Origin of the sequence: Magnetospirillum sp. XM-1 (assembly GCF_001511835.1) — a bacterium.
Classification (GTDB): Bacteria; Pseudomonadota; Alphaproteobacteria; order Rhodospirillales; family Magnetospirillaceae; genus Phaeospirillum.
Genome location: NZ_LN997848.1, coordinates 4,244,498 through 4,475,183, shown reverse-complemented (window position 1 = coordinate 4,475,183; position 230,686 = coordinate 4,244,498). Strand labels below are relative to the sequence as shown.

Sequence of the window (230,686 nt, the reverse complement as noted above, 5' to 3'; positions counted from 1 at the left end):
CGGCACCGATCCCAACACCATGGGCTACGGCCCGGTCCCCGCCACCCAGAAGCTGCTGGCCAAGCTGGGCTGGAAGCACGAGGACCTGGACCTGATCGAGGCCAACGAGGCCTTCGCCGCCCAGGCCATCGCCGTCAACAAGGGCATGGGCTGGGACACCTCGAAGGTCAACGTCAACGGCGGCGCCATCGCCATCGGCCACCCCATCGGCGCCTCGGGCGCCCGCATCCTGGTGGACCTGCTGTACGAAATGGCCCGCCGCGACGCCAAGAAGGGCTTGGCCACGCTGTGCATCGGCGGCGGCATGGGCATCTCGCTCTGCGTCGAGCGCTGATCCCTTAGGTTTTTAGAAAAAGGGGAGCCGCGCCCGCCCGGCGGCTCCCCGGCTTTTCACAGGACGGAAATACAAGATCGGACGCGCCGGGCCAATCCGGCTTCAAAGATCCGAGCGGAGACACAGTAATAGAGGAGAAGTCCATGGGTCGTTTAGCAATTGTGACCGGCGGTACCCGCGGCATCGGCCGCGAGATTTCGGTGACCCTGAAGAAGGCCGGCTACAAGGTGGTGGCCAATTACGGCGGAAATGACGAGGCGGCCGCCAAGTTCACCGCCGAGACCGGCATTCCCGCCATGAAGTGGGACGTCGGCAGCTACCCCGCCTGCGAGGCCGCCATCGCCAAGATCGTCGCCGAGCACGGCCCGGTGGAGATTATCGTCAACAACGCCGGCATCACCCGTGACGCCACCCTGCATCGCATGAGCTATCAGATGTGGGAAGACGTGATCCACACCAACCTGACCTCGTGCTTCAACATGGCGCGCCTCACCATCGATTCCATGCGCGAGCGGGGCTTCGGCCGCATCGTCAACATCGGCTCCATCAACGGCCAGGCCGGCCAGTACGGCCAGGTGAACTACGCCGCCGCCAAGTCCGGCATCCACGGCTTCACCAAGGCCCTGGCCCAGGAAGGCGCCGCCAAGAACATCACCGTCAACGCCATCGCGCCGGGCTATGTGGACACCGACATGGTCCGCGCCGTGCCGCCGGCGGTGCTGGAGAAGATCATCGCCAAGATCCCGGTGGGCCGTCTGGGCCGCGCCGAGGACATCGCGCGCTGCGTCATGTTCCTGATCGCCGACGAGGCCGATTTCATCACCGGCTCGACCCTGTCGGTCAACGGCGGCCAGCACATGTACTGATCCGTTTTCGCCTTCGGGCGAATGGACGAGGCCCCTGTCCCCTGGGACGGGGGCCTTTTTTATTCATACAAAGGAAGTAAATGGCATATGCGAACAGGGTGCGCGGAGGTCCTTTATAGGCTTCGGTGGTAGGGTGAATCCTGTATCTCGGCGGATCGTCAATGTCGGTCCTGGAATATGCAAGATTCGGTTAAGGTTCGTCACCCTCTGAATGTTGTGTATCCCCACTAATATTCCCATACTCAAGATATGGGATTTTCGCATGACATGAGATGGGGTCATGAATAGTTCAGGCGGCGGCCGAAGAATTTCAACGGAAACAGAAGGGGGCGGGGCATCCTGCGGCAGTGACGGCCGCGGTTGCTACGGGGCCGCCGCCGTGGTGTCCGGCGTCCTGGAACGCCTGTTGCGCGAAACCGCCCGTGACGGATTGGTGCGTGTCGAGGACGCGATCAAGATCCTGAAGCTGGTGGGGCGCGGCACCTATGAACTGGACGTGGCCTTCGATTCCCTGGAAAAGGCCTGCCGCCTGAGATTCCAGCCGGGGCGGGGCAAGGCGTCCAGCCGCGACAATCCGTTTCGCCGCCTGATGGTGCGCCCGTTCGAGACCTTGCTGTCGGGGGAGCCGCCGGCTTATCCCCGGCCCTTCCTCGGCAATTACTTCGAGGTGCTGGAGGCGGCGTGCGGCGACAAGTACGCCGAATACGACCGCCACAGCCGCGCCATTCTGCAAAGCCTGCTGGTGGTCCATGGACACAATCTGGTGTGGGACACCTTCTATGCCGAAAGCCGCGCGGCCCAGGTGCTGGCCCATGCGTTGCGCCGGCTGCTGCGCTTTCTCGACACGCCTCCCGGCCAGTGGGTCTGGGTCCAGGCCATGAGCAAGCCCAGTCCGACCGGTGCTCGGCCCAGCGCCGAGCAGACCGACCGCATCCGCGAGACGCTGCAGCATACCCTGCGCGGCTTCGATCTCGGCCAGCCGGCCACGGCGGCCCGGCAGGGAGGGGGCGCGTGATGGCCATGCCCATGCCGGCCGCGGAGCATTCCCGCAAGATTCTGGTGGCGGTGGTGGACGCCCATGCCGGCCATCGCCAGCAGGTGGCCGCCGCCCTGACGTCGTTCTATCAGGTGGCGGCGTTCGAGCAGTTCGACCAGGCCATGGAGAGCCTGTCGGGATCGCCGCCCTGCGTGGTGCTGCTGGACGAAAAGGCGCTGCCTCGCCTGGGGGGTGATCCCATCGCGACCGCCCGCAGGCTGTTGAAAGGGGTGCCCATCATCCGCACGCTGGCCCGCCCCATCCAGCAGCTGGGCAGCGCCGCCTATGACACCGACGCCTGTCTGGAAAAGCCCTATCGCCGTTCGACCCTGATCAAGACCATCTCGGGGCTGGTCAATAAATCGGTGGAGGCGGGCTGGGAGAATTTGGCGCCGCACTACAAGGAATCGCTGCGCCGCACGGTGGACAGCTTCAACAACATCTCGGACCTGATCGACAAGGGCGAACCCCTGGTCTACCAGGAGATCAACGAGGCTTGCGGCCCGCTGGTCGACGCGGTCAGCAACCACGATTTCAAGGTGATCCTCAACGGGGTCAAGGGCCACGACAACTACTCCTACGTCCACTCGCTGCGGGTGGCGACGCTGTTGTCGCTGTTCGGCCATACCATCGGGCTCAAGGGCGACGACCTCAGCCTGCTGGCCAGCGGCGGATTGCTGCACGACATCGGCAAGATGACCATCCCGCACGAGGTGCTGAACAAGCCCGGCCGCCTCGACGACGGCGAATTGCAGGTGATGCGCAGCCATGTGCCGAAATCGGTGGATTACCTGAAGCTGTGCGAAAGCCTGCCCAAGGGCGTGCTGACCATCGCCGCCCAGCACCACGAGAAGCTGGACGGCAACGGCTATCCCGGCCAGCTCAAGGGCTCGCAGTTGAACGAGTTGGCCCGCATGGCCTCCATCGTCGACATCTTCGGGGCACTGACCGACCGCCGGGTCTACAAGGAGCCCATGTCGCCGGAAGATGCGCTGACCTTGATGACCGAGCGCATGGGCGGCGAGATCGACCTGTCCCTCCTGGCCCTGTTCCGCGCCATGCTGCTGGACGCCGCCACGCCGACGGCGTGACTTTGTTTCATGCCCTCAATCGCCGGGCGGCCGGCACGCAACGGCGTGCATGTCTAGCAAAGCTGGAGGGCGGCCTTGGCTCCCGCGGCACAAGCCGCGCGGCCCCTTGGGCCTAGCCGAGCTACCATGAGCTCGGCCTTCAGAAGCTGACCGACGCCTGGACGAAGGCGCTGCGACCCGGAGCCCACTGCAGTTTGGTGGTGGGACTTTGCGGCAGCGGGTTGACGTGCAGGTGATAGTGCTTGTCCAGCAGGTTGGCGATGCCGGCGGTGATGGCCGCCCGGCTGCCCAGCGCCGCTCCGGCGAACAGGTCGAGCAGGGCCCAGCCGGCCGTCGCGCCAGCCGTGTCCTGGCCCGAGCCGGACGAGGTGTAGGCGTCGATGCGGTTCTGGCTGGCGGCGAAGCTGAGCCGCGCCCCCACCGATCCCACGGTATCCGGGGCCAGCTCGCGCCGATGCTCGACCACCATCTCGCCGTCCAGCGGGGCAATCTGGTAGAGCGGGCGGGAATCGGTGAGATTCTCGCCCCGGGTCCATGACAGCCTGGCCCGCGCCGACCAGGATTCGGACATCTGCCACCAGCCCTCCAGGGCGGCGCCGGCCAGATAGGCCTCGACGTTGCGGTAGACGATGGCGCCGTCGCTTTTCAGGATGCCGGGCTGGCCATGGGCGCGGTCGGCGGTGATGAAGTCCACCACCCGGTCGCCGTAGCCGGTGGCCGCCACCCGCCACGATCCCGCCGGATTGCCCGGCGCGAAATTGCCCTTGAAGCCGCCGAAATCCTGTCGCACCCCGAATTCCAGGCGGTGATGGGCCTCGGGATCGAGCTGGGGGTTGCCCACCTGGGTGAGGGCGGCGGGGCCGGAACTGGCGTAGAAGCGCTCGCCGGCGTCGGGGCTGCGCACGGCGCGCCGCAAATCCATGTGCAGCCGCCCGGTCTTATCCTCGGTGTCGTGGGCCAGCAGGACGCGACCGCTGAGGTTGAGGTTGGACGGGCTGGACTTGTTGTTGTTGCCGTAATAGCTGTTCCACAATTGCTGCGGCGTGACCTGGAAGGACGTGGCGCCGCTGCCTGACACCGGCGGCATCTGGCTGCGGTCGTTGGCGTCGGAATGGATGGCGTCGAGGCGAAGGGCGGCGGCCAGCGAATCCTGGGGCGACAGCCGGGTGGCGGTGGCCCAGGTCAGGCCGGCCTGCAGGGTCTGGACGTCGGGCATGCGGTGGACCGCCTGACCCTGGGCCGGATACAGGGCGTCGATGTCGATATTGTACTTCAACAGGCCGAAATCGGCGGTCACCGTGTTGCGGAAGGCCCCGGTGGTGAACTCGCCGCGGGCCAGGCCGCGGGTGGTGGCCCACAGGCCGTTGTACTTGAGGCCCAGGCTGCCCCGGTCGCGCAGCGAGGTGTTGTCGGCGTCGTAGCTGAGTGCGTCGAAGACGATGCCGGTCTCGATGCGGTCCAGCTTGGACTCCACCGGCTTGTGCTCGAACACCGTGGTGGCGAGATAGCGGTCCAGGCGGGTGGCGTCGATGCCGTAATTGGGAATGCGGTGATTGGAGAAGGCGTCGCGCATGACGAAGCCGGACAGGCGGCTTTGCGGGGCGGGGCGCCAGCTGGCGGCCAGTTGGCTGTTGACGCGGTCATAGCCGTAATTGACCCGCTGGCCGGCTCCGTCCTCGTAGGGCTTGACGTGGTCGTGGCGCAGGCCGCCCCAGACCGAGCCGTCGCCGATCTCGGTATTGGCCAGGCCGGCTTCGGTCGAGACGTTGCCGTTGCCCTGGAAACCGCCGGTCAGCACGGCATTGTTCGATGCCGCCGCCGCCACGGCCCGGCGCTGGGCGAAAAATTCGACGGGCCAGGCGGTCTTGGCCGGCATCAGCGGCTCGGCCACCGGCAGGTCGGTCAGCAGCATGAGGGGCGGGACGTCCTGTCCGGCATGGCGCGGCATGTAGCGGGTGTCGACGAAGGACTGATCGGGCAGCAGCTTGGGCGGCTCGCCCGCCTCCGACTGCTCGCCAATCGCCATCAGCGCCGCCAGGACCGGCAGCTTGCGCAACAGGCTTCGATTATGATTACGCCCCCTTCTCATGACGGTAGAGGTAATCGGATCGGCATGGGAAAGGCAAGCCAATCCAGCCACAAGCATTGCACTCCCGCCGTCTTCGGTGTACCGCTTGCATATGGCTGAGCGGGGGGAGACAACTGAGCCATGCATTGGAGATGGGTGGCGCAAGTAACGCTCGTTTTGTTCGTGGCGCTTGGATCGATGGTGTTCGCGGGGGGACGGGCCGTCGCCGGTCTGAATCTTTCCGCCGAAACCAGGGTGGAGCCGATATCCGGCCACTGGTCGGCGCTGCGGGACCCCTCCGCCGAGCTCGATATCGACGATGTGACCAAATCCGAGGCGGCCGTGGGGTTCAAGCCGCTGCCGGGCGACCTTGCCGCCGGCTATGACGGCGCCGTATGGTGGCTGAGGACGGAGATTCGGCGCGGCGCCGACGCGCCCTCCCATTGGCTGCTGGAGGTCGAGCCCCCCTATCTGGATCAGGTCGGCCTGTTCATCGAGGACGAGCGGGGGGTATTGCGCGCCTTCGCCGCCGGCGACCGCGTCCGTTTCGATGCCCGTCCCTTGCCTTATCGCACCTTCGTCTTCCCCATCCGTCTGGACGACGACTTGCCCCATCGGGTCTACCTGCGGATCAAGTCCACGAGTTCCGTGAACGTCACGGCGCGCCTTCTGTCACCCGAGGGATTCGCCCTCAGCGCCGCCCATCGGGACCTGGCCCACGGTCTGGCCCATGGCGCGACGATCATCATCATCCTGTTCGCGCTGGTGCAGTTCGCGGTGGGGCGGGACCGGCTTCATCTCGGATTTCTTGCCTATGCAATTCCGTTGGAACTGATGTATCTGGCGATCGGCGGCTTCGCGTCCCAGATGATCGTTCCCGCCTTTCCCCTGGTGGCCGACCAGATGCTGGGGATCTCGGCCTGTCTGGCCATCGGCGGCGGCATGGTCTTCGCGTCGCAGGTCCTGGATTTCGAGCATCACTTTCCCAGGATGGAGCGGATCTACACCTGGACCGGCCGGGGCTGCCAGTGGGCGGCGGTGTCGGTGCCGCTCGGCTTGTATTGGCTGGCGGCGCCGGTGGTCCAGTCGCTGGTCCTGGTGTCGTTCTTCATCACGGCCTTTCTCGCCATGAGGCGGTCGCTGGCCGGCGATGGCGTCGCCCGGTGGTACATGGTGGCCTTCCTGTTTCCCATCATGGTCAACATGTTCGTGGTGGCCCGCGTCCTCGGCCTTGTCACCACGCCCATCGAGATGGATCTGGTCGCCCATTTCGCGGCCAGCACCCACATGCTGCTCATCGGCTGCGGGCTGGTGTGGTACAGCGCCGGAATCGAGGCCGACCGCCGCCGTGCCGGCCAGCAGCAGTTGGAGGCCGCCTATCAGATCGAACGGGCGCTGGAGGAGCGGGTCAGCCTGCGTACCAGGGAGCTGGCTGAATCCAACGCCACCCTGGCGCGCGAAATCGCCGAGCGCCGGGCCGCCGAGGACCGTGTCACCGACCGCGAACGGCAGGTACGCGCCATTCTCGAAGCCGCGCCGTTTCCCATGGTGGTCTCGAGCTTTCCCGACGGAGAGATCATCTCCCTGAACGGCCCGGCCGCCGAGCTTCTCAATGTTCCGGCCGACCAGGCGGTCGGCATGATGAGCGTGGAATTCTATGCCGAGCCGTCGGAACGGGGGCCGATGATCGCCCAGCTCCACCAGAGCGGCGCCGTCCTCGGGCATGAACTGCGCCTGCGGCGGATGCCGCGCATGCAGCGCTGGGTCCTGCTGTCGGTGGTGCGTTTCAGCTATGGCGGCCGGGATTGCGTGCTGGCCTGCCTGAACGACATCACCACCCGCAAGCAGCTCGAGGATGCCCTGCGGCTGACCGGGCGTCGGGCGGAGGCCGCGCTGGAGGCGGAGCGCCAGGCCCTGCGCGAGCAGCGCAACTTCCTGGCGATGGTCTCGCACGAGTTCAGGGTTCCGCTGGCCATCATCGAGGCGGCGTCGCAATTGCTGAACATCTATCTGGGTGCCAACGGGGAGGCGGAGGAGGAGGTGGCGAAGATCCGCCGGGCCGTGCGGCGCATGTCGGAACTCATCGACGTCTGCCTGGCGGACGACCGGATCGATTCGTCTTCCTTGCAGGTGCATGCCGACCGGCTCGACGTGGCCCGCATGCTGGCCGACATCTGCGACGACAAGCGGCCCTTCGCCGGTGAGCGCGATCTTGTCCTGCATGCGCCGGGCCGGGCCGACGTGATGGCCGATTGGACTCTATTGCGGATCGCGTTTTCCAATCTGATCGACAATGCGCTAAAGTTCTCGCCAGGCGGCTCCCCGGTGACCATCGAGGTCACCGTAGAAGACGACGCGGTCCGGGTCCGGATCGCCGACCAGGGACCGGGAATCGCCGTGGAGGAGCAGTCGCGGATCTTCGAGAAATTCTACCGCTCCACCAAGTCCGACCGCATACGCGGCGCCGGTCTGGGGCTTTACATCGTCAAGCGGATCATGGACCTGCACGGGGCAGCCATTTCCGTGGACAGCGAAAGGGGCCGGGGAACCGTATTCGATATTTGGTTGTCCGCCGGCAATGAGATACGTCTAAGCGGAGTAATACCTAAGCGCTAATTCAGTAACGTGTAAAGTATGGTGATATTGCTTAGGGAGTTTGTGTCCGCAGGGGAAAATCTATGATCAAGGTAATGGTCGTCGAGGACGATCCTGATCTGTGCGGGTCGATCTGCCGCTATCTGTCCCTGGTGGGCATGAATGTCCAGCGTGCGGGGTCGGGGGCGGAAATGGACGCCCTTCTGCCGGATTTCGTGCCGGACCTGCTGGTGCTCGACGTCAACCTTCCGGGCGAGGACGGCTTTTCCATCGCCGCCCGGCTGCGCTCGGCCAGCAAGGTGGGCATCATCATGCTGACCGCTCGCGGGCAGCTGGACGACCGGGTCCTGGGCCTGACCGCCGGTGCCGACGCCTATCTGGTCAAGCCGGTGCAGTTCCGGGAGCTGGAGGCGGTGATCCACAGCCTGACGCGGCGCCTGAACGAGCCCGCCGCCGAGGAAAAGCGCGAAAGCCGCGAGGATGGGAACCAGACCTGGGGCTTCGACGCCGCCAGCTGGTCGCTGATCACCCCGTCGGGCCAGCGGGTGCCGCTGACCAACGCCGAGTACCGGGTGCTGCAGACCCTGACCCAGGAGCCGGGCGCCTCGGTGGCGCGCGACGACATCGCCGCCGCGCTGGGCAAGAGCATCGGCGGCTATGACGACCGCAGCATCGACGCGGTGATGGCCCGGCTGCGCCGCAAGGTCAACGCCGCCACCGGCGAGAACCTGCCGGTGCGCGCCGTCCGTTCCGTGGGCTACGTCTTCGCCGCGCCGGTCGAGGCCCGCGCCCGCCAGGCCTCTTAGGGACAAGCATGGCCCGCACCATCGGTTCCCACGGCCCCCGCACCATGGAGGCCATCCGCAAGGCGGGTCTGAAGCTGATCTACGAGCATGGTTTCGAGGCCATGAGCCTGCGCCAGCTGGCGGCCGAGGTCGGCATCCAGGTGGGCTCGCTGTACAATCACATCAGCACCAAGGAAGACCTGCTCTACGACCTGATCCGCGCCCATATGGACGAGCTGTTCCTGCAGTTCGACGCCGCCATGGCGGCGGTGGAGGGGCAGGGGGCGGAAGAGCGTCTGCGGGCGTTCGTGGCCTTCCACGTCACCTATCACATCGTGCGCAAGCGCGAGGTGTTCATCGGCGCCTCGGAGCTGCGTTCGCTCGAGCCCAATCACTACGAAGAGATCGTCACCCTGCGGCGGCGCTACGAGCGCCGGCTGATCGACATCCTGGACCAGGGCGAGGCGGCCGGCCTGTTCCGCTGCGGCGACGCCCATGTGGCCGCCTATGGCATCCTCAGCATGCTGACCGGCGTATGCACCTGGTTCCGGCCCCATGGCCGCCTGAGCAAGGAACAGGTCATCGCCATCTATTCCGATCAGGTGCTGGGCGGATTGATGGGCGCCCGTGGGCAGTGAGGTCCTGATCCGCGGCGCCGGCGAGATCGCCTCGGCCATCGCCGTGTATCTGGCGCGGGAAGGATGCCGGGTGGCGCTGCAATCGTCTCGGCCGCCCATCGCCATCCGTCGGCGGATGGCCTTCTCGGACGCCTACTTTCTGGGCGCGGTGGAGTTCGAGGGCATTCAGGCCCGCCGCATCGAAAACCCGCAGGACATCGCCGACGCCTGGACCTGTGGCCAGATTCCCCTGCTCGCCATGGAGTTCGGCCAGGCCGTGGCCGGCCGTCCCTGGTCGGTGCTGGTGGACGCCCGCATGAACAAGCAGCAGGTTCCCGAGCCTCAGCGGGGCCTGGCGCCGCTGGTGGTGGGCATGGGGCCGGGCTGCACCGTCGGGGTCAACGTGGACGTGGCGGTGGAGACCTCGTGGGATCAGTTGGGCAGGGTGGTGCGCCACGGCTCCACCTTGAAGCTGGCGGGCGAGCCCAGGGCCGTGCTGGGGCAGGCCCGCTCGCGTTTCCGCTACGCTCCCGTCGCCGGCATCCTGCGGGCCGAGGCCGCCATCGGCCAGCGGGTCAGGGCGGGCGACGTGGTGGCCCGTATCGGCGCCACGGCGGTCGAGGCGCCCTTTGACGGCATCGTCCGTGGACTGACCCATGACGGAGTGCCGGTGGAAACGGGCAACAAGATCGCCGAGATCGACCCCCGCCCCGGAGAGGTGAAGCTGGCGGGAATCGACGAAAGGCCGCGGCGCATCGCCGAGGCGGTGGCGAGCATCGTCGTTCAGTCCCGGGCCTGACGGCGCCGGCTGCCGGCAGCGGTCAGGCCTCGTCCCTGTCGGGCAGGGTGAAGCGGAAACGCGAGCCCTGGCCCGGTTCGGATTCCACCCAGATGCGCCCGCCGTGGTGCTCGACGATCTTGCGGCACAGCGCCAGCCCGATGCCGGTGCCCTCGTACTCGGTGCGGGCGTGCAGGCGCTGGAAGATGTCGAAGATCCGGTCGAAATACTCCGGCGCGATGCCGATGCCGTTGTCGGCGACGGTGCAGACCCAGCCGGACGCGTCGCGCTCCGCCCACACCGCCACCGCCGGGGGGCGATCGGGATGGCGGTACTTCACGGCGTTGGCGATCAGGTTCTGGAACAGGCGGACCAGTTCGCCACCCGATCCGGTGACCGCCGGCAGGCCCTGGGGAACCGCCAGCGTGGCGCCGCTCTCCTTGATGGGAAGTTCAAGGTTCTTCGCCGCGATGGCGATGACATCGGCCAGATCGATGCGGGTCAGGGGATCGCGGACGCGGCCGACGCGGGAGAATTCCAGCAGGTCGAGCACCATGCGGTCCATGCGCGCCGCCCCGTCGCGGGCGAAATCCAGGAACTGGCGTCCATCCTCGTCCAGGGCGGCTTCGTAGCGCCGCTGGATCAGGCCGAGATAGCTGGTGATCATGCGCAGCGGCTCGCGCAGGTCATGGGACGCCACATAGGCGAATTGCTCGAGTTCCCGGTTGGATTTGTCCAGATCGCGCACCAGGGCGGACTGACGCTCGCGGTTCTCGACCCAATCGGTGATGTCGCGGCCCACCGCCTGGACTTCGATGATATGGCCGGACATGTCGCGGATGGCGGCGCCTTCCCAGGATACCCAGCGCAGGCCGCCCGCCGTCTTCATGCGGCTCTCCACCGTGGCGCGGAAATCGGGGGGCTGGAGGACGTCGTTGATGGCCTGGGCGGTGGCGTCGTGGTCGCTTTCGTGGACGAAACTCCGCCAGGACTGGCCGATGACGGTAACCGGGGCCTGGCCATGGGCGCGGGCGAAGGCCTCGTTGGCGAACACCAGCCGCTCGTCGAGGGCGAACCGGACCACCAGATCGTTCTGGGTTTCGATCAGCCCGCGATAGCGCTCCTCGCTGGCCTTCAGCGCGACCAGATGCCGCCCGGCCAGGGCGGTCAGGCCGAAAATGGCGACGGCCAGCAGGCCGATCACCCCCGCGATGGTCAGCGCTTCGCTTCGCCAGGGGGCGAGGACTCCGTCGAGCGGGCGGCCGACGATCACCACCAGGGCGGGCAGCGCCGGTTCCTGCAGGGTGCGGACGGCGGAAAGCTTCTCCTTGCCGTCGGTGACCGTGACGTGGAGGAAGGTGTTCTCCTTCCCGCCGGCCTCGCGGTGCATGGCGAAGGCGCCGCCCTTGGCGATGTTCTTGCCCACGTAGAGCTCGGGCTCGGGGTCGCGGTCGATGATGTCGCCATCAGGGGTGACCAGCAGGGCGCCGGCCCCCACCTCGCCGCGATGCACCGATCTCAGCAGGCCCTGAAAATACGCCAGCTCCAGCGATACCGTGACGATTCCGTCGAATTGCCCGTCCGCCCCGCTCAGCGGCATGGACACCATGATCACCAGATTGCCGTCCATGCCGATGGGCAGGGGCTTGGACACATAGATGTCCTGCCCCGGGGGAATGTCGCGCGCCCCTGTGAAGAACGGGCGAGGCGAGGTGTCCCGGCCCTCGATCTGGGGCAGGGTGGAGATCGTGACGATGCCGGCGGCGTTGACGATGAAGGCCTGGCGGATCTCGGGGACCACCTTGGCGCGGGTCGCCATGAAGCGTCGAAGCGTGTTGGGGTCGTTGCGGGGGGCTTCGGCGATGGCGCGCAGCATCAGGCGGACCACGCGCAGGCTGCCGCGCACCTGCTCTTCCGTGACGCGGGCGGTATCGGCGAGGTTGGCGCGGGCCACCTCGATGGTCCGCCGGTAACTGGCCTGCACCTGAAAACCCATCAGGCCGACCAGAACCAGGACCAGTCCGATGGAAACGCTCCACATTCCCAGCGGCTGCATGCCGGCGAGAAGCGATTGTCGCGGAGCTGTCCTCATTCCTTCCCCCGGGGCATGTCGGTAAGGCAGTGTACCCCAGGTGGAGCGGCTGGCCTATGCAAACCAACCCGGGGCGATACGCTCTTTCCCGTTTCCAGGGTCTGGGAAAATGCGTAGCATCGAAAGATGCGCGAAGGATTGAACTTTATTCCCGGGCGCTCGCGGCCATATGTGGACGGCATATGATGGAGACCCAAGTCCCGCTTGCCGATTACCAGAACAGCCATGTCGGCCGAGAGCGGGCGGCAAGCGCTGGAGATTTGGCCGGTTTTGCCGCCGAACCGGGACTCGCCCGGCATTTCGCCGTCCTTTGCTTCGCGGCCATTCTGTTCTGGCTGGGCGTCTGCTGGGTGGTGGCCGGGGAGTACACCGCCTGGCGAGCCCTGCAATCCCTCGAACATGCGCAGGGTGACCTGCGCCAGAGCAGCGAGGACATGACCCAGGGGCTGCAGCGGACCCTGTCGGTCTTTCATGGAATTCCGGCGGCATTGGGCCGCGACCGCGCCGTCCTCGACGCCCTGAAGCGGTTCGGCGACCGGCCCGACCTGGCGTCCATGCCGATGGCCCGGCGGCAGGACATCCTGACCGCCGACCCGCGTCTCGCGGAGCTCAACCGCTCCCTGGCCGGGGCGGCCGAGGATATCGGAGCCATCAGCGTCATCTGGCTGATCAACCCGGCGGGCGACGCCATCGCCGCCAGCAATGGCGGGCGCGCCGACAGTTTCGTCGGCATCAACTATCGCGACCGGACCTATTTCACCGAGGCTGTCGCCGGGCGCCTCGGCCATCAGTTCGCCCTGGGCCGCGTCACCAATATTCCAGGCCTGTTCTTTTCCGCCCCGGTTCGCGACGGCGGCCGGGTGCTGGGGGTCATGGCCATCAAGATCGACATTCCCTACCTGTCGTCCTGGGTCAACCAGGCCAACGCCTTTCTCAGCGACAATTACGGCGTGGTGATCCTGGCCCAGGACAAGGCGCTGGAAATGCGGACCCTGCCGGGGGCGGCGGTGGTGGGGCTTTCACCGGCCGAGCGCATGGGCCGCTACAAGCGTTCGGAATTCGCGGAACTCCCCCTTGCTCCCTGGGGCTCGGCCGATCATCCGGCGTTGCACCGGTGGGGGCGTGAGGGCGTGCCGTATCTGCGGAACTCGACCATCCTGGCCGACGACGACCTGGCGCTGACCATCCTGGCCCCGGTGCCGCTGGTGGCCACCGTCGCCGCCGACCGTCTGGCGCTGTTCGGGCTGTCGGGATCGTTGGGGGCGCTGGTCATCATCCTGGCCGGGGCGGCCACCTATCATTGGCTCAACCGCGAGCGGAGCCGGCGCAACCGCATCACCCGCGAGCGGATCGAGTACATGGCGACCCACGACGCTCTTACCGGCCTGTTCAGCCGCAGCGTGCTGGATCAGTTCATCGCCCACGGCATCGCCGGAGCCAAGCGGTCGGGGCGGGGGCTGGCGGTGCTGTTCATCGATCTCGACCAGTTCAAGGAGATCAACGACACCCAAGGCCACGAAGTGGGCGACATGATCCTGAAGGAGGCGGCGCGGCGCCTGCGCGGCGCGGTCCGGGGGGCCGATGTGGTCATCCGCCAGGGGGGCGACGAATTCATCGTCCTGCTGTTCGACCTGCCGCAGCCCGACGACGCCGGCAACGTGGCGGACAAGATTCTCGCCGCCCTGAACCGGCCCTACACCATCACCGATCCGCCGCAGCACCTGTCGGCCAGCATCGGCATCGCCTCGTTCCCCGATCATGGGGAAACGCCGTCCATGCTGCTGCGGCACGCGGACATGGCCATGTACGGGGCCAAGGCGGCCGGACGCGGCGGCTATCGGTATTACGGGGCGTGACGGCGAAGCCCGTGCCGTCACCGCGTCCTCAATCCTGGCGCCGGCTTCCCGTGTGGATCGCCAGGGCACGGGCCAGTTCGTAGACCCGCTTGCGCACATTGGGGTCGCCGATGCGGTAATAGGTGCGGACCAGGTCGAGGGTCTCGCGCTTGTTCATGGGATCGATCCGCTGTTCCGGCGGTTCCTCCGTGGCGTGGGCCATGTGCCGGGGGCTGGCGGCCATCACCTCGTAGGGCATCTCGTCGTAGAAATACTCCACCGGCACTTCCAGGGCGCGGGCCAGGTCGAACAGGCGCGAGGCCCCGATGCGGTTGGCGCCGCGCTCGTATTTCTGAATCTGCTGGAAGGTCAGGCCCAGCGCATCGCCCAGGTCTTCCTGGCTGAGGCCGAGCAGGGTGCGGCGCAAGCGCAGGCGGCTGCCCACATGCACATCGATGGGGTTGGGATGTCCCCCCGGCGTCCGTCCCCGGGTTGATTGACGTGTGACTTGCATTGCATGCATCCGCTGAGGTTGTAATTCCTCTATTTGGGACCGTGCATACAAGTCGCGCAAGTGGCAAAATTATCTAAAAATGCCAAAGAGCAGATTATGAAATAATATTATTCCCGCAATTGTATGCAATGCGCGCAACCTTGGGGATAAAATAAGCCCCCGGGAAGGATCCCTCCCGGGGGCTCGTCTTGCCGGATCGGCGCGTCAGGCTGAACGAATCAGCCGACGATCTCGCAGCCGGAGAAGAAGAAGGCGATCTCGATGGCGGCGTTCTCGGCCGAATCCGAACCATGCACCGAATTGGCTTCCACCGATTCGGCGAAGTCGGCGCGGATGGTGCCCGGCGCGGCGTTGGCCGGGTTGGTGGCGCCCATGATCTCGCGGTTGCGGGCGACGGCGCCTTCACCTTCCAGGACCTGCACGACCACCGGGCCGGAGATCATGAAATCGACCAGTTCGCCGAAGAACGAGCGCTCGGCGTGGACCGAGTAGAACTGACCGGCCTGGGCCTTGGTCAGCTGCACGCGCTTCTGAGCGACGATGCGCAGGCCGGCTTCCTCGAAGCGGGCATTGATCTTGCCGGTGAGGTTGCGGCGGGTGGCGTCGGGCTTGATGATCGACAGGGTACGTTCGGTAGCCATTGGTGAATTCCTTTCGGCGGTTGCTCGCGCCGCGCCGGGGTCGGGTTTGGGCGGCCGCGCACGTCCCCGGGCGGCCGGGCGCATCCGGGGACGGCGGGTTATAACTCCAAAGAATGAGGAGAGCAACGGTCTCAAGAAAGCGCGCCTTTGCCGCACGCGCGCGGGCGTGCTATTTCACGCACCCATGCTGCACATCAACGACCTTACCTTCCGCTACGGCGGCCGGACCATCTTCGAGACCGCCACGGTTCATATCCCGGCCGGGGCGCGGGTCGGCCTGGTGGGCCGCAACGGCACGGGCAAGACCACCCTGTTCAAGCTGATCGCCGGCGACCTTCATCCCGATTCGGGTGAAATCTCCTTACGCCCGCGCGCCCGCCTCGGCCGTCTGGCCCAGGAAGCGCCCGAGGGCGACATCAGCCTGATCGACTGCGTGCTGGCCGCCGATACCGAGCGTACCGCCTTGTTCGAGGAGGCGGAAACCTGCCATGACGGCCACCGTATCGCCGAGATCCACGAGCGGCTGGTGGCCATCGACGCCCATTCCGCCCCGGCGCGGGCCGCCGCCATCCTGTCGGGCCTGGGCTTCGACGCGGAGGCGCAGCAAAGGCCGGTGTCTGATTTCTCGGGCGGCTGGCGCATGCGCGTGGCGCTGGCGGCCTCGCTGTTCACGGTTCCCGACCTGCTTTTGCTGGACGAGCCCACCAACCACCTGGATCTGGAGGCGACCTTGTGGCTGCAAAGCCATCTGGCCGCCTATCCCGGCACCCTGGTGGTGATCAGCCACGACCGCGAGCTGCTGAACGAGGTGGCCAACCGCATCGTCCATCTGGAAGGTGCGAAGCTGAACGTCTATGGCGGCAATTACGACCGCTTCGAGGCGACGCGGCGCGCCCGCATGGAGCTGCAGGCCAAGGCCTACACCAAGCAGATGGAGCAGCGGCGCAAGATCCAGTCGTTCATCGACCGCTTCAAGGCCAAGGCCACCAAGGCGGCCCAGGCGCAAAGCCGCGTCAAGATGCTCGAGCGCATGGAGATGGTGGTCCCGGTGGTCGAGGACCGCGCCATGTCCTTCGACTTCCCCGACCCCGAGCCGCTGTCGCCCCCCATCGTCGCCATCGACAAGGGAATCGCCGGGTATGGCGACAAGGTGGTGCTGCGCGGCCTCGACATCCGCATCGACATGGACGACCGCATCGCGCTGCTGGGCGCCAACGGTAACGGCAAGTCGACGCTCGCCAAGATCCTGTCGGGCCGCCTCGACCTGCTCGACGGCAAGCTCTCCAAGCCGCAGAAGCTGAAGATCGGCTATTTCGCCCAGCACCAGACCGAAGAATTGCGCCTGGACGAGACTCCTTTCGAGCACATGGCCGTGGTGATGAAGGACGCCCCCGAGGCAAAGGTGCGCGCCCAGCTGGGCCGCTTCGGCTTCGAGCAGGATCGCGCCGACGTCAAGGTCGCGTCCCTGTCGGGCGGCGAGAAGTCGCGGCTGCTGTTCGCCCTGATGAGCCGCGAGGCCCCCCATCTGATGATCCTGGACGAGCCCACCAACCACCTGGACATCGACGCCCGCGAGGCGCTGGTGGCGGCGCTCAACGCCTATGACGGGGCGGTGATCCTGATCAGCCACGACCCCCATCTGATCGAACTGGCCGCCGACAGCCTGTGGCTGGTGGGCGACGGCAAGGTGCGGCCCTTCGACGGCGATCTGGCCGCCTATCGCAAGCTGCTGCTGGAGCAGGCGCGCGAGGACCGGAGGGGGGCCCGGCCCGACAAGGGGGGCGAGGGCAACCAGCGCAAGGCCGACCGCAAGGCCGCCGCCGACCTGCGCGCCCAGCTGGCGCCGCTGCGCAAGGTGGCGCAGGCGGCGGAGAAGACGCTGGAAAAGCTGCATGCCGAGCAGAAGGCCCTGGCCGACAAGCTGGCCGACCCCAAGCTCTACCAGGGGCCGCCGGCCAAGGTCACCGAGCTGCGCCGCCTGGAAGCCGACCTCGCCCGCAAGGTGGAGGACGCCGAGATGGCGTGGCTGACCGCCCAGGAGGAATTGGAGGCGGCCCAGGCATAGTCATCATCTGGCTTCCGGCTCCTGGGCTTTCGGTATAAGCTGCCCGACGTTACATTTCGTCAAGGAACCCGCCTGGGTGAATCCCGACTCCGCCGCAGCCGTCACCCCCCCCCCCAGCCGGCGCACGCCGGGAGAGCTGCGCCGCCGTTTGCGCCTGCTGATGGCCGTCATGGTGGCGGTGCTGGTGGGCGGCGCGGCATCCCTGCTGGTGGAATTGCGCGTCGCCGCCTTCGAGAAGGCGGCGTCGGCCACCTCCGGCGCCGCGCGCCTTCTCGACGACAGCCTGACGCGAACCCTCAGCAGCACCGACGCCACCCTGGCGCGCCTGGCGCCATCGGCCGAAGCCTTCCTGGCCGGAAGACTGTCCAGGGCCGAGATCGTGCGCGAACTGGCCAGCCTGGAGGCCGGGCTGGTCCAGCGGGGCACCATGCTGGTGGTGGATTCCAGGGGCGACGTGGCCGCCGCGTCGCGGCCGCCCCGGGCCGGCGGAGCGGTCAATTATGCCGGCCGGGACTATTTCATCGCCCATCGCGACGGCGCCGAGCGGGTGATCGGGCCGATGGTACTGGGATCCTACAGCCTGGCGCCGGTCTTCACGGTCAGCCGGCGTCTCGGCGCCCCGGACGGCGGCTTCGGCGGTCTGGTGATCGTGGGCGTCTACGCCAATTTCTTCACCGATTTCCACAACACCCTGGGCCTGGGGCCGTCCGCCTATATCGGGGCCAATACCGGCGGCCGGGTGATGCTGCGCCAGCCCAACCCCGAGAATTACGTGGGGCGGCCGACCCCCAACAACCCCGTCGTCGCGGCGGCCGCCGAGCAGAAGGTGGGGACCATCCGCATCAGTTCGCCGGCGGATCAGGTGGAACGGGTGGTCTCGTACCGCAAGCTCACCGAATTCGACGTTCTGGTCAGCGCCGGCATGGCGGTGGACGACATCCTCGCCCCCTGGCGGCAGACCGCGCTGATCATCGCCACGTCCATGGTGGTGGTGTTGCTGGGCCTGGGCGGCATGGCGGCGACCACCTTCCGCGCCCTCGGCCGCGAGGAGCGGGTCATCGCCTCGCTGGAAGAGACGGTGCACGCCCGCACCGCCGAGGCGGAGCAGCGCGCCGACGAGGCGCGCCTCGCCAACGAGAGCAAGACCCGGTTCCTGGCCGCCGCGTCCCATGACCTGCGCCAGCCGCTGCAGGCCGCCGGCATGTTCGCCGAGGTGCTGGCCGGGCAGGTGGAGGACGATCCGCGCAAGCTGAAGGTGGTCGACCGCCTGCGCCAGAGCATCGAGGCGACCAATTCCCTGCTGGCCACCCTGCTGGACGTCTCGGCGCTGGAGGCCGGCAAGATCAAGCCCAATGTCAGCTCCTTCCGTCTGATGCCCCTGCTGGCCGGGCTGGTGGACCAGATCGAGCCCGAGGCGAGCCGCAAGGGCCTGGCCATCGGGGCGGTGCCCACCTCGCTGCAGGTGGAAAGCGATCCGGTGCTGCTGGAGCGGCTGCTGCGCAACCTGCTGGTCAACGCCGTCCGCTATACCGAAAGCGGACGGGTGCTGATCGGCTGCCGCCGCCGGGGCGGGCGGGCGGTGATCCAGGTTCTCGATACCGGCATCGGCATTCCCGCCGACAAGATGCAGGCGGTGTTCGACGATTTCGTCCGCCTCGACAACCCCGCCGAGCGGGGCGGCAGCCGGGGGCTCGGCCTCGGCCTAGGGGTGGTGCGGCGCATGGCCGTCCTTCTCGGCCATACCCTGGAACTGCGCTCGACCCTCGGAAAGGGCTCGTGCTTCGGGGTGGTGGTTCCCAGGGTCTAGACTCCGTTCGGCATCCGGCGGACGAGCGATGGCCCATCCGCCGGAACCGTCGGGCTTACCGCAGGTCGAAGCGGTCGGCGTTCATCACCTTGGTCCAGGCCGAAGCGAAGTCGCGGACGAACTTGGCTCCGGCATCGTCCGAGGCATAGACCTCGGCCAGGGCCCGCAACTGCGAGTTCGAGCCGAAGATCAGGTCCACGCGGGTGCCGGTCCAGGTCACCGTTCCGTCGGCGCGGCTGCGTCCCTCGTAGACGCCGTCCGCCCCCGCCGCCGGCCGCCACTCCGTCGCCATGTCCAGCAAATTGACGAAGAAGTCGTTGCCGAGCACGCCGGGGCGGGTGGTGAACACGCCGTGGGACGACTGGCCAGCATTGGCGCCCAGCACCCGCAAGCCGCCCACCAGCACGGTCATCTCCGGGGCGGTGAGGGTCAGCAATTGCGCCTTGTCCACCAGGAACTCCTCGGCCGAGACGGCGTAGGTGCCCTTGCGGTAGTTGCGGAAGCCGTCCGCCACCGGCTCCAGCACCGCGAAGGAGGCTGCGTCCGTCTGCTCGGCCGTGGCGTCGGTGCGGCCCGGCGCGAAGGGAATGTCCAGATCATGGCCGCCCGCCTTGGCGGCCTGTTCCACGGCGGCGTCGCCGCCCAGCACGATCAGGTCGGCCAGCGACACCTTCTTCTTGCCGTGGGCGGCGTTGAAGGCGGTCTGAATCCCTTCCAGAACCTGCAGCACCTTGGACAGGCGGGCGGGATCGTTGACCTCCCAGTCCTTCTGGGGCGCGAGGCGGACGCGGGCGCCGTTGGCGCCGCCCCGTCCGTCCGAGGCGCGGAAGGTGGACGCCGAGGCCCAGGCGGTGGACACCAGGTCCGAAACAGACAGGCCGGAGGCGAGGATCTCCGCCTTCAGGGCGCGGATGTCGGTGGCGTCGATCAGGGGATGGTTCACCGCCGGGACCGGATCCTGCCAGATCAGCACTTCCGCCGGTACTTCCCGACCGAGATGGCGGGCGCGCGGCCCCAGGTCGCGGTGGGTCAGCTTGAACCAGGCTCGGGCGAAGGCGTCGGCGAAGGCCTCGGGATTTTCCAGGAAGCGCCGGGAGATCTTCTCGTAGGCCGGATCGAAGCGCAGCGCCAGGTCGGTGGTCAGCATGGCGGGCGCGTTGCGCTTGGCCGGGTCGTGGGCGTCGGGCACCGTGCCGGCCCCCATGCCGTGCTTGGGCGTCCATTGATGGGCGCCGGCCGGGCTCTTGGTCAGTTCCCATTCATAGCCGAACAGGTTCCAGAAGAAGTTGTTGCTCCACTTGGTGGGCGTGGTGGTCCAGGTGACCTCCAGTCCGCTGGTGATGGTGTCGGCGCCCTTGCCGCTGCCGAAGCCGCCCTTCCAGCCGAAGCCCTGCTCCTCGATGGGGGCGGCTTCGGGTTCGGGGCCGACCAGGGCGGCGTCGCCCGCGCCGTGGGTCTTGCCGAAGGTGTGGCCGCCGGCGATCAGCGCCACCGTCTCCTCGTCGTTCATGGCCATGCGGCCGAAGGTCTCGCGGATGTCGCGGGCGGCGGCCAGGGGATCGGGGTTGCCGCCCGGCCCTTCCGGATTCACGTAGATCAGCCCCATCTGCACGGCGGCCAGGGGCTTGTCCAGACTCCGCTCGCCGCTGTGGCGCTTGTCGCCCAGCCAGGCTTCCTCGGCGCCCCAATAGATGTCCTCCTCGGGCTCCCAGACGTCCTCGCGGCCACCGGCGAAGCCGAAGGTCTTGAAGCCCATGGATTCCAGGGCGCAATTGCCGGCCAGGATCATCAGGTCGGCCCAGGAGATGGCCCGGCCGTACTTGCGCTTGATGGGCCACAGCAGCCGCCGGGCCTTGTCCAGGTTGGCGTTGTCCGGCCAGCTGTTCAGTGGCGCGAAACGCTGGGTGCCGGATGTGGCGCCGCCGCGCCCGTCGGCGGTGCGGTAGGTGCCGGCGCTATGCCAGGCCATGCGGATGAAGAAGGGGCCGTAATGGCCGAAATCCGCCGGCCACCAATCCTGGGAATCGGTCATCAGGGCGGTGAGGTCCGCCTTCACCGCCGCCAGGTCCAGCGACTTGAACGCCTCGGCGTAGCTGAAGCCCTCGTCCATGGGATTGGATGCGGGCGGATGCTGATGAAGAATCCGCAGGTTCAACTGGTTCGGCCACCAGTCCCGGTTGGAGCGGCCCGCGAAAGTGGCGTTGGGGCGCGCTCCATGGGCCACAGGGCATTGTCCCTTGGGTCCCGCATCGTGTTCGGCCATGACATCCTCCCAAATGTGTTTCGCGGCGGAACGGCATCACACCGCAGACCTCCATCGTAACGATTGAAGAGTGATCGTTGAAATGAGTTATATTGGTTATGAAAATCGATAGATTCGATTTATATGGCTATTACGAAGGGAAGGGCTGCCCCCTGCCGCTCCGCGGCGTTCAATCGAGGTATTATGATACCGCAATGATAAGTCATTGATTTTAAAAGATTTAAATGCTGTTGACTCATGCGCTCGCTGTGGCATACTCCGCGCCCTCGACGCCCCGGCTTTTCGGGGCATCGCCAACTGGTTTTGCCGTGGGTGCCATGAAGACCTTTAACGCCAAACCGTCCGAAGTTGAGAAGAAGTGGGTCGTGATCGACGCGGACGGCGTCGTGCTCGGCCGCCTGGCCAGCATCGTTTCGATGCGCCTGCGCGGGAAGCATCTGCCGACCTACACCCCGCACGTGGACATGGGCGATAACGTGATTATCGTCAATGCCGAGAAGGTCAAGCTGACCGGCAACAAGCTCGCCGACAAGCGCTTCTACTGGCATACCGGCCATCCCGGCGGCATCAAGGACCGTACCATGGGTCAGCTGCTGTCCGGCCGCTTCCCCGAGCGGGTCATCGAGAAGGCCGTGGAGCGCATGATCACCCGTGGTCCGCTCGGCCGTCAGCAGATGAAGAACCTGCGCGTCTATGCCGGCCCCGCCCACCCGCACGAGGCCCAGGCCCCCGAGGTGGTGGACGTCGCGTCCATGAACCCGAAGAACAAGAGGTAGTCCCATGGCCGATCTCTCCAGCTTGGCCGACCTGAAGGCCGCCTCGCCGGTCCAGGCCCAGCCTGTGCACGAGCGCAAGGTTGACGCCCAGGGCCGCGCCTATGCCACCGGCAAGCGCAAGAACGCCGTCGCCCGCGTGTGGGTGAAGCCCGGTTCCGGCAAGATCATCGTCAACGGTCGCGAACTGCCGGTGTACTTCGCCCGTCCGGTGCTGCGCATGATCATCAACCAGCCGTTCGAGGCCGCCCGCGTCGAGAACCAGTTCGACGTGCACTGCACCGTCAACGGCGGTGGCCTGTCCGGTCAGGCCGGCGCGCTCCGCCACGGCATCAGCCGCGCGCTGACCTTCTTCGATCCGGGCCTGCGCCCGGCGCTGAAGGCCGGCGGCTTCCTCACCCGCGATCCCCGCGTGGTCGAGCGTAAGAAGTACGGCAAGCACAAGGCCCGTCGTTCGACCCAGTTCTCCAAGCGTTAATCTGGGTTTGGCGAAAGCCAGCAAAGATCAAGGGTCCGGAGGTTTCCTCCGGGCCCTTTTTCCTGTCCGGCACTCTGCACGTTCGAGAGATTGTGGCGCAATAATTCCGAATGTTATGGTCCTGTCCGTTTGGGACGCGGAGCGGAACGGGATGACCGGCCGGCAGGAAAGACGCCAAGGGATGGGGTGGCTGTTTGCCGCCCTGGCGATGCTGTTGCTGATGGTTCCCGGCGCGGGCCTCGCCGATGCCGCGCCGCCGGTAGTGGCGCTGAGCGGCGCCGCTCCGTCCTATTCCCTCGACGGCCGGATGACGGCCTTTGCCCAGGATGACGGTTCCGCCACGCTGGCCGACATGGCCGGAAAGGCGTTCTCGCCCGAAATCCCTCCCATCACCACCGGGGTTCTGTGGCTGCGCTTTCAGGCGCTGCGCGAGGTGGGCCAGCCGGCCGAGTGGATTCTGGCCTTCGGCGAGCCGGACATGGACGACGTGCGGGTCTATGTCTCGGACAGCGGCGGCGGCGGTGTGAGCGAGACGCGGCTGGGCCGCCGCATTCCCAATGGCGAGCTTGACCTGTCGACCGGATTGCACGCCGCCCGCCTGACCCTGCCCGAGGGCCGGCCGGTGACCATCCATCTGCGGCTGGCCTCCAACCACAAGATCCGGGTGGAGCAGGCGGCCCTGTGGCGGCCGGCGGCCCTGATCCAGGAGGAGGCCCGGCGTTCGGCGGTCTACGGCCTGCACATGGGGGCGCTGCTGGTCGTGGTGGTGGTGTCGGCCCTGTTCGGGGCCTGGCTGCGGGACGGGCTGATCCTGGCCTATGCCGCCTATGTGGCCACCATCTTCTGCCGGGGAATGGTCCATACCGGCCTCGTCCCCCTGATCTTCTCCTCGGCCGGGCGGGACGCCAACTATCTGCTGAGCGGCATCGGCCTGCTCGGCGGCGGCGCCACCTTGCTGATCCTGTGGGACCGCATCCTCGACCTCGGCCGGGTGTTTCCCCTGATGCACCGCCTGTTCATGGGGGGCGCCGGTCTGATCCTTGCCGGGCTGGCCCTGGTGCTGCACCCGTCCTTCCATCTGGTGGTGCTGCCGACCCAGGCGCTGGCCACGGCGGGCGGCATGGCCGGCATGATCCTGGGCGTGCGCCAGGCCATGCGGCGGCGGGACGACGTAGTGATCCGCATCTACATGCTGGCCTTCCTGCCGGTGGTGGTGGCCTGGGCCGTCGAGGTGAGCGCGCGGATGACGCCCCTGGTTCCCGCCGACCTGGGGCGCAGCATGGATATCGGCGCCAGCATCCTGCACGTCGCCCTGCTGTGTGCCGCCCTGGCCTATCGGCTTCGCCTGATCCAGCAGGCCCGCCTGCAGGCCGAGGCGGCATTGGTGGGCGAGCAGGTCAGCCGCCAGCGCCTGCGCACGTTCTTCGACATGGTCGCCCACGAGTTCAAGACCCCGCTGGCCATCATCGACAGCGCGGTCCAGGTGGTGGAACTGGACCTGGGCCGGGTACGTCCCGAGGTGTCGGAGCGCTTCCTCACCATCCGCCGGGCGGTGCGCCGGCTGGTCAAGCTGATCGAGACCTGCCTGGCGGGGGAGCGCGACACGGCGCTGGCCATGCGGTTGCGGCCCATGGCGCCCGCCGACCTGCTGGAGCGGGTGGTGGAACGCAACCGCGAGCCCGGCCGGGCCGACATCACCGTCAGCGTCTCCGATCTGCCCGAATACTGCGTCGCCGACGCCGAATTGCTGGGAATCGCCCTCGACGCCCTGATCGACAACGCCAGGCGCTACGGGCCGGCCGACCAGAAGCTGGAGATCCTGGCCCGGGGGGCCGAGGGGCGGCTGGAACTGCGGGTGGCCGACCGGGGGCCGGGCGTTCCCGAATCCGAGGCCGAACGGGTGTTCGAGAAGTACTATCGCGGCTCGGCCGCCAAGGGCATTCCCGGCACCGGCATCGGCCTGCATCTGGTCAAGGCCATCGCCGAGATGCATGGTGGCAGCGCGTTCTGCCGCCCCCGCCAGGGCGGAGGCGCCGAATTCGCCGTGGTGGTTCCGCTCAGAGCTTGATGCCGTAGCGGATGGCGCCCCAATGGCGCGTGCCCACATGGATCGGGCAGTCGATTTCCTTCAGCACCACGAAATTGCCGCCGCCCATGTCGCGGGCATAGGTCTGGGCCAGGTATTCCTTGGTGTTGCGGGCCGCCAGGATGCCGGTGCGGTCGTCGAACATGCGGCGGTTACGGCAATTGGCGGTGTTCCACACCGTGTCGCCCGGGCGCTGCGGCTGGGAATAGATCTTGTTGTGGGTGGCGATGTAGCCGTTGCGGTCGGCGGCGCAGCAGAACACCCCGCGCGGGTTCGACGCCAGCACCGGCTCGATGATGCCGGGCATCACCTGATCGGTAAGGGCGGAGTGCCGGGCCAGCATCTGCTGGGGATCGGTGTCGGGGATGGGGGTGTATTCGCTTTCGAACAGGTCGGCCAGGCTGATGCGGCCGGAATCGATCGCCTGCTGGAAGGCCTGGGCGACGTCGGCGGCGGCCTTGCGGGCCGCGTCGATGAAGGGGGTGTCCTTGACCTGGGCGGCCTCGATGGCTTCGGTCAGTTTCCTTTTCTGCTCCGAGGTCACCTTCAGGTATTGGCACTGGATGCCGAGCTTGCTGCCCAGGATGGCCTTGGTGGGAATGTCGCCGATGCCGGGGAAGGTGATGGTGCCCACTTCGCCTTCCAGCTTGGGCGCGTTGCCCACCACCAGCAGGGCGCCCATCACCGAGATGTCGCCGGTATGGCCCGAGAGGGTCTGGCCGGCGAAATTGGCGGTGAATTCCAGCGAGGCGGGGATGCGCTCGACGGCGCGGCGGTTGCCGCCGTAGGAGGTGCGCAGGATGACGTTGAGGCGGCGCTGCAAGGCGCCGATGTCGTGGTTGACCAGCATGGACAGCTCGCTGACCTTGCGGGCGGTCAGGCCGGACTGTTCCGACGCCCTCAGCACGTCGGCGGCGGCTTCGGCCACGTCGCGGGTATGGTCGGCGGCCTGCACGGCGCTGGACATGATCTCGCCGGTGGCGGCGCGCTGTTCGTCGGCCGAGGCGGCGATCTGGCCGGCCACCTCTTCCATGTCGCGGATGGTGTCGGCCACCGCCTGGACGGTGGCGACCGCCTGCTGGGTCGTGGTCTCGATGTCGCGGGCCTGGGCGTTGACGCGGCCGATGGCGTCCTCGGTCTGCTCGGCCAGGCCCTTGACCTCGGAGGCCACCACGGCGAAGCCCTTGCCGGCGTCACCGGCCCGGGCCGCCTCGATGGTGGCGTTGAGCGCCAGCATGCGGGTCTGGCCGGCGATGGTCTGAATCAGGCTGACCACGTCGCCGATGCGCGCCGTGGCTTCGGTCAGGGTGCTGACGCTGGCGCTGGCGTCGTCCACCCTTTGGCGGGCGGCCTCGCCATGTTCGGAGCTGCGCTGGATGCGGGCGGTGATCTCGCGCGACGAGGCTTCCAGTTCCTCGGTGGCGCCGGCCACGGTCTGGACGTTGCCGCTGGTGATCTCGATGGCGCGGGCCACCGTTTCCGACTTGCCGCGAACCTCCTCGGCGGTGGAGAGCAGATTGACGGCGCCTTCCTTCAGGCGCTCCGCCTGGGTGGAGATTTCCGAGACGGTGTTCTCCACCTCGCCTTCCAGCAGCTCGGTGAGATTGAGCATCTCGCTGCGCAGCTTTTCCTGCGCCTTGCGGGCGTTTTCGCCGCGTTCCTGGACGCTGTAGGCCAGCTTGGCCTCCATGGCGCGGAGCAGGGCGCTGGAACGCTGGAACTCGCGGACCTCCTCGGCCTTGATCTCGTGGGTGAAGTCACCCCGGGCGATGGCGTCGAAATGGTATTCCAGGGTGGCGATGGGCCGGCGGAGATAGCGGATCAGGAACACCGCCATGAAGGTCGCCAGGATTGTCCCCACGATCAGAGCCGACACGCCCAGGCGCATATGGTGGGTGAAGTCGCCGCGCGCCCCCTCGTAAAGCTCGGCCGCCTGGCGCAGTTGCAGGGTCAGGAGATCCTTCTGCACCTCGTGCGCCTGCTCGAACAACGGAAACAGGGTGGTGGCGTTGTGGCGGTTGAGTGCCGCCACGTCGCCCTTTTCCGCCAGATCGATGGCCGTCTTGAGCCCCTGCTGGACAAAGTCGGCGTCCCGGGTCTCGAAGTCCCTGGCCAGGTCGGCCTCTTCGCCGGCCAGCGGATTGGCGCGGTAGGCCTTCCACACGGCGTTGATGTGCTCGGCATTGGCGCGGATGCGCAGCACCCGTCGGGCCACGGCTTCGGGCTGTCCGGCATTCAGGTCGATCTGCATCTGCTGGGCCAGCAGCATGTTTTCGCGCATGCGGTCGACGATCTCGACGAACTGGCCGGCCGGCACGGTGCGCTGTTCGTAGACGCTCTTCAGCGCCTCGTTGGAATCACCCATGCCGTCCAGGGTGAACCAGGCGACCATTCCCATCACCAGCACCATCACCGTGACGATCACCGCAAGGCGGCCGGAGATGGAATTCAACGTGCGGCCCAGGCGGGCGCCGAGCGTGGTGCTGACCACCTGGCCTTCCTGGATCCTGACGTTGCGGGCCTTGCCGGTGCGGACCTGTTCGTAAAGGTGCTCGGCGGCCTCGACCTGGGCGCGCGACGGCGCGGTGCGGATGGAGATGTAGCCGGTGATCTCGCCGTCTTCCATCTCGGGGGTGGCGTTGGCGCGGACCCAGTAATGGTCGCCGTTTTTGGCGCGGTTCTTGACGATGCCTTCCCACGGCTTGCCGGACTTGATGGTCGCCCACAGATCGGCGAAGGCCACGGCCGGCATATGGGGGTGGCGCACCAGATTGTGGGGGGCGCCGATCAGCTCCTCTTCCGAAAAGCCGCTGATCTCCACGAAGGCCTGGTTGACGAAGGTGATGCGGCCGCCCAGATCGGTCTTGGACACCAGGATGGTGCCTTCGGGGAGTTCGATCTCGGTATTGGTGATCGGCTCGTTTACACGCATTTACACACCCGTCCCCGCCAGCATATACCGAGGGGATATATGCTCCGATAGGGGGGTGACTGTCTACCTGCCCGTTCGGCCTGGGGGCGGCAGCAGCCCACGTATGCGCAAGAAGCATGATATTCCGGGGGGCGTCGTCATCTCCACGTCATCTTCACAGGTTAGTATTGCCGATCCTCTCAAGGAGATGACACGGTGCCCAGTATCTACCTGCCCATCGCCGAGCAATCGGTCGGCGTCTTCAGCCTGCTGGCGGTAGGCGGAGGCATCGGTGTGCTGTCCGGGGTCTTCGGGGTGGGGGGAGGCTTTCTGCTGACCCCGCTGCTGATCATGCTGGGCATTCCGCCGGCGGTGGCGGTGGCGTCGGGGGCCAATCAGGTCCTGGGGTCGTCGGTGTCGGGGGTGTTCGCCCATTGGCGGCGGCGCAACGTGGACGTCAAGATGGCGCTGTTCCTGCTGGCCGGCGGTTTCGTCGGCTCGGCCATCGGCGTCTGGCTGTTCGCCCTGCTGAAGCGGTTGGGGCAGATCGATCTGGTGATCAGCCTGTCCTATGTGGGCTTCCTGGGCTCGGTGGGTTTCCTGATGCTGGTCGAGACCCTGCTGGCCATGCGGGCGGGAGCGGCGGGACGTCCCGTCGGCAAGCGTCACGTCCATCATGCGTGGCACGGTCTGCCGTTTCGGACCCGCTTTCCCCGGTCCGGACTTTACATCAGCGCCCTGCTGCCGCTGGGCGTCGGCGCTTTCGGCGGCCTGCTGGCCGCCCTGATGGGGGTGGGGGGCGGCTTCATCCTGGTGCCCATGATGATCTACATCCTGGGCATGCCCACCGCCGTGGTGGTGGGCACCTCGCTGTTCCAGATGATCTTCGTCACCGCCAACGTCACCTTGCTGCAGGCGATGACCACCCATTCGGTGGACCTGCCGCTGGCCCTGATCCTGCTGGTGGGCGGCGCGGTGGGCGCGCAGTTCGGCTCGCGCCTGGGGGCGAAGCTGGGCGGCGAGAAGCTGCGCCTGCTGCTGGCCCTGATCGTTCTGGCGGTGTGCGCCGAGATGACCGGGACCCTGGTCCTGCCGCCCGAGGATCCGTTCTCTCTGGATTAGAGCGGCGTACGCCAACTCTGGCGTATGCCGCGATCAGCCGCCGTTGAGGCGGCGGCCAAGCGGCCGGAGGGCCGCGCCCGGCGAGGGACAAACACAAAGCTAATCCAGGAACTGTTCCGCCCCAACCACGCCCAGCTTGGTGACGCCCTGGTGCTGGGCGCTCGCCATCACGCCCGCCACATGGAAATAAGCGACGGCCTTGTCGGGACGGACATGGACCTCCGGCGGATTGGCGGCGGTGGCGGCCTGGCGCAGCCGGGTTTCCAGGTCGGCGCGGTCGGCCACCAATTCGCCGTTCCAGCCGATCCGGCCCTGGGCGTCGATGTCGATGCGCACCACCTCGGGCAGGGTCGTGGCCGGCGGCGGCGGCCCCTGGGGCATGTCGAGCCGCACCGAATGGGTCTGCAGCGGAATGGTGATGATCAGCATGATCAGGAGCACCAGCATCACGTCGATCAAGGGCGTGGTGTTGATGTCGATCATTACGTCGGGGTCGTCGGGCTCGTCTTGGAACATGGGGCGGGCCTTCAGCGCGGCGGCGGTTCGGTGATGAAGCTGACCTTGGTGATCCCGGCCCTTTGCGCGGCGGCCAGCACGCGGCCCACATGCTCGTAGGCGGCATCCTTGTCACCCCTGATGTGGATTTCCGGCTGCGGCGTCCTTGCGGCGGCGGTGTCCAGGCGGGCGGCGAGATCGGGGCGGCCGGCAAGGCTCTCCTCGTTCCACCACACCTTGCCATGATGGTCCACGGCGATGGTGACGTTGCCCGGCTGGGTGATGGTGGGCTGGTTGGCTTCCTTGGGCAGTTGCAGCGGCACGGTGTGGGTCACCACCGGAATAGTGATGAGGAAGATGATCAGCAGCACCAGCATCACGTCCACCAGGGGCGTGGTGTTGATGGACGACATCACGCCGTCCTCGTCGCCGTCGTCTCCGGCCGGGCCGAAGGAAATGGCCATCAGCGCACCACCCGAAGGCTGGCGTTGCCGTTGGCTCCGGCCAGCAGCACGGCGTGCAGGTCGGCGGCGAAGGCGCGGACCTTCTCGGCCACCAGTTTGTTGCGGCGGACCAGCAGGTTGTAGCCCAGCACGGCGGGCACCGCCACGGCCAGGCCGAAGGCGGTCATGATCAGCGCCTCGCCCACCGGGCCGGCCACCTTGTCGATGGCCGCCTGGCCGGCGATGCCGATGGCGGTCAGCGCGTGGTAGATGCCCCAGACGGTGCCGAACAGCCCAACGAAGGGGGCGGTGGAGCCCACGGTGGCCAGAATGGCCAGCCCGCCCTGGAGGTCGGAGACGATCTCGCCCACCGAACGCTGGATGGACATGGTCACCCAGGTGTGCAGGTCGATCTTTTCGGTCAGCGAGCCTTCGTGGTGCTGGGCGGCCTCGATGCCGGAGGCGGCTACGAAGCGGAAGGGGCTGTCCTCGGCCAGCGCCTTGGCGCCGTCGGCCACGGAAGCCGCCTTCCAGAACCCTGCGGCGGCGGCCTTGGCGTGGCGCATCATGCGCGACTGCTCCACCAGCTTGACCACCAGGATGTACCACGACGCCATGGACATCAGGGCCAGGATGATCAGGGTGCCCTTGGAGACGAAGTCGCCCTGGGCCCACAGGGCGTCAAGGCCATAAGGATTGTCCACCACCTGCTTGGCGACGGCGTGCCCGTCTTCCACATGGCCGGCGAGGACCGGGTCGGCCAGCAGCAGGAGGGCCACGGCGGCAAGGGCGATACGGAGCATGGTCTTGTTTCCGGTCATTGCAGTTTCCAGACATAGCGGATGCGGGCCCACGAGCGTTCGGGGCGGCCGTCGGTTGTCCCGGGCTTGAAGCGGCACAGCGCCAGGGCCTGGCGCGCGGCTTCGTCCAGGCGCTCGAAGCCGCTGGTGGCTTCGACGACGCTTTCCATCACCGAACCGTCGGTGTCGATCAGGAATTTCAGCACCACCGCCCCGGTTTCCTCGGCCCGGCGGGCGGCGGGCGGGTATTGCGGCGGCTTGCACGGCCGGCCCTGGTCCAGGGCGGGCTGCACCTTGACGGGCGGCGGCTCGGCGGCCACCGGGGCGATGACCACCGGCGGCGGCGGTGCCACGGGGGCCTCCTGGGTGACGGCGGTGATGGCGGCGGGCGGTGGCGCCTGAACCCGCGTCTTGGGCGGCGGCACATAGGCGGGCGGCGGCGGCTTCACCGCCTTGGGCGGCGGCGGCGGTTCGACCTTGGGCGGTTCCGGCGGCTTGATCAGTTCGGCGACGACCTTGGCCTCCAGCGGCGCCTTCAGGATCTCGACGGCGCAATGCCCCAACCCGTTGGCCAGGGCGTAGATGGCGGCGGCGTGCAGCGCCACCACCCCGGCCAGACCGGCCAGACGCTTGGATGAGGATTGGCGCCGCGCCGCGTACATGGGCTACTCCACCGCGACCAGCCGCCAGCCCTCGGCGGCGGTCATCCAGGACAGGAAGGCCTGTGCGCCGTTGCCTAACAGGATCGGACGGTCCGAGGCATCCGTCGTTCGGGCCAGGCCTTTGGGCTGCGACCATGTGCGGCCGGAATCGTCCGAGACCTGGGCCTGGACCGTGGTGGTCTCGCCGTCGAATTCCTTCCAGGCCATCCACAGCCGCCCTTTCAGCGCCAGCACCTGCGGGTGCGAGACGGTGGTGGCGGGATTGCCCAGGGGGCGCGGCTCGGAGAAGGCCGCGTCCGGTCCGGCGGCCCGGGCGTAGAACACCCCCTTGCGCGCAGTGCCGGCGGTATACCAGGCGGCATGGACCGAGCCGTCCGCCGCTGCGGCCAAAGCCGGGCCGTGATGGGGGCAGGCATCGACGCGCCAATTGTCCTCGGCCACCTTGCGGATGGAACCGGGCTTGTCGCGGTCGGCGAACACCATCAGGGCATGGTCGCGGATATTGGGCTCGAAGACGTGACGCCACATGACCAGCGGTCGCCCGGTCTTGTCGAAATCAAAGGCGATGCGGCAGCATTCGCAGGAATTGGACTGGGCGATTCCTTCGAAGGCGAAGGTCTCGGCGCCGTCGTCGGACCACGCCACGGCCAGGGCGGCGCCGCGATAGGCCTGGCCGGCTTTCTTGGCCGCCGTGCCCTCCCGCTTGTCGATCCAGGCCATGTACAGGCGGTCGCGGGCGTCGGTGCGCAGCACGGTGAAGCGTTGGCTGGACGGATCGGAGGCCACGTGGCGGGGCGGCATGAAGCTGGCGCCGCCATCGGTCGAGCGGGCAAGGAACAAGGTGCCGTTATAGGCCGAGTCCTTGCGCACCGACCAGGCGACGAAGACGCGGCCCTTGGAATCGGCGGCGACGGCCGGGCGGGAATCGCCCGACACGTCCACGGCCTCGGGCCCGCCGTTGACGGCGACCGCCGGCTGGAAACTGGCGCCGAGATCGGTGGAGCGGGCGAGCATCACCCGCCCGCCCGCCGCCCAGGCCAGCGCCAGGCTGCCGTCGGCCAGGAAGGCCGGGCTGGCCACCTGGGCGCAGGCGAGCGCGGTGTTCTCCGGTGCGCAGCCCGACCGTTTCGCGTCCTGGCCGCCGCCGTGCTGGTGCTGGTGCTCCGCCGCCCAGGATGGGGCGGCGAAAAGGAGGAGGCTGGCCAGAACCAGCGGCCGGAGCAGGGACATGATCAGAACCTCACAGTCGCGCCGCCGTAGAGGGTACGGGGCAGGCCCGGCGAGAACTCCTCGCGGCTGCTGACGAACTGAGCCTGCGTCGCCCAGCGCTCGTCCATGATGTTCATCATGCGGCCGAACACCTCGAAATTCTCGGTCACCGTATAGGCGGCGTGCAGGTTGAACAGATGATGGCCGCGATAGGTATTGGTGTTGGCATCATCCATCTTGTAGGCCCCCAGATGGGTCCATTCGCCCGAGAGCCGCAGGCCTTCGGCGAAGTTGGGCGTCCAGGTCAGCTGCGCGTTGGAGACCACGCGGGGCGCCGAGGGAATTTCCATGCCGCTATAGGCCTCGGTCGTCGACAGAACCCAGCGGCGGTACTTATGCACGGCATACGAGGTGTTGCCCTCGATCTTCCATTCGGGCAGGACCTGCCAGGCGGCGCCCAGCTCGATGCCCTTGTGGCTGGTCTTGCCGTTGCTGGTCTGGCTGGGCGTGCCGTCCGCCGCCTTGGACGACAGGATGTCGTTCTGCTTCAGCATGGTGAAGGCGGCGATCTCGTAGGTGAACTTGCCCTTGTCAGGTCCCTTCACGCCGATCTCGTAGGTGTTCACCGTCACCGGCTTGAGGTGGACGCTGTCCTGGTTGAGGCCGGAGCGGAACAGGTCGCCTTCGCCCGGGGTGCGGAACGAGTGCTTGTAGCGTCCGAAGAGGTTGGCCATGGGGTCGATGGAATAGGTGGCGCCGAAGCTGGGGCTCAGGTGGCTGAAATAGCGCGTCGTGTCGTTCGGACGATAGAAGGTCTTGGTTGCGCCGCCGGTGATCGTCGTCGAGAAAGCGCCCGAATTCATGTGGTTGTGGTAGTCGAAGCTGACGGTGTCGAGGCGCAGGCCGGCTTCCAGGCGAAGGTGTTCGAGCGGCGAGGTCTCGGCATGGACATAGGGCGAGATCTGCACGTAATCGATGTCGTAGTTATAGATCTTGGGGCCGTGGGTGTAGGACTTGAAATAACTGCCCACCTTGGTGACGTTGATGCGTTCCTCGTCGCGGAAACCCTTGGTGTAGTCGAAGTCGGAGCCGAAGATCAGCCGGGTGCGCCAGGGTTCGAAATCCTGGCGGTACTTGACCTGCATGCCCAGGGAGGAATGGCCCGACAGCTGGATGCTGGGATCGCTGGACAGCGAATAGGACGGGTTCATGTCCATGATGTTGGAGCGGACGAAGGGCGTCACGCTGAGCAGCGAGGAACCGAAATCCTTGTCGAACGACACCGATCCGCGCATGGACTTCACCCGGCGCCAGGCGATGGAGTGGTAGTTTTCGGTGGGATTGTTCAGGTAGTCGGACTTGATCAATCGCGCGCCGGCGCCGGTTTCCATGTCGACGTTGGAGCCGGTCAGCACCGAGCGGACGTTGACGCCGTCGCCCAGCACCTGATCGACGCGGAAGGTGGCGCTCTGGCGGTCATAGAGGGTGTGGCGGCGCCAGCCGTCGGTGTGGGTGCCGTTGACGTCGCCGCGGATGCCTGTGTCGCCGTAGGTGTTGCTGGCGGTGGCCAGCACACGCGCCCAGCCGTAGGAGCCGCCCTCGGCGGTGATCTTGACCTCGGGGCCGGCGGAGGGCGGGTTGGACAAGGTGTTGAACACTGCGCCGATGGCGTCCGAGCCCTGCAGCGCCGAGCCGGGGCCGCGGGTGATTTCGATGCCGCCCGACTGGGGCAGGTTCACCTCGAACAGGGCGTTGTGATTGAAGAAGCCCGGGGCGCGGGTGGGGATGCCGTCTTCCAGGTAGAGATAGACCTGGCCGGTGCCGATGGGCTGGCGGATGCCGGTGGTGTGGCCTTCGCCGTTGGTGATCATGATGGCCGCACCGGGAACCTTGGTCATCAGCTCCATGGGGTGGCCGGGCTTCACGTCATCGATGACGTCCTTGCCGATCACGGTGACCGCCGCCGGGGTTTCGGATTTCAGCCGGCCTTCGCGCGTGCCGGTGATGGTCATTTCCGGCATGTCGGTGGCGTCGTCGGCGGAATAGGCCGGGCCGGACGCCATGGCAAGAATGGAGCAAAGGGCGGTGCCTGCGCACAGCATGGCGCGGCGGGAGATCAGGGCAGGCATGGTCGATCCTCGAAAACCGTGAAAATGCCCCAGGTGGGGCAGGATGGCTCAGACGGTGCGAGGCGTGGACGGAGGGGCGCGGGAGCGGGCGAAGGCCGGACGCGCGGCCTGGGGCACCTGATCATCGGCCACATGGGCGGCGGTGATTTCGGTGGAGGCGGGAATGGGGGGCTGCGCGGCGAAGCCCGCCGTCGCCGGATCGCCGGCCATGGGCAGGCAGAAGACGCAGTGCTTGGTCTGTGCCGAAGGAACCGGAACATCATCCGGCGCGGCGTCGACCTTGCCGTCATGGCAGAGCGAGGATTGCAGGTCGGCCTGGAAGGCCGCTTCGCCGGCCAGGGCGGCGATGCCGCCCACGTTGAACAGCGGCACGGCCAGTTGCAGGGCGAACGCCAACAGCAGCAGGCGAACGATACCGGCCCCCCGGGCCCGTATCCCTCGTAACCAACCGCTTCGGCTCAAGACGCCGCCGCTCATCAGCCCGGCCGCTCCAAATCAATGTCAAGACGACGCCATCGGTGTAGGCGTGGTCTTTTGCAAAGTCAACGAAGATTCCCTCGGCTGCGGCCGATTTGCAGGAGGTAAGTAATTAAACCGCCATAATATTCGATATTTATAATTGACCATCGTCAATGTGGCGGTCCGGAATGCCTGCGAGCCGGCCCCGTGGGAAAAGGTCGGGCTTCGTTACATGGACTCACAAGTTCTTTCGCTTCGTCTCTGGCCTGCGACATCAATGGGTTCCATCATGAAATGGATAAATTCCAACGGTCGGCATTCGGGGCAGGACATGAGCGGTTCACTCATCGAGATCATCGGCGGCGCCATCGCGGCCGCTCGGCGGTTGGGCCTGGATTGTGCCGAGGAGCGCGACGCGGCGCGGGCGGTGCTGCTGGCGCGCGATTCGAGCCTGACCCCGGGTGTCGCCCGAATTCTGGTGGATGAGCTCTATGCCCAGGCGGCGGGCGACTGCGCCGCCTGATCCGGCGGAGGGGACCGTGACCGGACAATCCTATCGTTGCATCGCCATGTTGTCCGAGGCCCGTCGCCTTTATGGCGAGGGCAAGTACTCGGAATGCCTGCGCCTTATCGACAGCGTCCGCTCCTGCTCGGTCCAATGCGGCGAGCAGTCGGTGTGCGCCATGGCGCTGCGTCTGGCGGGGCCCATGATCGACGACCTGGTTCCGGTGGAATAGCCCGGAGCTTTTTAAAGGTCCGCCAGTTCCACCGCCGGCGACGGCCCCATGGCGGGGAACAGCTTGCCCACCATGCGGGCGAAGCGCTCCGGCGCGTCGGTTGAAATCAACTGCAGGCCGCCGCCGCCGCCCTTCGGGGCTTCGCGCCCTTTCAGAAGCCGGACCAGCATGGACGAGGTCGCCTCGGCGCAATCCACCAGGGTGACGCCTGGCCCGGCGAGGCGCGCCAGGACCGGAGCCAGCAGCGGGAAATGGGTGCAGCCCAGGACCAGGCAGTCGCCCCCCTCGCTGCCGTCGAACAGCGAGCCCAGGTAGTGGCGTGCTACGCTCTCGACGATGGGGCCGTCGGTCAGCCCCTCCTCGGCCAGGGCGACGAACAGCGGGCAGGGGATGCAACGGACCCGGGCGTCCTGGCGGCGCTGGGCGATGGCGCGCTCGTAGGCTTCGGAGCGGCAGGTCCCTTCCGTGGCGGCGACCACGATGCGTCCCCGGGCCGAGGCCCGCGCCGCGCCGTCGGCGCCCGCTTCGACCACGCCGAGGACCGGCAGGCCGGGAAAGCGCTCTGAAATGGCGCCCAGCGCCACCGCCGAGGCGGTGTTGCAGGCCACCACCAGCGCCTTGATGCCCTTCTCAACCAGAAATTCAGAAGCCTGGACCGCATAGCGTGTCACGGTTCGCGGCGATTTGGTGCCATAGGGCTGGCGGGCCACGTCGCCCAGATAGAGCAGCTTTTCGTCGGGCATGGTGCGTCGAATGGCTGCGGCAATGGTCAGCCCCCCCACCCCGGAGTCGAAAATTCCCACCGGATATGTCGCTGGTATAGCATCGAATGAGGTGAACACTGTATGTCCGTGTTGTGAAGTCATTGGAATCTTTTGCTCAAAGGTCCACATGATTGGACAGGGGATGAAGATTCTCCGATATTCCTGGGAATTCAGGCCTCCACGCACTTGGACGGCTTCAGTAAATATCTTATAAACGGAACCTGCTTCTAGTCGCTTCGGCCGCTTGGTTCAACCGTCGCCCGGTGGGAAGGATAACGGGTCTTGGAATTAATGGGGCAATCCAGCATCGCAGGCGGCACCGGCGTCTGCCTTCCACCGGCTCGCCCCGTGCGCTGGTCGCTGGCCCGCAAGGTGTCGCTGGCCCTGGTTTCCATCCTGTTTTCCACCTTGCTGGTAACCGCCTTCTTCGCCTACTACAAGTTCGAAAGCGTCTATTCCGCCCAGGTGCAGTCCCGCTATTCCTTCGTGGTGTTCACCATCAAGAAAAGGGTGGAGGACAGCCTCAACCTGGGGTTTGCATTGCGCCAGCTCCGCCAGGTGCAGGAGATCATCGAGCGCGAGAAATCCCGCGACGCCCAGATTCTGGCGGTAGAAGTCTACGACTACCGGGGCGAAGTGCTGTTCGACACCGATCGCGGCGCCATCGGCACCCGGGTGTCGGAACCCCTGGCCGAGGCTATTCGCAGCGGCATGCAGCAATCGTTCAGCGTGGTGGACGAGGACAACCTGATCGTCGGCCTTCCCCTGGTCAACAATCTGGGCAAGGTCGAAGGCGGCGTCGTGCTGCGCTATCCCATCGCCTATGTTGAAAAGGGTGTTTCCGGCCTGTTGAGCCAGCTGCTGAAAAGCATCGCCATCGCGTTGCTGGCGGCCTCGGCCGTGGCGGTCATCGGGCTTTACGCCCTGTTCGGCGGGGTGGGGCGTAAGCTGGGCAGCATGGAAAAGGCCATGGGCGACGTGCTGTCCGTGGGCGGCCTCGCCGTTCCCGACGCGGGCGGCGATTCCTTCGAGGAGCGTTTCGCCGAGTTCGTGGGCAAGACCCGCGAGACCATCGACCATGTCAAGGACGCCACCGACGAAGTCGGCCGTCTCGACCGGCTGATGTGAGGGGGCGGCCATGATCCTCGACCGGACCCGCCCGCTGTTTCTCCGCCTGCTGCTGCTGGTGATCCTGGTGCTGGTGCCGCCGGTGGGCTGGATCGCCCACGAGGCCACCGACGAGTTCAGCCGCGGCCTGGTTCCCGAGATGGACAAGAAGGCCGAGGCCATCGGCCGCGACCTCGAAGCCTCGGTGGAGCGGGCGGTGGGCTACGGCATTCCGCTCGATCAGCTGCAGGGGGTGGACCAGTTCTTCGCCCCCGTCCTGGCCGCCAACCCGGAACTGCGCTATCTGGCGATCACCGATCGCGGTGGCAAGGTGCTGTTCGCCGAGGGCGCCGAGCGTTCGGCCCTGGACTCCGTCTATGGCGGCGCGGATTTCACCACCGAGATCGACCATCCGCGCAAACTCGTCCTGGGCGCCTTCATCGACATGGTCCAGCCCCTGACCATCAAGGGCAGCCGCATCGGGCATGTCCATGTGGGCATGGACCAGGATTATGTGCAGGGGCGGCTGCAGGAAATCCTCATCGACCTGGGCGTCGTCACCCTGGTGGCGCTGCTGGTGGCGGTGGAGATCCTGCTGTTCGTGGTGACCTTCAACATCACGGGGCCCATGCGGGTGGTGGGCGTGGTGATGGACCGGGTGCGGCGCGGCGACTTCAGCTGCTCGGCCGGCATCACCTCCGACGACGAGGTGGGGCGCTTCGTCCATGGCTTCAACAGCGCCATCCGGCTGGCCGACCAGCTGTTCCGCCGGCTCGAGGCCTATATCGACGAGGTCAAGGCCGCCCATTTCGACCAGGGTGTGGTCGAGAAGGTGAGGGACATCGAATCCCGGGTGCGGTTCCTGTTCCGCTTCGCCCGTAACGGCCAGCCCGAGGTCATCAACGAGCATCAGGCCACCGACATCCGCCTGCCGCTGTTCCTGTTCGTGTTCGCCGAGGAAATCTCGCGCTCGTTCATGCCGCTTTACATCCGCGACCTCTACGCCCCCATTCCGGGCCTCTCCCCGGAAATGGTCATGGGGCTGCCCATCGCGGTGTTCATGCTGGTGATCGCGCTGGCCTCGCCGTCGGCCTCCCTGATGGCCAACCGCCTGGGGGCGCGCCGGGTGTTCCTGATCGGCCTGGTGCCGGCCACCATCGGCTTCGTCATGTCCGGGCTGGCCATGTCGGTCTACGACCTGATCCTCTGGCGTCTGGCCACGGCGCTGGGCTACGCCTTCATCACCATGGCCTGCCAGGGCTACATCGCCCAGGTGTCCAAGCAGCAGAACCGCACCCAGGGCCTGGGGGTCTATGTGGGCGCGGTGCTGACCGCCAGCGTGTGCGGCACCGGCATCGGCGGCGTGCTGGCCGAGCGGATGGGCTACCGCGTCACCTTCCTGGTGGCGGCGGCGCTGACCGTGGTCACCGCCATCCTGATCTGGCGCCTGCTGGACAGCGCCCAGCCCGTGGCCGAGGGGCCCAGCCCCCGCAAGCGGGACTTCCTGCGCCTGCTGCGCAACTGGCGCTTCTCGGCGCTGGTGGCCTTCGCGGCCATTCCGTCCAAGATCGCGCTGACCGGTTTCCTGTTCTTCCTGGTGCCGCTCACCTTGTCCAAGTACGCCTCCCTCGACCTGGGCGACATGGCGCGGATGATGATGGCCTATCCGGTGTCTGTGGTGGTGCTGTCGCCGCTGGTGGCGCGCTTCGCCGACCGGGTGGGCTGGCGGGCCGGCCTGGTGGCGGTGGGCGGCCTGATCGGCGGGGCCGGCCTGTTGCTGCCGTCCTTCTGGGGCGAGCCGGTGATGGCCATGCAGATGGCGATTTTGCTGCTGGGCGTGTCGCACGGCCTGTCGGCCTCGCCGCAGCTGGCGATGATCCCCGACCTGTGCTGGACCGAGTGCCGGGCCATCGGCCAGACCAACGTGCTGGCCTTCCTGCGCCTGGCCGAGCGTATCGGCAGTTTCGCCGGGCCTTTGCTGGCGGCGGCCCTGATCCCCGTCTGCGGGTACGAGGGCGCGGTGGTGGCGTTGGGCTGGGTGGTTCTGGCCATGGCGACGGTGTTCGCCCTGCTGTCGTTCGCCTATCACGCCGGTCCCCACATCGAGGCGGAGTGGGAAGAATGAGACGGCTTCTCGCCCTGTTCCTGGCGTTGGGCGCCCTGCTTCTGTCGGGCGGCGCCTGGGCGGCCGAGCCGGCGGCCAAGCCGTTCCGTATCTACATGGCGTTGTGGCGGGGCTGGGAGGATGCCGCCCAGGGGTTCAAGGACTACTTCGCCAACCAGGGCATTCCGGTCGAGCTGATCATCCGCGACGCCGGCCAGGACAAGGCCAAGCTGGCGGAGTTCGTCGACGAGGCCAAGGCGCTGAAGGTGGATCTGGTGTTCACCTGGGGCACCACGGTCAGCGAGGAGATGCTGGGCCGCTTCGACGCCATCGACCCGGCGCGCCACATCACCGACATTCCGGCGGTGTTCGCCGTGGTGTCGCAGCCGGTGGGCGGCGTGGTCCCCAGCCTGGGGTCGTCGGAGCGCAACATCACCGGCACGCTCTACCTGGTGCCCATGGAGACCCAGGTCAACCTGATCCAGTCCTACCGGCCCATCAAGCGGCTGGGCATGATCTACAATCCGCTGGAGCGCAACTCCCAGGTGGCGGCGGATCAGCTGGAAGGCATCGGCAAGGCCACCGGCTTCGACGTGGTGGCGCTGCCGGTGGACGTGGAGGGCGGCAAGCCCCTGCCGGCCAGCATTCCGGCCAAGGTGGCGGAGATCAAGGCGGCGCGGGTGGATTTCCTTTATATCCCGCCGGACACCTTCCTCAACATCAACCGCGACATCCTGACCCAGGCGGCGCTGGACCACGCCATCCCCACCTTCGCCGCGGCGGAGAACCCGGTGGTGACCTCCAAGGCCATGATCGGCGGCGTCTACCGCTATTACACGGTCGGCCAGCTGACCGCCTACAAGGCGGAGCAGATCCTGGTCCGCAAGATCGCGCCCAAGGACATTCCCATCGATGCGCCCAAGCGGCTGTCGGTGCTGATCAACATGCCGGTGGTGCGGCAGATCGGCCTGTTTCCCCCCATGAAGCTGATGGGGCTGGCCGAGATCATCGAACGCGCCGAGGCCAAGGAGAACAAGCCTTGATTCCCGCCCAGCCGCCGCTCCGCATTCTCGTCTGCACCAAGATGGACTTGGCCGGAGCGCTGATTCTCAACACCTTGCTGCCGCATCTGGCCGGCGACACGGTGACGGTGCTGATGAGCGAGAAGACGCGGCCCGTGGAGAACACCGTCCCCGAACTGGCGGAGATCAAGTTCTACGAGCGCGACCTGCCCGTGGACATCTTGTTCCCGCTCATCGACCGGGCCGAGGCGAAAGGCGCGCCGCTCCTGACCTTCGCCGGCCTCGCCGCCCGCTACGGCATCACCATCGAAAGCATCTCCGACCTGAACGGCCCCGAGGGCGAGGCCCGCATCCGCGCCTTCGCGCCCGACCTGACCATCTCGGCGCGCTTCTCGCTGATCTTCAAGCCCAACACCTATGAAATCCCGCGCCTGGGCACCTATAACGTCCATCCCGGCGCCCTGCCGCGCTATGCCGGGCTGTTCGCGCCGTTCCGCTGCATGCTGGACGGTTCGGAGTCAATCGGCTGCACGCTGCATCGCGTGGACAAGGGCATCGACACCGGCCCCATCGTCGGCATCGGCTACCTGCCCGTCAACCGCGACCGCTCGCTGCTCTGGCATGTGGTCAACACCTACCGCCCGGGGCTGGACCTGTTCCTCGCCATGCTGGCGCGGCTGCGCCGGGGGCTCGAGCCGGAATACGCGCCCCAGGATTTCAGCCTGCGCCAGTACGGCTCGCTGCCCGGCGCCGAGCCCTTCGCCGCCTTCAGGGCCAAGGGGCTGAAACTGTTCGAGCCGGCCGAATATCTTGAAATTCTGTCGGGCTTCCTGCCGCCGGACATGGTCATGCCCAGTGCGGTGGCCAATGCGGTGGCCAACGGGCGGGGGGACGCATGCTGCTCCGTACCCGCGTAACGCTGATCGTCACCGTCACCTATTCCCTGCTGGTGGCGGGCCTGTTCTTCGCTGGCGTGAAGAACGAGGAGCTGGCCGACGAGCGCTACGTCCAGGCCACCTTGAACGGCCAGCAGATCTTCTGGGACAAGCTGGTGGAGAACACCGTCCAGCGCCTGGAGGCCGCCGCGCCGCTGCTGGCGGCCAACCAGGAAATGATCGCCGCCATCGCCCGCAAGAGCCCCAGCGAGACCCGCGAGGTCATGGCCCCCACCGTCACCGGGCTGACCCGCCGGGGCGTGGGCCGCGTCGAGATCGTCGGCCTGGACGGCGACCTGCTCTACACCTCCCAGGGCTCGTTGCTGGAGAACCCGCTGGTGGATGCCGGCACGGTGCGGCTGATCGCCGAAAGCGGCAAGGCGCGCACCGGCATCACCCAGAACAGCGACAAGCAGTTCATCGCCGCCATCACCCTGCCGCTGGCGGGGCTGGACGGGGCGGTGGTGGGTGTGGCGACCATCGTCTCCGACCTCAGGCCGCCGCTGGAGGAGTTCAAGGCCTCCACCGGGTCCGACGTCTTCCTGGTCGACCGCGCCGGAAGCATGACCGACGGCACCAACGACCTGCTGTGGAAGGTGTTCGAGTCCAAGATCTCGGTGCGCAAGAGCCGGCTGGAAAGCTGGCGCGACGGCTCGCGCTTCTATTCCGTGGTGGTGTTCCCGCTGGCCGATGGCGAGGGCCGCGTGATCGGTGCCCTGGTCAGCGTGCGCGATTCCACCAGCACCCAGGCGCGCCAGCATGAAATCCGCATGATCGCCATCGGGGCGGTGGGACTGTTCCTGGTCTTCGTCCTGGCGGTGTTCTCGGTCTATCTGCGGCGCTCCTTCGATCCCCTCGACCAGGCCATCGCCGTGCTGAACGCCCTGTCTCGGGGCGACACCTCGGTGATGCTGGACGTGCGGCACGAGAACGACGAGATCGGCCGCATCGCCAGCACGGTGGGCGTCTTCCGCGAGAACGCCATCAAGATCGACCTCTTGGAAGAGCGGCGCGAACGTCAGCGCCGCCGCCAGGAACTGTTCATCCGCCTGCAGATGCTGCGTCTGTCCGAGATGCTGGAGCAAGACGCCCGCGAGGCGGTGCTGGACGATCTGCGCCAGATCGAGGCGCTGTCCAACCGCACGGCTTCGGGCGACGAGGCGGGCGACGGCTCCAAGGGCGAGCTGGAAGTGCTGGCCGTGGCCTTCCAGACCATGTCGTCGCGTATCCGCGAGCAGCACGAGCGCCTGGAATCCCTGATCGCCGAACGCACCCGCGACGTGGAAATCCTGCGCGAGGCCCTGCGCACCCGCGACCAGCTGGCGGCGCTGCGCCAGGAGCTGGACTTCGCCCGCGAATTGCAGCTGTCGTCGCTGCCCCAGGTGTTCCCGCCCTTCCCCGACCGGGCCGAGTTCCAGATCCACGCCTCCATGGTGCCCGCCAAGGAGGTGGGAGGCGATTTCTACGACTTCTTCCTCATCGACCGCCACCACCTGGGCTTCGTCATCGGCGACGCCTCGGGCAAGGGCGTGCCGGCGGCCATGTTCATCGCCATCACCCGCTCGCTGGTCAAGGCGGTGGCGCCGCTGTCCAGCAGCCCCGGCGAATGCCTGGCCTTCGTCAACACCATGCTGGCCCGCGACAATCCCCAGACCCTGTTCGCCACCTGCTTCTACGGCGTGCTGGACACCCGCACCGGCGAGGTCGGGTTCTGCAATGCCGGCCATCCGCCGCCCATGATCGTGCGCAGCACCGGCAACGTGGAGGCCATCCGCAACGTTTCCGGCGTGGCGCTCGGCGTGCTGGAGGACCTGGAATACGAGACCGGCAGCTTCATGCTCGCCCCCGGCGAGGTGCTGCACCTCTATACCGACGGCGTCACCGAGGCCCAGGATTCCGTCGACGCCCTCTATGACGAGCCGCGGCTGATCGCCGAGCTGGGCCGGATCGAGGACAGCGCCCCCGAGGCGGTCATAGCAGGGGTGCTGCGTTCCGTCGAAGGCTTCGTCGGCAACGCGCCACAATTCGACGACATCACCATGTTGACGTTGCGCTTCGATCAGGCTTCCATGGACCCGGATGCGCCCATGGAAGCCCGGCCACGGCTGATGCTGACCGGATTCCCGGCGACGGGAGGCTACGAAATGGATGGCGGGGCCACGGCCAAGCCCGGACAGGATTCTGCGGCGGCGCCGGCGGCGCCCGCTCCCGCTCCCGTTCCTGTCCCCGCTCCCGTCGACATGGACCCCGACCGGGTGGCCATGGTCATCGCCAACGATGTCGCCGAGCTGGAGCGTCTGGCCGAACTGGTCGACATGTTCATCGAGAAGCACGGCCTTTCGGAAAAGCTGGCCTTCAATCTCAACGTCTGCCTGGACGAATTGATCACCAACATTATTTCCTATGGATACGATGACGAGGATGCTCATGAAATCCAGGTGGAGTTCATCTACGATGGCCGCCAATTCGTGACCCGCATCATCGACGACGCCAAGGAGTACGATCCCTTCACCGAGGCGCCCATCCCCGATCTCGACCTGGACGTCGAGGATCGCCCCATCGGCGGTTTGGGGGTGTTCCTGGTGAAGGAATTCATGGACGGGACAGAGTACGCGCACGAGGGTGGACACAACACCACGACCCTGCGCAAAACGATTTCGGCATAGGAGAGTTTGGGTTGATGGAAATTCGTGAAGAACAGGCTGGCGACGCCACCGTGCTGATTCCCCTCGCCAGGGTGGACAGCTCGACGGCCAAGGCCTTCGAAGGCCGTGTTCTGGCGGTGGTCAATGCCGGCGCGCCGAAGATTCTGATCGATTTCGGCGAGCTGGACTACATCTCCAGCGCCGGGCTGCGGGTGGTTCTGGTCGGCGCCAAGATGACGCGCGGCACGCGGAAGTTCGCCCTGTGCTCCATGAAGCCCCATATCCGCGAGGTCTTCGACGTTTCCGGCTTCGCCAAGATCCTGTCCATCTACGCCGACCGGGCCGCCGCACTGGCTGCCCTGTAATCCGGCGATATCGGACCTGCATCGGGGTGGCTGGCATGTCTTCCTGGTCTGCGCTACCATAGGCGGCAGATATGACCCTAACCGGTTCGTATGAATAAGAACCGGCCAGGGCCGTCGGCCGAGGAGGGCAAGATAATGACCGATCCCTACAAGAACATGGTCGAGATGCAGCGGGCCATGATGGAAGGCTGGATGAACTCGGCCAACCAGATGATGCAGTACTGGCAGCATATGATCGAGCTGCAGGAGCGTCTGATGCGCCAGGCCACGTTCGGCCGCGACCACGTGGAGATCGACGACGGCCCGTCCTTCACCGGCAAGTACGGCAAACGCCGCTTTGATATCGATCCCGAACGCGACGTCTGACCGGTCCCGACGAAAAAGCCCCGCGGCCTTGGCCCGGGGCTTTTGTTTTGCCTGAGGCGGCCGAGGTTCAATCCTCGCCCATGCCGCGCCGCGAGATGGGGATGTCGCGGTGGATATAGGCGCTCATCACCAGCCCCCAGCCCAGCAGCAGCGACAGCATGGCGGTGCCGCCATAGGAAATCAGCGGCAGCGGCACGCCGACCACCGGCACCAGGCCCATCACCATGGCGGTGTTGATGAAGAAGTACAGGAAGAAGGTGGTGGCGATGCCGTGGGCCACCAGGCGGCCGAACTGCGAGCGGCAGCGGATGGCGATGGCGTAGCCATAGGCCAGCAGCAGGGCGTAGAGCCCCAGCAGCACCAGCCCGCCCATCATCCCCCATTCCTCGGCGAACATGGTGAAGATGAAGTCCGTCTGCTTCTCGGGAAGGAAGTTGAGGCGGCTTTGCGTCCCCATCATGTAGCCCTTGCCGAACAGGCCGCCGGAACCCAGGGCGATCTTGGACTGGGTGATGTGATAGCCGGCGCCCAGGGGATCGTCCTCGGGATTCATGAAGATCAGCACGCGCTTCTTCTGGTATTCGCGCAGGAACTGCCAGGCGATGGGGATGGCGGCCAGACCGCTGGCGATCACCACCACGAACTTCCAGATCCGCACGCCCGCCATGAAGAACAGGGCGCCGGAACTCATCACCAGCATCATGGCGGTGCCCAGGTCCGGCTGCTTCAGCACTAAGATGGCCGGCGCGAACACCATGATCAGCGGCGGGATGAGGAACAGGGGGCGGCCGATCTCCTGCTGGCCGGCGCCGTGGAAATAGCGGGCCAGCGACAGGATCAGGGCGATCTTCATGATTTCCGAGGGCTGCAGCTGGATGAAGCCCAGGTCGATCCAGCGCTGCGCTCCCATGCCGATGGTGCCCTTCAGCTCCACCAGCACCAGCAGCACGAAGGCGATGGCGTAGAAGGTGTAGGCGTGGCGCATCCAGAAGCGCAGGTCGATCATCGCCACCGAGATCATCAGGCCGATGCCGACCGCGAAGCGGACCATCTGCTTGGTGGCCCAGGGGTCCATGGACCCTTGAGCGGCGGAATACAGGGTGGCGAACCCCACCGAGGCGATGGCGGTCAGCACGGCGATCAGCGACCAGTTGATCTGCCAGATCTTGTCGCGCATGGACATTTCGGCGCGGTTGAGGCGCGACGGCGTGCGCGGCAGCGGCCTCAGCATCTAAAACCTCCTCAGGTCGGGGGCGATGGAATCGCCTCCCGTGTCGGTGGCGACGCGGGCCATGTCGCGCTTTTGCACCTCGATCATGATGTCGCGGGCGATGGGGGCGGCCACAGCTGAACCGCCGCCGCCATGCTCGACGATGACGGCGATGGAATAGCGCGGGTTCTCTTCCGGGGCATAGGCCACGAACAGGGCGTGGTCGCGCTCCTTCCACGGCAGCTGGTCGTTCTTCTTCACGCCGGTCTCGCGCTCGCGCATGGTGATGCGGCGCACCTGGGCCGATCCGGTCTTGCCCGACAGCCACATGCCTTCCTGGCTGATGCGGGCCTTGTAGGCGGTGCCGCCGGGCTCGTTGGACACGGCGAACATGCCCTTCCTCACCCAGGCCAGGGACTGGCGCGAGACGTCGAGGCTGGGCCAGGAGGGGGCCGTGCGGCTTTTGGCCGTCTTTTCGCTGATCTGGTCGCGGGCCACATGGGGCACCACGGCGAAGCCGCCATTGGCGATGCGCGCCGTCATGGTGGCCAGCTGCATGGCGGTGGCGGTGACGTAGCCCTGGCCGATGGCGTTGATCAGGGTTTCGCCGGGGTGCCAGGGTTGCTTCAGCGCCGCCTTCTTCCAGGCCTTGTTGGGGATGATGCCCGATTTCTCGCCGGGCAGGTCGATGCCGGTGGGGGCGCCCAGGCCGAACTTCTTGGCCATTTCGGCGATCTTTTCATAGCCGACGCGGCGCGCCACTTCATAGAAGTAGACGTCGCAGGAATTCTTGATGCCGTTGACCAGGTCCTGCGCCCCGTGGCCTTCCTTCTTCCAGCAGTGGAACTTGATGCTGCCCAGCTGGGTGTGGCCCGAGCAGAACACCCGCATCTCGGGCGTGATGTCGCGGGCTTCCAGCGCGGCCAGGGCGGTCAGCATCTTGAAGGTGGAGCCCGGCGCGAAGGTGCCGCCGATGGCCTTGTTGGTCAGCGGCGAGCGGGGATTGGTGGACAGGTCCTTCCATTCCTCGTTGGACAGGCCGCGATTGAAGGAATTGGGGTCGAAGGACGGCGTGGACGCCATGACCAGCACGTCGCCGTTATGGATGTCCATCACCACCACGGCGGCGCTCTCTTCGCCTAAGCGCTGGGCGGCGTATTCCTGCAGCTTCATGTCCAGCGTCAGGTTGAGGTCGATGCCGGGCTCGCCCTCCTTCCTTTCCAGCTCGCGGATGACGCGGCCCACCGAGTTGACCTCCAGCGTCGAGGTGCCGTGCCGGCCCCGCAGCGCCATGTCGTAGATGCGCTCCACGCCGCCCTTGCCGATGCGAAAGCCCGGCAGTTCCTCCAGCGGGTCGCCGGTCAGCTCGTTCTCGGACACCGCCGAGACGTAGCCCAGGATATGGGCGCCGAGCGATTCCAGCGGGTAGTAGCGGCTTTGGCCCACGTCGATCACCACGCCCGGCAGGTCGGCGGCGTTGACCTCGACGCGCGCCACTTCCTCCCAGGTCAGGTTCTCGCGCACGCTCAAGGGCACGAAGCTGCGGCGCCGGCGCACCTCCTTGTGGATGCGGGCGCGGTCACCGTCGCCGATGGCGATGATCTTGGACAGCGCATCCAGGGTGTAGTCCAGCGACGGCGTCTGCTCGGCCACCACCATGACGCGGTAATTGTGCTGGTTGACCGCCATGGCGATGCCGTTGCGGTCGAGGATCAGGCCGCGCGGCGGGGCCAGCAGGCGGGTGCTGATGCGGTTGTCCTCGGCCTGGACGGCGTATTTGTCCGCCTCCATGACCTGCAGGTAGTACATGCGCGCCGCGAGCGCCCCGATCAGGGTCGCCTTGCCGCCCGCCAGCATCATGGCCCGGCGCGAGAACAGCTTGGAGCGGTCGTTGTCGTGGTACATGGCTACACGTCGCGCAGGAAGGCCAGCTGCGTCCGGGCCAGCGTCCAGGTCAGCAGCGGGAACAGAGCCAGCGTCATCAGGTACTCGAACACCACCGGGGTGATGTCTAAGGGCCTTCCCTTGACGAAGGACAGCAGCAGCCAGGCCATGCCGATGGCGCCCGCGGTCAGCAGGCTGAAAGCCCACCACGTGACGGCGAAGGACTTGCCCAGGAAGAACTTGCGCTGCGACGCCGCCGTCCCCTGGACCAGCAGCAGCACCAGGGCGTTCACGCCCAGCGGCGTGCCGGCGACGATGTCGTAGAGCAGGCCGATGACGAAGGCCAGCCAGGCGGGCAGCAGGTCGGGCCGGTAGATGGCCCAGTAATAGACCCCCATCAGCGGCAGCATGGGGGCGATGCCGGAAAAGCCGGGGATGTGGGTGGGAATGGCGGTGAGAAGGAGCAGGAACACGGTGATGCCGAAGGGGACCGAGTGACGGACCCAGGTGTCCATCTTCACCCAGACCGAGGGCTTCATGCCCGCCGTCCCTGATAAGGAACGGCGGGCATTTTGCTATACCTGCCCTCGCCGGGCGGGCGCATCCGCGCCAATGGGCGCTGGATAAATGGATCAGATAAGGCGATGGCCGGTGTCACTCCTCTTTCCCCCGGCGGCGGCGTTCGGGCGGCGGGGGGCGCTCGAACGGCAGGATGCCGCCCAGGCCGAAATCCACCACCGAGACGAATTCCAGGCGATGGCGCTGGACGAAGGGTTCGACCCGGACGATGCCGTCGGTCACCGACGACACCACGCCCACCGGAATGCCGGGCGGGAAGGCCCCGCCCGAGGCGGCGGTGACCACCCGGTCGCCCACCGAGATGGTCGGGCTGCCGGTGATGTAGTTCAGGCGCGGCCGCTGGCTGTTGTCGCCGGTCAGGATGGCCCGGGTGCGGGTGGCTTCCAGCATGACCGGCGTGCGGGCGTTGATGTCGGTGATCAGCAGCAGTCGCGCCGAGCGGGCGCCCACCTCGGCCACGTGACCGGCCAGGGATTCGCCGGTCAGGACCGCCTGGCCCTTGCGCACCCCGTCCTTGGCGCCGGCGCCCAGCAGCATGCTTTGGCCGAAGGCCGAGCCCATGTCGCCGATCACCCGGGCGGTGACGAAGGCGGGGTCGGGATCGGGGATGAAGTTCAGCTGGTCGTGCAGCACGGTGTTTTCGGCTTCGAGGCGCCGGGCCACCGTCTGCCAGTGCATCAGCTTGGCGTTCTCTTCCTTGAGCCGGGCGTTCTCGGTCCGCAGATTGGCCAGTTCGTGGAAATTCTCGGTGACCTGGGCGATGGTGGCGGCGGGGCGCGCCATGGCGTCCAGGATGGGGGCGATGGCGTCGGCGACCAGGGCGCGGGTGCGTTCGATCAGGACGATGTCGGCCTTGCCCAGGATCATCAGGGCCACCGAGGCGACGATCAGGGACAGGAAGGCGAAGCGCTGGACCAGCAGCCTTAACGTCGCGAGCCGACCTGCCGCACCCGACTGCTTCACCTAGCCCCTCCGTTCCTCCGCACGTCCCCGGCACAAAGGGGAAAGCGTCGGGTCGATACTACTATATCTAGTTTGCGTAAAACCACTAATTAAGGTGGCCGCAGCGCAACAAAGCCAGGGAATCAAAGCCCATCCTCCCGACCTGGGCCGGGAGGATGAACCGCGTCTAGTACATGCTGGTCAGCACGTTCTTCAGCTTGGGCATTTCTTCCAGGGCGCGGCCGGTGCCGAGCGCCACGCAGGACAGCGGGTCGTCGGCGATGGAGACCGGCAGGCCGGTGGCGTGGCGCAGCACGTAATCCAGATTGGACAGCAGCGCGCCGCCGCCGGTGAGCACGATGCCCTTGTCGACGATGTCGGCGGCCAGTTCCGGCGCGGTGTGCTCGAGGGCCACCTTGACCGCCTCGATGATGGCGCCCACCGGCTCGGCCAGGGATTCGGCGATCTGGCGCTCGGAGATGATCAGTTCCTTGGGCACGCCGTTCATCAGGTCGCGACCCTTGATCTCCATGGTGCGGCCCTCGCCGTCCTCGGGCGGGCAGGCGGAGCCGATTTCCTTCTTGATGCGCTCGGCCGAGCCTTCGCCCACCAGAAGGTTATGGTTGCGGCGGATATAGGCGATGATCGCCTCGTCCATCTTGTCGCCGCCGACGCGCACCGAGCGGGAGTAGACGATGCCGCCCAGGGACAGAACCGCCACCTCGGTGGTGCCGCCGCCGATGTCGACCACCATGGAGCCGGTGGGCTCGGTGACGGGCAGGCCGGCGCCGATGGCGGCCGCCATGGGTTCCTCGATCAGGAAGACGCGGCGGGCGCCGGCGCTTTCCGCCGATTCCTGGATGGCGCGGCGTTCGACGGCGGTGGAGCCGGACGGCACGCAGACGATGACCAGCGGGCTGGCGAACGAGCGGCGGTTGTGGACCTTGCGGATGAAGTGCTTGATCATCTCTTCGGCCACTTCGAAGTCGGCGATGACGCCGTCGCGCAAGGGGCGGATGGCCTGGATGTAGCCCGGCGTGCGGCCCAGCATCATCTTGGCTTCGTCGCCGACGGCCAGGACCTTCTTCTTGCCCTTTTCCTCGGCGATGGCGACCACCGACGGTTCATTGAGGACGATCCCTCGACCCTTGACGTAGACCAGCGTATTGGCGGTCCCAAGATCGATCGCCATATCGGCGGACATCCAACCCGTCAGCTTCGAAAACATAATACCTCGCTCACCGTACGATGCATTTTCAAGGGTCCCAACCGCGGGCGTGCTTTTATCACGCTCCGGCGGCGTCGGGGGCGGTTTTTTGCCGCTTAACCAGAAGTTTGTTCAGCGCGTTGACATAAGCCCGCGCCGACGCGACCAAAGTATCGGTCTCGGCGCCCTGGCCGTTGACGCTCTTGCCGTCCTCTTCCAGGCGCACGGTCACCTCGGCCTGGGCGTCGGTGCCTTGGGTCACCGCGCTCACCTGATAGAGCTGCAGCTTCGCCTCGTGGGGGAACAGCGCCTTGATGGCGTTGAAGGTGGCGTCCACGGGGCCGTCGCCGGTGGCGCGGACTTCGCGGGTCACGCCGTCGACCGACAGTTCGAGGACCGCCGAGGGGGGCTGGTGCTTGGTGCCGCACAGCACTTCCAGCGAGACCAGCCTCACCCGGTCGTTGCCGCGCACCACGGCGTCGTCCACCAGGGCGACGATGTCCTCGTCGAACACGTCCTTCTTGCGGTCGGCCAGGTCCTTGAAGCGGTTGAAGGCGTCCTCGACCGCGTTGTCGCCCAGTTCGTAGCCCAGTTCCTTCAGCTTGGCCTTGAAGGCGGCGCGGCCCGAATGCTTGCCCATCACCAGCGACGAGCGGTGCAGGCCCACCGAGTCCGGGGTCATGATCTCGTAGGTCTGGGCGTGCTTCAGCACCCCGTCCTGATGGATGCCCGATTCATGGGCGAAGGCGTTCTTGCCGACGATGGCCTTGTTGGGCTGCACCACGAAGCCGGTGATGGTCGAGACCAGACGCGACGCCTTGGTGATGTTCTCGGTCTTGATGCCGGTCTTGAACGGCAGCAGATCGGGCCGGGTGCGGATCGCCATGACGATCTCTTCCATGGCGGCGTTGCCGGCGCGCTCGCCCAGGCCGTTGACGGTGCATTCGATCTGCCGCGCGCCCCGTCCGACTGCGGCCAGGGAATTGGCCACCGCCAGGCCAAGGTCGTTGTGGCAATGCACCGACAGGATGGCCTTGTCGATGTTGGGCACCCGGTTGATCAGCATGGCGATCAGGGCGGCGTATTCCTCGGGCACCGCATAGCCCACGGTGTCGGGAATGTTGATGGTGGTGGCGCCGGCCTTGATGGCGGCCTCGACGCAGCGGCACAGGAAGTCGTGCTCGGTGCGCGAGCCGTCCTCGGCCGACCATTCCACGTCTTCCACCAGATTGCGGGCATAGGCCACCGAGTCGGCGACCTTCTCCAGCACCTTTTCCGGCTCCATCTGCAGCTTGTACTTCATGTGCAGCGGGCTGGTGGACAAGAAGGTGTGGATGCGGTGGCGCGGCGCGGCGCGGACCGCCTCGGCGCAGCGGTCGATGTCGCCCTTGGTGGCGCGGGCCAGGCCGCAGATCACCGAGGATTTGACCGCCTTGGCCACCGCCTCGACCGCCTCGAAATCGCCGTTGGACGCGATGGGGAAGCCGGCCTCGATCACGTCGACGCCCATCTCTTCCAGAACCAGCGCGATCCTCACCTTCTCCTCCAGGTTCATGGAGGCGCCGGGCGATTGCTCGCCGTCACGCAGCGTGGTGTCGAAGATGATGACGCGGTTCTGGTCCATGCACTCGCTCTTGAACTCTGGCGCACCGCAATGGGCGCGCGGACGAAAAGAGGCGAGCACGGCCCGCCGGACGCGGCCGGTGAAACATTGTCGTGAAACCCGTTTCACCGCGCCTATAGGAAGGCGATTTCGCGGCGCAATGTCAACAGTGATCGTGTGTCTAAATCGGGCGGAAAGGGACGAGCCGGCCCCGGGGGGAGGGCAAGTTCGGATCGATTCCAGGAAGGCTCCTAGCGGCGCGGCTTGAAAGCGGAATCTATGTGTGCCGCCTCACAGTCCATACCCGACGAAAACACTAAGATGAATGCGGGATGGATGAATGAGTGAAGGTTGGAGCCTGACCGTGATGCGTACCGCTTCTCCTCAGTCCGCCGCCGGCGAGAAGGCGCGCCAGGCCATCAACCAGACCCTGGCGGGTCCGGTGATGGCCAAGCTGGTGGATCTGGTCCCCGACCTGGCCTGGGTGCCGCGGGGACGGGAACTGGAAACGGCGCTGCGCGATTGCGACCTGCTGTACCGCTGCTTCGTCGCCTTCCGCACCCACCGCACCGATTTCCGCCCCCTGCTGCTGGACCGCCGCAGCCGCCCGGTGGACAACGACAACACGCCGCTGGCTTGCGGCCGCACCGTCAACCAGATCGTCGCCATGATCGTGCGCTCGGCCGCCAAGCGGCACTTCCGCGCCCGTCTGGACGGCGGCTTCCCGCCCGGCCGCGCCGCACGCCTGCGCCGGCCCGAAGGGGTGGGGTGGAGCGGCATGCTGGGCTGGATGAATGCCCAGGCCGAGGAACGCCGGGGGACGCGTCGCGGACGCTCGGCCGGCGACCAGCTCTACGACGCCATCCGCCGCTACCTGCTGCACGACTGGCAGGTGCCGATCATTCCGCAATACGCCCGCATGACGCCGCCGGAAGTACGCGCGCTGGGCTCGCGCATCCTGGACTTCCGCGACGCGGCCGAACTGGCCGCCTGGCTGGACGGCGGCGCCGACCAGCGCCAGACGCCCACCGAGTGGATGGTCGAGCCGATCCACGTCACCCCCATGCCCGTCCCGGCGGCCAAGGCGCCGGTGGAGCCGGTGGCCGAAGCCGTCGCCCCCGTTGCGCCGCCTGCCGAGCCGGTGCAGGGCGCCGCCGCCCTGCCCGGCGCCGGGCTGGCCGGCGACGGTCGCTCGCGGCTCTCTCAGGTGCTGTCCGACGACGGCCGCCTGATCCGCATGGAGACGGTGGTGCCCCTGCTGACCACGCCGGAGCTGAAGGCGGCGCTGGGTCAGCCCAGCCGCGAGGAACTGCGCCGCGCCGCCCGTTCGCTCGCCCAGACCGGGTCGGGCACCGTGCGCCGTCTGGCGGTGGATTTCGGCCTGCCGCCGGAACAGATGACCGCCATGCTGGCCAAAACCGCCCTGCTGCTTCCCCCCGCCGTCTACGAGAAGATGTTCGGCCGCAAGAGCGAGCTGGTGCTGATCCTGGCCCTGATCGGAAGGGCCAAGGCCGCCGGCCTGGACGCCGATGCCTCACCCGCCGCCTTCGCCGCCTTCATGGAGGAGCTGTTCGGACGCTTTGCGAAGTAGGGGCAAAGAAAAAGCCCCGGCGGTTTCCCGCCGGGGCCTTCCCGAACGCTTGGGATGGGGCCGAACTTAGTTCTTGGCCTTGTCCACCAGCTTGTTCTTGGCGATCCAGGGCATCATGGCGCGCAGCTTCTCGCCGACGACCTCGATGCCGTGTTCGGCCTGGATGCGCCGCGTCGCCTTGAAGGACGGCTGGCCGGCCTTGCATTCCAGCATCCAGTCGCGGACGAAGCGGCCGGCCTGGATGTCTTCCAGGACGCGCTTCATCTCGGCCTTGGTCTCTTCGGTGATGATGCGCGGGCCGGTGACGTAGTCGCCGTACTCAGCGGTGTTGGAGATGGAGTAGCGCATGTTGGCGATGCCGCCCTCGTAGATGAGGTCGACGATCAGCTTCACCTCGTGCAGGCACTCGAAATAGGCCATCTCGGGGGCGTAGCCGGCTTCCACCAGGGTCTCGAAGCCGTACTGGATCAGCTTGGTCAGGCCGCCGCACAGCACGACCTGCTCGCCGAACAGGTCGGTCTCGCACTCTTCGCGGAAGCTGGTCTCGATGATGCCCGAACGGCCGCCGCCGATGGCGGAAGCGTAGGAGAGCGCGATTTCCAGCGCGTTGCCCGAGGCGTTCTGGGCCACCGCCACCAGGCAGGGCACGCCGCCGCCCTTGACGTATTCGCCGCGCACGGTGTGGCCGGGGCCCTTGGGGGCGACCATGAACACGTCGAGATCGGCACGGGCCTCGATCAGCTTGAAGTGGATGTTCAGGCCGTGGGCGAACACCAGGGCGGCGCCCTGCTTCATGTTGCCGGCCAGGTCCTGATAGTACAGGTCGGCCTGCAGCTCGTCGGGGGTGAGGATCATCACCACGTCGCCCCACTTGGCGGCGTCGGCGGGGGTCATGACCTTGAGGCCCTCGCCCTCGGCCTTCTTGGCGGTGGCGGAACCGGCGCGCAGCGCCACGGCCACGTCCTTGACGCCCGAGTCGCGCAGGTTCAGCGCATGGGCATGGCCCTGGGAGCCGTAGCCCACCACCACGACCTTCTTGCCCTTGATCAGATTGACGTCGGCGTCACGATCATAATAAACGCGCATGTTGCTTCCTTTCGAAAGGCGGAGAGGCCTCCGCGCAAAATTCTGGCGGGCTTTCTAAATCGGATTCGGCCCGCGTGCAATGGCGACGACGCCGGTGCGCGAAACATCCGTCAGCCCCAGGGGTTCCATCAGCTTGATGAAGGCGTCCACCTTCTCGGTGGCGCCCACCACCTCGAAGACGAAGCTTTCGTTGGTGGAATCGATGGCGCGCGCCCGGAAGATGTCGGCGATGCGCAAGGATTCCACCCGCTTCTCGCCGGTGGCGACCACCTTGATCAGGGCCAGTTCGCGGCTGACATGCGGGCCTTCGATGGTCAGATCGTGGACCTTGTGCACCGGCACCAGGCGGCGCAGCTGGTTCTTGATCTGCTCGATGATCATGGCGGTGCCGCTCGTCACGATGGTGATGCGCGACAGCTTCTGGGCGGCGTCCACCTCGGCCACGGTCAGGCTTTCGATGTTGTAGCCACGGCCCGAAAACAGACCGATGACCCGGGCCAGCACGCCGGATTCGTTGTCCACCAGGACGGCGACGGTGTGACGGTTGACTTCTTGCTGAACGATGCTCACGTCAAAATCCCCCTTACACCAGAACCATGCCGTCTTGTTCCGAGCCCGGCTTGTCGCGGCCCTTGTCCTCCGGCCCCAGCACCATCTCGTTGTGGGCCATGCCGGGCATGATCATCGGGAACACGTTCTCGGACGCGTCGGTCCTGAGTTCCAGGATCACGGGACGGTCGACGGCGATCATTTCCTTGATGGCGCCATCCACCTCGGAAGGCTTCTCGGCGCGCAGGCCCACGGCGCCGAACGCCTCGGCCAGCTTGACGAAATCGGGATGGTGGATCATGTGGCTCTCGGAATAGCGGCCGCCGTGGATCAGTTCCTGCCACTGGCGGACCATGCCGAGATACTGGTTGTTGAGGATGACGATCTTCACCGGCAGGCGATGCTGCACCAGGGTGGCCATCTCCTGGATGTTCATCTGGATCGAGGCTTCGCCCGCGATGTTGATGACCAGCGCGTCGGGGTGGGCCATCTGCACGCCCATGGCGCTGGGCAGGCCGTAGCCCATGGTGCCCAGCCCGCCCGAGGTCAGCCAGTGCAGCGGCAGGTCGAAGCGCAGGTGCTGCGCCGCCCACATCTGATGCTGCCCCACCTCGGTGCAGAAGTAGGGATTGCGGTGACGGGTCATCTCGTACAGACGCTGGATGGCGTATTGCGGCTTGATGATCTTGTTGGAGTTCTCGAAGGACAGGCAGTCGGTGCCCCGCCACTGGTCGATCTTGGCCCACCAGGCCTTCAGCGCCTTCTCGTCGACCCGGGCCTGCTTGGCCTTCCACACCTTGATCATGTCTTCGAGGATGTGGGCGCAATCGCCGACGATAGGCAGGTCGACCGCCACGTTCTTGTTGATGGAGCTGGGGTCGATGTCCACGTGGATCTTCTTGGACTTCGGCGAGAAACCGTCCAGCTTGCCGGTGACGCGGTCGTCGAAGCGGGCGCCGATGTTGATCATCAGGTCGCAATCGTGCATGGCCATGTTGGCCTCGACCGTGCCGTGCATGCCCAGCATGCCCAGGAACAGCGGGTCCGAGCCCGGGAAGGCGCCCAGGCCCATCAGGGTCAGGGTGCAGGGATAGCCGGTCATGCGCACGAACTGGGTCAGCAACTGACAGGCCGCCGGGCCGGAATTCACCACGCCGCCGCCCACGTAGAAGATCGGCCGCTTGGCGTGGGCGATCATCTCGACGGCCTTCTCGATGGCCTTCAAGTCGCCCTTGACCTGGGGCTTGTACTTGGACTTCACCTTGGACGGGGTCTGGTACTCGCCCTTGGCCTGGACCACGTCCTTGGGCAGGTCGACCAGCACCGGGCCCGGGCGGCCCGAGCGGGCCACGTGGAAGGCCTCGTGCACGGTCTTGGCCAGGTCGTTGACGTCCTTCACCAGGTAATTGTGCTTGGTGCAGGGCCGGGTGATGCCGGTGATGTCGGCTTCCTGGAAGGCGTCGTTGCCGATCAGGTGGGTGGGCACCTGGCCCGTCAGGCAGACCAGCGGCACCGAATCGCACAGCGCGTCGGCCAGGCCGGTCACCGCGTTGGTGGCGCCGGGGCCCGAGGTCACCAGCACGCAGCCGACCTTGCCGGTGGAGCGCGCATAGCCCTCGGCGGCGTGAACGGCGGCCTGCTCGTGGCGGACCAGGACGTGGCGCAGGCGGTTCTGCTTGAACAGCTCGTCATAGATGGGCAATACGGCGCCGCCGGGATACCCGAAAATGACCTCTACGCCCTGATCGACCAGGGCCTTGAGGAGGATTTCCGCTCCGGTCAACGTATCGTGATGCACCATCTCAGCACCTTGTCTCTGTGTCGTTGTCGCCCGCCGGATCGGCCGGAGGGTCGTTGTCGCCCGCCGAAAAGGCAGGATTGCGCGCTGCTGCACTGCGGCGCGGGGCACAACCTAGACCGATGTCCTCAAGCGGTCAAGAGGTGTTGGCGAATTTTCAGAAAGATTGTGGCTTTTAAACTTTCCGAAAATTGCTCGACGATGACCTCGGACGCCATCATCTGATGGCGGAACCATGTCCCCTGGCGCTTGGCATAGTTGCGGGTGGCCTGTTGCGCGGCGGCGACGGCCGCCTCCAGGTCCATCTCGCCGGCCAGATGGGCGGCCAGTTCGCGCCGTCCCAGGGCCTTGGCGATGGGCAGATCGGGAGCAAGGCCCAGGGATTCGAAGGCGCGCACCTCGTCGAGCGCGCCCGCCGCCATCATGGCGGCAAAGCGGGAGTCGCATTGGGCGTAAAGGCGGGGGCGTCCGGGATCGAGGACCAGGGAGAACCAGCGGGCATCGACGCCGCCCTGGCGCGGCTCGTCCTGCCATCGGGCCAGCGAGCGCCCCGTCGCCTCCAGCACCTCCCAGGCCCGCGCCAGGCGCTGGGAATTGCCGGGATCGAGGCGTGCCGCCATCTCCGCGTCGCGGCTGGCCAGCAGGGCGTGGAAGGCGGCGTTGCCCATCTCGGCCAGCCTTGCCCGGGCCTGCGCGCGGACATCCTCGGGGATGTCGGGAATGGGCGACAGCCCTTCCATCACCGCCCGCAGGTAAAGCCCGGTGCCCCCCGCCAGGATGGGCAGCTTGCCGGCGTTCCAGGCGGCTTCCATCTCGGCCGCCGCCAACCCGCCCCAGCGCGCCGCCGAGCACAGATCGGACGGCGCCAGCACGCCGTAGAGGCGGTGCGGCGCCGCTCCCAAGTCCTCCTCCGACGGCCGGGCGGTGAGCAGGGGAAGCGCGTCGTAGACCTGCATGGAATCGGCGTTGATCACCACGCCGTCGAACTCGCGGGCGAGGGCGAGCGCCAAGCCCGACTTGCCGGACGCGGTGGGGCCGGCGATGACGATGGCGGGGCGGGGGGGAAGGGTCACGACCGTGTCCAACCCCGCGCCATGCTCCACGCCACCAATCCGAAGGCCAGGGACCACAGCGCCATGGAGGCCGGGATCAGCAAATCGGGAGCCAGCGAGGCGGCGGCGCGCAAATCGGCGCCGCCCACCAGCAGCACGGCGCAAGCGATGGCGGCGCGCGGCCATTGGCCCACGCGGCGCTCGCGGATGGCGTCGATGCGCAGCATCATGGCCGCCGTCACCAGCCCCATGCCGCCGATGGTGGCCAGATGCAGGGCGTCGGTGGCGGGGCCGATGCCCAGCCAGTCCGAGGCGGCGGCGGCCATCAATCCGACGCAGAGCAGGAAGTGCCCCACCTGGATGGGACCCAGCGAGGAATCGCCCAGCGAGAGGATCGGCCGCCAGCACCTCTGGCGCCACAGCCCGGCGGCGCCGGCCAGGGCCATGGCCCCGAACGTGCCCAGCCCCAGGGACTGGGCCAGGGCTTCGGCCCCCATGCCGATGACGCACAGCCATTCCGCCCAGGGCCGGTTGCGGTCGAACAGCTCGCGCGCCTCCTCCTTGCGTACCAGCCCGGCCATGCCGGCGGGAATGACGCGGCCGCCCATGACCAGGATCATCAGCGCCACCAGGCAGAAGGCGGTCATCGCGCCGCGGCGCTCGCCGCCGTCGATCAGTCCCATGCGCCCGGCCTGATACAGCGCCTCGGCCAATGCGAAGGCGGCGATGGTCGGGGCGAAGACCATGTTGTGGCCCAGCTTGGCGGCCTTGAGGAAGGGCCAGCCGCCGAAGGCGAACAGCAGGGCGGGATAGGCCAGCGACACGATCAGCCCGGCCTCGCCGCCCAGCCCGGTCCAGGCGCCGATGCGGGCGGCCGCCCAGGCGGCCAGGGCCAGGATCAGGCGGGTGCGGCTGACCTTGGTGAAGAGATAGCCGCCCAGCACGGCGGCCGCGAAGCCCAGCAGCATCTCGTGGGCGTGGCGGGCGACGGGGTCGCAGCCGCCGCAGCCGGGCAACCATCCGGCCCATTCAGCCACCCACAGGGGCACGGAAAGCGCGGCGTAGAGACTGGCGGCCAGGAAGAACGGCCGGTGCGCCTTGGGGAAGCGGCCCGAGCGGGGCAGGGGAGCGGCGGCCCCGGTCATGACGTCCCCTTATTTCCAGGCGGGAATGGGTCCCAGGCCGCGCATCCACTCCTCGGCGGCCTTGGGGTGGGGATCGCGGAATCCGGCGCCGGCCAGCCGGGCCAGATTGGGCGAGGACAGCAATTCGTCCAGCGGCTTCTTCAGGCACTGGGCGTAGCCCGGCCCCAGATCGGCGTCGTAATCGACCTTCATGGGCGAATCCCAGCGCGCCACGAAATTGCCCAGCGGGACACCGTCGGCGGTCCAGGCGTCGAGGCCGCAGCCCAGCTTCAAGGTGCCGTCCTGCTTGCTCCAGGCCGGCCGGCCGATCAGACGCACCACGATGTGGGGACGGATGGACGGATCGTTGACCTCTACCTGCCTGAAGCCCTTGGTCAGCAGGGTCTGGGCGGTTTCCGCCAGCCTGCGGCCGTCCAGGACCTTGGTCTCCTCCGACTGGTAGCGGGTGATCTGGATGCTGAGCTTACGCTTCAGGTCGTTCTCGCCCATGAAGATCATCACGCGGGCGTTGAAGGGCAGGGCCACGCCCGGCACCGGGGCGGGATCGACGCTCGCGGCCGGCGGCAGGCCCGACGAGCAGCCTGCCAGCAAAAGCGCAGTTACTGCGCCACCGATCCAACCGCCACGCGCCATAATCGTACCCTTTGCTAATTGATGGACGACAGGCCCTGGGCCTTCACCCGCTTCTGCCATTCGCCCATGAAGGTCTGGAAGTCCTGGGCCTGCTTGATCTTATCACCCAGGCGGCGGTAGTCGATGATGCCGCGTTCGGGTTCGCTGGTCAGCAGGTCGAAGGCCTCCTTCCATTCGGTCTGGGCCATCAGGGCGCCATAGCCGCGCCGCAGCCGGGTCAGGCCGCGCTCGTCCTTGGCCAGCGTCATGGCGGTGGCGGTGTCGAGCAGGCGCCGGGCCGTGGCCGGGTCGAGCGGACGGTTGCCGATGGGCTTGACGATGGTGGATTCCAGGGCGGCGGCGGCTTCGGGCCAGCGCTTGAGCTTCCAGTTGATGTCGCCTCTGAGGCGGTTGGCCTCTTCGCTCTGGTCGTTGATGATCAGGGCCAGCGCCTCGGCGGAGCGGCCGAGGTCGGTCAGCGCCTGCACCCGGATATAGCGCCGCCGCGCCGCGAGGTCGGTGGGAATCTCCGGCGCCTCGCTGGCCTCGAGCGCCTCGAGCGCCAGTCCCGGCTTGCGGTCGGACAGGTTGAGGAAGGCCAGCCTCGTGCCCACCCGCGCCTTGTCCAGCCCCGACAGGCGGAACTCCACCTGATGGCGCAGCAATTCGCCGGCCCGCTCCAGCAGGTCGACCCCGGCCAAGCGGTCGGCCAGGCGGCGGATCATCTCGTCGCCCTTGGTGCCCGAGGGCGTCAGCTCCTGGAACTCGTCATACAGGCCGATGGCCGTCACGGGCGACAGCTTGTCGGCCTCGCCCATCAGGAACAGCCGGTTGAAGGTGTCGCTCATCTCCTCCTGGACCTTGCCGATCTCCGGGTGGTCGGGATAATTGGCGACCAGCGAGTGCATGGACCTCAGCCCTTCGCCGTAGCGGCCCGCCGCGATCTGCAACTGGCCCAGGCGCTTGAGCAACTGGAACTCGAAATCCTCGCCGCGCCAGGCGAAGCGCAGCTTCTCCAGGTCGCGGATGGCCTCGGCCGGGGTCATCTTGTTCAGGCGCAGCATCAGTTCGACGCGGTCGCGGGCGGCGTAGGCGCGGTCGGGGCGGCTTTCGCTGGCCTCGGCGTCGCGGTAGCGCGAGATGGCGGTGTCCCACTGCTTGCCCGCCTGGGCGGCCATGCCCGACAGATAGGCCAGCTTGCCGATGTCGCGCTTGGACAGGCCGGGGCCCATCATGGCATCGACGATGCGCGCCGCTCCCTTGGAATCGCCGGCCTGGGCCACGGTGCGCGCCGCCACCTCGCCGATGCCGATGCGCAGGTTGCGCGGCCAGGTCTTGATGTCCTCGGGCGCCAGGCGCAGCACCAAAGCGTGCTTGTTGGGGTCGGGCAGCGAACGGGCCGAGGCGGCGGCCAGGAACAGCTGCACCTTGGCGTCGCCCTTCAGGGCCGGGGTGGACAGGTCGACGATGGCGTCGGCGTCGCGGCCCATCAGGAAGCTGGCGGCGCCGCGCACCGCCCGGTAGGGCGGCGTGTCGACGATCAAGGGGTCCACCGCCGCCATCACCCGCAGCTCGCCCAGCGCCTCGGCGCCGAAGCCGTTAGCCACGTAGTGGCGGGCGATCTCCATGCGCTGGGCGTTCTTCTCGTCGGGCCGCACATGGGCCAGGCGGCTGATCAGCTTGCGGTGGTCGTCCACGAACTTGTCGTTGCCGCCGCGCATCCACTTGGAGATGTCCAGCGGACCGGTGGTCATCACGTCGGCGCCCATATTGCCGTCGGTGGCCACCTTGCCGCCGCCGGGGCCTTCGGCGGCCAGCATGGGCGACAGGTACAGGCCGCCCGGCTGGGTGATCTCCACCGTCTCGCGGTTGGCGTCCAGGCGCACGGTGTCGGCGCGGGGAATCATGGCGATGCCCTGGGCCGAGGGCAGCAATTCGGCGCCGGGATATTCCCGTCCCTGGCGCACGCCGGCGCCGATGGCGGGAACCGTGACCACGTGGATGAAATCGCCCACTTCCGGATCCTTAAGGATCATGGGCTGGGACCCGTCGGTGGCCTTGATCACCACGCGGCCGCGTTCCTGGAAATCCATCTGGGTGGCGACGTCGAAGCCGGCCTTGGGGGCGATGGGCTGCTCATGGATGTCCAGCACCCACAACTGGCCCTCCTTGCGCACCGAGGGATTGAAGCCCGGCCGGGTGATCATGCGCACGGCGGTGCCCTTGAAGCCCTGAACCTGCTCCACGTGCAGCACCACGTCGCCGCCAGTGCGCTTCAGGAGCTTGGTGTCCATCTCGGTCTTGAGGTCGAACACCGCCCACAGCCAGCCCGAGCGGCGGAACACCGCGGCGCCGGTCGGCTTGTCGAAGGCGAAGCCCAGGCTGACCACCTTGCCGGTGGGCACCGGCTTGATCTCCTCGCCCGGGCGGGCGGCGGCTTCGCCCTCGGCGGCGGCGGCGGCGGCCGGGGCGGCCTTGCCGTTGCCGTTGGGCGGGGGCGAAGGGGGGGGCTTGGCCGGAGCGGCGGCCTCGGCCGGGGGAAGTCCGTCCAGGGGCTTCAACGCCGGCGGCTGTTCCTCGGTGCCCGGCGCCGGCGCCAGGGGAGGGGCGGCGGCGCCGTTGGCGCGCGGCGGCGGCGGCGCGCCGGCCGGGCGGACCAGATCCACGGCGACGCGGGGACCGCTGGTGAAGTGGCGGACCCGCATGCCGGGGGGCAGCGACAGGACCACCGAGGTGCCCTTGCCGTTGGGCTTGGCCTCGAGGAAGCCCACGTCGGGCGGCAGCGACGCCTTCAGCGAGGTGACGTTGACGTTGGCCGGGCGGTCGAAATTGATGGAGACCGTGGCCCCGGCCTCGTCGACGGAATAGCCGACCGGCTTGGGCCAGTCGAAGACCAGCCGGTTGAAGCCGGTATGCTCGCCGCCCCTGACCATCAGGTCGGTGGCCGGGCCCTGGGGCTGGGCGGGTGCGGCCGGGGCCGGCTTGGCGGGCTCGGCGGCCTTGACCGGTTCGGCGGGCTTGGCGGTTTCCGGGGCCTTGGCGGGGGCCTTCTGGCCGGGCGGCAACTCGGCGGGCGGCAGGCCGGCGGGAATTTCGGCCGGGGGAATGGCCTGTTCCGGCGGCGGCGGCGGGGCCGAGGACGAGGCGGGCTTCTTGTCCTCGGACAGGTCGACCACCACGGAATTGGTCCCGGTCTGGAAGCTCTTCACCTGGACCGGCACGGCCAGCGGAAAGGTGACCATCCTGCGGTCGGGCGACAGGGTGACGCCCTTGAGATAGCGGGCCAGCGGCTTCAACACCACCTTGGGGTCGCCGGCGATGGGCCGGTCGAAGCGGACGATCAGCTGGCTGTTGACCGTCTCGGCCGAGAATTTCACCGGGGCGTCCCAGTCGAACACCATGCGGCCGAAGCCGTCGTGCTCGGCGGCGCGCGGCGAGCTTTGCGCCAAAGCGGGGAAGACCGGGCCGAGGATGAGCGAGAGCAGGACGACAAGCGAGGCGAGCAGGCCGGGGATCAGACAGCGGGAATCGCTCGCGCTCGCGGGCGCTTTCTCTGGCCGTCCGGTTGGGGCTTGCTCGGCAGCCTTCATGGAAGGCTAGTCGAAACTTGCCAGCAGCGCGTCGATTTCGGCCTGGTTGGTCGCGTTGCCGGGCAGCTGCGGGCCGTTGAGGAGGTCCTGGTCGGTCAGCGGCTTGGATTCCTTCTGGGAACCGTCGTCATAGGTGCCGCCGAACATCTTGACCAGGCTTTCCACCCGGTCTTCGATTTCCTTCAGCGCCTTGACCACCTTGGTGATGCGCTGTCCGGTGATGTCCTGGAACGTACAGGCCTCGAAGATGCGGGTGGTGATCTCGTCCAGGCGGTTGGCCACCTCCTGGTCGAGCATGGGAGAGAGCGAGCCCAGGCTTTCGGCCGCGTCCATGATCTCGTTGGTCGCGGCCTCGGTGGCGCCGACGATGGCGTCAAGCTCGTCGGTCGCCGAGGCGATGAACTCGTTCTTGATCTCGCCGGGCCGAAGCGCGGCGATCTCTTCCTTGGCGGCATGGATGTAACTGGCCAGGGATTCCAGCTCGCGATAGAGCCGCAAATCCCCGGCGCCGATATCCCCCGTCATGGTTTCGAGCATCGCCCGAACCACTTCCCCGATCTGGTCGACATGGATGGTCTCGCCATGCTCGGCCCGAATGGCGTCCAAGCGAAGCTCTAAATCGCGGTCAACGCCCTTCGCCGACATGGCTGCAGAACCCCCCAAGGTCGTCAGAATTCGCCCAGCACGCTCACCATCTTGGTCTTCAACGTTTCGGCGTTGAAGGGCTTGACGATGTAGTTGGACACGCCCGCTTCCTTGGCGGCGATGACGTTCTCCGACTTGGACTCGGCGGTCACCATGATGAAGGGGATCGGCTTCAGCTTGGCATCGGCGCGCACCTCGCGCAGCAACTGCAGGCCGGTCATGGGTTCCATGTTCCAGTCGGAAATCACCAGACCGTAATTGCCCACGCGAAGCATCTGCAACGCCATGGCGCCATCAGTGGCCTCATCAACGTTGTTGAAACCCAGCTGCTTCAGCAGGTTTCTGATGATTCGCAACATCGTCTTGTAATCATCGACGATGAGGACGTTCATATTCTTATCGACAGCCATCCATCCGCTCCTTCGAGACACTAGCCGCCAGAAACCGAAAAAACCGGTAACCTACGAATTTTCCTAGTTAAGATGGGGGACCGCACTTGCGCAAGTCATTTTTTATGCAATCCCCCGACAATCACCCGCCCGAGGCCGCCCTTGGCATCGGTATCTGGCGTCTTTGTGCCAATTCGGCAGTAACTGCCTTGGCCTTGGACGGGTCCATTTCAGCCATGATCGGAGCAACACGTTGTTCCTTCATGCGCTCTATCACTTCCAGCAGGATATTCATATCCAGCTGTTCGAAAATCTTCGCCGCTTCCTTCGGCTTCATATTTTCGTAAATCTTGACCAGGGAGCGCATCTTGTTGTCTTCCTGGTCGTTGTATTGACGCAGCAACCCTTCGATGGTGTTCTGCAGCGTCTTCATCTCGGCGACCTTGCGGTCGATCTGATCCTCGGCGGCCTTGAGCAGGGCCTCGCGCTTTTCGATGTCCTTCTCGCGCACGTCCAGCGTGCCGCGCCGCTCCTGCAGCTTTTGCAGCACGTCCAGTTCGGTCTGGCTCATGCCGGCGCCGGGATCGGTGCTGGTCGGGGTGGCGGCGGGCGCCTGGGCCGGCGTGGCGGCGGCGGGCTGCGGCTGGGCCGGGGTGGCGGGGGTGGCCGGAGGCGCGGCCTTGGGAGGCTGCTGCGCCTGCAGTTCGGCCACCGAGAAGGATTCGATGCCAAGAATGCCCTTGAAGATGTCGCCGACCCGAAGCGACAGCATCAGCACGCCGGCGAAGATCAGCACGGGCAGCACCCGGACGATGGGGGCCTTGGCCTCGGGCTTCGCGGCCTTGGCCGTCCGGGACGGGCCGGGTGGCTGCACCCTGATGGGGCCGGGCGTGGGCTTGCGGGTCTTGGCGGCCATGATGCGCCCCTACCGCATGGACTGGAGCGCGCGCAGCAGCTCGCGCTCGGCTTCGGAACGGTCGTCGCTGTCGCCTTCCGAGGCGGCGGCGGCGGCGGCGATGGCGGCGGCCCGGTTGCCGGCCATGCGGGGCGGCGGCATGGTGGGCGTGGACGCGGTGCCGATCTGGGCGCCCCCACCCGCTCCCATGGCGCGGGGTTCGGGCGCGGCCTTGGCCCCGTCGGCGCGGGCTCCGCGCACGGCGTTCTCCAGGCGGTTGGCCATGGTGTCGGCGCGCTCGATCATGAAGGCCAGGTCGTCACGCAGCGATTGCGCCTTCTCCACCCGCTCCTGCAGGGTCTGGCCGGATTCCTCGGCGGCCTTCCGGAGCTTGGGGATGGAGGATTCGGCGCGCAGCGTCGCCTCGTTAAAGGCGGCGATGGTCTTGGCCAGGTCGTCGCGGTTCTTGCGCAAGCTGGACAGGCGCTGATTCAGCATCCAGGCATAGCCGATGGTGGCGATCAGCAGCACGGAAACCACGAGGTCGAGGACGACTTTCCAATCCACGGCGATCACCCGGACTTGATGGTGGATTCATCCACCTGAATGGCGATGTGCTGGCCCTTGCGCCCCATGCGGCCGCGGAACATGGCCACCTCGCCGCAGCGCATGTCGATGGGCGAATCGGCGGTGGCGTTCAGCATGAATTTCGAGCCGGGCTTCCAGTTCAGGACCTCGCGCAGGTTCATCACCTGCTCGTCGAGGACCGCCTCCAGTTCCACCTCGGTCAGCCACAGCTCTTCGGCCAAGTGGGTTTCCCAGATGGAGTCGCGGCCGAACTTTTCACCCATGAACATCTGCAGCAGCAGCTCGCGGACGGGTTCCAGGGTGGCGTAGGGCAGCAGCAGTTCAAGGCGGCCGCCGCGGTCTTCCATGTCGATGCGCAGCTTGGCGACGATGGCGGCGTTGCTGGGGCGCGAGATGGTGGCGAAGCGCGGGTTGGTTTCCAGGCGGTCGAAGCGGAAGGTGACGGGCGACAGCGGATCGAAGGCCGCCGACAGGTCGGACAGCACCACGTGGACCATGCGCTCGACCAGGTTGCGTTCGATGGTGGTGTAGGGGCGGCCCTCGATGCGCATGGCCGCGGTGCCGCGCCGGCCGCCCAGCAGCACGTCGACGATGGAGTAGATCAGCGACGAATCGACGGTCAGCAGGCCGAAATTGTCCCATTCCTCGGCCTTGAACACCGCCAGCATGGCGGGCAGCGGAATGGAGTTCAGGTAGTCGCCGAAACGCAGCGACAAAATGTTGTCCAGCGAGACTTCCACGTTGTCCGACGTGAAATTGCGCATGGAGGTGGACATCATGCGGACCAGGCGGTCGAACACCACTTCCAGCATGGGAAGGCGTTCGTACGACACCAGGGCGGAATTGAGGATGGCCTGGATGCCCGACTTGTCGCCCGCTCCGCCGATGTCGTCGTCGAAGCCCAGCAGCGAATCGATTTCGTCCTGGTTCAGAACGCGGGTGGCGTCCTTGGCCACCGCCGCCTGGGTCTCGCCGGTGCTGTCGCCGGCGCCGAGCATGGCTTCCCATTCGGCGGCCATGTCGCCGCCGTCGCCGCCACCGCCGCCGGCGTCACCGCCGCCACCGCCGCCGCCGCCGTTGTCGTCGCCGGCCATGGCGGCCCATTCCTTCATCAGGGCCTCTTCGTCCTCGGCCCCGCGGGTGGTTCCACCGTCGTCGTTCATCGCCATGTCGGCCTTTCCCGCCGGCCCACTACTGGACCAGCATTTCCTTGAACAAGACGTCGTTGACCTTGACCGGCTTGACCGCGGCGTTGACGCGGGTCAGCAGCTCCTCGCGCAGGAGATGCATGCCGGAGGCGCCCTGCAGGTCCTCGACCCGCAGCTCGCGCAGGTAAATTTGGAAATTGTCGATGATGCGCGGCAGCATCTGCTCGACGCGGGGCTGGTCGGTGACCGCCTCCAGCTCGAGCGCGACGCGCAGCTTCAAGAAGGCCTGCTTGCGCCCGGTGGTCTGGAGGTTGACCAGCATCTCGGGCAGATCCATGAACGACGCCGCCTGCACCGCCTTAGGGGGCGGCGGGGGGGCGGCGGCCTCGGGGGCCGCATGGTCGTCCTTCTTGCCCAAGAGCTTGTCGAGCAGCCCCGAGAAATAGACGCCCGCACCGGCGCCGCCCAACAGCAGGATGGGCAGCACGATGATCAGGATCTTCTTGATCGGCAGCTTTTTGGACGGTGACTCGGATACCTCTTCCGAACCTTCGCCTTCCTCGAAATCTTCTTCCAGATCTTCGGCCATGGCCCTCTTCCGCCGCTCGGGGCGCGCGGGCCCACCGGGGCCACACGTGCGCACCTTAGAAACTAGACCCTTGCGGTTAACAGAAGGTTGAGCCGGCGCAAAAGATAGGGATTCGACCCGATCGTTTCCGCACGCTCTTCCCCCACCACGCGGCCACGATAGCAATGCCGGGGGGAGGCGGCAATAACTGCCCGGCAAGCCCTGCCCCGACGGGAGGGGGAGGCGGGAAAAATGGCGGAAATGCGTGATTCCTGAAATTGGCACGCTGTCTGCAAGGAAGGCGGCGCAAGCAATTGCCACCCAGGATCGAACCATGCAGAACACATCCTACATCGCACTTTCCCGTCAGGCCGCCCTGTGGCGCCAGATGGAAGTGGTCGCCAACAACATGGCGAACGCCAACACGCCCGCCTTCAAGGGCGAGCAGATGATGTTCCGCGAGTATCTGGTTCCCACCCGCTCGTCCGAGCGTGCGGTGGGCAACAAGCTGGCCTTCGTCCAGGACGTCGGCGTGCTGCGCGACACCCGCGAGGGCCCGCTGACCAAGACCGACAATCCCCTGGATTTCGCCCTGCACGGCGACGGCTACTTCCAGATCGAGACCGAGGCCGGCATGCGCTACGCCCGCAACGGCCATTTCCGCCTGGACCAGTCCGGCATGCTGGTCAACACCCAGGGTTACGCGGTGATGGACGACCGCGACCAGCCGATCATCTTCGCCCCCAACGAGACCCAGGTCGAGGTTTCCGCCGACGGCACCATCTCGACCGAGAACGGCCGGGTGGCCCGCCTCAAGGTGGTCAAGTTCGACAACGACCAGCAGCTGCGCAAGGCGGGCGACTCGCTCTACGAGACCTCCCAGGACCCGGAAGTGGTCCAGACCCCCCACGTGGCCCAGGGCATGATGGAAGAATCCAACATCCAGCCCGTGATGGAAATGACCCGCATGACCCAGATCCTGCGCGAATACCAAGGCGTGCAGAAGATGCTGGACGCCGAGCACGAGCGTCAGCTCAAGGCGATCCAGACCCTGGGCGCCCCCAAGACCAACTGACCGGTTCAACGAGTAAGGAACTCACGCCATGCGCTCCCTGAACATCGCCGCGACCGGCATGCTGGCCCAGCAGACCAACGTCGAAGTGATCTCCAACAACATCGCGAACATGAACACCACCGCCTACACCAGGCGGCGTCCCGAGTTCGCGGATCTGCTCTACCAGAACCTGCGCCGCGTGGGCTCGCAGTCGTCGGACACCGGCACCATCGTGCCGACCGGCGTGCAGCTGGGCCTGGGCGTGAAGACCACCGCCGTCTACCGCATCACCGAGCAGGGCAGTGTCCAGAGCACCGACAACACGCTGGACATGGCCATCCAGGGCAAGGGCTACTTCCAGATCAAGCTGCCCTCGGGCGAGACCGCCTATACCCGCGACGGCTCGTTCCAGCTGTCGCCGGAAGGCACCATCGTCACCCACGAGGGCTATCAGGTGATCCCGCAGGTCACCATCCCCTCGGACGCGGTGGGCGTCACCATCGATTCCACCGGCCAGGTGATCGTCAAGCAGGACGGCCAGGTCCAGAGCCAGATCAAGGGCCAGCTGACGCTCGCCACCTTCGCCAACGACGCCGGCCTGGAAGCGCGCGGCAACAACCTGTTCATGGAAACCCCGGCCTCGGGCCAGCCGGTGGTGCAGACCCCGGGCAAGCCCGGCTTCGGCACCATCCTGCAGGGCTTCCTCGAGACCTCCAACGTCAACGTGGTGGCCGAGGTGACCAATCTGATCGGCGCCCAGCGCGCCTACGAAATGAACTCGAAGGTCATCCAGGCCTCCGACGAGATGCTCTCGACCATCAACCAGATGAAGTAGTGAGGCCATCATGATCCGCCGCCTCTGCCTTCGCGCCACCATCGCCGGTCTGACCCTGGCCGCCGCCTTCGGGACCGGCCGGGCCGCCGAACTGCCGCCCCAGCTGAAGACCTCCATCGTCCTGTCGGGCGACGCCATCACGCTGGGCGACATCTGGGACAATATCGGCGACAAGGCCTCGACCCCGCTGGCCAACGCGCCGGCGCCGGGCAAGCGGATCACGCTCGAGACCCGCTGGCTGGCGGCCGTCGCCCAGTCCTACGGCATCGACTGGCGCCCGTCCTCGCCCTTCGAGCGGGCGGTGGCCGAGCGCGCCGGCCAAAGCGTCGACATCCGCACCATCGAGACCGAGCTGCGCGAGGCCCTGGCGCTCGAAGGCGCGCCCAGGAACGCCAGCGTCGAGATCAGCAACCGCCAGCAGCTGCACATCGTCATTCCCGCCACCGCCACCCCCACCGTGGCGGTCAAGGACCTGGCCTACGATCCGCGCATGAACCGCTTCCAGGCGGTGCTCGAATCCCCGGCCGGCGCGCCCAATTCCGTCCGCTTCAAGGTGATGGGCAACGTCTTCGCCTCGGCCCGCATTCCCGTCCTGGCCCATGCCATGGGGCGCGGCGAGGTGATCAGCGAGGCCGACATCCAGTGGCTGGACGTGCGCGAGGAAGTGGTGCGGCGCGACGTCGTCACCAATCCCCGCCTGCTGATCGGCCAGGAGCCGCGCTACCAGCTGCGCGCCGGCGCGCCGATCCGCACCGCCGAGGTGCAAAAGCCGGTGGTGGTGGGCAAGAACAGCTCGGTGACCATCATGCTGCGATCCAAGTTCATGACGCTGACCGCCCAGGGCCGCGCCGCCGAGGACGGCAGCGTCGGCGACGTCATCCGCGTCACCAATGTCCAGAGCAAGCAGACCGTCGACGCCAAGGTTGAAGGCCCCGGCCAGGTGTCGGTGATGCCCGGCGGCCTGCGCAGCCTGGCCCAGAACTGAGCCGAATTCGGAGAGATAGATCATGTCCAACGCCTCTTCCCCCCGGATCAAAGGCCGCAAGGCCCTGCGCACCCTGGCTCTCGTGGTCGCCCTGTCGGAACTGTCGGCCTGCAACTTCCTGACCCGCATGTCGGAAGTGGGCTCCGGCCCGCAAAGCTCGCCCATCCAGAATCCGACCCAGAAGGCGGGCTACCAGCCGGTGAGCATGCCCATGCCCCAGCCGTCGGCCCCGCCGCAGAACGCCAATTCCCTGTGGCGTCCCGGCGCCCGGGCCTTCTTCAAGGACCAGCGCGCCAAGGACGTGGGCGACATCCTGACCGTGGCGGTGTCCATCGCCGACAGCGCGACGCTCACCACCGGGCTGACCAACTCGCGCACCGGTTCGGAAAAGGCCGGTTCGGGCACCACGGGCTCCAACATCTCGGCCATGGGCTTTGAAACCCAGCTGCAGAAGATCCTGCCCAACATCAATCTGGCCAGCCTGGCCGATCTTTCCTCCACCTCGGCGGTGAGCAATTCGGGCAACACCACCCGGACGGAAAGCATCACCATGAGCATGGCCGCCGTGATCACCCAGGTGCTGCCCAACGGCAATCTGGTGATTTCGGGCCGCCAGGAATTCCGGGTGAACTACGAAATGCGCGAACTGTCCATCCAGGGCATCATCCGCCCCGAGGACATCAGCTCGTCCAACTCGGTCAGCTCGGAAAAGATCGCCGAGGCCCGCGTCTATTACGGCGGCCGGGGCATGGTCAGCGACCTGACCCAGCCGCGCTACGGCCAGCAGATCTTCGACATCATCTTCCCGTTCTGATCGGACGACGCCCCAAGGCGGCCCGCCGGAGAGACCTCCGGCGGGCCGTTCGGCATTTTTTGCCGGGTGGGCAACACGGATTTTCCTTCGTCATGCGCGGGCTCGACCCGCGCATCCACGCCCTGCCGTCCGGCATTGTGTCGCCGGGAAGACGTGGATGGCCGGGTCAAGCCCGGCCATGACGCGGACCGGAGGGATAGAAAGAAAAAGGGGCGGGTCCGACCGGGCCCGCCCCTTGTCCGTTCAGCCCGTCGCCGGGCCTACTTCTTCTTACCCTCGGCCAGCGGCAGAGCGATGTAGCGCAGCTGCTGGGGGTTCTCGACGCGCAGTAGCAGCGATTTGGCGCCGGCCTTGCGGCCGTCCTCGATCTGCTTGGCCAAGTCGGCGGGCGAGCGTACCGGCTTGTGGTCGGCCTCGATGATCAGGTCGCCGGGGCGCATGCCCTTTTCGGCGGCCGGGCCGTCGGGCTTGACCTCGGTGACGATGACGCCCTTGGCCTCGTCGTCCACGCCGAAGCGTTCGCGCAGCGCCGGCGTCAGCGACGAGACGGTCAGGCCGGCGCCGGGAATGGCCAGCACGCCTTCCTTGCCCGCCTGGGGCTTGGGCGCCTCGGGCTTGCCCTTGACCTGCTGCTCGGCCGGGTCCTCGGGCATCTCGCCCACGGCGGCCGTGATGGTCTGGCGCTTGCCGTCGCGCCAGATGACCACTTCCACCTTCTTGCCGATGGGGGTCGAGGCCACGTAGCGGGGCAGGCGGCGCATCTCGGTGATGTCCTTGCCGTCGAACTTCAGCACCACGTCGCCGTCCTTCAGCCCCGCCTTGACGCCGGGGCCGTTGGGATCGACCTTGGCCACCAGGGCGCCCTTCTGGTCGGGCAGACCGATGTTCTCGGCCATGTCGGAATCGAGCGACTGGATGCGGATGCCCAGCCAGCCGCGGCGCACCTTGCCGAACTTGCGAAGGTCGTCCAGCACCGGCACCGCCAGCGAGGCCGGCACGGCGAAGCCGATGCCGATGGAGCCGCCCGACGGCGAGATGATGGCCGAGTTGATGCCGATCACTTCGCCGCGCATGTTGAACATGGGGCCGCCGGAATTGCCGCGGTTGATGGCGGCGTCGGTCTGCAGGAAGTCGTCATAGGGGCCGGCGTTGATGTCGCGGGCCCGGGCCGAGACGATTCCGGCCGTGACGGTGCCGCCGAAGCCGAAGGGATTGCCGATGGCCAGCACCCAGTCGCCCACGCGGGCCTCGTCGGAATTGCCGAAGGGGACGGGGGTCAGCGGCTTCTTGCCGGGTTCGATCTTCAGCAGCGCCAGGTCGACCTTGGGGTCGCGGCCCACCAGGGTGGCCTGGAACACCGTGTCGTCATGCAGCTTGACGCTGATCTCGTCGGCGTCGGCGATGACGTGGTTGTTGGTGACGATGTAGCCGGCGGCGTCGATGATGAAGCCCGAGCCCAGCGAGGTCGCCTTGCGCGCCGGTGCGTCCGGCCTGGCACCCTGCTGGCGCTCCATGAATTCCTTGAAGAATTCCTCGAGCGGCGAGCCGGGGGGGAATTGCGGCATTTCGGGGCCGCCCTGGTTGCCCTTCAGCGTCTGGGTGGTCGAGATGTTGACCACGGCGGGCAGCAGCCGTTCGGCCAGGTCGGCGAAACCACCGGGCGGAGCGGCCGCGGCGGCCAGACCGGGCAGCAGCAGGGCGACGATCGCCAGTGCGCCAACCATGAGGCGGGCGGCGGCAAGGGATTTGTCACGTCGTGCGATGAACACTGGAGAAGATCCTCCGGATGGACGTCGTCCCCACCATGCGGGGACGATATGGATATTATCCGCGCCAGACCGGCTGGCAAGCGGCCGACATCATGATGCTCAACTATGGCGCGACGATGGCCGAACGGACCAGCCACGCGCCGCCCAGGCCGAGGATGGCCATGAACAGCCCGATTCCGCGCAGCAGGTCGGGTGGCATGACCATAACCTGGGCCATCATCCGCCTCATGGCCTCGGGGAAGGCCGCCCAGGCGAGGCCCTCGATGACGAGGACCAGCGCCAGGGCGGTCAACAGGTCGGTCATTGACCCCGGCGGCCGGGGCCGTTGCCGAACGCCTTCAGGAACTCGTTGTCCGGCGACAGAACCAGGGTGGTGCTGCCGTCGCCCAACGCCGTCCGATAGGCCTGCAGCGAACGGTACAGGGTAAAGAACTGCGGGTCCTTGCCGAACGCCTCGGCGAAGATGCGGTTGGCCTCGGCGTCGCCCTGGCCGCGTTCGATCTGGGCGTTGCGCTGGGCCTCGGCCAACAGCACGGTGCGTTCGCGGTCGGCGCGGGCGCGGATCTGCTGGCTCCACTCGTAGCCCTGGGCGCGGGCTTCCTTGGCCTGGCGCTCGCGCTCGGACTTCATGCGGTCGTAGATGGACTGGCTGGTCTCCTCGGGCAGGTCGGCGCGGCGCAGCCGCACGTCCACCACCTGGATGCCCAGTTCGCGCAAGGAGCGCTCGGCCACCTCCTGCTGGATCTGCTCCATGATCTTGGCGCGTTCCTCCGACAGGATGGAGGGCAGCATCACCTGGCCCATCACCCGGCGCATGGCCGACGAGACGATCTGGGTCATCTGGGTGCGGGCCTGCACCTCGGTGCGCACCGCCTGATAGAACTTCAGCGGATCGGCGATGCGGTAGCGGGTGAAGGTATCGACCACGATGCGCTTCTGGTCGCCCAGGATGATCTGCTCGTCGGGCGGGTCGAGGGCGAGGAGGCGGTTGTCGTAGCGCACCACGTCCTCGATGAAGGGCAGCTTGGCGTGCAGGCCGGGCTCCTTGATGGTGGCGCGGTGCGCGCCGAAACGGAGCACCAGCGCCTGCTCGGCCTGGTTGACGATGAACAGCGACGACGCCGCCAGCACCACCAGGATGGCGCCGGCGATGGCGGAAAAGACGAGGGAGCGGCTCATTTGGCGCCTCCCGACTGCTTCTTCAGCTCGGGCAGGGGCAGGTAGGGCACCAATCCCTTGGCCGAGGGATCGATGACCACCTTGGTCGCTCCCTTCAGGATTTCCTCCATGGTCTCGATGTAGAGGCGCCGCGCCGTGACGTCCTCGGCCTGCTTGTAGGAACCGTAGAGCGCCAGGAAGCGCTTGGCGTCGCCCTGGGCCAGATCCACCACCTGCTCGCGGTAGGCCTGCGCCTCCTGCACCAGCCGCTCGGCCTCGCCGCGCGCCCTGGGAATGATGTCGTTGCGGTAGGCTTCCGCCTCGTTGCGGGCGCGCTCCTGGTCGGCGCGGGCGCGCTGCACGTCGTTGAAGGCGTCGATCACCGCCGCCGGCGGGTCGACCTTCTGCAACTGGACCTGCTGGACGTGGATGCCGGCGCCGTAGGCGTCGAGCAGGCGCTGCAGCTCCTCCTGGGTCTGGATGGCGATCTGCTCGCGCTTGTCGGACAGCGCCGCCTGGATGGGATTGCGGCCGATCACCTCGCGCAGCGCGCTTTCGGCGGCCACCTTGACGGTCAGTTCGGGGTCCTTGACCGCGAACAGGTACTTGCCGGCGTCCTTGATACGCCAGAACACGGCGGCTTCCGCCTCGACGATGTTCTCGTCGCCGGTCAGCATGCGGCTCTCGTCGGTGGCCCGGCCGCCGCCGCGCAGGTCGCCGCCGATGCGCGAGCCCAGCAGCAGCTGGTTGACCTTGGTCACCTTGGGCAGCAGCACCGTCTCGATGGGATAGGGCAGGCGGTAGTGCAGCCCCGGCTCGGTGGTGTCCACCCACTTGCCGAAGCGCATCACCACGCCCTGTTCGTCGGGGCTGACCTTATAGATGCCGGAAAAGCCCCAGAACGCCACGGCCAGCGCCGCCAGGGCGATGATGCCCCGCGTGCCGCCGGCGCCGCCGGGTCCGCCCGGCATGGCGCGGCGCAGCCTTTCCTGGCCCTTGCGGATGAAATCCTCGAGATCGGGTCCGCCGCCGAAGCCGCCGCCGTTACCGCCGCCCGGACGGTTGCCGCCGCCATTGCCCCAGGGGCCACCGCCGCCGCCGCCGCCGCCCCACGGGCCGCCGCCGCCGCCGCCACGAGGATTCCAAGCCATGAGGTTTCCCTTCGTTCAATTCCCAACGTTCCTGGGGAACATAGGGCAGGATTCCGCCTTGCGCAACGCGACGCCATCCACATTACCGGTTTTCAATATAGAGTCGGCGGAGGGAATCGGCTTTGCAAACGCCGCCGGGGCCCCTATATGAGGAGATGCTTGTGCGCTTCGTCGGCGCATAACCAACTAATTTGGTATGTCTTTACAGCGAAGAGGACAGCATGGCCGAGGTCACCGAACAGCAGATCATCCAGGCGCTGAGCCGGGTCATTGACCCCGACCGCAAGGCGGACATCGTCAGTCTCGGCATGGTGTCGGGCCTGGTGGTGAAGAACGGCCATGTGGCTTTCGCCATAGAGGTGGAGCCGAGCCGCGGCCCCCATCTGGAGCCCCTGCGCAAGGCGGCCGAAAAGGCGGTGCACGATCTGGCGGGCGTGGTGTCGGTGTCGGCGGTGCTGACCGCCGAGCGCAACACCCAGGGCGGCCCCAAGGGCGCCCCCCAGGGCGGCCACGGCCATGGCCATCAGGCGGAAAAGCCGCTGCTCCCCCATGTGAAGGCCATCGTCGCCGTCGCGTCCGGCAAGGGCGGCGTGGGCAAGTCCACCACGGCCACCAACATCGCCATGGCGCTGTCGCGCATGGGCCTCAAGGTCGGGCTGTTCGACGCCGACATCTTCGGGCCAAGCATGCCGCGCATGCTGGGCATCACCGGCGAGCCGGTCAGCCCCGACGGCCAGACCATGATGCCCATGGAGAATTACGGCGTGAAGTGCATGTCCATGGGCTTCCTGGTGCCCGAGGACTCGCCCATCATCTGGCGCGGCCCCATGGTGATGGGCGCGCTGGAGCAGCTGCTGCGCGACGTCCATTGGGGCGAGCTGGACGTGATGATCATCGACATGCCGCCCGGCACCGGTGACACCCAGCTGACCATGACCCAGCGCGTGCCGCTGACCGGCGCGGTGATCGTGTCGACGCCGCAGGACATCGCCCTGCTCGACGCCACCAAGGGCCTCAACATGTTCCGCAAGGTGGACGTGCCGGTCTTGGGCATCATCGAGAACATGAGCTATTACATCTGCCCCAAGTGCGGCGACGAGGCCCACATCTTCGGCCATGGCGGCGCCAAGGCGGAAGCCGCCCGCCTGTCCGCCGACTTCCTGGGCGAGGTGCCCTTGGACATCGCCATCCGCCAGACGGCGGACGCCGGCGAGCCCATCGTCATCTCCAAGCCCAACTCGCCCCACGCCAAGGCCTACATGGAGATCGCGTCCAGGATCTGGGACAAGGTCCAGGTGCTGCAGGGCGGCCGCAAGGGCCCCAGGATCGTGATGGAGTAGGCAAAAGCGGGCGAGACGCCCGCGCTCCGATATCTCACGGAGCGCGGGCGTCTCGCCCGCATTTCATTCCCCCACCCCGGCCGAAGGCACGCGGGGGCGGGCGAGGTCGGTCATCACGCCCGGGCCGTTGACCAGGGAAAATCCCGCCTTGATCACCTCGGTGATCAGCGGACGGCGGCGGATGCCCCAGACATAGCAGGCCATTCCCGATTTGTGGGCGACGTCGCGGAAGCGTTCCATGCGCCCCAGCAATTCGGCGTCGCCGGTCTTTTCCTCCGGCGTCAGCTGGGCCAGATCGATGCCGATGGCCTTGACCCCCTTCAGCGCCTTGACCATGCCCGGCGCCGACAAAGGCAGGCGGGCCATCAGGGTGCAGTCCAGCTTTTCGAGCGGCTGGAACAGCCGGGCGATCACGTGGGGCGGGATCAGCGGCGACAGCCCGAAGATCTCGATCTTCAGGTGCTTGCGCAGCGCCTGGGCCGGACAGCTTTCAAAGGGAATGCGGATGCAGTCGCGCCAGCGCGGCGCCAGGCTCATCCAATGGAACGGCACGGTGATGCCCGCCTTGTGGCGGCCGTAGAACAGGTCCTTCAGCTCGTAGGCGGCCTGGGTGGCGACGAAGCGGTCCATGGTCAGCGATTCGATGGGGGCGGCGTCGGCGTAGGCGTAGGCCCCTTCCAGCGGCGGCGCGCCCTCCTTGTCGACCCGGATGACCTTGGCGTGGAAGGCGCCGACCGCCCGCTTGGTGGCCACCCAGGTGGGGGTCCACACCAGGGTCAGGCTGGATTCCGGCGACAGATGATGGTCCGAGGCCAGGCCGGCCTCGGCCTGGAGTTCCAGTTGCTCTTCCAGCCAGTCGGCGCCCTTGCCCTCGCGCCCCTCCACCCGCATGACCTCGCGCGGGGCGTCGGCGCCCGACAGGGAGGGGCCGTCCATGCGCATGATGTCGCGCGGCGCGTCGGCGCCGTGAAGGCCGCCCCCCTCCACGCGCATGACCTCGCCGTTGCCCCCCCTGGCCGTGCCGTCCAGGCGCATCACTTCGCGCGGGGCGTCGGCGCCGTGCAGGCTGCGGCCTTCTACCGTCAGCACCGTCCTGGGCGCGTCGGCGCCGCTTAAGGAGCCGCCTTCCATGGACAGGCTCGCACGGGCCGCGTCGGCGCCGCCCTGGCCGCCCTCGATCCGGAAGGTGGGCAGGGGCTGGTCGCTGGCGCGTTTCTTCGGCTCCTCGGTCACCCATTTGGGCACCGAGGATTCGTCGATGCGGTAGGGCTTGTCGCCGCCGCTGATGGCGTAGGCGGCGCCCTTGGCGGGCTGGGGCGTCAGTTTCGCCGCCTCCTCGGGCGGCAGCATGGCCGCCAGGGTGGCGCGATGGGGGGCGGAAAGCCCGGAGGATTCGGCCGAGAGCGCCGCCCCGGCCTTGGCCACGGCCTTGCGGATGGCCTCGTGGTCCAGGGTGCCCTCGTCGGTCACCGCGTCCCGGGCCGCCATGTTGGCGGCCACCACCTGGGGGCGCCGTCCGTTGATCATGGCGTCGCCGAACAGGTAGGTGGACAGGTCGGCGGCGATGGAGGCGACCCGCGCCCGGGTTTCCTGCCTGGACGCCGCCGGCATGGACAGGCAGGCGATTTCGGCGTCCAGGCGGGTGATGACATCCTTGGACAGGTCCACGTGGCGGCGGATGATGGCGTCGCCCGCCACCTCCAGCAGGCCGCTGAGCTTGCCCCATTTCGAGCCCACCGCCTGACGGAAATCGGTCAGCGAGAAGACGTGGAGACGATGGTCGTCGCCCTTGGCGGCGTTGGAGGCGTCGAGCAGGGTGCGGGCGAAGGAATCGGGGTCGAGGAAGCCGGTCTGGGGGCGGGACGGCTGGGAGGCGCGGGGGCGGGGAGCGGCGGCGGAGGCTTCTTCCCCCTTGCCCGGCGCCGGTCTGAACCGTTGCTTGATGGCGGCCCAAAGGCTCGCTAGGACCATTGCATTGTCCCTAAATCCCCTAAGTAGAATTCCATAAGTGGAGATGGCCTGTCCAGTCGGGGGCTTCAACCCTGGGGCGGCACGGGGTGGCTCTGGCTCCCATGGGGACAATATGGTATGGCAGGAAACCGGCGGGCGCTCCAATCGGGAGCGCCCCGGTCTTTGTGGAGACGATCGCATGCGTTCGCTTTTCGCCGCGTCGGTGTTGGCGCTGTTGCTCATGGCCGGTCTGGCGATTCCCGCCTCGGCGCAGGGAGCGGGGCCCGAGGCGGTCATCCGCACCTTCAGCGACCGTCTGCTGGAAAACATGAAAAGTGGCCCCAAGCTGGGCTACAAGGGGCGCGCCGACAAGATCCGCCCGGCGGTGATCGAGGCCTATGACATGGCCTCCATGACCAAGAGCACGCTCGGCACCGCCGCCGCCAAGCTGTCGCCGGAAGAGGCGGCCCGGCTGGCCGAGGCCTACACCGCCTTTTCCGTCGGCACCTACGCCGCCCAGTTCAACGAGTGGAACGGCGAACGCTTCGACGTGGGCGAACAGCGCCCGTCCACGGGCGGCAACGTGATCGTCTCCTCGTGGCTGGTGCCCAAGAACGGCGATCCCACCCAGATCGACTACGTCATGCGCCAGGACCAGGGGCAGTGGCGCATCGTCGACGTGCTGTTCGAGGGCACGGTCAGCCAGGTGGCGGTGCGCCGCTCGGAATTCGGCTCGATCTTCCGCGCCAAGGGCTTTTCCGGGCTGATCGAGACCATCGAGAAGCAGACGGCCGGCCTGGACAAGTAGCGCCATGATCTCCGTCGGGCAGGGGCTGTCCTTGGCCCTGATCGCGCTGGCGGTGGCCGGCTGCCTGTTCCAGGTGGCCTCGGCCCTGCTGGTCCGCCGCTTTCAGCGGGCGCCCAAGCCCGTCGCCGCGATCCGGCCGCCGGTTTCGGTCATGAAGCCGCTGTGCGGGGCCGAGCCCGGCATGGCGGAGAATCTGGAGTCCTGCCTGCGCCAGGATTATCCCGCCTTCCAGATGGTGTTCGGGGTGGCCGATCCGGTCGATCCGGCGCTGGCGGTGGTGGACGGCCTGCCCCGCGACCTGCCCGGCGTGGAGATCGAGGCGGTGGCCGACGCTACCCGTCACGGCCTCAACCTCAAGGTCGGCAACCTTCTGAACATGTGGCCCCGGGTCCGTCACGACCTGATCGCCATCGCCGACAGCGACATCCGCGTCGGCCCCCATTACCTGGCCGATCTGGCCGCGCCGTTCGCCGATTCCAAGGTGGGCGTGGTGACCTGCCTCTACGTGGGCCGTCCGGTGCCAGGCCTGTGGAGCGCGCTGGGCGCCATGGGCATCAATCACGGTTTCCTGCCCGGCGCCGTGCTGGCCCGCGCCATCGGGCGCAAGGACGGCTGTTTCGGCGCCACCATGGCGGTGCGCCGCGAGGTGTTGGAGAAGGGCGGCGGACTGGCCGCCCTGTCCCAGGTGCTGGCCGACGACTGGGTGCTGGGCAAGATGGCCCGCGACCAGGGCCTGGAGATCGAGCTGGCGGCCCGGCCGGTGGACATCACCGTGCACGAGCCCGACTTGAAAACTTTGCTCGATCACGAGATTCGTTGGGGCCGGACCATTGCGGCGGTGGACCGGGCTTCCTACATGGCGTCGGTGATCACCCAGCCGGTGGTCCTTGCCCTCCTGGCGGTGCTGGCGGGCGTGGCGTGGCTTCCGTCCCTGGCGGCGCTGGGTCTGGCGGGGCTTTGCCGGCTGTGGGCGGTCCGGGTGGAAGAGCAGGCGCTGGGCCTGCCCAAGGCGGGTTTCGGCCTTCTGGCCTTGAGGGAAATTCTGTCGTTCGTCGTCTATGTTGTCGCATGTAGCGGACGGACTGTGGTATGGCGTGGCCGGCGATTCGCCGTCCGTGCCGACGGCACACTTGATCAGGTTGAAGGCTCTTAAGACATGAAGAAGTCGCTATTCCTCAATCCGCCCTCCTTCGAAGGTTATGACGGCGGCGCCGGCGCCCGTTTCCAGGCGAAGCGCGAGATCAAGTCCAACTGGTATCCCACCTGGCTGGCCCAGCCGGCGGCCATGGTACCGGACTCCAAGCTGGTGGACGCGCCGGCCTCGGGCAAGACCCTGGACGACTGCCTGAAGCTGGCCAAGGATTACGAGCTGCTGGTGATCTACGCCAGCGCCGCCACCTACGCCTCCGAGTGCAAGGTGGCCGAGGCGTTCAAGGCCGCCAATCCCAACATCATGGTCGGCATGGTCGGCGCCCACGTGGCGACGGTGCCGGAACAGGCCCTGATGACGTCGGACGCGGTGGACTTCGTGGCGCGGCACGAATTCGACTACACCATCGTCGAGGTGGCCGAGGGCAAGCCCTTCGCCGAGATCGACGGCCTGACCTTCCGCGGCCCCGACGGCAAACCGGTCCACACCAAGGACCGGGCGCTGATCCACGACATGGACGCCCTGCCCTATGTGGGGCCGGTCTATCGCCGCGACCTCAACCCCGACGACTACTTCATCGGCTATATCCGCCATCCCTACATGGCGTTCTATACGGGACGCGGCTGCAAGTCGAAGTGCAGCTTCTGCCTGTGGCCGCAGACCATCGGCGGCCGCGTCTACCGGGCGCGCAGTGCCAAGAGCGTCATCGAGGAAGTGAAGCTGGCCCGCCAGATGTTCCCCGAGGTGCGCGAGTTCTTCTTCGACGACGACACCTTCACCGACGACCTGGAGCGGGTCGAGGAGATCGCCAAGGGCATCGGCCATCTGGGCGTGCCGTGGTCGTGCAACGCCAAGGCCAACATTCCGCGCAAGACCCTCGAGGTCCTGAAGGCCAACGGCCTGCGGGTGCTGGTGGTCGGCTATGAATCCGGCGTGCAGGAAATCCTGAACAACATCAGGAAGGGCCTGCGCCTCGACATCATCAAGCGCTTCTCCAAGGATTGCCACGAGCTGGGCATCGTGCTGCACGGCACCTTCATCCTGGGCCTGCCGGGCGAGACCAAGGAAACCATCAAGCAGACCCTGGCCTTCGCCAAGGAGGTCAACCCGCGGACCCTGCAGGTCTCCATGGCCGCGCCCTATCCGGGCACCGAGCTTTACGAGCAGGCCATCGCCAACGGCTGGTTCAACAAGGACAAGGACCTGCTGATGAAGGAGACCGGCGGCGGCGGCTACCAGGTGGCGGCGCTCAGCTATCCCGACCTCACCAGCGAGGAGATCTTCAAGGGCGTGGCCGACTTCTACAAGGCCTTCTACTTCCGCCCCGCCAAGATCGGTGAGATCGTCTGGGAGATGCTGCAGGACTGGGACATGATGAAGCGCCGCCTGCGCGAAGGCGTCGAGTTCTTCCAGTTCCTGCGGACCCGCGACAAGCCGATGGAGTGCTGATCGCTCCCATAAACCTCGTCATGGCCGGGCTTGACCCGGCCATCCACGTGGTTGTCGCGAGACGGTTGTGCCCGCATAGTGCACGTCATGCACGGCGGGTGGGTCTACATCATCACGAACCGACCGAATGGCACGCTCTATATTGGCGTGACCAGCGACCTTGCTCGTAGAGCGTGGGAGCACCGCGAAGGGGTGGCCGATGGCTTCACCAAGCGCTACGGCCTGAAACGGCTGGTCTATACCGAGCGCCACGAGGACATTCGGATAGCCATTCAGCGTGAGAAAAATCTCAAGCACTGGCCCAGGGCGTGGAAGATCAGGCTGATTCTGGCCGATAATCCCAATTGGGACGACCTGTATGAGCGGCTGGCTTAGCTGCGTCGAGCGGGAAACCCGCCGCCTCTCCACTCTTGTCATGCCCGGACTTGTTCCGGGCAGCCAGGCAGATCCATCCGGCATGGTACCAAACGGCTCCACGTGGATGGCCGGGTCGAGCCCGGCCATGACGATGGGAGGTGCCCGCCCTTCACCCTCCCTTTTTCGTCCGCAGCCGGTCCCAGTATTCCAGGCGTTTCCTGATCTCGCGCTCGAAGCCGCGCTCGACGGGCCGGTAGAACCGCGTACGCTCCATGCCGTCGGGGAAGTAGTTCTGGCCCGAGAAGCCGTCCGGGTCGTCGTGGTCGTACTGGTAGCCCTTGGAATAGCCCAGATCCTTCATCATCCTGGTCGGTGCGTTGAGGATGTGGGCGGGCGGCATCAGCGAGCCTGTGGTCTTGGCCGCCTTGCGCGCCGCCTTGTAGGCCATGTAGGCGGCGTTGGACTTGGGCGCCGTGCCCAGATAGATCACCAGTTGGGCCAGGGCCAGTTCGCCCTCGGGGCTGCCTAAGCGTTCGAAGACGTCCCAGGCGGCGATGGCCTGGGTGACGGCGCCCGGATCGGCCAGCCCGATATCCTCGACCGCGAAGCGGGTCAGGCGGCGTGCGATGAACAGCGGGTCCTCGCCCCCTTCCAGCATGCGGGCCATCCAATAGAGCGCCGCGTCGGTGTCCGAGCCGCGCAAGCTCTTGTGCAGCGCGCTGATCAGGTTGTAATGGCCCTCGCGGTCCTTGTCGTAGGCAGGCGCCCGGCGCTGCACCGCGCCCGCCAGTCCCGCGGGGTCGAGCACCGGCTCGGGCGGCAGCGCCGCCAGATCCTCGGCCAGATTGAGCAGGTAGCGGCCGTCGCCGTCGGCCATGGCCCGCATGGCGGCCCGCGCATCCGTATCCAGCGGCAAGGGACGGCCCAGCACGCCCTCGGCGCGGGCCAGCAGAAGGTCCAGCGCCGCGTCGTCCAGACGGTGCAGTACCAGCACCTGACAGCGCGACAGCAGCGCGCCGTTCAGCTCGAACGAGGGATTCTCGGTGGTGGCGCCCACCAGCACCACCGTGCCGTTCTCGACGAAAGGCAGGAAGCCGTCCTGCTGCGCCCGGTTGAAGCGATGGATTTCGTCCACGAACAGCAAGGTCGACCGACCGGTCTGTTTGCGCTTTTCCGCCGCGTCGAACACCTTGCGCAGGTCGGCGACGCCGGAAAACACCGCCGAGAGGGGCTCGAAATACAGGCCGACCCGCTCGGCCAGCAGCCGGGCGATGGTGGTCTTGCCGCAGCCCGGCGGCCCCCACAGGATCACCGAGGCCAGGCGTCCCGCCGCCAGCATGCGGCCGAGCGGGGCGGTGGGGGCCAGCAGATGGCCCTGGCCCACCACTTCCTCCAGGCTGGCCGGGCGCAACTGCTCGGCCAGGGGGCGGTCCGCCGGATTGTCGAACAGCGAGGTCATCCGCCGAGGACCAGGCTCATCACCTCGCCGTTGCGCTTGATGGTGATGGCCCAGCGGGGTGATTCGACGCCCAGCAGCTTGCGGGCGTCGGCGACGCTGGCCACGGGACGCTCGTTGATCTTCAGCACCATGTCGCCCGGCAGGAGCCCCAGGCGTCCGGCCACCGAGCCCCGCTTGATGGCGAAGATCATCACGCCGGTGAGGCCGGAATTGATGCCGATCTCCTCGGCCAGGGCCGGGTTGAGATTGACCAGGGTGGATCCGGCGAAGGGATTGCGCCCGGCGATCTCCGTCTTGTCGCGGGGCGGGTTCTCGGGCGGCGCCACCAGCCGGACGGTGATGGCCTTCTCCGCCCCGTTCCGCAGCACGGTGAGCCGGGCGTCGCCGCCGATGGGCAGGGTGGCGAGGCGGAAGCGCATGCCTTCGGGATCGTCCACCTCGCGGCCCTCCACCGCCACGATGACGTCGCCGTCCATCAGGCCGCCGCGGGCGGCGGGCGAATCGCCGTGGATATGGTTGATCAGCACGCCGATGGGGCGCGCCAGCTTCAGGGCCTGGGCCAGATCGGCGGTCACCGCCTGCCCCGACGCTCCCAGCCAGGGCCGCACCACCTTGCCGCCCTTGGCGATGGAGGCGGCCACCTGACGCACCAGGGCGGTGGGAATGGCGAAGCCGATGCCGTTGGAGCCGCCGTCCTTGGAATAGATGGCGGTGTTGATGCCGATCAGGCGGCCCTGCAGGTCCACCAGGGCGCCGCCGGAATTGCCGGGATTGATGGCGGCGTCGGTCTGGATGAAGCTCTGGACGTCCGAGACGCCCACATTGGTGCGCGCCAGGGCCGAGACGATGCCCTGGGTGACGGTCTGGCCGACGCCGAAGGGATTGCCGATGGCCAGCACCACGTCGCCCACCTCGATGGCGTCGGAATCGCCCAGGACCAGGGTGGGGAAGCTCTCCTTGCCGCCGTCGATCTTGAGCACCGCCAGATCGGTGCGGTCGTCGGAGCCGACGATGCGGGCCTCGAACTCGCGGCGGTCGGACAGCACCACGGTGACCTCGTCGGCGTCCTTGATGACGTGGTGGTTGGTGACCACCGTGCCGTCGGCGGCGATCATCACGCCCGAGCCCAGCGAACGCTGCACCCGATCCTGGCTCATGCCCGGCACGTCGCCGAAGAAGCGGCGGAAGAACGGATCGGCCAGCAGCGGCGAGGCGGCGGCGCGCACCACCCGCTTGGTATAGATGTTGACCACGGCGGGGGCCACCTGGCGGGCCACCGGCGCGAAGGTCAGCCTTACCTGCTCGCGCGAGGTGGGCACGATTTGGGTCTGGGCCTCGACCGCCGGCGCGGCGGCGATGATCACCAGGGCGGCGGCAATGGCTTTGAGGTACATGGTCATGGGAGCCCGCTCAAACAGGAGAAACGCCCCGACTATATAGGGGCATCCGGCGTTCCGTCACCTGCCCGCCGTTCAGCAATCCTTGGCCTGGGGCAGCAGGTTGCGGTCGAACAGGCTGATGAGGTCCTCGCCCGAGACCGGGCGGCTGATCAAATAGCCCTGGACCTCGTCGCAGCCCTTGGAGCGCAGGAACTCGGCCTGTTCCGGCGTCTCGACACCCTCGGCGATGGCCTTGAGCTTCAGGTTGTGGGCCAGGTTGATGATGGTCGAGACGATCTCGGCGCCGTCCTCGGTGACCTTGGAATTATCGTCGAAGATGTCGTTGACGAACGAGCGGTCCACCTTCAGCGCGTCAATGGGCATGCGCTTCAGGTAGGAGAGGCTGGAATAGCCGGTGCCGAAATCGTCGATGGAGATGCGCACGCCCATGGCGCGCAGCGCCTTCAAGACGCCCACCACCTCGTCAACCCGCTGCATCAGCACCGTCTCGGTCAGTTCCAGTTCCAGATACTGGGGCGGCAGGCCGGTTTCGGCGAGCGCGCGGGCCACCACCTCGGGCACGTCGGTCTCGACGAATTGCTGGGCCGAGACGTTGACGGCGATGCGCACCGGCGGCAGGCCCAGGTCGATCCAGTGCTTGCACTGGCGGCACGCGGTGCGCAGCACCCATTCGCCGATGTCCGAGATCACCCCCATGGCTTCGGCCAGGGGGATGAAGTCCACCGGCGACACCAGGCCCATGTCGGGATGGTGCCAGCGCACCAGCGCCTCGACGCCGGACATGCGGCCGTCCTCGGAATCCACCTTGACCTGATAGACCAGACGGAACTCATCGCGCAAAAGCGCGTGGCGCAGCGCCGATTCCATGGTCAGGCGCTCGAACGAGCGGGCGTTCATGGCGGCCGTGTAGAGCTGGAAGCTGTTGCGGCCCAGATCCTTGGCCCGGTACATGGCGGTGTCGGCGTTCTTGATCAGCACCTCGACGGTGGCGCCGTCCTCGGGATAGACGGCGATGCCGATGGAGGTGGTGACGTAAAGCTCGTGCTCGTCGACGATGAAGGGCTGCTTGACGTGGCTGATCACCCGCTCGGCCAGCTTGGCGGCGTCCTCCAGGTGGTCCAGTTCGGGCAGCAGCACGGTGAACTCGTCGCCGCCCAGGCGCGCCACGGTGTCGCCTTCGCGGACGCAATGGCTGATGCGCGCCGCGGTTTCCACCAGCACCTGATCGCCCACGCCGTGGCCGAGCGAATCGTTGATGCGCTTGAACAGGTCCAGGTCGAGGAACATGATCGCCAGCTGGTGGCCGTGGCGGTGGGCGTTGGCGATGGCGATCTGCAGGCGGTCGGTGAACAGCCGGCGGTTGGGCAGGCCGGTCAGCACGTCGAAATAGGCGAGGTTCTTGATCCGCTCCTCGGTCTTCTTGCGCTCGGTGATGTCGCTGAAGATGGCGGCGTACTGGGTGATCTCGCCCGCGTCGTCGCGGATGACGTTGATGGTCAGCCACTCGGGATAGATCTCGCCGTTCTTGCGGCGGTTCCAGATCTCGCCCTGCCAGTAATCCTGGGTGGCCAGCACCGTGTACATGTGCTTGTAGAACGCCTCGTCGTGGTGGCCGGACTTCAGGACCTTGGGGTTCTGGCCGATGATCTCCTCGGCGGTGTAGCCGGTCATGTGGGTGAAGGCGGGATTGACGAACTCGATCCGCTGCTCGGCGTCGACGATCATGATGCCGTCCAGCGACGCCTCGATCACCTTGCGGGCGAGGTTCAGGTCCTTGCGCGAACGAAGCAGGGCGGCGTCACGCTCCCTTAAGGCCTCGTCCAGGCGATGGACGTATTCGTATTGCAGGGTCGCCAGGATGTCCGAGAAGGACAAGAGGCCCAGCAACTCGCCGGTGGCGACGGAGGTGATGCCGATATGGCGGATGCCCTTCTGCTCGAGCATGGCGCGCGCCGCCAGCAGGGAATCGTCCTCGGCGATGGTCAGCAGGGGGCGGCTGGCCACTTCGCCCACCGTGGGCGGAATGGCGCCGGCGCCGGCGATCAGGCGCAGCACGTCGCGTTCGGTGATGATGCCGGGCGGCGTGGCCTCGTCGCCCAGCACGATGGCGGCGTCGGCGCGGGCGGCGTGCATCTGGTTCACCGCCTCGGTCAGGCTGGCGCCGCCGGGGATGGTGACCATGGGCCGCGAGATGGCCGAGCGCACCGGGCGCAGTACCAGGAAGTGCTCGACCCCGTGGCCGAGGATGACGTCGCTCTGGCTGACGATGCCCATGGCGTCGCCGGAATCGTCGACCACTACGAAATGGCGCACGCCCTCCAGCTTGAAGCGCATGCCGGTGTCGCCGATGGTGCTCTGATAGTGGATGGTCTTGACCGGGGCGCTCATCACCTCGGCGATGGGGCGCTGGAAGGCCCGGGGATCGGTGAGGTCCACGGCCAGGGCGTCGCGTTCCGTCCAGATGCCGACCGGCTTGCCGTCATCGACCACCACGATGGAGGAGCAATGGGCCGCCGCCATGGTCTGCGCGGCTTCGAGAATGGTGGATGTCGGGGAACAGTTGAGCAGCGTCTTCTGTACGATGCGGTCGATGGTCTGGTCGGAGGACACGGAAATCTCGATTCTGCAATTGGTAAGCGCCCGATTTTTAGTGTCCATCAACTTGCCGGATGACGCAACTCTCCAGGGGCGATGGATCGCGGTAAAACCATGGTCATACCGTGCCGTCTCGGCTAGACTGCGTCCGGGTGTTCGGGTTGGTTTCCCGTGAATGAAAGGCGGATTCGGATAAATGTCGGATTCTGCGAATGGTCACCATGGCCGGAGTGCCCAGGAAGTCGTCGAGCAGCTGCGGCTGGAATTCGTCGATGAACTGACCGAAACCCTGCAATCCCTGGACGTGGAGATGGATGCCGCCCGCAATGGGCGATGCGACATCCGCAAGCTGGTGACCGATTGCCGCCGGGCCGCCGTCCAGTTCCGGGGGCAGGCGGCGAATTTCGCCATGCACCGTCTGGCCACCGTGGCCCACCGGCTGGAGGAATATCTGGCCAACACCCCCGAGGTGGCGCCGCCGCGCATTTGGGACGACCTGACCGGCTATTTCGACCTGATGGTCCGCCTGGCCCAGGGCAAGGCCGCCGACACCGATCCCGCCGCCCTGGTGCGCGCGCTCCCGGCCAAGCTGGGCTTCGACCTGGGCGACATCGAGATCCGCAATGTCGAGGTGCTCCTCGTCATGCCGCACGGCGCCCAGACCCGCTTCGTCGAGCGCGAATTGCAGCAATGCGGCTACCGCGTCTCGCTGATGGCCGATTCGCTCCGAGCCTTCGCCATGGTGGTGGAGACCAAGCCCGATCTGGTGATCATTTCGGCCATGATGCCCGACCTGGAAGGCATCGATCTGGCCATGGCGCTGTCGGCCATGCCGTCCACCCGCAACATCCCGCTGGCGGTGATCACCAGCCTGGACAAGGACGACGACATCCTGAAGCTGCTGCCCAAGCGCATTCCGGTGCTGTTCAAGGGCGCCAGCTTCGCCGACGACCTGTTCAAGGCGCTGGACAACCTGTTCCTGATCTGAGGGGCGGGCCGGAAGGGGGCGGCTTACGGCCGGTTGGCCGGCAGCCGCATCAGGCCGAACCAGTATTCCAGGATGCCCTGGATGGATTCGAACAGGGCGTCCACGTCCACCGGCTTGGTGACGAAGCCCGACGCCCCGCTGTGATAGGCGGCGGCCACGTCGCGCTCGGCGTCCGAGGTGGTGAGCACCACCACCGGCAGGTCCTTGAGATCGTCGTCGGCCTTCATTTCGGCCAGGACCTCGTGCCCGCTCTTGCGCGGCATGTTGAGGTCGAGAAGGATCAGGTCGGGCAGCGACGACGCCCCCTCCTGGGCCAGGGCGCGCAAACGCTTCATGGCCTCGACCCCGTCGTGAATGTGCTCGATGCGGCAGGTGAAGCGGCTGGTGGCGAAAGCCGCCTTGACCAGGCCGGCGTCGCCCGGATCATCTTCGACCAGCATGACCTTGAATTGCTGCTCGCTGGCTTCAGTCACAATCACTCCAATCGAATATTGGCGGACTTGGGCGGTGTCATCGGCAGGACTAGGGAGAAGGTGCTGCCTTCGCCTACGGACGAGCGGACCCGGATGGTTCCGCCCAGATGTTCCATCATCTTCTTGGCGATTGCCAGCCCCATTCCCGTTCCGGGATGGGCGGTGCGCGAATGAAGGCGCTGGAACACCTCGAAGATGCGGTCGAAATAGGATTCCTCGATCCCGATCCCGTTGTCGGCGACCTCGATGACCTGGAAGGCGCCCTCGTCGCGGGTGGACAGGCGGATCACCGGAGGGCGGTCGGGCGAGCGGTACTCGATGGCGTTGCCGATCAGCGCCACGAAGACCTCGGCCAGGCGGTGATGGTCGGCCCATACGGTGGGCAGCGGGGCGGATTCGATGACGGCGCCGGATTCCCGTATACGGGGGCCGAGCTTGCGCTTGGCGATGGACAGCGCCTCGCCGGCGTCGATCTGGCGCCGCGGCAGGGGCGCGTCGTTCTCGCCCAGATAGATCTGGACGTCATGCAGCAGGCTGCGCATCAGCCGCGCCGATGTCCCCAGGCCGGCCAGCCAGCCGCGCTGCTCGGCCGTCAGGTGCTCGGACAGGCCGCGTTCGACCAGTTGGCCGAAGGACAGGATCGACCGCAGCGGTTCCTGCAGGTCGTGGGCGACGATGAAGGAGAAGCGCTCCAACTCCCGATTGGCCGAGGTCAGGGCGCGGGTGCGGCTTTCCACCAGCCGCTCCAGCGTCTCGCGGCGCTGCAGCACGATCCAGGTCAGGCAGAGGATGCCCACCCCGATGATCAGCAGCCCGAAATAGAGCGCGGTCATTTCCGCTTCCCGGTCCACGGCGCTCTTCCAGCCGCCCAGCGGGGCCAGGGCGAATTCCCAGTATCCGTCGGGCAGGTCGATGCGGACCGAGACGGGGTGCCGGTCGAAAGTCCCCAAATCGCCGCCCACACGGTTTCCCATGGCGGTGCGCAGGCCCCAGGAATAGCCCACCGGCACCGCGATGCGGCTCGATTCCAGAATCGGCGCGATGGTGAAGATCATGCCCACCGCGCCCCAGGGGCGGTCGCCGACGAAGACGGCCTGGCGGGCCAGTAACCCCGCTCCGCCCTGAATCATCTCCACCGGTTCGTGGACCACCAGGTCGCGGGTCTGGATGGCCTTGTGGACCGCGTCGGCGAAGCCGGGGCGCTTGTCCTCGACGAGGTTGTTGCCGATCACCTTGAGGTTGCCCGGATCGGTGGGGTAGACCAGCCGGACCACGAAGTCGGGAGCCACCGAAATATTGCGGATGCCGGAAACCTGCTGGTGGTACGAGGCGGCGAAGACCGGAAATTCCCGTTCTATTTCGCCGGGTTGGTTCTCGGCGGCCTTGACGGAGACGAAGGCGGCCAGCCCGCGCACCTGGGCCAGACGCTGGTTCAGCGCGTTGGTCAGCGCCCCGGCCGACGAGACCGCCAGGGCCGAGGCCTGGCCCCGCAATTGCGCCTCGCGATAGCCGCCGTAGAAACTCGATATCCAGGCCGACACGGCGATCCAGACCACGGCCGCCAGGGTCATGGTGATGACGATCCTGTAGGTCACCGTCCGCCTGTCGGTTTGAGAAGGGTGCTGGCTGGCGCCGTCAGCGGACATGGCCGATCCGTGGATTTCCGGGCGGTGGTAGTCTGAAGCGAGTCTAGCTTATTCCCTTTGCATGCGACACGTCCAAATATAGCCGACGTATTATGACTTGACCGCAATCGGATGCATCGGGCAGTGTAGTCCCATGATGACGAACACGACGCTCGCCCTGCTGCTGCTATCCACCCTGGAATCGTAAGGACGGTTCCGGGTTTTCGTGGTTTCAGCCTTCGGGTCGGGTTTGCTCTCATGTCTCATCTCTCCTCCTCTTCCTCGGTTCCTGCTCCGGCCTTCGCCGGCCTGCTGCTGCTGCGACTAACCTGCGGTCGCCGGGCATAAGGTCATTCGCGGCCGCCCGGCGGCCGCAAAACCTGGCCGCGCTCCCCATATCAGCAGCAACGACCCCAAGGAGGACCAGGCCATGATGCCTGCCGCCAGCACCAAGTACCGCCCCTATCCCGCCATCCGTCTCGCCCGCCGCACCTGGCCCGACGCCGTCATCGCCACGCCGCCCATGTGGTGCAGCGTCGATCTGCGCGACGGCAACCAGGCGCTGATCGATCCCATGGGCTCGGACCGCAAGATGGCCCTGTGGAAGACGCTTGTCGGCATGGGGTTCAAGGAGATCGAGGTGGGCTTCCCCGCCGCGTCCCAGACCGATTACGACTTCATTCGCCTGTTGATCGAGGGCGGCCACATTCCCGACGACGTCACCATCCAGGTGCTGGTGCAATCGCGCGAGGACCTCATCCGCCGCACCTTCGAGGCTTTGGACGGGGCGAAGCGCTGCATCGTCCACATGTACAACTCCACCTCCGAGGCGCAGCGCCGCATCGTCTTCGGCATCGACCGCCAGGGCTGCGTCGACCTTGCCTTGGGCGGCGTACGCCTCATCCGCGAGCTTTCGGCCGCCCGGAGCGGCGGCGAGGTGGTGTTCCAGTACTCGCCCGAAAGCTTCACCGGCACCGAGCCCGACTTCGCCGTCGAGATCGTCGAGAAGGTAGCCGAGGCCTGGGGGGCGACGCCGGACCGCAGGATGATCTGCAACCTTCCGGCCACGGTGGAGATGTCGACCCCCAATATCTACGCCGACGTCATCGAGTGGTTCTGCGCCACGGTGAAGAACCGCGATTGCCTCATCGTCTCGGTCCATCCCCACAATGACCGGGGCACCGGGGTGGCGGCCGCCGAACTGGCGGTGATGGCCGGCGCCGACCGGGTCGAGGGCACCTTGTTCGGCAACGGCGAGCGCACCGGCAACGTCGACATCGTCACCCTGGCGCTCAATCTCTACACCCAGGGCGTCGATCCGGCGCTGGACCTTTCCGACATCGACACCGTGCGGCGCACCGCCGAGCATTGCACCGGCCTGCCCGTCCATCCCCGCCACCCTTACGCCGGAGAGCTGGTCTACACCGCCTTTTCCGGCTCGCACCAGGACGCCATCAAGAAGGGCTTCACGGCGCGCAAGAAGGGCAACGACCCGGTGTGGGAGGTGCCCTATCTTCCCATCGATCCGGCCGACGTGGGGCGCAGCTACGAAGCGGTGATCCGCATCAACAGCCAGTCGGGCAAGGGCGGCATCGCCGCCGTGCTGGAACGCGACCACGGCCTGGAAATTCCCCGGCCGCTGCAGATCGACTTCGCCCGCGTGGTCCAGGCCATGGCCGACAAGGCCGGGCGCGAGCTGGATTCGGGCGAGATCATGGCCGCCTTCTCCCAGACCTATTTCAAGGACTGGCCGTTGGAGCTGGTGGAATACGAGACCCATTCCGAGGGTCGCGGCGGGGTGCGGGTGCTGTCCGCCACCGTGCGTGACAAGGGCGTCGAGAAGCGCATCGAGGGCAAGGGCAACGGCCCCATGGACGCCTTCATCCATGCCCTGGAGACCGGGTTGGGCCGCAAGGTGAAGGTGCGCGACTACCACGAGCATGCCGTGGGCGCCGGTTCCGGGGCCCAGGCCGCGGCGTATGTGGAGGTGGCCGGGGAAGGCGGCGGCTCGGTCCATGGCGCCGCGCTGGATTCCTCCATCACCATGGCCTCGCTGAAGGCGGTGGTCAGCGCGTTGAACCGGGGGTGATGTAATACAGCGGGGGTGGTGTGTATTGCCGCTCCCGCCCCGCCTTATATAGAAGGTGAATGGTTATTACATCTCATTTATATACATTAAGTATGTGAAATCTGTTGACTCCCGCCCCGCAGGCGCCCAACCTGGGCCGTGTGGAGGTGTGTGCGGGTTCCCTTAAAGGATGCTGTCCGCCGCCATGCTCGCAAAATGGAGGGCAACATGGCCGGACGGTTGCGCATCGGGGTGAAGATCCAGCTCCTCATGGGGGTGATGGCGGCAATCGCCCTTGGCATCGCCGCGCTGGGCCAATGGGCCATCGCCATGTACGACACCCGGACCGACGCCATTCTCGACGCGACGCGCCGCGCCGATTTCGGACAGCGGGCCGGCGCCGCCATCTATGCGGTGGTGATGGATTCGCGGGGCATCTACATGGCCCGCGACGCGGCCGAGGTGAAGAAATTCGCCGCTCCCATGGGCAAAAGCCTGGACGCCTTCGACGCGCTGGCCAGGGACTGGCGGGCGGCGGTGCCCGCGTCCCAGTCGGCGGAGTTCGCCAAGCTGGACCAGGAGCTGACCAGCTTCATCCGCTTCCGGCGCGAACTGATCCGCCTCGGCCTTGACGAGGGGGCGCCTTCGGCCCGCGCCTTCGGCGACAACGACGCCAACCGGACCAACCGGCAAAAGCTGGGCAAGCTGGTGGACGAGTATTCCGCCGCCGCCGAGCGCGAGGTGGAAGAGCATCACATCGCCATGGACGCCTTCGCCGAGCGCCTGAAGTCGGGCCTGCTGCTCGGCGCCCTGACCGCCCTGATCCTCGGCGGGCTGGTGAGCGCCATTCTGGTGCGGCGCTCGGTCACCGGCCCGCTGGGGCGGGTGGCGGAGGCCACCAGGCGAATGGCCGAGGGCAATCTCGACGATGCCGTGGCCGGTGCCGAGCGTGGCGACGAGACCGGGGAAATCGCCCGCGCGCTGCAGGTGTTCCGCGACAATATGCGCCGGACCCGCGAGCTGGAGGCCGCCGCCCTGGCCGAACAGCGTCACCGGGCGGAGCGGGCCGAGCAGCTGGAGCATCGCACCGCCGATTTCGACCGCACCGTTCAGTCGCTGCTGGGCGGCGTGGGCGAGGTGGTGCGCACCGTGTCGTCCGCCGCCGACGACCTGCACCACAACGTCGACGACACCGGCCGTGAAAGCGCCTCGGTGGCCGCCGCCGCCGCCCAGTCGGCCGCCAACGTCCACGAGGTGGCCTCGGCCACCGCCCAGTTGCAGGCGTCCAATCACGGCATCGCCGAACGCATCCGCGAGACGACGGCCATCGTGCGGGAAACCGTTGAGGTGATGGACGGCGCGGGGGCGACCATGGCCAGCCTGGACGAGGGCGCCAGGCGCATCGGCGAGGTGGTCGGCCTGATCACCGACATCGCCGCCCAGACCAACCTGCTGGCCTTAAACGCCACCATCGAGGCGGCCAGGGCGGGCGAGGCGGGCAAAGGCTTCGCCGTGGTGGCGGGCGAGGTCAAGAACCTGGCCAACCAGACGGCGCGCGCCACCGACGAGATCGGCCGCCATGTGGCGGCCATGCAGGAGACGGTGAGCCAGGTGGTCGCCGCCAACCACCGGGTGACGGATTCCATCACCCGCATGGACGAGGTGGCGGCGGCGGTGGCCTCGGCGGCGGTCGAGCAGGGAAACGTCACGGATTCCATCCTGCTCAACGCGCAGGAGGCCGCCAGGGGCGGGCAGGCGGTGACCGACAGCATCTCCAACGTGTCGCGGCAGGTGGAGGCGAGCGGCGCCCTGGCCGCCGACCTGGCCGGCATGGGCCACGCCCTTTCCGATCGCGCCCTGTCGCTGCGCGCCGCCATCACCGGCTTCCTGGCCGACGCCAAGGCCATCTAGACCGCGGATTCCGCGCCCCCGCTTCATTCTCGGGATTCTCGCGCGTCATGTGTGGACAGCCCCTGCGTTGCAAGGAGATTTTTTCGCGCTGACGCCCCGGTCGGGTGCAGTCATGTGTCCGGCCTGTTTGCGCGGCACTCTGACCGCTGGCCATGATGTGATCCGTGAAACGGCTCCCGATCAGATTTACGACCTTGGCGGCCATGACGTACGCTGGGTTTTGCCGTTCCTTGGATTGACCGGTCGCCATCACGCTTTCATCGCCCTCGCAACTGGTTGTTCCTCGCGCTCTTTCTCAGGCGGCCTGTGCTGCCGCGTCGTGATAGAGGCCACCCTTGGCGAGGATGGCCCAGGCGGTGCGCGCCATCTTGTTGGCCAGGGCGACGGAGATCTGCCGTGCCGTCTTACCCCGCGCCATCATGCCCGCCAGCCATGTGCCTTGCTCTTTGCGCCGCCGCCATAAAGTGCCGGTGGCGCCGACCACCAGGAGCGACCGCAGATAGCGGTCCCCAGCCTTGGTGATCGGCCCCAGCACGGTTTTGCCACCGGTGGAATTCTGCGATGGCACCAGCCCCAGCCAGGCGGCGAAGTCTCGCCCCGTCTTGAAGCGCTTGGGATCGCCCATGGCGGCAACGATGGCGCTGGCGATCAGCGGGCCGATGCCGGGAATGGAGGCGACCCTCTGGCTGTCGGCGTCGTTACGGTGCCATCTCAGGATTTCGTGATCCAGCGCATCGATCTTGGAGTCGGTCTCACGCACATGCGCGGCCAGCATCGCCATGGCTTCACGAGCCGCCTGAGGCAATGCCGCATCCGGTGCGTCCAGCGCACAGACGACCAGCCTTGCCAGCCCACCTTGCCCCTCCGGTTCGATGATGCCGTATTCGGCAAAATGCGACCGCAGCGCATTGCCGAGCATGGTGCGCTGGGTCACCAACAGGCGGCGGGTGCGATGGAGCATCAGCACCGCTTGCGCCTCCTCGCTCTTGACCGGCACGAACTCCATGTGCGGCCGTGTCACCGCCTCGGCGATCGCCGCAGCGTCGGCTGCGTCGTTCTTCCGTCCTCGCTTGACATAGGGCTTGACCCGCGAGGGCGGGATCAGGCGCACCTCATGCCCCAGTTTGGCCAGCGTCCGCGCCCAATAATGGGCTGAGGCGCACGCCTCCATCCCCACCACGCAGGGCGACAGCTTGGCGAAGAACGTCACGACCTCGGAGCGGCGCAACTGCCGCCGGATCGTCACGGCACCGTCGCCATCGACCCCGTGGACCTGGAAAACCCGCTTCGCCAGATCAAAACCAATCGTGCTAACCTCGGTCATGGACGGCCCCCTTCAAATGGTGTGTCTCGACAACCACCATCTTGGCGCATTGCGACGCCGGTGAGCAGGGGCCGTCCACCCCATCATATTTGATGCGCGACGATCTTAGCGCTTTATACTCTCCCCATTGGTTCGGGGAGTGTCGGCTTGCACGGTTCTGAAGCGTTGTTCGATGTCTTGTCGCTGCTGCTGGCGGCGGTGGTGCTGGTGCCGTTGTTCCAGCGCTTCGGCATTCCCTCCGTGCTGGCCTATCTGGCGGCGGGCATCGTGCTGGGACCCTATACCCCAGGCCCGGTGGTCGATCTCGAGGTTACCCGCCCGCTGGCCGAATTCGGGGTGGTGTTCCTGCTGTTCGCCATCGGCATGGAGCTGCCCCTGTCGCGGCTTCGCACCATGCGGCACTACATCCTGGGATTGGGGATGGCCCAGGTCACGGCCAGCGCCGCCCTGATCCTGGGCATCGCCCTTTACTTCGACCTCGGCGTCAACGTGGCCCTGGTGGTGGGCATCACCCTGGCCTTTTCCTCCACCGCCACCGTCCTGGCCATCCTGGTCGAGCGCGGCGAAGCGGTGGCCCATCACGGCCGCATCGCCGTGGCGGTGCTGATCTTCCAGGATCTGGCGGTGGTGCCGGTGCTGGTGCTGCTGCCCCTGCTGGCCGGCGAGGGCCGCCATGTGGGCGAGGCCCTGGCCCTGGCCGGGGGCAAGGTGGCACTGGTCATGGGCGTCATCTTCGTGGTGGGGCGCTTCCTGCTGCGTCCCGCCTACCGCTTCATCGCCGGCGCCCGCAACCCCGAGGTGTTCACCGCCGCCAACCTGCTGCTGGTCCTGGCGGTGGCCTGGGTCACCGGCGAGGCCGGCATGTCCATGGCGCTGGGCGCCTTCCTGGCCGGGCTGCTGCTGGCCGATTCCCGCTACCGCCATCAGGTGGAGGCGGATATCGAGCCGTTCCGTGGCCTGCTGCTCGGCCTGTTCTTCATGACGGTGGGCATGTCCATCAACCTGCCCTTCGTCGCCGACCGGCTGGGACTGGTGCTGGGGCTGACGGCGGGGACCATGGCGGTCAAGGCCGTGGCCCTGGTGTTGCTGTGCCGCCTGATGAAGGTGGGGTGGGCCGACGGGTTGCGGGTGGGGTTCCTGCTGGCCCAGGGCGGCGAATTCGCCTTCGTGGTGTTCGGCCGCGCCGCCGAGCTGAAGCTGCTCGACGGCGGCCTGGGCCAGGCCCTGGTGGCCAGCGTGGCGCTGTCCATGGTGCTGACCCCGGCGCTGGCCGCCCTGGGGCGGCGTCTGGCCCAGCGCCTGTCTCCCGCCGAACGCGGCGCCGAGCCTATTCCCGATTCGGCCCGCCACCTCGCCGACCACGTGATCATTGCCGGCTATGGACGGGTGGGGCGTGCCATCGCCCGCCTGCTGGCCGAGCACGACATTCCGTTCATCGCGCTGGACATGGACGCCGACCGGGTGGCGGCGGCGCGCGCCGCCGGCATTCCCGCCTATTACGGCGACGCCGGGCGGACCGGCATCCTGCGCTCGGTCGGCGTCGCCCAGGCCCGGGCGGCGGTGATCACCGTCAACGAGGCCCGCCAGGCCGAGCGCGCCATCTCCTGCATCCGCCAGACCGCGCCCAGCCTGCCCATCGTGGCGCGTGCCCGCGACCGCGCCCAGGAACAGGTGCTGGGCGAGATCGGCGCCACCGCCGTGATCCCGGAAACGGTGGAGGCCAGCCTGCAGATGGCGGGGTCGGTGCTGCGCCAGGCGGGAATCGACGACGAGGCGGTGGAGCGCAGCCTCAAGGGCTACCGCAACCGCCGCTACGGCCGTACCAAGGAGTGAGGGGATGCGGGCGGGACGCCCGCGCTCCAACCGGTCGCGGAGCGCGGGCGTCCCGCCCGCATCCCGTTCTCTTACTCTTCCGGTGGGACTTCCGCGCCGCGTTCGCTGGCCCGCAGATAGGGCATCTTGTCGGGATGCAGGCGGGCCACGCCGTGGTGGTGCAGGCGCATGGCCTCGACCAGGGCACCCTTGCGCTCCAGCATCTCGTCGGCCATGCGCACCATGCGCGAATTGGGCCAGGAGAAGGGGCGGATGGCCGCCAGATGGGTGAAGGAATCGGCCTCGCGTCCCGGATTGTGCTGGGCCATCAGGATGATGGCGGTGGCCGTCGAGCGCGAGATGCCCATGTGGCAATGGATCAGCAGGTGTTCGACCAATTCCGCCTTCAGCCCGGCGCCGTATTCCAGGATGGCCTCCACGTCGCGATGGGTGGCGTGGATCTGGCCGTCCTGCGGGTTGACGATGTCGTGGAAGCGCCAGATGGTGCGGGCATGGGGCGGATAAAGGGCGAAATGCTCGGGGTCCGGCCATTCGGGGTCGAGGATGGTCACCACGTGGCTGATTCCCGCCCCGGCATGGCGGGGCAGTTCGTCGATGCCGCAGATGGTCAGCGGAAAGGGCAGCAGCGGGGGCTTGGTCGTCACAGTTGCTGAATCTCGATGTTGTGCTTCTTCAGGGCGTAGCCGATCTGACGCGGCGTCAGGCCCAGCAGGCGGGCGGCCTTGGCCTGGACCCAGCCGCAGCGTTCCATGGCCTGGACCAGGCGGTCGCGTTCGGACAGGTCCTCGTCGTCGGGGGCGGCGGTGTCGGCGGACGGGGCCGGGGCCGGCGGCGGCGCGGCGGGGGGCGGCGCCGACAGCGGGCCGGTGGGCACCGGAATGGGGGCGCTCAGGGTGGGCGCGGCCTTGTCGGTGGGATTGCGCTTGTGCCACAGGGTGGACGACAGGCAGGTGTCGTGCTTGCACGACAGGTCCATCTCGTCGATGACCTCGCCCTTGGTCATGGTGGCGGTGCGGTAGACGCAGTTCTCCAACTCGCGCACGTTGCCGGGGAAATAACATCGCTGCAGCGCTTCCAGCGCGCTGTGGGAGAAGGCCATGGCGCGGCCATTCTCCTCGTTGAACTGCTTCAGGAAGTACATGGCCAGCAGCGGAATGTCGCCCGAGCGCTCGCGCAGCGGCGGCAGGAAGATGGGCACCACATTGAGGCGGTAATAGAGATCGGCGCGGAACGAGCCGTCGGCGACGCCCGCTTCCAGGTCGCGGTTGGTGGCGGCGATCAGGCGGACGTCGACCTTGACGGTCTTGTTGCCGCCGACCCGCTCGAACTCGCCTTCCTGCAGCACGCGCAGCAGCTTGGCCTGGAAGTTGGCGGAGATCTCGCCGATCTCGTCCAGGAACAAGGTGCCGCCGGTGGACAGCTCGAAGCGGCCCTTGCGCTCGGCCACCGCGCCGGTGAAGGCGCCCTTCTCGTGGCCGAACAGTTCGGATTCCAGCACGCTTTCCGACAGCGCGGCGCAATTGACCTTGATGAAGGGCTTCTGGGCGCGGGCCGACAGCACGTGGACGGCGCGCGCCACCAGTTCCTTGCCGGTGCCGCTTTCGCCACGGAGCAAGATGGTGGCCTTGGTGGGCGCCGCCTGCTGCACCTGGGCGAAGACGCGGGCCATGGCCTCGGAATTGCCGACCACGTCCTCGAGGCCCCGGATGGGCAAGGCGGGGCGGACCTCGGCCATGCGCTTTTGCAGCCGGGCGGCGTCGGTCATCAGGGTTTCGCGGTCGTTGGCCAGCTTGCGGTGCAGGCTGGCGGTCTGGCCGATCAGGGTGGCGACCATGGTCAGGAAGCGCAGGTCGTGCTCGAACACGTGCTGGGCCCCGCCGTCCCACGAACGCTCCACCGACAGCGCCCCGAACGGCTTGTCGGTGGTCTTGACCGGGACGCAGAAGAACGAGAGGCGCTCGTCTTCCAGGGTGTCGTCGTTCTCGGCCATGTATTCGGCCAGCAGCGGTTCCTCGGCGGCGTCGGGCACCACCATGGGAATGCCGGTGGCGATCACCTTGTCCACCGCCGCGAAGGGATATTTCAGCACGCCCTCGCGGGCCAGGCGCAGCGACATGCCGGTGACGGCGGACAGATGGGGCTTGCCGGCCTCGTCCTTCAGCACCACGGCGCCGTGGCGCATGTTGAGGTAGGAAGACAGGACGTTGAGGACGTCGTGGAGCGCCTTGTCGAGGTCGAGGGTGGCGCCGAGAATCTTGCTGATCTCATAGATGCCGATCAGCGGCAGGGCGCTTTCGTCACTCTTCTGGGCCGTCATACGCATTCAATCCACCAATTGGCCAGCACGCCGGAACAACGCCGCAGCGACACGCCGCGACCCGCTCCCCCCACCTTTTCTTGATTGCTTCCATAATTCTTAGTTCATCGGCGTGCCTGCGTCCACACCCGCTTGGGCAGCCCGGGCGGGTGGGGCGGCTTCATGGCCCTATGCGCAGGGCGCCGATGGGAGCGCGGCTCTGGATGCGCAGGAAATACGCGCCGGCCTCGTCCACCGGCCAGTGGATGCGCAGACTGTCGGGTCCGACCGTGTCTTCCTCGTCCAGCACGATGTCGAAGGTGTCGGCCACCACCTGCAGCCGCAGCCGCTGGGCGGTGTCGAGGCTGAGCGAGGCTGAGTGCCGTCCGGGCTCCAGCCGTCCCAGGGGAACGAACAGCTTCTGGCGGTCGGGAAGGGTGACCTGGGCCAGGGCCGAGGGCTGCCACACCCCGCCGGGGGGAATGGCCACCGGCGGGGACGGCATGCGGCATTCGGTCTTGAGCCGGCTCATCAGGGTCTTGAGCCGGCTGACCATGCCGTCGTCCTGCGGGCCGGCATAGCTTGCTACATGGCCGGCCAGCCCGTCGGCGGCCCGCTCGGTGCGCAGCGCCATGCGGCCGCTGCACTCGCCTTCGTGGCAGGTCAGGCAGATCGCGTCGAACACGACGATGGTGGCGGCCGGCATCTCCTGCGCCGCCGCCGGAGCGGCGATCATCAGGAACAGGACGCCGAGAAACGTTTTGATCATGGCGGCTCTCCCCATGGTGACGAGCCCTGGGATCAGGATAAGCCCCACGGCAAAGCGGGGGAAATCGCGAATGGGAAGGTCAGACCCGCTTCTTGCGCGAGCGCGGCTTGGGCGTCTCGGCGGCGCCCTCCTGGGGGGCGGGCAGCAGCATGGGACGCCGCGGCAGCGAGGCTTCCATCACCTGCTCGATCAGCTGGGCGGTGGCCAGGACCTCGGCCAGCTTGGTCCGCAGGGTGTCGACGGTCAGCTCCTCGGACTTGCGCTTGCGGCTGGTGGTCAGCGCGCCGGCGCCGGCGGCGATGAAGGTGTCGACCCATTCGTCCAGCTTGGGCCGGCTGATGCCGATGGCCTGGGCGACCAGTTCGGGGTCTTCGCCGCGCAGCACCCGCATCACCGACTGGCGCTTGAGCGCCTGGGTGATGGGCAGGCGCCGCTTCTGCACCATGGTGAGCTTGGTGACGTTCTCGGCCAGGGCCGGCGGCGGGGCGGCGGCCACGACCGGGGCGGGAGCCTGGGCCCGCACCGGAGGCTGACTGAGCGGAGGAACCGGAATGGGGGCGGAAGCCGCCGCCGGAGCCTTGGCCGCTGGCACCGGAATGGGCTGGACCGGAATGGGGGCGGCCTTGGGCTGGACCGCGACGATTTCCTTGGGCGGCGCGGCAGCGGGACGGCCGGGCAGGGACGGGGTGACGCGGCCGGTGGCGGGACGCGGGGGCTGCGGGGCGACGGCCACGGGGGGCTGCGCCTGGGGGGCGGCGGCCGAGGCGGGTGGCGGCAGGGCCAGATGCGGCAGGGCGGCCGGGATGACGGCGTTGACCGGGCCGGGCATGCGCGTGGGCCGGGCGCCGGGACGGGTCTGCTCGCTCTTCACCGAGATGGCGGGGACCGGGGCATGAGTGTCGCCATCGGTGGAGAAGATGGGGCCCAGCGGGATCTTCCCGGCCGAACGCGACGGAATGGTCAGTTCCGCGCCGGCGCGGATGTGCTTGGGCTGCAACCGGATGGTGGCGGGACGCACCCCCGTGGCCGCGGGAGCCGGCGCCAGGGCCGGAACCTGCGCCTGGGCGGCCGAGGGCTGGGCGGTCTGGGCAAGGGGGGACTGGGCAAGGGGGGACTGCGACAGGGGCGCCTGGGGCCTGGGCGGCAGCGGCTGGGCGGACAGAGGCTGCGGCGCCACCGGCGGGCGGGCGGGCGGCTGGCCCATGGCCGGGGGCGTCATGGGGGCGGCCGGGGCGCGGGCGGCGGCGATGGCCTGCTCGGCCAGTTCCGAGGCCGGCATCTTGATGGGAGTGATGCGGGCCAGCGCCTGGCCATCGCCTTCGCCCGCGGGGCCGGGAAGGGCCGGCGGCTTCATCTTCTCCAGGACCTTCTCCACCTCTTCCAGGCAGAGGGTGGCGGTCTCGACGATGGGGGTGAAGCCGTGGGTGGTGACGATGCGGTTCAGATAGGCGCGGGTTCCCGCGGCGTAGAGCACCGCCTCGTGTCCCTCGCCGGCATCCTTGACGAACTTGCGGACCCGGTGGGGAATGCGCCGCAGGATGCCCTGACGGCGGTTGGACAGAACCTTGAAGTTCATCACCTCGAACAGGACGTCCGAATGCCGGCCGGGATGCAGGCATTCGAACAGCCATTCGATCAGGTCGATCTCGCTGAATTCCAGGACCAGGAAGGTCTGCTGGGTCTTTTGCCAGTTGGAGATGAAGGCGCGGATGGCCTCCAGCTGCTCGGCCATCTCGTCTTCAAAAATGGCGGAGTCCAGCATGCGCCAGGCCCGGTCCGCCGCCAGGGGGCGCCGGGTCGGCTGGCCGAATTCCCGCGTCAGGCGGAGCGCGACGCCCAGCAGGGCCCGGCTTTGTCCCGCCGCCGCGCCCAGGGAGGCGAAGCAGTCGCGGACCAGGTCCGACGCCTTGAAGTCGTCGACGGGCAGCGGGTCCGACAGCAGAAGCGCCAGGGTCGGCAGGTCGGCGGGAAGTTCGGAAATTCCCTTGTCGGGCAGGTCCGCCAGGGCTTCGGCGATGATGGCGCTGGCGTCAGTCGCGGACAGGGCCGGGCCGGCCGGGGCGGCGGCCGGTTCGTGGCGCGGGGTGTGAAAGGCCGTGGTGCCCCTGTTGCGATCGCCCTCGGCCGACACCGGGGCGAAGGCCGAGCGGATGCCGTCGGCCAGCGAGACCCATGGCGCGCTGATCAGGCGCAACACGGCGGCGGGCAATTTCCCCATGCCGGCCAGCCGGCGGCGCAGGAGGCCGCGTCCCCAGCCGATCACCCGTTCGGCGAAAAGGGAGGGCGGAAGATCGCGGCTGTGCAGGGTGGGGGGCAGAGGCTGGGATTCGGCCGGCGATACGGGATCGGTGGACTGATTCCGGCGGCGGCGGGACAGGAGGGCGAGACGTTCGAAGGGGGTGATATGGTGCGGCGCCTGGAATTCAGGACGAGCTTTCCTCCAGCGCGGCAGCGAGGCCATGCGCTTGGGAGAAAACTTACCCTTCCGTCCGCCCTTAACCTTCATACAACATATACCCGACTGGAGGTTGTCCGAACCCCACCTGTCGATTCTTCTCGCGATGATTCATTTGACGATTCATCGGAGAGAGAATTTCCGTTCCTACACGCTACAACACAGATTTTAATAGTTTATGTCACTGGCGCAAATATTTCAGCCTATTCCAAGAGTCTATGTCTCAACCTAAAAGGGGTGGATCGTTTCCCCGTACTGATTGAATGGCCGCCATGCTCAATTCGTTTGCCGGGGTTTTCCGGCATGCTATGGTTGTCGATGCGGGTCGGGGGGAGCAATGATTCCGGGTTTGGGCCGTTTCATCATCACGATTCTGCTGGCGGGGCTGTTTGCGGCGACGCCGGCCATGGCCGGCGCGAAGGTGCAGATTTCGCGTCCCGTCCGGATCGGGCTGCTGCCCACCATCGCCACGCTCAGCCTTCTGAAGCTCTACGATCCCGTGCGCCACCGCCTCGAGCAGGCGTTGGGCCATCCGGTCGAGCTTTATACCGCCGGGTCCTTTCAGGCCTATCTCGACGACATCCGGGCCGAGGAGTTCGACGTGCTGGTGGCCGCGCCGCATTTCGGGGTGGTGGCCGCCGATATCGGCTATGTGCCGCTGTTTCGCTACCATCAGGAGTTGACGCCGCTGATCGTCGTGCCCAAGCAAAGCGCCCTGCGCGAAGCCCCGCAATTGCGGGGGCGGCGCGTGCTGACCGCCGACCGCCTGGCCGCCCTGTCGGTGGTGGCGGAAACCTGGCTGTCGGTGGATTACGGCATGCGGGCCGGAAGGGATTACATCCTGGAGGAAGTGGCCAGCCACGCCACGGCCATGCGGGCGGTGGCCATCGGCGACGCCGACGCCGCCATCAGCAGCCCGTCGGTGATGCAGCAGCTTCCCGAAGACCTGCGCGATCAGGTCGCGTCCTTTCCCAGCCGTCTGCGCATGCCGCACCAGATGTTCCTGGCCCATAACCGGTTGGGGGCCGACGCCGTCGAGGCGATCCGCCAGTCGCTGGGGAGTTTCGGGGACACCGAGGAGGGCAAGGCGTTCTTCAAGTCCGGCGGGTTCAAGGGGCTGGTGCCGCTGGAGGCCGCCGACATCCGCCAGGCCCGGCCCTATGCCGACATGTTGGACAGCATCAAGAGCAGGAGGGGGCATTGACCTTCGGCTATCCGCGTCCGCCTTCGGTCAAACCGGTCAATTCGCTGCGGCTGCGGCTTCTGGCGTTCAGCGTGGTGGTCGAAGTGGTCATGCTCACCCTGCTGGTGGCCAATGGCGTGCGCCTGATCCAGACCCATCTGGCCGCCAGCACCGAAGCCCGGCTGCAGGCCCAGGAGGCGTCGTTCAACATCACCCTGGCGGGCCAGCTGGCCGAGCGCGACTACGCCGCGCTGCAAAGCATCGCCGAGGGCTGGGGGGTGTCCAAGAGCATCACCTACATGGTGGTGACCAACAGCGTGGGCAAGGTGGTGGCCGCCTGGGGCCGGGATGCCGAGGGGCCGCTTCCGCCCGCCGACAAGGTGCTGTCGCCGGACCTGCCCGAATACCGGGGGGCGTTCGACATCGTCTTCCTGGGCCAGCGCTACGGCGAGGCCCGCTACGGGGTCGACACCACCTTCCTGGCCACGGCGCGCCGCGAATTGCTGCATCAGAGCGTCGGCATCGCCGTCGCCGAGGTGGTGCTGACCATCACCTTGCTGGCCGCCATCGGCTATTGGCTGACGCGGCATCTCGACCTGCTGACCCGGGCGTCGCTCAAGGTGGCGGGGGGCGACTTCTCCATCCGCCTCAAGCTGGAGGGCAAGGACGAGGTTGCCGTCCTGACCCAGGCCTTCAATTCCATGTCCAGCGCCGTGGAATCGCGCATCCACGATCTGGACGAAAGCCAGAAGCGTTTCCGCGCCATCGCCGATTACACCTATGCCTGGGAGAACTGGTTCGACGCCGACGGGCGCCTGCGCTGGGTCAACCCGGCGGTGGAGCGGGTCACCGGCTATGGCGTCGCCGAATGCCACGCCATGGAGGATTTCCCCCTGCCCATGGTGGTCGAGGAGGACCGTCCCCAGGTGCGCGACTTCCTGGCGGCGGCCAGGGGGGGACAGTCCGGCAAGGACATGGAGTTCCGGGTGCTGACCAAGGCGGGCGAGGTCCAGTGGGTGGCCATGTCCTGGCAGCCCATCTTCGACGGGGCGGGCGAGCCGCTGGGCTCGCGCTCGTCCATCCGCGACGTGACGGTGCAAAAGCACAGCGCCGACATGCTGGTGGAGGCCAAGGCGGAACTGGAGCGCATGCTGTTCGCCGCCTCCCACGATTTGCAGGAACCCATCCGCTACATCCTGGCCTATACCCAGCGCCTGGACCGCGAGTTCGGCGAGGATCTGCCCGAGCGGGCGCAGAGCAGCATGAACTTCATCCGCGAGGGCGCCAACCAGCTCAGCCTGCTGGTCAAGGGCCTGGTGGACTACACCCGCTCCAACCGTCCCATGGCCGCCTTCGCCCCGGTGGATTGCCGCCGGGTGGTGGAACAGGCCATCGTCGATTGCCGCGCCATGTCGGCCGGCACCGACGCCGAGTTCCGGGTGGGCGAGCTTCCCACCGTCCATGCCGACCCGGTGCTGCTGTTCATCCTGTTCGAGAACCTGATCAGCAACGCCATCAAGTTCGTGCGGCCCGAGGAGGCGCCCAAGGTTTCCATCTCCGCCGTGCCCGAGCGCGACGGCTGGCGCATCGACATCGCCGACAACGGCATCGGCATCGACGCCCAGTACCTGCAGACCATCATCCGGCCATTCTCGCGGCTGCATTCGCGCTCCACCTTCCCCGGGGCCGGGCTGGGGCTGGCCTCGGCGCTCAAGGTGGCCAGGATGCATGGCGGCAATCTGTGGCTGGATTCGGTGCCCGGACAGGGGACCACCGTGCATGTGTGGCTGCCCACCATGGCCCAGCCGGAAACGGTGTGATCGGTCGGGAGGCGGGAATGCGGGCGGGACGCCCGCGCCCCAAACCGCGCCATGTTCTAATGGAGCGCGGGCGTCCCGCCCGCCATCGGGTCAGTCCGCCGTCCGCAGCTCGATGGGTGCGCGGAAGCTGAACTGGGCGGGGGCGGCCATCACGGCAGCCCGCGCCCGGGCGAAGGCGGCCTTCAGGCCTTCGGGCAGACGGCCCTCGCCGCCGGCGGCGCGCGCGATCTCCACCAGGGAGGGCGCGCCTTTCTCGCCGCCCGTCACGTCCAGGCCGTGGCTCTTGGCGGCGAACAGCAGGTCGTGGATCAGGGTGCGCTTGTTGGCCGCCACCGCCTGGCGCGCGCCGGCCAGGGCGGCCTCGCTGCCTTCGGCGGCGAACAGGGTGACGCGGTGGTGGGGGTCGATGCCCGACGGCGACAGGTGGCCGTAGGCCGACAGCTCCACCTCGACGGCGCCCTTCAGCTCGCGGGCCAGGGTGCGGATGGCGGCGCGGTAATCGGCATAGGCCTCCAGCACCGAGACGATGGCCGAGGTGTCGCCGGGCAGCACGATGTTGATGTCGGTGGACGTGCTCCAGGGCTTCATCATGCCCGGCTGCACGATTCGGGCCCTGGTGCGGGCCAGGTCGGGCGCACCTTCGCGGATGGCGCGGAAGGTCTCCATCTCGGCGCCCGACGAGAAGCCCACGCCGAAATCGATCATCACGCCGCCGATGGTCTCGGTCTCGGGGTCCAACAGGCTCATCAGCACGTCGTCGATGGACAGTTCCGACCAGCCGGTCAGGCAAGCCAGCATGTCGGCGCCGGCGTATTCGCACGATTGCAGCAGGCCCTGCGCCTTGGACCGCGCCGGCTCCTCCGAATGCTCGATGAAGGCTTCCAGCGAATCGCGGCTGACCAGTTCGATGCCGTTCAGCACCGTCTCGCCGCCCTCGCCACTGATGCGGCCGCCGGCCTGTTCCGGCAGGGAAATGCGGGTCCAGGGGCGCAGCCAGGCCAGCAATCCGGCGATGGTGTCCACGTCCGAGCCCTGGACCGGCAGAACCAGCCCGAATTCGCCGGTGGGAACCTCCACGTAGCGGAAGCGGGCGGCGGCGACCATGCCGGTCCAGCCCTGCATGCCCTGCACGTCGGCCAGGGATGCGCCCTCGATCAGGCGCGGCGTCTCGCCGCCATCGGCCAGGCAGATGGCGTCCAGGGTGCCGAGCGGGCTAAGGCGCAGCGGCCCCATGCCGCCGGTGGCCACCACGCCGCCGACGAAGGCCGAGCCGATGCTGGTGAGGTCGACCAGGATGCGGGCGTTGGGGCCGACCGCCTCGGCCAGGGCGGCGTTGACCTGGGTGAAGGTGAGGCCGGCGCCCGCCGATACCATGCCCCTGGCCATGTCGATGGCCACCTGATGGGTCCTGATCTCCGCCAGATCGGTGTCGGCGGCGACGGTCTCGGCGGCCAGCGCGCCCTTGGGGCGGATGGCGACGATGCCGGCGAACCCGGCGATGCCCTCGTCGGCGTAGTCGTAGGAGCCGATGGCGCTGGTCAGGCCGCCCGCCGGCATCACCGCCCAGTTGGCGGACACAGCCTGGGAAACGGCTTGCGTGACGTCATGGGTGGCGAGCAGCCGGGCCCGCAGCAGCTTGCCGCCGTCGTCGGTCAGCTCGGCCCAGGGCAGCGATGAAAAGTCGATGGAAGCGCTCATGATCCGCGAGGTTCGGGTGATGCGGGCCCTCCCATAGCATTTCCTGCACCGGAATTGATACTCCCCGAAGGGGCGGGTTGCGTCATGAGGGGCATGCGTATCTTGGAATCCTTGCGGAAAATGCTCATCTTCGCCACATGCCCGATGGAACCCGCCCCCTGACCGTCACCATCGCCGCCGCCGTCTCGGAAGCTGGCGCGGCCGAGTGGGATGCCTGTGCCGGCACCGGCAACCCCTTTGTCCGCCACGCCTTTCTTAATGCCATGGAGCGGTCCGGCTCGGCCGCGCCCGCCACCGGCTGGCTGCCCCGCCATATCCTGGTCAGGGATGGCGAGGGGCGGCTGCTGGCCGCCGCGCCCCTTTACCTCAAGCGCCATTCCTTCGGCGAATACGTCTTCGACTGGTCCTGGGCCCAGGCCTACGAGCGGGCCGGCGGCGCCTATTACCCCAAGCTGCAATGCGCCGTGCCCTTCACGCCGGTCACTGGGCCGCGCCTGCTGGTCCGCGCCGGCGAGGACGCCGCCCTGCTGCGCCGGGTGCTGGCGTCGGCCATGGTCGATCTGGCCCGGCGTCTGGGGGCCAGTTCGGTGCACGTGACCTTTCCCACCCTGGCCGAATATGACGGGCTGGGGCAGGCGGGCTACCTGCAGCGCCTGGGCAGCCAGTACCACTGGCGCAACGACGGCTACCAGAGCTTCGACGACTTCCTGGGGCGGCTGTCGTCCCGGAAACGCAAGCAGATCAGGAAGGAGCGCGACGCCGTGGCGCGCTCGGGCGCGCGGCTCGCCACCCTGGTGGGGGCCGACGTCAAGGCGCGGCACTGGGACGTCTTTCACGCCTTTTACCAGGCGGTGGTGGACCGCAAATGGGGCCGCGCCTATGTCAGCCGCGCCTTCTTCGAGGAGCTGTCCGCCTCGCCGCTCGCGGAATCCGTGGTGCTGGTCTGGGCCGAGGCGGACGGCGAGCCGCTGGGGGCCGCCTTCAACATGCTGGGCGACGATACCCTGTATGGCCGCACCTGGGGCGGCGGGCGGCACGTGGACTTCCTGCATTTCGAGGCCTGCTACTACCGCGCCATCGACTTCGCCATTTCCCACAACCTTGCCCGCGTCGAGGCCGGCGCCCAGGGCGAGCACAAGGTCAGCCGGGGCTATCTGCCCACCGCCACCTACTCCGCCCACTGGATCGCCGATCCCGGACTGGCCGAGCCGGTGGCCCGCTACCTCGCCCACGAGCGCGCCCTGGTGGCCGAGGACATCGCCGAACAGGCCGAGGAAGGGCCTTTCCGCAAAGGGTAGCGGGTGATTAAACTGCGGTCGCCACATCCGCAGGAGACGAGACTTGGCCGCCGAAGGCCCGACGCCGGAACAGAAAGCCGATTACCTGGTGCGCAAGCTGGAACAGACCATCCGCGACAACCGGACGGTCAAGGGCATGTCGTTCCGCACCTGGCAGGCCATCGCCAAGGAAGAGATCGTCAACGCCATGCGCGAGCATGAAAAGCGCCAGATGCGCCACGACCAGACGGTCAACCGGCTGGTGCTGGCCACCGCCTCGGCCCTGGTGACCATCGGCTTCTGGGGGGCCATGGTGGCGGTCAACAGCGCCTATGGCGGCGTGGCGGCCATCATCGTGCTGGTGGCCGGCGCCGCCCTGTTCTTCGTCACCGCCGATTGGGGCATCAAGCGTTTCGTCTCGGGCTACAACAAGGAAAAGCGGGTCGAACGCCTGGCCCATATCGAGGAACTGGACAAGCGCATCAAGCGCATGGAACACGAGATGAAGAAAAAGGCCGACCGCCTCAAGGAAACCCAGGCCAAGCTGGGGGAGATCGAGGTGTGAGGCGCTTCGGCCTCCCGACCCTTCTCCTCGCCGTCATCCTCGGCCTCGTCTCGCCGCCCGGTAGCCGACTTCTCGACACGATCCGCCTGATGGCCGCCCTGGGCGGCTCGGCTGCCCCCATCGCCCCCCGAAGCGTGGCCTATCCCGGCGGGCGGGCCGATCTCTATGGCCAGAGCGGGCCGGTGCTGGTGTTGCTGCCCGGCGCCGCCGCTGCCGGCAAGGACGATCCCCGGCTGGTTCGCTTCGCCGGCGCGCTGGTGGGAGCGGGCTGGCGGGTGATGGTGCCCGATCTGGCAGGCGCCAAGGCGCTGACGCTGTCGGCCGCCGATGCCGACGAGGTGGCCCGGGCGGTGCGCCATGCGCCGGGGGACAAGGTGGCGCTGGCCGCCATCTCCTATGCCGCCGTGCCGGCGGTGCTGGCCGCCCTGGAGGCGGATGTGGCGGCCAAGCTCGCCGTGATGGTGGCGGTGGGGCCGCCCTATGACGCGCGCCGGGTGATCGGCTTCTTCACCACCGGAACTTGGGGCGGCCAAAGGCTGGAGCCCAACGCCTACGGCAAGTGGGTGTTCGTTCTGAGCAATGCGCGGCGCCTCACCGATTCCGGCGACCGCACCTTGCTGGAAGCCATCGCCCGGCGGCGCATGGGCGATCCGGGGGCCGCCATCGACGACCTCGCCCGGCGGCTGGGGCCACAGGGCGTGGCGGTCATGGCGCTGTTGGACAATGCCGATCCGGAGCGGGTGGCTGCCCTGATCGATGCCTTGCCGCCCGGGATCAAGGACGAGATCGGCCGGCTGGACCTTTCCGCCCGTGATCTGTCGGGCTTCGCGCCTGAAATGCTGGTCATCCACGGTCGTGACGACCGCATCGTGCCGGTGGGCGAGGGCGCGGCCCTGGCCGCCGCGCTGCCCCATGGCCGGCTTTACCGCCTGGACAGCCTTGCCCATGCCGATCTGACCGTCTCGGGCCTCGCCGACGGCTGGGTATTGGGCCGGGCGGTGTACCGTCTGCTGGAGTGGCGCGACCGGATGGGGTAGAAGTCCGGCCATGAGCCTGTCTTCCCCCTTCGACGTGATCGTGATCGGTGCCGGCGCCGCCGGGCTGATGTGCGCCGCACTGGCCTCGGCAAGGGGGCGGCGGGTGGTGGTGCTGGACCACAACGACCAGCCGGGGCGCAAGATCCTGATATCCGGCGGCGGCAAGTGCAACTTCACCAACCGCACCGTCACCCCGGCCCAGTACCTGTCGGCCAATCCCCATTATGCCACCTCGGCGCTGAAGCGCTTTGGGCCGGCCGATTTCCTGGAATTGATGAAGCGTTACCGCATCGCCTTCCACGAGCGCGAGCACGGCCAGCTGTTCTGCGACAATTCCGCCGCCGACATCGTCGCCATGCTGATGGGCGAATGCGGGGCGGGCGGCGTCGAGATGGTGCTGGAGGCCAAGATCGGCGGGGTGACCGGCGACGGCCCCTTCCGGGTGGCGACCAGCCGGGGAACCTACGAGGCCGCCGCCCTGGTGGTGGCCACCGGCGGGCTGTCGGTGCCGAAGATCGGCGCTACCGGCTTCGCCCACACCCTGGCCGGGCGCTACGGCCTGTCGGTGGTGACGCCGCGGCCCGGCCTGGTGCCGCTGACCTTCACCGGGGCCGACATGGACCTGATGCGCGATCTGGCCGGCATCGCCGTTCCGGCGGAGGCGAGCTTCGGCAAGACCCGTTTCCGCGAGGCGGTGCTGTTCACCCATCGCGGCCTGTCGGGACCGGCCATCCTGCAGATCAGCTCCTATTGGCTGACCGGTCAGTCTATTAACATCAACCTGCTGCCGGACGTGGACGCCAACGCCCATCTGCTGGAGCGCAAGGCGGCGCGCCCCAACGCCCAGGTGGAGACTATCGTCGGCGAGATGCTGCCCGCCCGCCTCGCCCGCGCTTTGGTGGAGCGGGCGGGATTACTGGGGCGACCGATCGGTCAGTCCACCAATGCCGCCCTGGCCGGGCTGGCCCGCCTGCTGTCCCAATGGGCCCTGGTTCCGGCCGGGTCCGAGGGCTATCGCACCGCCGAGGTCACCCTGGGCGGCGTCGACACGGCTGGCCTGTCGTCCAAGACCATGGCGGCGAAGTCCCATCCCGGCCTGTATTTCGTCGGCGAGGCGGTGGACGTGGCCGGCTGGCTGGGCGGCTATAACTTCCAGTGGGCGTGGTCGTCGGGCTGGGTGGCGGGGATGAGCGTTTAGGGCCGGACGGGCGAGGCCGCTCTCCGACTTTCCAGGCCCCCCTCCCGACCTCCCTCCCCCGCCGCAGGTGGGGGAGGGCCGGGGTGGGGGCCTTCCGCCTACAGCGCCAGCCCCAGCCGCGTCCCCTCCTCGAAGGCCGCCAGGGCGTCGAGCTTGGAGGCGTCGCGGGCGCCGCCGATCAGCTGGACCTCGCGGCCCATGGCCTTCAGTTCGTCGGCCAGATCGCGCCGGGATTCCTGGCCGATGCAGACGATGATGGTGTCGGCCTCGATCAGCCTTTCCTCGCCGCCCAGGGTGATGTGCAGGCCCTGGTCGTCGATGAAGCGGTAGGTGACGCCCGCCAGCATGTCCACGTGGTGGCGTTGCAGGTGGGCCTTGTGAATCCAGCCGGTGGTCTTGCCCAGACCCGCGCCGGGGCGGTCGGTCTTGCGCTGGAGCATGGTGATGGTGCGCCGCGCCGGCGGCGGGGCCACCGGCTCGGTCAGTCCGCCGCGCCCGGTGAAGGCACGGTCGATGCCCCATTCGGCATTGAAGTCGGTCTCATGGTCCTCGCCCACCAGATAGAGCGCGGTGTCGAAGCCGATGCCGCCCGAACCCAGGATGGCGACGCGGGCGCCGGCCCGCTTGCGTCCCGACAGGATGTCCTCGTAGCCCACCACCTTTGCGTGGTCGGCCCCGGGCAGGTCGAGGGCGCGCGGGCGGATGCCGGTGGCCAGCACGATGCGGGAATAGGGCGCGAGGTCGCGGGCGGTGGCGGGGCGGCCCAGATGCAACTCGACCCCGGCCTGGTTCAGGGCGCGGGTGTAGTAGCTGGGGGTGGCGAGGTATTCCTCCTTGCCCGGCACGGCGCGGGCCAGGATGAACTGGCCGCCCAATTCGGAGGCCGCGTCGAACAGGGCGACCTGATGGCCGCGCTTTGCGGCTTCGAGCGCGCAGGCCATGCCGGCCGGGCCGCCGCCCACCACGGCGACGCGCTGGGTCTCGCACGGGCGCCGCGACATGAATTCCCCCTCGCGTCCGGCGCGGGGATTGACCAGACAGGTGGCGGCGCCGCCGGTGAAGATGGGGTCGAGGCAGCCCTGGTTGCAGCCGATGCAGGCGTTGATGCTCTCCGCCTCGCCCGCCGTGACCTTGGCGGCGAAGGCGGGATCGGCCAGCAGGGGACGCGCCATGCTGACCAGATCGCACTGGCCCTCGGCGATCAGGGATTCGGCCAGATCGGGGGTCTTGATGCGGTTGCTGGCGGCGACGGGAATCTTCACCGCCGCCTTGACCCGGGCGGTGGCCCAACTCCAGGCTCCCTGGGGGACGGTGTGGGCGATGGTCGGCACCCGGGCCTCGTGCCAGCCGATGCCGCTGTTGATCAGGTCGCAGCCCTCGGCCTCGATGGCCTGGGCGACGGCCACCACCTCGTCGGCGGACAGCCCGTCCTCGACCAGATCGACCATGGACAGGCGCACGCTCATCATCGTCGTCTCGCCCAGCGCGGCGCGCACGGCGCGGACGATCTCGACCAGGAAGCGCATGCGGCCGTGCAGGTCGCCGCCCCAGCGGTCGGTGCGCTTGTTGGTGCGAAGCGCCAGGAACTCGTTGATCAGATAGCCCTCGGACGCCATCACCTCGACGCCGTCATAACCGGCCTGAACGGCCAGCCGGGCGCAATTGGCGTAATCGGCGACGGTCCGCTCGATCTCGGCATCGGAGAGTTCGCGGGGCGTCTGGCTGTTGATGGGCGCGCGGATGGCCGACGGCGCCACGATGTCCTTGGCCCGCGAATAGCGGCCGCAATGCAGGATCTGCATGATCACCCGGCCGCCCTGGGCATGCACCGCCTGGGTCACCAGCCGGTGGCCGCCCAGATCGTCTTCCGAGGTCAGCACGGTGCCGTCGTGGCCGAAGCTGCCTTCCGGGTTGGGAGCGACGCCACCGGTGACGATCAGGCCGATGCCGCCTTTGGCCCGCTCGGCGTAGAACTCGGCCAGGCGCGACCAGGCGTCGGGCAGGCCCTCGAAGCCCAGATGCATGGAGCCCATGATCATGCGGTTGGGCAGCCGGACGCCGCGAAGCGTAATGGGCGACAGCAGATGGCGGTGGCGCATGGCGACCCTCATAGTGGCATTAAGGTACCATTATGCCGAATACGCCGCCGGGCGCAATGTTTCGAAAGGTTCAAAAGGGATCAGTCGCGGATGCCGAATTCCCGCCACAGCCGGGTCAGGGTGCCGTCCAGGTCCATGGCGGACAGAATCCGGTCCATTTCGGCCGGCGTCAGATCGATGCCCTTGCGGATCAGGGCCCGGTGGGCGTAGCGCTGGTCGAAACGCTCGGAGACCAGCAGCTTTTCCCGAACCTCGGGCCGGGTGCGCAGCCAGCGCTTGAGATAGGCGTCGGTGACCACCGCCACGTCGCCGCGATCCTTGAGGATGGCTTCGATGCTGGCGGAATTGTCGCGCACCAGGGTCATGCGGAAGCGCGACGACAGAACGGCGGGGTCGGCCTCGAAATTGGCGAAGCCGTAATGGTAGCCCAGCAGGCCCACCATGCGCTTGGCCCCCAGGTCGGCGAAGTAATCCTGTCCCCGCCCCGGCTGGGCCAGGGCGACGTACAACTCGCCGCCGTCGAGGAAGACGCGGGAGGCCTCGACCGGCAATTTCCGCTCGATCCAGCCCCAATCGGGGCTTTCGAACAGCATGACGTCGAATTTTCCGGTCTCGAAGTCTTTGTAGCGGCGGTTGGGCGAGGTGGGGACGAACTGAAAGGTGAAGCGGTCCTGATGCTTGTTCATGGCCTCGATCAGGCGCAGCGCCAGGCCGTCCGGCTGGCCCGTCCCGCTGCCTTCGACGAAGGGAGCGAAGTCGTACCCCCCCACCTTGACCACCTTTCCGGCGAGAGCGGGCAGGGCGGCCAGCAGGCCCAGGACGACGAGACAAATCCTCAGCATTGGAAAATCCCCCACCCGCCACATTTGGGCGCGACGCGTCACGCCCCGTCACATTATGGCCGAGGTAGGGGGGATGGAAAAGGGGGGGCTTGAACTTCCGGGTGAAAATCCAGGGAGGCTGAGTCAAGCCAGGACGCGGTTGCGCGTCGATCAGGCCAGGACGCGATTGCGTCCGGCGGCCTTGGCGCGGTAGAGCGCCGTGTCGGCGCGGGCCAGGATCTGGTCGAGGCCGCCATCCGCTTCCGTGCGTTCCGCCACGCCCAGGCTGGTGGTCAGACGAAGCGGGGCTTCGCCGTCGCCCAGGGGCAGGGCGATGGCGGCTACCGCCTGGCGCAGCCGCTCGGCCACCTGCAGGGCGCCGGCCAGGGGCGTTTCGGGCAGCATGGCGGCGAATTCCTCGCCGCCCAGGCGGCCAAAGCAATCGATCTCGCGCAGATTGGCCCGGATGGCGGCGGTGGCGGCCCGCAGCGCCTGATCGCCCACCGCGTGGCCATGGCGGTCGTTGACCTGCTTGAAATGGTCGATGTCGATCATCAGCACCGAGACGGAGCCGCCATAGCGCCCGGAACGTTCCAGTTCCTGCTCGGCGGCGGCGAAGAAGGCGCGGCGGTTGAGGCAGCCGGTCAGCTCGTCGGTGGTGGCCAGATGGCGCAGCTGGCTTTCCATGCGCTTGCGCTCGGTGATGTCGGTGACGATGCCGATGGTGCCGATGGGCTCGTCTGGCTTGTCGCGGCAATCGCTGCGCACCACCCCCTTGTTGACCATCAGGGTGCGGGTGACGCCCTGTCTGTCGATGGAGGTCTCGAAGGCCAATCCGCCCGACCCGCCCAGGTTCAGGCTCTGGTCCGCCAGTTGGTCCAGTCCGGCCAGCGGTTCGGGCAGGGTGTCGGAGGACGGGCGGCCGTGCCAGTCCTCGTCGCCCACGGCGAACATCTCGCGGAAGGCCCGGTTGTAAAGGCGCAGGCTGCCGTCCGGGTCCTTGAACCACAGGGGATTGGGCAGCAGCTCCACCAGGCTTTCGGCGAAGCGCCGCGCCTCGTCCAACTGGCAGGTGCGCTCGGTGACCCGGCGTTCCAGGGTCGAGGCCATGGCTTCGATGGTCGACAGGTGGATCCACGACCGCAAGCCGCCGATCAGCGAGGTGAACAGCTTTTGCGCCGTCAGTTCGGTCTTGGAGCGGTAGTCGTTGATGTCGTAGGCCAGCATGACGTCGCGTTCGGGCGCCTCGCCCGGCTGGCCGGTGCGCAGCACGATGGCCAGCCGGCGATTCCCTAAGTCGTCGCGCACGTGGCGGATCAGCGACAGGCCGGCGTCGGGGGTTTCCATCACCACGTCGAGCAGCATCACGGGAATGTCGCTGCGGCGGCCGAGGATGGCGCGGGCCTCGGCGCCGGACATGGCGCTGATCACCTCGAAACCCTTGCCCTGGAAGCTGAAGTCGCGCAGCAGCACCCGGGTCATGGAATGGACGTCGGAATCGTCGTCCACCACCAGGACCGGCCAGGGGGCGGCTCCTTCGGTCGTGCCCGTCCGGTCTGCGCGGCGCAGCGACAATTTGGTCTTGCCGGCCGGTTCCGGGCCGCGATCGTCCGGGTTCTTGCTCATTCGCTCATATTCCACCCACGCCAAAGGGCACGCCACCCCCGCATTGCGCCGGAGTGTGACGAAGGATTAGGCGTTGGGAGCCAAGGGAATCTGGATGGAAAAACGGGTACCGCCGCCGGCGGGAAGATCGGCGCCGACATTGCCGCCCAGCGGGCCGGTCACCAGGTTGTAGACGATGTGCAGCCCCAGGCCCGAGCCGCCGCTGCCCCGCCTGGTGGTGAAGAAGGGGTCGAAGATGCGGCCCAGGTTTTCGGGTGCGATGCCCTTGCCGTCGTCGGCGTAGACCAGCCGCACGCCCGCCTCGCCGTCGCGCTCCACCGTGATGGACAGGGTTCCCGGCTGGCCCTGGTCATAGCCGTGGACCAGCGAGTTCATGACGAAATTGCTCAACACCTGGGACAGGGCGCCGGGATAGCTGTCCATGACGATGCCGTCGGGGCAAATCAGGCGCACCGCATGGCCGGCCTGACGTAGATGGGGGCCCAGGCTGGACAGGGTCTCGCGGATATAGGCGGCCAGGTCGAAGCGCCGGCGTTCCGAGGTGGTGCGGTCCACCGCCACCTGCTTGAAGCTGCGGATCAGGTCGGCGGCGCGCTCGCAATTGGACAGGATCAGACCGGTGGTGTCCTTGACCGTGTCCATGAAGCGCTCGAAATCCTCGACCGAGATGTCGTCGGCCTCGAACAGCTTGGCGATGGATGCGGTGGAATCGGCCAGATGCGAGGCGCAGGACAGCGCGATGCCGACGGGGGTGTTGATCTCGTGGGCGACGCCGCCCACCAGGGCGCCCAGCGACGCCAGCTTTTCCGCCTGGACCAGGGATTCCTGGGCGGCCTTCAGGCTTTCCAGGGCATCCTCGGCCTCGACCTTGCGGCGGCCCAGTTCCTGGTTGACCGAGGCCAGCTGGGCCTGCAGGCGGTCGGAGACGCGGACCAGTCGGCGCTGCTCGCGCACCGAGCGCGAATAGGCATCGATCAGAGAGGCGATGCCGTCTCTGACCGGTTCCGGGGCGGAATCGAGCCGGCGGCGCAGATCCTCGGCCTGCTCAAGGCTCTTCTCCTCGGCGTCGAAGAGGTTGAAACCGCTCAAGGGGTCTACTCGACCGCCACCAGATTGAAGGTGACGTGGGCGAGGTCCTCGCTGAAATCCTCGCCGAACTCCTTCATGGTGTCGTCGTCGGTCGCGTAGAACCAGTTGACGGTCAGCCGGCAGCCGGCTTCGGCCGCCTGGTCGAGCATCTGGAACATGTTCATCAGCGCCTTGGCGCTGGAGCTGTTGAAATAGGCCAGGTCGAAGTCGAAGGTCACGTCGCGGCTGGCGGCCGTGCCCAGGAAACCTTCCAGCGCGGCGAAAATGGGTCCGAACACCGCCGACGCGTCCTCGGGGTAGGATTCGCCCTTCAGGCTGAGGCGTCCGGCGGCGAAGTCGAAATCCACCGCGGGCGAACGTTCCGTGGCCGCGATCGTCAAATTGTCCATAACCACCTCAGATGGATACCTTCATGCAGAAGAAGAACTTCTGGTCGTCGATGGGGTCGAAGTCGAACTCGATGGGCTCGCTGGCGCGCCGGGCGATCTCGATCAGGCCGATGGTGGCGCCCTTGCTCTGTTCCTCGGGGGCTTCCTTCAGCTGCTCCTTGTAGTAGGCCTTGATGGCGTCGCGGTCCATGGAGCGCAGCCGTTCGAGCCGTTCGCGCAGCCGGGGCTCGTCGGCGGCCAGCACGACGTTGGCGCAGACGATGAAGAAGCGGTCGTTCTCGGTGCCGATGGTCACCATGCCCGACGACAGCTCGATGGACTGGCCCTTGTCGCCGGACGGCTTCTCGCCGGACAGCTTCTCGGCGGAATAGCGGATGATGTTCTGGGCCTGCTCGACGAAGACCGAGAAGACCTTCTTCACCGTGCTGACGTTGGCGTCCTCCAGCGTCATCTTCTGGCGCAGCGCGTTGCCCAGGGAATAGAGAATCTCCTCGGACAGGTATCCCGAAAACGAGAAGATGATGCCGCGCTGGTCGAGGTCGTGCTTGAACGAGCGGTATTGTTTCGCAAGCATGCCGGCTACCTGTTGCCTTCACCAAGGTCTTGGACGGTATCATCGGGGGCGGGGGCGCTCAAGCCGTCTTGCACCGGATCGATGCCCTCGGCCCCCGGACCGGGCGACGGACGCAGCCGCACGGTGAAGCGCGAGCCGGCGTTCAGGCGGCTGTCCACGGTCACCGCGCCCCCGTGCATCTCGACGATCTGGCGGACCATGTGCAGGCCGATCCCCGAGCCGGGAATGCCCTTGGAATTGGCGGCGCGGTGGAAGCGCTCGAAGATGTGGGGCAGGTCGCCGGGCGGGATTCCCATGCCCTGGTCGGTTACCGAGATGGCCAGATCGGCGCCGTCCTGGGCGGCGACCACCGTCACTTCCGATCCCGCCGGCGAATACTTCACGGCGTTGCCCACCAGATTGTTGATCACCAGGGCGATCATGCCGGGATCGCCCCACACCGCCAGGTCGGGGGCCACCTGGGCGCGGTAGAGGTGGGTGGGCGAGGCCACCCGGTAATGGGCCAGGGTGACCTCGATCATCGGGCCGATGGCGAAGGATTTCTCGTGCAGCACGATGCGGCCGCTGTCCAACTGCTCGTCGGCCAGGCAGGTGTCGATCAGGCCCAGCAGGCGCTGCACGCCGCCCCGGATGGTGTCCAGGCGGGCCACGCCGCCGGGATCGCTCTTCTCCACCCGGATGCGCAGCATCTGGGCCGAGGAATCGATGATGGCCAGCGGCGTGCGGAATTCGTGGCTGACCATGGACAGGAACTGGCGCAGCTGGTTCTTGGCCTCGGTTTCGCGCAGCAGGGCGGTCTCGGCGCGGGTCTTGGAACGGGCCAGGGCCTCGTTGCTTTCGCGCAGTTCCGAGGTGCGGTCCTCGACCTTGGCCTCCAGCGAGGTGTTCAGCTCCGACAGCTCGGCGTTGAGGCGTTCGATGGTGGTGATGTCGCTCCAGGCGCGAAGCGCCGCCACCAGGGCGGTGAACATCTTCTGGGCGGTCAGCTCCGCCTTGCTCTTGTAGTCGTTGATGTCGTAGCCCAGCACCACGTCGCGCTCGGGTGCGTCGCCCGGCTGGCCGGTGCGCAGGATGATGCGGACGCGCCGGTTGCCCAATTCGTCCCGGATGTGACGAACCAGACGCAGGCCGGCGTCGGGGGTTTCCATCACCACGTCCAGCAGCACCACCGGGATCTCGGGCTGCAGGTCCAGGATGGCGGCGGCCTCGGTGGCCGACATGGCGCCGATGCACTTGAAGGGACGGCCCTGGTAGGAGAGGTCGCGCAAGATGACCTGGGTCATCTGGTGGACCTGCTCGTCGTCATCGACGATCAGGATCGGCCAGGGCGGCGCCGAAGGTGAAGGGGCGGAGCGATCGCCACGGGACTTGAGCGAAAGTTTGCGACGTTCCGCCATCGGCTACCTGAGGCCGACCGGCGCCGCGAAGGCGTAGCCGACGCTGTGGACCGATTCGATGGGCAGCGGGTGGCCGAAGCTCTGGTCGCCCTTGGCCCGCAAGCGCCGCACCATGGAATCCACCGAGCGGTCGGCCGGGTCCCAGCCGCGCTTGCCCAGCGCCCGGAAGATCTCGTCGCGCGACACCGGCTCGCCCGGGCGGGTCACCAGCAGCGAGACGAAGACCCGTTCGTTGCCGGTCAGCTTGATGGACTTGCCGTCGGGTGCGATCAGCGTCCAGGTCAACTGGTCGTAGATCCATTCGGTGGACACCGTGGGCGGGGTCGCGGCGGGCGGCGCGGCCTCGTGCGCCGGGCGCGCTTCGCCCGCGCCGGGGGCCGCCGCCGAGACCCGCATGCGCCGCGCCAGGGTGCGGACCTGGGCTTCCAGTTCGCGCAGTTCCACCGGCTTGACCATGTAGACGTCGGCGCCGACCTCCAGGCCGACCACGCGGTCGACGTTCAGCCCGCGCGCCGTCAGCATGATGATGCCGACGTCGGAATGGGAGCGCAGCCGGCCGGCGATGGAAAATCCGCCCTCGCCCGGCAGGTTGATGTCGAGAATGATGATTTCGACGGGACGTTCATCCAGAGCGCGGTCAAGCTCCTTGCCGTCGCCGCAGCCGACAACGTCGTGTCCGCACGCCGAAAGGTACTCGACCAGATCCGCCCGAAGAGGAGCTTCGTCCTCGACCACCGCGATCCGCGCCATGGGGTCACGCCTCCAGAACAATTTCGACAGGGAAATCATAAACACCGAGTTACGTACAATAACAAGTCGTTGCGCCATGTGACGCGGTGTGATGCCGGTTGTGCCCCGGGATGCGTTTGTGTTCCCGAAATCCAGTTGGCATGCCGCTTCCGCCGGGTATCCGCGTCGTCAAGGTTCGTCATCCTCCTGCGGGAGTATAGCCGTAAGGCATATTGTCCTTGCAGTGATTATTCTAAAGAACCCTCCGCCTATTTCGGCATGGGTGGCGCCGGACGGCGGCGGTGGATGGCCGGATCGAAGTCCTATGATGGTGTGCCGCCCGCCGGAAGTTCGCGTGAGGATGGGTGTGGGCGTTTCGATATCGCGCCCGGATATCTCAGCGTCGCCGGGGTGACCGGCTGCGTTTCAGCCGGGGTGGCGGGTTGGGGTCCTCGGCGGGAAATCCCGGCGGCGGAGAGCCGGGCGCGGCGGATTGGTCCGGCGGCGCCGGTGTTGGCGCTGGCGCTGGCGGCGGGTCGGGGATGGGCTCGATGGCTGGCGGTGGCAGGGCGTGCGGCGGCAAAGCCGCCTCGGCCGGGGGCAGCGCGTTCATTTGGGTACTCAGCACCTCGACGGTTTGCAGCAAGGCCTGCAGCTTGGCCTTGAGGTCGTCGATGGAGGCGGCGTCCGGCTGGGGAGATGTCTTCCTGGTCCGGCGCGGTTTGGCCTGCTTGGCCTTGATGGCCAGGGCCGACGAGCCGCCGTTGAGGAAGGCGCCCAGCCACTTTTCCACCAGTTCGGGGGTGGCCCCCAGGGCGGCGGCCACCTGTTCGCGGCTTTCCCCCGCCAGCACCCGCATCACCGCCTCGGTCTTCTGGCGGTTGCCGAAGCGCGTCCGCTTGGGAACGGCGGGAACCGGCAGGGACGCGGTGGGATGAGGCGTGGCGGCCACCGACACCGCCTGAACCGGCTGGGGCGCCGAGGGGGTGGCGGAAATCCGGCCGGGGGTCGCGTCGGGCTGTGGGGCGGCGGCGGGTTGGGCAGAGGCGCCCAGGGCCTGCATGATCTGGTCCAGGCCGGGCTTGTCGGGCTCCCGGGCGGCGGCGGCCGGCGCCAGGCGCAAGGAGGCCTCCTGCTCTGGGGGCGACAGGCGGGCGATGATCTTTTCCACTTCGGCCCGCGCCGTGGCGGCGGCCTCGGTGACCGGCCGGAAGGAGATCCGCTTTTCGATATGTTCCAGCAGGACGGCGGAATCCCTGGCATAGCCCAGCGGCACCGAGGGCGCCGCCCCCGCCGTGTGCTGGACGAAACGCCGGACGCGGGCCGGAATGCGCCGCAGCAGCCCGGCGCGGCGGGTGGACAGCACCTTGAAGTCCATCACCCGAATCAGCAGCGCGCCGTGACGCCTGGGGTGCAGGTGCTCGAACAGGTATTCGATCAGCTCCACCTCGGCGAATTCCAGGATCAGGAAGCTCTTTTCCTGGGCCTGCCAGGTCAGGACGAAATCGCTGATCTCGGCCAGCTGGGCGGCCATCTGGTCGCCGAACACCGCGGGATCGAGCATGGTCCAGGCCTTGCCGCTGGTCATGGGCAGGCGGCCGGGGCGGCCGAAATTGCGGGTCAGGTTGCGGGCGACGGCCAGCAGCACCCGATTGCCGGAATGCCGGGTGCCGCGCGGAAAGCAATCGTGCAGCAGGTCGGCGGCCTGGAAATCCATGGCGGGCGGCGGATCGGCCAGCAGGCGGTCGAGGGACTGGAGATTGCCCGGGACCACCACCTCGCCCTTGTCCGGCAACTGGCGCAGCGCCGAGCGCAGGCGCTCCAGCGCCGCTTCCGGGTCGAAGGCCGGAACGGCGTCGGGTTCGGACATCTCGGACGGAAGCACGGGGGGCGCGCCGCCTGCGTCCATGCCGCCGGTCATGGCCGGTCCCCTGGCGCTCCGGATCAGGCGGGCCAGGCCGTTGCGGGCGTGCTGGGCCAGGGCGTGGCGCTCGGCGGGGTCGGCAAGATAGCGCCAGCTGGCGGCCAGCCGGCCCAGGCCCTGGCGCAGCGGGGCCAGCAGGCTGCTTGCGCCGGCCGGGGCGGAATGCTCGGCCGCCTCGCTGACGGTCAGCCAGCCGCCCTCGGCCGCCGGAGGCGCTACCCCGTCGCCATCCGCGTCCGACGCGTGGTGCGCTGGCTTTTCCGCCTCGGGCAAATCCGACCGCTTCATCCCTGAAGACCTCCGTTCGGCGCGGAATTTACCCCAACCTCCGGCCCAGGTCCAATCGAACCCCGACATAGATGCCCGGCATGATCCTCCCGGCCGAACGTTATAGTATAACATATTTCTTGCATTCCCATCGGGGCGCGGTTACACCTCGGGCTTGATGGTTCCGACGGCTTCCCCATGGGAGCCCGAGGTGAAAAGGGAACGCGGTCAAGGGCTTCGACGCCCCCAGCCCGCGGCTGCCCCCGCAACTGTATGCGGAGAGGTCCCGCCCGCTTAGGAACGCCACTGGTTTCGGCCCCGACATCCACCGGGGGGCCGTGTCGAACCGGGAAGGCAGGGGCAGGACCTTTGACCCGCGAGCCAGGAGACCTGCCATCATCATCGCGTGCGCGCGCTTCTCCGGGCGGGGTGTCCCGGATGCAGGTGGACCTGCGCCGCATTCTTGTAGGGTGGATTTAGACATGAAGACTGGAAATTTCGCCATCGGAGTGGCCGTCGCCGCCGGATTGTGCCTGACCTTCACCGCGTCGCGGGCCGAAGAGGCCGAGACCGCCGAGGCGGTCAAGGGGCTGTGGGAGCGCGACACCCTGACCGGCGACTGGGGCGGCTTGCGGACCCATCTGGCCGAGCGGGGCGTCAAGGTGAACGCCGCCTACACCGCCGAGATGCTGGGCAACCCATCGGGCGGCATCAAGCGCCGCGCCGTGGGCAACGCCCTGCTGCAGGTGGACGTGGACGCCGACCTGGAACAGGCGGTGGGCTGGAAGGGCGGCGCCTTCCACGTCACCGGCCTGCATGTCCAGGGGCGCCAGCTGTCGGCCAATTTCATCGGCAACCTGATTCCGGTGCGCGACATCGAGGCGGCGCCCTCGACCCGGCTGTTCTCCCTGTGGCTGCAGCAGAGCGTGCTGGACGACAAGGTGTCGCTGCGCTTCGGCCAGCTGCCCATGCAGGAGGAGTTCTTCAACTCGGTGGTGGCCACCAACCTCGTCAACTCCGCCTTCGGCTGGCCGCCGTCCTTCGCCGCCAACCTGCCCTCGGGCGGCGGCGGCTATCCCCTGTCCAACCTGGGCACCCGGCTAAAGGTCCAGGCCACCGAGGAACTGGCAGTGCAGGCGGGGCTCTTCACCGGCAACGTGGCGCCCGGAACCAATGCCGGCAACGACGCCCAGAAGCGCAACCGCAGCGGCGTGGACTACACCGTCGACGGGGCGCCCATGTGGATGTTCGAGACCCAATACGGCCTCAACCAGGCCAAGGGCGCCGCCGGCCTGCCCACCATGTTCAAGCTGGGCGGCTGGTATTACGGCGGCCGCGCCACCGACCAGCGTTACGACGATTCGGGCGTGTCGCTGGGAAGCAGCGCGGCGGGTTCGGCCAGGAACCATCGCGGCAATTGGGCGGTCTACGGCATTTACGACGGCATGCTCTACAAGGAGGCGGGGAGCGAGGATCTGGGGCTGTCGGCCTTCCTGCGGGTCACCGCCTTGCCCGAGGACCGCAACCAGATGCCGTTCTATTTCGATACCGGCCTGGCCTATAAGGGGCCGCTGGAAGGCCGCGACGACGACGTCGCCGCCATCGGCTTCGCCTTCGGCCGCATGAGCCCGGCGCTGGCCGCCCGCGATTCCGACGCAAGGCGCTTCGGCACCGCTACCGCCCCCGACCACGATTACGAGGCGGCCATCGAGCTGAGCTACCGCTATCAGGCGACGCCCTGGCTGACCATCGTTCCCGACCTGCAGTACGTGGTCCATCCCGGCGGCACCACCACGCTGCCCGAGAATTCGTCCAAGACCATTCCCGACGCCACGGTGGTGGGCCTTCGGACCGTGTTCAAGCTGTAGGTTCTTGCGGATTCCCCAGGCGTCGATTATACCTTGCGGGCGGAGCCGGGCAGGGGGTGACAACCCCTTGATTTTCAAAGGCCCCGCCCGCAACCAGGACGTCCAGACCAGCAGGAGAGACTTTGATGCAGGTCCGCATCTATCGCCCCGCCAAGACCGCCATGCAATCGGGCCGGGGTGGCAACGCCAAGTCCTGGGTCCTGGAATACGAGCCGGCGGCCCCCAAGCAGCCCGACAACCTGATGGGTTGGTTGGGTTCGACCGACACCACCTCGCAGGTCCGGGTCAAGTTCGCCACCATGGAAGAGGCCGTGGCCTTCGCCAAGAAGAAGGGCCTGGACTATCAGGTGGCCACCGAGAACGCCCGCCTGCAGAAGCCCAAGAACTACGCCGACAATTTCCGCTTCGACAAGCTGGAATTCGGCCGCTTCTAGATTAGTTTGCCCCTCGCCGGGCGCGGCCTCCGGCCGCTTGGCCGCCGCCTCAATGGCGGCAGGTCGCGGTTTGCGCCAGATTGGGCGCGCACCGCTCTCGGTGATCCAAGGCGGCGACGGGCGCCCTTAGCTCAGTTGGATAGAGCAGCCGCCTTCTAAGCGGCAGGTCGCTGGTTCGAGCCCAGCAGGGCGCGCCAACGCCCGCCGCAACCCGGCCTCAGTGCGGCATCCGCAGCCAGCCGTAGCGGGCGGTCATGATGAAGGTGTCCTGCCACTGGCCGGCCACCAGCGACACCTTGTCGCCCGGCTGCGGGTGCGGAATCGCCCGTTCCAGATCCTCCATGGCCTGCCTGATCAGCACGTGCGACGTGGTCACGGTGACGGTGTCGAGCTGCTCGGTCATGATCATCCCCACTCTTGGTGTTTCCTCCGCCTCGCCGGAATACCCGGAAAATTCAAGGCAGTTCATTTTAGCAATTCTAATGTTGCCGGGGGGCGTGCATCCGGTGAGGTGGATGGCGTGGTGGTATAAGCTTCGTAAACTCCTTAAAATTGCAATCTACCAACGGCTTATCCCCATACTTTCGATATTTCGGGGATTGCGTAAGGTCCTCGCCTTAGAATTGCCGCCGGGGAGACTGAACAACATGGAGGGGTGCGCAGGACGGCGCGCCCTGCTAGACTGTTCCGTCGTCCATCCGCAAGGGAAGCGCTCGTGACCGCCCGAAAGTCCGCCAGCAACGACCGCCGCGTCGATGATCGCCACGAAGGCGAAGGCCTGTTCATGCTGTTCGACGGCATCCTGGTCGAGGTCGTCGACATCTCCATCGGCGGGCTGAAGTTCCGGCGGCCGCCCGGCCTGCTCAGTCACGGCTACCGTTTCACCTTCGAACTGCGCTCGGCCTACGAGGATCCCAATCCCCTGGCCAAGGGCGTCGCCGTGGTGCGCGCGCTCGGCGCCGACTGGGTGGCGGTGGAGTTCGTGCGCCCCACCTTCTCGCTGATGAAGGTGGTGGGACGCCATATCGGCCGTCTGCTGATCGGCCGCAGCCATCTGTTCCGGCACTGATGAAGCTCAACGCCATCGAGGCGGGACCCGACGCTCCGAACGGGGTGCCGCTGCTGATCCTGCACGGATTGCTGGGCTCGGCCCGTAACTGGGGCGCGGTGGTCAAGGCCCTGGGCGAGACCCGCCGGGTGCTGGCGCTGGACATGCCCAACCACGGATCGAGCCCGTGGAGCGAGGTCATGGACTATCCCTTCATGGCCCGCGAGGTGGCGGCGGTCATCGAGCACCTGGGCGGCAGGGCGGCGGTGATGGGCCATTCCATGGGCGGCAAGGCGGCCATGACCCTGGCGCTGTCCCGTCCCGAGATGGTCGAGCGCCTGGTGGTGGTGGACATCGCGCCGGTGACCTACAACCACACCTTCGCCCCCTTCGTGAAGGCCATGCGCGCCGCCCCCCTGGCCGAGGCCACGTCGCGCGGCGAGATCGAGGCCGCTTTGGCCCGCACCGTTCTCGACAAGGGCGTGCGCGCCTTCCTCATGCAGAATCTGGAAGGCGGGGCCGGCGGCTATCGCTGGCGGCCCAATCTGGCGGTGCTGAACGCCCATATGACCGACATCATGGAGTTCCCGGATTTCCCCGAGGGCACCCGTTACGACGGTCCCGCCCTGTTCGTGGCGGGCGAAACCTCGGAATACGTCCGTCCCGCCTATCAGGACGCCATCACCCGGCTGTTTCCCCGGGCCGAGACCGTCACCATCCCCGGCGCCGGCCATTGGGTCCACGCCGACAACCCTGCCGCGTTCATGGCGGCCATCGGGCCTTTCCTGTAGTCGTTGCGTCCGCCGCCCGTGATTTGATAATAGTCAAATTCCGGGATTGAGGGATTTGTTCGAGTGCAGGTCATCGACGCTGTCAAACTGCAGCGCAACATCATCATGTACGCGGTGCTGGCCATGGCCATGGTGGGGCTTGGGGTGGCGTTCGCGGCTATCGTTCCCCTGCATGCCCAGATGGTCCAGGCGGCCGACCGTGCCTTCGAGCACGGCCTGGACCTGCAGGTCGAGGCCTTGCGGGCCAATGTGGGCCGGGCGGGCGAACTGGCCCGTCAGGTCACCAGCCGCAGCGTCATCCGCGACGCCCTGATCACCCATAACCGGGGCGGCATGTCCGCCGACGAGTTGCGGGTCTTCACCGCCGACAAGCTGGGCGATTCCCTGAAACTGTCCCATGAGATGCTGGGCATCACGCGGCTGGGCCCCGATTTCCAGCCGCTGGTCGCGGTGGGCCGCCCCGTTCCGTCCGAGCTGTGGAGCCCCGCCAACGGCGAGCCCCCCGCCCTGGGGGCGCCGGCCCAGGTGGAGGGGCGCTGGGTATTCCTGGCCTCGGCGCCCATCCTGGGCCGCGACGGGAAACGGGAAGGCCTGGATGTCCTGCTGCTCGACGCCGAGGGGCTGCGGGCGGTGGTCGCCGACGTGGATACCCTGGGCCAGACCGGCGAGATCATCCTGGGCCGGGGCGGGGAAGCCGCCAAGGTGTTCTTTCCCCGGCGGCATGGCGTCGCCGGCCTGGACGACGAGGTGCGCGAGGCCTTCGCCCTGGCCGTCGATGACGCCTCCCCCATGCTCATGACCCACCCGGCGGGCGGCCGCGACGTGGTCTTGTCCCAGCGCCTGCCCGGCTCCGACTGGATCGTGATGATCCGCCAGGACCAGGGGGAGCTTCACAGCAACATCGACCGCCTGGTGCTGTCCGTCGCCATCGGGGCCATGGTGCTGGTGGGATTCGGAATCACCGGCTTCGTGCTGATCCTGCGCCCGCTGACCGGGCGGCTGCTGGTGCATACCGGCGACCTGCGCCAGCAGATCAAGGACGGGGAACGGACCCAGAAAGCCCTGGAGCGCGCCTTGGAGGGAACCATCGAGGCGGTGGCCTCGACCATCGAGGTGCGCGATCCCTATACCGCCGGCCACCAGCGCCGGGTGGCGGACATCGCGGTGGCCATCGGGCGGGAGCTGGGCCTGTCGGCGGAGCGTCTCAAGGGCCTTCATGTGGCGGGCACCATCCACGACATCGGCAAGATCGGCATTCCGGCCGAGATGCTGACCCGGCCCGGCCGGCTGTCGCCCCTGGAATTCGACATCATCCGCGGCCATGCCGCCGACGGCTGCGACATCCTGGACGGCGTGGAGTTTCCCTGGCCGGTGGCCGACATGGTGCGCCATCACCACGAGCGCATGGACGGCAGCGGCTATCCCGACGGGCTGAAGGGCGACGAGATTCTGTTCGAGGCCCGCATCCTGGCGGTGGCCGACGTGGTCGAGGCCATCGCCTCGGACCGTCCCTACCGCGCCGCCCTGGGGCTGGAGGCGGCCGTGACCGAGATCATCGCCCATCGCGGCGTCCGCTTCGACGCCCAGGTGGTCGACGCCTGCCGCAAGCTGGTGGACGAGGGCCGCCTGCCCCTGGGGCCGGCTCAGTAATCCGCCAGGGGATGGGGGGGCATCTCGTCCTGGTGGTCGCGGAACTCTTCCTTGATCCGCAGGACTTCATCAAGGCCGGAGAGAAAGGCGTCGACGCAGGCCGGGTCGAAATGGCGTCCCCGCTGCTCCTTGAGGAACGCCACCGCCTTGTCCACGCTCCATGGCGTCTTGTAGGGCCTGGTGGAGGTCAGCGCGTCGAACACGTCGGCCACGGCGACGATGCGGCCTTCCATGGGGATGGAATCGCCGGCCAGTCCGGCGGGATAGCCGCTGCCGTCGTATTTTTCGTGATGGGTCCGCGCGATCAGCGCGGCCAGGCGGACCAGCTGCGACGAGCTGTCCTTGAGGATGTCCCAGCCATAGGAGGCATGCTGCTTCATCACCACGAACTCGGTCTCGGTCAGCCGGTCGGGTTTGAGCAGGATCATGTCGGGAATGCCCACCTTGCCCACGTCGTGCATGGGGGCGGCCAGTTCCAGCCTGTCCACCGCGTCGGCCTCGAAGCCCAGGCGCCGGGCGATCAGGGCGGAATAGCGCGCCATGCGCTCGATATGGGCGCCGGTCTCGGGGTCGCGGTATTCGGCGGCCTTTGACAGCCGCATCACCAGTTCCTCGGCGGCGCGGTCGTGAAGCGCCAGGCGCGATGCCCTGAGCGCCAGCAGATTGCGCGTGCGCGCCATCAGCTCGGGCCCGTCCACCGGCTTGGTCAGGAAATCGGCGGCGCCCAGGTCCAGGGCCTTCTGGCGGATCTCGCGCAGGTCCGAGGTGGTGACCACGACGATGGGGATGTCCTGCATGGCCGGTCGCGCCCGCAGGTGAGCGATGAATTCCAGCCCGTCCATGCCGGGCATCATGTAATCGGTCAGCACGATGTCGGGGGTGTTGTCCTTGCACCACTCGAGAGCGCTGATGGCCGATTCCATGCAGACCACCTCGCAGCCGTCGATCTTGAGCAGGCGGTGCTTGATCAGCATCAGGTTGGTGGGGTTGTCGTCGATGAGCAGGGCGATCATGGGGTGTTCTCAGGGCGTCGGCAGGCAGTAGGCGGTCGGCGTCAGCTGGCCGGGCAGTGCCTCGACGCCGTCATGGAGCCGGGCCAGCAGGGGCTCGACACCTTCGCCGGCCCGCGCCGCCTGCTCCAGGGCCAGGCAGGTGTCGCGGATGGCCAGCAGGCCCAGGCTGGCGGCGGCGCCCTTGATGGTGTGGGCTTCCCGGCGGACCCTGTCCAGATCGCCGGCGGGGGCGGCGGCGGCGGCGGCCAGATGGCGGGCGCGGGCGTCTTCCATGAACTTCACCAGGATTTCCACCACGGTGTCGGCCTCGATGTCGGCCGCCAGGGCGTCCAGCACGTCCAGGTCCACCGCCTTGGCGGCGGGCGGCTCGGCGGGGGCGGCCGGTTTGGCTTCGGCCGCGCCGGAATAGGGCGCCAGCGCCTCGGCCAGCTTGCGGCGGTCGATGGGCTTGGAGATGTAGCCGTTCATGCCGGCGTCGAAACACATCTGGTCGTCGCCGCGCATGGCGTTGGCGGTCATGGCGACGATGGGAAGCCGGGCGGTCGGGCCATTCAGCGCCCGGATGGCCCTGGTGGCCTCCAGCCCGTCCATTTCGGGCATCTGCACGTCCATCAGCACCAGGTCGTAGGGCAGCAGGCGCACCGCCTCCAGCGCCTCGGCGCCGTCACCCACCACGTCCACCGTATGGCCCAGCTTGCGCAGCAGGCCGAGCGCCACCTGCTGGTTCACGGGATTGTCCTCGGCCACCAGGATGCGCAGCCGCTTGCCCCCGGCATCGGGGGCGGCGGGCTCCTCCTCCTGGTCTTGCGGGCGGTTTTCCGCCCCGGCCACGCCCAACATCCGACCGATGGTGTCGAGCAGCGAGGTCTGGCGCAGCGGCTTGTGCAGGAAGGCGTCGATGGTGATCTTTTCGTCCAGGTGCTCGGCCGGCATTCCCTGGGACGAGGTAATGATCACCTTGGTGTCTCTCAGCATGGGAATGGCGCGGATCATGCGGACCATTTCCGCGCCGGTGACCATGGGCATCTGGGAATCGATGATCGCCGCCTCCCAGGGCTCGCCCGCGGCGGCGGCCCGGGTCAGCTCGCCCATGCCGGCCCCGGCGTCGGGACAGGCCTGGACGTGGATGCCGAAGGCCTTCAACTGGCGTTCGATGACGTCGCGGTTGATGTCGTTGTCGTCCACCACCAGCACCCGGCGGCCGGCCAGGTTGGGAGGCTCCGCCGCCTGGGGGGCCAGCAGGTCGAGAGGGATGGCCACCCAGAAGGTGGACCCCTTGCCGGGCTCGCTGTCGACACCGATGCAGCCGCCCATCAATTCGCTTAGGCGCCGGGAAATGGCTAGGCCCAGCCCGGTGCCGCCGTAGCGCCGGGCGGTCGAGGAATCCACCTGGGAGAACATGGAGAACAGCCGTGACTGGGCCTCGGGGGCGATGCCGATGCCGGTGTCCTTGATGGCGAAGCGCACCATGCCGGGCTGGACGTCGTTTTCCAGGGCGGCGACTTCGATGGACACGCCGCCCTGATGGGTGAACTTGACGGCGTTGCCGGCCAGATTCATCAGGATCTGGCGCAGTCGGCCGGGATCTCCGCGCACCAGCATGCGCAGCTCGGGGGCGATCAGGCCGGCGATCTCGATGCCCTTGGCGTGGGCGCGCGGCGCCAGGATGTCCAGCACGCTTTCCACCAGGGGGGCCAGTTCGAATTCGGTGTAGTCGAGGTCGAGCTTGCCCGCCTCCATCTTGGAGAAGTCCAGGATGTCGTTGATGACGGTCAGCAGGGATTCGCCCGAATCGCGGATGGTTTCGGCGAAATGGCGCTGCTCCTCGGTCAATCTGGTGTCGAGCAGCAGCCCGGTCATGCCGATCACCCCGTTCATGGGGGTGCGGATCTCGTGGCTCATGGTGGCGAGGAATTCGGACTTGCTGCGGTTGCCGGCTTCCGCCGCTTCCTTGGCCTCGCGCAACTGGTGTTCCACCAGGCGGCGCTGGGTGATGTCGCGGAAGCCCAGCACCACGCCCACCTGGTTGCCCCGCTCCATCACCGGCGAGGCGATGTACTCCACCGGCAGCGGCGTGCCGTCGCGGCGCTTGAAGCTGGCGGCGTCGTCGCGGATGGAGGCGGTCAGGCGCAGCAGGATGCCGTAAAGCTTGCCGGCGGTCTCCATGTCCGAGGCGATGAGGGGCAGGATGTCGCTGCCCACCAGTTCGGCGGGCTCGAAATCCAGCAATTGGGCGGCGGCGCGGTTGACGAAGGTGGCCCGGCCGTTGAGGTCGATGCCGACGATGCCGTCATCGACGCTTTCGAGAATCGAGTTGTTGCGCTGGGCCAGACGTTCGGTCTCGGCCTGGGCGGCCTTCAGGCGCTCCTCGGCCTCGATCTCCTCGGTGATGTCGGACGCGGTGCCGCGATAGCCGAGGAACTCGCCCCAGGGGCCGAACACCGGCTTGCCGTTGACCCTGAGGTAGCGGCCCGGCCCGTCCATCTCCTTGGTGCGGTAGACGAAGTCGCGGAACGGGCGGCGCGCCTCCATGTCGGCCAGGTTCTGCAGCCGGGCCTCCATGGGGGTTTCGTCGGCGATCATCTCGTCGCGGGTGCGTCCCACGTAATGGCTGGGCAGGGACTGGGTGTGCTCGGTGAACTGGCCCGAAAAGCCGGTGAAACGCAGGTCGGGGCCCATCTCCCAGAACCAGTCCGAGGTGGATTGGGCGAAGTCGCGGAAGCGCTCCTGGCTTTCGGCCATCTCGCGCTCGATGCGCTTTCTCTCCGAGATGTCGCGCATGATCACCACGAACTGGGGCGATCCGGTCGGCGTCAGGTCGCCGGCCGCCAGCTCGACGGGAAAGGATTTGCCGCCCCGGCGCCGGGCCAGGGTCTCGCGGCCCAGGGCGAAGATGCTCTCCATGCCGCGGATCGCTTCTCCCCGGGGGCTGGCCTGGGGGATCAGGGCGTCGATGCCGATGCCGATGACCTCGTCGCGCTCGTAGCCGAAAATGGACAGCAGGGCGGGGTTGACGCTGACGATGACGCCGTTCGGATCGGCGATGACGATGCCTTCGCCGACGGTATTGAGGATGGCCTGCAGATGGGCTTCGGCCTGGCGGCGGGATTCCTGGTTGGCGGCCCGCAATTCCTCTTCCATCAGCCGGGCCGAGCGGTCGGACAGGCGTCGCTCGCGGTCATGCTCCTCGTAGGAATCGCTGATGAGGCGCATCAGCGCGTCGAAATCGGGCGCGCCGTCGGCGGCGCCGCGGGCGGCGCGGGCCAGCTGGCGCTGCAACAGGCGGTGAAGGGGCGGAGGCGTCGACAATCAGCGCTCGGAGATGGTGGTGATGGTCATGGTCTGGTTGTGCAGTTCGCACTTGCCGGTGAAGCCGTGGGGGGAAATCTCGCCATAGGAGTAGAACCCCATCAGGCTGGAGCCCTTGCCCAGGACGTCGGCGACGATCTCCACCTCCTCGGCGATGCGCTGGCCCATCAGCAGCTTGCGGCCGATGCAGCTGACCAGCAGGCCCAGGCAAGGTCCGCTCACCGCCGCCGCCGATTCCGCCGCCCGTCCGGCGCCGTCCACCAGATTGTCGAAATTGCCGCGCATCAGCCGCGCCAGATGGCCGGTGGGCATGTCGCCGGCGAAGATCATCGACTTGGCCTCCTCGTCGATGCCGACGATGGTGCGCACCACCTCGCCGCCCTCGTCGCCGCCCTGGGGGCGGATGGACAGGGGGAACAGCAGGGCGCTGCCCGGCAAGCCTTGCGCCTCGTCGCCCAGATAGCGCTTGTAGAGGTCCAGCGCCGGCTCGCCGTCCAGTTCGTAAAGGATGTTGGCCGCCGAGCGGGTGATGGTGCGCGGCGGCCCGAACTCGTCCCAGCCGCCGAAGCTGCCATGCCCGATGGACAGGGATTCGCCGTAGAGGCCCACTGCCGCCACCCGGCCGGGGCGCATGACGTCGTTGCAGCCCACCGCCGTGGATTTGAAGCGTGCGCCGTCGCCGGCCAGGCCGCCGGTCACCGCCACGTCGGCGGCGACGGCCTCGGTGCAGCCGGCCACCAGGGCGTCGCCGTTCACATTGGTGCCGTCCGACAGGATGAAGATGGCCCGCAAGTCCGGCTCCTCCAGTTGGCGGGCCAGGGCGGCGCCGATGGCTTTCGACTGCGACACGTCGGAAAGGTCGCGGTCGGCGACCCGCACCTTCGCGTGCTCGAAGCCCAGCGCGGACACCACCACCGAATCGTCGATGACCTCGGGCCCGAGGATTTCGCCGCCGGTGGTGCATCCCAGGATGGGGGCGTCGCCATAGGCGGCGCGCAGGTCGGCCAGGATGGTTTCGCCCGGCAGGCTGCCGGGGGCGGCGAAGTAAAGGACCAGGCTGGCCGCCGCGCCGCGCTTTCCCGTCACGGCCCAGCCCTGCCCGGCCGTCCACAGCCGTTGTTCGATCCACATGGGCACGCTCCCCCCGTATCCCGGATTCTGTCGGATCCGTATTTCTGCGGACGGTATCGTAACGGGAAAATATTGATGGATTATAACTTTGATATAAACCGAATGGCAATGATGGCCGATCTGCGGGCCCCTGGCGGGGTGGTGGGGGAGTGTTACCCTCTGTTACTGACAGGCCCTTCCGCTCCGGTCATAATCTCGCCCGACGGAATTCCTGGGAGCCGGCCTTGTCTTCCTTTGACCTGAAGAACCCTCTGTGGCGCAAGGGCGCGCTGATCATTGGCGGATTGGCGGCGGCGGCCGGCCTGGCCATGGTGCTGCTGCCGCAACAATCCCAGCCGGTGCGCAACGGGGGCAAACCGGGAGGCCCCGACGGCCGGCCGGTGGCCGTGTCGGCGGCCAGCGTCGCGCGGCGCGACATGCCCATCTATCTCGACGCCATCGGCACGGTGCAGGCCTACAACACGGTGACGGTGCGCTCGCGGGTGGATGGCGAGTTGGTCGAGGTGCTGTTCAAGGAAGGCCAGGACGTCCAGGCCGGCGACGTGCTGGCCCAGATCGACCCGCGCACCTATCGCGCCCAATACGAACAGGCCCTGGCGACGCGCGACAAGGACACCGCCCAGCTGGAGGCGGCGCGCCGCGACCTTGCCCGCTATGTCAGCCTGGGCGACCGCGTCTCGGGCCAGAGCGTCGACACCCAGCGCGCCCTGGTGCGCCAGCTGGAAGCCACGGTGCGGGCCGACGAGGCGGCGGCGTCGAATGCCAAGACCATGCTGTCCTACACCGTCATCACCGCGCCCATCGGCGGGCGGACCGGCATGCGGCTGGTGGACAGGGGCAACATCGTGCGGGCGTCGGACGCCACCGGGCTGGTGACGCTGACCCAGATGCAGCCCATTTCGGTGGTGTTCACCCTGCCGCAGCAATCGCTGGGCGCGGTCAACGACCGGCTGCGCCAGGACGGCAAGCTGCAGGTCAGCGCCTTCCAGCCCGAGACCCGCGCCCTGGCCGATACCGGCGAGCTGGAACTGGTGGACAACCAGATCGACCAGACCACCGGCACCATCAAGCTGAAGGCGGTGATGCCCAATGTCGAACGCCGGCTGTGGCCGGGCGGCTTCGTCAACGTCCGCCTGCTGCTCTCGGTGCGCAAGGACGGGCTGGTGGTGCCCGCCCAGGCGGTGCAGCGCGGGCCGCAGGGGCCTTACGTCTTCGCCGTCAAGGAGGACCGCACCGTCGAGATGCGCGCCGTCAAGGTCGCCGCAATCGAGGCGGGCCAGGCCCTGCTGGACGACGGCGTGGCCGAGGGCGATTCCGTGGTGGTGGAAGGCACCGCCAAGCTGCAGCCCGGCGCGCGCGTCATGACGGGCGAGAAGAATGGTGAGGGTCAAGCCGGCGGTCAGGGTCGCGGTGAGGGGAAGGGCCGCGCGGGCAAGCCGCAATGAACGTTTCCGCCCCCTTCATCCGCCGTCCCGTCGCCACCTGGCTGCTGGCTTTCGCGGTGGTGCTGGCGGGCATCCTGGGCTTTCGCATGCTGCCGGTCTCGGCCTTGCCCCAGGTGGACTTCCCCACCATCCAGGTGACCACCCAGTTGCCCGGTGCCAGCGCCGAGACGGTGGCGACCCTGATCACCACGCCCTTGGAACGCCAGTTCGGGCTGATCCCCGGCCTTGCCGTGATGACCTCGACCTCGTCCCAGGGCACCAGCGCGCTGACGCTGCAATTTGACCTGGGCAAGAGCATCGACGTGGCGTCCGAGGAGGTGCAGGCGGCCATCGACGCGGCGCGTGGCGTGCTGCCCACCGGACTGCCCTATCCCCCGGTCTATTCCAAGGTCAACCCCGCCGATCCGCCGATCATGACCCTGGCGCTGACCTCGGACAGCTTGCCCATCACCCGGCTGAACGACGTGGCCGACACCCTGCTGGCCCAGAAGCTCAGCCAGATCGGCGGCGTGGGCCGCGTGCTGATCGAGGGCGGCCAGCGCCCGGCGGTGCGCGTGCGCATGGACCCGGCCCGTCTGGCGGCCTACGGCCTGTCGCTGGAAGACGTGCGCAGTGCGCTCGCCAAGGCCAATGTGGACATGCCCAAGGGCAGCTTCGACGGCGTCTCCCAGGCGCTGTCCATCGGCGCCAACGACCAGATTTCCGACCCTCTGGCCTATCCGCTGCAGGTGGTGGCGTGGAAGAACAATGCTCCGGTCCGTGTCGCCGATCTGGGCGACGTGGTGGAAGGGGTGGAGAATTCCCGCGTCGCCGGCTGGTTCGACGGCAAGCCGGCGGTGATCCTCAACATCCAGCGCCAGCCGGGCGCCAACATCGTCGCCACCGTGGACCGCCTCAAGGCCAAGATGCCGGAATTGACCCGCGCCGTGCCCACCGGCATCAAGGTCTCGGTGCTGGCCGACCGCACCGAGACCATCCGCGCCTCGGTGGCCGACGTGGAGTTCACCCTGGTGCTCACCGTCGGCCTGGTGATCGGGGTGATCTGGGCCTTCCTGCGCTCGGTGCGCGCCACCCTCATCCCGGCCGTGGCGCTGCCTTTGTCGCTGATCGGCACCTTCGGGGTGATGGCCCTGGCCGGGTTCAGCCTGGACAACCTGTCGCTGATGGCTCTCACCATCTCGGCCGGCTTCGTGGTCGACGACGCCATCGTGATGATCGAGAACATCGTCCGCTACATCGAAAAGGGCATGAAGCCGCTGGAGGCCGCCCTGGCCGGGTCCAAGGAGATCGGCTTCACCATCGTGTCGCTGACCGTGTCGCTGGTCGCGGTGTTCATTCCCCTGCTGTTCATGACCGGCATCGTCGGGCGGCTGTTCCGGGAATTCGCCCTGACCCTGGCCGTGGCGGTGGTGGTCTCGGCGGTGGTGTCCTTGACGCTCACCCCCATGATGTGCGGCCATCTGCTGAAGGGCGGGCACGAGGAGGCCAAGTCCGGGCGCTTCTTCGAGAGCTTGCGCGATCTCTACGCCCGGTCGCTGGACTGGGTGCTGGGCCGGCAAGTGGCGACCCTGTGGGTGGCCTTTGGCACCCTGGTGCTGACCGTGGCGCTCTATGTGTGGATGCCCAAGGGCTTCCTTCCCAGTCAGGACACCGGCCTGATCGTCGCCACCACCGACGCCCGTGCCGACGTTTCCTTCGCCACCATGATGGACATGCAGCGCCGGGTCTCGGATCTGGTGCGCACCGACCCGGACGTTACGGCGGTGGCCTCGTTCATCGGGGCGGGGCCCATCAACCCCACCGCCAATACCGGCCAGATGACCATCGTCTTGAAGCCGAAGAAGCAGCGCTCCGCTTCGGCCGAGCAGGTGATCGCCCGGCTGATGGACAAGGTGGCGCCGGTGGCCGGCATGCAGGTGCATTTCCGCCCCGCCCAGGACATCCAGATCAGCCACCGCACCAGCCGCACCCAGTACCAGTACACCCTGACCGACATCGACGCCGCCGAGCTGGCCCATTGGGTGCCGCAGGTGGTGGAGCGGCTCAAGGCCTCGCCGCTCCTGATGGACGTGGCCACCGATTCCCAGGAAGGGGGCCTGCAGGCCGACATCCGCATCGACCGCGACAAGGCGGCGCGTCTGGGCGTGCCGCTCCAGGCCATCGACGACACCCTTTACGACGCCTTCGGCCAGCGGCAGATCTCCACCATCTATTCCCAGGTCAACCAGTACAAGGTGGTGCTGGAGGTGACGCCGGAATACCAAAGCGGGCCCGAGGCGCTGGGCGCGCTCTATGTCCGCTCGTCCACCGGCGCGCTGGTGCCGCTGTCGGCGGTGGCCAAGGTCGAGCGCAACCGGGTGCCGCTGCTGATCACCCACCAGGGCCAGTTCCCGGCGGTGACCATCAGCTTCAATCTGGCCCCCGGCGTGTCGCTGGGCCACGCCACGGCGGCCATCGATTCCATCCAGCGCGACATGGGCCTGCCCGAGACCATCACCGGCGACTATTCCGGCGACGCCGCCGAGTTCCGCCGTTCGCTGGAAAGCCAGCCCTGGCTGATCCTGGCGGCCATGGTGGTGATCTACATCGTGCTGGGCGTGCTGTACGAAAGCACCATCCACCCGGTGACCATCATGTCCACCCTGCCGTCGGCGGGCATCGGCGCGCTGCTGGCCCTGTTCGCCACCGGCCACGATTTGTCGCTGGTGGGGCTGATCGGCATCGTGCTGCTGATGGGCATCGTCAAGAAGAACGCCATCATGATGATCGACTTCGCCATCGAGGCCGAGCGGCATGAAGGACTGGCCCCCAGGGAGGCCATCGTCAAGGCCAGCCTGCTGCGCTTCCGCCCCATCATGATGACCACCATGGCGGCGCTCTTGGGCGCCATTCCGCTGGCCATCGACAGCGGCACCGGGGCCGAGCTGCGCCGTCCGCTCGGCATTTCCATCGTCGGCGGGCTGGTGCTTTCCCAGCTGATCACCCTTTACACCACGCCGGTGATCTATCTGGCCCTCGAGCGGCTGAAGCGGCGCTTCGTCCCCGCTCCGGCGCTGGCGGAGTAGGGGCCATGGACGGCGGCTTCTCCGCCATCTTCATCCGCCGCCCGGTGGCGACCATGCTGCTGGCGCTGGGGCTGTTCCTCACCGGCATGGTGGCCTTCGACCGGCTGCCGGTGGCGCCGCTGCCCAAGGTGGACTTTCCCACCATCGCGGTGTCGGCCAAGCTGCCCGGCGCCGACCCCGCCACCATGGCCGCCACGGTGGCCGCGCCGCTGGAGCGCCGGCTGGGCGAGATTCCCGGCGTCGCCGAGATGACGTCCACCAGCACCCAGGGCGGCACCTCCATCACCGTGCAGTTCGACCTGGACCGCTCCATCAACGGTGCCGCCCACGACGTGCAGGCGGCCATCAACGCGGCCGCCTCGGAGCTGGCCATCGACCTGCCTTCGCCCCCCACCTACCGCAAGATCAACCCGGCGGAATCGCCCATCCTGATCCTGGCGGTGACCTCGGAATCGCTGTCCTCGGCGCGTGTGTTCGACGCCGCCGACGCCATCCTGGCCAGCCGCATCTCCCAGGTGGACGGGGTGGCGCAGGTGTCGCTGTCGGGCGCCGAGAAGCCGGCGGTCCGCGTCCGGGTCAATCCCGGCCAGCTGGCGGCCATGGGCGTCGGGCTCGAAGACGTGCGAAGCGCGCTCGCGGCGGCCAACGTCAACGCCCCCAAGGGCAGCCTGGACGGCGCCCATGAGGCCATGAGCATCAGCGCCAACGACCAGCTGTTTTCCGCCAGCGCCTATGCGCCGCTGATCGTCAAGTCGGCCAATGGCGCCATCGTGCGCCTGTCGGCGGTGGCGTCCGTGGTGGATTCGGTGGAGAACACGCGCCTGGGCGGCTGGTTCAACCGCGACAAGGGCGTGCTGGTGATCATCAGCAAGCAGCCGGGCGCCAACGTGGTCGAGACGGTGGACCGCATCAAGGAGATCCTGCCCCAGCTCCGGCGCTGGATGCCGGCCGGCACCAAGGTCTCGGTGGTCTCGGACCGCACCATCAACATCCGCGGCAATCTCGAGGACGTGGAGACCACGCTCGCCATCTCCATCGGCCTGGTGATCATGGTGGTCTATCTGACGCTGGGCCGCATGACGCCCACCGTGGCGGCCTCGGTCACCGTGCCGCTGTCGCTGGCCGCCACCTTCGCCTTCATGTGGCTGGTGGGCTATTCGCTCAACAACATCTCGCTGATGGCGGTGACCATCTCGGTGGGCTTCGTGGTCGACGACGCCATCGTGATGATCGAGAACATCTCGCGCCACATGGAAAAGGGCGAGGGGCCCTTGGAAGCCGCCATCAAGGGGTCGAAGGAGATCGTCTTCACCGTCATCTCCATCACGCTCTCGCTGGTGGCGGTGTTCATTCCCCTGCTGTTCATGGGCGGCGTCCTGGGCCGGCTGTTCCGCGAATTCGCCGTGACGCTGTCGGTGGCGATCATCGTCTCGGCGGTGGTGTCGCTCACCGTGACGCCCACCCTGTTCGGCCACCTGATGGTCATGCGGCCCAAGCAGCGCCCGCTGTCCGGCCTGGCCAAGGCGGGCGAGACGGCCATGGTCTGGCTGGAGCGGGCCTACGAGCGCAGCCTGGGGCACGCGCTGGCCCATCGCCGCCTGATGCTGGCGGTGACGCTGGGCACCGTGGCGCTGACCGTCTTCCTGTACGGCCAGGTGGCCAAGGGCTTCTTTCCGCCCCAGGACACCGGGCTGGTGTTCGCCAGCGTCGAGGGCCGGGTCGACATCTCGTTCCGTACCATCGCCGAGCGCCAGCAGAAGGTGGCCGAGGTGGTGCTGTCCGACCCGGCGGTGGAGGGGCTGGGGTCCTTCGTCGGCGCCAGCGGTTTCGGCACCAGCCACACGGGCCGCATGTTCATCAGCCTGAAGCCCCTGGGCGAGCGCAAGGAATCGGCCCAGGACGTCATCAACCGTCTGCGGCCCAAGCTGGCCAGGGTCGAGGGCGTCTCGGTCTTCCTGATGGCGGGCCAGGACATCCGTATCGGCGGGCGCATGGGCAAGGCCCAGTTCCAGTTCGTACTGTTCAGCGAATCCCTGGAGGAACTGCGCGAATGGACGCCCAAGCTGGTGGAGCGCCTGAAGGCCGAGCCCGGGCTGGTGGACGTCTCGTCCGACCAGGACGCCGCCATTCCCCAGACCCAGGTGGTGGTGGACCGCGACGCCGCCGCCCGGCTGGGCGTTTCCATGACCGACGTGGATCAGGTGCTGCAGAACGCCTTCGCCCAGCGGCAGGTCTCGACCATCTATACCCAGCGCAACCAGTACAAGGTGGTGCTCGAGGTGGACCCCCGCTTCCAGGAGGATCCGTCCTCGCTGCACCTGCTGTGGGTCAAGTCCAAGGACGGCCGCCAGGTGCCGCTGGACGCCCTGGCCCGCTTCGAGCCCTCCACCGCCCCGGTCTCGGTGGCCCACCAGGGCCAGTTCCCGGCGGCGACGCTGACCTTCAACCTCGCTCCCGGCGTGCCCCTGGGCGACGCGGCCATCCGCCTGCAGGCGGCGGCCCGCGACATCGGCCTGCCGGCCGGCGTGCGCTGGGAATTCGCCGGCAACGCCAAGGTCTTCGCCGAATCGCTCAAGGACCAGCCGGTGCTGATCCTGGCCGCCCTGCTGGCCATCTACATCGTGCTGGGGGTACTTTACGAAAGCCTGCTCCACCCCATCACCATCATCTCGACCCTGCCGTCGGCGGGCATCGGGGCGCTGCTGGCCCTGATGGGCACCAATACCGAGCTGACCCTGATCAGCGTCATCGGCGTGTTCCTGCTGATGGGCATCGTCAAGAAGAACGGCATCCTGATGGTGGACTTCGCCATCGAGGCCGAGCGAAGGGGCGCGCCGCCGCTCGACGCCATCCTCGATGCCTGCCGCACCCGTTTCCGTCCCATCACCATGACCACGCTCACCGCCCTTCTGGGCGCCGTGCCGCTGGCGCTGGCCTCGGGCCCGGGCGGCGCGCTGAGAAGGCCGCTGGGTATCGCCATCGTCGGCGGGCTGCTGCTGTCCCAGCTGCTGACCCTCTACACCACGCCGGTGGTCTATCTGTGGATGGCGCGGCTGTCGGCCTGGCGCAAGGGACGGGGCAAGGAGGCGGCGGCATGAGCAGTTCAGCCTTCCGCCGCATCCTCCATCTCGCGCAGCCGGCGCATCACCGTGGTGGGGTGCAGACCCAGTTCGCGGGCCAGGGCGGCGAAGCTGCGCCCTTCCGCCATCTCGGCCTTGAGGCGGCCCAGCGTCACCGCGTCCAGCTTGCGCGGCCGTCCCGGGCGGCTTCCCGACAGGGAGGCCTGCTCCACCCCCGCCTGCCGGCGGGTGGCGGTCAGTCCGGCATCGAAGGCGGCAAGGGCGACCAGGGCGTTGCGGGCCGCCGGAATGGACGTGTCGATCTTCTCGAGCACCAGGCGCAGGGTGGCGCCGCATCCGTGGATGTGGCGACTGACCCGCAGCAGGTCGGAAATACCCGCCGCCAGATGGCCGATGGAGGGCGAGACCAGCACATCGCCCCGGTCCAGCCCCTTGAGCAGCTGGGAGCGGGAATCGGCCCGTCCCACCGGATCGGACTCGATGCGCAGGCAGCGTTCGGCGCGCAGCACCGCCAGGGGGGCGGCGGCCTCGTCGCCGTCGATCCGGCGGAAATACCCGACGATCATCGCCCTTCGGCCCTTGTTGTCACCAGGGCCGAAAGTAGCGTCTTTCCACAGCTTGTCCACACTTTATGCAGTATGGTTTTGCACGATGCGGCATGGCGACGTCCGCGGTGTCGCCGTCACATGCTGGACGGAAGTCTGCGGTGCGGACAATTACGCACGATATTTTTGCACGGTCGGTATGAACCGCCTGTGACAGCAGCCCGATATTTCCGGCTTCGAAATATCAACGCCCGTGATAGTCGTTGAGCCGAGGACCCGAGGAGAGCCCGACGTGATGAAAAAAGCCGTTTCCGCCCTGGTTCTGACCAGCCTGCTGTCGGCCTGCTCCATGGGTGACGCCTATGTGAAGCCCGAGACGCCGTCGCCGGCAGGGTGGAAGAACACGGCGCAAGCCAATGTGTGGCCCAGCGCCGATTGGTGGCGCCAATTCGGCTCGGTCCGGCTCGACGAACTGATGGGCCGGGCCCAGACCGCCAATTTCGATCTGGCCGCCGCCACCGCCCGGGTGCGCCAGGCCGACGCCCAGCTGGGGATCGCAGGCGCCTCGCTGCTGCCCTCGCTGTCGGCTTCGGCCAGCGAGACGCGGGCGCGGGCCTCCAGGGCGGCCAGCACCACCTCAACCTCCAAGGCGCGCCACACCAGCACCACCAGCGCCACGCTCACCGCCAGCTACGAGATCGATTTCTGGGGCAAGAACGCGGCGGCCGTGGATTCCGCCCAGGCCGCCGCCCAGGCGTCGCGCTTCGACCTGCAGACGGCGACGCTGACCGCCCAGTCGGGGGTGGCGACCACCTATTTCGAGATCCTGGGCCTGGCCGAACGCATCCGGCTGGTCCGCGAGTCCATCGCCAATTCCGAGGGCATCCTGGCGGTGTTCCAGGACCGCCTGCGGGCCGGCACCGCCACCTCGCTGGACGTGGCGCAGCAAGAAAGCGTGCTGGCGGCCCAAAAGGCCACCCTGGCGCCGCTGGAGCGCCAGATGCGCCAGGACTACAACGCGCTCGCCATCCTCACCGGCCGCCTGCCCGAGGAATTCGGGCTGGTGCCCGAGACCCTGGGAGCGCTCCGCGTGCCGGTGGTGGGCGCCGGGCTGCCGTCCGAGCTGCTGGCGCGCCGTCCCGACGTGCAATCGGCCGAGGCGTCCTTGCGCGCCGCCAACGCCGACATCGCGGCGGCCCGCGCCGCGTGGTTCCCGGCCATCTCGCTGACCGGGCAGGGCGGGTTCCAGAGCCTGGACCTGTTGAAGATGATGACGGCCGAAAGCCTGTTGTGGTCGGTGGCCTCCAGCGCCACCCAGACTATCTTCGACGGCGGCAAGATCGCCGGCACCGTCGAGCAGAAGCGGGCCCGCTTCGAGGAACTGTCCCAGACCTACCGCAAGGCGGTGGCCTCGGCCTTCTCGGACGTGGAAAACGCCCTGATCGCCGTGGAGAAGGCCGCCGAGGAAGTCGACGCCCAGCGCAATTCCGAATCCACCTCGCGCCGCGCCTTCGAGATCGCCCAGGCCCAGCTGGCCGGCGGCATCGTCGACGTCACCACCGTGCTCAACACCCAGAAGACCCTGTTCTCGGCCCAGGATTCCCTGGCCCAGGCCCGGCTGGGGCAGATGCAGGCCATCGTCGGGCTCTACAAGGCCCTGGGCGGCGGCTGGCAGGCGGGACGGTGATGATTGATCGATAAAATCGATTTTAAAAACGATATTAACTCATTTCAATCGATCAACCGCTTTCGATAGGGTCTGTCCATCGGTTCACACCACGGAGATGACCCCAATGGCCTTCAATCCTGCCTCCCCCACCATCGCCAACCTCGAAGCGGCTTTCGCCGGCGAGTCCATGGCCAACCGCAAGTACCTGTACTTCGCCCGCCGGGCTCGCGAGTTGGGCGCCGTCGAGGTGGCGGAGGTCTTCGAGCGCACCGCCGAGCAGGAAACCGCCCACGCCTTCGGCCACCTTGAACTGCTCTATCCCAAGGCCGAACTGACGGTTGAGAAGATGCTGCAGCTGGCCATCGACGGCGAGACCTACGAGTACACCGAGATGTACCCGAAGTTCCGCCACCTGGCCGAGCAGGAGGGCAACAAGGCCGCGGTCGCCGAGATGGACGAACAGATCGCCGAGTCCCAGGAGCACGCCGAGCGCTTCGCCAAGATCCTCGCCACCGCCGCCAAGCGCTTTGCCGCCCTGGCCAAGGTCGAGGAACGGCACGCCGGGCACTACCAGGCGACCCTGAACGCCCACAAGGGCTGAATTCACCTCCAACCCCAATTCCAACCGGAGGAACAATCATGAAGAAGTATGTCTGTGTCGTGTGTGGCTTCGTTTACGACCCGGCCGTCGGCATGCCCGACGACGGCATCCCGGCCGGCACCCCGTTCGAAGCCATCCCCGACGACTGGACCTGCCCCGATTGCGGCGTGTCCAAGTCGGACTTCGAAGTCCAGGAGGACTAGGCCATGGAGAACGCCGCCCAAAACGGTGTGGTCATCCTCGGCAGCGGGCTGGGGGGATATACCCTGGCCCGCGAACTGAGGAAGGCGGACGCCAACGTCGCCATCACCATCGTCACCGCCGACGGCGGCGAATCCTACTCCAAGCCCATGCTGTCCGCCGCCTTCGCCCAGGGCAAGGATGCCGCCTCGCTGGTGCAGAAGGGGCCTGAACAGATGGCGGCCGACCTGCGGGCCACCGTCCTTCCCCGTCACCGGGTCGCCGCCATCCGCCGCGACGCCCATGTGGTGGTGGTGCGCCGTCCCGACGGCACCGAGTTCGAACTGGGCTATACCAAGCTGGTGCTGGCCATCGGCGCCGACCCCCGGCCCTATTGGGTCGAAGGCTGCGAGGCGGCCGAGATCCGCACCGTCAACGATCTCGACGATTACGCCGCCTGGCGCGCCGCCCTGACGCCGGGCGCCCGCGTCCTGCTGGTGGGTGCCGGCCTGATCGGTTCGGAATTCGCCAACGACCTGGCCGGATCGGGCCACCACGTCACCGTGGTCGACCCGGCGCCCTGGCCGCTCGGCCGCCTGCTGCCGCAGGCGCTGGGGGACGAGATGGCCAAGGCGCTGGGCGGCGTGGGCGTCACCTTCCATCTCGGCCGCTCGGTGACCCATTGGAACAAGGGCCGCGCCGCGCTCGACGATTCCACCATGATCGCCTACGACCAGGCGCTGTCGGCCATCGGTCTGGTGCCGCGCACCCGGCTGGCCTTCGAGGCGGGGCTGAAGGTGGAGCGGGGCGTCGTGGTCGACCGCCACTTGCGCACCTCGGACCCCGACATCTTCGCCATCGGCGACTGCGCCGAGACGCCGGCCGGGCCGCTGCCCTTCGTCCTGCCGCTGATGGCCGAGGCCAAGGCCCTGGCCGCCACCCTGGCCGGCGCCGAGACGGAGTTGAAGCTTCCGGCGCTGCCCGTGGTGGTCAAGACCCCGGCCCTGCCCATGGTGGTCTGCCCGCCCGCTCCCGGCGCCGCCGGCGAATGGGTGATGGAGGGTGAGGGCCGTGACCGCAAGGCGCTGTTCGTCTCCCCCGATGGCCGCAAGCTGGGTTTCGCCCTGTCGGGCGCGCGGGCGGGCGAGCGTCAGGCCCTGGCGAAGGAGATGCCTGACCTGTTGTGACAAACGTCAAATGATGCTTTGCTTGCGGCCGGATGGGTAGACAAGTAGGGGGGAGTTTTCCGATGAAGCTTCAGTTTGCCGCTTTCGCCGCAATCATGGCCCTGGCCGGGACGGCGCTGGCCGCCGACCCGCCGGCCGCCTTCACGCCGTGCAAGGCCTGCCACAAGGTCGAGGCCGGCGCCAACGGCGTGGGGCCCAGCCTGTTCGGCGTGGCCGGCTCCAAGGCGGGCACGGCGGCGGCGGGCTTCAAGTATTCCCCGGCCATGACCGGCTGGGGAAAGACCTGGGATGACGCCAATCTGGCGGCCTATCTGGCCAATCCCAAGGAGACCATTCCCGGCAACAAGATGGTGTTCGCCGGCACCAAGAATCCCGACGACGTGGCGGCGCTGATCGCCTACATGAAGACGCTGAAGTAGCGGGAACAGGGGCGGCGGCGCACGCCGCCCCTTGATTCTAGCGTCCCCGCGCTTCTTCCGCCGCATGGGCGGCGGCCGCGCGGGCGTGGTACCCGGCCACCATCTTTCTGATCACCACGTAGAAGATGGGCGTGAACACCAGCCCGAAGCCGGTGACGCCCAGCATGCCGAAGAACACGGCGGTGCCTAGGCTCTGGCGCATCTCGGCGCCTGCGCCGGTGCCGATCACCAGGGGCAGCACGCCCAGCACGAAGGCCAGCGAGGTCATCAGGATGGGACGCAGGCGGGTGCGGCCGGCATGGACGGCGGCCTCGATGCGGTCCATGCCCTCGGATTCCGCCTGCCGGGCGAACTCGACGATCAGGATGGCATTCTTGGCCGCCAGTCCGATCAGCACGATGAAGCCGATCTGGGCCAGGATGTTGATGGGCAGGCCGCGGATGATCAGGCCTGTGACGGCGGCCAGCAGGCACATGGGCACGATCAGCACCACGGCGGCCGGCAGCGACCAGCTTTCATACTGGGCGGCCAGCAGCAGGAAGACGAACAGCACGGACGCCGCGAAGACGAACAGCCCGTTGTTGCCGGCCAGCAATTCCTGCAGCGCCAGCTCGGTCCATTCGAAGCCGAAGCCGTCGGGCAGCCGTTCGGCGGCCAGGGCCTTCATCTGCTCCAGCGCGTAGCCCGAGGCGTAGCCCGGCGCCGCCGCGCCCTGCACCTCGGCCGCCGGGAACAGGTTGTAGCGCGGCACGCGGTAGGGGCCGGTGTCGAAGCGGAATTCCGCCACCGCGCCCAACGGCACCATCTGGCCCTTGTCGTTCCTGACCCGGATGGCGGCGATGTCGTCGATTTCCTTGCGGAAGGGATAGTCGGCCTGGGCGGTGACGCGGTAGGTGCGGCCCAGGTAGTTGAACTCGTTGACGAAGCTCGATCCCAGATAGACCTGCAGCGCCTCGGAGATGCGCTCGGTGGACACGCCCAGCATCTGGGCCTTCACCCGGTCGATGTCGGCGTAGACGTTGGGCGTGCGCGTGTTGAACAGGGCGAACATGCCCGACAGGCCGGGCACCTTGGCGGCGGCGGCGGCCATGTCCTGGGCCGCCTCCTCCAGCGCCTTGGAACCGCGCCCGCCCTTGTCCTGCAGCATCATCTTGAAGCCGCCGGCCGTGCCGATGCCGCGCACCGGCGGCGGCTGGATCGGGATGATCATGGCGTCCTGGACCGAGGCCAGGCGCTTCCTCAGATCGGCCAGGATGACGTTGGACGACAGCCCCTGGGCATAGCGCTCCTTGAAGGGCTTCAAGGGCGTGAATACCGTGGCGGCGTTGGACGCGTTGGTGAAGGTCGAGGCGTCCAGGCCGGCGATCACCACGGTGTGGCCGACGCCGGGGGTCTCGGCCATGATGTTGGAGACCCGCTTGACCACGTCGTCGGTGCGCGACAGCGAGGCGCCGGGCGGCAGCTGCACCACGGCGATCAGGTAGCCCTGGTCCATTTCCGGGATGAAGCCCTTGGGCGTCTTGTAGAACTCGAAGCCCGCCAGGCCGATCAGGCCGGCATAGAGCACCAGCATGATGCCCGATTTCCTCACCACCGAGCGGGTCAGGCTGCCATAGCCGCCGGCCATGCGGTCGAAGCCGGTGTTGAATTTGGCAAAGAACAGGGCGACATACCGCTTCCACCCCGTCTCGTCGTGGTGGTCCAGCGGGCCGTGGCCGCGGAACAGAAGGGCGCACAGCGCGGGCGAGAGCGTCAGCGAGACGATCAGCGAGATCACCGTCGAGGCGGCGATGGTCACCGCGAACTGGCGGAAGAACTGGCCCGAGATGCCGGGAATGAAGGCGGCGGGAATGAACACCGCGCACAGCACCAGGGCGATGGAGATCAGCGCGCTGCCCACCTCGTCCATGGTCTGGTGCGAGGCGGAGCGGGCGTTCATGCCGTCCTTCATGTTGCGCTCGACGTTTTCGACCACCACGATGGCGTCGTCGACCACGATGCCCACCGCCAGCACCAGGCCGAACAGCGACAGGTTGTTGAGCGAATAGCCCAGGGCGCCCAGCACGGCGAAGGTGCCCACCAGCGACACCGGGATGGCGGCCAGCGGAATCAGCGAGGCGCGCCAGGTCTGCAGGAACAGGATCACCACCACCACCACCAGCAGCACCGCCTCGAAGATGGTGCTGATCACTTCTTTCACCGACTGGGCGATGAACTGGGTGGGGTTGTAGGCGATGGTGTAGGAGACGCCCGACGGGAAGGTCTTGGACAGTTCCTCGACCTTGGTCACCACCCGCTCGGCGGTGGCCAGCGCGTTGGAGCCGGGGCGCTGGAACACGCCGACCGGAATGGCGTTCTTGCCATTCAAATAGCCGTTGATGCTGTAGTCCTGGGCGCCGAGCTCGATGCGGCCCACGTCTTTCAGACGCACCACCCGGCCCTGGGAATCGGCCTTGACGATCACCTCGCCGAACTGGGCGGGATCGATCAGGCGGCCCATGGTCTGGACCGAGAACTGGAAGGCGCCCTGCTGGGGCTGGGGCGGCTGATCCAGCACGCCCGCCGCGATCTGCACGTTCTGGGCCTGCAGCGCCTTGACCACCTCGCCGGCGGTCAGGTTGCGGGCCGCCGCCTTGTCCGGGTCGATCCACACCCGCATGGCGTAGTCGCGCGCGCCGAAGATGCGCACGTCGCCCACGCCGTCCAGGCGGGCCAGCACGTCGATCATCTGCAGCGAGGCGAAATTGGAGAGATACAGCTGATCGCGCGAGCCGTCGGGCGAGTTCAGGTGAACCACCAGCAGCATGTCGGGCGAGTTCTTGGCCACCGTCACGCCGATGCGCTTGACGTCGTCGGGCAGGCGCGCCGTAGCCACCGCGACGCGGTTCTGCACCAGCACCTGGGCGGTGTCGAGATTGGTGCCGAGCGCGAAGGTCACCGTCAGCTTCAGGTTGCCGTCGCCGGTGGACTGGCTGTTCATGTACAGCATGTTCTCGACGCCGTTGATCTGCTGTTCCAGCGGCGTGGCGACGGTGTCGGCGACCACCTGGGCCGAGGCGCCGGGATAGGACGCGCTGACCACGATGGTGGGCGGCGCGATCTCGGGGTACTGGGCCACCGGCAGGGCGAAATAGGTGATGCCGCCGATGATGGTGATCAGGACGGACACCACCGTGGCGAAGATGGGGCGGTCGATGAAGAAGTGGGACAGGCGCATCGTGAGGGGGCTCCCGTCCCGCTATTGGATCTTGCCGGGTTGGGCGGTGACCTTGGCCCCCGGCCGGGCGCGCATCAGGCCGTTGATGATCACCTCGTCGTCGGGGGCGAGGCCGTCCTTGATCACCCGCAGCGTTCCGTCCTTGGGGCCCAGGCGGACCACCTTCGGCGTCACGGTGCCGTCTTTCACGGTCATCACCAGCTTGCGCGACTGGTCGGTGGCCACCGCCGAATCGGGGATCAGCAGGGCCTGGTAGGTATCCGAGGCCGCCAGGCGCACCCGGGCGAAGGCCCCAGCGGGAATGCGCCCTTCCGGATTGTCCACCAGGGCGCGGACGCGGATGGTGCCGGTGCCGCGGTCGATCTGGTTATCGACGAAGTCGATGCGGCCGTCCCGCTTTTCCTCGCCGACGGTCAGCTGGACGACGGCGCCCACCAGCGGCCCGCGCTTGGACAGTGCCAGGAAGTCGCTCTCGGGCATGTCGAAGCCCATCTGGATGGGGTCCTGGGACACGATCGAGGTCAGCAGGGTCGGCGACGCCACATTGGGGCCGCCGGTGACCAGATTGCCGACGCTGACCTGCTTGGCGCTGATCCGTCCCGAGATGGGGGCGGTGATGCGGGTGAACTGCAGGTTCAGCTCGGCGTCGCGCACGGCGGCCATGGCGGCCTGGGCGCCGGCGCCGGCGCCCCTGGATTCCTCGGTGCGCTGGTCGAGCGTGCTTTCGGCGACGAATTCCTTGCGGTTCAGCTCGCTGGCCCGCGCCAGCTGGCGCCGCGCGAATTCCTTGGTGCCCGACGCCTGGTCCAGCTTGGCCCGGGCCGAGGCCAGGGCGATTTCGTAGGGGCGCGGGTCGATGACGAACAGCAGGTCGCCCTTGTTGACCATCTGCCCGTCGGTGAAATGCACCTCGGTCAGGTAGCCGCTGACCCGGGCGCGCACCTCGACGTAATCCTGGGCGGCGAACTGTCCGGTATAGTCGTTCCAGTCGATGACCGAGCGGGTAAGCGGCTGCGCCACCGTCACCGGCGGTCCGCCCGCCGGTTGCGCCCCGGCCGGGGTGGGCGAGGACGACGAGAACGAGGCGATTCCCGCCGCCACTCCCAGCAAGGCCAGGCCGCCCAGCAACAGGACGGGAAGCGAAAGCTTAAGGCGGCTGGGTGAACTATCCATGATCCGGTCCCGTATCGGCGAAAGTGTCTGGAAAGAATGGTCATGGCCGTTCCCGGGCACAAGCCGCCGGCCATACTGAACTGAACGGTTCGGTTTTAGCGAGCGGCGGGGCGGTCGGTCAACAAGGGAAGCACTCGGCCGGCCCTGGAGCAGGCCCTATTATTGTAGACTATACGTTCAGCATGTATTGTTCCGGGTATGGACGCACGCCAGCCAGAACCGGGCTCGAAGACGTTGCTCGGCAGTGCCGGGCCTGTCGTGCTGCGTCCGGTCAACGCGTGGCGGGCCCGCCTTCTGGCGGCCATCGTGGTTCCCTGTCTGGCGGCGCTGAGCATCTGGCAGGCGGTGGGGGCCTACCGCAAGGAGGTTTCCGACACCGAATATCTGGTCCAGGCCCTGGCCCGGGTCTCGGAGGAGCACATCGCGGGCGTCCTGCGCGGCATCGACCAGCTGCTGTCCGAGATGCAGGAGGCGGCGCCGGGCGGCCGTCTGCAGGACCCCACCCGCGCCCTGGCCACCCTGGGCAACCGGATGAAGTTCATCCCCGAGATCCGCAGCGCCGTGTTCATCGACGCCAAGGGGGTGATGATCGCCGGAACCCTGCCGAGCATGAGCGGCACGGACGTCCATGACCGCGAGTACTTCAAGGACCTGCTCGACGACCCCCTGCGCTCGGTGGCCATCAGCGCGCCGCTGCAAAGCCGGGTGGTGGCGGGCCACAGCGTCGTGGTCGCCCGTCCCATCCGCGGCGGAGACGGCGCATTGCAGGGCGTGGTGGCGGTTTCGCTGGACCCCAAGATCTTCGAGGACGAACTGCACACCATCGTGCCCCGCGACGGCGGGCGCGCCACCCTGATACGTGACGACGGGGTCATCCTGGCGCGCCTGCCCGACAGCGAGAAATGGCGCGGCAAATCCGTTGCCGACGGCGAGGTGATGCGGCGTCTCGGGAACGCGCCGATGGGCTCCATCGTCGGCCCCTCGGTGACCGACGGCCGCGATCGGGTGCTGGCCTATCGCCATCTGGAGAACCATCCGCTGGTGATCGTGGTCGGGATGTCCCTGTCCGAGGCTCTGGCGGTCTGGCGCCGCGACGTGACCTTCCAGGGAAGCGCGGCCCTGATCCTGGCGCTGCTCACCGTCGGGCTGGCGGTGATCTCCGACCGCCGCCTGGCCGAGCGCCAGCGCATCCAGCAGGCCCTGGCGGCCAGCGAGGCCCGCTACCGCATGCTGACCGAGCATTCTCCGGTCGGCGTGTTCCAGAGCGACGCCGACGGCACCTGCCTCTACGTCAACGAGCGCTGGCTGGACCTGGCGGGCCGCACCCGCGAGCAAATGCTGGGCGGCAAGTGGTGCGACGTGGTCCATCCCGACGACCGCGATGCGGTGGGGGAATTGTGGCGGCACCATATGCGCGGCGAAGGCGAGTTCCTGGCCGAGATGCGTCTGGTGCGCGGCGATGGCTCCATCCGCTGGGTGCGCGGCCATGCCGCCGCCCTGTCCGACGAGGCGGGGCCGGCGGGCGGTTTGGTGGGCACCATCGAGGACATCACCGCCGCCAAGCTGGCTGAGCGGCGCCTCAGGGTGTCCGAGGAGAAGTTCGCCAAGGCCTTCCAGGCCAGCCCCGACGCCATGGTGATTTCCGCCACGAGGGATGGGCGCTACATCGAGCTGAACGACGCCTTCTCCGCCATGCTGGGCTATTCCCGCGACGAGTTCATGGGGAATACGGCTCTGGGCCTGGGCGTCTGGGCGGAGCCCGAGGACCGCGCCCGGCTGGTGAAGCTGATCCGCCGGGACGGCCAGGTCTCTGATTTCGGCACCCGGCTGCGGCGCAAGGACGGCAGCGTGCTGGACGTGCTGATCTCGGTGCAGGAGGTGGTGCTCGACGATCTCGACTGCCTGCTGTTCATCTGCCGGGACGTCAGCTTCGCCAAGGAGGCCGAGGCCCGCACCCAGGACCTGCTGGCCCGGCTCGACGCCTCCAACAAGGAACTGGAGCAGTTCGCCTACGTCACCTCCCACGACCTGCAGGAGCCGCTGCGCATGATCGCCGGCTACGCCCAGCTGATCGAGCGCCGCTATCGCGGACGGCTGGACGCCGACGCCGACGAGTTCATCGATTTCCTGGTGGACGGGGCCAAGCGGATGCAGGCCATGATCCACGACCTGCTGGAATACTCCCGCGTCGAGCGGCTGGGCGGAAAGTTCAGCGAATTTTCCATGGCCGAGGTGCTCGACGACGCGCGGAGCAACCTAGGCGCCGCCCTGGCCGAGACCGGCGGCCGGCTCGAGGTCGGCCCCATGCCGACGGTCGTCGCTGACCGGTTGCAGATGCTGCGGCTGTTCCAGAACCTGATCGGCAACGCCCTGAAATACCGTTCGCCCGAGCGCCCGCCCGAGGTGACCGTTTCCGCCGAGGAACTGCCGGACGGCTGGGCCTTCGCGGTCAGGGACAACGGCATCGGCATCGATCCGTCCTATTTCGACCGCATCTTCCTGGTGTTCCAGCGACTCCATACCCGCGAACACTACGATGGAACCGGCATCGGGCTGGCCATCTGCAAGAAGATCGTCGAACGGCATGGCGGGCGCATCCGGGTGGAATCGACTCCCGGATGGGGAAGTACTTTCAGCTTCACTCTCCGTAAAACCTAAGGTTGAGTTCAGGCCTTATTGCATAGCGGCGCTTATCCGGATGGGCTAGGTTTTCCGCCATGCTGGTGTCGATGCAAGGTTGAGTGTGCCCTTGATGAGAAAGTTGCGACTTCGTGTGATGGTTGATGTCTAAACGTATGGCGCCAAAGACAATCAAGTTGGGTATGGCTTTGCTGGAGGTATATTTTTACTGTGGATTGTGGCGATATTATAAGGCCATTCTTTATATTGTCCCTAATTGTCTCCGTCTAGACTGTGATAAATAAAGGTTATAATTGTCTCGGGTGAATGCCGTATATTGACCTTTTCTCGCAATCCATCGTATCATGCAGAGTGGTGCGAGGTGGCTGTCGCGTGCCGGGGATGGCGCGTGGGCGGATGATGGCGAGAAGAGGGTGGCATGGCGCCAAGGGATGTAGCGACCGATGCGGTCGGCACGGTTCAGACTCTGAGCGGTGCCGCCGAGGTTCGGCGGGCCGACGGATCAGTTCAGACGCTCAATAAGGGCGACGCCATTTTCGAGGGCGACACGCTCCTCACCAAGGCCGGCGGCGCGGTCGGCGTGGTGTTCGGCGACGGCACCACCATGTCGCTGGGCGAGAAGGGCAAGATGGTCATCGACAAGATGACCTTCGATCCCGAGAGCAAGACCGGCGAGGGCACGCTCAACGTCCAGGCGGGCGCCTTCGCCCTGGTGTCCGGCCAGTTGGCCAAGTCCGCTCCCGACGCGCTGTCCCTGAAGACGCCGACCATGACCGTGGGCATCCGCGGCACCGGTCTGGTGGGCAACGGCCAGACCGTCGCCATGATGCAGGAAAAGGGCGAGGTCACCGGCGAAGTCTTCATCACCACCAATTCCGGCCAGTCCATCACGCTGAACGCCCCCGGCCAGGCCGCCAGCCTGTCGCCCAGCGGGCAGCTCACCCAGCAGACCCTGTCGCCGCAGCAGGTCATGCAACTGGGCGGCACCGCCGCCTTCAACCTGCCCAACGCCCAGAATCTGCTGTCCAACAGCTACAGCCAGGCCGCCTCCCAGGCCCAGCAGCAATACCAGCAACAGCAGCAACAGCAGCAACAGCAGCAACAGGAGGTCAAGCCGCCGCCTCCGCCGCCTCCGCCGCCCGAGAAGCCTCCGACCTCGCTGCTCGAGGCGCTCCAGAAGATCGGTGTCGACGTCAAGGTCTTCATCGATCAGGTGAGGCCTGTTCCGCCCCGGCCGGACGACAGTAAGCCTCCGCCTCCGCCTCCGCCGCCGCCGACCCCGCCCGATCTGAAGAAGTTCCTGGCCGACGCGCTGCAGGCCGCCACCGACGCGGCGGCGGCGGTCACCGCCGCCCGGGCGCTGCTCAGCCAGATGGTCAGCGCGGCGTTCGCCGGGGCGACCGCCGGCGACGCGACGCTGAATGCGCTGTACAACAGCGTTCACGCGCAGTTGGCCGTCGTCAACGCCGCGGTCACGACCGCCAATAAGGCGCTGGCCGACGCCAATGCGGCGGCGGGCAATTTAAAGGGGCTGGTTGCCGCCGATCTGGCGCAGATTCAGGTGTCCGTCAACGCCGCCACCACCTCGGCGGCGTCGCTCACCGCCATGGACGCCACGGCGCTCTCCTACAAGAACGATCCCACGGCGGCCACCTCCAATCTGGTCAACGCCTGGACCGCCGACTGGGTCTCCACCTCCGACCATACCGTCTATAACGACCTGCACACGGCGGAGGCCAAGGTCACCACCGCCCAGGCGACGGTGGACGCCGATCTGGCCCTCCTGGCGACGAAGACCGCCGCCATCAATGCGCTCCGCGACGGCGAGACCGTGGCGGCGGGCGCTTTCCAGACCGCCGTCGCCAAGCAGAGCGCTCTCGATTCCGCCCTGGCGACCGCCCTTTACAACAAGACAGACGCCGCCCACGCCGTGGCGGCCTGGGGCACGGATTACCGCAGCGACCTGTCGGGCGCCTCCTCGGACATGAGCTCGGCCGCCGCCGCCGTGGCCGGAACGGCCCGCGACACTCTGATCGCCGCCGCGCAAGCCAAGATCGACGCCGCCCAGGCCCTGGCCCTGGCCGGTCACAATCTGGCGGTGGTGAACTATTACAACGCCCTCAATCCGGCCAGTGCGCTGGATTCCGCCACCGTGGCCACCTTTGTCGCCGACGGCGCCAATTCGGCGGTGCTGGCCGCCGCCACGACGGCCGCCGGGGCGGCCACCGACACCCATTCCACCGCCTATTTCATCGCCCAGGCGGTGGTGCGCTATTACAACTCGCTTGCCACCACCGCCGTTCATCTGGCCACCGACCTGGCTACCGCCAAGGCGTTCGTGGCGGCCAATCCCGTGGTCGTCCAGGCGGCCATGGCCAACGACCCGACCACGGGCTATTACGTGGTCAAGTACTACAACGAGACCCATCCGGCGGTGGCCACCGACGACGCCTCGGTCACCACCTGGATTGCCGCCAATGCCGCCTTCGTCACCACCGCCGAGGGTGCGGATCTGGCGACGCAGTCCTGGAAGGTTGCGCAGCAGGTGGCCGACGCCGCCGAGGCGGCGCTGACCAGCCTCAACCACGCCGATGCCACGGCGGTGTCCGCCGCCGCCACGGTGGTCGGCCAGGCCTCGAACGCGGCGGTCAGCCTGCAAAGCTATTACAGCGACATTTCGGCGGTGCGCGATTCGTCCTACACGACGGCGCTTTCCGACTCCAACACCCAGCTGGGCGTCACCCTGGCGGCGGAGCACGAATACAATCTGAAGGAAGACGCAATCGCTGTTGCCCAGGCGGCGGCGGCGGCCCAGTTGAACACCACGGTCGCCGACATGGATACCCTGGGCACGCTGCAGGCCGCCGAGGCCGCCGCCCAGTGGCGCTTCGAGGCCTCCGACGCCGCCGCCGACGCGTTCTACCTGCACGAGGTGTCGACCGCGCTGGCCCTGGTGCAGAGCCACGCCGACACCGCCTTGGCCAAGGCCGGCACCTCGGGGACCGCCAATCACGACGGCGGCGGCCATGCGCTGGATGCCGCCACCGCCGCCGCCGACGCCAAGTCGGCCGGCGACACTGCCTATGGCCTGTACCAGGGCGACGTCAACTATTCCTTCCTGAATAACAATCCGGCCGACGGCAAGGATCCGAGCACGGCCAGCGGGCATTACGAGTACTACCACAACCAGGCCTCCGACGCCGTCGCCGTGGCCGTCCAGATGGACGCCGACGCCCTGGCCGCCAAGAACAGCGCCGCCAGCGCCCTGACGGCGCTGCAGGCGGTCATCGCCGACGCCCAGAAGTACGACGCCTATTCCGCTTCCATGGCCACCAGCCTGTCCAACGCCCAGGCGGCGGTGGCCAGTGCCAATGCCGCCTATGATTCCGCCCACCAGTATCTGGCCAGCGCCCAGGCCGCCCTAGCCCTGGTGGTGGCGACCGACCCGCTGCCGCCCGCCACGGTCAACGCCCTGAACGGCACACTGGGCAGCCAGGCGGCCCAGGCCGATACCGTGGCGCTCGCCAAGATCAAGCAGGATGCCGCCACCGAGGCCAACGAGGCCTCGTACCAGCTGCAATTGGCCGAGAACGCCCTGGCCCAGGCGCTGAACGCCAAGACCCGCTTCAACACCTACACCAATGCCGACGGCACCAACGTCGACACCAACGTCACCGCGCTGAACACCGCCTATGACGACGCCCTGGCGGCGCGCAACGCCGCTTCCGCCGCCAAGGATCAGGCGGTGGCCGCCAACGTCACGGTTCAGGCCGCCGTAACCATCGTCGCCGCCAAGGCGGCCCTGGCCAATGTGGACACGGCGCTTTCCGACGTCACCACCCAGGCCGCCCTGGCTCAGACCAAGGCCGACCTCGCCAGTTCCAAGGCCGCAGACGTGGCCAGCGCGGTGGCCACCGCCGCCAAGAACGCCGTCGTCAACACCTACGCCGCCGCCGCCGCCGCCGCCGCCGCCGACGCGGTGACCAAGCTGGCCGCCGCCAAGGCGGCGCTGGCCGCCATGAGCCTTGCGTCCAACGCCACCACGGACGTGAACGCCGCCGCCGCCGCCGCCCTGGCCGACAAGACCGCCGCCGCCGCCGCCTATGGCAGCGCCCAGACCAAGCTGGCCCTGATCGACACGGTGGCGACGGGGGTCAACACCCTGGGCGGCTCGACCGCCGTCACCAACGCGGCCAAGAGCATCGCGTCCCTGCAGTCCCTGGCCCAGGCAGGCGTTTCCGACGCCCAGCAGGACAGCCAGAAGGCCACCAACAATTCCGACCAGGCGCAATACGTGGCGACCGGCGCCGCCGCCAAGCACGAAGCCCTGGTTTCCGCCCAGGCCGCCCAGGATGCCGCCGCCGCCGCCGCCGCCACCGCCGCCGCCGAGGCTGCCGCCTCCATCGCCGCCAAGCAGGCGGTGCGCGCCGCCGCCGAGAGCCAGGCCGAGACCACCGCCGCCGTCATGCGCGACGAGGCCCATACGGCCGCCGGCAATTCCGCCCTGCTGAGCTACAACGCCGGAACGCAGACCGGCCTGGACACCGCCGCCAAGACCTACACGGTGGCCAACGCGACGCAAACCAGCGTCACCGTCACCGACGCGGTGACCGCCGAGATCCAGACCTATCTGGATTTCTGGTCCGGCAACCTGTCCAAGGTCGCCGCCGACGCCGCCCTGGCCAAGACCTACGCCGATCTGGCCCAGGCCAAGTTCGACGCCGCTGTGCTGGCGGGGACGGGCTACCAGCAGGCCGCCGACGAGATCGCCTCGGCCGCCACCTACCTCACCACCGCCAAGAGCGCCGCCGCCGCCGCCGCCGCCCTGGCCACCACCGCCGCCGATTACGCTACCGCCGCCGATTCGTGGCGGGCCGGCACGCTGATCAGCAACCGCATCAATTCAGGCGCCGCCACCACCACCGCCACCACGGCGTGGACATCGGCCAAGAACGCCTATGACGCCGCCTATACCGCCGCCGCGTCGGCCCGTTCCGACGCCGATTCCGCCCTGGTGGCCCAGGCTTCGGCGAATGCGGCCCTGGTGTCGCAGCAAAGCTCGCTGCATACCGCCCTGTACAAGCTGCTGGATGCTCTCGGCCAGACCCCGGCCTATGCGCCGAACCATACACCGGACTCGGAATTCGTGGCCGGCCTGGTGACCAAGGTCAACGCCTATGCCGGAACCTCGCTGTCGGCCTCGGCCACCGAGGCGCAGATTTCCGCGGCCCTCACCGCCAAATGGAATGCGACGCCCGGCGATCTGGTGCAGTCGGCCTGGCACGACGCCTATGATTCCGCCTACAACGCCTATGTCAACGCCGCGACGTCGTCGGCTCAGGCCGATTCCGCCGCCACTGCCGCCGTAAGCCGCTCGGACAGCCTGCAGACCCAGCTCGACGCCGCGTCCGCCGCCTTTACCCTGGCCCAGAACAACCTGTCGTCCGCCGCCGCCGCCCAGACCTCGTCCGAGACCCTGGAAATCGCCGGCGAACAGGTGGCCGAGCGCCAGGCCGACGCCCTGCTGGAAGACGCCCGCAGCCATTCCGCCACCTACCTTGCCACCGCCACCACCGAGGCCTCCGAGGCCGCCACCCATGCCGCCACCGTGGCCGCCAAGGCCGCCGACGCCGCCACCGCTTTCGGCGCCCACGACACCGCCGCGCTGACCACCGCCATCAACGCGGCCACCACTGCGCGCAACGACGCCATCGCCGACGACACCTCCGCCGCCGCCGCCGTCACCGCCGCCGACAGCGCCCTGGCCGACGCGCTGACCGCCTACAACCTGGCGAATACCACCATCTCCAACCTGGCCAATGCCCAGTCCCAGGCCAAGGCCGCCTGGGAGCAGGCGCTGGCGCAGGCGCAGGCCGATTATGCCGAGGTGGTGGCCTTCAACGCCGAGGTTCATCGCCTCTACGACCTGACCCACGCCCGGCGTCTGGCCGCCGACAACGCCTTCTCCCAGGTCGAGGCGGTGCAGCAGCAGTTCAACGCCGCCAACGCCGCCGACGCCGCCGCCGCCGTGACGGCGGCCACCGCCGCGCTGGCCAAGGCCAATTCCGCCGATACGGATGCCGACACCGCCTACGCCAAGGCGCAGCAATCCGCCAACCTGATCGACGGCACCGCCAATGACGGCGCCGGGGTGACCGATGTCCGCACCAAGTTCAACGACGCCTATACCGACGCCACCGGCCGCGTCACCAGCCTGACCACCGCCATCAACAACGCCATTGCCACCCTGGCCGGCATCACCGGACAGGACAAGACGGCGGCCAATGCGGCGATCGCCGCCGCCCAGACCGCCATCACCACCGCCAATACCACCCTGTCGGGCCTGAGCGCCCAGGCCAATACCGCGCTCACCCAGGCCAACACCGCCGCTTCCAACGCGCAGACCGCCGACAACAATGCCGGCAGCGCGGCGGCCAACGCCCTGACCGCGAAGAACAACGCCGATACCGCCGCCGGCCTCAGCGATGCCGCGACCGCCAAGACCGAAGCCGCCGCCGCCGCCGCCGCCGCCAAGTCCGCCGCCGATTACGCCGCCACCGCCCAGTCCGAGGCCGCTATCGCCGCCTCCAAGGTGTCGCTGGTCGCCAATCTGCAATCCCAGGCGGGCACCGCCGTGTCGGGGCTGGCCGCTCTGGTCACCACCGCCGTCAACCAGACCACCATCTTGTCGGCGCGGGCCTCCGCCACCTCGTCGCACGCCACCGCGACCACCGACCGCGGCACGGCCCTGACCGACAAGGACGCCATCGTCGCCGCCATCGGCACCTCGGGCACCGCCAACAGCGAGGCCGGCAAGCTGGCCGCCATCACCGCGCTTTACAACACCTGGGTCCTGAACAAGACCGCCGCCACGTCCGCCGATCCCCAGGCCTACGCCCTGATCGACGCCGCCTACAAGCAGGCCATCCAGGCCGACGCCATCGCCACCGCCGCCAAGACCAAGGCGCTGGACCTGTTCGACAAGGCCAACTCCACCTTGGACGTGGAAGGCCAGCTGACCGCCGCCGCCACGGCCAAGGCCGCCGCCCTGGCCGCCGTGGACGCCCAGGACGCGCTGAAGGCCGCCGCCGACGCCAAGGCCGCCGCCGATCTGGTCGCCCAGTACAAGGCGCTGATCGCCTCGGCCAAGGCGACGGTGCTGTCGGTCTACGATCCGGCCTCGCCCAATGCCGGCACCATCGCCACCCAGCTGGCCAGCGCCAATACCGCCGCCACCTCCCTTGCGGCGGCCACCTCGGCCAAGACCTATGCCGACGCCGCCGCGACTGCCGCCGCCACGGCGGCCGCCCAGGAACTGATCGCGACGGACAAGGCGGCGCTGGCCAAGACCGAGGCCGCCGCCGCCGCCGCCGACGCGGCGTCCGCCGCCAACACCATTATCGCCAATCCCACCGCCAACATCTCGGCGCTGATCACTTCGGCGGCGGCCCATGCCGCCGCCGCCCACCAGGCCTCGGTGGACGCCGCCGCGGCGGCCGCCCTGACCGAGACCGCCAAGACCACTGCCACCACCGCCTACAATTCGGCGGTCACCGCCGCCACCGGCCAGAGCGCCGGGTCCGCCGCCCAGGGCTATGTGACCAAGGCCCTGGCCTCGATGAACGCGGCCACCGCGTCGGATTCCGCCGCCGACATCGCCGCCGCGGCCGCGTCCGGCGCCGATTCCAAGGCCGCCGCCGCCTCGGCCGCCGCCGCCCAGGCCGCCACGGACGCTACCGCCGCCCTGGTCAAGGCCATCGACGCCATCGAGGGCGAGGTCGTCTCCCAGGCCGCCAAGTCCGAGGCCGACAAGACTCTCGCCAATGCCCAGTACGCGGTGGCGCGGGATGCCTACGACGACAGCAACGCCGGCACCACCACCGACATCCATGGCCGCCTGACCACGGTCATCGGCAACATGCAGACCTGGTACAGCGACCATCTCTCCGTGCTGGGCACGGCGACGCTGGCGACGCTGTCCACCCTGATCACCAAGGCCGGGGACCTCGATGCCCTGGCGGCCGCCAAGGTCGCCGCCGCCAACACCGCCGCCGGTCTGGTGACCGGGGCCGACAGCGCCATCGACCAGAACGTCATCGACGTGGGCGTTCTGTCGGGCAAGACCACTCCGGTGTCGGCCGACTACACCGCCGCCCTGACCGAGCGCACCGATACCGCGACCCAGCTCGCCATCGCCGACAACCAGACCGCCATCGCCAAGGCGGCCGCCCAGGCGGTGCTGCAGATTCAAAGCAACGTGGGCGCTATCGAGGACGGCTTCACCAATTTCAAGAGCCAGGTCGGCCAGACCATCAAGGCCCTGAACGAAGCGGCCGTGAAGACCGCCCAGACCAACGCGGCGGCCGTGGCCGTGGCCGATGCCGGCAGCGTCAACGAGAACATCGGCGTCACCACCAATTCGGTGACCGTCAACGTCCTGGCCAACGACAAGCATTTCGACGGCAGCGCCTTCGATTCCAACACCGCCCTGGTGGACGACAGCGTGGTGATCTCGGCGGTGGGCAGCGCCGCCCACGGCACGGTCGTGTTGGTCGGCAACACCATCGTCTATACGCCCAACAAGTATTTCTCGGGCACCGAGACCATCACCTACACGCTGACCGACACCGCCACCCTGAACGTTGCCCAGAGCAAGATCGAAAGCACCGACGCCGCCGTGAAGACGGTCAGCAGCGTGTTCACCTCCACGGGCACGCTGACCATCACGGTCAACCACATCAACGTGCCGCCGACCGTTTCGGCGATCACCGTGGCCGGCGTGGAGAACACCTCGGGCACCCAGACCGTGGCCCTGTCGGCCAGCACCTTCACCAACTCCTATACCGACCTCAACAACCAGGCGCTGGCCAAGATCCAGATCACCGGGCTCACCAGCCACGGCACCTTGCTGCTGAACGGCACGGCGGTGACGCTGAACCAGGAGATCACCGCGGCGCAGCTGGGCAACCTGACCTATCGCGCCGACCGCTACTACAACGGCAACGACACCTTCCAGTGGAAGGCCTCGGACGGCGAGGTCTATTCCACTTCGGCCGCCACCGCCACCGTCAGCCTCCAGGCGGTGGCCACGGCGCCGACCGTCACCACCACGGCCGCCACGGGAACGGAATCCACCGCCAGCACGGTGCAGATTCCGCTGTCCATCACCGTGGCCGACGCCGATACCAGCGACGCCATCTCGTCCATCGTGATCACCGGCGTTCCGTCGGGCGCCAGCCTGTCGGCCGGCACCATGACCAGCACGGGAACCTGGAGCCTGTCGGCCGCCCAGCTGACCAACCTCAAGCTGATTCCGGCCCAGTACTTCAATGGCGGCATCGATCTGACGGTCACGGCCAATTCCTGGGACATCGCCGACCACGCCGTCACCAACAAGACCGTCAAGACCCTGCATGTGGACGTGGCCCCGGCCATCACCGCGCCGACGCCCACCCTGATCTCCGCGTCGGATTCCGAGGACATCACGGGGGCCGCCCACACCTACGCCATCGGGATCAACAATCCCAAGCCGGACACCTCGGATTCCTACAGCCTGATCAAGCTGACGGGCGTGCCCACGGGTGCCACGCTGTCGCTGGGCAACACCGCGCTCTCGGCCGTCAACGGCACCTATACCCTGTCGTCCAGCGACGACCTGTCGAGCCTGAAGCTGACCACCCCGGCCTATTTCAGCGGGACGGTCAATCTCAGCGTCTCGGTGCAGGTCACCGACCATGCGCTGAACCAGACCTTCACCAACGTGCTGCCCTTCGTGATCGCGCCGCACGCCAACCAGGCCCCGGTGCTCACCGCCGGCACCGCCTCGTTCGGCACCACCGAGGATAGCCCGAAGACCCTGAGCGGCCTGTCCATCAGCGATTCCGACGCCCTGGGCGGCGCCCAGGAGCGGGTCAGCCTGTCGGTCGGCCATGGCAAGCTGACCCTGGGCGCGCTGACCGGCCTGACGTTTAGCGTCGGCGACGGCACCAGCGACACCTCCATGGTGTTCACCGGCACCCAGTCGGCCATCAACACGGCCCTGGCCGGCCTCAGCTACACCAACGATTCCGCCTGGTTCGGCAGCGACACCCTCAGCGTCGGGGTCAACGACCTGGGCAATTACGGCACCGGCGGCAGCAAGACCGCGTCGGGCAGCTTCGCCATCGCCGTTTCCCACGTCAACCACGCGCCGACCATCACCAGCGCGGGCGCGCTCAGCGCCAACAACCTGGTGGGCGGCACGGGGGCGGTGACGGCGTCGGATATGGACGTCATGGCCGCCGACACGCTCAGCTACTACATCTGGAACGGCGCCAGCACGCTTGTTTCGACCATGACCGCCGGCGGCATGGGCACGGTGTCCATCAACCCCACCACCGGCGTCTACACCTATCTTCCCGGCCCCACCTACATCAACTATCCGGTGGGCACCGCGTCGCACGTGGACACCTTCCAGGTGGTCGCGGTCGACAGCGCCGGCGGCACGTCCAGCGTCCAGACCATCTCGGTCACGGTGAACTATCCCGGCACCGGCTCGGCGGCCAACGAGACCTTCTACGCCAGCAGCGGCAACGACACCATCATCGGCGGCGGCGGCACCGACACCGTGATCTTCGCCGTCAGCGAGCCGACGGTGTTGGCCACCATTTCCGCCAATGCCGGTGGGACCATCACGGTGGCGAGCTCCAATGGGGGGACCGATTCCCTGGTGGGCGTCTCCACCCTGGGCTTCAGCTCCGGTGGTCAACAGGTGACGGTGAGCGGCACCGCCGGTAACCAGACCCTGACCACGGGCATTGGCGGCGATACCATCAATCTCGGCTCCGGCTTCAAGGGCATCAGCCTGGGCGACGGCGACGACACGCTGACCGTGTCCGGCGCCGACCTGGGGACCATGACCCTGGTGAGCGGCGGGGCGGGGGCCGACATCCTGAAACTGACCGCGACGCCGACTTTCGTCGCCGATACGGCGCTGGCGGGGATTTCCGGTTTCGAGACCCTGGCCCTGGCCGCCAGTTCCGCCGAGACCACCCTGTCGCTGGGCGCCACGGGCCAGGCCATCGGCCTGCAGATGGTCGACGCCTCGGCGCTGACCGGCAAGGCCACCGAGACGGTGGCGTCCGGCCTGTCGGGCAATTTCACCATCAAGGGCGGCTCGGGCGCCGACACCTACGTGGCCCCGGCCAACGCTTCGGGCACCATCACCGTCATCGACACCGCCGGCGTCAACGTGCTGGACGGTTCGCACGTTTCGGACGCGGGGCTGCGGGGCGCCCGGCAGGTCGGCAACGATCTGGTCATCGACCTTGCGGGCGGCGCCGGTGGCGGTCAGGTGGTGGTCAAGGACCAGTTCGCCGGAGCGGGCATCCAACACATCCTGACCGGCTCCACCCATTCGCCCACCGTCAGCGTGGCGAGCTCGCTCTCGGGCGGCACCCTGAGCGGCACCGCCGGCGACGACATCTTCGCCTTCAATTCCGCCGTGACCACCATGATCGGCGGCAGCGGCGAGGACGTGTTCTTCGCGGGCGCCGCCGATCAGGTCATCTACGGCGACACGACCATCGCCAGCGGCACCGGCAGCAACAGGCTCAGCTTCACCTACCTGACCGGTCCGGTGACGGCCTCGCTGGATTCCGGTACGGCGACGCTGACCGGCGGCGGTACCTGGCACAGCAGCTTCTACGACATCGACGAACTGGAAGGGTCGAGCGCCGCCGACAACCTGACCGGGCGCACCACCGGCTGGTCGGGCCTGGAAGGCGGGGCGGGCAACGACGTCCTGACCGGTTCGGCCACCGGCATGGTCGTGGCCAGCTACAAGCACGCCGGGGCGGGCGTCACCGTCAATCTGAGCGGTGCCACCTGGAGCGGCGCGTCCTCAGAACGGGGCATCGAGTCCTATTACGTCAACGGCGTCCTGACCTCGGGCACCGACACCCTGAACAACATCCACGGCGTCAAGGGCTCGGCCTTCGCCGACAAGATCAAGGGCGGCGACGACACCGCGTCCGGCGTCTACTATGACCTCGCCGGTGGCGGCGGGGCCGACACCCTGATGGCGGGCGCCGGCAGGACGAACTTCCGGGTCGGTCTGGCCGACGGCGCGACGGTGACCGGTGGAGCGTCGTTCGACACCGTCGCCTTCGAGGACTTCACCTCGGGCACGCTGAACAATGCGGCCGCCTTCGCCCATGTGAGCGGTGTGGAGGGCCTTCGCCTGTCCGCCGGCACCGCGGCCCTGGCGGTGACGCTCGGCGCCACCGCCGCCGCCGATGGCGGCATCACGCAGATCGACGCCTCCGGCAACGGCACCGACGTTTCGCTCAACGCCTCGGCCCGCACCGGTGCGGTGACCCTGTCGGGCGGCCTTGGCAACGACACCCTCACCGGCGGTTCGGGCAACGACGTCATCAACGGCGGGGCGGGGACCGACGCCGCCGTTTTCCACGGCAATCTGGCGGGCTACCGCATCAGCGCCGCCAACGGCGCCATCACGGTGACCGACACCGACATCACCAACGGCAATGACGGCACCGACACCCTAAGCGGGGTGGAGACGCTGGTGTTCGCCGACCGGACGCTAAGCCTTTCGACGTCTGTCACCGGCGCCCCCGCCATGGGGGCGGCCAACCAGGTCAACCTCACCGTCGCCGATGTCCAGGACGTCTCCAAGGTGTTCCGCCTGGCGGACGGCGGCTATCTGGTCACTTGGCAAAGCTTCGGCCAGGACAATCCCGGCCAGTGGGGCTCGATCGCCCAGCGCTACACTGCCGACGGCAGCAAGGTGGGGGGCGAGTTCATCGTCAACCAGACCGTGGCGGGCGAGCAGCGGGACGCGCAATTCACCCAGTTGACCGATGGTAGGATCGTCGCCGTCTGGCACAGCGACAACCAGGCCGGCAATCCCAGTTGGGGTGTCTATGGCCGGGTCTTCGACGCCGGTTACCCGCTTACCGGCGCGGCCGGAACCGAGTTCGTGCTCAGCGTCAACGGCAGCGCCTCGACCCTGAGCGGCATCCAGGCCTGGCCGTCGGTGACGGCCACGTCCGACGGCGGCTTCTTCGCCACCTGGCTGAGCGACAGCTTCAACGGTACCGCCCTGGGCGGCCAGTACACGTTCGGGCAGCGCTTCAATGCCGCCGGAACCCCGGTTGGAGCGCAGCTCCAGATTTCCGACGCTCCGGGCGGTTATTTCGTCAAAGCCGCCGCCACCTTGACGAACGGCGACGTCGTGGTGGGATGGGAAGCGGCCGACGGCAGCTCCAACGGCCTTTACGCCCGGGTGGTGGACCGCGACGGCAATCTGGGTACGCCGTTCCAGATCAATTCCCAGACCACGGGGCAGCAAGGCGGCGGGCAATTGGTGGCCCTGGCCAATGGCGGCTTCGCCGTCGTCTGGCACAGCGACCCCGGCCTCGACAACGCCTTCGACATTTATTGCCGGGTGTTCACGGCCAGCGGCACGCCGGTCAATACTCCGGAAATCCTGGTCAGCACCACCAGCAACGGTTGGCAGGGCTGGCCGTCGGTCGCCGCCCTGCCCGACGGCGGATTCATGGCGGTGTGGGACGATTTCAGCTCGGGCGTCAACCACTACGTCCGCGCTCAGCGTTTCGATGCCGCCGGCCTGAAGGTCGGCAGCGAGATGCAGCTGACCACGGACAGCGCGGCCGGGTATATCAATATGTCGGTGGCGGCCCTGAACAGTGGCGACGTCGTCGTCTCGTTCACCAAGGTGGGAAGCGGCGGCAACCAGGACATCTTCACCAAGCTGCTGTCCAGCAACGTCCTGACCGGTTCGGCCCTGGCCGACACGCTGGACGTCGGCAGCCGTTTCGCCACCATCGACGCCGGCGACGGCAACGACGTCATCAAGTTGAGCGCCGCCGACCTGGCGGCGGCCACCACCGTCCTGGGCGGCAACGGCGCCGACACCCTGATTCTGTCCGGCGGCGGCACCCTGGGACCGTCTCAGCTGGCCAAGCTGGGCGGGGTGGAACAGCTCAACCTGACCGGTTCGGGAACGTTGGGGCTGTCGCTGGGGGCGGGCACCGGCCTTGCCTCCATCGATGCGTCGACCACCACCGGCACGGTGGCGCTGGACGCCTCGCAGGTGTCGACCGGCATGACGCTGGTCGCCGGCGGCGGCGTCGCCAGGATGGCCGGCGGGACGGGTAGCGACACCCTGATCGGCGGCAGCGGCAACGATGCCTTCGACGGCGGCGCGGGCAGCGACCGGGTGGTCATTGGCGGCGCCATGGCCGGGTATCAGCTGGGCGTGTCCGGCAGTTCCGTGAAGGTCATGGACGTCAACACCGTGGACGGCAACACCGGCACGGATTCCCTGCGCGGCGTCGAGACGCTGCAATTCTCGGACGGGACGCTGACCATCAGCGGCGGCACGGCGGTCACCGCCACCGGTGCCGCCAGTCAGGTCAACACCACCACCGGCGACAATCAGTCCCTGCCGGCGATTACCGTGCTGAAGGGCGGCAACTATCTGGTGGCGTGGCGCAGCGACGCACAGGACACCGATTCCGCCGGCACCTACGGCCGGATCTACGATGCCAGCGGCCAGCTGCTGAGCGGCGAGATCCGGTTCAACCAATACTTCACCGCCGACCAGTGGGGCGTGCAGGTGGCGCCGCTGAACAATGGCGGCTTCATGGCCGTCTGGCACAGCGGCGGCCAGGATGGCGACAATTACGGCGTCTACGGCCGTATTTTCGGGGCCGACGGTGTCCCCGTCGACAACGAGTTCAGGGTCAACAACCAGGCGGCCGGCTGGCAGGGCTGGCCGTCGGTGACGGAGCTGGCCAACGGCAACATCGCCGTCGTCTTCACCGCGGCCGAAGCCTATGGCGGCCAGACCTTCACCGGCGAGAAGCTGAACTGGGCGAAAATCTACAACGACACCGGCACCACGGTGGTGGCCGAGTTCCCCGTTTCCCTGTCCAATGCCACCATTGCGGGCGACGATCCGCATCCGGTGGTTGCCTCGCTGGCCGATGGCGGTTTCGTGGTGACCTGGATGGCCAATGCCGGCAGCGACAGGAACATCGTCGGACATCGGTTCTCGGCCAACGGAACCTCCCAGGGCGGCGATTTCGTGATCAACGCCGTGACCGCCGATTCCCAGATGGGGCAGCAGGTGGTGGGGCTGGCCGGCGGCGGCTTCGTCGCCGTGTGGCAGAGCCTTGGCCAGGACGGCGACAATTACGGCGCGTTCGCCCGGGTGTTCGACGCCAGCGGCAACCCGCTGGGCGGCGACATCCAGGTCAACGCCACCGGAGCCGGCTGGCAGGCCTATCCCGCCGTGACGGCGCTGCCCGACGGCGGCTTCCTGGCGGTATGGGACAGCCATCCCGCCAACGGCACCGACTACACCGTCTATGCCCAGCGCTTCGACGCCCAGGGCGGCAAGCTGGGGACCGAGTTCGCGGTGACCAGCGACGCCTATGCCGGCGAGCGCCATCCCATGGTGACCACCCTGGCCGACGGCAGCGTGGTGGTGACCTGGACCGGGGCCGACGCCACCGGCAGCGGCGTGTTCTCGCGCCACTACACCATCGACTACGCCACCATCACCGGCGGCGCGGGCAACGACACCATCTACCTGGCCGGCGGCCATGCCAACGTTCTGGACGGCGGCGCCGGGCTCGACCGGCTGGTGGGCGATGCGGGGGCCAATACCTTCAAGCTGAACGATCTTTCCAGCGGCGACACGGTGACCGGCGGGGCGGGCGACGATTCCCTGGTGCTGTCCGTCACCGGTACCGCCTCGGTGAGCATGACGGATTCCGCCTTCACCAATGTGAGCGGCATCGAGACCCTGGACGTGGACGCCATGACGGCGACCACCCTGACCCTGGGCACCAATGCCACCGCCGCCGGTATCGGGTTGCTGGACGCGGCGGGCTCCAGCGCCGGCGTCACCATCAACCACGCCAGCGGCACCAACACGCTGTATATCTTCGGCGGCACGGGCAACGACACCATCACCGGCTCGACCCTGGCCCCCGGTGCGGGGGACGTGGTGGACTTCAGCTACGCCACCGGCGCGCTTTCCGTCAACCTGTCCACGGGAACCGCCTCGGCGCTGGGCGTCGGCACCGACACGCTCAGCAACATCCATGCGGTGGTGGGCGGCAATTTCGGCAACACCCTGATCGGCTCGTCGGGTTCCGACATGTTCTTCCAGGTGGCCAATTCGGTGCTGGGCGCCAACAACACCTTCATCGGCGGCCAGGGATCCGACACCCTGATCCTTGGGTCCACCGTCGATCTGCGGGGCGCTACCGTGTCCGGGATCGAGGTCATCGATTCCCTTGCCGGTGGGCTCAACCTCACCATGAACATGTCGCAGCTGACCAGCTGGGCGCAGTCCGTCCAGACGGAAGGCAGCGGCATCTCCGTCATCAATTTCGGCACGTTCTCCCCGACCTCCCTGACCGTCAAGATGGATGTGGCGGGCAGCCTGAACGGTCTGATCAGCAACAGCCAACTTGCTTTCGCCGGTACCCTCGAACGCCTGGTCATCGATGGATCGGCCTTGGGCACCGCGCTCAACCTGAGCGAGGACGCCAATTCGGCGCCCGCCTTTACCGCCCTGGGCGGCAGCGGCAACGATACCCTGACACTGACCCAGGCGGCTTGGCTGGACGCCAACGACACCCTGAATGGCGGTGCCGGGTCGGACACCCTGGTGCTGGCCGCCGGGACCAACGACATTTCCGCCGGCACGGTGAGCGGCTTCGAGACCATCACCGCCGGCTCGGGCACCACCAGCCTGACCGCTTCCATGGCGCAGCTTTCGGGCGTCACCCTGAACGGCGGCGGTGCCGGGGCCTCGCTGACCCTGGGGGTCCAGTTGGCCGATGGCGGCGCCACTTTCGACGCCAGCAGCCTCAACCTGGCGAACTGGGGGGCAGAGGACGCCCTGCGCGTCACCGGCGGGGCCGGCAACGATTCCATCACCGGCTCGGTCCAGGGCGATGTCTTCGTGCTGAGCGGCGGTATCGACAGCATTGACGGTGCCGGCGGCACGGATATCCTCGACCTCAGCGCGTTGACCACCGGCGTGACCGTTGACCTGAGCAGCGGTACGGTGATCACCGGCAGCGGCACCACCACTCTCACCTCGGTGGAGGGCGTGGCCGACGGCCAGGGCGTCGATACCTTGACCGGCTCGGTCGGTAACGACCTGTTCCGCCTGCATGGCGGCACCCACGAGGCCGATACCATCAGCGGCGGGTCCGGCAACGACACGGTGCAGATTCTCTCGAGCGGCGACCTCAGTGCCGTGAAGTTCAGCGGTATCGAGACCCTGGCCATCGCCGGGGAATACGCCACCGTCACCACCAGTGCCGGCCAGTTCGGGGCGGACCTGCCCACCTCGCTGGTGTTGGATTCCATAGGCCTGCCCAACGGCAGCCGGCTGGAGATCGACGTCACCTCGGGCGCGTTCAGCACCACCGGCTTCACCTATGCCAGCTGGGGCGCGCTCAGTAACTGGAACAGCCCAGACGGCAATTTCGTCAAGCTGAACGCCTCGTCCGCCTCGGGCGCGGTCACCCTGACCGGCGGCACCGGGGCCGAGTACATGTTTGGCTCCAGCTTCGACGACACCATCCAGGCCGGCCAGGGCATGGACAAGGTCATCGCCGGCGGCGGTAACGACACCATCCTGCTCTACGCCAATGATTCGGTGAGTGGCGAGAGCATCGACGGCGGCACCGGCAATGACACCATCTTGCTGCAGGGCGGCAACAATCTGCGCGGGGTGAGCATCACCGGCGTCGAGACTCTGAGTCTCAACGGCTATAGCGCCTTCATGGATGTGGCATCCGTTCCCACATCCACCTTCTCGGTGGTGGCCGGGGCGGGGGTCGACACCTTCGCCCTTTACGGCGACGAGACCATCGGTACCGATTTCCGGAGCAAGCTGGGCTACCTCGCTTTCACCGGCTTCAACGGCGCCGGCGGCGACCGGATTTCCTTTGTCGGCGGTTCCGGCAACGACGTCCTGAAATCCACCCTCAACATGGATGTCCTGTCGGCGGGGGACGGCAACGATACCCTGATCGCCACCGGCGGTGCCGACACCATGCTGGGCGGCGAGGGTGACGACGTCTTCGACTTCACCGTCAGCACCCTGAGCGTGGGGACCAACTCCTCCATCGACGGCGGCAATGGTTACGACACCCTGCTGCTGAGCGGGACCGGCCTGTCGGGGATGGGGTATTATAACTTCGGCGGCAGTTATCTCACCCAGATCACGGGAATCGAGAAGTTCCAGCTGGGCAGCGTCGCCAATTACTACTTCGACGGCGGCGTGCTGAGCGGCCAGACCATCGAACTGGCGGGAACCAGCGCCTATACCCTGACTCTTCAGGGTTCGGCCACGGTGATGGACATTTCGCACTTCACCTTCACCGGCACCCAGCCGACCAAGGTGAACTTCACGGTCACCGGCTCGTCCGCCGCCGATTACACCCTGGTGGGCCATGACGGCGCCGACAGCATGTCCGTCGTCACCTCGCTGACCGGCAACCACACCTTCATCGGCGGGCTGGGCAACGACACCATCACCGGCAGCACCCTCAGCGCGAACGATATCGCCGTCTATGCCGGCCCTGCCGCCGGCTACCGCATCGTCGGCGGCGCGTCCAGCATGGTGGTCACCGACACCGACACGGTCGGCCTGAACGAGGGTACCGATACCCTGACCTCGGTGGATGTCCTGCGTTTCAGCGACACCACTTTAGGAATCGCCGGCAGCGATACCAACCTCACCGTGACCGGCGGCGTGGGCGGCGACACCTTCACCGTCGGGGCCGGAGTGGTTTCGATCGAGGGCGGCAGCGGCACCGACGTGGTCACCCTGGCCCATGCCACCAGTGCCAACACGGTGCTCGGCACCAACGGCACCACGCTCACCGCCGTGGTGAGCGGCGTCACCACCACGCTCACCAATGTGGAGACCCTGGTCCTGTCGGACGGCGTCAGCATTCAGGCCGGCTCCACCTCCATCATGGGCGGCAGCGGCAACGACGTCATCACTCTGGGCGGCGGCTTCACCTATGCCGATGGCGGTCTGGGCAACGACACCCTCACCGCGACGGGCGCTTCGCCCGTCACCCTGGATGGCGGCTCGGGCTCGGATACCCTGGTGGGCGGCAGTGGCAACGACCTTCTCCGGCTGTCCGATTTCAGCGCCGGCGATTCGGTCGATGGCGGGGCCGGCAGCGATACCCTGAAGCTGACCCTGTCGGGTACGGCGGCGCTGACCATCGGCACGGCGGCCCTGGCCAATGTCCACAATGTGGAATCCCTGAGCCTGCAGGCGACGGGCGGGCCGGTTTCCCTGACGGTGGGAGCGGGGGGCTTCAACGCGGTTGACGCCAGCCTCAGCACCGCCAACGTGTCGTTCAACGCCTCGGCTCTGGCGGGCGGGGCGACGTTCGCCGGCGGCAGCGGCGCCGACACCTTCGTCGGTGGCGGCGGAATCAACACCTTCTCCATCCAGGGCGCGGCCAACACCACCATCGCCGTCAGCGGCGGCACCACCACGGTCACCAAGAACGGCGGCCCGGCCGACACGCTTTCCGGCAGCAACATGTGGGTGGATTACGGCGCGGGCGACCATGTGTCGATGAATTCCGGCGCCAGCCAGATCATTGGCGCCTTTGCCGACGACAATCTGGTGGTCGGAGCCGGGGTGAGCTATGCCGACGGCAGCTTCGGCAACGACACCGTCACCCTGATGAGCGGCGGCCAGACCCTGGCCGTCGATGGCGTCGAGACCCTGATCGGCGGCACCGGCGACGACAAGGTGACGTGGAACGCCATGTTCACCGGCGGCTCTATCGATCTGGCCGGCGGCAACGACACCCTGATTCTCACCAATCTCAATGCCAACACCCTGTCCGACGGGGCCTTCGCCAACGTCCACGGCGTCGAGACCCTGACCCTGGCGGGCGGGCTGTCCTCGGCCTGGCTCAACCTGGGCGCCCAGGCGGCGGCGGCGGGAATCGCCACCCTGAACGCCTCGGCCGCCACCGGCACGGTGAGCGTCGACGCCTCGGCCATGGGGACGAATCTGACCGTGCTGGCCGGCAGCGGCACCACCAGCGTGACCGGCGGCAGCGGCACCGGCGACGCGGTGGGCCTGCAGTTCGCCGAAAGCGCGGCCACCATCAGCGCCACGGGCAGCACCCTGTCGGTGACGGGCGGCGGCTCGGTTTTCGCCTCGGGTGTCGAGCAGTTGCGCTTCAGCGACGGCAAGACCCTGGGGGTGACCACCACCGGCGGCACCATCACCCTGACCGGCGGCAGCGGCGCCGACGTCCTCAATGTCGGCCAAGGCGTCAGCAGCGTCGATGGCGGGCTGGGCAACGACACCATCACCTCGCAGATCACCGGCGGCACCATCGTTCTGGACGGCGGTTCGGGGTCGGACACCCTGATCGGTGGCACGGGCTCGGAGATTTTCCGCCTGTCCGATTTCAGCGCGGCCGATTCGGTCAGCGGCGGGGCGGGCTCCGACACCCTGACCCTCAGCTTCACCTCGGGCGGCGTCATCGCGGATGGCGCTTTCGCCAATGTCCACGGGATCGAGTTCATGGCGGTCTCGGCGAGCGGAATCGCCGCGTCGATCACCATGGGAAGCAACGCGCTGAATTCCGGCATCCTGGCCGTCGACGCGGCCTTCTCCACGGCGGCCGTCACCCTGAACGCCCTGGCGGATTCCGCCGTGCAGACCCTGATCGGCGGTTCGGGGGCCGATACCCTGATCGCCGGCAGCGGCGGCGACACCCTGACCGGCAATTCCGGGGCCGACGTCTTCACCTTCAGTTCGGGCACCGTCTCGACGGCGGCGTCCACGGCGGTGATCACCGACTTCGTCGGCGGCACCGACAAGATCGATCTGTCGGCCGGCGGCGCGCTGACCTATGTGCAGGCCATGCCCTGGCAGGGCTCGGCCGCGGCCACCGCCGCTCTGCTGAGCGGCCTGGGCGGCGGCACCCTGGTCGGCTTCATGACCAACGGCGTCGACGGCTGGCTGGCGGTCAAGGGCGGCACGCTGGACGGCACCCTGATCAAGCTGGCGGGCGTGACCACCCATCCGGCCCAGGCCGACATCACCGGGGTCACCGGCGTCTATGGCGGCGCCAATCCCACCCTGATCGCCGAGCATCAGGCCGTGGCCTTCAACGGCCACAACAACCTGTCGTCCCTGGCCAATATCAGCACCCAGACCGACAACGTCACCATGGAAGCCTGGGTCAAGTGGGACGGGACCAATCACGGCAACATCCAGTTCATCGGCTATACCGGTAACGGCTCGACCAGCGGCTATGGCCTTTATGCCAGCACGACCGGCAACCTCGGCTTCATGGCCGCGGGAAATCTGGTGTCCGATCCCTCCAGCGCCCAGTTGATCGCCGGCAAGTGGCAGCACGTGGCGCTGGTTCGTACCAACGGGGTGTTCAGCATCAATCTGGACGGCGTGCCGTACGGAGTTTCGGGAGCCAGCGTCGGCGTCAACGCCATCAATGCCGGTGCGGACCGCACCTATGTGGGCAACGCCGGCAACGCCGGTAACGAGGGCTTCCACGGCGAGATCGCCGATTTCCGCCTGTGGAACACGGCGCGCACCGACGCCGAGATCGCAGGTTCCATGAACCGGGTGGTCACCAGCAGCGATCCCGATTGGAGCGCGCTGGCCGCCTATTGGCGCATGGATGCCGGAAGCGGCACCACCATCGCCGATTCCTCGGGCCACAACTATGCGGGCGTGTTCAATGGCGGCGGGCTGAGCGGCCCGGACCAGGCCCAATGGATCGACGACGGGGCGTTCGCCCTGTCCAACACGGTGAACGGGCATGTGCTGGTGGATTCGCCCCTGCCCGTGACCCTGACCATCGCCGGCGGGGCCCAGGCTCCGACCGAAGGCAACGTGGTCCTCAATCAGGCGACCGGGACTTGGCAGTACACGCGCAGCAATTACCTTGCTGCCAGCGACCGCTTCGTCGTGGTGGCCGACAACGGCTTTGGCGGCGTCACCCAGCAGACCATCACCCTGTCGTTCAACGACCAGCCGGTCCTTGCCGGTGGGAACGTGAGCGTGGCCTCCATCAGCGAGGACCCGGTGAGCAATTCCGGCATGCTGGTTTCGGCCCTGACGGCCGGCCAGGTGACCGACACCCTGATGGGGACCAGCCACGGCATCGCGGTGACCAATGCCTACAGCCCCAATGGCATCTGGCAATACAGCCTTGACGGTGGCGGAAGCTGGGCCGCCATGGGCAATACGCTGGCGCCCGCTTCGGCCCTGGTCCTGGATGCCGCGGCCAAGGTGCGCTTCGCGCCCAGCCCGAATTTCAGCGGCAACGCGACCTTCACGTTCACGGCCTGGGACGGCACCGACGGCGCGGTCTCCGGCAGCATTCAGAACACCTCCATCTATTCGGGGACGCTCAGCCCTTATTCCAGCAGCCAGGCCACGGCCAATATCGCCGTCACGCCGGTGGAAGACCCGCCGGTGTGGCAGGGCGCCATGGTCGGCGGCTCGACCGTGACGTCGTTCGCGGTCGCCAATAGCGGGGCCGCCACCGGCAATCTGCTTGCATACGACCCCGACATGGACGCCGTGACCTTCACCCTGTCGGGCAGCACCAAGACCGCCCACGGCACCGTGACGGTCAACGCCAACTCCTTCAATTACCAGGCCGACGGCGCCTATGTCGGCAGCGACACCTTCGTCGTCAACGCCAGCGACGGGCACGGCAACGTCGTCGCCCAGACCTTTACGGCCAATGTGGGCTATGACGGCCACACCATAGCCCTGGCTCCGCCGTCCCTGACCATGGGCCAGTCGGGCACGTTTACCCTGAACGAGGCCTATCTGCGTCCCATGGACGGCATCCAGGTGGGCGATTCCAAGCTGGTCTACACCCTGGGCTCGGTCCCCGGCGATGGCACCTTGCTGAAGAACGGGGTGACCCTGGCGGCCGGCGGCACCTTTACCCAGGCCGACGTCAACGCCGACCTGATCAAGTACGTGGCGGCGGGCACCACCGGCACCTCTTCGTTCAACTTCACCATCAGCGACGGCGTCGGCGGCACCATGGCCTCGGCCAGTTCGGTGTCGTTCACGGTCAACGCCACCAACGCCGATCCGGTCCTGACGGTGGGAACCTCCGTCTTCGCCGGCCGGGGCAGCGTCTTGAACATTCAGTCCGGCACCATGGGGCTGAACGCCACCGATTCCGATGGCGGCCCGGCGTCGCAGCTCAGCTATATCGTCACCGATACCCCCGATCACGGTGCACTGGTGATCAACGGCCGCGTCCTCGCGGTGGGCGACGCCTTCAATGCCAGCGACATCAATGTCGGCGGCACGTTGGGCCTCAACTACTACAACGACGGTTCGACCTTCACCTCGGATTCGTTCCAGGTGCGTCTCAGCGACGGCCAGAACACCCTGGCGCCGCAGACCGTTTCCATCTACGTGCAGCCCGTCAACCAGGCGCCCGTGGCCGGAACCGGCGCCGGTTACGCCATGAGCGTGAACGACAGCTTCACCAACGCGCTGACCGTCAATGACGGCGGCAAGCTGGCCTTCGACGACGCGGTGACCCTGGAAGCCTGGGTCAAGCCGCAGACCTCGGCGACTCTTGACCAGATGCATGCCGTGGTGGCGCGCGGCGTCACCGGCGGCGGTGTCGAATACGGCCTGTTCGTCAAGGAAGGGGCCACGGCCGGAACCTACACCCTGGTCCCGGTGGTCGGCGGAAGTGCGCTGACCGTCACCGGCGCCACCACCTTCACCGGCACCTGGCACCACGTTGCGGCCAGTTTCGACAGCGCCGGAGTGGTGACCCTGTACCTGGACGGCGCCGTCTACGGCACGGCCACCATCGCCGCCGCGCCGCTGCCGGTCAGCGACAACGGTTCGCTGGGCATCGGCCAGCCCATCGGCAATCTCGGCTACCCCTATAACGGCCAGATCGACGAGGTTCGGGTGTGGCACGGCGTGCGCACCCAGGCAGAGATCGCCGCCAACATGAACGCCGAACTGCATGGCTACGAGTCTGGCCTGTCCGGGTACTGGCGTCTCGACGGCACCATCTCGAACGCCGTGGATTACAGCGTCAACGGGCTGCCGACCACGGGCAGCGTGGTTCCCGTCATCGCCGAACACGGCGGTCCCACCTTCACCGTCAGCAATGACGGCACCTTAAGCGGCACCCTGACCGGAACCGATCCGGACGGCCAGACGCTGACCTATTCCATCCTCAACAGCGGCACCATCAGCGGCCAGCCCAGCCACGGCGTGCTGACCCTCGATCCCGCCACCGGCCATTTCGTCTACACCCCGGATTACGGCTTCTACGGCACCGACAGCTTCAAGTACACGGTCAGCGACGGCAGCCTGACGTCAATGCCGGCGGTGGCCAATCTGGTGGTGCAGAGCCCCGGCAACCACGCCCCCATGCTGCGCGGCCTGTCGGTGGACAACGACGCGGCCTATCTGAACGGCATGGGCGCCTACGTCGCCGGCCCGCTGCTCAAGGAAGAGACCGGCAACTTCACCCTGGAAGCCTGGATCAGCACCCGCGACAACACCAATGGGACGCAGATCATCGTCGGCCAGGGCAACAGCACGGCCGGCGGGATCGGCACCTTCGCCCTGGCGCTGGTCAACGGCAAGCTGACCTTCCTGTCGCCGGACACCTATTCGGCCAGTATGTGGACGCTGCAGGGCAGCGGCACCCTGAACGACGGCCAGTGGCATCACGTGGCCGTGGTCCGCGATGATGGCGTCTACAGGCTTTACGCCGACAATCAGGTGATCGACACCGTGGTGGTGGCGACGCCTACCGCCCAGCCGGCGGCCACCGATCTGATGATCGGCGGCATGCACAGCGGCGGCCAGGCGGTCGACAACACCACGACGTTCCGCGGTCTGATCGACGACGTCCGGGTCTGGGAGACGGCGCGCACCGGCGCCGAAGTGGTGGCCGGCAAGAGCCTCGAGCCCAATGGGGCCGAGACCGGCCTGCTGGGCGCCTGGGCCTTCGACCATGTAAGCGGGTCCGGGCTGGTTCAGGCCGTCAACGCCGCCGGGCCGGATCTGGTGCCGGTCGGCAACGCGTCCATCCCGGATGTCATCGACAGCCAGGCCATGCATTTCAACGGCACCAACGGCACGGTGTCGGCGTCGGGCGTCAACCTGAACGGCAGCTCGTTCACCCTGGAATTCTGGGCCAACCGGGCCGCCGCCACGGCGGAAGACTTCGCCCTGTCGCAGGGTACCGCCGGCGTCGCCGGCCAGGGGCTGCATTTCGGCTATCTCGGCTCCAATCAGGTGGATTTCACCTTCTGGGGCAACGACCTGATCTATACCGACAGCGGCAGCAACGCCGGGACCTGGGTCCATTGGGCGGCGACCTACGACGCCACCACCAAACTCATGGCCATCTACAAGAACGGCGTGCTGGTCGCCTCGCAGACCTCGGCCTACGACTATACCGGCACCGGCAACCTGCTGATCGGCAACAAGTTCGGGTCCGTGACCTTCGGCGGCGACCTCGCCGACGTGCGGGTGTGGAATGCCGTCCGCACCACCGCCGAGATCAAGACCGACATGGGCCCGGCCATCGCCGGGACCCAGACGAACCTGTTGGGCTCCTGGACCATGCAGGACGACCAGATCGTCAACCTGTTCGGCTCCACGGTCGCGGTCAGCGGCAGCGTCACCGCCGCCGAAGGGCCGCCGACGGATTCGCCCACCGGCGCCGACCATTTCTCCACCTTGGCCGGTCAGGCCGTGCATGGCAGCGTGCTGACCTACGACCTGGAAGCGGGCTCGACCCTCACCTTAAGCACCTCGGCCACGCCGACTCACGGCGTGCTCGCCCTGGGGGCGGGCGGAACCTTCACCTATACGCCCACCGCCGGTTATGTGGGGGGCGACGCCTTCACCTTGCAGCTCAGCGACGGCACCACCAGCACCACCAAGACCTACTCGGTGGACGTGGCCAATCCGGTGAGCGTGGCGGGCGCGGCCGAGCGCACCTCGGTGCTGTTCGCCAACGGCACCGGCAAGGCGGCCAGCATCCAGCTGGCCGGCGAGGATTTCGCAGGCCAGCAGATGGCCGTCGAGTTCGACGTCAATCTCAGCGGGACCGGGACCCAGACGCTGTTCAGCCTGGGCGCCGGCACCATGGCCGTGCTGAAGGCCATGGTGGACAACACCGGCCATCTGGGCCTTTACGTGGACCGGGACGCCAGCGGCAACGGGATCAATCCGGCCGGTGGGCCGACCATTACCGCCTCGTCCTGGCATCATGTGGCCATCAACTATGATTCCGGCGTGGCGCGGCTTTATGTCGATGGTGATCTGGCGGGCATGGCCATCGACAGCATGGGCGGGACATCGGGCCTGACCTCGCTGTCGTCCATGGTGGTCGGCGGCGAACTGACCGGCGGGACCATGTCCTCCAAGGGCATGTTCGACAACCTGAAGATCTGGAACACCACCTTGACCGCCGCCCAGGTCGAGGCCGGCAGCGTGCTGGAGGCCGATCGGACTCCCGGCCTGATCGGCCAGTGGGACTTCGACAGCGACCATGGCAGCGGGACCGGCAACGACGTGGATTCCGAGGCCTACCTGAACCTGGGCAGCGCCGGTCACATCGGCGCGCCGCCCATGCGGGGCGCTCATGTGGATGCGACCCACAGTGTGATCGTGGACGTAGCCGGGACCGGAACCGCGCCGATCACCTACGAGGCCTGGTTCCGGACGACCGATGCTTCGGGGACGATTCTGTCCTTGGGCAGCACCGGCAGCACGGGCGGCGCGGCGTCGCTGGCCATCGCCGGTGGCCTGGTCGGATTGCAGATCTCGGGCGGCAGCGGCGTGTTGTCCGCCACCACCGTCAATGACGGCTTGTGGCACCACGTGGCGGTCACCGTCTCGGGGAATACGGCCACGGTCTATGTTGACGGCGTGCTGGACAACGTCAACACCTCCGCCACCGCCGTCAACATCAGCGTGGCGGACGGCTATATCGGCCGCAGCGTCGATACGGGCACGCCGGCGGCGATCACCGCGGACATCGGCGAGGTCCGGGTGTGGACCGAGGCCCGCAGCCTCGACGAGATCCAGTCCAACATGAACGCTGATCTCAGCGGGCACGAGGACAACCTGTTCTGCTACTGGAAGCTGGACGAGGGGACGGGGACCACCGCCTACGACATGACCGGCGGGACCAACGGCACCTATGCCGCCGGGGCGAGCTGGCTCACCAGCCAGCACGTGGACCTGATCGACAGCGACCGCCAGACCCAGGCCTTCACCTTCGACGGGGCCAAGTATCTGAAGGCGGGCGACACGCTCGACCCCGGCGCCGGCGCCTTCACCATGGAAGCCTGGGTGAACCGCGACGCCGCCACCGCGTCCGGCGATTTTGTCATCCTGGCCAAGGAAGGGGCCGGTTCGTCCGAGCCCGGTATCGCCCTCTATCTCCACAACGGGATTCCCACGCTCAGGCTCAACGGCGTCGACATCTTGCAGGCCGGCACCACCACCGCCGGCCAGTGGAGCCACATCGCGGTCACCCGCGGCGGCGACCAGTACACCCTGTACATCAACGGCCAGCCGGTGAAGAGCGTCTCGGCGCTGCAATCGGACGTGTCCAACGATTACAGCCTGACCGTCGGCGGCCGCAGCAATCTGGCCGGCACCGGCCTGGATTCCAGCACCGCCTTCAAGGGACAGATCGCCGATATCCGCCTGTGGAGCGTCGAGCGCAGCGCCGAGGACATCTACAAGGAGATGCCCGCCAACGACGCGGCGGATGACGGCCTGATGGCGTCCTGGACGGGCACCGGCCTGACCGATTCCTCGGGCAACGGCCATGATCTGGTCCTGCCCGCCGGCGTCACCAACGTGGTGCAGAACGCCGGCACCCTGCAGACCTATGACGACGGCATCAGCATTCCGCGCGGCGGCCAGTATCACGGTGCCCTGGTGGCCCATGACGAGACCGGCGCGGCCATCACCTATAGCGTGGGCGCCCAGCCGGCCAACGGCGCCGGCACGGTCAGCATCTCCTCCGACGGCAGCTTCGTCCTGACCACCAACGGCACCTTCGAAGGGCTGAGCAGCTTCACCCTGGTGGCCACCGCCAATGGCGTGTCCACCAGCCAGACCGTGGCGTTCATGGTCGAGGACCCCACCGAGATCCTCGGCGCCAGCCAGCACATGGGCCAGCTGATCCTGGACGGCACCGACCACGGCACGGTGGCGGCCCAGGGCAACGTCACCTGGCTGGGCTCCGGCGACTTCACCATGGAGGCGTGGATCAACCCCGCCAGCCTCAGCGGCACCCAGTCGATCCTGTCCAAGTTCATGGGCACCCAGCACATGACGCTGGAACTGGTGGGCAACCAGCTGAGCTTCGACGTGGCGTCCAATACCCAGTACGGCAACATCACCACAATCGGCGCCGGCCTTGTCGCCGGCCAGTGGGCCCATGTGGCGGTGAGCAATACCGGCGGCACCCTCCACCTCTACGTCAACGGCGAGGAAGTGGGCACCACCCATTCCTTCAACGGCAGTTCGGTGCCGACGGCCAATCTGGGCTTCACCACCTCGTACAATCCCACCAGCGCCGACCTCTGGGTGGGCCAGACCATGACCGGCGGCACTCTCACCGCCGGGTTCAAGGGGGCCATCTCCGACGTGCGGCTGTGGGGCTATGGCCGGTCCGGCTATGACATGGAATCCAGCTACGATCAGGTGCTGGACGGCAATGAATCCGGCCTGATCGGCTATTGGAACGGCATCGGCGGGACCGAGGACCTGTCGGGCAACGGCCATACCCTGGACCTGCCGGTGGGGGCGAGCGCCGGTTCAAGGGCCATCATCGGCCAGCATTTCGACGGTGTGGCCCATGCCACGTCGGGCGCGGCCGTCGCCCTCGGCAACCAGACGGTGTTCGCCCAGGTGCGCACCTCCTCGACCGCCGCCGGCGATATTCTGGCAACGGTCAACACGGCCGACGGATTCCGTCTCCAGATGGGCGCCGACGGGCATCTCATGCTGACCGAGGCCGGTTCCACGGCCTCCACCACCTGGGTCACCAATACGGTGACGATCAACGACGGTGCCTGGCATTCGGTGGGCTACACCTACGATGCCACGAGCATGACCGCCACCCTCTACGTCGATGGTGCGGTGGCTGCCGCCACCGCCACGCCTTCGGGCGGCGGCGTGGCGACGGGGCTGAGCATCAATCAGGCATTGACCATCGGAACCGGCTTCGCGGGCGACATCGCCGACGTCCAGGTCTGGCAAACCGTTCTGTCGGGCGGCCAGCTGACCGGCGCGCCCAACGCCATTCCGCTCAGCAACGACAGCGGGTTGGCCGCCTATTGGAGTCTGGACGAGGCCAGCGGCTCGGGCACCCTGAGCGGCATCCAGAGCAACGGCACCGTCTCCGCCACGGTGAGCGGCGGCACTCTGACCCGGGTGCAGACCTGGACCCATCCGCAGCAGGCGGTGATGTCCATGGTGCCGGAGACGGCGCTGGACTTCTCGGCCAGCAGCGGCATCAGCGTCGGCAGCGCGCTCGGCCAGGGCAACGGCTCGTTCTGCTACGAGGCGTGGTTCCGCAACGACGGCTCGGCCAATACCCAGAACATCTTCTCCATCGCCGGCGGCTCCGGCTTCGCCGTCTATATCGGCACCGACGGCAAGCTCCATCTGGGCATCGGCGGGACCAGCGTCGCCTCGGCGGTGCCCAGCGTCAACGACGGGATCTGGCACCACGTCGCGGTCAACATGGTCAGCGGCGGCACCTACGTCATCTATATCGATGGCCGGCCGTCGGCCACCGGCACGCTGCCCGCCTACAATTTCAGCGGCAATCTGGTGATCGGCGCCGACGGTTCCGGCAGCGCCCATTTCAACGGCGAAATCGCCGAGGCCCGCGTCTGGAACTCCACGCTCAGCGGCGTTCAGGTCCTGGGCGCCATGAACAGCGAGCAGCTTGGCGGGACCCAGGCGGGTCTGGCCGGATACTGGCGTCTGGACGAGGCCCCGGTGGCCGGAACCGTCCAAGACGCCATGGCCGCCAATCATGACGGCACCGTGGTCAGTGGTTCCCTGACGGTGACCCGCAACGACGCGCCGCTTTACGACGACGCCATCCACATCCAGGTGGGCGCGCCCTATCACGGCACGCTGGACGCCATTGCACCGACCAGCGCCAATGGCGCGGTCACCTGGGCGGTGGGCACCTCGCCGACCCATGGCGCCCTGGCGGTCAATCCCGACGGCACCTTCACCTATACCCCCAATTCCGGTTGGCAAGGCGTCGACACCTTCAACGTGGTTGCCACCGGCAGCGATGGCAACACCACCACGAAGATGCTGACCATCCGTACCGACAGCCCGCTGGATCTGGTGGGATCGAGCGCGGCGAACGGAGCGCTGCAATTCTCCGGCGACCATTATGCGTCCGCCAACAGCATCGTCCTGACCGGCTCGTCGTTCACCTGGGAGTTCTGGGCCAACAAGGCGATCCAGACCACCGGCACGGCCCAGACCGTGCTGACCCAGGGCAGCGGCGGAACCGGCGGGAACCTGTTCGTCGGCTTCGACGCCGCCGGCGTTCTGCGCTTCTCGGTGGACGGCAGCAGCGGCGGCACCGCGGTCACCTACAACGCGGCTGGCGACGTGGGCGGCTGGCATCACTGGGCCGGCGTCTACAACGCCACCAACAACATGCTGGTGCTGTACCGCGACGGCGTGATGGTGGGCAACGTGGTGACCACCAACGACTATAACGGTGCCGGCACCCTTTACCTGGGCGGCTCGCCCGCGTCGGGCGGCAGCTTCGTGGGCCAGCTGGACGGCGTGCGCCTGTTCAACGACGCCCGCACCCAGTCGGAGATCTACAACAACTGGCACCGGACGGAATCCGTCTCGACCGACCATCTGATCGCCGATTGGAGCATGGACCGCGTCCAGACCGCGTCCAGCGGCAAGCTGATCCTCGACGGGTCGGGGCATAACAACAGCCTCACCCTCAATACCGTCATTTCCGACATGGCCGGCAATCACGGCCTGGTCATGGCGACGTCGGGGACCAATCTGTCGACCATCGGCGGGCACAGCAGCGTGGCCGTCGGCTCGTCCGGGCTGGTGGCCGCCAATGCCGCCACTCTTGGGACCGGCACCGGCGCCTTCACCTACGGCGCCTGGGTGCGGACCGCCAGCGGCACCCGCCAGGACATCCTGGGGATCGGCAATACCGCCGCCAATTACGCCGCCGCCATGTTCTCCATCGAAAACGGCTACCTGAAGCTGGATGGCGGCAACCTGTCGCCCCTGCTGTCCAACGTGGCGGTGAATGACGGCAACTGGCACTACGTCGCGGTGACCTACGACACCACCAGCCATTCCGGCGAGGGCTACGTCAATTTCTACGTCGACGGCGTCGCCCGGGGCGGCGACTACACCGCCGACCTTTCTTCGCCGTCGACCCACGTCAACCTCAACATTCCCACCAGCGGCACCACCGCGGCCATGGTCGGCGGCAATCTCTCCGCGCCCGCCCAGGTGTTCGGCGGCAATCTGGGCGAAGTGGCGGTGTGGAACACCGCCCTGAACGGCACCCAGCTGCAGACCGCTTCCACCTTTGGGGCGGCCGCCGTTTCCAACACCAATCTGCTGGCCGACTGGACCATGGCGGCGACGGAGACGCCGCTTTACGTCGCCACCCTCGGCAAGGTCGCCAGCTTCAACGGGACCAGCAGCGCGATCCATGTGACCGACACGTCGCACATGGATTTCAGCGGCGATTTCACCATCGAGACCTGGTTCCGCCAGGATTCCCTGTCGGGTTCGGCGGTCAAATCGCTGATGTCGGCCCACGCCAGCGCGGGCGACAACGCCACCGCGCTGTTCAATCTGCAACTGAGCAATGGCCAGCTGTCCTTCTTCATGGGCAACGGCAATACCGGCAACCAGGGCTACGGCCTGGCGCTGTACGGTCCGGCGGTGACGCTCGGCACCTGGAACCACGTGGCGGTGAGCGTCCACAACAACGTCGCCACCATGTACGTGAACGGCGTGGCGGTCACCACCGCCAATGGCGGGCTGTCCTACGACTTCGACGCTGGCCAATATGTGGCCAACGCCAATCCGACCTTTGTCGGCAGCCGTCTGTCGGGTATCTCGACGTTCGATCTCGGCTACTACAACAACGGCACGGCCCAGTACTTCGCCGGCGCTCTGTCCGATGTTCGGGTGTGGGACCAAGCCCGTTCGTCATCGGAGATTTCCACCTATTCCGGCATTCGCCTGACCGGCGATGAGGAACATCTGGCCGCCAATTGGCGCCTGGACAACATCTCCAGCGGCTCGGCGCCCGACACCGCACACAGCGGTACGGGAACGGCCACCTCGGTGTCCACCACGGGCGCCAAGGCATCCCTGTTCGACGACGTGGTCACCACCCGCGAGGATACGGAACTCCGCGCCGGATTGTTCGAGACCGATCTCACCAATTCCGGCCAGCCGGTCTGGGCCACCATCGCCCAGGGTCCGCAGCACGGCACGCTGTCGCTGACTGGAACGACGGTACTGGGGACCACCACCCTTTCGGCCGGCTCGGTGTTCCTGTCGGGCGGCACGCTCTCGCCCGGCTCGGGCGGCTATGTCTACAACCCGGACGCCAATTACTTCGGCTCGGACTATTTCGTCGTCGCCATGAACGACGGCAGCGGCAACCTCACCTACGGCACCGTGGGGATCGGGGTGCGCTCGGTGCGCGACGAGCCGACCATTTCCGGCCTGTCCAACTTCAGCGTGACCGAGAACGGCAGCCACACCCTGGGCCTGCAGGTGTCCGACGAGGTCGGCTCCCTGGCCGGCGAGACCATGTCGGTCACCCTGTCGGCCAATCACGGCGGAATCGAACTGGTCAAGACCGGCGGCATCACCTTCGCCACCAATACCGTCAACGGCGAGCATACGGTCACCTTCACCGGCACGCTGGACCGCATCAACAACGCGCTTGCCAGCGCCGTCTACCATGCCGACCCCCTGTGGACCGGCGGCGACACCGTGTCGGTCAAGGTCAGCGACCCCTATGGCGGCGAGACCCTGTCCTCGACGGGATCCATGGTGGTCAGCCTGTCGGGCTCCAACAACATGGCGCCGGTGATTATGCCGGTGCGCGGCTTTGGAACGCTGGGCAGCGCCAGCGCCCACATTTCCACCGGGGCGGTGGCGAGCACGGCCGTCAGCAACGTCACCCTGGAGGCCTGGGTCCGCGAGGATAGCGGTTCCGCCAATGACCAGGCCATCATCGCCAACGGCGATACCAGCACCACCGGCTATGGTCTGTTCATCAACGACACCACCGACAAGCTGATGCTGATCGTCGGCAATCTGGGCTTCCACGAATTCAACGTCACCCTCAGCCACGGCAAGTGGCACCATGTGGCGGCGGTTCTGGAAGGCACCACCACCTGGAAGCTGTATGTGGACGGTGCCCTGGCCGGCACCTGGGCCGGGGCCCCGGCGGCGACCGTTCCGGTCGGCAACACGTATATCGGCAGCGACGTCAGCACCACCAACGCCCTGCAGGGCGCCATCACCGACGTGCGGATATGGAACACGGCGCGCAGCCAGTCCGATATCGTCGGTTCCATGAGCACCTACCTCACCGGCGGCGAAGCCGATCTGGTCGGATGGTGGACGTTCGAGAACGGCACGGTTGCGACGCCCAACTTCGCCTCGGCCGGGATTTCGGGAGGGGCCTCGGTGACGGGCGGCGCCGCCATCGTTTCGGCCTCCAGCCTGCAGGCCATCGTGGGCGGCGGCGCCGTTTCGGGCAGTCTGGCGGCCTTCGACGTCGAGGGCACCACGCTGACTTACCACCTCAGCGGTTCGCCGACCGTGTCGGGGGCCACCGAGACCCTGGTCAGCAGCTATGGCACCGTGTCGCTCAATACGGCGACAGGGGCCTACAGCTACACCCCCACCTCGGGGCAGACCGGGCTGGACGTCATCACCTACACGGTGACCGACACCGCCGGGCGGGTTTCGACCCGCACCATCCGGGTGTCCGAATACGACCATCAGCGGGCCTGGACGGGCACGGGCTTCCAGAGTTGGGAAACCGCCGCCAACTGGGGCGGCACGCTTCCCGATGCCGGCGCCTTGGCCACCGTCACCAACGGCACCGTTTCCCATATGACCGGTACGGACACGGTGGGTGGCCTGCGTCTGTCCTCCAACTCCAACCTGATGCTGCACGGCGGCACGGTGGCGCTGAGCGTGGGGGGCGGAACCGACACCACCTCGACCATCAACATCGCCGGCGGCACCCTGGCGCTGAACAACAGCGCCATGACGTTCAGGGATCTGGGCTGGTTCAACTTCAGCTCCGGCGGCCTGACCGGCGACGGCACGTTCATGACCTTCGGCTCCACCTCCCTGGCCGGGACCGGAATGACGGACCGCATCGACGCCAAGCTGGTGCTGACCAAGGGCGCTTCCATGAACGGCGGCACGCTTACCGGCAGCGGCAGCCTCAATCTGGCCGGCGGCACCCTGGCGCTGACCAGCACCGGCAACGACATCGGCGTGGCCTTCCAGAACGCGGCGGCCACCTTGCTGCTGGTGGCGGGCAATTCCTTCAACACCACGGCGACCTTCGAACACGCCTTCGACAACCTGGGTACGGTCGAACTGCAATCCACCGGCCCCGGATCGGTCTCCCTGGCGGTTCACGACACCCTGACCAACCACGGCACCATCCAGGCCGATGCCGGGGCCAACTTCACCTACGGCATGTCCGCCGACGAGTTGATCAATTACGGCGTGATCAAGGTGAACGACGACTTGAACCTGACCGTCGGGACCTTCGACAACCACGCCACCCTGACCCTGACCGGCAACACCACGGTGCTCACCGTGTCCGACGGCACCGGCCTCGGCCATGCCGTGTTCGACAACTCCACCGGCCGGGTCGAAGGCTTCGGCACCCTGAATGTCTGGGATGCCGACTTCGTCAATCACAGCTACATCAGCCCCGGCACGTCCGGCGTGGCCGGAACCCTGACCATCGCCGGCGACCTGACGCTGGCCGACGATTCCCATCTGCTGTTCGATCTGTGGCAGGGGAGCGCCGACCAGCTGTCGGTCTATGGCTCGCTGAGCCTGGGCGGCGTCATGGACCTCAACAGCCACGGCATCATGTCGGGCACGATCGGCCCCATGACCCTGATGACCTGGGGCACCGGCAGCCTGTCGGGTTCGTTCGACTCGGTCCAGGGCATCGATTACGTCGACAGCAATGGCAGCGGCTGGATCTGGGACCCGGTGATGTCGTCCACCAGTCTGACGGTGACCGGCCACACCGCCTCTCTTCTGGGCAGCAGCGGCTATTACAGCGGCAGCACCCAAGCCGATTACGTCATCGGCAGCGGCAACAATCAGGTGGTCCACCTGAATGGCGGCGACGACGTCTATGTGGGCCACGGCAGCTACAACACCGTCGGCGTCTCGGACATGAACTTCGACTTCCTGGACGGCGGCGCCGGCGGTGGCAACACCTTGCTGTGGGAGAACTTCAACGGCAACCAGTTCGACCTGTCGTCCTTGTGGAAGAACGCGCTGCAGAACTTCGACGTCCTGGACCTGAGCCACGCCAGCAACAACAGCGCGGTCCTCGACCTCGCCCATCTGCAGTCCATGCTGAACGGCACCAACGCCGTCACCGGCACCAGCAACGCCCTGGTGGTGATCGGGGCCAACCAGGTCACCCTGGCCGACAGCGGGTGGAAGGCCAGCGGCTCGGCCGAGCTGGTGGTCAACGGCCACCAGGACAGCTACACCCAGTATTCCAATGGTGATACCCACGTTTACGTGGAGAACCACACCCACGTCGGCTAGAGCGGTTCGCGATCTAACGGAATCGCAGGGGATTGAACGAAACCGCTGGCGCGGTATTGGAGCCTGAGGGGACGGCGAAGGCTCCTGTCTGAGAAGGTTGGTTTTCCACGCCCCCCCCTACAGACAGGAGGCCCCCGATGGCCGAATTGAGCCCTTTGCGTCGCCGCATGATCGAGGACATGACGGTCCGCAATCTTTCGCCGGCGACGCAACGATCCTACCTTCATGCGGTTTCGAAGTTCAGCCGCTTCTTCAATCGATCGCCGGATCGGCTCGACCTTGAAGACGTGCGCACGTGGCAGGTCCACTTGGTGTCGCAGGGGATTTCGTGGGCCAGCCTCAACCAGTTTGTGGCGGCGCTGCGGTTCTTCTACGGGGTGACGCTGCGGTGCCCCGAGACCCCGGAGCGGATCACCTATGCCCGCCAGCCGCGGCGGTTGCCAGTAGTATTGAGCGCCGACGAGGTGGTGCGCTTCCTGGAGGCGGTGCCCAGCCTGAAGAACCGCACGGCGCTGACCACGGCCTATGCCGCCGGGCTGCGAGTATCAGAGGTGGTGGCGCTCAAGCTGGCCGACATCGACAGCGGCCGGATGGTGATCCGGGTCGAGCAGGGCAAGGGGCGCAAGGACCGCTACGTCATGTTGTCGGCGCAGTTGCTCGGCATCCTGCGCACCTATTGGCGGCTGGCGCGGCCCGGGCATTGGCTGTTTCCCGGCCGCGAGGACAAGCCGATCGAGCCGAATGTGCTGAATTGCGCGTGCCGCTCGGCCTGTGCCGCCGCCGGGATCGACAAGTGCGTCACCGTTCATACCCTGCGCCACAGCTTTGCCACCCATCTGCTGGAAGCGGGCACCGACATCCGCATCATTCAGGTGCTGCTCGGCCACAACAATCTGTCGACCACGGCCCGCTACACCCAGGTCTCCAACGCAATGATCGCCAAGACGACCAGCCCACTCGACGGCCTCGACCTGATGGTGGTGCCGCCGTCCTGAGATGGCAGCCATGGCCGGGGGACTGGAGGTGGCGGACGTGTTCCGCCGCTTCGGCAGTGCATGGCGGGCTGCCCAGGATGGACATCTCGACCGCGGCCGCCGCCGGGTGATGGCCGCCATCGAGGCTTGCCGAACGGCGCAATTGGGCGGCCATAGCGAGTCCTGTGGTGCGTGCGGGCTGGTGCGCATCGCCTACAATTCCTGCCGCAACCGGCATTGTCCCAAATGCCAGGGGCTGGCACGCGCCCAGTGGCTGGCCGACCGCCAAGCCGAGTTGCTGCCGGTGCCATACTTCCACGTCGTCTTCACCGTGCCGGCCGAGATCGCCGCCATTGCCTTCCACAACAAGGCGGTGGTCTACGACATCCTGTTCAAGGCGACAGCCGAGACACTGCGCACCATCGCCGCCGATCCCAGGCATCTCGGCGCCGAACCCGGTTTCGTCGCCGTGCTGCACACCTGGGGACAGGCGCTCCAGCACCATCCCCATCTCCATTGCGTGGTGCCGGCCGGCGGCCTGTCGCCGGACGGAAGCCGCTGGGTCGCCTGCCGTCCGGGCTTCTTCCTGCCGGTGCGTGTGCTGTCCCGGTTGTTCCGCCGCTTGTTTCTGGCCCAAATGACGGCGGCGTTCCTGGCGGGCAAGCTCGCCTTCTTCTCCGACCTCGCAGCCCTCGCCGAGCCGGCCGCCTTTGCCCGCCATCTGGCGCCGCTGCGCAAAACCGACTGGGTGGTCTACGCCAAACGCCCATTCGGCGGCCCCGAGCAGGTGCTGGCCTATCTCGGCCGCTACACCCACCGCGTTGCCATCGCCAACAGCCGCCTGGTCGAGATCGCGGACGGCTCGGTCCGTTTCCGCTGGAAAGACTATCGTCATCACGACAAGCAGAAGGTGATGACGCTGCAGCCCGGCGAATTCATCCGCCGCTTCCTGCTCCACGTCTTGCCCGACGGCTTCCACCGCATCCGTCATTACGGATTCCTCGCCAACGGCCAGCGGGCGGCCAAGCTGGAAAACTGCCGTCGCCTGCTGGCCGTGCCGGCGCCGGCAACGGTCACGGCGGGGACGCCCGACGACTACCGCGACCGCCATCACCGCCTCACCGGCCACGACCTCCGCCGCTGCCCATGCTGCGGCGGCACTATGGCGCCGCTCGGCGCCATCCCTCGATCACCGGCCGGCCATGCCGCCTACCGGATCGACACGTCATGACCGCCGTACCGTGCCTGCTCTTGGGAACCGTGCTCGCACCGACGCTGGCCGTCGGCATCGCGCTCGGTCGCCCACATCGTGTCCTGGCGCCCATCATGGTCAGCGCGATTGCCGCCGATCGGCACCTCACGGCAACCGCCGCCGCAATTTTGGTCCTGGCCGCCGCGCCCGTGAACGCCCCCTCGGCCGTCATCTCACCGCCCCAGCCGCCCGGCGCACCCACCGCCACGGCCAAATCCCCATAGACCTCGTCTGCGTCCCGCGGTTTCGTTCAATCCGGCTTCTCAGAGGTCCGGCTCCTTTGAGGCTGCCGTCGTACCGGCCGGACCTCAGAGAACCCTCCAGATTCACAGGCGCGGCTAATCGTGATTCACTTCCTGTGGAGGTGGCCCACGATGACTCGACCTTTATCCGTAGATCTGCGCGACCGTGTTGCGCGATATGTTCTGGCTGGCCATTCGCGCCGACAGGCGGCCAGTGTCTTCAATATCTCGGTGAGCTCGGCGGTACGCTATGTGGCGCAATATCTGTCGAGTGGGACGGTGGCGCCAAAGCGGCAAGGCGGTGATCGGCGCAGTAAATTGGGCGACCATCGGGCCTATGTGCTGCTGCGTGTTAAGCAGGTTCCGGATATCTCGCTGGCCGATTTAACCAAAGAACTGGCCGAGCGGGGCGTTCAAATCCATCTTTCCAACCTTGCCCGGTTTCTCCGGGCACAGGGGCTGACCTATAAAAAAAACTTTGGTTGCGTCCGAGCAGATGAGGCCGGACGTCCGGTTGCTGCGCGAGGAGTGGATTAAAGGCCGCCAACCGCTGATGCGGCGTCAGGCCCATCGCCTGGTGTTCCTCGACGAGACCGGAACCAATACCAAAATGACCCGTCTGCGGGGCCGCTCACCCAAAGGGGCGCGGTTGAAAGCCGCTGTGCCCTTCGGACATTGGAAGACGGAAACATTCATCGCCGGGCTGCGTCATGATGGCTTGGTGGCGCCCTTTGTCATCAATTGCCCGATGAACCGGAAGATGTTCGAGGCCTATATCGAGACCCAACTGGCCCCAACCCTGGAGCCGGGCGACGTCGTGATCCTCGACAATCTCTCAGCTCACAAAAGTCCTCGGGCAGAACGGATCATCCAAGATCGTGGTGCCTTCATGCTGTTCTTGCCGCCGTATTCCCCCGACCTCAATCCCATCGAAATGGCCTTCTCGAAGCTCAAGGCACACCTCAGAAAAACGGCTGCCAGGACCATTCAGGACCTATGGGACGCCATCGGCCGAATCTGCGATCTCTACGAACCTCAAGAGTGCCGAAATTTCTTCAAGGCTGCCGGATATGAACCAGTGTGATCGCGAATTGCTCTAGGCCGTCCACGGTGTCGGAGAAATCCTGCGTCGCCCGGCTTGGCCGGGCGACGCCTCTCGTCCTCGGAGAATCCGGGGTTTTCCGCTTTATGTCATGAATCTGACAAGCGTTGCTTTTTGGCAACGGTGCGGCGCATTGCGCGTCCGAAGGCAGCCGAAGGTTGGAATCGGGGTTGCCTGCCCAATAATCACTCATGTATGACGGACCTGCTTACGAATTCAGCAGATTGCCGGCGCGGCTTGGCGCGAAGGCTAGGCGGATCGGGCAAACACGGTTTGGCATGCCGGTTGCTTTTATCCCGGCAACTCTGGCAGTTCATCGAGGGGGTCAATGATGTATCGACACAATCTTCGTCGCCGTTCCCTGGTTTCGGGTGCGATTCTTTCGGCGGTTCTCGGTCTGGCGGCGACGCCGGCGTCCGCCGATTTCTCGCTGTACGAGCAGGGCGGCCTGAAGATTGACGGCGCCTTCAGCGGCGGCGTCACCCTGTTCACCAGCCCGGGCGCCCAATTCGGCGCCGGCTCGTGGACCAACAACGCCGGCTCTCCCGGCAAGCGCATCACCGGGCATGGCAACTGGTCCGAGACCTTCCTTCACCCCGAGCTGAAGGCCTCGTACGAGACCGAAAATTACGGCACCTTCTACGGCGACGTCAGCGGCCAGTTCACCATGACCGGCGGTTCGGGCGAGCCCTCGCTGATCTCCACCACCTACGGCCACCCCTGGATGGTCGAACTGGAGAACCTGTACGGCGGCTGGAAGTCGGGCAAGACCCTGGTGGGCCTGGGCCTCGACGAGAACGGCCTGGACCTGTCGGGCGGCCGCCAGAGCTTCCGCGTCGCCGACGGCTTCCTGATCAGCAACGGCACCAACAACATCGGCAAGCGCGGCATGTTCTGGACCCAGTCCCGGACCGCCTTCGCCCAGACCGGCGTGGCCAAGGTCTCGTCGGACAATGTTCGTGGCGACGTGTTCTACCTGAAGAACAACGCCTCCAATTCGGTGATGCTGCCCGGCCTGTACGAAAACGCCCAGACCTCGGTGATCGGCGGCAATATCGAATTGTTCGGCAATGCCGATCAGGTCGAGGGCAAGCCCGCTCCGGACGGCGCCTCCAATTACGCCGACCGCAAGTGGTACGCCGGCTTTACCTACTTCCGGGTGGTGGGCGCCGACAGCCGTAATGTTTATAGCTTCGGCCAGGGGCAGACCAACTCCACGGTCACCAATACCCTGTCCTCGGCCCGCGACGGCATGAACGTGTTCTCCTTCCACGTGGGCGGCAATCCGCTTTCCTTCCTGCCGGACTTCTCGTTCTACGGCAACGTCGTGAAGGAAAAGAACAGCACTCACAATGCCGACCTGGACGCCGAGGCCTACTACATCGAGCCGGGCTACCAGCTGTCCAACGTGATGTGGACGCCCAAGCTGTCCTACCGCTATGCCCATTTCTCGGGCGACAAGGACCCCAATGATGCCAAGAAGACGGCCTACGATCCCTTCTTCTACAACGCCATCACCCGAGGTTTCGGCACCTGGTTCATCGGCGAGATCGTCGGCAACTATGTGATCTCCAACTCCAACGTGAACATTCACCAGCTGACTTTCAGCGTGAATCCGCGTGATGACCTGAAGCTCTCCGTCCTGGCCTTTGACTACAAGTACGACGCCAAGACCCAGCTGAGCAACGTCAGGTCGGATGACCTCGCCCAGGAAATCGACTTTGCCGCCGAATGGGCCATCAGCGACAATGTCGCTCTGTCGGCCGCTTTCGGCATGGCGACCCCGGGCAAGGGCTACAAGCAGAACATTTCCAACAACTCCAGCCCCGCCAGCATGCCGAACAAGACCTGGCTGCTGGGCGAGACCTCGCTGGTCGTGAAGTTCTAGGATCTGCGTCGACAAGGCCCCCGGTTCCCTTCCCCAGCGGAAGGGGCCGGGGGTCTTGCTTTTCGGGAGGGGCTGGAAACTTCTTAACCTCTAGGCCATATTATTATCGGATTATGAGGTATGGCGGGGAGAGACGCCTTGGCACCCGACAATGGCATGGCCACCGACAACAAGCGCCAGTTTTCCAGGCAGCAATGCGGCACCGAATGCACCTTCGTGCTGGACGGCATGGAAAGCCGCGTCTATCTGCTGGACGCGTCTCGGGGCGGGTTCAAGCTGCGCTTCGAACAGGCCGAGACCGCCATGGCGGCCATGATGCCCTTGCCGCGCGACATGGTCATCGTCGACCAGTTCTCCAAGATGCATGCCACCATCATGTGGGCCAGCAACGGTCTGGCCGGCTGCCGTTTTTATCAGCACCTGTCGCTGGACGACGTGGTGCGCATGATGACCGGCCATTTCCGCCTGCAGCTGGTGCCGCCGGTGAAGCCCGAAGCCGGGCCGGAAGCATCCCCTCAGGCGTGACCCCTGGGCGCCTGTTCCGGGCTGTCAATTGTCAATGGCGTGACATAGTATGGAAGGCGGTGAAACGCTTTCGAGGCTTGGTCATGTCTTCCGAGGACCAGCTTGAGCATGTCAACCGGCGCGAATTTACCCGCCTGCGCAGCAGCGCGGAGTGCGTTTGCCTCTTTGCCGGCAAGGAAAGCCGCGCGGTCCTGGCCGATGCTTCCCGCGGCGGCTGCAAGCTGCGTTTCGACGAGCCGGACATGGCCATGGCGGCGCTTCTGCCCGTTCCCTGCGACATCGTCATCCGGGACGAGGAATCGGTCATGCCGGCCACGGTGATGTGGGCGAACGGCGATCTGGCGGGGTGCCGGTTCCAGCAGCCCCTGTCCCTGGACGAGGTCTCGCGGCTGTTGGGCGGCCGTTTCCGTCTCGAGGTGCTGAGGGAGCCCGAAGGCGTTTCCACGCCCAGGGCCCATATCGAAAGCCGGGCCGAGGCCGAAGCCCGTCAGGAGGCCGAAATGGCGGCCGCCATCCGCAGGATGGTCGAGGCGGAAGACTAGCCGCCTAACCCGCCTTCTTGACCTGCATCCGCGCCAGATCGCGATAGGCCGCCACTTCCCTAGTGACGTGGTGGAACAGCACCTCGTCCACCATCTGGTAGATCTCCAGGCAGCATTGCTGGGCCTGCTTGTGATTTTTGATCTTGGGGATCAGCTTGCGGCACAGGTCGACGAAGGCCGCCATCAGGGCGGCATGGTTCATCTGGTGCCGTTCGCCCCCCTCTCCGCCATGGGCCTGGAGGAAGGAATCCTCGGCGGCGAAGGCCGCCTTCATGGCGTTGAAGATGGCGCCGGTATGGCCCGCCAGGATGTACTGATTGAGGGCGGGGTCGTCCATGCCCTGGAAGAAATCGGCCATGGCGCCCAACAGGCGCTTGCGGCCCTGATCCACTTCGGGAATGCCCGTCTCCAGGGCCATGTTCCAGAGAAACATGAGGTCCTCCGCCTAAGACGTCACGTCGCCATCCACAAGAGATAAGGAGTGGCCCGGGCTGAGTCAAACGCTTGAAACAACTTGTTTTTTCTCCTCACACTTGTTCATCTTGGCGTCAAGAATCGTCACCTAGGTCTCGCAAGCGGCATCCGTGCCGGCCCCGGCGTCCCGCAGGGGTTGCCGGACATCTGGGGCCGTGACACGGGCGGCGTTTTTGGCTAAACCCCACCTTCCCGTCGTCACTGAGCGCGAGCGAGCATGACCAGCACTCTTCCCGTCGCCACCCTGGCCGCCATCACCAACCGCATCGCCCGTGAATTGGGGGTGCAGGCCTCGCAGGTGGCCACCACGGTGGAGATGCTGGACGAAGGCGCCACGGTGCCGTTCATCGCCCGCTACCGCAAGGAAGCCACCGGCGGGCTGGACGACACCCAGCTGCGTAATCTGGAAGAGCGCCTGGGCTATCTGCGCGAGCTGGAAGACCGCCGCGCCGCCATCCTTCGCTCCATCGAGGAGCAGGACAAGCTGACGCCCGAATTGCGGGGCCAGATCGAGGAGGCCGACAGCAAGGCCCGTCTGGAAGACCTGTACCTGCCCTACAAGCCTAAGCGCCGTACCAAGGCGCAGATCGCCCGCGAGGCGGGGCTGGAGCCCCTGGCCGACGCGCTGCTGGGCGATCCGTCCCTGACGCCCGAGACGGCCGCCGCCGACTATGTGGATGCGGAGAAGGGCATCGCCGACGTCAAGGCCGCCCTGGACGGGGCGCGCCAGATCCTGATGGAGCGCTTCGCCGAGGACGCCGAGCTGCTGGGCAACTTGCGCGACGCCCTGTGGGACGGCGGCGTGCTGGTCTCGACCCTGGCCGAGGGCAAGGCGGAAGCCGGGGCCAAGTTCTCGGACTATTTCGACTACCGCGAGGCCATCAAGGCCATTCCGTCCCACCGCGCCCTGGCGCTGTTCCGGGGGCGCAACGAAAACGTTCTCAATCTGAAACTTCTGACGCCCGACGAGGCCGCCCGTCCCGAAGGCCAGGTTTCTCAAGGCCCTGGCGAATTCGAGGCGCGCATCGCCCGGCGTTTCGCCATCCGCGATCTCAAGCGCCCGGCCGATCAGTGGCTGGCCGAAACGGTGCGCTGGGCCTGGCGCATCAAGATTCATCTGCATTTGGAGTTAGAATTGATGGGCCGCCTGCGCGAGGCGGCGGAAGCAGAGGCCATCAACGTCTTCGCCCGCAACCTGCGCGCCCTGCTGCTTCAGGCCCCCGCCGGGGCCAGGAACTGCATCGGCCTCGATCCCGGCATCCGCACCGGCGTCAAGGTGGCGGTGACCGACGCCACCGGCAAGGTGGTGGAGACGGCCACCATCTATCCCCATCAGCCCAGGAACGACTGGCAGGGCTCGCTGGCCACCCTGGGCCAGCTGGTGCGCAAGCACGGCATCAGGCTGATCGCCATCGGCAACGGCACCGCGTCGCGCGAAACCGACCGGCTGGTCATCGACCTGATGAAGCGCCACCCCGACCTCAAGCTGGAAAAGCTGGTGGTCAGCGAGGCCGGCGCCTCGGTCTATTCGGCCTCCGAACTGGCGGCCAAGGAATTCCCCGATCTGGACGTCAGCTTGCGCGGCGCGGTGTCCATCGCCCGGCGCCTGCAGGACCCCCTGGCCGAGCTGGTCAAGATCGACCCCAAGGCCATCGGCGTCGGCCAGTACCAGCACGACGTGGATCAGGTGAAGCTGGGCCGTTCGCTGGATGCCGTGGTGGAAGACTGCGTCAACGCGGTGGGCGTCGAGGTCAACACCGCTTCCGCTCCGCTGCTGGCCCGCGTCGCGGGCCTGAGCCCCACCGTGGCCCGCAATGTGGTCGAGTTCCGCGACCGCTTCGGCCCCTTCGCCAGTCGCGAGGCCCTGAAGCAGGTGGAGCGCCTGGGCGCCAAGGCCTTCGAGCAGGCGGCCGGCTTCATGCGCGTCGTCGGCGGGGTCAATCCGCTGGACGCCTCGGCCGTCCATCCCGAGGCCTATCCGGTGGTGGAGCGCATCTGCCGCGCCACCGGCCGCGACGTGAAGAAGCTGATGGGCGATTCGGCCTTCATCCGCTCGCTGGACCCCAAGGATTTCACCGACGAGCAGTTCGGCGAGCCGACGGTGAAGGACATCCTCAAGGAACTGGAAAAGCCCGGCCGTGATCCGCGCCCCGAATTCAAGACCGCTGCCTTCAAGGAAGGCGTCGAGACCTTGAATGACCTCAAGCCCGGCATGATCCTGGAAGGCGTGGTGACCAACGTCACCAATTTCGGCGCCTTCGTCGACATCGGCGTCCACCAGGACGGCCTGGTCCACATCTCGGTGCTGGCCGACCGCTTCGTGAAGGACCCGCACGAGGTGGTCAAGCCCGGCGATCTGGTCAAGGTTAAGGTGCTGGAGGTGGACATGAAGCGCCAACGCATCGCGCTGTCCATGCGTATGGACGCCCAGCCCGCGCCGGCCCGCCGGGACGAGCCCCGCCGCGATGATCGCCGCCCGGCGCCCCAGGCTCCCCGCCAGCAGGCGCCCAAGCCGGATGAGGGCGGTGGGGCCTTCGCCGCCGCCTTCGCCAAGGCCAAGCAGAAGCGATAGGGCGGGGAGGGGCAGCTTCGGGGGCGTTTGCCCCCGATCCCCCCATTGGGAGGCGCGGCCTCCCGAACCCTCCAGGTGATTTGATTTTCAAAGGAAAAGGAGGCTTGGAGGCATCGCCTCCAAATGGGTGCGGGCCATGGCCCGCCCGCGAAGCGGCAAAACCCTTACCGGTTCTTTTCCACCAGCTTCAGCATGGTGTCCAGCGTGATGGAGGCGAAGGTGGCGCGCGCCGTGTCCTCGATTTCCATCAGCACCTGGCACAGGCCCTTGCCCTCGGCGGTGTCGTCGCCGTCTTCCCGCTCGCCGTGGCGGATAGGGTCGATGGTCTCGAACAGCTGGATGATGTCGAGAAGGGTGGTGCGCCGCCGGTTGCCGGAAAAGCGGTAGCCGCCGCCGGCGCCCCGCACCGCCTCGACCAGTCCGACCCGGCCCAGCGAGCGCAGCACCTTGGCCAGATGGTTGGTGGAGATGCCGTATTTCTCGGCGATCTCGTTGGCTGAAAGCTGGCGGTCCTGGCCCGAGGCCAGCTCCAGGATGGCGAACAGCGCGCAGCGCGTGGCTTTCTGGAGCTTCATCAGAGATCCTTCTCGAACTGGATGAAGGGGCCGGCCATCATGCCCTGGCTGCGGAAGAAGCTCATGATCAGGGTGTCGTCGCGGGCCAGCATGGTGCGCACCTTGTTGACGCCGGCCTTGCGGAAGCGGTCGTTCAGCGCATCGAGCAGAACGTGGCCGACGCCGCCCTGGCGAATATTGTTGCGCACGCCCACGGCGAAAATCCAGCCGCAGGGAGGCGAACCGAACTCCCAGGCGCGCACTTCTCCGATGATGAATCCAAGAACGGTATCACCGTCACAGGCCACCAAGAAAAATCGGTACCGTTTTACGGATTTAGGCTGGGTATCGTCATCCATATCAGTCGAGCGATTATTGTAGCGCTCGAACAAATCTTCCCAATACTCGGCCTTCGATAAACCAGTATTCTCGGTATCGATAGCAATCACTTGCGGTATGTCCGTCGCCTTGGCGAGGCGGACAGCACATTTTCTTTCTGATTGCTTCGATTGGGGATTTGCCATCAAGACCGTCTCCAGTACTGGTCATACCGTTCTACTGCACGAGGTGGACGATTACAATGCCGTTTCTGAGATGATGCCTTTGCTGCCACGCAAAAGGATCGTCGCTGCCATGCCGGCCGGATGCACGGGGCGGGTTGGCGGAAGCCCTTGCCGGGTGTAGGCTTTTTTCTCAGTCCCCGGCCAACAGGGGGCGCGCCATCGTTCAAGACCGTGGCCGAGGCCGCGTGCAGGGTGGGGAGAGGTCGAATGCCCAAAGGCAATTCCAGCGGTTCCGGCAGCGGCGCCGTGGTGGCGGCGGTTCTTGCCCGCCACGGGTCCGACGGGACCCGGCTGATGCAGATTCTGCGCGAGATTCAGGAAGAGAGCGAGTGGCTGTCGCCCGACATCCTGACCAGGGTGGCCGAGGGCACCGGATTGCCCCGCGCCCGGGTCGAAGGGGTCGCCGGCTTCTACCATTTCTTCCACGACCAGCCCCAGGGCCGCTATCGCGTGCTGTGGAGCGACAACATCACCGACCGCATGGCCGGCAACGCCGATTTGATGGCGCGCATGTGCAAGAAGCTGTGGCTGAAGCCCGGCCGCGTCTCCGAAGACGGGCTGGTCAGCGTGGACACCACGTCGTGTACCGGTCTTTCCGACCAGGGGCCGGCCCTGCTGGTCAACTACCGCCCCGTCACCCGCATGACGCCGCAGCGGGTCGACCAGATGGTCGAGCTGATCCGCCACAAGACGCCGCTGGCCGAATGGCCGGCCGAGTTCTTCAAGGTGGACGACAACATTCAGCGCAAGGACGCCCTGCTGGGCGCCGACTTCCAGCCGGGCGACGCGCTTCGGGCGCTCAAAAGCCCGCAGGAGGTGCTGGACGCCGTCAAGGAATCCGGCCTCAGGGGCCGGGGCGGCGCCGGTTTCTCGACGGGGCAGAAATGGGACTTCTGCCGTAGCGCCGTCGGGTCGGGGGCCAATCCCGCCCATTACGTGGTGTGCAACGCCGACGAGGGCGAGCCCGGCACCTTCAAGGACCGCGTCCTGCTGTCGTCCTACGCCGACATGGTGTTCGAGGGCATGACCGTCTCGGGCTACGTCATCGGGGCGAAGAAGGGCTTCGTCTATCTCAGGGGCGAATACCGCTACCTGCTGGAGCCCCTGAACGCGGTGCTGGAAAAGCGCCGCGCCGCCAAGCTGCTGGGGCAAAGCATCCTGGGCCGCACCGGCTTCGACTTCGACATCGAGATTCATCTCGGCGCCGGCGCCTATGTCTGCGGCGAGGAGACGGCTTTGCTCGAAAGCCTGGAGGGCAAGCGCGGCGTGCCGCGTAAGCGTCCGCCCTTCCCGGTCACCTCGGGCTATCTCGGCCAGCCCACGGCGGTCAACAACGTGGAGACCCTGGCCTCGGCGGCGCTGATCGCCGCCAAGGGGGCGGCCTGGTACAAATCCATCGGCACGCCCAAATCGGCCGGCACCAAGATCCTGTCCATCTCGGGCGATTGCCAGCGGCCGGGCATCTACGAGTATCCCTACGGCGTCAAGGTCAGCCAGATCCTGGCCGATTGCGGCGCGCGCGATACCCAGGCCTGCCAGATCGCCGGCGCCTCGGGTCTGACCATCGCGCCCAACGAGTTCGGCCGGCGCATCGCCTTCGAGGACATCCCCACCGGCGGCTCGTTCATGGTGTTCGACAACACCAGGGACATGTTCCAGGTGGCGCGCAACTTCGCCCACTTCTTCAAGCATGAAAGCTGTGGCTTCTGCACGCCGTGCCGGGTGGGCACCACGCTTCTCGCCAACGCCATGGACAAGATCGACGAGGGCCACGGCGGCGAGTACGACATCAACGACATCTGGCGGGTGATCCGCACGCTGAAAACCGCCAGCCATTGCGGCCTGGGCCAGACGGCGGGCAATTGCGCCGCCGACACGTTGCAGAAGTTCCGGCCGTCTTACGAGCTTCGCCTCAACGTCCGCGACTTCGAACCGGCCTTTGATCTCGACAAGGCGCTGTCCAAGATGCGCGAGGTGACGGGACGCGACGATCCCGGCGCCCATTTCCACATCGCCCACAGAAAGTCGCGGGCCGGCCTCGGCACCAAGGCGGGAGACCCCTCATGAGCGATCCCAAGACCTTCTTCCTCGATGAAGAGGAAATCCCCTTCGAGGAAGGCCAGACCATCATCCAGGCGGCCTTGAGCGCGGGCAAATTCATCCCGCATCTGTGCTACCACCCGGAATTCAAGCCCCATGGCTCGTGCAAGCTGTGCACCGTGCGCATCGATTCGCGCACCGTCACCACCGAGGACGGCCAGACGGTGAAGATCCCCGGCCGCGCCGCCGCGTCTTGCACCACGCCTGCCCAGGCGGGCCAGCATGTGGAAAGCGAGGTGCCGGAAATCCTCGATCTGCGCCGCACCCTGGTGCAGATGCTCCTGGTCGAGGGCAACCATTACTGCCCGTCTTGCGAGAAGAGCGGCAAGTGCATGCTGCAGGGCCTGGCCTATGACCTGGGCGTCATGGACCCCCACTTCCCGCAATACTTCTCCAAGCGCGAGGTTGACGCCAGCCACCCCGACATCCTGCTGGACTTCAACCGCTGCATCCTGTGCGAGCTGTGCGTGCGGGCCAGCGCCGAGGTGGACAAGAAGAACGTCTTCGCGCTCTCGGGCCGCGGCAACACCAAGCACCTGATCTGCAACAGTGAGAGCGGCAAACTGGGTGACACCAACTTCGCCGCCACCGACAAGGCGGCCAATGTCTGCCCGGTGGGCGTGATCCTGCACAAGCGCCACGGCTTCGAGGTGCCCTACGGCCAGCGCCGCTTCGACATTGCCCCCATCAGCGACAACCCGGAGCAGTATGCCCCGGTGAAGGAGCAGGTGTGATGAACGCTCCCCTGCCAAAGCGCAAGCTCAAGGTCGCCACCACGTCCCTTGCCGGGTGTTTCGGCTGCCACATGTCGTTCCTCGACATCGACGAGCGCATCCTCGATCTGGTGGAACTGGTGGAATTCGACCGCTCGCCCATCACCGACATCAAGCATTGCAGCCCCGATTGCGACCTAGGCATCATCGAGGGCGGCGTGTGCAATGCCGAGAACGTCCATGTGCTGCACGAGTTCAGGAAGAACTGCAAGATCCTGATCGCCATGGGGGCCTGCGCCATCAACGGCGGCCTGCCCGCCCAGCGCAATTCGCTCGATATCAGGGACATCCTGGCCGCCGTCTACGCCCAGCCGGGCCGCGGCGTCCACATCCCCAACGATCCGGAAATCCCCTTGCTGCTCAACGAGGTGCATCCCCTGCACGAAGTGGTGCGCATCGATTACTTCCTGCCCGGCTGCCCGCCTTCGGGCGACGCCATCTGGAAGTTTCTCACCGATCTCTTGGCCGGCCGCACGCCCACCCTGGGCCACGGCCTGATCCATTACGACTGAAGGAACGCCCGCGATGAGGCACCAATTCGAACTGGAAACCGCCAAGAACCCCGACGCGCTGAAGCGCATCGTCATCGAGCCCGTGTCCCGGGTCGAGGGGCACGGCAAGGTCACCATTCTCCTGGACGACGACAACCAGGTGCATCAGGTGCGCCTGCACATCGTCGAGTTCCGGGGCTTCGAGAAGTTCATCGAGGGCCGCCCCTATTGGGAGGTACCGGTCCTCGTCCAGCGCCTGTGCGGCATCTGCCCGGTGTCGCACCATCTGGCGGCGTCCAAGGCCATGGACATGATCGTCAATGGCGGCATCCTGACCCCCACGGCGGAGAAGATCCGCCGCCTGATGCATTACGGCCAGATGCTGCAGAGCCATGCGCTGCACTTCTTCCACCTGTCCTCGCCCGATTTGCTGTTCGGCTTCGATTCCGATGTGGCCAAGCGCAACATCGTGGGCGTGGCCGCCGCCAACCCGGATGTGGCCAAGATGGGCGTGCTGCTCAGGAAGTTCGGCCAGGAGGTGATCCGCGTCACCTCGGGCAAGCGCGTCCACGGCACCGGCTCCATCCCCGGTGGCGTCAACAAGTCGCTGTCGGCCGAGGAGCGGGACTACCTGCTGAAGGACGCCGACCAGATGATCGCCTGGAGCCGCGACGCGGTGCGCATCATCAAGCAGCTGCACAAGGCCAACCCGGCCCTTTACGACGCGTTCGGCAACGTGCCCACCACCATGATGAGCCTGGTGGACGACAAGGGGTCTCTGGACTTCTATCACGGGGCCTTGCGGGCGCGGGACGCATGCGGCGAGGTGATGTTCGACCAGGTCAGCTACCAGGGCTACCAGACCCTGCTGACCGAGGGCGTCAAGCCGTGGAGCTACATGAAGTTCCCCTACATCACGACGCTGGGCGAGGAGAAGGGCTGGTACAAGGTCGGTCCGCTGGCCCGCATCCAGAACTGCGACCGCATCCCGACGCCCCAGGCGGAGGAGGAGCGGGCCGAGTTCGTGGCCTATGGCGGGGCCAAGCCGCTGCACGGCTCGCTGGGCTTCCACTGGGCGCGCATGATCGAGATGCTGTGCGCCGCCGAGACCATCAAGGACCTGCTGCTGGACCCCGACATCATGGGGGCCGAGCTGATGGCCACCGGGCCCCGGCGCGAGGAGGGCATCGGGGTGATCGAGGCGCCGCGCGGCACCCTGTTCCACCATTACCGCGTCAACGAGAACGACGTGGTGACCTATGCCAACCTGATCGTGTCCACCACCAACAACAACACCGCCATGAACGTGGCGGTTCGCGACGTGGCCAAGAACTACCTGCAGGGCCACGAGATCACCGAGGGACTGCTGAACCACATCGAGGTGGCGATCCGCTGCTTCGACCCCTGCCTGTCGTGTGCCACCCACGCGCTGGGCAAGATGCCGCTGGAGGTGACGCTGGTGGATGCTTCAGGCCGCGAGATCGACCGCATGACCAAGGATTCCGAGGGGCGGGTGGGCAAGGGGGCCTTGTGACCGCCCCCACCCTGATCTTCGGCTGGGGCAATCCATCCCGGGGCGACGACGCCCTGGGGCCCGCCTTGCTGGATGCCATCGAGGCGCTGCGGGCCAGCCATCCCCAATGGGGCGAGGTGGACCTGTTGACCGATTTCCAACTGCAGGTGGAGCATGCGCTCGACCTGGAGGGGCGGAAAAGGGTGCTGTTCGTCGATGCCTCGGCGGCCGCCTCCGATGCGCCGTTCCGGGCCGAGGCCATCCAGCCCGCCCGGGATTCCTCGTTCACCAGCCATGCCCTGTCGCCCCAGGGCGTCATGCATGTCTATGCCGAGATCAAGAAAAGCGCGCCGCCGCCCTGCACCTTGCTGGCCATCGCCGGCGAGGCGTTCGAACTGGGCGAGCCGTTGAGCGCGGCGGCCAGCGCGCATCTGGACGCCGCCCTGGCCTGGACCAGGGAGTGGCTGGGCGCGTCACCCGCCTGAAAGGGTTGGGAAATCCGTTCCCTGCATGGCCGCCCGCTCCGATGAGCGCGGGTTTGCCGGCCGGTTGAGGGTTATTCTTGCGAAACTCGCGAACAGGGGTATTCCATCATGTCCGATTCCGACCTGATTGCCCGCCTGCAGGGCTTTCCCGCACCGTCCTGCCGCTGCGGCGAGGGGGGGCACGAACGCAATTGCCTGGCCGGGCTGCTGGCCGAGGCGGCAGCCGAGATCGGACGCCTCCGGGCCGAGAATTCGCGCCTGTCCTCCATGGCGGTGACCGGCGCGCCGGGACGCGGCGCAGACCGCCAAATCTGGGTGCGCCTGATGTGCTATTACGGCTCGGACGGCGTGTGGAACAGCGACGACGAGACGGCCGAGCCCGCCCCCGTGCTGCTGTCGCCCGGCCTCAAATCCGAGATCGTCGCCTGGAAGGAATCCGTCGACCGCATCGAGGCGGTGACTCCGGCGGTGATCGAGGCCTTCCAGACCCGGGCGCTGAACATCGCCCGGCGCATCAAGGAAGAGATGCCGGGCTGGCGCGTCGTCTATATCGACCGCACCAAGTCGGGCGCCGACATTCGCAACAAGGATTACTTCGAGCACGAAGTGACGCTGTGAAGGTCGAGCTGCGCGCCGAAGCGCCGGGTAAGCCGGAATTCGGCGCGCCGTGCAACGGCTGCGGCCTGTGCTGCGCGGTGGAGACCTGTCCCCTGGGGCTGGTGCTGTTCCGTCGCCGCAAGGGCCCGTGCCCCGCTTTGATGTGGCGGGACGGGCGCTATGTCTGTGGCGTGCTGGACGCGCCCGGATGCTTCGTTCCCCTGTTGCCCCGGCGCTGGGCGGCGCGGCTGGTGGCCCGCTGGATCGCCGCCGGCAAAGGCTGCGACTGCCGTTATCAGGCCGAATAGAATTTCGACCAGCCGCAGGCCGGGCACGAGCCGATGGCGCCCGCGTCCGATTGCAGGGAATAGCGGACCCGGCTGCCGCAAGAGGGGCAGGAGGCCGGGCGTGACGGCGGAGCCTTGGCCGCCGCCGCCGCCGCCCGGCGCAGCAGCGACTTGATGCGGGCCAGCAATTCCCGGCGGTCGGCGGGCTTGCTTAAGAATTCGTCGGCTCCCAGTTCCAGGCCGTGCAGCTTGTGCTCGAGCGCGGTATGGCTGGTCAGCAAGATGACGCCGACGCCCGAGCGTTCACGCAACCGGTGGAGCAGGGTGTAGCCGTCCTCGCCCGGCATCTCCACGTCGAGAATCACCAGATCGGCGGGACCGGCGGCCAGGGTGGCCCACATGTCCTCTCCGCCGGTGCAGGGGGTCACGCGGTAGCCCTGGGCGCGAAGGAGAGCGTCTAGAATCGACCTGGTGGTGGAATCGTCATCCACCACCAGGATATGAGCGGTCTTCATGACGGAACGGAAGGCTTCCTCTAGTCGTCGCGGTTCTTTCTGCCGCGCCCCGGATTGTCCTGGTCGCCGCGGCCGTCGCGGCGGTGTTCGTAGGACTTGCCGGGAGCGTCGCGGCCATCGCGCCAGTCGCGGTCGTCGCGGCGGTCCCGACGATCCCGGTCCCGATCGCGATCGTCGCGCCGGTCGCGGTCGCGGTCCCTGGCATCGCGCCGGTCCCGGTCGTCGCGGCGATCCCTGTCGCGATAATCCCGGTCGCGGTCGTCCCTGCGGTCGCGGTCGCGGTCGCGGACGTCGCGGTCGCGGTCGTCGCGGCGCGGGGCGGTCTTGTCGACGGTGTCGCGCGCCGCCTGTCCGGCGGCGTCGGTGGCTGCATCCTTGAGGACGGTTCCCAGCCCGCCGCTGTCGGCGGCAGAGGCTTGGCCGGCGGCGACGCCCAGCATCAGGGGAAGCAGCAGAACCCAGGCTTTCATGAACGGCCTCCTTCTCGATAACCAGGACCAAAGCCTAGGGCAAATCCGCCGATCGGTATAGGAGCTAATCCACAGAAGCCACATCGCCCCGGGCGATGGTCAGGGCCTTGATCAGGGCATGGACCCGCATGCCCGGCACTAGATTGAGCTGGGCCTGGGCCAGGGCGGTGATCTGCACCCACAGGCGGGTGGCGCCGCAGGCCAGCACCACGTCCACCAGGAAGGCATCGGCGGCGGCCACCGAGACCACGCTGGCCGGCAGCACGTTGCGGATGCTGACCCGCTCGGGCGGATCGATGGCGATGGCCACGTCGCGGGCATGGATGCGCACGCGCACCCGGGCGCCGACCGGTAGTTCCGAGCGGCTGACGATCAGGGTGCCGCCGTCGAAGGCAAGGCGGCTGACGCCATAGCCGGAATCATGGCTGGCGACCACGGCGGAGATGACCGCGCCCGCCTCGTAGCGTCCGGTCAGCGGCCTCAAGCCCGGGTCTCCCATCAGGCTCTCCAGCGGCCCCGAGGCGGCGACCTTGCCGCCATCCATCAGCACCAGGGTGTCGGCCAGGCGGATCACCTCGTCCATGGAGTGGCTGACATAGACGATGGGAATGGCGAAACGCCGGGCCAACTGGGCGATGAAGGGCAGCAGTTCGGCCTTGCGCGACGGGTCCAGCGCCGCCAGCGGCTCGTCCATCAGCAGGATTCGGGGGGAGGCCAGCAGGGCGCGGCCGATGGCGACGCGCTGCTTCTCGCCACCCGACAGCTTGGCGGGGCGGCGGTCCAGCAGGTGTCCGATGCCCAGCAGGTCCACCACCTTGTCGAAGGACTGGGTGCGTTCGCCCGCCGGCAGCAGCTTCTGGCCGAATTCCAGGTTGCCCCGCACCGACAGATGAGGGAACAGCCGGTGCTCCTGGAAGACATAGCCCAGGCGGCGGACTTCCGGCGCCAGGTCGACGCCGCCCAGATGGTCGAACAGCACGCGGCCGTCGACGCTGATCACGCCCTCGTCGGGTCGGGACAGCCCGGCCACCATGTTGATCACCGAGGTCTTGCCCGAGCCCGAGCGGCCGTACAGCGCCGTCACCCCCGGCCCGGCCGACAGGCGGACATCGAGGTGAAAATCGCCCTGGCGGCGGCGGACGTCCAGCTCCAGCACGGCCGGCCTATCCCTTCAGCCGGGCCTGGACGCGCCGCGCCAGGAATTCCGAGGCCAAGAGGGCGGCGAAGGCCACCATCACCGAGATGACGCACAGGCGCAGCGCCGCCTCGTCGCCGCCCGGCACCTGGGTCAGGGCATAGAGCGCGATGGGCAGGGTGCGGGTCTCGCCGGGGATGTTGGAGACGAAGGTGATGGTGGCGCCGAATTCCGACAGCGAGCGGGCGAAGGCCAGAATCACGCCCGTCAGCAGGCCGGGCGCCACCAGGGGCAGGGTCACCGACCAGAAGGTGCGCAAGGGGCCGCAGCCCAGCGTGCGGGCGGCCTGTTCCAGGCCCCGGTCGACGCCTTCGAGCGCCAGTCGGATGGCGCGGACCATCAGCGGAAACGAGATCACCGCCGAGGCCACCGCCGCGCCCTTCCAGGTGAAGGCGATGCTGATGCCGAACCAGTCGTGGAGCCAGCCCCCCACCACGCCCCTTCGGCCCAGCACCACCAGCAGACCGTAGCCCACCACCACGGGGGGCAGCACCAGCGGCAGGTGGATGATGCCGTCCACCAGGGTCTTGCCGGGAAAGTCGAGGCGGGCCAGGATCCAGGCGCAGCCCACCCCGAGGGGGAGCGACGCCGCCACCGCCCAGAACGACACCAGCAGAGACAGGCGCAGCGCCTCGGTCTCGAGCGGCGTCAGGGTGAACATCAAACTCTCGATCCAGGAAATGCGGGCATTGTCATCCCTCTGCCGCCTTGCGGCTTCAGGATGACATGTCCTTGCCGTCCGTCAACGGCAGACCGCCTGTCCTCGCGTTTGTCGGGTTCACCCCTTCCGCTCGTCATGGCCGGGCTTGACCCGGCCATCCATAGACCCTCGGGTCAAGCCCGAGGGTGACGAAGAGAAAAGCTGGTTCCACTTACGCAAACATCACGCATCCAGCGGATAGACAAGTCGTTCCGGCATTTCATGGAAGCCGAAATTGTTCTTGCCCGATCCCTTGACCGTGTACATGGCCCGGTCGGCGAGGCGGATCAGCAAGGCGGCGTCGTCGGCGTCGTCGGGGAAGACGGCGATGCCGACGCTGGCCTGGACATTGGCGTCATGGCCGTCCAGTTCGAAGGGTTCGGCAAGGCGCGCCACCACCTTGGCGGCGACGTTGCCGATCTCGTTGCGTCCCTCTACATCGTGGAGGATCACCGTGAACTCGTCGCCCGACAGCCGCGCCACCGTGTCCGATGAGCGCACCGACAGCAGCAGCCGGGCCGCCGCCTCCTGCAGCAGCAGGTCGCCCACCGCGTGGCCGTGGGTGTCGTTGACCTTCTTGAAGCCGTCCAGGTCGATGAACAGCAGGGCGAAGCGGGTCTTGTCGCGCTTGGCCGCCTTGACCGCCTGGCCCAGGCGGTCGAGGAAAAGCGAACGGTTGGGCAGGCCGGTCAGGGCGTCGAAATTGGCCTGGCGCCACACCTGCTCCTCGTCTTCCTTGCGCGCCGTGATGTCGCTGAAGATGCCCAGCATGTGCGAAACCTCGCCGAAGGCGTCGCGCACCGTGGCGATGGACAGCCACTCGATGAACACCTCGCCGGTGCGCCGCCGGTTCCACACCTCGCCCTGCCATTGGCCGGAATCCAGGATGGAGCGCCACATGTCGCGGTAGAAGTCGTTGTCGTGGCGCCCCGATTTCAGGATGTTCGGCTTCCTGCCGATGGCCTCGTCCAGGCTGAACCCGGTGATGCGGGTGAACGCGGTGTTGACCGCCTCGATGGTGCCGTCGGGGCCGGTGATCATGATGCCCTCGTTGGCGGTCTCCACCACCTTGGCGGCCAGTTGCAGCCGCTCTTCCGAGTTCTTGCGCTCGGTGATGTCGTAGACCCAGGCGAGGTTGACCGGCTCGGTCCCGAACAGGGATTCCCGGATGGTGAGCAGCGTCCAGAACGGCGCGCCGTCCGAACGGCGGAACTGCACCTCGGCGTGATCGACGCTGCCGTGGCGCTTCATGTAATTGATCACCGTGGCGCGCTGCTGGTCGTCCACGTAATAGTCGCGGGCCTTGGAGCCGATCACCTTGGCGCGCGGCACGCCGATCAGCTCGCAGAAGGTGTGGTTGGCGAAGACGATCACCCCGTCGCGCTTGCGCGATATGGAAACGCCGATGGGGCTGTCCTCGAGCACGCCGGCCAGGCCGACAGGGTCGAGTTCAGTCATGACCGCAACCGAGAATCACGATGACGCATGCTCTCCCCCCTTTTTCGGCTCCCCCCGGAGCCTCGGGCTCTCGCCCGATGGGTATGCTCATCCCGAACCTTCGACAATATAGGGCGAGTCGGGGGCTGAAACCTATACGCAATATTCGCAGGCGGCGTTTCCGGTTGACCGGGCGGCAAGACGGGGCATAGTCGAAGTCTTCGGCCAACCATACGGAAAGCGGCGCATGCTCACCTATGCCCTTGTCGCCTTGGGAAGCGCCATCGGCGGCACGTTGCGCTACTGGCTGTCATCGGTGGTGTCCAACGCCAGCGCCGGCACCTTTCCCTGGGGCACCTTGCTGGTCAACGTCACCGGCTCGGCGGCCATCGGCCTGATCGCCGCCCTGACCGCCGCCGAGGGCCGCTTTTACGTTCCCAGCGAATGGCGCACCTTCTTCATGGTGGGAATCTGCGGCGGCTACACCACCTTCTCGTCGTTCAGCCTGGAAACACTGATCCTGGCCGAGGGCGGCGAGTGGCTGGCCGCCGGAATGAACGTCATGGGATCGGTGGCGCTGTGTCTGCTGGCCGTCTGGCTGGGCCATGCGGCGGCCGTGATCCTGAACCGGTAGGAGGAGACGTCATGCGCATTCCCAAGGACGCCACCCTGCTCAGGATTTTCGTGGGTGAACAGGCCCGCTATGACGGCAGGCCCCTGTTCGAGGCGATCGTTCTCGAGGCCCGCCATAGCAACCTGGCCGGGGCCACGGTGCTGCGCGGCCCGCTCGGCTTCGGCCACTCGTCGCGCCTGCACAGCGCCAAGGTCATCGAGCTGTCCGAGGATCTGCCGGTGGTGGTCGAGATCGTCGACGCCCCCGACAAGATCGATGCCTTCCTTCCCATTCTCGACGTCATGATGCGCGACAAGGGACTGATCACGCTGGAGCGGATTCAGGTCCTGCGCTATGGCCCCAGCCTATCCGGATAGGCAATATCGAGCCGGCTCAGGACGTCACACCTCGATCCGGAATGATTCCATAGGGTATCTGGACAAATTCACCCATGGGTATAAGCTGAATGTCCTATGGGAAGGGGCCGGTCGCCGACAAACGTCAAGGCGACGGCCCCGTTGAGCATCGGGGGATGCGCATGAAGAAAGTCCTGGTCGCTGTCGGCGTCCTGATCGTTCTGATCATCGGCGCTCTGATCGCTCTTCCCGCTCTGATTCCCGCCGACCGCATCCAGAGCGAGGTCGTCGCAGGCGTCAAGAGCGCCACCGGACGCGACCTGTCCATCCAGGGCAAGGTGTCGGTGTCGGTGTTCCCCTCTCTGTCGGTGCAGGTGGGCAATGTCGCCCTGGCCAATCCGCCCGGCTTTTCCACCAAGGACCTGATCCGCCTGGGCGCCGTCGACGTGCGCCTCAAGCTGATGCCGCTTCTGGGCGGCAAGGTCGAGGTGGACAGCTTCGTCCTGGTCGATCCGGTGATCACGCTGGAAACCGACCGCCAGGGCAAGGGCAACTGGGTGTTCGACAGCCCGGCCCCCGCCGCCGCCGCCAAGCCTGCGGACAAGCCGGCCGAAAAGCCCGCCACCGCCGCCGCTCCCTCGGGCCCCAGCGACATCCGCCTGGGTGACGTGCGCATTACCGGCGGCAAGCTGACCCAGATCGACGGCAAGACCGGCGCCAAACAGGAGGTGAGCGACATCAACCTCCAGGTGGCGCTGAAAAGCCTGTCCGAGCCCCTGTCGGCCAAGGGCAGCCTGGTGTGGAACGCCAAGAAGATCGAACTCAACCTGGGTGTCGCCAGCCTGAAGGCGCTGATGGACGGCCAGTCGAGCGCGCTCGACGTCGCCGTGACTTCCGAACCGGTCAAGCTGGGTCTCAAGGGCAACGCCAAGGGCGGCGCCAGCCCTGGCGTCGATGGCATGCTCGACCTCGCCGTGCCGTCCATCCGCAATCTCGCCGCCTGGGCCGGCTCGCCCATCACCATGGCCGGCAACGGCCTGGGGCCGCTTTCCATCAGCGGCAAACTGGCCGCGGCACCGGGCCAGATCGCCTTCACCCAGGCCAACATCGCCATCGACGCCATCAAGGCCAAGGGTGACGTCACCGTCAACACCAGCGGTTCCAGGCCCAACATCAAGGGCCGGCTGGACGTGGACATGCTGGACGTCAATCCCTACCTGCCGCCGGAAGGTGCTCCGTCCAAGGGCGGCGACGGCAAGGCGGCGGCGGGCGGCGGCGGGGCGCAGCCGGCCAAGGCGCAACCGCAGGGCTGGAGCGACGATCCCATCGACGCCTCGGGCCTCAAGGCCGCCGATTTGGACTTCTCGCTCACCTGCGCCGGCATCCTGGTCAAGAAGATCAAGGTGGGCAAAAGCGCGCTCCGGCTGGTGATCAAGGACGGCAAGCTGGCCGCCGACCTCACCGAGCTGGCGCTTTACCAGGGCGCCGGCAAGGGCCGCGTGGCGCTGGACGGATCAATGCCCGGCGTGGGGCTGGACGCCTCGTTCCAGCTGAAGGGCCTGCAGGCCGAGCCCTTCCTCACCGACGCTGCCGATACCGACCGCCTGTCGGGCACCGGCAATTTCGACGTGGCGGTGACGGGCCAGGGCAAGACCCAGCGCCAGATCGTCTCGTCCTTGAACGGCAAGGGGGCGCTCACCTTCCTCAACGGCGCCATCAAGGGCATCAATCTTGCCGCCATGGCGCGCAACGTCGCCACCGCCTTCACCGGCGGCGCCAACAGCACGGAAAAGACCGACTTCGCCGAGTTGGGCGGGACCTTCACCATCGTCAAGGGCATCCTCACCAACAACGACCTGGCCCTGAAGTCGCCGCTGCTGCGCGTCGAGGGCAAGGGCACCGTCGACCTGCCCCAGCGCAGCGTCAACTACCGCATCGATCCCAAGGTGGTCGCCAGCCTGGAAGGCCAGGGCGGCGGCAACGCGGCGGGAATCGTGGTGCCCATCCTGGTCAGCGGCCCCTGGGACAACCTCAGCTATCGCCCCGACCTGGAAGCCCTGCTGAAGCAGAACGTCCAGAACGTGGGCAAGGCCGTGGAAAGCCTGATCCCCGGGACCGGCGGCGGCAAGTCCCCCGCCGAAGGACTGAACCCGTTGAAGCTTTTCGGACGCTGATCCTTTTCGAATCAACCTTAAGAATCCATCGGAGACTAAGACTATGAAGTTCCTGCATCTGGCCGCCGCCATCGGCATGACCGCCTTGCTGGGCGCCTGTGCCACCCCCTGGGAAGTGGCCGAGGTCAACGAGATCCTCGATGCGCCCGCGCCCACCGTCGGATCGCCCTACACCAAGGCGCTGTTCACCGAGTACAAGGCCTATGCCAAGCACGAGGCCACCGTCGAGTACGAGTGGGATCACGCCGTGGTCTTCGCCCGCAAGGGCATGGCCGCCCATCAGGGTAAGATCACCGATCCCGAGGTGACCGCCGACTGGCCGCTGATGCCCGACCGCGTCAAGGAACTGGACGCCGCCCGCGCCCGTCTGGTGGGCTATTTCGGCAACGGTGCCCGCGAGCGCGTGCCGGCCGCCGCCGCCAAGGCCCAGGTGATGTTCGATTGCTGGATCGAGGAAGAGGCCGAGGGCGACACCAATTCCGATTGCCGCGCCGCCTTCCTGAAGGTCGAGCCCGAGCTGCAGGTCAAGGCCGCCATGCCGGCCAAGAAGATCGTCAAGACCTTCATCGTCTATTTCGACTTCAACAAGTCGAGCCTGACCAAGGAGGCCATGAAGATCCTGAAGGAAGTCGAGGCCGCCGCCGGCGAGATCAAGCCCAGCAGCATCTACGTCGCGGGTCACACCGACACCGTCGGCAAGGCCGGTTATAACGACAAGCTGTCCAAGGCCCGTGCCGCCGCGGTCGAGAAGCAGCTGGCCAAGCAGGGCATCAAGTCCATCGACGCCAAGTCGTTCGGCTTCACCAAGCTGGCCGTGCCCACCAAGGCCAACACCAAGGAAGCCAAGAACCGCCGCGTCGAGATCTACTTCGAGAAGTAAGAACGACGGGGCGTGAAAACGCCCAAGGCCCCCTTCCCGGCAGGGAAGGGGGCCTTTTCTTTTGGGAGGATGGCAAAAGAAAACGCGAAGGGACGGGGCCCTTCGCGCATCCCTTCGAATTATGGACTCAGCAGCTGAACAGCACCGGAATGCTGGCGTGCGCCAGGATGTGCCGGGTGCCGGCGCCGGCCTTGCCCGAGAAGGACAGCGAGCGGCCGGGGTGGCCGCCGATGACCAGCAGGTCGGCGTCGATGTCGTAGGCCCGCGACAGAAGCGAGTCCATGACGCCCAGGCCTTCGGTGTTGACCCGTTCGCCCGAGACGGGCAGGCCGTGGACGCGCAGGTGGTCGATGATGTCCACCTGGGGCAGGGTCTTGTCCATGGGCGAGAAGCCGCGCACCGAGGCGACCAGCACCTGTTCGGCGCCGTCCACCAGGGGCAGGCAGTCGTGCAGCGCGCGGGCGGCCTGCTTGGCCGAGCGCCAGCCGATCACCACGTGCTTGCCCAGCGGGCGGTGCTTGTATTCCACCGGCACCACCAGGACGGGGCGGCCGGAATTGAGGATGATCTGCTCGACCATGGTCTCGGGCACGTTCTTGCCATAGGCGGCGGGCTGGGAGACGATCACCAGGTCCACGTAGTGGCTGCAGAACACCGCCTCGCCCAACAGGTCGTTCTCGGCGCCGTGGATGATCTGCCACCAGCGGGTGTCGAGGCCGGCGGTGGCCTCCTCGAAGGTCTTGCGGGCGGCGTCGGCCTGGGCCAGCAGGGTGTTGCTGGGATGGCGGGCGACCATGGCCGTGGGGCTGATTTCCTTGCGGGCGAACAGACCGGTCAGCCGGGCGCCGAAACGCTTGGCCTGGGCCACCGCCAGGGCGAGAGATCCGCTGTCGACCTTGTCGCCGTCCAAATGGACGAGAATGTCCTTGATATTCATAGCCCCCACCCTGTTTGCCCGGTCCATTGATGTCGCCGGTCAGGATAGTTCACCTCCACTCGGGGCGCGCGTCAAGCGAATTTGCGCAATTCGGTATTGGAATACGCATTAGCGCCCCTCAGTCACCGGTCACGTGTCTTCGACACGCTTGGCTTTCGCGCCATAAGGCGCGCGGCCCCTTGGGCCTAGCCTGGGCTCGATGCGCCCAGGCCGCACCCTTCCAAGGCCGCCCGCATATGCTCGGGCACCGGAGCTTCGGCGGCGATGGGGGGCTTGCCCGCCTCCAGCGGCAGGACGATGGCGCGCGAATGCAGCATCAGCCGGTCGCCGGCCAGGGTGCCGGTGCCGCGGCCATAGATGGCATCGCCCACCAGGGGGTGGCCGATGGCGGCGCAATGGGCGCGGATCTGGTGGGTGCGTCCGGTGAGCGGCTTGCATTCCAGCCAGCTGAGCCGACCGTCGCTGCCCAAGAGCCGCCATTGGGTGGCCGAGGGCAGGCCGGTGCGGTCCACCTCCATGCGCCAGCCGAACTTCTTTTCCCGCTTCTTCAGCGCGTAGTCGATGGTGCCGGATTCCTCGCGCGGGCGGCCGACCACCACGGCCCAATAGGTCTTGTCGACCAGACCCTTGGCGAACAGGCTGCCCAGCGCCGCCAGGGCCTTGCGCGAGCGCCCCAGCACCAGACAGCCCGAGGTCTCGCGGTCCAGGCGGTGGGCCAGTTCCGGCGGGCGGCGCAGGCCGAGGCGCAGGCTGTCCAGGTAAAGGCCCAGATGCTCGCCCCCCTTGGGGCCGGCATGCACGGCCAGCCCGGCCGGCTTGTCGATGATCAGCACCTCCGCATCGCGGTAGAGCAGGCGGGTCGTCAGATCCATGCGGGTCTAGTCCGCCGCCGTAGCCGCGTCCACCGGCCCCGCGACATGGCCGTGGGCATGACGCTCCTGGGCGGCTTCGCTGACGCCCCGGCGCTGGGCGGCCACGAAGGTGTAGATCACCGGCAGCACGAACAGGGTGAAGGCGGTGCCGATGGTCATGCCGGCGACGATCACCACGGCGATGGAGAAGCGCGACGCCGCTCCCGCTCCATGGGCGAACAGCAGCGGAATCAGGCCCGCCACCATGGCCGCCGTGGTCATCAGGATGGGACGCAGCCGCAGGCCCGCCGCCACCATCACCGCCTGGGCGCGGTCCAAGCCCTCGGCCTCCTGGCGTTCACGGGCCACCTCGCAGATCAGGATGCCGTGCTTGGTGATCAGGCCGATCAGGGTGACGAGGCCCACCTGGGTGTAGATGTTCATGCTGGCCACGCCCAATGCCAGGGGGATCAGGGCGCCGCAGATGGACAGCGGCACCGAGACCATGATCACCAGCGGGTCGCGGAAGCTTTCGAACTGGGCGGCCAGCACCAGGAAGATGATGACCAGGGCGAAGACGAAGGTCATCGCCAGCGCGTTGCCCTCCTGCACGTATTGCCGCGACTGGCCGGCGTAATCCACCGTGGTGCCCTGGGGCAGCAATTCGTCGGCGAGGCTGCGCAGCAATTCCAGCGCCTGGCCCAGCGTCACACCGGGCATGGGGAAGGCCTGGATGGTCACCGAGTTCAACTGGTTGAACTGGTTGAGCGAGACGGGGCGGACCGAGGCCCCCAGGCTGACCAGGGACGACAGCGGCACCGCCGCGCCCGAGGACGAGCGCACGTGGTAGCGGCCCAGTTGGGCGGGGTCCAGGCGGAACTCGCGCGGCACCTGGGGGATGACCTGGTAGGAGCGGCCCTGCAGGTTGACCAGGTTGACGTAATTGCCGCCGGTCATGGTACCCAGCGCGTCGCCGATCTGCTGCATGGAGATGCCGTAGGCCGCCGCCTTGTCGCGGTCGATGATCACCTGGGTCTGGGGGCTTTCGATCTTCAGGTCGGCGTCGATGAAGGCGAACATGCCCGACGCCTGCGCCCGCTTCATCAGCTCGCCCTGAATCTCGTTCAACTGCTGGTAATCGGCGATGGAGGACAGCACGAACTGCACCGGCAGGCCATCGACGCCGGGCAGGGGCGGCGGCGGGAACACCGAGGCCTTGACCCCGGACACCTCGTTCAGGGCCTGCTGGATGGCGGCGGTGAGCGCCTTGGCCGAGAGCTTGCGGTCTTCCCAGGGCGTCAGCACCGCGCCGCCGAAGCCCTGGCTGATGGCGCCCATGCCGTTGATCAGGAAGGTCTCGTTGGTCTCGGGGAAGGCCTTCAGCTTGGTGGAGATCTGGTGCGAGAAGGCTTCCATGAAGTCGGTATTGGCCGAGGCCGGGCCGTTATAGGCGGTGAACACCACGCCCTGGTCCTCTTCCGGCGCCAGTTCGGTGGGCACCGCCAGGAACAGGAAGGGCAGCGAGCCCAGCACGATCAGGGCGAAGACCAGGGTGGTGGGGCGGTCGGCCAGTGAGGCAGCCAGCCATGTCTCGTACTTGGCCCGCACCCGGTCGAAGGTGCGGTCGATCAGGGCGGTCAGGCCCTTCTTGTCGTCGTCGTGCTTGAGGATCTTCGAGCACATCATGGGCGACAGCGTCAGGGCGATGACGCCCGACACCACCACCGAACCGGCGAGCGTCAGGGCGAATTCCTTGAACAAGGAACCGGTCAGGCCGCCCATGAAGGCGATGGGGGCATAGACGGCGGCCAGCGTGATGGTCATGGAGATGACCGGCCCGCTGATTTCCCGCGTGCCCACCAGGGCGGCCTTGAAGGGGGAAAGCCCCTCCTCGATGTGGCGGTGGACGTTTTCGACCACCACGATGGCGTCGTCCACCACCAGACCGATGGCCAGCACCATGGCCAGCAGGGTCAGCAGGTTGATGGAAAAGCCGAGCGAGAGCAGCAGCACCGCCACGCCGATCAGGGACAGCGGCACGGTGACCACCGGGATCACCACCGAACGCACCGAGCCCATGAAGAAGAAGATCACCACCATGACGATGATGGCGGCCTCGGCGATGGTCTTGGCCACCTCGGTGATGGCGGCGTCGATGAACAGGGTGGAATCGTAGGCGATCTTGGCGGTCAGGCCCGGCGGCAGCTGGGCCTGCAGGGCGGGCAGCGCCTCTTCGCGCACCTGGCGGATCACCGACAGGGGATTGGCTTCCGGCGTGGTGTAGATGCCGACGAAGATGGCCCGCTCGTCGCCGGCGAACACGCTCATGTCGTCGTTTTCCGGCCCCAGCTCGACCCCGGCCACGTCGCCCAGGCGCACCAGGCGCGAGCCGTCATGCTTGACCACCAGCTGGCGGAACTCCTCGACGCTTTTCAGGTCGGTGGAGGCCTGGGTGTTGACCACGTCGTAGGCCCCCTTGGTGGAGCCGGACGCCGAAGTGAAGTTGTTGCTGGTCAGGGCGGTCTTCAGGTCGTCGGGCCCCATGCCGTGCTGGGCCAGCTTTTCCGGGTCGAGCCAGACGCGCATGGAGAATTTCTGCCCGCCGTACAGCTCGGGATTGGCGACGCCGGGCACGGCGGCCAGCTTGGGCTGCACCACCCGCATGACGTAATCGGTGATCTGCTGCTGGCTCAAGCGGTCCGACGAGAAGGCGAGGTAGGCCGAGGCGAAGCTTTGCCCCGTCTCCTTCTTGATGATGGAATCGTTGATGCCCTTGGGCAGCAGGCTCTTGACCTCGGCCACCTTGCTCATCACCCCGGTCATGGCGGTTTCCGGGTCGTCGTTGAGGCGGATGAAGGCCTTGATCTCCGACAGGCCCTGGATGGAGCGCGACGTCAGGTAGTTGATGCCCTCGGCCGTGGCCACCGCCTTTTGCAAAGGCTGGGTGACGAAGCCCTGGATCATGTCGGCGTCGGCGCCGGGGAAGGTGGTGGTGATGGTGATGACCGTGTTGGTCATCTCGGGATACTGGCGCACCGGCAGGCTCATGAGGGCGCGAAGGCCGATGAACAGGATCAGCAGGCTGACCACCGCGGCCAGGACCGGCCGCTTGATGAAGATGTCGAACATTACTGCACCGCCCCGGCGGCGGCCGTCTTCAGCGGATCGCTGGCCGCCACGCTGACCAGCGAGCCATGCTCCAGCTTGACCTGGCCCGAGGTCACCACGGTGTCGCCGGCGGCGATGCCCGACTTGATGACCACCATGCCGCCCTTGCGCTCGCCGACGCTGACCACGGCGCGTTCGGCCTTGGACACCGTCTTACCGTCGGCGCCCTGGGCCTCTTTCACCACGAACACCGCGTCGCCGTGCAGGTTGTAGGCCACCGCCGAGGCGGGAACCGTCACCACCGGGGCGCCCAGGGGGCGCTCGATCTCGATGCGGGCAAACATGCCGGGGCGCAGGCGTCCCTCGGAATTGGGGAAGCGAGCCTGGACCGAGACCATGCCGGTCTTGGCATCCACCAGGGGCTCGATGGCCGCCACCTGGCCCTCGAAGGTGACGCCCGGCCAGGCGTCGGTGGTCATCGCCACCCTCTGCCCGACGCCCAGCAGCGACAATTCCTTCTGCGACACGGTGAAGTCGCACAGCATCAGCGACAGGTCCTGCAGGTTGACCACCATCTGGCCCGGCTGGACGTATTGGCCCAGGTCGATCTTGCGCACGCCCAGGCGGCCGTCGAAGGGGGCGGCGATGGTCTTCTTGGCGATCTGGGCCTGCAATCCGGCCACCTTGGCCTGTTTGACCTTCAGCTCGGCCTCGGCCTTTTCCAGCGCCGCGACGCTGACCGTGTTGGATTTGAGCAGCGCCGCGCTGCGGTCGTAGCTGGTGCGCGCCAGGACCAGTTCGGCCTGGGCGCTTCTGAGGTCGCCCATCTCGACGTCGGTGTCCAGTTGGACCAGCACGGAGCCCTTCTTGATCTCCTGGCCGGATTCAAAGGCGATGGACTTGACCAGCCCGGACACCGAGCCGGAGATGTCGACGCCGTTGACCGCCTGCAGGGTGCCCACCGCCGGCACCACGTTGCGCCAGTCGGTCAGGCCGGCCTTGGCCACCGTCACCGCTACCACCGGCTTGGGCATGGTGGCGAAGAACTGCTTGATCATGTGGTTCTTGAAGGCGACGAATCCGAAGACCCCGCCGAACACGACAGCGGAGCCCGCCAGCATGATGATCATCCGTTTGGCTTTCATGGCGAGGCTCCGTTACTTCAAAAGGTCGAGGGCGTGCCGCTTGAGGCGCTCGGCGCCCTCGGCATCGCTGAGGTTGATGCCCATCAGGCGCTGGAAATAGACGCCGTCCATGGCGGTGCAGATCAGCCCGGCCCGTTCCAGGTCGGGGCTGTCGCTTTGGATACGCTCCATCCAGCGGTCGTACATGGACTGGATGGGGGCGACCAGGTCGGGATTGACGGTGACGGCGGCGAGCAGCGCGCCGCCCACCGGGTCGAAGGCCGGGCCGTTGGGGTCGAAGCAGGCATGGACCAGGGTCCGCGCCCAGCGGTAGGGCCCCTCGGGCTGGCGCTCGTAATGCTCGCGGTTGAGCTGGTCGCACTGGTCGATCAGGCGCTGGACCATGCCGCGGATCAGGTCGTCCTTGCTCTTGAAGTGATAGAGCACGCCGCCCTTGCTCACCCCCGCCTCCTTGGCGGCGGCGTCGAGCGTCAGCCGGGTCACGCCCTGGTCGCGGACGATGGTCATGGCGGCATCGATGATGCGCTCGCGGGTGCTCATACGGACTCCGTCCCTTACTGTACCGGCTGGACGGTATAGGAAACTGAACCGATGAGTCTAGTTGTACCGACGCATAGGGGGGATGTGGCCGGGACTATTCCGTTTGGGAATTATGGCTTACTGCGCCGGACGCGCCTGTCCGGCCGGCGGAGTCTTGGGCTTGGCCGGCTGGGCCGCGGCGGGCGGCTTGGGTGGCTGCGGGGTTGCCGGCTTGGGCGCGGCGCCGGGCGGATGGGCGCCCGGGGCGGGCTCCTCGGTCCAGCGCATGGGGCACAGGCCGGCGTCGCGGCTGTGCCAGTCCTTGATCAGGGTGGAGCGCAATTCCTCGGTGGGACGGCCCTTGGCGTCGCGGGTGGTACGGCGCAGGTAGACGTTGACCGAGGGGGAATGGTTGCTGTCGAAGCGGAAGCCGCCGCGCACCGAGGGGAATTCCGCCCGCCGGAGCGCGTTGCGCACCGCGTCGCGGTCGCCGGCCCGGCCCCCGGTGGCGCGCAGCGCGGCGTCCAGCATCTGGGCGGTGTCGTAGCCGTGGGCCACCCAGCCGGTGACCGGGCGGCCGTATTCCAGCTCGAAATCGTTGATCAGGCGCTTGCCCAGCGGGGTGTCGAGGTCGGGGCTCCACGGCGCCACGTTGAGCACGTCCATGCCCGCCTCGGTCATGGCCGGCAGCATGGGGCGCTCCCAGCCCTGCCAGATGCCGATCATGGGCAGGTCGGCCTTCAGTCCGGAATTGGCGAATTCACGGGTGAAGGCCAGCCCCATGCCGCCGGTCAGCAGGTTGACCACGGCGTCGGGGGCGGCCTGGCGCAGGGCGGTGATCTCGTCGGTGAAGCGGGTGGTGCCGTGACGGGGGCGCAGCACCTCGACCACCTCACCCGGCCAGGCGCGGCGGATGGTGGCGACCGCCTGATCGGTGGCCGGCGCGTCGGTGCCGATGACCGTCACCCGGCGCATCTTCTCGCCCGCCAGATGGGCGCCGATGGCCTCGTGGATGGCCTGGGCGGGGGTGGCGACCTGGAAGAACCAGGGCGAGCAGCCGGCCCCGGCCAGGCTGGCCGGCGCGGCGTCCAGGTTCAGCACGAAGGCGCGGGACTCGGTCAGCGTCTTGACCATGGCCGACATGGAGGGCAGCGACACCGCCGTGACCACGAAATCCACCTTCTCGCGCTCGAGCAGCCTGCGCGCCACCGCCAGGGCGTTGTCGGGCGATCCCTTGTCGTCCTGGACGACGACGCGGACCTCCTGGTTGGCGAAGCGGCCGCCCAGGTGGCGCATGGCGGTGGAAAAGCCGTCGACGCTGTCCTGGCCGACCATGGCGCCGGGACCCGACAGGGTGGCGATGATGGCCACCACGATGGTGGGATTGGACACGCCGGTGGCGGCCGGCAGCGCCAGGGCGCCGACCGGCGTCAACAGGCCGGGGGCCATCAGGGAGAGGGCGAGAAGGGCGGCGCGGACGTGGCGGCGCATCTAAGGCCTCAGGCGTTCGGCCACCCGCTCGAACCCCTCCACCTTGCCCAACGGCCCGATGGCGGCGAAGGTGGGTTGGCCCGCGAACAGGCGGCGCGCCACCCTTGCGCAATCCTCGGCGGTGATGGCCTCGACCTTCTCGACCACCTCGGCCACCGGGATGGGGCGGCCGTAGATCACCACCTGACGAGCCAACTGCTCGCAGCGCGACGTGGTGCTTTCCAGGCTCATCAGGATCGAGGCCTTGAGCTGGGCGCGGGCCCGCTGCACCTCGGCCTCGTTGACGCCGCCGGTCACCTTGACGATTTCGTCGCACATGACGGGAATCAGTTCCGCCACCTCGTCCTCGCCGGTGCCGGCATAGACGCCGAACAGGCCGCCGTCGTTGTAGGACGAGGCGAAGGAGTAGATGGAATAGACCAGTCCGCGCTTTTCGCGCACTTCCTGGAACAGCCGGCTCGACATGCCGCCGCCCAGCAGGGTGGAGAGCACCGAGGCCGAGTAATAGTCGGGGTCGTCATAGGCGACGCCGTCGAAGCCCACCACCACGTGGACCTGCTCCAGTTCGCTGCGCTCCTCGCGGAAGTCGCCGCCCACATAGCGCGCCACGTCGGTCACCGCCGCCTGATGGGGCGGCAATTGCGAGAACGCCGCGCCCGCCGCCGCGACCAGATGGTCGTGGTCGATGCGGCCCGAGGCCGACAGCACCATGCGCGGCGCCGAGTAATTGCCGCGCAGATAGCCCATCACCTGGTCGCGGCTCATGGCGCGCACCAGTTCCTCGCTGCCCAGCACCGGGCGGCCCAGCGGCTGGTCGGGATAGGCGGTGGCCTGGAAGTGGTCGAAGATGATGTCGTCGGGGGTATCGATGGCCTGATTGATCTCCTGGACCACCACCGCCTGCTCGCGGGCCAGTTCCTCGGCTTCCAGCGTCGAGTGCTGCAGGATGTCGGAGATGATGTCCAGCGCCAGCGCCGAATCCTCCTTCAGCACCTTGGCGTAATAGGCGGTGTGGTCGCGGGCCGTATAGGCGTTGAGGTGGCCGCCCACCGCGTCCATCTCCTCGGCGATGTCCAGCGCCGAGCGCCGCGCCGTGCCCTTGAAGGCCATGTGCTCGAGCAGATGGCTGACGCCGTTGATCTCCACCGGCTCGTGACGCGTGCCGGCGTCGACCCAGACGCCCAGCGACACCGTCTCCACCGTGTCCATGGGATCGGTGACGATCTTCAGACCGGAGTTTAGGCGGGTCTCCCTGATCTCGCTCATCTAGATTGCCCCTCAAGCGCCGGGCGGGCGCCTTGGCGCCCTTGGCTCCTCCGCTTTCCACCTTCGCTCTGCTTCGGTGCCGCTCCGGGCGCCTCAACGGCGCCGCGCTCGCTATGCTCGCTCATGCGTTTTCCCGGCGGGCGAAGGCCCGCACATACTGCTTCAATAGGTCGGCATCGTTGCCCAGCCGGTCAAGGCGTTCGGTGCGCGAGAACAGGTCCGCCATGTGGGGCGGCAGGCCGGGACGCTCGCCCGTGGCCTTCTCCACCGCGTCGGGGAACTTGGCGGGATGGGCGGTGGCCAGGGCGACCATGGCGCAATCCTTGGCGGCGTGGCCCTTCAGCGCGGCGGCGACGCCGATCACCGAATGGGGATCCAGCGTCTCGCCGGTCGAGCGCTTGAGCGAGCGCATGGCGGCCAGCGTCGCCTCGTCGTCGAAGCGATAGGCCTCGAACACGTCGCGCATGGAATTCCACGCCCCCTGGGGCATGACCATGGCGCCGTTCTTGCGGAAGTCGTCCATCAGCTTGGCGACAGCGGCGCCGTCGCCGCCCAGGACTAAGAACATCAGCCGCTCGAAATTGGACGACACCTGGATGTCCATGCTGGGCGACAGCGTGGGCACCACGCCGTCGGTCTTCATGACGCCGCCCTCGAAGAAGCGGGTCAGGATGTCGTTGGTGTTGGACCCCACGATCAGCCTGTCCACCGGCAGGCCCATCAGCTTGGCCCCATAGCCGGCGAAGACGTTGCCGAAATTGCCGGTGGGCACCGAGAAGCTCATGGGCACATCGGGCGCGCCCAGCGCCACCCCGGCGGCGAAGTAGTAGACGATCTGGGCCATGACGCGGGCCCAGTTGATGGAGTTCACCGCCGACAGGTTCATCTCGTCCCTGAACGAGGAATCGTTGAACAGCGCCTTCACCAGGTCCTGGCAGTCGTCGAAGGTGCCGTCGACGGCCACATTGCGCACGTTGGACGACAGCACGGTGGTCATCTGGCGGCGCTGCACCTCGGACACCCGGCCATGGGGGTGGAGGATGACGATGTCGACCGCGGCGCGGTCACGGCAGGCCTCGATGGCCGCCGAGCCGGTGTCGCCCGAAGTGGCGCCGACGATGGTGACCTTCTGGCCCTTCTTCTTCAGCACGTGGTCGAACAGGCGGCCGACCAGCTGCAGGGCATAGTCCTTGAAAGCCAGCGTCGGGCCGTGGAACAGCTCCATGACCCACTGGTTGTGACCCAGCTGCTTCAAGGGAGCCACCGCCGGATGGCTGAAGGAGGCGTAGGATTCGGCGCACAGCTTGGACAGCTCGGCGTCGGAAAGGCAGCCCTCGACGAAGGGACGCATGACGCGCGCCGCCAGCTCGGCGTAGGACAGGCCCCGCATGGCGCGGATCTCGGCGGGCGAAAAGACCGGCCAGCTTTCCGGCAGATACAGGCCGCCGTCACGGGCCAGACCCGCCAGCAGGACATCGTCGAAATCAAGGACCGGCGCGGCGCCGCGGGTGCTCACATACTTCAAGGGACAGCCTCATCCTGGGCGAAAAGCAAAAGCGGAATACACTAGCGGCAGGGCGCGGCCGGAGCAAGCGCGGCGCGGCGCGGCCAGGGGAGGAGGCTGGTGCAAAGGGATAATCCCCAATTTTCTCGTTGATACGGGATTCACCTGACCATACCCTGCTCCTAGACACAATTTGCTACATTTCGTTTCTAGACGTGCGGGGTCGGTGTGAGTGGCGTGATGGCGGGTCGTAGCGGTGAGGATGCCGCCCGGCGAGGCGGCAATGGATTCCGCGACGCGGTGATCCGCCTGTTGCTGCAGGTGCCGCTCAACCTCCTGTTCGTGGGCGGTACCGTGTTCGCCGTGGTGGTGGCCGAACTGGTCGCGGCCTCGGTCAGTCTGGCGATGATCGGCCATGTCCCCGCCGTGGTCTGGGTGGGGGCGTTCTTCGCGCCCCTGGTGGTGGCCCCGGCCGAACTGGCGGTTCTGGTGGCGGTGATCGGGCGCATGCGCGACGAGATGGGGCGCCGGCATCAGGCGGAACGCCACCTGCTGGAGGATGTTGCCCGCCGCCGCCAGGTGGAGACAGAACTGCGCGCCAACGAAGAGAAGCTGCGCGCCATGTTCGATAAATCGCCGCTGGGCATGGCGCGCAACACCCTGGACGGCGCCTTCCTCGAGGCCAACCCCGCCTTTCTCGCCGTCGTCGGCTATGACCTGGAGGAGTTGCAGTCCTTAAGCTACTGGGACCTCACCCCGTTCCGCTTCGCGGACAGCGAGGCCTGCCAGCTGGAGCGGCTGGAAACGGTCGGGCATTACGGTCCCTACGAGAAGGAATACATCCGCAAGAACGGCACGCGGGTTCCCGTCCGCATGTCGGGGATGCTGGGCACCGGCAGCGACGGCGAGGGCTATATCTGGTCCATCGTCGAGGACATCACCGAATCCCAGAAGGCCGAGCGGGCGCTGGTCGCCAAGAGCGAGGAGCTGGCCCGTTCCAACGCCGACCTGGAACAATTCGCCTTCATCGCCTCCCACGACCTGCGCGAGCCCCTGCGCATGGTCAGCGCCTATATGGGTCTTCTCGAGCGCCGCTTCGGCCCGCTGATCGGCGCCGAGGGGGGAGAATATATCGGCTATGCCAAGGAAGGCGCCCAGCGCATGGACCGGCTGGTGCTGGACCTGCTGGAATTCTCCCGCGTCGGCCGGATGGAGGAGGCGCTGGAGCCCGTTGCCCTGGACGAGGTGCTGGACGGCGTCCTGGCCGACCTTTCCCCCGCCATCGGCGAATGCGGCGCGCAGATCGAGCGGCCGGTGCCGCTGCCCACGCTGCCGGCCATCCGGGGCGAGATGGCGCAGTTGCTCCAGAACCTGATCGGCAATTCCCTGAAATACCGCGATCCGTCGCGCCCCCTGGCGATTCGGGTCGCCGCCCGCCGGGACGGGGCGCAGTGGGTGGTCGAGGTCGGCGACAACGGCATCGGCATCGCCGCGGAATACCGCGAGCGCATCTTCCGCATCTTCCAGCGTCTGCACACCCGCGACCGTTTCGAAGGCACCGGTATCGGCCTGGCCATCTGCAAGCGGATTGTCGAGCGGCACGGCGGCCGCATCCGGGTGGATTCAGTGGCGGGCGAGGGGGCGACCTTCAGCTTCGCCCTGCCGGCCTGACGCGGACAGGGCGAATCCGAAAAGCGGCTACTTCTTGCCCTTGCCCTTGGGGGCCGGGGCCATTTCGTTGCCCAGGCTCTGCCACAGCTGGGTGACGATTTCCATGTTCCGCTGCACCACCGCCTGCAGGATGGCCGGCTGGGCGGTGACGAATTGCTGCGGATCGCGGATGGCGGCCAGTTGCTGGAACGCCTTGGCGTTGTTTTCGGTGATCTCGCGGGCGGCTTCGAAATTGGCGCGCTGGAACTCGGCCACCTTGCCCAGGAAGGACGCCGGATCGGCGCTGAAGGCCTCGAACATCTTGGGGTCGAACGTGGGGAACATCGGGGCCTCCTCCTATCGGTGATACCCGCAAAGTTTGTCACGTTTCCAAGGCGCGGGCAATGTACGGGCTTTACGGAAGGGTTATTCCGCCCCCACCAGTTCGGTGGCCAGGCGCTGCTGCAGATTCTGGGCCTCCTGCTGGCGGCGCCACATGGCGGCGTAGTGTCCGTCCGCCTCCAGCAACTGGGCGTGGCGGCCGCGCTCGACGATGCGGCCCGCCTCGAGGACCACGATCTCGTCGGCGTCGACCACCGTGGACAGGCGGTGGGCGACGATCAGGGTGGTGCGGTCCCGCGAGACCTCGCGCAAGGATTCCTGGATCTCCTTCTCGGTCTGGGTGTCCAGCGCGCTGGTGGCCTCGTCGAAGATCAGGATGGAGGGGCGCTTCAGAATAGTGCGCGCGATGGCGACGCGCTGCTTCTCGCCGCCCGACAGCTTCAGGCCGCGCTCGCCCACCTTGGTGTCGTAGCCCTGGGGCAGGCTTTGCACGAAGTCGTGGATACGGGCCAGCCGCGCCGCCTCCTCGATCTCGTCCTGGGTGGCGCCGGGACGTCCGTAGGCGATGTTGTAGCGGATGGTGTCGTTGAACAGCACGGTGTCCTGGGGGACGATGCCGATGGCGGCGCGCAACGAGCCTTGGGTCACGTCGCGGATGTCCTGGCCGTCGATGGCGATGCGTCCTTCGCCCACGTCGTAGAAGCGGAACAGCAGGCGCGAGATGGTGCTCTTGCCCGCCCCCGACGGCCCGACGATGGCCAGGGTGTGGCCGGCGGGCACGGTGAAGTCGACGCCGCCCAGGATCTGGCGGTCGGGGTTGTAGCCGAAGGCGACGCCGTCGAAGCGCACCTCGCCGCCCGCCAGCGCCAGCGGGGTGGCGCCGGGCGAATCCTCGATCTCGGCGTTTTCCTTCAGCAGCCGGAACATGGATTCCATGTCGGTCAGCGACTGCTTGATCTCGCGGTAGACGAAGCCCAGGAAGTTCAGCGGCAGGTACAGCTGGACCAGATAGGCGTTGACCAGCACGAAATCGCCCAGCGTCATGGTGCCGTCGGCCACCCCTTGGGCGGCGCGGATCATCACCAGGGTCAGGCCGATGGCGATGACCGCCCCCTGGCCCATGTTGAGCATGGACAGCGTCACCTTGCTCTTGCTGGCGGCCTGCTCGTAGCGGGCCAGGGCCTTGTCGTAGCGCCCGGCCTCGTGCGCCTCGTTGCAGAAGTACTTCACCGTCTCGAAATTGAGCAGCGAATCGATGGCCTTGGTCGAGGCCTCGGAATCCGTCTCGTTCATGGCGCGGCGGAACTTGGTCCGCCACTCGGTGACCCCTAGGGTGAAGGCGATGTAGACGGCGATGGTCGCCGCGGTGATCAGCGCGAACACACCGTCATAGAGGCCCCACAGGATGGCGGTGACCAGCCCGATTTCCAGCAGGGTCGGCAGGATGTTGAACAGCATGAAGTTCAACAGGAACTCGATGCCCTTGGTGCCGCGCTCGATGGCCCTGGACACCCCGCCGGTCTGGCGGTCCAGGTGGAAGCGCAGGCCAAGGCGGTGCAGGTGGGTGAACACGCCCAGGCCCACCTTGCGGATGGCCCGCTGCGCCACCTTGACGAAGACGATGTCGCGCAGCTCGGCGAAGCTGCCGGCCATGACGCGGGCCGCGCCATAGGCCACCAGCAGGGCCAGCGGCACCAGGACCGGGGTCAGCGACAAGCTGTCGACCGCCTGCTTGTAGAGCAGGGGAATGCCGACGCCGACCCCCTTGGCCGCCACCAGCAGGATCATGGCCGCTACCACGCGCATGCGCAATTCGGGCTCGCCCGGCGGCCAAAGATAGGGGAACAGCGTGCGGAGCGTGGTCCAGTCGGCGGCCGGCCCCTGGCCGCGCCCCTTGTCCCACGAGGAAGGATCGCGTCGTCTCATCCTTCCAAGATGAGGGGGGAAACGCCGCGCCGCAACCTTGGAGTCATTTTCATGAGGGTTAAAGGTTCATCGGCGGTTCATGTTACCGCGGCTAGGGTCTGGCGCGTCACATCAACCCGGAGAAACGTTCCATGTCCCGTCCCGTCATATTGGCCACCTTGCTGGCCGCCCTGTCCCTTTCCGCGCCCGTTCTGGCCGCCTCCGGCCATTCCCACGACGAATCCGGGCCCGCCGCCGGCGGCCTGACCCTCGACCACGGACGGAAGTGGCAGACCGACGCCCCCCTGCGCCAGGGCATGGCCGCCATCGGCGGCGACCTGCGCGCCGCCCTGGGGCCGGTCCACGACAAGCGCTATTCCCCCCGCGAGTTCGAGGCCCTGGCCGCCTCGATCCAGGGCCATATCGACACCATCGCCCAGCAGTGCAAGCT

The 230,686-nt window shown here is 67.3% G+C and carries 163 protein-coding genes, 1 tRNA gene and 1 riboswitch (2 of these 165 cut by a window edge); of the genes, 81 read left to right on the top strand and 83 right to left on the bottom strand.

Annotated features, from left to right (window positions below):
- From XM1_RS20450 to XM1_RS20435, 4 genes are all read left to right on the top strand, one after another.
- Positions 1-334 carry the 3' end of an acetyl-CoA C-acetyltransferase gene (locus XM1_RS20450; protein WP_068436737.1) on the top strand. 839 nt of this gene lie to the left of the window's left edge, so 334 of the gene's 1,173 nt are visible here — the last part of the coding sequence; its start codon lies beyond the left edge, outside the window; the stop codon is at positions 332-334.
- A 143-nt stretch (positions 335-477) separates the two neighbouring features.
- Positions 478-1,200 carry an acetoacetyl-CoA reductase gene (gene phbB, locus XM1_RS20445; protein WP_068436734.1) on the top strand — a complete coding sequence of 241 codons (723 nt, stop codon included), beginning with the start codon at positions 478-480 and terminating at the stop codon, positions 1,198-1,200.
- Between the two features lie 379 nt (positions 1,201-1,579).
- The gene (locus XM1_RS20440; RefSeq protein ID WP_068436732.1) at positions 1,580-2,215 is read left to right on the top strand and encodes a hypothetical protein; all 636 of its coding nucleotides are present in this window, start codon (positions 1,580-1,582) and stop codon (positions 2,213-2,215) included.
- Positions 2,215-3,327, top strand: coding sequence for an HD domain-containing phosphohydrolase (locus XM1_RS20435; RefSeq protein WP_082700627.1), 1,113 nt, complete (start codon positions 2,215-2,217; stop codon positions 3,325-3,327). Before XM1_RS20440 ends, XM1_RS20435 begins: the two co-directional genes overlap by 1 nt.
- A 139-nt stretch (positions 3,328-3,466) precedes the next feature.
- Here XM1_RS20435 and XM1_RS20430 read toward each other — a convergent pair whose 3' ends face one another.
- Positions 3,467-5,383, bottom strand: coding sequence for a TonB-dependent receptor domain-containing protein (locus XM1_RS20430; RefSeq protein ID WP_068436730.1), 1,917 nt, complete (start codon positions 5,381-5,383; stop codon positions 3,467-3,469).
- A 153-nt stretch (positions 5,384-5,536) separates the two neighbouring features.
- Between XM1_RS20430 and XM1_RS20425 the strand changes: the two genes are divergently transcribed.
- The 4 genes from XM1_RS20425 (at position 5,537) to XM1_RS20410 (ending at position 10,191) form a co-directional block, all read left to right on the top strand.
- Positions 5,537-8,011, top strand: a complete 2,475-nt coding sequence (locus XM1_RS20425; RefSeq protein WP_068436728.1) for a 7TM-DISM domain-containing protein — start codon at positions 5,537-5,539, stop codon at positions 8,009-8,011.
- 62 nt (positions 8,012-8,073) lie between these two features.
- Entirely contained in the window at positions 8,074-8,796 is a 723-nt protein-coding gene (locus XM1_RS20420; protein ID WP_068436725.1) for a response regulator transcription factor, read from the top strand.
- An 8-nt stretch (positions 8,797-8,804) separates the two neighbouring features.
- On the top strand, positions 8,805-9,413 hold the full coding sequence (locus XM1_RS20415; RefSeq protein ID WP_068436723.1) for a TetR/AcrR family transcriptional regulator: 609 nt from the start codon (positions 8,805-8,807) through the stop codon (positions 9,411-9,413).
- Positions 9,403-10,191: a xanthine dehydrogenase gene (locus XM1_RS20410; protein ID WP_068436721.1), complete on the top strand. Its 789-nt coding sequence runs from the start codon at positions 9,403-9,405 to the stop codon at positions 10,189-10,191. Before XM1_RS20415 ends, XM1_RS20410 begins: the two co-directional genes overlap by 11 nt.
- 22 nt (positions 10,192-10,213) lie before the next feature.
- Here the strand turns inward: XM1_RS20410 and XM1_RS20405 are convergent, their stop codons facing one another.
- Positions 10,214-12,262, bottom strand: coding sequence for an ATP-binding protein (locus tag XM1_RS20405; protein ID WP_068436719.1), 2,049 nt, complete (start codon positions 12,260-12,262; stop codon positions 10,214-10,216).
- A 182-nt stretch (positions 12,263-12,444) separates the two neighbouring features.
- Between XM1_RS20405 and XM1_RS20400 the strand changes: the two genes are divergently transcribed.
- Complete coding sequence (locus tag XM1_RS20400) at positions 12,445-14,118, top strand: sensor domain-containing diguanylate cyclase (protein ID WP_231920605.1); 1,674 nt, start codon at positions 12,445-12,447, stop codon at positions 14,116-14,118.
- 28 nt (positions 14,119-14,146) lie between these two features.
- On the opposite strand, the gene XM1_RS20395 is transcribed toward XM1_RS20400, so the two are convergent.
- Both XM1_RS20395 and ndk read right to left on the bottom strand, forming a co-directional pair.
- On the bottom strand, positions 14,147-14,611 hold the full coding sequence (locus XM1_RS20395) for a helix-turn-helix domain-containing protein (protein WP_068436717.1): 465 nt from the start codon (positions 14,609-14,611) through the stop codon (positions 14,147-14,149).
- Between the two features lie 218 nt (positions 14,612-14,829).
- The gene (ndk, locus tag XM1_RS20390) at positions 14,830-15,252 is read right to left on the bottom strand and encodes a nucleoside-diphosphate kinase (RefSeq protein WP_068436716.1); all 423 of its coding nucleotides are present in this window, start codon (positions 15,250-15,252) and stop codon (positions 14,830-14,832) included.
- Between the two features lie 184 nt (positions 15,253-15,436).
- Between ndk and XM1_RS20385 the strand changes: the two genes are divergently transcribed.
- Both XM1_RS20385 and XM1_RS20380 read left to right on the top strand, forming a co-directional pair.
- Positions 15,437-17,317: an ABC-F family ATP-binding cassette domain-containing protein gene (locus XM1_RS20385; protein WP_068436715.1), complete on the top strand. Its 1,881-nt coding sequence runs from the start codon at positions 15,437-15,439 to the stop codon at positions 17,315-17,317.
- 76 nt (positions 17,318-17,393) lie between these two features.
- On the top strand, positions 17,394-19,124 hold the full coding sequence (locus tag XM1_RS20380; RefSeq protein WP_068436714.1) for an ATP-binding protein: 1,731 nt from the start codon (positions 17,394-17,396) through the stop codon (positions 19,122-19,124).
- Positions 19,125-19,179: 55 nt separating this feature from the next.
- Here the strand turns inward: XM1_RS20380 and katG are convergent, their stop codons facing one another.
- Positions 19,180-21,387, bottom strand: a complete 2,208-nt coding sequence (gene katG / locus XM1_RS20375; protein WP_068436713.1) for a catalase/peroxidase HPI — start codon at positions 21,385-21,387, stop codon at positions 19,180-19,182.
- Positions 21,388-21,704: 317 nt separating this feature from the next.
- Between katG and rplM the strand changes: the two genes are divergently transcribed.
- The 3 genes from rplM (at position 21,705) to XM1_RS20360 (ending at position 24,706) form a co-directional block, all read left to right on the top strand.
- Positions 21,705-22,163, top strand: coding sequence for a 50S ribosomal protein L13 (gene rplM, locus XM1_RS20370; protein ID WP_008616760.1), 459 nt, complete (start codon positions 21,705-21,707; stop codon positions 22,161-22,163).
- Positions 22,164-22,167: 4 nt separating this feature from the next.
- Positions 22,168-22,638 (top strand): 30S ribosomal protein S9, encoded by a 471-nt coding sequence (gene rpsI, locus XM1_RS20365; RefSeq protein WP_068436712.1) that lies wholly within the window; start codon positions 22,168-22,170, stop codon positions 22,636-22,638.
- 181 nt (positions 22,639-22,819) lie between these two features.
- Complete coding sequence (locus XM1_RS20360) at positions 22,820-24,706, top strand: ATP-binding protein (protein ID WP_068436710.1); 1,887 nt, start codon at positions 22,820-22,822, stop codon at positions 24,704-24,706.
- Here XM1_RS20360 and XM1_RS20355 read toward each other — a convergent pair.
- Entirely contained in the window at positions 24,696-27,656 is a 2,961-nt protein-coding gene (locus tag XM1_RS20355; RefSeq protein ID WP_068436708.1) for a methyl-accepting chemotaxis protein, read from the bottom strand. The genes XM1_RS20360 and XM1_RS20355 overlap by 11 nt on opposite strands.
- A 195-nt stretch (positions 27,657-27,851) precedes the next feature.
- On the opposite strand from XM1_RS20355, the gene XM1_RS20350 reads away from it, so the two are divergent.
- Positions 27,852-28,757, top strand: a complete 906-nt coding sequence (locus XM1_RS20350) for a sulfite exporter TauE/SafE family protein (RefSeq protein ID WP_068436706.1) — start codon at positions 27,852-27,854, stop codon at positions 28,755-28,757.
- 99 nt (positions 28,758-28,856) lie between these two features.
- Here the strand turns inward: XM1_RS20350 and XM1_RS20345 are convergent, their stop codons facing one another.
- The 7 genes from XM1_RS20345 to XM1_RS20315 are packed head-to-tail and all read right to left on the bottom strand — an operon-like array spanning position 28,857 to position 34,972.
- Entirely contained in the window at positions 28,857-29,273 is a 417-nt protein-coding gene (locus XM1_RS20345; protein ID WP_068436704.1) for a biopolymer transporter ExbD, read from the bottom strand.
- Positions 29,274-29,284: 11 nt separating this feature from the next.
- Positions 29,285-29,716: a biopolymer transporter ExbD gene (locus XM1_RS20340; protein WP_068436702.1), complete on the bottom strand. Its 432-nt coding sequence runs from the start codon at positions 29,714-29,716 to the stop codon at positions 29,285-29,287.
- Positions 29,716-30,516 (bottom strand): MotA/TolQ/ExbB proton channel family protein, encoded by an 801-nt coding sequence (locus XM1_RS20335; protein WP_068436700.1) that lies wholly within the window; start codon positions 30,514-30,516, stop codon positions 29,716-29,718. Before XM1_RS20335 ends, XM1_RS20340 begins: the two co-directional genes overlap by 1 nt.
- Positions 30,513-31,157: an energy transducer TonB gene (locus tag XM1_RS20330; RefSeq protein ID WP_068436698.1), complete on the bottom strand. Its 645-nt coding sequence runs from the start codon at positions 31,155-31,157 to the stop codon at positions 30,513-30,515. The genes XM1_RS20335 and XM1_RS20330 overlap by 4 nt, the downstream gene beginning before the upstream one ends.
- 3 nt (positions 31,158-31,160) lie before the next feature.
- Positions 31,161-32,387, bottom strand: coding sequence for a sialidase family protein (locus tag XM1_RS20325; protein WP_068436696.1), 1,227 nt, complete (start codon positions 32,385-32,387; stop codon positions 31,161-31,163).
- Positions 32,388-32,389: 2 nt separating this feature from the next.
- The gene (locus XM1_RS20320) at positions 32,390-34,495 is read right to left on the bottom strand and encodes a TonB-dependent receptor (protein WP_068436694.1); all 2,106 of its coding nucleotides are present in this window, start codon (positions 34,493-34,495) and stop codon (positions 32,390-32,392) included.
- Positions 34,496-34,543: 48 nt separating this feature from the next.
- Positions 34,544-34,972: a DUF2946 family protein gene (locus tag XM1_RS20315; protein ID WP_172821949.1), complete on the bottom strand. Its 429-nt coding sequence runs from the start codon at positions 34,970-34,972 to the stop codon at positions 34,544-34,546.
- A gap of 313 nt (positions 34,973-35,285) precedes the next feature.
- Here XM1_RS20315 and XM1_RS20310 point away from each other — a divergent pair, with 313 nt between their 5' ends.
- Positions 35,286-35,477, top strand: a complete 192-nt coding sequence (locus tag XM1_RS20310) for a hypothetical protein (protein ID WP_068436692.1) — start codon at positions 35,286-35,288, stop codon at positions 35,475-35,477.
- A 16-nt stretch (positions 35,478-35,493) separates the two neighbouring features.
- The gene (locus XM1_RS20305) at positions 35,494-35,691 is read left to right on the top strand and encodes a hypothetical protein (protein ID WP_068436690.1); all 198 of its coding nucleotides are present in this window, start codon (positions 35,494-35,496) and stop codon (positions 35,689-35,691) included.
- 11 nt (positions 35,692-35,702) lie between these two features.
- Here XM1_RS20305 and murI read toward each other — a convergent pair whose 3' ends face one another.
- On the bottom strand, positions 35,703-36,557 hold the full coding sequence (gene murI / locus XM1_RS20300) for a glutamate racemase (RefSeq protein WP_068438086.1): 855 nt from the start codon (positions 36,555-36,557) through the stop codon (positions 35,703-35,705).
- Positions 36,558-36,737: 180 nt separating this feature from the next.
- On the opposite strand from murI, the gene XM1_RS20295 reads away from it, so the two are divergent.
- The 7 genes from XM1_RS20295 to XM1_RS20265 all read left to right on the top strand — a co-directional run bounded on the left by XM1_RS20295 (position 36,738) and on the right by XM1_RS20265 (position 44,999).
- Positions 36,738-37,583 (top strand): hypothetical protein, encoded by an 846-nt coding sequence (locus tag XM1_RS20295; protein ID WP_156428807.1) that lies wholly within the window; start codon positions 36,738-36,740, stop codon positions 37,581-37,583.
- Between the two features lie 10 nt (positions 37,584-37,593).
- Positions 37,594-39,687, top strand: a complete 2,094-nt coding sequence (locus XM1_RS20290) for an MFS transporter (protein ID WP_068436686.1) — start codon at positions 37,594-37,596, stop codon at positions 39,685-39,687.
- Positions 39,684-40,709, top strand: coding sequence for an ABC transporter substrate-binding protein (locus XM1_RS20285; RefSeq protein WP_068436684.1), 1,026 nt, complete (start codon positions 39,684-39,686; stop codon positions 40,707-40,709). The genes XM1_RS20290 and XM1_RS20285 overlap by 4 nt, the downstream gene beginning before the upstream one ends.
- Positions 40,706-41,605 carry a formyl transferase gene (locus tag XM1_RS20280; RefSeq protein ID WP_068436682.1) on the top strand — a complete coding sequence of 300 codons (900 nt, stop codon included), beginning with the start codon at positions 40,706-40,708 and terminating at the stop codon, positions 41,603-41,605. The genes XM1_RS20285 and XM1_RS20280 overlap by 4 nt, the downstream gene beginning before the upstream one ends.
- Positions 41,584-44,289, top strand: a complete 2,706-nt coding sequence (locus XM1_RS20275) for a SpoIIE family protein phosphatase (protein WP_068436680.1) — start codon at positions 41,584-41,586, stop codon at positions 44,287-44,289. The genes XM1_RS20280 and XM1_RS20275 overlap by 22 nt, the downstream gene beginning before the upstream one ends.
- A 14-nt stretch (positions 44,290-44,303) precedes the next feature.
- Positions 44,304-44,633 carry an STAS domain-containing protein gene (locus XM1_RS20270; protein ID WP_068436677.1) on the top strand — a complete coding sequence of 110 codons (330 nt, stop codon included), beginning with the start codon at positions 44,304-44,306 and terminating at the stop codon, positions 44,631-44,633.
- Positions 44,634-44,768: 135 nt separating this feature from the next.
- Entirely contained in the window at positions 44,769-44,999 is a 231-nt protein-coding gene (locus XM1_RS20265) for a hypothetical protein (protein WP_068436676.1), read from the top strand.
- A gap of 67 nt (positions 45,000-45,066) precedes the next feature.
- Here XM1_RS20265 and rodA read toward each other — a convergent pair whose 3' ends face one another.
- From rodA to XM1_RS20235, 6 genes are all read right to left on the bottom strand, one after another.
- On the bottom strand, positions 45,067-46,230 hold the full coding sequence (rodA, locus tag XM1_RS20260; protein ID WP_068436674.1) for a rod shape-determining protein RodA: 1,164 nt from the start codon (positions 46,228-46,230) through the stop codon (positions 45,067-45,069).
- Positions 46,231-48,114: a penicillin-binding protein 2 gene (mrdA, locus tag XM1_RS20255; RefSeq protein WP_068436672.1), complete on the bottom strand. Its 1,884-nt coding sequence runs from the start codon at positions 48,112-48,114 to the stop codon at positions 46,231-46,233. It lies immediately after the preceding gene.
- Between the two features lie 2 nt (positions 48,115-48,116).
- Positions 48,117-48,632: a rod shape-determining protein MreD gene (mreD, locus tag XM1_RS20250; protein ID WP_068436670.1), complete on the bottom strand. Its 516-nt coding sequence runs from the start codon at positions 48,630-48,632 to the stop codon at positions 48,117-48,119.
- Between the two features lie 115 nt (positions 48,633-48,747).
- A complete protein-coding gene (mreC, locus tag XM1_RS20245) occupies positions 48,748-49,635 on the bottom strand; it encodes a rod shape-determining protein MreC (RefSeq protein ID WP_068436669.1) in 888 nt (295 codons plus the stop codon).
- Positions 49,636-49,801: 166 nt separating this feature from the next.
- On the bottom strand, positions 49,802-50,842 hold the full coding sequence (locus XM1_RS20240) for a rod shape-determining protein (protein ID WP_008618978.1): 1,041 nt from the start codon (positions 50,840-50,842) through the stop codon (positions 49,802-49,804).
- Between the two features lie 58 nt (positions 50,843-50,900).
- The gene (locus tag XM1_RS20235; RefSeq protein WP_068436668.1) at positions 50,901-52,445 is read right to left on the bottom strand and encodes a 2-isopropylmalate synthase; all 1,545 of its coding nucleotides are present in this window, start codon (positions 52,443-52,445) and stop codon (positions 50,901-50,903) included.
- 319 nt (positions 52,446-52,764) lie between these two features.
- Here XM1_RS20235 and XM1_RS20230 point away from each other — a divergent pair, with 319 nt between their 5' ends.
- Positions 52,765-54,015 carry a hypothetical protein gene (locus XM1_RS20230; RefSeq protein WP_068436667.1) on the top strand — a complete coding sequence of 417 codons (1,251 nt, stop codon included), beginning with the start codon at positions 52,765-52,767 and terminating at the stop codon, positions 54,013-54,015.
- A gap of 66 nt (positions 54,016-54,081) precedes the next feature.
- On the opposite strand, the gene ilvC is transcribed toward XM1_RS20230, so the two are convergent.
- From ilvC to XM1_RS20165, 13 genes are all read right to left on the bottom strand, one after another.
- Positions 54,082-55,101 carry a ketol-acid reductoisomerase gene (gene ilvC, locus XM1_RS20225; RefSeq protein WP_068436666.1) on the bottom strand — a complete coding sequence of 340 codons (1,020 nt, stop codon included), beginning with the start codon at positions 55,099-55,101 and terminating at the stop codon, positions 54,082-54,084.
- Between the two features lie 54 nt (positions 55,102-55,155).
- Positions 55,156-55,671 carry an acetolactate synthase small subunit gene (gene ilvN / locus XM1_RS20220; protein WP_068436665.1) on the bottom strand — a complete coding sequence of 172 codons (516 nt, stop codon included), beginning with the start codon at positions 55,669-55,671 and terminating at the stop codon, positions 55,156-55,158.
- A 13-nt stretch (positions 55,672-55,684) separates the two neighbouring features.
- Positions 55,685-57,451, bottom strand: coding sequence for an acetolactate synthase 3 large subunit (locus XM1_RS20215; RefSeq protein WP_068436663.1), 1,767 nt, complete (start codon positions 57,449-57,451; stop codon positions 55,685-55,687).
- Positions 57,452-57,576: 125 nt separating this feature from the next.
- Positions 57,577-58,521: a tRNA (adenosine(37)-N6)-dimethylallyltransferase MiaA gene (gene miaA / locus XM1_RS20210; protein WP_068438083.1), complete on the bottom strand. Its 945-nt coding sequence runs from the start codon at positions 58,519-58,521 to the stop codon at positions 57,577-57,579.
- Positions 58,518-59,645: an NnrS family protein gene (locus tag XM1_RS20205; protein ID WP_068436661.1), complete on the bottom strand. Its 1,128-nt coding sequence runs from the start codon at positions 59,643-59,645 to the stop codon at positions 58,518-58,520. The genes miaA and XM1_RS20205 overlap by 4 nt, the downstream gene beginning before the upstream one ends.
- 9 nt (positions 59,646-59,654) lie before the next feature.
- Positions 59,655-60,278, bottom strand: a complete 624-nt coding sequence (locus XM1_RS20200; protein WP_068436659.1) for a hypothetical protein — start codon at positions 60,276-60,278, stop codon at positions 59,655-59,657.
- A gap of 14 nt (positions 60,279-60,292) precedes the next feature.
- Positions 60,293-63,847, bottom strand: coding sequence for a tetratricopeptide repeat protein (locus tag XM1_RS20195; RefSeq protein WP_156428806.1), 3,555 nt, complete (start codon positions 63,845-63,847; stop codon positions 60,293-60,295).
- Between the two features lie 6 nt (positions 63,848-63,853).
- Entirely contained in the window at positions 63,854-64,453 is a 600-nt protein-coding gene (locus XM1_RS20190) for a protein phosphatase CheZ (protein ID WP_369816016.1), read from the bottom strand.
- 62 nt (positions 64,454-64,515) lie between these two features.
- Positions 64,516-64,902: a response regulator gene (locus XM1_RS20185; protein ID WP_068436653.1), complete on the bottom strand. Its 387-nt coding sequence runs from the start codon at positions 64,900-64,902 to the stop codon at positions 64,516-64,518.
- A gap of 121 nt (positions 64,903-65,023) precedes the next feature.
- A complete protein-coding gene (locus XM1_RS20180) occupies positions 65,024-65,797 on the bottom strand; it encodes a MotE family protein (RefSeq protein WP_068436651.1) in 774 nt (257 codons plus the stop codon).
- Between the two features lie 9 nt (positions 65,798-65,806).
- Entirely contained in the window at positions 65,807-66,343 is a 537-nt protein-coding gene (locus tag XM1_RS20175) for a DUF6468 domain-containing protein (RefSeq protein WP_231920603.1), read from the bottom strand.
- Between the two features lie 5 nt (positions 66,344-66,348).
- Positions 66,349-67,533: a flagellar motor switch protein FliM gene (gene fliM / locus XM1_RS20170; RefSeq protein WP_068436647.1), complete on the bottom strand. Its 1,185-nt coding sequence runs from the start codon at positions 67,531-67,533 to the stop codon at positions 66,349-66,351.
- Between the two features lie 22 nt (positions 67,534-67,555).
- Entirely contained in the window at positions 67,556-68,101 is a 546-nt protein-coding gene (locus tag XM1_RS20165; RefSeq protein ID WP_068436646.1) for a flagellar basal body-associated FliL family protein, read from the bottom strand.
- A 313-nt stretch (positions 68,102-68,414) separates the two neighbouring features.
- Between XM1_RS20165 and flgF the strand changes: the two genes are divergently transcribed.
- From flgF to flgH, 4 genes are read left to right on the top strand one after another with little or no spacing between them, the layout of a single operon-like run.
- On the top strand, positions 68,415-69,155 hold the full coding sequence (flgF, locus tag XM1_RS20160) for a flagellar basal-body rod protein FlgF (RefSeq protein ID WP_068436645.1): 741 nt from the start codon (positions 68,415-68,417) through the stop codon (positions 69,153-69,155).
- A gap of 28 nt (positions 69,156-69,183) precedes the next feature.
- Entirely contained in the window at positions 69,184-69,969 is a 786-nt protein-coding gene (flgG, locus tag XM1_RS20155) for a flagellar basal-body rod protein FlgG (RefSeq protein ID WP_068436643.1), read from the top strand.
- Positions 69,970-69,979: 10 nt separating this feature from the next.
- Positions 69,980-70,954 (top strand): flagellar basal body P-ring formation chaperone FlgA, encoded by a 975-nt coding sequence (flgA, locus tag XM1_RS20150; protein ID WP_068436640.1) that lies wholly within the window; start codon positions 69,980-69,982, stop codon positions 70,952-70,954.
- 22 nt (positions 70,955-70,976) lie between these two features.
- Positions 70,977-71,768, top strand: a complete 792-nt coding sequence (gene flgH / locus XM1_RS20145) for a flagellar basal body L-ring protein FlgH (RefSeq protein ID WP_068436638.1) — start codon at positions 70,977-70,979, stop codon at positions 71,766-71,768.
- 260 nt (positions 71,769-72,028) lie between these two features.
- Here the strand turns inward: flgH and XM1_RS20140 are convergent, their stop codons facing one another.
- From XM1_RS20140 to hflK, 4 genes are all read right to left on the bottom strand, one after another.
- Positions 72,029-73,537, bottom strand: a complete 1,509-nt coding sequence (locus XM1_RS20140) for a DegQ family serine endoprotease (RefSeq protein WP_068436637.1) — start codon at positions 73,535-73,537, stop codon at positions 72,029-72,031.
- A 103-nt stretch (positions 73,538-73,640) separates the two neighbouring features.
- Positions 73,641-73,841, bottom strand: a complete 201-nt coding sequence (locus XM1_RS20135; protein WP_068436636.1) for a DUF2065 domain-containing protein — start codon at positions 73,839-73,841, stop codon at positions 73,641-73,643.
- Positions 73,838-74,716 (bottom strand): protease modulator HflC, encoded by an 879-nt coding sequence (gene hflC / locus XM1_RS20130; protein WP_068436634.1) that lies wholly within the window; start codon positions 74,714-74,716, stop codon positions 73,838-73,840. Before hflC ends, XM1_RS20135 begins: the two co-directional genes overlap by 4 nt.
- On the bottom strand, positions 74,713-75,846 hold the full coding sequence (gene hflK, locus XM1_RS20125; protein WP_068436632.1) for an FtsH protease activity modulator HflK: 1,134 nt from the start codon (positions 75,844-75,846) through the stop codon (positions 74,713-74,715). The genes hflC and hflK overlap by 4 nt, the downstream gene beginning before the upstream one ends.
- Before the next feature lie 221 nt (positions 75,847-76,067).
- Here hflK and XM1_RS20120 point away from each other — a divergent pair, with 221 nt between their 5' ends.
- Complete coding sequence (locus tag XM1_RS20120) at positions 76,068-77,186, top strand: Mrp/NBP35 family ATP-binding protein (protein WP_068436630.1); 1,119 nt, start codon at positions 76,068-76,070, stop codon at positions 77,184-77,186.
- A gap of 63 nt (positions 77,187-77,249) precedes the next feature.
- Here XM1_RS20120 and XM1_RS20115 read toward each other — a convergent pair whose 3' ends face one another.
- Entirely contained in the window at positions 77,250-79,157 is a 1,908-nt protein-coding gene (locus tag XM1_RS20115; RefSeq protein ID WP_068436628.1) for a hypothetical protein, read from the bottom strand.
- A gap of 178 nt (positions 79,158-79,335) precedes the next feature.
- Between XM1_RS20115 and XM1_RS20110 the strand changes: the two genes are divergently transcribed.
- The 4 genes from XM1_RS20110 (at position 79,336) to XM1_RS20095 (ending at position 82,918) form a co-directional block, all read left to right on the top strand.
- Positions 79,336-79,944 (top strand): HpnM family protein, encoded by a 609-nt coding sequence (locus XM1_RS20110; protein ID WP_068436626.1) that lies wholly within the window; start codon positions 79,336-79,338, stop codon positions 79,942-79,944.
- A 4-nt stretch (positions 79,945-79,948) separates the two neighbouring features.
- Entirely contained in the window at positions 79,949-81,097 is a 1,149-nt protein-coding gene (gene hpnI / locus XM1_RS20105) for a bacteriohopanetetrol glucosamine biosynthesis glycosyltransferase HpnI (protein ID WP_068436624.1), read from the top strand.
- A gap of 3 nt (positions 81,098-81,100) precedes the next feature.
- Positions 81,101-82,543, top strand: a complete 1,443-nt coding sequence (gene hpnJ / locus XM1_RS20100) for a hopanoid biosynthesis associated radical SAM protein HpnJ (protein WP_068436623.1) — start codon at positions 81,101-81,103, stop codon at positions 82,541-82,543.
- Positions 82,544-82,630: 87 nt separating this feature from the next.
- A complete protein-coding gene (locus XM1_RS20095) occupies positions 82,631-82,918 on the top strand; it encodes a GIY-YIG nuclease family protein (RefSeq protein WP_068436621.1) in 288 nt (95 codons plus the stop codon).
- A gap of 151 nt (positions 82,919-83,069) precedes the next feature.
- Here the strand turns inward: XM1_RS20095 and XM1_RS20090 are convergent, their stop codons facing one another.
- The 3 genes from XM1_RS20090 to XM1_RS20080 all read right to left on the bottom strand — a co-directional run bounded on the left by XM1_RS20090 (position 83,070) and on the right by XM1_RS20080 (position 88,369).
- Entirely contained in the window at positions 83,070-84,359 is a 1,290-nt protein-coding gene (locus XM1_RS20090) for a replication-associated recombination protein A (RefSeq protein WP_068436619.1), read from the bottom strand.
- The gene (locus XM1_RS20085; protein ID WP_068436617.1) at positions 84,356-85,759 is read right to left on the bottom strand and encodes a DegQ family serine endoprotease; all 1,404 of its coding nucleotides are present in this window, start codon (positions 85,757-85,759) and stop codon (positions 84,356-84,358) included. Before XM1_RS20085 ends, XM1_RS20090 begins: the two co-directional genes overlap by 4 nt.
- Positions 85,760-85,831: 72 nt before the next feature.
- The gene (locus XM1_RS20080; protein ID WP_082700625.1) at positions 85,832-88,369 is read right to left on the bottom strand and encodes an EAL domain-containing protein; all 2,538 of its coding nucleotides are present in this window, start codon (positions 88,367-88,369) and stop codon (positions 85,832-85,834) included.
- Between the two features lie 181 nt (positions 88,370-88,550).
- Here XM1_RS20080 and XM1_RS20075 point away from each other — a divergent pair, with 181 nt between their 5' ends.
- Complete coding sequence (locus XM1_RS20075; protein ID WP_068436614.1) at positions 88,551-89,342, top strand: Hpt domain-containing protein; 792 nt, start codon at positions 88,551-88,553, stop codon at positions 89,340-89,342.
- A 23-nt stretch (positions 89,343-89,365) separates the two neighbouring features.
- On the opposite strand, the gene XM1_RS20070 is transcribed toward XM1_RS20075, so the two are convergent.
- A complete protein-coding gene (locus XM1_RS20070; RefSeq protein WP_304439545.1) occupies positions 89,366-89,815 on the bottom strand; it encodes a response regulator in 450 nt (149 codons plus the stop codon).
- Positions 89,816-89,817: 2 nt separating this feature from the next.
- The gene (locus tag XM1_RS20065) at positions 89,818-91,461 is read right to left on the bottom strand and encodes an ATP-binding protein (RefSeq protein ID WP_231920602.1); all 1,644 of its coding nucleotides are present in this window, start codon (positions 91,459-91,461) and stop codon (positions 89,818-89,820) included.
- Positions 91,462-91,870: 409 nt separating this feature from the next.
- Between XM1_RS20065 and leuA the strand changes: the two genes are divergently transcribed.
- Together leuA and XM1_RS20055 are read left to right on the top strand one after the other, a co-directional pair.
- On the top strand, positions 91,871-93,529 hold the full coding sequence (leuA, locus tag XM1_RS20060; protein ID WP_068436612.1) for a 2-isopropylmalate synthase: 1,659 nt from the start codon (positions 91,871-91,873) through the stop codon (positions 93,527-93,529).
- Positions 93,530-93,736: 207 nt separating this feature from the next.
- Positions 93,737-95,419, top strand: a complete 1,683-nt coding sequence (locus tag XM1_RS20055; RefSeq protein ID WP_172821948.1) for a methyl-accepting chemotaxis protein — start codon at positions 93,737-93,739, stop codon at positions 95,417-95,419.
- Between the two features lie 295 nt (positions 95,420-95,714).
- Here XM1_RS20055 and XM1_RS20050 read toward each other — a convergent pair whose 3' ends face one another.
- Positions 95,715-96,743 (bottom strand): IS110 family transposase, encoded by a 1,029-nt coding sequence (locus XM1_RS20050; RefSeq protein WP_068430816.1) that lies wholly within the window; start codon positions 96,741-96,743, stop codon positions 95,715-95,717.
- Between the two features lie 147 nt (positions 96,744-96,890).
- Here XM1_RS20050 and XM1_RS20045 point away from each other — a divergent pair, with 147 nt between their 5' ends.
- Positions 96,891-98,576, top strand: coding sequence for a monovalent cation:proton antiporter-2 (CPA2) family protein (locus tag XM1_RS20045; protein ID WP_231920601.1), 1,686 nt, complete (start codon positions 96,891-96,893; stop codon positions 98,574-98,576).
- A 71-nt stretch (positions 98,577-98,647) separates the two neighbouring features.
- Here XM1_RS20045 and XM1_RS20040 read toward each other — a convergent pair whose 3' ends face one another.
- The 4 genes from XM1_RS20040 to XM1_RS20025 all read right to left on the bottom strand — a co-directional run bounded on the left by XM1_RS20040 (position 98,648) and on the right by XM1_RS20025 (position 104,147).
- Positions 98,648-99,220, bottom strand: a complete 573-nt coding sequence (locus XM1_RS20040; protein ID WP_068436609.1) for a tyrosine phosphatase family protein — start codon at positions 99,218-99,220, stop codon at positions 98,648-98,650.
- Positions 99,217-100,899 carry a nif-specific transcriptional activator NifA gene (gene nifA / locus XM1_RS20035; protein ID WP_068436608.1) on the bottom strand — a complete coding sequence of 561 codons (1,683 nt, stop codon included), beginning with the start codon at positions 100,897-100,899 and terminating at the stop codon, positions 99,217-99,219. The genes XM1_RS20040 and nifA overlap by 4 nt, the downstream gene beginning before the upstream one ends.
- Before the next feature lie 154 nt (positions 100,900-101,053).
- Positions 101,054-101,641 carry a hypothetical protein gene (locus XM1_RS20030; RefSeq protein ID WP_068436606.1) on the bottom strand — a complete coding sequence of 196 codons (588 nt, stop codon included), beginning with the start codon at positions 101,639-101,641 and terminating at the stop codon, positions 101,054-101,056.
- Positions 101,642-101,720: 79 nt separating this feature from the next.
- Positions 101,721-104,147, bottom strand: a complete 2,427-nt coding sequence (locus XM1_RS20025; protein WP_156428805.1) for a helix-turn-helix domain-containing protein — start codon at positions 104,145-104,147, stop codon at positions 101,721-101,723.
- Between the two features lie 286 nt (positions 104,148-104,433).
- On the opposite strand from XM1_RS20025, the gene XM1_RS20020 reads away from it, so the two are divergent.
- Complete coding sequence (locus XM1_RS20020; protein WP_068436602.1) at positions 104,434-105,300, top strand: PhnD/SsuA/transferrin family substrate-binding protein; 867 nt, start codon at positions 104,434-104,436, stop codon at positions 105,298-105,300.
- A complete protein-coding gene (locus XM1_RS20015) occupies positions 105,297-107,099 on the top strand; it encodes an ATP-binding protein (protein WP_068436600.1) in 1,803 nt (600 codons plus the stop codon). The genes XM1_RS20020 and XM1_RS20015 overlap by 4 nt, the downstream gene beginning before the upstream one ends.
- Before the next feature lie 90 nt (positions 107,100-107,189).
- Here XM1_RS20015 and XM1_RS20010 read toward each other — a convergent pair whose 3' ends face one another.
- Complete coding sequence (locus XM1_RS20010; RefSeq protein ID WP_068436599.1) at positions 107,190-108,797, bottom strand: FAD-binding oxidoreductase; 1,608 nt, start codon at positions 108,795-108,797, stop codon at positions 107,190-107,192.
- Positions 108,798-108,934: 137 nt separating this feature from the next.
- Between XM1_RS20010 and XM1_RS20005 the strand changes: the two genes are divergently transcribed.
- From XM1_RS20005 to XM1_RS19990, 4 genes are read left to right on the top strand one after another with little or no spacing between them, the layout of a single operon-like run.
- A complete protein-coding gene (locus tag XM1_RS20005; RefSeq protein WP_068436598.1) occupies positions 108,935-110,095 on the top strand; it encodes a GNAT family N-acetyltransferase in 1,161 nt (386 codons plus the stop codon).
- A gap of 43 nt (positions 110,096-110,138) precedes the next feature.
- Positions 110,139-110,639 carry a hypothetical protein gene (locus XM1_RS20000; RefSeq protein ID WP_068436597.1) on the top strand — a complete coding sequence of 167 codons (501 nt, stop codon included), beginning with the start codon at positions 110,139-110,141 and terminating at the stop codon, positions 110,637-110,639.
- Complete coding sequence (locus XM1_RS19995; RefSeq protein WP_068436596.1) at positions 110,636-111,676, top strand: hypothetical protein; 1,041 nt, start codon at positions 110,636-110,638, stop codon at positions 111,674-111,676. The genes XM1_RS20000 and XM1_RS19995 overlap by 4 nt, the downstream gene beginning before the upstream one ends.
- 10 nt (positions 111,677-111,686) lie before the next feature.
- Positions 111,687-112,874 (top strand): NAD(P)/FAD-dependent oxidoreductase, encoded by a 1,188-nt coding sequence (locus tag XM1_RS19990; RefSeq protein WP_068436594.1) that lies wholly within the window; start codon positions 111,687-111,689, stop codon positions 112,872-112,874.
- A 98-nt stretch (positions 112,875-112,972) separates the two neighbouring features.
- On the opposite strand, the gene XM1_RS19985 is transcribed toward XM1_RS19990, so the two are convergent.
- The 9 genes from XM1_RS19985 to XM1_RS19945 all read right to left on the bottom strand — a co-directional run bounded on the left by XM1_RS19985 (position 112,973) and on the right by XM1_RS19945 (position 123,810).
- The gene (locus XM1_RS19985; RefSeq protein WP_068436592.1) at positions 112,973-114,973 is read right to left on the bottom strand and encodes an FAD-dependent oxidoreductase; all 2,001 of its coding nucleotides are present in this window, start codon (positions 114,971-114,973) and stop codon (positions 112,973-112,975) included.
- Positions 114,974-115,053: 80 nt separating this feature from the next.
- Complete coding sequence (locus XM1_RS19980; RefSeq protein ID WP_068436590.1) at positions 115,054-115,815, bottom strand: ABC transporter substrate-binding protein; 762 nt, start codon at positions 115,813-115,815, stop codon at positions 115,054-115,056.
- Positions 115,816-115,965: 150 nt separating this feature from the next.
- Positions 115,966-117,420 carry a diguanylate cyclase gene (locus XM1_RS19975; RefSeq protein WP_068436588.1) on the bottom strand — a complete coding sequence of 485 codons (1,455 nt, stop codon included), beginning with the start codon at positions 117,418-117,420 and terminating at the stop codon, positions 115,966-115,968.
- A gap of 66 nt (positions 117,421-117,486) precedes the next feature.
- Entirely contained in the window at positions 117,487-118,509 is a 1,023-nt protein-coding gene (locus XM1_RS25240) for a sensor histidine kinase (RefSeq protein WP_068436586.1), read from the bottom strand.
- Positions 118,510-118,514: 5 nt separating this feature from the next.
- A complete protein-coding gene (locus XM1_RS19965; RefSeq protein WP_068436583.1) occupies positions 118,515-118,898 on the bottom strand; it encodes a DUF1987 domain-containing protein in 384 nt (127 codons plus the stop codon).
- A 7-nt stretch (positions 118,899-118,905) separates the two neighbouring features.
- A complete protein-coding gene (locus XM1_RS19960; RefSeq protein WP_068436581.1) occupies positions 118,906-119,472 on the bottom strand; it encodes a SiaB family protein kinase in 567 nt (188 codons plus the stop codon).
- 5 nt (positions 119,473-119,477) lie between these two features.
- The gene (locus XM1_RS19955; protein WP_068436579.1) at positions 119,478-120,869 is read right to left on the bottom strand and encodes a hybrid sensor histidine kinase/response regulator; all 1,392 of its coding nucleotides are present in this window, start codon (positions 120,867-120,869) and stop codon (positions 119,478-119,480) included.
- Between the two features lie 3 nt (positions 120,870-120,872).
- Positions 120,873-121,619, bottom strand: coding sequence for a response regulator transcription factor (locus XM1_RS19950; RefSeq protein WP_068436577.1), 747 nt, complete (start codon positions 121,617-121,619; stop codon positions 120,873-120,875).
- A 376-nt stretch (positions 121,620-121,995) separates the two neighbouring features.
- Positions 121,996-123,810 carry a helix-turn-helix domain-containing protein gene (locus XM1_RS19945; protein ID WP_068436575.1) on the bottom strand — a complete coding sequence of 605 codons (1,815 nt, stop codon included), beginning with the start codon at positions 123,808-123,810 and terminating at the stop codon, positions 121,996-121,998.
- Positions 123,811-123,951: 141 nt separating this feature from the next.
- Positions 123,952-124,202, top strand: a riboswitch (cobalamin riboswitch).
- Between the two features lie 69 nt (positions 124,203-124,271).
- Here XM1_RS19945 and XM1_RS19940 point away from each other — a divergent pair.
- From XM1_RS19940 to XM1_RS19930, 3 genes are all read left to right on the top strand, one after another.
- Positions 124,272-125,657: a carbohydrate porin gene (locus XM1_RS19940; protein ID WP_082700623.1), complete on the top strand. Its 1,386-nt coding sequence runs from the start codon at positions 124,272-124,274 to the stop codon at positions 125,655-125,657.
- A gap of 125 nt (positions 125,658-125,782) precedes the next feature.
- Positions 125,783-126,091, top strand: a complete 309-nt coding sequence (locus XM1_RS19935) for an ETC complex I subunit (protein ID WP_068436573.1) — start codon at positions 125,783-125,785, stop codon at positions 126,089-126,091.
- Positions 126,092-126,211: 120 nt separating this feature from the next.
- Positions 126,212-126,288: transfer RNA gene (locus XM1_RS19930), tRNA-Arg, on the top strand.
- Positions 126,289-126,308: 20 nt separating this feature from the next.
- On the opposite strand, the gene XM1_RS19925 is transcribed toward XM1_RS19930, so the two are convergent.
- The gene (locus tag XM1_RS19925; RefSeq protein ID WP_231920805.1) at positions 126,309-126,500 is read right to left on the bottom strand and encodes a hypothetical protein; all 192 of its coding nucleotides are present in this window, start codon (positions 126,498-126,500) and stop codon (positions 126,309-126,311) included.
- 306 nt (positions 126,501-126,806) lie between these two features.
- On the opposite strand from XM1_RS19925, the gene XM1_RS19920 reads away from it, so the two are divergent.
- The 3 genes from XM1_RS19920 (at position 126,807) to XM1_RS19910 (ending at position 129,580) form a co-directional block, all read left to right on the top strand.
- On the top strand, positions 126,807-127,160 hold the full coding sequence (locus XM1_RS19920; RefSeq protein WP_231920600.1) for a PilZ domain-containing protein: 354 nt from the start codon (positions 126,807-126,809) through the stop codon (positions 127,158-127,160).
- Positions 127,160-127,930 (top strand): alpha/beta fold hydrolase, encoded by a 771-nt coding sequence (locus XM1_RS19915; RefSeq protein ID WP_068436572.1) that lies wholly within the window; start codon positions 127,160-127,162, stop codon positions 127,928-127,930. The genes XM1_RS19920 and XM1_RS19915 overlap by 1 nt, the downstream gene beginning before the upstream one ends.
- A gap of 63 nt (positions 127,931-127,993) precedes the next feature.
- Positions 127,994-129,580: an HD domain-containing phosphohydrolase gene (locus XM1_RS19910; protein ID WP_068436571.1), complete on the top strand. Its 1,587-nt coding sequence runs from the start codon at positions 127,994-127,996 to the stop codon at positions 129,578-129,580.
- On the opposite strand, the gene XM1_RS19905 is transcribed toward XM1_RS19910, so the two are convergent.
- Genes XM1_RS19905 through XM1_RS19895 form a run of 3 tightly spaced genes read right to left on the bottom strand, consistent with a single transcriptional unit; the run spans position 129,574 to position 135,033 of the window.
- Positions 129,574-130,593: an HD domain-containing phosphohydrolase gene (locus XM1_RS19905; protein WP_068436570.1), complete on the bottom strand. Its 1,020-nt coding sequence runs from the start codon at positions 130,591-130,593 to the stop codon at positions 129,574-129,576. The two genes, XM1_RS19910 and XM1_RS19905, sit on opposite strands and share 7 nt — an antisense overlap.
- Before the next feature lie 9 nt (positions 130,594-130,602).
- Positions 130,603-133,902 carry a PAS domain S-box protein gene (locus XM1_RS19900; RefSeq protein ID WP_197603090.1) on the bottom strand — a complete coding sequence of 1,100 codons (3,300 nt, stop codon included), beginning with the start codon at positions 133,900-133,902 and terminating at the stop codon, positions 130,603-130,605.
- Positions 133,903-135,033, bottom strand: coding sequence for an FIST signal transduction protein (locus XM1_RS19895; RefSeq protein WP_068436567.1), 1,131 nt, complete (start codon positions 135,031-135,033; stop codon positions 133,903-133,905).
- A gap of 224 nt (positions 135,034-135,257) precedes the next feature.
- Here XM1_RS19895 and XM1_RS19890 point away from each other — a divergent pair, with 224 nt between their 5' ends.
- The 3 genes from XM1_RS19890 to XM1_RS19880 are packed head-to-tail and all read left to right on the top strand — an operon-like array spanning position 135,258 to position 142,641.
- Positions 135,258-136,478 (top strand): efflux RND transporter periplasmic adaptor subunit, encoded by a 1,221-nt coding sequence (locus tag XM1_RS19890; RefSeq protein WP_231920599.1) that lies wholly within the window; start codon positions 135,258-135,260, stop codon positions 136,476-136,478.
- Complete coding sequence (locus tag XM1_RS19885; protein ID WP_068436563.1) at positions 136,475-139,543, top strand: multidrug efflux RND transporter permease subunit; 3,069 nt, start codon at positions 136,475-136,477, stop codon at positions 139,541-139,543. The genes XM1_RS19890 and XM1_RS19885 overlap by 4 nt, the downstream gene beginning before the upstream one ends.
- Before the next feature lie 5 nt (positions 139,544-139,548).
- Complete coding sequence (locus XM1_RS19880) at positions 139,549-142,641, top strand: efflux RND transporter permease subunit (RefSeq protein ID WP_068436561.1); 3,093 nt, start codon at positions 139,549-139,551, stop codon at positions 142,639-142,641.
- 5 nt (positions 142,642-142,646) lie between these two features.
- Here XM1_RS19880 and XM1_RS19875 read toward each other — a convergent pair whose 3' ends face one another.
- A complete protein-coding gene (locus XM1_RS19875) occupies positions 142,647-143,189 on the bottom strand; it encodes a recombinase family protein (RefSeq protein WP_068436559.1) in 543 nt (180 codons plus the stop codon).
- Positions 143,190-143,463: 274 nt separating this feature from the next.
- Between XM1_RS19875 and XM1_RS19870 the strand changes: the two genes are divergently transcribed.
- The 5 genes from XM1_RS19870 to XM1_RS19850 all read left to right on the top strand — a co-directional run bounded on the left by XM1_RS19870 (position 143,464) and on the right by XM1_RS19850 (position 147,224).
- On the top strand, positions 143,464-144,855 hold the full coding sequence (locus XM1_RS19870; RefSeq protein ID WP_231920598.1) for an efflux transporter outer membrane subunit: 1,392 nt from the start codon (positions 143,464-143,466) through the stop codon (positions 144,853-144,855).
- A gap of 106 nt (positions 144,856-144,961) precedes the next feature.
- Positions 144,962-145,438 carry a rubrerythrin family protein gene (locus tag XM1_RS19865; protein ID WP_068436555.1) on the top strand — a complete coding sequence of 159 codons (477 nt, stop codon included), beginning with the start codon at positions 144,962-144,964 and terminating at the stop codon, positions 145,436-145,438.
- 38 nt (positions 145,439-145,476) lie between these two features.
- Positions 145,477-145,641 (top strand): rubredoxin, encoded by a 165-nt coding sequence (locus XM1_RS19860; protein WP_068436553.1) that lies wholly within the window; start codon positions 145,477-145,479, stop codon positions 145,639-145,641.
- A 3-nt stretch (positions 145,642-145,644) separates the two neighbouring features.
- Positions 145,645-146,805: an NAD(P)/FAD-dependent oxidoreductase gene (locus XM1_RS19855; protein WP_068436551.1), complete on the top strand. Its 1,161-nt coding sequence runs from the start codon at positions 145,645-145,647 to the stop codon at positions 146,803-146,805.
- 62 nt (positions 146,806-146,867) lie between these two features.
- Positions 146,868-147,224, top strand: coding sequence for a cytochrome c family protein (locus tag XM1_RS19850; protein ID WP_068436549.1), 357 nt, complete (start codon positions 146,868-146,870; stop codon positions 147,222-147,224).
- A gap of 37 nt (positions 147,225-147,261) precedes the next feature.
- On the opposite strand, the gene XM1_RS19845 is transcribed toward XM1_RS19850, so the two are convergent.
- Positions 147,262-150,441, bottom strand: coding sequence for an efflux RND transporter permease subunit (locus XM1_RS19845; RefSeq protein WP_068436547.1), 3,180 nt, complete (start codon positions 150,439-150,441; stop codon positions 147,262-147,264).
- 21 nt (positions 150,442-150,462) lie between these two features.
- Entirely contained in the window at positions 150,463-151,614 is a 1,152-nt protein-coding gene (locus XM1_RS19840) for an efflux RND transporter periplasmic adaptor subunit (protein WP_068436545.1), read from the bottom strand.
- A gap of 198 nt (positions 151,615-151,812) precedes the next feature.
- Between XM1_RS19840 and XM1_RS19835 the strand changes: the two genes are divergently transcribed.
- The 9 genes from XM1_RS19835 (at position 151,813) to XM1_RS19795 (ending at position 196,768) form a co-directional block, all read left to right on the top strand.
- A complete protein-coding gene (locus XM1_RS19835) occupies positions 151,813-154,272 on the top strand; it encodes a PAS domain S-box protein (RefSeq protein ID WP_068436543.1) in 2,460 nt (819 codons plus the stop codon).
- Positions 154,273-154,672: 400 nt separating this feature from the next.
- Positions 154,673-190,243, top strand: coding sequence for a LamG-like jellyroll fold domain-containing protein (locus tag XM1_RS19830; RefSeq protein WP_068436541.1), 35,571 nt, complete (start codon positions 154,673-154,675; stop codon positions 190,241-190,243).
- A gap of 137 nt (positions 190,244-190,380) precedes the next feature.
- Positions 190,381-191,238, top strand: a complete 858-nt coding sequence (locus XM1_RS19825) for a tyrosine-type recombinase/integrase (protein ID WP_068428055.1) — start codon at positions 190,381-190,383, stop codon at positions 191,236-191,238.
- A gap of 1 nt (position 191,239) precedes the next feature.
- The gene (locus XM1_RS19820) at positions 191,240-192,448 is read left to right on the top strand and encodes an IS91 family transposase (RefSeq protein WP_369815998.1); all 1,209 of its coding nucleotides are present in this window, start codon (positions 191,240-191,242) and stop codon (positions 192,446-192,448) included.
- Positions 192,445-192,693 carry a hypothetical protein gene (locus tag XM1_RS19815; RefSeq protein ID WP_068428062.1) on the top strand — a complete coding sequence of 83 codons (249 nt, stop codon included), beginning with the start codon at positions 192,445-192,447 and terminating at the stop codon, positions 192,691-192,693. Before XM1_RS19820 ends, XM1_RS19815 begins: the two co-directional genes overlap by 4 nt.
- Positions 192,694-192,843: 150 nt before the next feature.
- A protein-coding gene (locus tag XM1_RS23630) for an IS630 family transposase (protein ID WP_156428594.1) occupies positions 192,844-193,795 on the top strand; the annotation gives its coding sequence in 2 pieces (ribosomal slippage) (positions 192,844-193,181 and positions 193,180-193,795; 954 coding nt in all).
- 346 nt (positions 193,796-194,141) lie between these two features.
- Positions 194,142-195,701, top strand: a complete 1,560-nt coding sequence (locus tag XM1_RS19805; RefSeq protein ID WP_231920597.1) for an alginate export family protein — start codon at positions 194,142-194,144, stop codon at positions 195,699-195,701.
- Positions 195,702-195,839: 138 nt separating this feature from the next.
- On the top strand, positions 195,840-196,226 hold the full coding sequence (locus tag XM1_RS19800) for a PilZ domain-containing protein (protein ID WP_068436539.1): 387 nt from the start codon (positions 195,840-195,842) through the stop codon (positions 196,224-196,226).
- 83 nt (positions 196,227-196,309) lie between these two features.
- Complete coding sequence (locus XM1_RS19795) at positions 196,310-196,768, top strand: PilZ domain-containing protein (protein WP_082700622.1); 459 nt, start codon at positions 196,310-196,312, stop codon at positions 196,766-196,768.
- A gap of 4 nt (positions 196,769-196,772) precedes the next feature.
- Here the strand turns inward: XM1_RS19795 and XM1_RS19790 are convergent, their stop codons facing one another.
- A complete protein-coding gene (locus tag XM1_RS19790; RefSeq protein ID WP_068436538.1) occupies positions 196,773-197,201 on the bottom strand; it encodes a hypothetical protein in 429 nt (142 codons plus the stop codon).
- 258 nt (positions 197,202-197,459) lie between these two features.
- On the opposite strand from XM1_RS19790, the gene XM1_RS19785 reads away from it, so the two are divergent.
- Positions 197,460-199,814 (top strand): Tex family protein, encoded by a 2,355-nt coding sequence (locus XM1_RS19785; protein WP_068436536.1) that lies wholly within the window; start codon positions 197,460-197,462, stop codon positions 199,812-199,814.
- 164 nt (positions 199,815-199,978) lie between these two features.
- Here the strand turns inward: XM1_RS19785 and XM1_RS19780 are convergent, their stop codons facing one another.
- The gene (locus XM1_RS19780; protein ID WP_068436534.1) at positions 199,979-200,389 is read right to left on the bottom strand and encodes an Rrf2 family transcriptional regulator; all 411 of its coding nucleotides are present in this window, start codon (positions 200,387-200,389) and stop codon (positions 199,979-199,981) included.
- On the bottom strand, positions 200,389-200,892 hold the full coding sequence (locus tag XM1_RS19775) for a GNAT family N-acetyltransferase (protein ID WP_068436532.1): 504 nt from the start codon (positions 200,890-200,892) through the stop codon (positions 200,389-200,391). The genes XM1_RS19780 and XM1_RS19775 overlap by 1 nt, the downstream gene beginning before the upstream one ends.
- A gap of 246 nt (positions 200,893-201,138) precedes the next feature.
- Here XM1_RS19775 and XM1_RS19770 point away from each other — a divergent pair, with 246 nt between their 5' ends.
- The 7 genes from XM1_RS19770 to XM1_RS19740 all read left to right on the top strand — a co-directional run bounded on the left by XM1_RS19770 (position 201,139) and on the right by XM1_RS19740 (position 207,198).
- On the top strand, positions 201,139-202,998 hold the full coding sequence (locus XM1_RS19770) for an NAD(P)H-dependent oxidoreductase subunit E (protein WP_068436530.1): 1,860 nt from the start codon (positions 201,139-201,141) through the stop codon (positions 202,996-202,998).
- Positions 202,995-203,765 carry a 2Fe-2S iron-sulfur cluster-binding protein gene (locus tag XM1_RS19765; RefSeq protein WP_068436528.1) on the top strand — a complete coding sequence of 257 codons (771 nt, stop codon included), beginning with the start codon at positions 202,995-202,997 and terminating at the stop codon, positions 203,763-203,765. The genes XM1_RS19770 and XM1_RS19765 overlap by 4 nt, the downstream gene beginning before the upstream one ends.
- The gene (locus tag XM1_RS19760) at positions 203,765-204,316 is read left to right on the top strand and encodes an NADP oxidoreductase (RefSeq protein ID WP_068436526.1); all 552 of its coding nucleotides are present in this window, start codon (positions 203,765-203,767) and stop codon (positions 204,314-204,316) included. The genes XM1_RS19765 and XM1_RS19760 overlap by 1 nt, the downstream gene beginning before the upstream one ends.
- 13 nt (positions 204,317-204,329) lie before the next feature.
- Positions 204,330-205,829 carry a Ni/Fe hydrogenase subunit alpha gene (locus tag XM1_RS19755; protein ID WP_068436524.1) on the top strand — a complete coding sequence of 500 codons (1,500 nt, stop codon included), beginning with the start codon at positions 204,330-204,332 and terminating at the stop codon, positions 205,827-205,829.
- Entirely contained in the window at positions 205,826-206,293 is a 468-nt protein-coding gene (locus XM1_RS19750; RefSeq protein WP_068436522.1) for a hydrogenase maturation protease, read from the top strand. Before XM1_RS19755 ends, XM1_RS19750 begins: the two co-directional genes overlap by 4 nt.
- 108 nt (positions 206,294-206,401) lie before the next feature.
- Positions 206,402-206,911 carry a hypothetical protein gene (locus XM1_RS19745; protein WP_068436520.1) on the top strand — a complete coding sequence of 170 codons (510 nt, stop codon included), beginning with the start codon at positions 206,402-206,404 and terminating at the stop codon, positions 206,909-206,911.
- The gene (locus tag XM1_RS19740) at positions 206,908-207,198 is read left to right on the top strand and encodes a hypothetical protein (RefSeq protein WP_068436518.1); all 291 of its coding nucleotides are present in this window, start codon (positions 206,908-206,910) and stop codon (positions 207,196-207,198) included. The genes XM1_RS19745 and XM1_RS19740 overlap by 4 nt, the downstream gene beginning before the upstream one ends.
- On the opposite strand, the gene XM1_RS19735 is transcribed toward XM1_RS19740, so the two are convergent.
- From XM1_RS19735 to XM1_RS19715, 5 genes are all read right to left on the bottom strand, one after another.
- Positions 207,186-207,692 carry a response regulator transcription factor gene (locus XM1_RS19735; protein WP_068436516.1) on the bottom strand — a complete coding sequence of 169 codons (507 nt, stop codon included), beginning with the start codon at positions 207,690-207,692 and terminating at the stop codon, positions 207,186-207,188. The genes XM1_RS19740 and XM1_RS19735 overlap by 13 nt on opposite strands.
- A gap of 20 nt (positions 207,693-207,712) precedes the next feature.
- A complete protein-coding gene (locus XM1_RS19730; RefSeq protein ID WP_068436514.1) occupies positions 207,713-208,162 on the bottom strand; it encodes a Prostatic spermine-binding protein precursor in 450 nt (149 codons plus the stop codon).
- A gap of 64 nt (positions 208,163-208,226) precedes the next feature.
- Positions 208,227-209,318, bottom strand: a complete 1,092-nt coding sequence (modC, locus tag XM1_RS19725; RefSeq protein ID WP_068436512.1) for a molybdenum ABC transporter ATP-binding protein — start codon at positions 209,316-209,318, stop codon at positions 208,227-208,229.
- Positions 209,319-209,325: 7 nt separating this feature from the next.
- The gene (gene modB / locus XM1_RS19720; protein WP_068436510.1) at positions 209,326-210,018 is read right to left on the bottom strand and encodes a molybdate ABC transporter permease subunit; all 693 of its coding nucleotides are present in this window, start codon (positions 210,016-210,018) and stop codon (positions 209,326-209,328) included.
- A 222-nt stretch (positions 210,019-210,240) separates the two neighbouring features.
- Entirely contained in the window at positions 210,241-211,515 is a 1,275-nt protein-coding gene (locus XM1_RS19715; RefSeq protein WP_068436508.1) for a diguanylate cyclase domain-containing protein, read from the bottom strand.
- Positions 211,516-211,741: 226 nt separating this feature from the next.
- Between XM1_RS19715 and crcB the strand changes: the two genes are divergently transcribed.
- From crcB to XM1_RS19695, 4 genes are all read left to right on the top strand, one after another.
- Entirely contained in the window at positions 211,742-212,128 is a 387-nt protein-coding gene (gene crcB, locus XM1_RS19710) for a fluoride efflux transporter CrcB (protein ID WP_068436506.1), read from the top strand.
- Positions 212,129-212,139: 11 nt separating this feature from the next.
- A complete protein-coding gene (locus tag XM1_RS19705) occupies positions 212,140-212,484 on the top strand; it encodes a DUF190 domain-containing protein (protein WP_068436504.1) in 345 nt (114 codons plus the stop codon).
- Between the two features lie 161 nt (positions 212,485-212,645).
- Positions 212,646-214,637 (top strand): AsmA family protein, encoded by a 1,992-nt coding sequence (locus XM1_RS19700; protein ID WP_068438059.1) that lies wholly within the window; start codon positions 212,646-212,648, stop codon positions 214,635-214,637.
- 43 nt (positions 214,638-214,680) lie between these two features.
- Positions 214,681-215,517 carry an OmpA family protein gene (locus XM1_RS19695; RefSeq protein WP_068436503.1) on the top strand — a complete coding sequence of 279 codons (837 nt, stop codon included), beginning with the start codon at positions 214,681-214,683 and terminating at the stop codon, positions 215,515-215,517.
- Positions 215,518-215,644: 127 nt separating this feature from the next.
- On the opposite strand, the gene XM1_RS19690 is transcribed toward XM1_RS19695, so the two are convergent.
- From XM1_RS19690 to thrC, 8 genes are all read right to left on the bottom strand, one after another.
- Positions 215,645-216,454 (bottom strand): universal stress protein, encoded by an 810-nt coding sequence (locus XM1_RS19690; protein ID WP_068436501.1) that lies wholly within the window; start codon positions 216,452-216,454, stop codon positions 215,645-215,647.
- Positions 216,455-216,639: 185 nt separating this feature from the next.
- On the bottom strand, positions 216,640-217,326 hold the full coding sequence (locus XM1_RS19685) for an RluA family pseudouridine synthase (RefSeq protein WP_068436499.1): 687 nt from the start codon (positions 217,324-217,326) through the stop codon (positions 216,640-216,642).
- Between the two features lie 6 nt (positions 217,327-217,332).
- The gene (locus XM1_RS19680) at positions 217,333-220,434 is read right to left on the bottom strand and encodes an efflux RND transporter permease subunit (RefSeq protein ID WP_068436497.1); all 3,102 of its coding nucleotides are present in this window, start codon (positions 220,432-220,434) and stop codon (positions 217,333-217,335) included.
- The gene (locus XM1_RS19675) at positions 220,434-221,558 is read right to left on the bottom strand and encodes an efflux RND transporter periplasmic adaptor subunit (RefSeq protein ID WP_068436495.1); all 1,125 of its coding nucleotides are present in this window, start codon (positions 221,556-221,558) and stop codon (positions 220,434-220,436) included. The genes XM1_RS19680 and XM1_RS19675 overlap by 1 nt, the downstream gene beginning before the upstream one ends.
- A 12-nt stretch (positions 221,559-221,570) precedes the next feature.
- Positions 221,571-222,098 carry a TetR/AcrR family transcriptional regulator gene (locus XM1_RS19670; protein ID WP_068436493.1) on the bottom strand — a complete coding sequence of 176 codons (528 nt, stop codon included), beginning with the start codon at positions 222,096-222,098 and terminating at the stop codon, positions 221,571-221,573.
- Positions 222,099-222,215: 117 nt separating this feature from the next.
- A complete protein-coding gene (locus tag XM1_RS19665; protein WP_068436491.1) occupies positions 222,216-223,568 on the bottom strand; it encodes an ABC transporter substrate-binding protein in 1,353 nt (450 codons plus the stop codon).
- Complete coding sequence (locus XM1_RS19660) at positions 223,569-224,834, bottom strand: pitrilysin family protein (RefSeq protein WP_068436489.1); 1,266 nt, start codon at positions 224,832-224,834, stop codon at positions 223,569-223,571. It lies immediately after the preceding gene.
- A gap of 121 nt (positions 224,835-224,955) precedes the next feature.
- Entirely contained in the window at positions 224,956-226,359 is a 1,404-nt protein-coding gene (thrC, locus tag XM1_RS19655; protein ID WP_068436486.1) for a threonine synthase, read from the bottom strand.
- 219 nt (positions 226,360-226,578) lie between these two features.
- Between thrC and XM1_RS19650 the strand changes: the two genes are divergently transcribed.
- On the top strand, positions 226,579-228,009 hold the full coding sequence (locus XM1_RS19650; protein ID WP_082700621.1) for an ATP-binding protein: 1,431 nt from the start codon (positions 226,579-226,581) through the stop codon (positions 228,007-228,009).
- Between the two features lie 27 nt (positions 228,010-228,036).
- On the opposite strand, the gene XM1_RS19645 is transcribed toward XM1_RS19650, so the two are convergent.
- Positions 228,037-228,333 (bottom strand): phasin family protein, encoded by a 297-nt coding sequence (locus XM1_RS19645; protein ID WP_068436483.1) that lies wholly within the window; start codon positions 228,331-228,333, stop codon positions 228,037-228,039.
- An 81-nt stretch (positions 228,334-228,414) separates the two neighbouring features.
- Positions 228,415-230,256: an ABC transporter ATP-binding protein/permease gene (locus XM1_RS19640; RefSeq protein ID WP_068436481.1), complete on the bottom strand. Its 1,842-nt coding sequence runs from the start codon at positions 230,254-230,256 to the stop codon at positions 228,415-228,417.
- Between the two features lie 131 nt (positions 230,257-230,387).
- On the opposite strand from XM1_RS19640, the gene XM1_RS19635 reads away from it, so the two are divergent.
- Positions 230,388-230,686 carry the 5' portion of a hypothetical protein gene (locus XM1_RS19635; RefSeq protein WP_068436479.1) on the top strand. The gene runs 175 nt beyond the window's last position, so only the first 299 of its 474 coding nucleotides appear in the window; the start codon lies at positions 230,388-230,390; its stop codon lies off the right edge, out of view.

Bases quoted from the DNA above. Each gene is read 5' to 3' on its own strand.
- XM1_RS20400 (WP_231920605.1), top strand. From the start codon at position 12,445: ATGATGGAGACCCAAGTCCCGCTTGCCGATTACCAGAACAGCCATGTC.
- XM1_RS19880 (WP_068436561.1), top strand. From the start codon at position 139,549: ATGGACGGCGGCTTCTCCGCCATCTTCATCCGCCGCCCGGTGGCGACC.
- XM1_RS19915 (WP_068436572.1), top strand. From the start codon at position 127,160: ATGAAGCTCAACGCCATCGAGGCGGGACCCGACGCTCCGAACGGGGTG.
- XM1_RS19840 (WP_068436545.1), bottom strand. From the start codon at position 151,614: ATGGATAGTTCACCCAGCCGCCTTAAGCTTTCGCTTCCCGTCCTGTTG.
- XM1_RS19895 (WP_068436567.1), bottom strand. From the start codon at position 135,033: ATGTGGATCGAACAACGGCTGTGGACGGCCGGGCAGGGCTGGGCCGTG.
- XM1_RS19745 (WP_068436520.1), top strand. From the start codon at position 206,402: ATGTCCGATTCCGACCTGATTGCCCGCCTGCAGGGCTTTCCCGCACCG.
- hflK (WP_068436632.1), bottom strand. From the start codon at position 75,846: ATGGCTTGGAATCCTCGTGGCGGCGGCGGCGGCGGCCCGTGGGGCGGC.
- XM1_RS19865 (WP_068436555.1), top strand. From the start codon at position 144,962: ATGGCCTTCAATCCTGCCTCCCCCACCATCGCCAACCTCGAAGCGGCT.
- XM1_RS20355 (WP_068436708.1), bottom strand. From the start codon at position 27,656: ATGCGTGTAAACGAGCCGATCACCAATACCGAGATCGAACTCCCCGAA.
- XM1_RS19935 (WP_068436573.1), top strand. From the start codon at position 125,783: ATGCAGGTCCGCATCTATCGCCCCGCCAAGACCGCCATGCAATCGGGC.
- XM1_RS20315 (WP_172821949.1), bottom strand. From the start codon at position 34,972: ATGAGCGGCGGCGTCTTGAGCCGAAGCGGTTGGTTACGAGGGATACGG.
- XM1_RS19835 (WP_068436543.1), top strand. From the start codon at position 151,813: ATGGACGCACGCCAGCCAGAACCGGGCTCGAAGACGTTGCTCGGCAGT.
- hflC (WP_068436634.1), bottom strand. From the start codon at position 74,716: ATGAGCCGCTCCCTCGTCTTTTCCGCCATCGCCGGCGCCATCCTGGTG.
- XM1_RS19965 (WP_068436583.1), bottom strand. From the start codon at position 118,898: ATGGACAATTTGACGATCGCGGCCACGGAACGTTCGCCCGCGGTGGAT.
- XM1_RS20090 (WP_068436619.1), bottom strand. From the start codon at position 84,359: ATGACCTCGCTGTTCGACAATCCGGCGGACCGCCCCCTGGCCGAGCAG.
- murI (WP_068438086.1), bottom strand. From the start codon at position 36,557: ATGACTTCACAACACGGACATACAGTGTTCACCTCATTCGATGCTATA.
- katG (WP_068436713.1), bottom strand. From the start codon at position 21,387: ATGGCCGAACACGATGCGGGACCCAAGGGACAATGCCCTGTGGCCCAT.
- XM1_RS19760 (WP_068436526.1), top strand. From the start codon at position 203,765: ATGAACGCTCCCCTGCCAAAGCGCAAGCTCAAGGTCGCCACCACGTCC.
- XM1_RS20285 (WP_068436684.1), top strand. From the start codon at position 39,684: ATGAGACGGCTTCTCGCCCTGTTCCTGGCGTTGGGCGCCCTGCTTCTG.
- XM1_RS19860 (WP_068436553.1), top strand. From the start codon at position 145,477: ATGAAGAAGTATGTCTGTGTCGTGTGTGGCTTCGTTTACGACCCGGCC.
- XM1_RS20425 (WP_068436728.1), top strand. From the start codon at position 5,537: ATGCATTGGAGATGGGTGGCGCAAGTAACGCTCGTTTTGTTCGTGGCG.
- XM1_RS19785 (WP_068436536.1), top strand. From the start codon at position 197,460: ATGACCAGCACTCTTCCCGTCGCCACCCTGGCCGCCATCACCAACCGC.
- XM1_RS19870 (WP_231920598.1), top strand. From the start codon at position 143,464: ATGAAAAAAGCCGTTTCCGCCCTGGTTCTGACCAGCCTGCTGTCGGCC.
- XM1_RS20330 (WP_068436698.1), bottom strand. From the start codon at position 31,157: ATGTACGCGGCGCGGCGCCAATCCTCATCCAAGCGTCTGGCCGGTCTG.
- XM1_RS20065 (WP_231920602.1), bottom strand. From the start codon at position 91,461: ATGTCCGCTGACGGCGCCAGCCAGCACCCTTCTCAAACCGACAGGCGG.
- XM1_RS19705 (WP_068436504.1), top strand. From the start codon at position 212,140: ATGCGCATTCCCAAGGACGCCACCCTGCTCAGGATTTTCGTGGGTGAA.
- XM1_RS20165 (WP_068436646.1), bottom strand. From the start codon at position 68,101: ATGGCCGAAGATCTGGAAGAAGATTTCGAGGAAGGCGAAGGTTCGGAA.
- XM1_RS19955 (WP_068436579.1), bottom strand. From the start codon at position 120,869: ATGGCGGAACGTCGCAAACTTTCGCTCAAGTCCCGTGGCGATCGCTCC.
- XM1_RS20180 (WP_068436651.1), bottom strand. From the start codon at position 65,797: ATGGCCGCCAAGACCCGCAAGCCCACGCCCGGCCCCATCAGGGTGCAG.
- XM1_RS20405 (WP_068436719.1), bottom strand. From the start codon at position 12,262: ATGAGGACAGCTCCGCGACAATCGCTTCTCGCCGGCATGCAGCCGCTG.
- XM1_RS19695 (WP_068436503.1), top strand. From the start codon at position 214,681: ATGAAGTTCCTGCATCTGGCCGCCGCCATCGGCATGACCGCCTTGCTG.
- XM1_RS19985 (WP_068436592.1), bottom strand. From the start codon at position 114,973: ATGCGCCACCGCCATCTGCTGTCGCCCATTACGCTTCGCGGCGTCCGG.
- XM1_RS20020 (WP_068436602.1), top strand. From the start codon at position 104,434: ATGATTCCGGGTTTGGGCCGTTTCATCATCACGATTCTGCTGGCGGGG.
- XM1_RS19845 (WP_068436547.1), bottom strand. From the start codon at position 150,441: ATGCGCCTGTCCCACTTCTTCATCGACCGCCCCATCTTCGCCACGGTG.
- rpsI (WP_068436712.1), top strand. From the start codon at position 22,168: ATGGCCGATCTCTCCAGCTTGGCCGACCTGAAGGCCGCCTCGCCGGTC.
- XM1_RS19925 (WP_231920805.1), bottom strand. From the start codon at position 126,500: ATGATCATGACCGAGCAGCTCGACACCGTCACCGTGACCACGTCGCAC.
- XM1_RS20290 (WP_068436686.1), top strand. From the start codon at position 37,594: ATGATCCTCGACCGGACCCGCCCGCTGTTTCTCCGCCTGCTGCTGCTG.
- mreD (WP_068436670.1), bottom strand. From the start codon at position 48,632: ATGAAGCCCTCGGTCTGGGTGAAGATGGACACCTGGGTCCGTCACTCG.
- XM1_RS20120 (WP_068436630.1), top strand. From the start codon at position 76,068: ATGGCCGAGGTCACCGAACAGCAGATCATCCAGGCGCTGAGCCGGGTC.
- XM1_RS20115 (WP_068436628.1), bottom strand. From the start codon at position 79,157: ATGGTCCTAGCGAGCCTTTGGGCCGCCATCAAGCAACGGTTCAGACCG.
- crcB (WP_068436506.1), top strand. From the start codon at position 211,742: ATGCTCACCTATGCCCTTGTCGCCTTGGGAAGCGCCATCGGCGGCACG.
- XM1_RS19875 (WP_068436559.1), bottom strand. From the start codon at position 143,189: ATGATCGTCGGGTATTTCCGCCGGATCGACGGCGACGAGGCCGCCGCC.
- XM1_RS19775 (WP_068436532.1), bottom strand. From the start codon at position 200,892: ATGGCAAATCCCCAATCGAAGCAATCAGAAAGAAAATGTGCTGTCCGC.
- XM1_RS20270 (WP_068436677.1), top strand. From the start codon at position 44,304: ATGGAAATTCGTGAAGAACAGGCTGGCGACGCCACCGTGCTGATTCCC.
- XM1_RS20030 (WP_068436606.1), bottom strand. From the start codon at position 101,641: ATGATCAAAACGTTTCTCGGCGTCCTGTTCCTGATGATCGCCGCTCCG.
- XM1_RS20310 (WP_068436692.1), top strand. From the start codon at position 35,286: ATGAGCGGTTCACTCATCGAGATCATCGGCGGCGCCATCGCGGCCGCT.
- XM1_RS19980 (WP_068436590.1), bottom strand. From the start codon at position 115,815: ATGCTGAGGATTTGTCTCGTCGTCCTGGGCCTGCTGGCCGCCCTGCCC.
- mrdA (WP_068436672.1), bottom strand. From the start codon at position 48,114: ATGTACCACGACAACGACCGCTCCAAGCTGTTCTCGCGCCGGGCCATG.
- XM1_RS20185 (WP_068436653.1), bottom strand. From the start codon at position 64,902: ATGGCTGTCGATAAGAATATGAACGTCCTCATCGTCGATGATTACAAG.
- XM1_RS19905 (WP_068436570.1), bottom strand. From the start codon at position 130,593: ATGATCGCCCTGCTCATCGACGACAACCCCACCAACCTGATGCTGATC.
- XM1_RS20055 (WP_172821948.1), top strand. From the start codon at position 93,737: ATGGCCGGACGGTTGCGCATCGGGGTGAAGATCCAGCTCCTCATGGGG.
- XM1_RS20395 (WP_068436717.1), bottom strand. From the start codon at position 14,611: ATGCAAGTCACACGTCAATCAACCCGGGGACGGACGCCGGGGGGACAT.
- XM1_RS20265 (WP_068436676.1), top strand. From the start codon at position 44,769: ATGACCGATCCCTACAAGAACATGGTCGAGATGCAGCGGGCCATGATG.
- XM1_RS19815 (WP_068428062.1), top strand. From the start codon at position 192,445: ATGACCGCCGTACCGTGCCTGCTCTTGGGAACCGTGCTCGCACCGACG.
- XM1_RS19975 (WP_068436588.1), bottom strand. From the start codon at position 117,420: ATGAGCAAGAACCCGGACGATCGCGGCCCGGAACCGGCCGGCAAGACC.
- flgA (WP_068436640.1), top strand. From the start codon at position 69,980: ATGATCCGCCGCCTCTGCCTTCGCGCCACCATCGCCGGTCTGACCCTG.
- XM1_RS19700 (WP_068438059.1), top strand. From the start codon at position 212,646: ATGAAGAAAGTCCTGGTCGCTGTCGGCGTCCTGATCGTTCTGATCATC.
- XM1_RS20435 (WP_082700627.1), top strand. From the start codon at position 2,215: ATGGCCATGCCCATGCCGGCCGCGGAGCATTCCCGCAAGATTCTGGTG.
- XM1_RS20345 (WP_068436704.1), bottom strand. From the start codon at position 29,273: ATGTTCCAAGACGAGCCCGACGACCCCGACGTAATGATCGACATCAAC.
- XM1_RS20200 (WP_068436659.1), bottom strand. From the start codon at position 60,278: ATGGCGCGTGGCGGTTGGATCGGTGGCGCAGTAACTGCGCTTTTGCTG.
- XM1_RS19885 (WP_068436563.1), top strand. From the start codon at position 136,475: ATGAACGTTTCCGCCCCCTTCATCCGCCGTCCCGTCGCCACCTGGCTG.
- XM1_RS20215 (WP_068436663.1), bottom strand. From the start codon at position 57,451: ATGGTGCATCACGATACGTTGACCGGAGCGGAAATCCTCCTCAAGGCC.
- XM1_RS19790 (WP_068436538.1), bottom strand. From the start codon at position 197,201: ATGTTTCTCTGGAACATGGCCCTGGAGACGGGCATTCCCGAAGTGGAT.
- XM1_RS20235 (WP_068436668.1), bottom strand. From the start codon at position 52,445: ATGGACCAGAACCGCGTCATCATCTTCGACACCACGCTGCGTGACGGC.
- XM1_RS20195 (WP_156428806.1), bottom strand. From the start codon at position 63,847: ATGAAGGCTGCCGAGCAAGCCCCAACCGGACGGCCAGAGAAAGCGCCC.
- XM1_RS19755 (WP_068436524.1), top strand. From the start codon at position 204,330: ATGAGGCACCAATTCGAACTGGAAACCGCCAAGAACCCCGACGCGCTG.
- XM1_RS19770 (WP_068436530.1), top strand. From the start codon at position 201,139: ATGCCCAAAGGCAATTCCAGCGGTTCCGGCAGCGGCGCCGTGGTGGCG.
- hpnJ (WP_068436623.1), top strand. From the start codon at position 81,101: ATGAAGAAGTCGCTATTCCTCAATCCGCCCTCCTTCGAAGGTTATGAC.
- nifA (WP_068436608.1), bottom strand. From the start codon at position 100,899: ATGCGTATGACGGCCCAGAAGAGTGACGAAAGCGCCCTGCCGCTGATC.
- XM1_RS20010 (WP_068436599.1), bottom strand. From the start codon at position 108,797: ATGAGCGCTTCCATCGACTTTTCATCGCTGCCCTGGGCCGAGCTGACC.
- XM1_RS20075 (WP_068436614.1), top strand. From the start codon at position 88,551: ATGTCGGATTCTGCGAATGGTCACCATGGCCGGAGTGCCCAGGAAGTC.
- XM1_RS19670 (WP_068436493.1), bottom strand. From the start codon at position 222,098: ATGAGCACCCGCGAGCGCATCATCGATGCCGCCATGACCATCGTCCGC.
- XM1_RS20110 (WP_068436626.1), top strand. From the start codon at position 79,336: ATGCGTTCGCTTTTCGCCGCGTCGGTGTTGGCGCTGTTGCTCATGGCC.
- XM1_RS20335 (WP_068436700.1), bottom strand. From the start codon at position 30,516: ATGACCGGAAACAAGACCATGCTCCGTATCGCCCTTGCCGCCGTGGCC.
- XM1_RS20085 (WP_068436617.1), bottom strand. From the start codon at position 85,759: ATGACCATGTACCTCAAAGCCATTGCCGCCGCCCTGGTGATCATCGCC.
- XM1_RS19660 (WP_068436489.1), bottom strand. From the start codon at position 224,834: ATGAGCGAGATCAGGGAGACCCGCCTAAACTCCGGTCTGAAGATCGTC.
- XM1_RS19830 (WP_068436541.1), top strand. From the start codon at position 154,673: ATGGCGCCAAGGGATGTAGCGACCGATGCGGTCGGCACGGTTCAGACT.
- XM1_RS19665 (WP_068436491.1), bottom strand. From the start codon at position 223,568: ATGCGCCGCCACGTCCGCGCCGCCCTTCTCGCCCTCTCCCTGATGGCC.
- XM1_RS20095 (WP_068436621.1), top strand. From the start codon at position 82,631: ATGCACGGCGGGTGGGTCTACATCATCACGAACCGACCGAATGGCACG.
- rplM (WP_008616760.1), top strand. From the start codon at position 21,705: ATGAAGACCTTTAACGCCAAACCGTCCGAAGTTGAGAAGAAGTGGGTC.
- fliM (WP_068436647.1), bottom strand. From the start codon at position 67,533: ATGGCGATGAACGACGACGGTGGAACCACCCGCGGGGCCGAGGACGAA.
- XM1_RS20275 (WP_068436680.1), top strand. From the start codon at position 41,584: ATGCTGCTCCGTACCCGCGTAACGCTGATCGTCACCGTCACCTATTCC.
- XM1_RS20050 (WP_068430816.1), bottom strand. From the start codon at position 96,743: ATGACCGAGGTTAGCACGATTGGTTTTGATCTGGCGAAGCGGGTTTTC.
- XM1_RS20325 (WP_068436696.1), bottom strand. From the start codon at position 32,387: ATGTCCCTGCTCCGGCCGCTGGTTCTGGCCAGCCTCCTCCTTTTCGCC.
- ilvC (WP_068436666.1), bottom strand. From the start codon at position 55,101: ATGCGCGTTTATTATGATCGTGACGCCGACGTCAATCTGATCAAGGGC.
- XM1_RS19735 (WP_068436516.1), bottom strand. From the start codon at position 207,692: ATGAAGACCGCTCATATCCTGGTGGTGGATGACGATTCCACCACCAGG.
- XM1_RS19795 (WP_082700622.1), top strand. From the start codon at position 196,310: ATGTCTTCCGAGGACCAGCTTGAGCATGTCAACCGGCGCGAATTTACC.
- XM1_RS20205 (WP_068436661.1), bottom strand. From the start codon at position 59,645: ATGACCGGGGCCGCCGCTCCCCTGCCCCGCTCGGGCCGCTTCCCCAAG.
- XM1_RS20320 (WP_068436694.1), bottom strand. From the start codon at position 34,495: ATGCCTGCCCTGATCTCCCGCCGCGCCATGCTGTGCGCAGGCACCGCC.
- XM1_RS20385 (WP_068436715.1), top strand. From the start codon at position 15,437: ATGCTGCACATCAACGACCTTACCTTCCGCTACGGCGGCCGGACCATC.
- XM1_RS19765 (WP_068436528.1), top strand. From the start codon at position 202,995: ATGAGCGATCCCAAGACCTTCTTCCTCGATGAAGAGGAAATCCCCTTC.
- XM1_RS19945 (WP_068436575.1), bottom strand. From the start codon at position 123,810: ATGAAGCGGTCGGATTTGCCCGAGGCGGAAAAGCCAGCGCACCACGCG.
- XM1_RS20240 (WP_008618978.1), bottom strand. From the start codon at position 50,842: ATGTTTTCGAAGCTGACGGGTTGGATGTCCGCCGATATGGCGATCGAT.
- XM1_RS19990 (WP_068436594.1), top strand. From the start codon at position 111,687: ATGAGCCTGTCTTCCCCCTTCGACGTGATCGTGATCGGTGCCGGCGCC.
- XM1_RS19805 (WP_231920597.1), top strand. From the start codon at position 194,142: ATGATGTATCGACACAATCTTCGTCGCCGTTCCCTGGTTTCGGGTGCG.
- XM1_RS19645 (WP_068436483.1), bottom strand. From the start codon at position 228,333: ATGTTCCCCACGTTCGACCCCAAGATGTTCGAGGCCTTCAGCGCCGAT.
- XM1_RS19825 (WP_068428055.1), top strand. From the start codon at position 190,381: ATGGCCGAATTGAGCCCTTTGCGTCGCCGCATGATCGAGGACATGACG.
- hpnI (WP_068436624.1), top strand. From the start codon at position 79,949: ATGATCTCCGTCGGGCAGGGGCTGTCCTTGGCCCTGATCGCGCTGGCG.
- modB (WP_068436510.1), bottom strand. From the start codon at position 210,018: ATGTTCACCCTGACGCCGCTCGAGACCGAGGCGCTGCGCCTGTCTCTG.
- XM1_RS19730 (WP_068436514.1), bottom strand. From the start codon at position 208,162: ATGAAAGCCTGGGTTCTGCTGCTTCCCCTGATGCTGGGCGTCGCCGCC.
- XM1_RS19690 (WP_068436501.1), bottom strand. From the start codon at position 216,454: ATGAATATCAAGGACATTCTCGTCCATTTGGACGGCGACAAGGTCGAC.
- XM1_RS19940 (WP_082700623.1), top strand. From the start codon at position 124,272: ATGAAGACTGGAAATTTCGCCATCGGAGTGGCCGTCGCCGCCGGATTG.
- XM1_RS19675 (WP_068436495.1), bottom strand. From the start codon at position 221,558: ATGAAAGCCAAACGGATGATCATCATGCTGGCGGGCTCCGCTGTCGTG.
- XM1_RS20360 (WP_068436710.1), top strand. From the start codon at position 22,820: ATGGGGTGGCTGTTTGCCGCCCTGGCGATGCTGTTGCTGATGGTTCCC.
- flgG (WP_068436643.1), top strand. From the start codon at position 69,184: ATGCGCTCCCTGAACATCGCCGCGACCGGCATGCTGGCCCAGCAGACC.
- XM1_RS19685 (WP_068436499.1), bottom strand. From the start codon at position 217,326: ATGGATCTGACGACCCGCCTGCTCTACCGCGATGCGGAGGTGCTGATC.
- ndk (WP_068436716.1), bottom strand. From the start codon at position 15,252: ATGGCTACCGAACGTACCCTGTCGATCATCAAGCCCGACGCCACCCGC.
- XM1_RS19950 (WP_068436577.1), bottom strand. From the start codon at position 121,619: ATGGCGCGGATCGCGGTGGTCGAGGACGAAGCTCCTCTTCGGGCGGAT.
- flgH (WP_068436638.1), top strand. From the start codon at position 70,977: ATGTCCAACGCCTCTTCCCCCCGGATCAAAGGCCGCAAGGCCCTGCGC.
- XM1_RS20415 (WP_068436723.1), top strand. From the start codon at position 8,805: ATGGCCCGCACCATCGGTTCCCACGGCCCCCGCACCATGGAGGCCATC.
- XM1_RS20005 (WP_068436598.1), top strand. From the start codon at position 108,935: ATGCCCGATGGAACCCGCCCCCTGACCGTCACCATCGCCGCCGCCGTC.
- phbB (WP_068436734.1), top strand. From the start codon at position 478: ATGGGTCGTTTAGCAATTGTGACCGGCGGTACCCGCGGCATCGGCCGC.
- XM1_RS19855 (WP_068436551.1), top strand. From the start codon at position 145,645: ATGGAGAACGCCGCCCAAAACGGTGTGGTCATCCTCGGCAGCGGGCTG.
- XM1_RS19680 (WP_068436497.1), bottom strand. From the start codon at position 220,434: ATGTTCGACATCTTCATCAAGCGGCCGGTCCTGGCCGCGGTGGTCAGC.
- XM1_RS19715 (WP_068436508.1), bottom strand. From the start codon at position 211,515: ATGACTGAACTCGACCCTGTCGGCCTGGCCGGCGTGCTCGAGGACAGC.
- XM1_RS19650 (WP_082700621.1), top strand. From the start codon at position 226,579: ATGGCGGGTCGTAGCGGTGAGGATGCCGCCCGGCGAGGCGGCAATGGA.
- flgF (WP_068436645.1), top strand. From the start codon at position 68,415: ATGCAGAACACATCCTACATCGCACTTTCCCGTCAGGCCGCCCTGTGG.
- XM1_RS20420 (WP_068436725.1), top strand. From the start codon at position 8,074: ATGATCAAGGTAATGGTCGTCGAGGACGATCCTGATCTGTGCGGGTCG.
- XM1_RS20340 (WP_068436702.1), bottom strand. From the start codon at position 29,716: ATGGCCATTTCCTTCGGCCCGGCCGGAGACGACGGCGACGAGGACGGC.
- XM1_RS19960 (WP_068436581.1), bottom strand. From the start codon at position 119,472: ATGCTTGCGAAACAATACCGCTCGTTCAAGCACGACCTCGACCAGCGC.
- XM1_RS19780 (WP_068436534.1), bottom strand. From the start codon at position 200,389: ATGAAGCTCCAGAAAGCCACGCGCTGCGCGCTGTTCGCCATCCTGGAG.
- XM1_RS20230 (WP_068436667.1), top strand. From the start codon at position 52,765: ATGAGTGAAGGTTGGAGCCTGACCGTGATGCGTACCGCTTCTCCTCAG.
- leuA (WP_068436612.1), top strand. From the start codon at position 91,871: ATGATGCCTGCCGCCAGCACCAAGTACCGCCCCTATCCCGCCATCCGT.
- XM1_RS19820 (WP_369815998.1), top strand. From the start codon at position 191,240: ATGGCAGCCATGGCCGGGGGACTGGAGGTGGCGGACGTGTTCCGCCGC.
- XM1_RS20025 (WP_156428805.1), bottom strand. From the start codon at position 104,147: ATGAAGGTTAAGGGCGGACGGAAGGGTAAGTTTTCTCCCAAGCGCATG.
- XM1_RS20135 (WP_068436636.1), bottom strand. From the start codon at position 73,841: ATGACCGACCTGTTGACCGCCCTGGCGCTGGTCCTCGTCATCGAGGGC.
- XM1_RS19850 (WP_068436549.1), top strand. From the start codon at position 146,868: ATGAAGCTTCAGTTTGCCGCTTTCGCCGCAATCATGGCCCTGGCCGGG.
- rodA (WP_068436674.1), bottom strand. From the start codon at position 46,230: ATGCTGAGGCCGCTGCCGCGCACGCCGTCGCGCCTCAACCGCGCCGAA.
- XM1_RS19640 (WP_068436481.1), bottom strand. From the start codon at position 230,256: ATGAGACGACGCGATCCTTCCTCGTGGGACAAGGGGCGCGGCCAGGGG.